The organism is Burkholderia sp. Bp9015 (assembly GCF_003853505.1).
GTDB lineage: Bacteria > Pseudomonadota > Gammaproteobacteria > Burkholderiales > Burkholderiaceae > Burkholderia.
The window spans coordinates 113,847-329,306 of sequence record NZ_QTPZ01000003.1 but is presented as its reverse complement, the minus strand read 5'-3'; the positions used below and the strand labels follow the sequence as shown (position 1 = coordinate 329,306).

At 65.9% G+C, this 215,460-nt stretch carries 208 protein-coding genes, 3 tRNA genes, 1 other RNA gene and 1 pseudogene (1 of these 213 cut by a window edge); 70 read left to right on the top strand and 143 right to left on the bottom strand.

Features of this window, described 5'->3' with window-relative positions:
- On the top strand, positions 1 to 198 hold a 198-nt coding region (locus DIE12_RS38365; RefSeq protein WP_221621952.1), incomplete at its 5' end, for a hypothetical protein.
- Here DIE12_RS38365 and phaC read toward each other — a convergent pair.
- From phaC to DIE12_RS05970, 4 genes are all read right to left on the bottom strand, one after another.
- Complete coding sequence (gene phaC, locus DIE12_RS05980; RefSeq protein WP_124520230.1) at positions 177 to 2,051, bottom strand: class I poly(R)-hydroxyalkanoic acid synthase; 1,875 nt, start codon at positions 2,049 to 2,051, stop codon at positions 177 to 179. The two genes, DIE12_RS38365 and phaC, sit on opposite strands and share 22 nt — an antisense overlap.
- A gap of 132 nt (positions 2,052 to 2,183) precedes the next feature.
- On the bottom strand, positions 2,184 to 2,321 hold the full coding sequence (locus DIE12_RS37990) for a hypothetical protein (protein ID WP_185500397.1): 138 nt from the start codon (positions 2,319 to 2,321) through the stop codon (positions 2,184 to 2,186).
- Between the two features lie 108 nt (positions 2,322 to 2,429).
- On the bottom strand, positions 2,430 to 3,269 hold the full coding sequence (gene pgeF / locus DIE12_RS05975; protein ID WP_124520229.1) for a peptidoglycan editing factor PgeF: 840 nt from the start codon (positions 3,267 to 3,269) through the stop codon (positions 2,430 to 2,432).
- Positions 3,270 to 3,275: 6 nt separating this feature from the next.
- Positions 3,276 to 4,496 (bottom strand): RluA family pseudouridine synthase, encoded by a 1,221-nt coding sequence (locus DIE12_RS05970; protein WP_124520228.1) that lies wholly within the window; start codon positions 4,494 to 4,496, stop codon positions 3,276 to 3,278.
- A gap of 41 nt (positions 4,497 to 4,537) precedes the next feature.
- On the opposite strand from DIE12_RS05970, the gene DIE12_RS05965 reads away from it, so the two are divergent.
- Positions 4,538 to 5,362 carry an outer membrane protein assembly factor BamD gene (locus DIE12_RS05965; RefSeq protein WP_124520226.1) on the top strand — a complete coding sequence of 275 codons (825 nt, stop codon included), beginning with the start codon at positions 4,538 to 4,540 and terminating at the stop codon, positions 5,360 to 5,362.
- Positions 5,363 to 5,443: 81 nt separating this feature from the next.
- On the opposite strand, the gene DIE12_RS05960 is transcribed toward DIE12_RS05965, so the two are convergent.
- The 3 genes from DIE12_RS05960 to DIE12_RS05950 form a co-directional block, all read right to left on the bottom strand.
- Positions 5,444 to 7,681, bottom strand: coding sequence for an ATP-dependent DNA helicase (locus tag DIE12_RS05960; RefSeq protein WP_124486309.1), 2,238 nt, complete (start codon positions 7,679 to 7,681; stop codon positions 5,444 to 5,446).
- A gap of 55 nt (positions 7,682 to 7,736) precedes the next feature.
- Complete coding sequence (locus DIE12_RS05955) at positions 7,737 to 7,952, bottom strand: YdcH family protein (protein ID WP_006755091.1); 216 nt, start codon at positions 7,950 to 7,952, stop codon at positions 7,737 to 7,739.
- A 77-nt stretch (positions 7,953 to 8,029) separates the two neighbouring features.
- Complete coding sequence (locus DIE12_RS05950; RefSeq protein WP_044848887.1) at positions 8,030 to 8,782, bottom strand: hypothetical protein; 753 nt, start codon at positions 8,780 to 8,782, stop codon at positions 8,030 to 8,032.
- Positions 8,783 to 8,940: 158 nt separating this feature from the next.
- On the opposite strand from DIE12_RS05950, the gene DIE12_RS05945 reads away from it, so the two are divergent.
- Positions 8,941 to 11,268, top strand: coding sequence for a Tex family protein (locus tag DIE12_RS05945; RefSeq protein ID WP_124520225.1), 2,328 nt, complete (start codon positions 8,941 to 8,943; stop codon positions 11,266 to 11,268).
- 117 nt (positions 11,269 to 11,385) lie between these two features.
- On the opposite strand, the gene DIE12_RS05940 is transcribed toward DIE12_RS05945, so the two are convergent.
- From DIE12_RS05940 to ndk, 17 genes are all read right to left on the bottom strand, one after another.
- Positions 11,386 to 13,299 carry a potassium transporter Kup gene (locus DIE12_RS05940; protein WP_124486307.1) on the bottom strand — a complete coding sequence of 638 codons (1,914 nt, stop codon included), beginning with the start codon at positions 13,297 to 13,299 and terminating at the stop codon, positions 11,386 to 11,388.
- Between the two features lie 271 nt (positions 13,300 to 13,570).
- Entirely contained in the window at positions 13,571 to 14,167 is a 597-nt protein-coding gene (locus tag DIE12_RS05930) for a phosphoribosyltransferase (RefSeq protein ID WP_044848884.1), read from the bottom strand.
- A gap of 8 nt (positions 14,168 to 14,175) precedes the next feature.
- Entirely contained in the window at positions 14,176 to 15,522 is a 1,347-nt protein-coding gene (locus tag DIE12_RS05925; RefSeq protein ID WP_044848883.1) for an adenylosuccinate synthase, read from the bottom strand.
- A 113-nt stretch (positions 15,523 to 15,635) separates the two neighbouring features.
- Positions 15,636 to 16,784, bottom strand: coding sequence for an ATP phosphoribosyltransferase regulatory subunit (locus DIE12_RS05920; protein ID WP_124486305.1), 1,149 nt, complete (start codon positions 16,782 to 16,784; stop codon positions 15,636 to 15,638).
- Between the two features lie 101 nt (positions 16,785 to 16,885).
- Positions 16,886 to 17,077: a DUF2065 domain-containing protein gene (locus tag DIE12_RS05915; protein WP_009687995.1), complete on the bottom strand. Its 192-nt coding sequence runs from the start codon at positions 17,075 to 17,077 to the stop codon at positions 16,886 to 16,888.
- 36 nt (positions 17,078 to 17,113) lie between these two features.
- The gene (hflC, locus tag DIE12_RS05910; protein ID WP_044848881.1) at positions 17,114 to 18,013 is read right to left on the bottom strand and encodes a protease modulator HflC; all 900 of its coding nucleotides are present in this window, start codon (positions 18,011 to 18,013) and stop codon (positions 17,114 to 17,116) included.
- A gap of 15 nt (positions 18,014 to 18,028) precedes the next feature.
- The gene (gene hflK, locus DIE12_RS05905) at positions 18,029 to 19,396 is read right to left on the bottom strand and encodes an FtsH protease activity modulator HflK (protein ID WP_124520224.1); all 1,368 of its coding nucleotides are present in this window, start codon (positions 19,394 to 19,396) and stop codon (positions 18,029 to 18,031) included.
- Between the two features lie 47 nt (positions 19,397 to 19,443).
- Positions 19,444 to 20,619, bottom strand: coding sequence for a GTPase HflX (gene hflX, locus DIE12_RS05900; protein WP_185500398.1), 1,176 nt, complete (start codon positions 20,617 to 20,619; stop codon positions 19,444 to 19,446).
- Between the two features lie 72 nt (positions 20,620 to 20,691).
- On the bottom strand, positions 20,692 to 20,931 hold the full coding sequence (gene hfq / locus DIE12_RS05895) for an RNA chaperone Hfq (protein WP_006399927.1): 240 nt from the start codon (positions 20,929 to 20,931) through the stop codon (positions 20,692 to 20,694).
- 141 nt (positions 20,932 to 21,072) lie between these two features.
- Entirely contained in the window at positions 21,073 to 22,410 is a 1,338-nt protein-coding gene (gene der / locus DIE12_RS05890; protein WP_044848985.1) for a ribosome biogenesis GTPase Der, read from the bottom strand.
- A 247-nt stretch (positions 22,411 to 22,657) separates the two neighbouring features.
- Complete coding sequence (gene bamB, locus DIE12_RS05880; RefSeq protein ID WP_124486302.1) at positions 22,658 to 23,803, bottom strand: outer membrane protein assembly factor BamB; 1,146 nt, start codon at positions 23,801 to 23,803, stop codon at positions 22,658 to 22,660.
- Positions 23,804 to 23,843: 40 nt separating this feature from the next.
- The gene (locus DIE12_RS05875) at positions 23,844 to 24,473 is read right to left on the bottom strand and encodes a tetratricopeptide repeat protein (RefSeq protein ID WP_044848983.1); all 630 of its coding nucleotides are present in this window, start codon (positions 24,471 to 24,473) and stop codon (positions 23,844 to 23,846) included.
- 55 nt (positions 24,474 to 24,528) lie between these two features.
- Positions 24,529 to 25,869 (bottom strand): histidine--tRNA ligase, encoded by a 1,341-nt coding sequence (gene hisS, locus DIE12_RS05870; protein ID WP_044848982.1) that lies wholly within the window; start codon positions 25,867 to 25,869, stop codon positions 24,529 to 24,531.
- A gap of 21 nt (positions 25,870 to 25,890) precedes the next feature.
- The gene (gene ispG, locus DIE12_RS05865; RefSeq protein ID WP_027787235.1) at positions 25,891 to 27,195 is read right to left on the bottom strand and encodes a flavodoxin-dependent (E)-4-hydroxy-3-methylbut-2-enyl-diphosphate synthase; all 1,305 of its coding nucleotides are present in this window, start codon (positions 27,193 to 27,195) and stop codon (positions 25,891 to 25,893) included.
- A gap of 106 nt (positions 27,196 to 27,301) precedes the next feature.
- Positions 27,302 to 28,321 carry a helix-turn-helix domain-containing protein gene (locus tag DIE12_RS05860; protein WP_124486301.1) on the bottom strand — a complete coding sequence of 340 codons (1,020 nt, stop codon included), beginning with the start codon at positions 28,319 to 28,321 and terminating at the stop codon, positions 27,302 to 27,304.
- 163 nt (positions 28,322 to 28,484) lie between these two features.
- Positions 28,485 to 29,624: a 23S rRNA (adenine(2503)-C(2))-methyltransferase RlmN gene (gene rlmN, locus DIE12_RS05855; RefSeq protein ID WP_044848980.1), complete on the bottom strand. Its 1,140-nt coding sequence runs from the start codon at positions 29,622 to 29,624 to the stop codon at positions 28,485 to 28,487.
- A 55-nt stretch (positions 29,625 to 29,679) separates the two neighbouring features.
- Positions 29,680 to 30,105, bottom strand: coding sequence for a nucleoside-diphosphate kinase (gene ndk / locus DIE12_RS05850; protein ID WP_006478674.1), 426 nt, complete (start codon positions 30,103 to 30,105; stop codon positions 29,680 to 29,682).
- Positions 30,106 to 30,355: 250 nt separating this feature from the next.
- Here ndk and DIE12_RS05845 point away from each other — a divergent pair, with 250 nt between their 5' ends.
- Positions 30,356 to 31,054: a Bax inhibitor-1/YccA family protein gene (locus tag DIE12_RS05845; RefSeq protein ID WP_006761414.1), complete on the top strand. Its 699-nt coding sequence runs from the start codon at positions 30,356 to 30,358 to the stop codon at positions 31,052 to 31,054.
- A 62-nt stretch (positions 31,055 to 31,116) separates the two neighbouring features.
- On the opposite strand, the gene rlmD is transcribed toward DIE12_RS05845, so the two are convergent.
- Positions 31,117 to 32,514 carry a 23S rRNA (uracil(1939)-C(5))-methyltransferase RlmD gene (rlmD, locus tag DIE12_RS05840; RefSeq protein WP_124520222.1) on the bottom strand — a complete coding sequence of 466 codons (1,398 nt, stop codon included), beginning with the start codon at positions 32,512 to 32,514 and terminating at the stop codon, positions 31,117 to 31,119.
- A 228-nt stretch (positions 32,515 to 32,742) separates the two neighbouring features.
- Between rlmD and DIE12_RS05835 the strand changes: the two genes are divergently transcribed.
- Complete coding sequence (locus DIE12_RS05835) at positions 32,743 to 33,603, top strand: endonuclease/exonuclease/phosphatase family protein (protein WP_124520220.1); 861 nt, start codon at positions 32,743 to 32,745, stop codon at positions 33,601 to 33,603.
- Positions 33,604 to 33,630: 27 nt separating this feature from the next.
- Here DIE12_RS05835 and DIE12_RS05830 read toward each other — a convergent pair whose 3' ends face one another.
- The 10 genes from DIE12_RS05830 to ffs form a co-directional block, all read right to left on the bottom strand.
- On the bottom strand, positions 33,631 to 34,407 hold the full coding sequence (locus DIE12_RS05830; RefSeq protein ID WP_044848977.1) for a 3'-5' exonuclease: 777 nt from the start codon (positions 34,405 to 34,407) through the stop codon (positions 33,631 to 33,633).
- 3 nt (positions 34,408 to 34,410) lie between these two features.
- Positions 34,411 to 35,496, bottom strand: coding sequence for an RNA polymerase sigma factor RpoS (gene rpoS, locus DIE12_RS05825; RefSeq protein ID WP_040144287.1), 1,086 nt, complete (start codon positions 35,494 to 35,496; stop codon positions 34,411 to 34,413).
- Positions 35,497 to 35,507: 11 nt separating this feature from the next.
- Positions 35,508 to 36,389 carry a peptidoglycan DD-metalloendopeptidase family protein gene (locus DIE12_RS05820; RefSeq protein ID WP_044848976.1) on the bottom strand — a complete coding sequence of 294 codons (882 nt, stop codon included), beginning with the start codon at positions 36,387 to 36,389 and terminating at the stop codon, positions 35,508 to 35,510.
- Positions 36,390 to 36,394: 5 nt separating this feature from the next.
- On the bottom strand, positions 36,395 to 37,324 hold the full coding sequence (locus DIE12_RS05815) for a protein-L-isoaspartate(D-aspartate) O-methyltransferase (RefSeq protein ID WP_044848975.1): 930 nt from the start codon (positions 37,322 to 37,324) through the stop codon (positions 36,395 to 36,397).
- Positions 37,321 to 38,082 (bottom strand): 5'/3'-nucleotidase SurE, encoded by a 762-nt coding sequence (gene surE / locus DIE12_RS05810; RefSeq protein ID WP_124486298.1) that lies wholly within the window; start codon positions 38,080 to 38,082, stop codon positions 37,321 to 37,323. The genes DIE12_RS05815 and surE overlap by 4 nt, the downstream gene beginning before the upstream one ends.
- Before the next feature lie 217 nt (positions 38,083 to 38,299).
- Positions 38,300 to 39,505 carry a CaiB/BaiF CoA-transferase family protein gene (locus DIE12_RS05805; protein WP_124520219.1) on the bottom strand — a complete coding sequence of 402 codons (1,206 nt, stop codon included), beginning with the start codon at positions 39,503 to 39,505 and terminating at the stop codon, positions 38,300 to 38,302.
- A 48-nt stretch (positions 39,506 to 39,553) separates the two neighbouring features.
- On the bottom strand, positions 39,554 to 40,150 hold the full coding sequence (gene recR / locus DIE12_RS05800; protein ID WP_044847271.1) for a recombination mediator RecR: 597 nt from the start codon (positions 40,148 to 40,150) through the stop codon (positions 39,554 to 39,556).
- Between the two features lie 31 nt (positions 40,151 to 40,181).
- Complete coding sequence (locus DIE12_RS05795) at positions 40,182 to 40,508, bottom strand: YbaB/EbfC family nucleoid-associated protein (RefSeq protein WP_006755698.1); 327 nt, start codon at positions 40,506 to 40,508, stop codon at positions 40,182 to 40,184.
- A 94-nt stretch (positions 40,509 to 40,602) separates the two neighbouring features.
- Positions 40,603 to 42,978, bottom strand: a complete 2,376-nt coding sequence (locus tag DIE12_RS05790) for a DNA polymerase III subunit gamma/tau (RefSeq protein ID WP_124520217.1) — start codon at positions 42,976 to 42,978, stop codon at positions 40,603 to 40,605.
- A gap of 127 nt (positions 42,979 to 43,105) precedes the next feature.
- An RNA gene (gene ffs, locus DIE12_RS05785) (signal recognition particle sRNA small type) lies at positions 43,106 to 43,204 on the bottom strand.
- Between the two features lie 415 nt (positions 43,205 to 43,619).
- Between ffs and trxA the strand changes: the two genes are divergently transcribed.
- From trxA to DIE12_RS05740, 8 genes are all read left to right on the top strand, one after another.
- Positions 43,620 to 43,946, top strand: a complete 327-nt coding sequence (trxA, locus tag DIE12_RS05780) for a thioredoxin TrxA (protein WP_006402348.1) — start codon at positions 43,620 to 43,622, stop codon at positions 43,944 to 43,946.
- A 195-nt stretch (positions 43,947 to 44,141) separates the two neighbouring features.
- Positions 44,142 to 45,404 (top strand): transcription termination factor Rho, encoded by a 1,263-nt coding sequence (rho, locus tag DIE12_RS05775; RefSeq protein ID WP_006478662.1) that lies wholly within the window; start codon positions 44,142 to 44,144, stop codon positions 45,402 to 45,404.
- A gap of 133 nt (positions 45,405 to 45,537) precedes the next feature.
- Complete coding sequence (locus DIE12_RS05770; protein ID WP_124486295.1) at positions 45,538 to 46,038, top strand: MerR family transcriptional regulator; 501 nt, start codon at positions 45,538 to 45,540, stop codon at positions 46,036 to 46,038.
- Positions 46,035 to 47,591 carry an MFS transporter gene (locus DIE12_RS05765; RefSeq protein WP_124520216.1) on the top strand — a complete coding sequence of 519 codons (1,557 nt, stop codon included), beginning with the start codon at positions 46,035 to 46,037 and terminating at the stop codon, positions 47,589 to 47,591. The genes DIE12_RS05770 and DIE12_RS05765 overlap by 4 nt, the downstream gene beginning before the upstream one ends.
- A gap of 38 nt (positions 47,592 to 47,629) precedes the next feature.
- Positions 47,630 to 48,460, top strand: coding sequence for a zinc-dependent peptidase (locus DIE12_RS05760; protein ID WP_124486293.1), 831 nt, complete (start codon positions 47,630 to 47,632; stop codon positions 48,458 to 48,460).
- 161 nt (positions 48,461 to 48,621) lie between these two features.
- Complete coding sequence (locus tag DIE12_RS05755; RefSeq protein WP_044847266.1) at positions 48,622 to 48,882, top strand: type B 50S ribosomal protein L31; 261 nt, start codon at positions 48,622 to 48,624, stop codon at positions 48,880 to 48,882.
- A 224-nt stretch (positions 48,883 to 49,106) separates the two neighbouring features.
- Positions 49,107 to 50,864, top strand: coding sequence for a glycosyltransferase family 39 protein (locus DIE12_RS05745; RefSeq protein ID WP_124486291.1), 1,758 nt, complete (start codon positions 49,107 to 49,109; stop codon positions 50,862 to 50,864).
- A 2-nt stretch (positions 50,865 to 50,866) separates the two neighbouring features.
- On the top strand, positions 50,867 to 52,231 hold the full coding sequence (locus DIE12_RS05740; RefSeq protein WP_124520215.1) for an MATE family efflux transporter: 1,365 nt from the start codon (positions 50,867 to 50,869) through the stop codon (positions 52,229 to 52,231).
- Between the two features lie 15 nt (positions 52,232 to 52,246).
- Here the strand turns inward: DIE12_RS05740 and lipA are convergent, their stop codons facing one another.
- The 6 genes from lipA to DIE12_RS05715 all read right to left on the bottom strand — a co-directional run bounded on the left by lipA (position 52,247) and on the right by DIE12_RS05715 (position 57,673).
- Positions 52,247 to 53,212, bottom strand: a complete 966-nt coding sequence (gene lipA / locus DIE12_RS05735) for a lipoyl synthase (RefSeq protein ID WP_124486289.1) — start codon at positions 53,210 to 53,212, stop codon at positions 52,247 to 52,249.
- Positions 53,213 to 53,214: 2 nt separating this feature from the next.
- Positions 53,215 to 54,330, bottom strand: coding sequence for an acetoin dehydrogenase dihydrolipoyllysine-residue acetyltransferase subunit (locus DIE12_RS05730; RefSeq protein WP_124486288.1), 1,116 nt, complete (start codon positions 54,328 to 54,330; stop codon positions 53,215 to 53,217).
- A gap of 4 nt (positions 54,331 to 54,334) precedes the next feature.
- Complete coding sequence (locus DIE12_RS05725) at positions 54,335 to 55,339, bottom strand: alpha-ketoacid dehydrogenase subunit beta (RefSeq protein ID WP_044847261.1); 1,005 nt, start codon at positions 55,337 to 55,339, stop codon at positions 54,335 to 54,337.
- A 70-nt stretch (positions 55,340 to 55,409) separates the two neighbouring features.
- Positions 55,410 to 56,393 (bottom strand): thiamine pyrophosphate-dependent dehydrogenase E1 component subunit alpha, encoded by a 984-nt coding sequence (locus DIE12_RS05720; protein ID WP_124520214.1) that lies wholly within the window; start codon positions 56,391 to 56,393, stop codon positions 55,410 to 55,412.
- An 81-nt stretch (positions 56,394 to 56,474) separates the two neighbouring features.
- Positions 56,475 to 56,627 (bottom strand): hypothetical protein, encoded by a 153-nt coding sequence (locus tag DIE12_RS37985; RefSeq protein WP_185500396.1) that lies wholly within the window; start codon positions 56,625 to 56,627, stop codon positions 56,475 to 56,477.
- Complete coding sequence (locus DIE12_RS05715) at positions 56,615 to 57,673, bottom strand: ATP-NAD kinase family protein (RefSeq protein ID WP_124486287.1); 1,059 nt, start codon at positions 57,671 to 57,673, stop codon at positions 56,615 to 56,617. Before DIE12_RS05715 ends, DIE12_RS37985 begins: the two co-directional genes overlap by 13 nt.
- Before the next feature lie 523 nt (positions 57,674 to 58,196).
- Here DIE12_RS05715 and DIE12_RS05710 point away from each other — a divergent pair.
- Positions 58,197 to 60,128 carry a sigma-54-dependent Fis family transcriptional regulator gene (locus DIE12_RS05710; protein ID WP_124520212.1) on the top strand — a complete coding sequence of 644 codons (1,932 nt, stop codon included), beginning with the start codon at positions 58,197 to 58,199 and terminating at the stop codon, positions 60,126 to 60,128.
- Between the two features lie 46 nt (positions 60,129 to 60,174).
- Here the strand turns inward: DIE12_RS05710 and DIE12_RS05705 are convergent, their stop codons facing one another.
- Both DIE12_RS05705 and DIE12_RS05700 read right to left on the bottom strand, forming a co-directional pair.
- Positions 60,175 to 60,609: a carboxymuconolactone decarboxylase family protein gene (locus DIE12_RS05705; protein ID WP_124486285.1), complete on the bottom strand. Its 435-nt coding sequence runs from the start codon at positions 60,607 to 60,609 to the stop codon at positions 60,175 to 60,177.
- Positions 60,593 to 61,054 carry a MerR family transcriptional regulator gene (locus DIE12_RS05700; protein WP_124520211.1) on the bottom strand — a complete coding sequence of 154 codons (462 nt, stop codon included), beginning with the start codon at positions 61,052 to 61,054 and terminating at the stop codon, positions 60,593 to 60,595. Before DIE12_RS05700 ends, DIE12_RS05705 begins: the two co-directional genes overlap by 17 nt.
- 286 nt (positions 61,055 to 61,340) lie before the next feature.
- Between DIE12_RS05700 and DIE12_RS05695 the strand changes: the two genes are divergently transcribed.
- The gene (locus tag DIE12_RS05695; RefSeq protein WP_124486283.1) at positions 61,341 to 61,952 is read left to right on the top strand and encodes a helix-hairpin-helix domain-containing protein; all 612 of its coding nucleotides are present in this window, start codon (positions 61,341 to 61,343) and stop codon (positions 61,950 to 61,952) included.
- 88 nt (positions 61,953 to 62,040) lie between these two features.
- The gene (locus DIE12_RS05690) at positions 62,041 to 62,472 is read left to right on the top strand and encodes a YidB family protein (RefSeq protein ID WP_124486282.1); all 432 of its coding nucleotides are present in this window, start codon (positions 62,041 to 62,043) and stop codon (positions 62,470 to 62,472) included.
- A 122-nt stretch (positions 62,473 to 62,594) separates the two neighbouring features.
- Here the strand turns inward: DIE12_RS05690 and clpB are convergent, their stop codons facing one another.
- Both clpB and DIE12_RS05680 read right to left on the bottom strand, forming a co-directional pair.
- Entirely contained in the window at positions 62,595 to 65,192 is a 2,598-nt protein-coding gene (clpB, locus tag DIE12_RS05685) for an ATP-dependent chaperone ClpB (RefSeq protein ID WP_044847251.1), read from the bottom strand.
- 156 nt (positions 65,193 to 65,348) lie between these two features.
- Positions 65,349 to 65,867, bottom strand: coding sequence for an Rrf2 family transcriptional regulator (locus DIE12_RS05680; protein WP_124486281.1), 519 nt, complete (start codon positions 65,865 to 65,867; stop codon positions 65,349 to 65,351).
- Positions 65,868 to 66,132: 265 nt separating this feature from the next.
- Here DIE12_RS05680 and DIE12_RS05675 point away from each other — a divergent pair, with 265 nt between their 5' ends.
- A complete protein-coding gene (locus DIE12_RS05675; protein WP_124520210.1) occupies positions 66,133 to 66,693 on the top strand; it encodes a group III truncated hemoglobin in 561 nt (186 codons plus the stop codon).
- A gap of 60 nt (positions 66,694 to 66,753) precedes the next feature.
- On the opposite strand, the gene DIE12_RS05670 is transcribed toward DIE12_RS05675, so the two are convergent.
- The 6 genes from DIE12_RS05670 to DIE12_RS05645 form a co-directional block, all read right to left on the bottom strand.
- Entirely contained in the window at positions 66,754 to 67,230 is a 477-nt protein-coding gene (locus tag DIE12_RS05670) for a molybdenum cofactor biosynthesis protein MoaE (protein WP_124486280.1), read from the bottom strand.
- Positions 67,231 to 67,338: 108 nt separating this feature from the next.
- Complete coding sequence (moaD, locus tag DIE12_RS05665; RefSeq protein WP_006758354.1) at positions 67,339 to 67,596, bottom strand: molybdopterin converting factor subunit 1; 258 nt, start codon at positions 67,594 to 67,596, stop codon at positions 67,339 to 67,341.
- Between the two features lie 19 nt (positions 67,597 to 67,615).
- Complete coding sequence (gene glp, locus DIE12_RS05660; RefSeq protein WP_124520209.1) at positions 67,616 to 68,863, bottom strand: gephyrin-like molybdotransferase Glp; 1,248 nt, start codon at positions 68,861 to 68,863, stop codon at positions 67,616 to 67,618.
- A 292-nt stretch (positions 68,864 to 69,155) separates the two neighbouring features.
- Complete coding sequence (thrC, locus tag DIE12_RS05655) at positions 69,156 to 70,607, bottom strand: threonine synthase (protein ID WP_124520208.1); 1,452 nt, start codon at positions 70,605 to 70,607, stop codon at positions 69,156 to 69,158.
- Positions 70,608 to 70,621: 14 nt separating this feature from the next.
- Positions 70,622 to 71,950, bottom strand: a complete 1,329-nt coding sequence (locus tag DIE12_RS05650; RefSeq protein ID WP_124486278.1) for a homoserine dehydrogenase — start codon at positions 71,948 to 71,950, stop codon at positions 70,622 to 70,624.
- A 54-nt stretch (positions 71,951 to 72,004) separates the two neighbouring features.
- Positions 72,005 to 73,243 carry a pyridoxal phosphate-dependent aminotransferase gene (locus DIE12_RS05645; RefSeq protein ID WP_124486277.1) on the bottom strand — a complete coding sequence of 413 codons (1,239 nt, stop codon included), beginning with the start codon at positions 73,241 to 73,243 and terminating at the stop codon, positions 72,005 to 72,007.
- Positions 73,244 to 73,558: 315 nt separating this feature from the next.
- Between DIE12_RS05645 and DIE12_RS05640 the strand changes: the two genes are divergently transcribed.
- Entirely contained in the window at positions 73,559 to 73,933 is a 375-nt protein-coding gene (locus DIE12_RS05640; RefSeq protein ID WP_006754746.1) for an Mth938-like domain-containing protein, read from the top strand.
- Here DIE12_RS05640 and DIE12_RS37980 read toward each other — a convergent pair.
- A complete protein-coding gene (locus DIE12_RS37980; RefSeq protein WP_185640961.1) occupies positions 73,930 to 74,070 on the bottom strand; it encodes a hypothetical protein in 141 nt (46 codons plus the stop codon). The two genes, DIE12_RS05640 and DIE12_RS37980, sit on opposite strands and share 4 nt — an antisense overlap.
- Here DIE12_RS37980 and DIE12_RS05635 point away from each other — a divergent pair.
- The 8 genes from DIE12_RS05635 (at position 74,069) to DIE12_RS05600 (ending at position 81,925) form a co-directional block, all read left to right on the top strand.
- A complete protein-coding gene (locus DIE12_RS05635) occupies positions 74,069 to 75,745 on the top strand; it encodes a glycosyltransferase family 39 protein (RefSeq protein ID WP_124520207.1) in 1,677 nt (558 codons plus the stop codon). The genes DIE12_RS37980 and DIE12_RS05635 overlap by 2 nt on opposite strands.
- A gap of 13 nt (positions 75,746 to 75,758) precedes the next feature.
- The gene (locus tag DIE12_RS05630; protein ID WP_044847242.1) at positions 75,759 to 76,130 is read left to right on the top strand and encodes an EamA family transporter; all 372 of its coding nucleotides are present in this window, start codon (positions 75,759 to 75,761) and stop codon (positions 76,128 to 76,130) included.
- Positions 76,131 to 76,269: 139 nt separating this feature from the next.
- Positions 76,270 to 77,421, top strand: a complete 1,152-nt coding sequence (locus DIE12_RS05625) for a DegT/DnrJ/EryC1/StrS aminotransferase family protein (RefSeq protein WP_044847241.1) — start codon at positions 76,270 to 76,272, stop codon at positions 77,419 to 77,421.
- Between the two features lie 6 nt (positions 77,422 to 77,427).
- Positions 77,428 to 78,450, top strand: coding sequence for a glycosyltransferase (locus DIE12_RS05620; RefSeq protein WP_124520206.1), 1,023 nt, complete (start codon positions 77,428 to 77,430; stop codon positions 78,448 to 78,450).
- On the top strand, positions 78,447 to 79,394 hold the full coding sequence (locus tag DIE12_RS05615; RefSeq protein ID WP_124486275.1) for a formyltransferase: 948 nt from the start codon (positions 78,447 to 78,449) through the stop codon (positions 79,392 to 79,394). Before DIE12_RS05620 ends, DIE12_RS05615 begins: the two co-directional genes overlap by 4 nt.
- Positions 79,391 to 80,446, top strand: a complete 1,056-nt coding sequence (locus DIE12_RS05610) for a bifunctional UDP-4-keto-pentose/UDP-xylose synthase (RefSeq protein ID WP_124486274.1) — start codon at positions 79,391 to 79,393, stop codon at positions 80,444 to 80,446. The genes DIE12_RS05615 and DIE12_RS05610 overlap by 4 nt, the downstream gene beginning before the upstream one ends.
- Positions 80,447 to 80,458: 12 nt before the next feature.
- Positions 80,459 to 81,355, top strand: coding sequence for a polysaccharide deacetylase family protein (locus DIE12_RS05605; RefSeq protein WP_059529808.1), 897 nt, complete (start codon positions 80,459 to 80,461; stop codon positions 81,353 to 81,355).
- Between the two features lie 108 nt (positions 81,356 to 81,463).
- Positions 81,464 to 81,925 (top strand): peroxiredoxin, encoded by a 462-nt coding sequence (locus DIE12_RS05600; RefSeq protein ID WP_006756046.1) that lies wholly within the window; start codon positions 81,464 to 81,466, stop codon positions 81,923 to 81,925.
- Positions 81,926 to 82,118: 193 nt separating this feature from the next.
- Here DIE12_RS05600 and DIE12_RS38930 read toward each other — a convergent pair.
- A pseudogene (locus DIE12_RS38930) lies at positions 82,119 to 82,312 on the bottom strand (hypothetical protein).
- On the opposite strand from DIE12_RS38930, the gene DIE12_RS05590 reads away from it, so the two are divergent.
- Both DIE12_RS05590 and DIE12_RS05585 read left to right on the top strand, forming a co-directional pair.
- Complete coding sequence (locus tag DIE12_RS05590) at positions 82,262 to 84,082, top strand: PhoH family protein (protein WP_124486272.1); 1,821 nt, start codon at positions 82,262 to 82,264, stop codon at positions 84,080 to 84,082. The pseudogene DIE12_RS38930 and the gene DIE12_RS05590 overlap by 51 nt on opposite strands.
- Before the next feature lie 239 nt (positions 84,083 to 84,321).
- Complete coding sequence (locus DIE12_RS05585) at positions 84,322 to 85,395, top strand: C40 family peptidase (RefSeq protein ID WP_124486271.1); 1,074 nt, start codon at positions 84,322 to 84,324, stop codon at positions 85,393 to 85,395.
- A 120-nt stretch (positions 85,396 to 85,515) separates the two neighbouring features.
- Here the strand turns inward: DIE12_RS05585 and DIE12_RS05580 are convergent, their stop codons facing one another.
- The 10 genes from DIE12_RS05580 to DIE12_RS05535 form a co-directional block, all read right to left on the bottom strand.
- Positions 85,516 to 86,526, bottom strand: coding sequence for an inorganic phosphate transporter (locus tag DIE12_RS05580; RefSeq protein ID WP_044847235.1), 1,011 nt, complete (start codon positions 86,524 to 86,526; stop codon positions 85,516 to 85,518).
- A gap of 10 nt (positions 86,527 to 86,536) precedes the next feature.
- Positions 86,537 to 87,163 carry a DUF47 domain-containing protein gene (locus DIE12_RS05575; protein ID WP_044847234.1) on the bottom strand — a complete coding sequence of 209 codons (627 nt, stop codon included), beginning with the start codon at positions 87,161 to 87,163 and terminating at the stop codon, positions 86,537 to 86,539.
- Between the two features lie 146 nt (positions 87,164 to 87,309).
- On the bottom strand, positions 87,310 to 88,692 hold the full coding sequence (locus DIE12_RS05570) for a replicative DNA helicase (protein WP_044847233.1): 1,383 nt from the start codon (positions 88,690 to 88,692) through the stop codon (positions 87,310 to 87,312).
- Between the two features lie 135 nt (positions 88,693 to 88,827).
- Positions 88,828 to 89,280, bottom strand: a complete 453-nt coding sequence (rplI, locus tag DIE12_RS05565; RefSeq protein WP_059449913.1) for a 50S ribosomal protein L9 — start codon at positions 89,278 to 89,280, stop codon at positions 88,828 to 88,830.
- A gap of 27 nt (positions 89,281 to 89,307) precedes the next feature.
- The gene (gene rpsR, locus DIE12_RS05560; protein WP_004193360.1) at positions 89,308 to 89,583 is read right to left on the bottom strand and encodes a 30S ribosomal protein S18; all 276 of its coding nucleotides are present in this window, start codon (positions 89,581 to 89,583) and stop codon (positions 89,308 to 89,310) included.
- Between the two features lie 4 nt (positions 89,584 to 89,587).
- Positions 89,588 to 89,887 (bottom strand): primosomal replication protein N, encoded by a 300-nt coding sequence (gene priB, locus DIE12_RS05555; protein ID WP_031399239.1) that lies wholly within the window; start codon positions 89,885 to 89,887, stop codon positions 89,588 to 89,590.
- Between the two features lie 40 nt (positions 89,888 to 89,927).
- On the bottom strand, positions 89,928 to 90,302 hold the full coding sequence (gene rpsF, locus DIE12_RS05550; RefSeq protein WP_006755436.1) for a 30S ribosomal protein S6: 375 nt from the start codon (positions 90,300 to 90,302) through the stop codon (positions 89,928 to 89,930).
- Positions 90,303 to 90,543: 241 nt separating this feature from the next.
- The gene (locus tag DIE12_RS05545; protein WP_124520204.1) at positions 90,544 to 91,452 is read right to left on the bottom strand and encodes a zf-HC2 domain-containing protein; all 909 of its coding nucleotides are present in this window, start codon (positions 91,450 to 91,452) and stop codon (positions 90,544 to 90,546) included.
- Entirely contained in the window at positions 91,442 to 92,083 is a 642-nt protein-coding gene (locus tag DIE12_RS05540) for an RNA polymerase sigma factor (RefSeq protein ID WP_044843634.1), read from the bottom strand. Before DIE12_RS05540 ends, DIE12_RS05545 begins: the two co-directional genes overlap by 11 nt.
- A 162-nt stretch (positions 92,084 to 92,245) precedes the next feature.
- On the bottom strand, positions 92,246 to 93,157 hold the full coding sequence (locus DIE12_RS05535) for a LysR family transcriptional regulator (protein ID WP_124520202.1): 912 nt from the start codon (positions 93,155 to 93,157) through the stop codon (positions 92,246 to 92,248).
- Positions 93,158 to 93,328: 171 nt separating this feature from the next.
- Between DIE12_RS05535 and gcl the strand changes: the two genes are divergently transcribed.
- From gcl to lysM, 4 genes are all read left to right on the top strand, one after another.
- A complete protein-coding gene (gcl, locus tag DIE12_RS05530; protein WP_124520200.1) occupies positions 93,329 to 95,104 on the top strand; it encodes a glyoxylate carboligase in 1,776 nt (591 codons plus the stop codon).
- 44 nt (positions 95,105 to 95,148) lie between these two features.
- Positions 95,149 to 95,958, top strand: a complete 810-nt coding sequence (hyi, locus tag DIE12_RS05525; protein ID WP_124520198.1) for a hydroxypyruvate isomerase — start codon at positions 95,149 to 95,151, stop codon at positions 95,956 to 95,958.
- Between the two features lie 39 nt (positions 95,959 to 95,997).
- A complete protein-coding gene (locus DIE12_RS05520) occupies positions 95,998 to 96,891 on the top strand; it encodes a 2-hydroxy-3-oxopropionate reductase (protein ID WP_124486267.1) in 894 nt (297 codons plus the stop codon).
- A gap of 460 nt (positions 96,892 to 97,351) precedes the next feature.
- Positions 97,352 to 97,822 (top strand): peptidoglycan-binding protein LysM, encoded by a 471-nt coding sequence (lysM, locus tag DIE12_RS05515; protein ID WP_044843639.1) that lies wholly within the window; start codon positions 97,352 to 97,354, stop codon positions 97,820 to 97,822.
- 211 nt (positions 97,823 to 98,033) lie between these two features.
- On the opposite strand, the gene DIE12_RS05510 is transcribed toward lysM, so the two are convergent.
- On the bottom strand, positions 98,034 to 99,056 hold the full coding sequence (locus DIE12_RS05510; protein ID WP_124520196.1) for an asparaginase: 1,023 nt from the start codon (positions 99,054 to 99,056) through the stop codon (positions 98,034 to 98,036).
- Positions 99,057 to 99,319: 263 nt separating this feature from the next.
- Between DIE12_RS05510 and DIE12_RS05505 the strand changes: the two genes are divergently transcribed.
- From DIE12_RS05505 to DIE12_RS05495, 3 genes are all read left to right on the top strand, one after another.
- Complete coding sequence (locus DIE12_RS05505; protein ID WP_044843641.1) at positions 99,320 to 99,610, top strand: PsiF family protein; 291 nt, start codon at positions 99,320 to 99,322, stop codon at positions 99,608 to 99,610.
- Between the two features lie 320 nt (positions 99,611 to 99,930).
- A complete protein-coding gene (locus DIE12_RS05500; protein WP_044843642.1) occupies positions 99,931 to 100,389 on the top strand; it encodes a membrane protein in 459 nt (152 codons plus the stop codon).
- Positions 100,390 to 100,620: 231 nt separating this feature from the next.
- Entirely contained in the window at positions 100,621 to 101,208 is a 588-nt protein-coding gene (locus tag DIE12_RS05495; protein WP_044843643.1) for a YSC84-related protein, read from the top strand.
- A gap of 99 nt (positions 101,209 to 101,307) precedes the next feature.
- Here the strand turns inward: DIE12_RS05495 and DIE12_RS05490 are convergent, their stop codons facing one another.
- The 9 genes from DIE12_RS05490 to mltG form a co-directional block, all read right to left on the bottom strand.
- The gene (locus DIE12_RS05490) at positions 101,308 to 102,372 is read right to left on the bottom strand and encodes a glycosyltransferase family 4 protein (protein WP_044843644.1); all 1,065 of its coding nucleotides are present in this window, start codon (positions 102,370 to 102,372) and stop codon (positions 101,308 to 101,310) included.
- A gap of 245 nt (positions 102,373 to 102,617) precedes the next feature.
- The gene (locus tag DIE12_RS05485) at positions 102,618 to 103,796 is read right to left on the bottom strand and encodes an AAA family ATPase (RefSeq protein ID WP_124520193.1); all 1,179 of its coding nucleotides are present in this window, start codon (positions 103,794 to 103,796) and stop codon (positions 102,618 to 102,620) included.
- Between the two features lie 31 nt (positions 103,797 to 103,827).
- On the bottom strand, positions 103,828 to 105,000 hold the full coding sequence (locus tag DIE12_RS05480) for a mechanosensitive ion channel family protein (RefSeq protein ID WP_124486264.1): 1,173 nt from the start codon (positions 104,998 to 105,000) through the stop codon (positions 103,828 to 103,830).
- Between the two features lie 94 nt (positions 105,001 to 105,094).
- Positions 105,095 to 105,451, bottom strand: a complete 357-nt coding sequence (locus tag DIE12_RS05475; RefSeq protein ID WP_044843647.1) for a Rap1a/Tai family immunity protein — start codon at positions 105,449 to 105,451, stop codon at positions 105,095 to 105,097.
- A 119-nt stretch (positions 105,452 to 105,570) separates the two neighbouring features.
- Positions 105,571 to 106,281, bottom strand: coding sequence for an ankyrin repeat domain-containing protein (locus tag DIE12_RS05470; RefSeq protein ID WP_124486263.1), 711 nt, complete (start codon positions 106,279 to 106,281; stop codon positions 105,571 to 105,573).
- A gap of 43 nt (positions 106,282 to 106,324) precedes the next feature.
- Complete coding sequence (locus DIE12_RS05465) at positions 106,325 to 107,104, bottom strand: TatD family hydrolase (RefSeq protein WP_124486262.1); 780 nt, start codon at positions 107,102 to 107,104, stop codon at positions 106,325 to 106,327.
- A gap of 79 nt (positions 107,105 to 107,183) precedes the next feature.
- Entirely contained in the window at positions 107,184 to 108,212 is a 1,029-nt protein-coding gene (locus DIE12_RS05460) for a DNA polymerase III subunit delta' (protein ID WP_044843650.1), read from the bottom strand.
- An 18-nt stretch (positions 108,213 to 108,230) separates the two neighbouring features.
- Positions 108,231 to 108,851 (bottom strand): dTMP kinase, encoded by a 621-nt coding sequence (gene tmk / locus DIE12_RS05455; protein ID WP_044843651.1) that lies wholly within the window; start codon positions 108,849 to 108,851, stop codon positions 108,231 to 108,233.
- The gene (gene mltG, locus DIE12_RS05450; protein ID WP_124486261.1) at positions 108,851 to 109,870 is read right to left on the bottom strand and encodes an endolytic transglycosylase MltG; all 1,020 of its coding nucleotides are present in this window, start codon (positions 109,868 to 109,870) and stop codon (positions 108,851 to 108,853) included. The genes tmk and mltG overlap by 1 nt, the downstream gene beginning before the upstream one ends.
- Before the next feature lie 77 nt (positions 109,871 to 109,947).
- Here mltG and DIE12_RS05445 point away from each other — a divergent pair, with 77 nt between their 5' ends.
- Positions 109,948 to 110,982: a folate-binding protein YgfZ gene (locus DIE12_RS05445; protein WP_124520191.1), complete on the top strand. Its 1,035-nt coding sequence runs from the start codon at positions 109,948 to 109,950 to the stop codon at positions 110,980 to 110,982.
- A 76-nt stretch (positions 110,983 to 111,058) separates the two neighbouring features.
- On the top strand, positions 111,059 to 111,904 hold the full coding sequence (locus tag DIE12_RS05440; RefSeq protein ID WP_124520189.1) for an NRDE family protein: 846 nt from the start codon (positions 111,059 to 111,061) through the stop codon (positions 111,902 to 111,904).
- A gap of 28 nt (positions 111,905 to 111,932) precedes the next feature.
- Here DIE12_RS05440 and DIE12_RS05435 read toward each other — a convergent pair whose 3' ends face one another.
- The 4 genes from DIE12_RS05435 to DIE12_RS05420 all read right to left on the bottom strand — a co-directional run bounded on the left by DIE12_RS05435 (position 111,933) and on the right by DIE12_RS05420 (position 114,283).
- Positions 111,933 to 112,373: a GNAT family N-acetyltransferase gene (locus tag DIE12_RS05435; RefSeq protein WP_124520187.1), complete on the bottom strand. Its 441-nt coding sequence runs from the start codon at positions 112,371 to 112,373 to the stop codon at positions 111,933 to 111,935.
- Between the two features lie 34 nt (positions 112,374 to 112,407).
- Positions 112,408 to 113,367, bottom strand: a complete 960-nt coding sequence (locus DIE12_RS05430; protein WP_044843656.1) for an alpha/beta hydrolase — start codon at positions 113,365 to 113,367, stop codon at positions 112,408 to 112,410.
- 125 nt (positions 113,368 to 113,492) lie between these two features.
- Positions 113,493 to 113,972, bottom strand: coding sequence for a PaaI family thioesterase (locus tag DIE12_RS05425; RefSeq protein WP_124520185.1), 480 nt, complete (start codon positions 113,970 to 113,972; stop codon positions 113,493 to 113,495).
- Positions 113,969 to 114,283: a Dabb family protein gene (locus tag DIE12_RS05420; protein WP_121858954.1), complete on the bottom strand. Its 315-nt coding sequence runs from the start codon at positions 114,281 to 114,283 to the stop codon at positions 113,969 to 113,971. Before DIE12_RS05420 ends, DIE12_RS05425 begins: the two co-directional genes overlap by 4 nt.
- Positions 114,284 to 114,461: 178 nt before the next feature.
- Between DIE12_RS05420 and DIE12_RS05415 the strand changes: the two genes are divergently transcribed.
- Together DIE12_RS05415 and DIE12_RS05410 are read left to right on the top strand one after the other, a co-directional pair.
- Positions 114,462 to 115,694 carry a phage integrase central domain-containing protein gene (locus DIE12_RS05415; protein ID WP_124520183.1) on the top strand — a complete coding sequence of 411 codons (1,233 nt, stop codon included), beginning with the start codon at positions 114,462 to 114,464 and terminating at the stop codon, positions 115,692 to 115,694.
- A gap of 138 nt (positions 115,695 to 115,832) precedes the next feature.
- On the top strand, positions 115,833 to 117,476 hold the full coding sequence (locus DIE12_RS05410) for an ATP-binding protein (RefSeq protein ID WP_221623841.1): 1,644 nt from the start codon (positions 115,833 to 115,835) through the stop codon (positions 117,474 to 117,476).
- A gap of 374 nt (positions 117,477 to 117,850) precedes the next feature.
- On the opposite strand, the gene DIE12_RS05405 is transcribed toward DIE12_RS05410, so the two are convergent.
- The 4 genes from DIE12_RS05405 to DIE12_RS05390 all read right to left on the bottom strand — a co-directional run bounded on the left by DIE12_RS05405 (position 117,851) and on the right by DIE12_RS05390 (position 121,448).
- Positions 117,851 to 118,777, bottom strand: coding sequence for a hypothetical protein (locus DIE12_RS05405; protein WP_124520181.1), 927 nt, complete (start codon positions 118,775 to 118,777; stop codon positions 117,851 to 117,853).
- A gap of 295 nt (positions 118,778 to 119,072) precedes the next feature.
- Positions 119,073 to 119,645 (bottom strand): hypothetical protein, encoded by a 573-nt coding sequence (locus DIE12_RS05400; protein ID WP_260429001.1) that lies wholly within the window; start codon positions 119,643 to 119,645, stop codon positions 119,073 to 119,075.
- Positions 119,646 to 119,730: 85 nt separating this feature from the next.
- Positions 119,731 to 120,660, bottom strand: a complete 930-nt coding sequence (locus DIE12_RS05395; protein ID WP_124520177.1) for a helix-turn-helix domain-containing protein — start codon at positions 120,658 to 120,660, stop codon at positions 119,731 to 119,733.
- 83 nt (positions 120,661 to 120,743) lie between these two features.
- Positions 120,744 to 121,448, bottom strand: a complete 705-nt coding sequence (locus tag DIE12_RS05390; protein ID WP_124520175.1) for an SOS response-associated peptidase family protein — start codon at positions 121,446 to 121,448, stop codon at positions 120,744 to 120,746.
- 178 nt (positions 121,449 to 121,626) lie between these two features.
- Here DIE12_RS05390 and DIE12_RS38530 point away from each other — a divergent pair, with 178 nt between their 5' ends.
- The 6 genes from DIE12_RS38530 to DIE12_RS05360 all read left to right on the top strand — a co-directional run bounded on the left by DIE12_RS38530 (position 121,627) and on the right by DIE12_RS05360 (position 124,452).
- A complete protein-coding gene (locus tag DIE12_RS38530) occupies positions 121,627 to 121,782 on the top strand; it encodes a hypothetical protein (protein ID WP_260429000.1) in 156 nt (51 codons plus the stop codon).
- A gap of 100 nt (positions 121,783 to 121,882) precedes the next feature.
- On the top strand, positions 121,883 to 122,284 hold the full coding sequence (locus DIE12_RS05380; protein ID WP_124520173.1) for a PAAR domain-containing protein: 402 nt from the start codon (positions 121,883 to 121,885) through the stop codon (positions 122,282 to 122,284).
- 4 nt (positions 122,285 to 122,288) lie between these two features.
- The gene (locus tag DIE12_RS05375) at positions 122,289 to 122,792 is read left to right on the top strand and encodes a DUF4123 domain-containing protein (RefSeq protein WP_124520171.1); all 504 of its coding nucleotides are present in this window, start codon (positions 122,289 to 122,291) and stop codon (positions 122,790 to 122,792) included.
- Positions 122,785 to 123,261, top strand: coding sequence for a hypothetical protein (locus DIE12_RS38525; RefSeq protein ID WP_260428999.1), 477 nt, complete (start codon positions 122,785 to 122,787; stop codon positions 123,259 to 123,261). Before DIE12_RS05375 ends, DIE12_RS38525 begins: the two co-directional genes overlap by 8 nt.
- Positions 123,149 to 123,742, top strand: a complete 594-nt coding sequence (locus tag DIE12_RS05365) for a restriction endonuclease fold toxin 5 domain-containing protein (protein ID WP_260429002.1) — start codon at positions 123,149 to 123,151, stop codon at positions 123,740 to 123,742. The genes DIE12_RS38525 and DIE12_RS05365 overlap by 113 nt, the downstream gene beginning before the upstream one ends.
- Before the next feature lie 2 nt (positions 123,743 to 123,744).
- Complete coding sequence (locus DIE12_RS05360) at positions 123,745 to 124,452, top strand: immunity 52 family protein (RefSeq protein WP_124520167.1); 708 nt, start codon at positions 123,745 to 123,747, stop codon at positions 124,450 to 124,452.
- Positions 124,453 to 124,488: 36 nt separating this feature from the next.
- Here the strand turns inward: DIE12_RS05360 and DIE12_RS05355 are convergent, their stop codons facing one another.
- The 35 genes from DIE12_RS05355 to DIE12_RS05180 all read right to left on the bottom strand — a co-directional run bounded on the left by DIE12_RS05355 (position 124,489) and on the right by DIE12_RS05180 (position 155,493).
- A complete protein-coding gene (locus DIE12_RS05355; protein WP_124520165.1) occupies positions 124,489 to 125,277 on the bottom strand; it encodes a DNA adenine methylase in 789 nt (262 codons plus the stop codon).
- 169 nt (positions 125,278 to 125,446) lie between these two features.
- A complete protein-coding gene (locus tag DIE12_RS05350) occupies positions 125,447 to 125,941 on the bottom strand; it encodes a DUF2514 family protein (RefSeq protein ID WP_124520163.1) in 495 nt (164 codons plus the stop codon).
- Positions 125,938 to 126,357 carry a glycoside hydrolase family protein gene (locus DIE12_RS05345; RefSeq protein WP_124520161.1) on the bottom strand — a complete coding sequence of 140 codons (420 nt, stop codon included), beginning with the start codon at positions 126,355 to 126,357 and terminating at the stop codon, positions 125,938 to 125,940. The genes DIE12_RS05350 and DIE12_RS05345 overlap by 4 nt, the downstream gene beginning before the upstream one ends.
- Entirely contained in the window at positions 126,350 to 126,643 is a 294-nt protein-coding gene (locus DIE12_RS05340; protein WP_059545029.1) for a phage holin family protein, read from the bottom strand. Before DIE12_RS05340 ends, DIE12_RS05345 begins: the two co-directional genes overlap by 8 nt.
- A gap of 86 nt (positions 126,644 to 126,729) precedes the next feature.
- Entirely contained in the window at positions 126,730 to 127,779 is a 1,050-nt protein-coding gene (locus tag DIE12_RS05335) for a phage late control D family protein (RefSeq protein WP_124520160.1), read from the bottom strand.
- Between the two features lie 9 nt (positions 127,780 to 127,788).
- On the bottom strand, positions 127,789 to 127,995 hold the full coding sequence (locus DIE12_RS05330) for a tail protein X (RefSeq protein WP_124520158.1): 207 nt from the start codon (positions 127,993 to 127,995) through the stop codon (positions 127,789 to 127,791).
- Positions 127,970 to 128,848, bottom strand: coding sequence for a phage tail protein (locus tag DIE12_RS05325; protein WP_124520156.1), 879 nt, complete (start codon positions 128,846 to 128,848; stop codon positions 127,970 to 127,972). The genes DIE12_RS05330 and DIE12_RS05325 overlap by 26 nt, the downstream gene beginning before the upstream one ends.
- A gap of 10 nt (positions 128,849 to 128,858) precedes the next feature.
- Entirely contained in the window at positions 128,859 to 131,291 is a 2,433-nt protein-coding gene (locus DIE12_RS05320) for a phage tail tape measure protein (protein WP_124520154.1), read from the bottom strand.
- Between the two features lie 80 nt (positions 131,292 to 131,371).
- Entirely contained in the window at positions 131,372 to 131,674 is a 303-nt protein-coding gene (locus DIE12_RS05315) for a phage tail assembly protein (protein WP_124520152.1), read from the bottom strand.
- A gap of 86 nt (positions 131,675 to 131,760) precedes the next feature.
- Positions 131,761 to 132,267: a phage major tail tube protein gene (locus tag DIE12_RS05310; protein ID WP_124520150.1), complete on the bottom strand. Its 507-nt coding sequence runs from the start codon at positions 132,265 to 132,267 to the stop codon at positions 131,761 to 131,763.
- A gap of 9 nt (positions 132,268 to 132,276) precedes the next feature.
- Positions 132,277 to 133,446: a phage tail sheath family protein gene (locus DIE12_RS05305; protein WP_124520149.1), complete on the bottom strand. Its 1,170-nt coding sequence runs from the start codon at positions 133,444 to 133,446 to the stop codon at positions 132,277 to 132,279.
- Positions 133,447 to 133,524: 78 nt separating this feature from the next.
- Positions 133,525 to 134,286: a tail fiber assembly protein gene (locus tag DIE12_RS05300; RefSeq protein WP_124520147.1), complete on the bottom strand. Its 762-nt coding sequence runs from the start codon at positions 134,284 to 134,286 to the stop codon at positions 133,525 to 133,527.
- Positions 134,287 to 134,299: 13 nt separating this feature from the next.
- Positions 134,300 to 136,771: a phage tail protein gene (locus DIE12_RS05295; RefSeq protein WP_124520145.1), complete on the bottom strand. Its 2,472-nt coding sequence runs from the start codon at positions 136,769 to 136,771 to the stop codon at positions 134,300 to 134,302.
- Positions 136,759 to 137,337, bottom strand: coding sequence for a phage tail protein I (locus tag DIE12_RS05290; protein WP_124520143.1), 579 nt, complete (start codon positions 137,335 to 137,337; stop codon positions 136,759 to 136,761). Before DIE12_RS05290 ends, DIE12_RS05295 begins: the two co-directional genes overlap by 13 nt.
- Positions 137,327 to 138,223, bottom strand: coding sequence for a baseplate J/gp47 family protein (locus DIE12_RS05285; RefSeq protein WP_124520141.1), 897 nt, complete (start codon positions 138,221 to 138,223; stop codon positions 137,327 to 137,329). Before DIE12_RS05285 ends, DIE12_RS05290 begins: the two co-directional genes overlap by 11 nt.
- Entirely contained in the window at positions 138,220 to 138,555 is a 336-nt protein-coding gene (locus DIE12_RS05280; protein ID WP_124520139.1) for a GPW/gp25 family protein, read from the bottom strand. Before DIE12_RS05280 ends, DIE12_RS05285 begins: the two co-directional genes overlap by 4 nt.
- Entirely contained in the window at positions 138,555 to 138,755 is a 201-nt protein-coding gene (locus DIE12_RS05275; RefSeq protein ID WP_124520137.1) for a hypothetical protein, read from the bottom strand. Before DIE12_RS05275 ends, DIE12_RS05280 begins: the two co-directional genes overlap by 1 nt.
- Positions 138,756 to 138,824: 69 nt before the next feature.
- Positions 138,825 to 139,583 (bottom strand): hypothetical protein, encoded by a 759-nt coding sequence (locus DIE12_RS05270; RefSeq protein WP_124520135.1) that lies wholly within the window; start codon positions 139,581 to 139,583, stop codon positions 138,825 to 138,827.
- 110 nt (positions 139,584 to 139,693) lie between these two features.
- A complete protein-coding gene (locus DIE12_RS05265; protein WP_124520133.1) occupies positions 139,694 to 140,374 on the bottom strand; it encodes a phage baseplate assembly protein V in 681 nt (226 codons plus the stop codon).
- Positions 140,371 to 140,901, bottom strand: a complete 531-nt coding sequence (locus DIE12_RS05260) for a hypothetical protein (protein ID WP_124520131.1) — start codon at positions 140,899 to 140,901, stop codon at positions 140,371 to 140,373. Before DIE12_RS05260 ends, DIE12_RS05265 begins: the two co-directional genes overlap by 4 nt.
- Positions 140,891 to 141,421 carry a phage tail protein gene (locus DIE12_RS05255; RefSeq protein WP_124520129.1) on the bottom strand — a complete coding sequence of 177 codons (531 nt, stop codon included), beginning with the start codon at positions 141,419 to 141,421 and terminating at the stop codon, positions 140,891 to 140,893. Before DIE12_RS05255 ends, DIE12_RS05260 begins: the two co-directional genes overlap by 11 nt.
- 2 nt (positions 141,422 to 141,423) lie before the next feature.
- Positions 141,424 to 141,714 (bottom strand): hypothetical protein, encoded by a 291-nt coding sequence (locus DIE12_RS05250; RefSeq protein WP_059546359.1) that lies wholly within the window; start codon positions 141,712 to 141,714, stop codon positions 141,424 to 141,426.
- Position 141,715: 1 nt separating this feature from the next.
- Entirely contained in the window at positions 141,716 to 142,711 is a 996-nt protein-coding gene (locus DIE12_RS05245) for a major capsid protein (RefSeq protein ID WP_124520127.1), read from the bottom strand.
- Positions 142,712 to 142,784: 73 nt separating this feature from the next.
- Positions 142,785 to 143,129, bottom strand: coding sequence for a head decoration protein (locus tag DIE12_RS05240; protein WP_124520125.1), 345 nt, complete (start codon positions 143,127 to 143,129; stop codon positions 142,785 to 142,787).
- 30 nt (positions 143,130 to 143,159) lie between these two features.
- On the bottom strand, positions 143,160 to 144,269 hold the full coding sequence (locus DIE12_RS05235) for a head maturation protease, ClpP-related (RefSeq protein ID WP_124520123.1): 1,110 nt from the start codon (positions 144,267 to 144,269) through the stop codon (positions 143,160 to 143,162).
- Between the two features lies 1 nt (position 144,270).
- Entirely contained in the window at positions 144,271 to 145,758 is a 1,488-nt protein-coding gene (locus DIE12_RS05230) for a phage portal protein (protein ID WP_124520121.1), read from the bottom strand.
- On the bottom strand, positions 145,755 to 145,961 hold the full coding sequence (locus tag DIE12_RS05225) for a phage head-tail joining protein (protein ID WP_011657129.1): 207 nt from the start codon (positions 145,959 to 145,961) through the stop codon (positions 145,755 to 145,757). Before DIE12_RS05225 ends, DIE12_RS05230 begins: the two co-directional genes overlap by 4 nt.
- A 9-nt stretch (positions 145,962 to 145,970) precedes the next feature.
- A complete protein-coding gene (locus tag DIE12_RS05220) occupies positions 145,971 to 148,034 on the bottom strand; it encodes a terminase gpA endonuclease subunit (protein WP_311768009.1) in 2,064 nt (687 codons plus the stop codon).
- Complete coding sequence (locus DIE12_RS05215; RefSeq protein WP_185640959.1) at positions 147,919 to 148,488, bottom strand: MarR family transcriptional regulator; 570 nt, start codon at positions 148,486 to 148,488, stop codon at positions 147,919 to 147,921. The genes DIE12_RS05220 and DIE12_RS05215 overlap by 116 nt, the downstream gene beginning before the upstream one ends.
- A 362-nt stretch (positions 148,489 to 148,850) precedes the next feature.
- Positions 148,851 to 149,963, bottom strand: coding sequence for a hypothetical protein (locus tag DIE12_RS05205; protein ID WP_124520115.1), 1,113 nt, complete (start codon positions 149,961 to 149,963; stop codon positions 148,851 to 148,853).
- 301 nt (positions 149,964 to 150,264) lie between these two features.
- Positions 150,265 to 151,038 (bottom strand): zinc finger-like domain-containing protein, encoded by a 774-nt coding sequence (locus DIE12_RS05200; protein ID WP_124520113.1) that lies wholly within the window; start codon positions 151,036 to 151,038, stop codon positions 150,265 to 150,267.
- A gap of 222 nt (positions 151,039 to 151,260) precedes the next feature.
- On the bottom strand, positions 151,261 to 153,768 hold the full coding sequence (locus DIE12_RS05195) for a VapE domain-containing protein (RefSeq protein ID WP_124520233.1): 2,508 nt from the start codon (positions 153,766 to 153,768) through the stop codon (positions 151,261 to 151,263).
- Between the two features lie 49 nt (positions 153,769 to 153,817).
- Entirely contained in the window at positions 153,818 to 154,303 is a 486-nt protein-coding gene (locus DIE12_RS05190; protein WP_124520111.1) for a hypothetical protein, read from the bottom strand.
- A gap of 277 nt (positions 154,304 to 154,580) precedes the next feature.
- Positions 154,581 to 154,964: a hypothetical protein gene (locus DIE12_RS05185; RefSeq protein WP_124520104.1), complete on the bottom strand. Its 384-nt coding sequence runs from the start codon at positions 154,962 to 154,964 to the stop codon at positions 154,581 to 154,583.
- Position 154,965: 1 nt separating this feature from the next.
- Positions 154,966 to 155,493, bottom strand: a complete 528-nt coding sequence (locus DIE12_RS05180) for a phage regulatory CII family protein (protein WP_124520102.1) — start codon at positions 155,491 to 155,493, stop codon at positions 154,966 to 154,968.
- Between the two features lie 326 nt (positions 155,494 to 155,819).
- Here DIE12_RS05180 and DIE12_RS05170 point away from each other — a divergent pair, with 326 nt between their 5' ends.
- From DIE12_RS05170 to DIE12_RS39005, 6 genes are all read left to right on the top strand, one after another.
- Positions 155,820 to 156,428 (top strand): hypothetical protein, encoded by a 609-nt coding sequence (locus tag DIE12_RS05170; protein ID WP_124520100.1) that lies wholly within the window; start codon positions 155,820 to 155,822, stop codon positions 156,426 to 156,428.
- A gap of 370 nt (positions 156,429 to 156,798) precedes the next feature.
- Positions 156,799 to 157,017: a hypothetical protein gene (locus DIE12_RS05165; protein WP_059545821.1), complete on the top strand. Its 219-nt coding sequence runs from the start codon at positions 156,799 to 156,801 to the stop codon at positions 157,015 to 157,017.
- 50 nt (positions 157,018 to 157,067) lie between these two features.
- Complete coding sequence (locus DIE12_RS05160) at positions 157,068 to 157,430, top strand: beta-hexosaminidase (protein WP_124520098.1); 363 nt, start codon at positions 157,068 to 157,070, stop codon at positions 157,428 to 157,430.
- A complete protein-coding gene (locus DIE12_RS05155) occupies positions 157,430 to 158,875 on the top strand; it encodes a pyridoxal phosphate biosynthetic protein PdxJ (RefSeq protein WP_124520096.1) in 1,446 nt (481 codons plus the stop codon). Before DIE12_RS05160 ends, DIE12_RS05155 begins: the two co-directional genes overlap by 1 nt.
- On the top strand, positions 158,875 to 159,318 hold the full coding sequence (locus tag DIE12_RS05150) for a hypothetical protein (protein WP_311768008.1): 444 nt from the start codon (positions 158,875 to 158,877) through the stop codon (positions 159,316 to 159,318). Before DIE12_RS05155 ends, DIE12_RS05150 begins: the two co-directional genes overlap by 1 nt.
- Entirely contained in the window at positions 159,318 to 159,536 is a 219-nt protein-coding gene (locus DIE12_RS39005; protein WP_124520092.1) for an AlpA family transcriptional regulator, read from the top strand. Before DIE12_RS05150 ends, DIE12_RS39005 begins: the two co-directional genes overlap by 1 nt.
- 176 nt (positions 159,537 to 159,712) lie before the next feature.
- Here the strand turns inward: DIE12_RS39005 and DIE12_RS05140 are convergent, their stop codons facing one another.
- The 4 genes from DIE12_RS05140 to DIE12_RS05120 form a co-directional block, all read right to left on the bottom strand.
- Entirely contained in the window at positions 159,713 to 160,348 is a 636-nt protein-coding gene (locus DIE12_RS05140; protein ID WP_124520090.1) for an ATP-binding protein, read from the bottom strand.
- 1 nt (position 160,349) lies between these two features.
- Positions 160,350 to 161,123, bottom strand: coding sequence for an FAD-dependent thymidylate synthase (thyX, locus tag DIE12_RS05135; RefSeq protein ID WP_124520088.1), 774 nt, complete (start codon positions 161,121 to 161,123; stop codon positions 160,350 to 160,352).
- On the bottom strand, positions 161,120 to 161,926 hold the full coding sequence (locus DIE12_RS05130) for a dCTP deaminase domain-containing protein (protein ID WP_185640958.1): 807 nt from the start codon (positions 161,924 to 161,926) through the stop codon (positions 161,120 to 161,122). The genes thyX and DIE12_RS05130 overlap by 4 nt, the downstream gene beginning before the upstream one ends.
- An 867-nt stretch (positions 161,927 to 162,793) precedes the next feature.
- Positions 162,794 to 163,915 carry a sensor histidine kinase gene (locus tag DIE12_RS05120; RefSeq protein ID WP_124520232.1) on the bottom strand — a complete coding sequence of 374 codons (1,122 nt, stop codon included), beginning with the start codon at positions 163,913 to 163,915 and terminating at the stop codon, positions 162,794 to 162,796.
- Positions 163,916 to 164,774: 859 nt separating this feature from the next.
- On the opposite strand from DIE12_RS05120, the gene DIE12_RS05115 reads away from it, so the two are divergent.
- Positions 164,775 to 166,934 (top strand): hypothetical protein, encoded by a 2,160-nt coding sequence (locus DIE12_RS05115; protein WP_124520231.1) that lies wholly within the window; start codon positions 164,775 to 164,777, stop codon positions 166,932 to 166,934.
- A 130-nt stretch (positions 166,935 to 167,064) separates the two neighbouring features.
- Here the strand turns inward: DIE12_RS05115 and DIE12_RS05110 are convergent, their stop codons facing one another.
- From DIE12_RS05110 to DIE12_RS05090, 5 genes are all read right to left on the bottom strand, one after another.
- Complete coding sequence (locus DIE12_RS05110; protein WP_124486247.1) at positions 167,065 to 168,465, bottom strand: sensor domain-containing diguanylate cyclase; 1,401 nt, start codon at positions 168,463 to 168,465, stop codon at positions 167,065 to 167,067.
- Positions 168,466 to 168,783: 318 nt separating this feature from the next.
- Entirely contained in the window at positions 168,784 to 169,962 is a 1,179-nt protein-coding gene (locus DIE12_RS05105) for an acetyl-CoA C-acyltransferase (protein ID WP_124520084.1), read from the bottom strand.
- 49 nt (positions 169,963 to 170,011) lie between these two features.
- A complete protein-coding gene (pncA, locus tag DIE12_RS05100; RefSeq protein ID WP_044843660.1) occupies positions 170,012 to 170,644 on the bottom strand; it encodes a bifunctional nicotinamidase/pyrazinamidase in 633 nt (210 codons plus the stop codon).
- A 43-nt stretch (positions 170,645 to 170,687) separates the two neighbouring features.
- On the bottom strand, positions 170,688 to 172,772 hold the full coding sequence (locus DIE12_RS05095; RefSeq protein ID WP_124520082.1) for a 3-hydroxyacyl-CoA dehydrogenase NAD-binding domain-containing protein: 2,085 nt from the start codon (positions 172,770 to 172,772) through the stop codon (positions 170,688 to 170,690).
- A 183-nt stretch (positions 172,773 to 172,955) separates the two neighbouring features.
- Positions 172,956 to 174,599 carry a 3-(methylthio)propionyl-CoA ligase gene (locus DIE12_RS05090; RefSeq protein WP_124520080.1) on the bottom strand — a complete coding sequence of 548 codons (1,644 nt, stop codon included), beginning with the start codon at positions 174,597 to 174,599 and terminating at the stop codon, positions 172,956 to 172,958.
- Positions 174,600 to 174,763: 164 nt separating this feature from the next.
- Between DIE12_RS05090 and DIE12_RS05085 the strand changes: the two genes are divergently transcribed.
- From DIE12_RS05085 to DIE12_RS05065, 5 genes are all read left to right on the top strand, one after another.
- A complete protein-coding gene (locus DIE12_RS05085) occupies positions 174,764 to 176,332 on the top strand; it encodes a YdiU family protein (protein ID WP_124520078.1) in 1,569 nt (522 codons plus the stop codon).
- Between the two features lie 29 nt (positions 176,333 to 176,361).
- Positions 176,362 to 176,793: a peptide-methionine (R)-S-oxide reductase MsrB gene (gene msrB, locus DIE12_RS05080; protein WP_059529717.1), complete on the top strand. Its 432-nt coding sequence runs from the start codon at positions 176,362 to 176,364 to the stop codon at positions 176,791 to 176,793.
- A gap of 124 nt (positions 176,794 to 176,917) precedes the next feature.
- On the top strand, positions 176,918 to 177,448 hold the full coding sequence (locus tag DIE12_RS05075) for a septation protein A (RefSeq protein WP_006753406.1): 531 nt from the start codon (positions 176,918 to 176,920) through the stop codon (positions 177,446 to 177,448).
- A gap of 1 nt (position 177,449) precedes the next feature.
- On the top strand, positions 177,450 to 177,758 hold the full coding sequence (locus DIE12_RS05070; RefSeq protein WP_124486242.1) for a BolA family transcriptional regulator: 309 nt from the start codon (positions 177,450 to 177,452) through the stop codon (positions 177,756 to 177,758).
- Between the two features lie 18 nt (positions 177,759 to 177,776).
- Complete coding sequence (locus DIE12_RS05065) at positions 177,777 to 178,559, top strand: peptidylprolyl isomerase (RefSeq protein ID WP_044843666.1); 783 nt, start codon at positions 177,777 to 177,779, stop codon at positions 178,557 to 178,559.
- Positions 178,560 to 178,741: 182 nt separating this feature from the next.
- Here the strand turns inward: DIE12_RS05065 and DIE12_RS05060 are convergent, their stop codons facing one another.
- The 3 genes from DIE12_RS05060 to purL form a co-directional block, all read right to left on the bottom strand.
- Complete coding sequence (locus tag DIE12_RS05060) at positions 178,742 to 179,911, bottom strand: acyltransferase (protein WP_124520076.1); 1,170 nt, start codon at positions 179,909 to 179,911, stop codon at positions 178,742 to 178,744.
- A gap of 227 nt (positions 179,912 to 180,138) precedes the next feature.
- Positions 180,139 to 180,681, bottom strand: a complete 543-nt coding sequence (locus tag DIE12_RS05055) for a GNAT family N-acetyltransferase (protein WP_124520074.1) — start codon at positions 180,679 to 180,681, stop codon at positions 180,139 to 180,141.
- Complete coding sequence (gene purL, locus DIE12_RS05050) at positions 180,681 to 184,745, bottom strand: phosphoribosylformylglycinamidine synthase (RefSeq protein ID WP_124520072.1); 4,065 nt, start codon at positions 184,743 to 184,745, stop codon at positions 180,681 to 180,683. Before purL ends, DIE12_RS05055 begins: the two co-directional genes overlap by 1 nt.
- A 342-nt stretch (positions 184,746 to 185,087) precedes the next feature.
- Here purL and DIE12_RS05045 point away from each other — a divergent pair, with 342 nt between their 5' ends.
- From DIE12_RS05045 to pgi, 3 genes are all read left to right on the top strand, one after another.
- Positions 185,088 to 186,389 carry an FAD-dependent oxidoreductase gene (locus tag DIE12_RS05045; protein WP_124520070.1) on the top strand — a complete coding sequence of 434 codons (1,302 nt, stop codon included), beginning with the start codon at positions 185,088 to 185,090 and terminating at the stop codon, positions 186,387 to 186,389.
- 50 nt (positions 186,390 to 186,439) lie between these two features.
- Positions 186,440 to 187,984: an NAD(P)H-hydrate dehydratase gene (locus tag DIE12_RS05040; RefSeq protein WP_124520068.1), complete on the top strand. Its 1,545-nt coding sequence runs from the start codon at positions 186,440 to 186,442 to the stop codon at positions 187,982 to 187,984.
- 112 nt (positions 187,985 to 188,096) lie between these two features.
- Positions 188,097 to 189,719, top strand: coding sequence for a glucose-6-phosphate isomerase (gene pgi, locus DIE12_RS05035; RefSeq protein ID WP_124520066.1), 1,623 nt, complete (start codon positions 188,097 to 188,099; stop codon positions 189,717 to 189,719).
- Positions 189,720 to 189,800: 81 nt separating this feature from the next.
- On the opposite strand, the gene DIE12_RS05030 is transcribed toward pgi, so the two are convergent.
- A complete protein-coding gene (locus DIE12_RS05030) occupies positions 189,801 to 190,502 on the bottom strand; it encodes an ABC transporter ATP-binding protein (RefSeq protein ID WP_044843672.1) in 702 nt (233 codons plus the stop codon).
- On the opposite strand from DIE12_RS05030, the gene DIE12_RS05025 reads away from it, so the two are divergent.
- The gene (locus tag DIE12_RS05025; protein ID WP_044843673.1) at positions 190,501 to 191,175 is read left to right on the top strand and encodes an arylesterase; all 675 of its coding nucleotides are present in this window, start codon (positions 190,501 to 190,503) and stop codon (positions 191,173 to 191,175) included. The two genes, DIE12_RS05030 and DIE12_RS05025, sit on opposite strands and share 2 nt — an antisense overlap.
- Positions 191,176 to 191,287: 112 nt before the next feature.
- On the opposite strand, the gene DIE12_RS05020 is transcribed toward DIE12_RS05025, so the two are convergent.
- The 7 genes from DIE12_RS05020 to tig form a co-directional block, all read right to left on the bottom strand.
- Positions 191,288 to 193,222: a SurA N-terminal domain-containing protein gene (locus DIE12_RS05020; RefSeq protein ID WP_124520064.1), complete on the bottom strand. Its 1,935-nt coding sequence runs from the start codon at positions 193,220 to 193,222 to the stop codon at positions 191,288 to 191,290.
- 320 nt (positions 193,223 to 193,542) lie between these two features.
- Positions 193,543 to 193,619 (bottom strand) — tRNA-Asp (locus DIE12_RS05010).
- A 23-nt stretch (positions 193,620 to 193,642) separates the two neighbouring features.
- A tRNA-Val gene (locus DIE12_RS05005) sits at positions 193,643 to 193,718 on the bottom strand.
- Positions 193,719 to 193,923: 205 nt separating this feature from the next.
- A complete protein-coding gene (lon, locus tag DIE12_RS05000) occupies positions 193,924 to 196,347 on the bottom strand; it encodes an endopeptidase La (RefSeq protein WP_044843675.1) in 2,424 nt (807 codons plus the stop codon).
- A 197-nt stretch (positions 196,348 to 196,544) separates the two neighbouring features.
- Positions 196,545 to 197,816, bottom strand: coding sequence for an ATP-dependent Clp protease ATP-binding subunit ClpX (clpX, locus tag DIE12_RS04995; RefSeq protein ID WP_006754177.1), 1,272 nt, complete (start codon positions 197,814 to 197,816; stop codon positions 196,545 to 196,547).
- Between the two features lie 164 nt (positions 197,817 to 197,980).
- Entirely contained in the window at positions 197,981 to 198,634 is a 654-nt protein-coding gene (gene clpP, locus DIE12_RS04990; RefSeq protein ID WP_006496351.1) for an ATP-dependent Clp endopeptidase proteolytic subunit ClpP, read from the bottom strand.
- A gap of 140 nt (positions 198,635 to 198,774) precedes the next feature.
- Entirely contained in the window at positions 198,775 to 200,121 is a 1,347-nt protein-coding gene (tig, locus tag DIE12_RS04985; RefSeq protein ID WP_044843676.1) for a trigger factor, read from the bottom strand.
- A gap of 375 nt (positions 200,122 to 200,496) precedes the next feature.
- On the opposite strand from tig, the gene DIE12_RS04980 reads away from it, so the two are divergent.
- Together DIE12_RS04980 and DIE12_RS04975 are read left to right on the top strand one after the other, a co-directional pair.
- On the top strand, positions 200,497 to 201,642 hold the full coding sequence (locus DIE12_RS04980; RefSeq protein ID WP_124520061.1) for a glycerate kinase: 1,146 nt from the start codon (positions 200,497 to 200,499) through the stop codon (positions 201,640 to 201,642).
- A gap of 62 nt (positions 201,643 to 201,704) precedes the next feature.
- Positions 201,705 to 202,154 (top strand): MarR family winged helix-turn-helix transcriptional regulator, encoded by a 450-nt coding sequence (locus DIE12_RS04975; protein ID WP_124486232.1) that lies wholly within the window; start codon positions 201,705 to 201,707, stop codon positions 202,152 to 202,154.
- Positions 202,155 to 202,383: 229 nt separating this feature from the next.
- Here DIE12_RS04975 and DIE12_RS04970 read toward each other — a convergent pair whose 3' ends face one another.
- Together DIE12_RS04970 and DIE12_RS04965 are read right to left on the bottom strand one after the other, a co-directional pair.
- Entirely contained in the window at positions 202,384 to 203,382 is a 999-nt protein-coding gene (locus DIE12_RS04970; protein ID WP_124520059.1) for a 2-dehydropantoate 2-reductase, read from the bottom strand.
- Between the two features lie 101 nt (positions 203,383 to 203,483).
- Positions 203,484 to 204,629, bottom strand: a complete 1,146-nt coding sequence (locus tag DIE12_RS04965) for a helix-turn-helix transcriptional regulator (protein ID WP_124486230.1) — start codon at positions 204,627 to 204,629, stop codon at positions 203,484 to 203,486.
- Positions 204,630 to 204,931: 302 nt separating this feature from the next.
- Here DIE12_RS04965 and DIE12_RS04960 point away from each other — a divergent pair, with 302 nt between their 5' ends.
- From DIE12_RS04960 to DIE12_RS04945, 4 genes are all read left to right on the top strand, one after another.
- Positions 204,932 to 205,978 carry a porin gene (locus tag DIE12_RS04960; protein ID WP_124486229.1) on the top strand — a complete coding sequence of 349 codons (1,047 nt, stop codon included), beginning with the start codon at positions 204,932 to 204,934 and terminating at the stop codon, positions 205,976 to 205,978.
- 22 nt (positions 205,979 to 206,000) lie between these two features.
- Positions 206,001 to 207,221 (top strand): MFS transporter, encoded by a 1,221-nt coding sequence (locus DIE12_RS04955; RefSeq protein ID WP_124520057.1) that lies wholly within the window; start codon positions 206,001 to 206,003, stop codon positions 207,219 to 207,221.
- A 16-nt stretch (positions 207,222 to 207,237) separates the two neighbouring features.
- Positions 207,238 to 208,347, top strand: a complete 1,110-nt coding sequence (locus DIE12_RS04950; RefSeq protein WP_124520055.1) for a class II histone deacetylase — start codon at positions 207,238 to 207,240, stop codon at positions 208,345 to 208,347.
- 97 nt (positions 208,348 to 208,444) lie between these two features.
- Positions 208,445 to 208,675 carry a hypothetical protein gene (locus tag DIE12_RS04945; RefSeq protein WP_044843684.1) on the top strand — a complete coding sequence of 77 codons (231 nt, stop codon included), beginning with the start codon at positions 208,445 to 208,447 and terminating at the stop codon, positions 208,673 to 208,675.
- 92 nt (positions 208,676 to 208,767) lie between these two features.
- Here DIE12_RS04945 and DIE12_RS04940 read toward each other — a convergent pair whose 3' ends face one another.
- Both DIE12_RS04940 and DIE12_RS04935 read right to left on the bottom strand, forming a co-directional pair.
- Positions 208,768 to 209,061: a hypothetical protein gene (locus DIE12_RS04940; RefSeq protein WP_124520053.1), complete on the bottom strand. Its 294-nt coding sequence runs from the start codon at positions 209,059 to 209,061 to the stop codon at positions 208,768 to 208,770.
- A gap of 194 nt (positions 209,062 to 209,255) precedes the next feature.
- Positions 209,256 to 209,342, bottom strand: a tRNA-Leu gene (locus DIE12_RS04935).
- 245 nt (positions 209,343 to 209,587) lie between these two features.
- Between DIE12_RS04935 and hpnD the strand changes: the two genes are divergently transcribed.
- Positions 209,588 to 210,421, top strand: coding sequence for a presqualene diphosphate synthase HpnD (gene hpnD, locus DIE12_RS04930; RefSeq protein ID WP_124520051.1), 834 nt, complete (start codon positions 209,588 to 209,590; stop codon positions 210,419 to 210,421).
- 24 nt (positions 210,422 to 210,445) lie between these two features.
- Here hpnD and DIE12_RS04925 read toward each other — a convergent pair whose 3' ends face one another.
- The 3 genes from DIE12_RS04925 to DIE12_RS04915 form a co-directional block, all read right to left on the bottom strand.
- The gene (locus tag DIE12_RS04925; protein ID WP_124486224.1) at positions 210,446 to 211,666 is read right to left on the bottom strand and encodes a DUF1501 domain-containing protein; all 1,221 of its coding nucleotides are present in this window, start codon (positions 211,664 to 211,666) and stop codon (positions 210,446 to 210,448) included.
- 76 nt (positions 211,667 to 211,742) lie between these two features.
- A complete protein-coding gene (locus tag DIE12_RS04920) occupies positions 211,743 to 213,248 on the bottom strand; it encodes a DUF1800 family protein (protein WP_124520049.1) in 1,506 nt (501 codons plus the stop codon).
- 120 nt (positions 213,249 to 213,368) lie between these two features.
- On the bottom strand, positions 213,369 to 213,647 hold the full coding sequence (locus DIE12_RS04915) for a hypothetical protein (RefSeq protein WP_124486222.1): 279 nt from the start codon (positions 213,645 to 213,647) through the stop codon (positions 213,369 to 213,371).
- Positions 213,648 to 213,905: 258 nt separating this feature from the next.
- Between DIE12_RS04915 and ompR the strand changes: the two genes are divergently transcribed.
- Together ompR and DIE12_RS04905 are read left to right on the top strand one after the other, a co-directional pair.
- Positions 213,906 to 214,640, top strand: coding sequence for a two-component system response regulator OmpR (gene ompR / locus DIE12_RS04910; RefSeq protein ID WP_004192636.1), 735 nt, complete (start codon positions 213,906 to 213,908; stop codon positions 214,638 to 214,640).
- Between the two features lie 40 nt (positions 214,641 to 214,680).
- Positions 214,681 to 215,460 carry the 5' portion of an ATP-binding protein gene (locus DIE12_RS04905; protein ID WP_044843721.1) on the top strand. 582 nt of this gene lie beyond the right edge of the window, so only the first 780 of its 1,362 coding nucleotides appear in the window; the start codon lies at positions 214,681 to 214,683; its stop codon lies off the right edge, out of view.

Sequence of the window (215,460 nt, the reverse complement as noted above, 5' to 3'; positions counted from 1 at the left end):
GCCGCGATCTTCGCGAGCGAGCCGCCGAATTTGCCGACCGCGGTCCGCGCGGCCGATACGATCACTACGTCCGTCATTTCCGTTTCCTCCGGGCCCGCACGACACGGCGCATCGCTACCGGCCCTGTTAAAAAAACTGCGGTGCATCGGACAGCGTGCGCCGCTGTCCGGTTTTCGTCAATCGCGCTGCAATACGTAGCGACCCGGCGCCGGCTCGATCACCGGGAACTGCTCGCTCCCGGGCTTGGCGGGCGGCGCGACCTTGCGGCCGCCGTACTGGTCGAGCCACTCGACCCAGGTCGTCCACCAGCTGCCGGGCTGCTCGGTCGCACCGGCAAACCAGTCGTCCGCCGATGCGGGCAGGTCGCTGTCGTTGACCCAGTAGCTGCGCTTCTTCTTCGCCGGCGGATTGATCACGCCCGCGATGTGACCCGACGCGCCGAGCACGAACTTCAGCGGGCCCGTCAGGATCGACGTCGATGCGTAGGCCGTCTGCCACGGCACGATGTGATCCTCGCGCGACCCGTAGATGAAGGTCGGCACGTCGATGCGCGACAGGTCGACGGATTCGCCGCACACCGTCAGCGCACCCGGCACGCGGAGCTTGTTCTCGAGATAGGTATTGCGCAGGTACCACGCGTACATCGGCCCCGGCAGGCTCGTCGAGTCGCTGTTCCAGTACAGCAGGTCGAACGCGGCGGGCGTGCGGCCCTTCAGGTAGTTGTCGACGACGTAGTTCCACACGAGGTCGTTCGGCCGCAGGAACGAGAACGTGTTTGCGAACTCGACGCCGCGCATCAGCCCCGGCGCGGCGCCGTTCTTGCCGCCGATGGTCTGCTCGCGCATCTGCACGTGCGCCTCGTCGACGAACACGTCGAGGATGCCGGTGTCGGTGAAGTCGAGCATCGCGGTCAGCAGCGTCATCGACGCGGCCGGATGTTCGCCGCGCGCGGCGAGCACCGACAGCGCGGTCGCGAGCATCGTGCCGCCGACGCAGAAGCCGAGCGTGTTGATCTGCTCGCGGCCGCTGACCTGCTGCACGGCGTCGATCGCCGCGAGCAGCCCTTCGTTCATGTAGTCGTCCCACGTCTTGTGCGCGACCGACGCATCGGCGTTGCGCCACGACACGAGGAACACCTGATGGCCGCTCGACAGCGCATGCGCGACGAGCGAATTCTCGGGCTGCAGGTCGAGGATGTAGAACTTGTTGATGCACGGCGGCACGATCAGGAGCGGCCGTTCGAACACCTTGTCCGTCTTCGGCGCGTACTGGATCAGCTGGATCAGGTCGTTCTCGTAGACGACCGCGCCTTCGGTACACCCGAGGTTCTTGCCGACCACGAACTGCGATTCGTCGGTCTGCGAAATTTTGCCGCGCTGCAGGTCGCCGAGCAGGTTCATCATCCCCTGCCGCAGGCTTTCGCCCTGCGTCTCGAGGATCGATTTCTGTGCGTCGGGATTGAGCGCGAGGAAGTTGCTCGGCGCCGCGGCGGCCGTCCATTGCTGAACGGAGAAACGGATGCGTTCGCGCGTCTTCGGGTCGGTCTCGAGCGCGTCGGCCAGTTCCTGCAGGTAGCGCGCGTTGAGCAGGTACCACGCGGCCGCGAATGCATGCGCGGGCGACGCCTTCCAGGCATCCCCGCTGAAGCGGCGGTCCTTCAGTTCAGGCGACTCGAGCTTCGCGGCGGCGGCCTGCTGCATCAGCGTCATGCAGTCGCGCGCATAGTCGGCCTGCAACTTCTGGAGCCGTTCGGGCGGGATCGCGGCTACCGGCAGCTTCAGCCCCGCGAACGGCGATGCCAGGCCGCCGAAGGCGCCCAGATCGGGCATCGACGGCATCTGGAACGGAACCGATGTCGGGAACTGGAATGCGGCGAATGGATTCGCGGTGGTCGACGCCGTTGCGGCGCGCGCAGGATCGGCGAAACCGCGCCACGCGTTCAGCCATGCCTCGAACATCTGCTGCATCGGCTGGGTAGCCTGACCGAATCCGATGCTGCCCGTGGAAGTGCCCGCCTGAGCGGACGTCGACGAATTTTTCGATGCTGTCATTACCTGCCTTACCGGTGATTCGTGAGCGTCAATCGTGAAATCCTGCTCGCGCGCGGCGTGCCGGTTGCGAGCCGGGCCGTCATGCTCTGGAGAGGCGTCTCCAGATTCTGCCGCAGTGCGGTATTTTTATCATTATCGTTTTCCCCATGTGAAGCGTTGCATCAAACCGCTGAACATTTCTGCTCGAAGATAATCCGCGCGCAACAGGCGGGACAAGGCTTCCGGCGAAACATAAAACATTTTGATTGACTTGACTTCGCGATTATTCATTCGGTTGTCCATGCAACGCCGCATTGCCTCGCCAATATCGAGATAAGCCGATTTCGCAACGCAACAAACCGCGCGCGCAGACGCACGCGGTCAGCCCTCAGTCGGCTTTCAATCGGCCAGCCAGATCGCCGCCGCCATGCGGCCGGTCACGCGGTCGCGCCGGTACGAATAGAAGCGTGCGGGTTCGTTGACCGTGCACGCGCGCCGGCCGCTCACGTGCGCCACGCCTGCGCGCGCGAGGCGCAGGCGCGCGAGCGCATGGAGATCGGCGAGGTACTTGCCGGGCGCACCGTCGATCGCGACGAACGCTTGCCGCGTCTCATCATGCTCCGACTGCGGAGCGGTGTCGAGAAACGCCTCGCGCACGTCGGCGCCGACTTCGAACGCCTGCGGGCCGATCGCGGGCCCGAGGTACGCATGCAGCGCATCCGTCGCGCCGCCGGCGAGCGCCGCGACGCGCGCCGCGGTCTGCTCGACGATGCCGGCCGCGAGCCCGCGCCAGCCTGCGTGCGCGGCGCCCACCGCCCGGCCCTGCGCATCGCACAGCAGCACCGGCAGGCAATCCGCGACCATCACGACGCAGACCGCCCCCGTGCGGTCGGTCACGCTCGCGTCGGCCTGCACGGGCGCCGAGCCAGCCGGCGCGGCCTCGATCACCTCGTCCGCACGCACGACCTGCGCGCCGTGAACCTGCTCGAGCCATGCCGCGCGCGCCTGCCCCGCCAGCGCGAGCAGGCGCGCGCGATTCGCCGCGACATGGGCCGGATCGTCACCGGTATGCAGGCCGAGATTCATCCCGCCCGGCAACGCGGCGCCGTCCTGCCGGCGCCCGTACGGGCCTTCGCTCACGCCGCCGTCGCGCGTCGTGATCAGCGCACGCACGCGCGGCGCCACCTGCCAGTCGGGCTGCACGCAGTCCTGCCACGTCAACGGCGCCAGGTTCGTCATCGGCACTCAATCCTCCTCATCGTCGTAATCGTCGTCGTGATCCTCGTCGTGATCCCGATAACCGCCGGCGAAATCGTCATCGTCGTAGACACCGTCTTCGTCGTCGAATTCCTCGTCGCCCTGCCCGAAGCCCAGCGCCGCGACGAGCGCGTTCATGTCGTCCGGCAACGGACAGCGCCACTGCATCGTCTTGCCCGTGACCGGATGCACGAGGCCGAGCCGCCATGCGTGCAGCGCCTGCCGCGCGAACCCGTCCGGCAGCGGCGCGACCGAGCGCTTGCCGCGCGCGCGCCCGTACACCGGATCGCCGAGCAGCGGATGCCCGACATGCGAGCAGTGCACGCGGATCTGGTGCGTCCGGCCGGTTTCGAGGTCGCACTGGATCGCGGACACCGGCTGACGTTGCCACATGCATGTGTCAACCGTGCGGAAATGCGTGCGCGCGGGCTTGCCCGACGCGCCGGTGACGACGGCCATGCGCGTGCGCTCGCGCGGATCGCGGCCGATCGGCGCGTCGATCGTGCCGTCCTCGGGCATCGTGCCCCACACGAGCGCGAAATAGCGGCGCTTCACCGTGCGCGCCTGCAGCTGGCGCACGAGGTCGGTCTGCGCGGCGAGTGTGCGCGCAACCACCATCAGGCCGGACGTCTCCTTGTCGAGCCGGTGCACGATGCCCGCGCGCGGCAGGCCGGCCGCCGCGTCGCCGTAGCGGTGCAGCAGGCCGTTGAGGATCGTGCCGCTCCAGTTGCCGGCGGCCGGGTGGACGACGAGGCCCGCCGGCTTGTTGATGACGACGAGCGCGTCGTCCTCGTAGATCACGTCGAGCGGCACCGGCTCCGGCGTGAACGCCAGCTGCTCCGGCAGCAGGTCGGGCACGAGCTCGATCCTGGCGCCGAGCGGCACCGGCTGGCGGATCTTCGCCGGCGCGCCGTCGACCAGCACGCGTTGCGCCTCGATCCAGCTCTGCAGGCGGCTGCGGGAGAATTCGGGGAACAGTTGGGCGAGCGCCTTGTCGAGGCGTTCACCCGCCAGCGACAGCGGCACTTCGACGACGCGCGGCGCCTCGTCGGCCGCCGCGGACGGCACCACAGGCGGCTGCATCGCGCCTGCAGCCAGATCGTCATCGGGGGAATCCCCCGAGGCAGCGTCGGCGGGCCGATCGCTTGGGCTATAATCTTCGCGATTTGACTTGCCCCGCGGGGCATTCTGCGAACTTGAACGGGTCATTTAGACTGGGTCACCGAGACTTGAAGCTAGGACATGCGAGCATGATGAATTCGACCAAACGTACGGCCAAAACCGTCACCGCCCGAGCTGCGGTGGTAGCGGCCGCGGCCCTCATCGCCGGCTGCCACGGCTTGCCGCAGAAGCAGGACGAGACGGCTACCTGGTCGAACAACAAATTATACTCAGAGGCCCAGGACGCACTGTCCGGCGGCGACTGGGGCAAGTGCGCGAAATATTTCGAATCGCTGCAAGGCCGCGATCCGTTCGGCCATTTCGCGCAACAAGCGCAGATCAACGTCGCGTACTGCAACTGGAAGGACAACGAAGCGGCAGCCGCCGACCAGGCCGTCGACCGCTTCATCCAGCTGCACCCGGATCACCCGGATATCCCGTACGCGTACTACCTGAAGGGGATGATCCACTTCAACGACGATCTCGGCCTGTTCGGCCGCTTCTCCGGCCAGGACATGAGCGAGCGCGATCCGCAGGCACTGCGCGAATCGTACGACGCGTTCAAGGTCGTCGTCGACCGCTACCCGAAGAGCAAGTACGCGCCGGACGCCGCCGCCCGGATGCGCTACATCGTCAACGCGCTCGCGTCGCACGAAGTGCACGCGGCCGACTACTACTATCGGCGCGGCGCCTATGTCGCGGCGATCAACCGCGCGCAGCTCGCGATCAAGGACTACAAGGGCGCGCCGGCGATCGAGGACGCGCTGCACATCATGATCCTGTCGTACGGCAAGCTGAACCAGCCGGAGCTCGCGGAAGACACGAAGCGCGTGCTCGCGGGGACTTTCCCGGACAGCCCGTACATCACCGGCCACTCGCGCCCCGGCACGAAGAAGTCGTGGTGGCAGTTCTGAGCGACGCCCGTGCATCAACAAAAAACCCGGCCATCGAGCCGGGTTTTTTGTTGATGCCGCCCGTAGCAGGCGGCGGGGCGGTCATGCGCGTTTTTCCGCGCGGTGCTCGTCGAAAAAGTCCTGCACGACCGCGATCTCGCGGGTGCGCTTGAACGGCGGCAGGCTCTGCCAGATCCGGCGGCCGTAAGGCTTGTCGACGAGCCGCGTGTCGCAGATCATCAGCACGCCGCGATCGGTCTCCGCGCGAATCAGGCGGCCCGCACCCTGCTTCAGCGTGATCACGGCCTGCGGCAGCTGGTGAACCGCGAACGGGCTCAAGCCCTTCTTGGTCAGCGCGTCGAGCCGCGCGGCCAGCACCGGATCGTCGGGCGGCGCGAACGGCAGCTTGTCGATCACGACGAGCGACAGCGCGTCGCCGCGCACGTCCACGCCTTCCCAGAAGCTCTGGCTGCCGACGAGGATCGCATTGCCGTACGAACGGAAGCGATCGAGCAGCTCGGTGCGGCTGGCGTCGCCCTGCACCAGCAGCGGCATGTTCCAGCCACGCGACTCGATCACGTCGCGCAGCTTCGACGCGATCCGGTCGACCGCACGCAGCGTCGTGCACAGCATGAAGACGCCACCGCCCGACGCCTCGATCGCCGGCAGCGCGGCGTCGAATACGGCGTCGGTAAACGCCGGCGACGACGGCTGCGGCAGGTTGCGCGGCACGTACAGCAGGCCCTGCGTCTGATAATCGAACGGGCTCGCGAGCGTCATCGAGCGCCGCGAGCTGAGCCCCATCTGGGCCGCGTAGTGCGTGAAGTCGCCGCGCACCGACAACGTCGCCGACGTAAAGACCCACGCGCGCGGCACGCCGGCGCGCTGCTTCGCGAAAATCGGCGCGACCGACAGCGGCGTTTCGTGCAGCTGGACGGTATGTGCGAACACCTCGACCCAGCGCACCTTCTCGTTCGGGTCGTCGGCGGCAGCCTTGTCGCCTGCTGCGGCGGCGTCGGCCTTCGCGGCCGCTTCCGCCGCACCGGGCGCGACCCAACCCGCGAGCAGGTCCTGCAGCTCGCGGGCGCGCCGCAGGCACGCGCCGAGCGATTCCGCCCGTTCGGCCTGGCTCGCGAGCGCCGAGGCAAGCGCATCGAGCGCCACTTCGAGCGCATCGAGCGCGCCGAACATCGGATGATCGTCGCCCAGTTGCGCGAGCGACATGCGCACGATCTGGTCGTTCGCGAACGCGAGGCGCAGGTCGCGCGCCGCACGTTCGAGATCGCCGCCGAGCTTCACCCACTCGACCGCATCGCGCGCATGGCTCAGGCCTTCGGCGACCGTGTCGCGCGCGAGTTCGAGGATTTGCGTGGTCGACAGCGTCTCGCCGAAGAACAGCGTGGCCGTTTCCGGCAGCTGGTGCGCTTCGTCGAAGATCACCGTGTTCGCGTTCGGCAGCAGTTCGGCCATCCCGGTGTCGCGCAGCATGATGTCCGCGAAGAACAGGTGATGGTTGACGACGACGACGTCGGCCTGCTGCGCCTCGCGCCGCGCCTGCATCACGAAGCATTCCTTGTAGTGCGGGCACTCCTGGCCGAGGCAGTTGTCGCGCGTCGACGTGACCATCGACCACACGGGCGCCGTCTCCGGCACGCTCGCGAGCTCGGCCTTGTCGCCGCTCTTCGTGATCTTCGCGAAGCGGACGATTTCCTGCAGGTACGCGGTGTCCTGCCGCGACGGCAGGCGGCCGTTGTCGGCCGTGCGCTGCAGGTAGTAATGGCACAGATAGTTCGAGCGGCCCTTGAGCATCGCGACCGTCACCGGCACCGCGAGCGCGTTGCGCACCGTCGGGATGTCGCGCTGGAACAGCTGGTCCTGCAGGTGCTTCGTGCCGGTCGACACGATCACCTTGCCGCCCCACAGCATCGCGGGCACCAGGTATGCATAGGTCTTGCCGGTACCGGTGCCGGCCTCGACGATCAGCGTGTTGTCGCCGGCGTCGGTGTCGGCGGCTGCGCCGTCCGCGGCGGACTCGGCCGCCTGGTCGCCTTCGCCGAGGCGGCGCGCCGGCCGCTTGCGGGTCTCGAAGATTTCCGGCTCGGGCATCCGGCGCGCGGAGGCCTCCATCGCGGACGCGACCGCGCGCGCCATTTCGATCTGCGACTGGCGCGGGTGATAGCCGTCCAGCGCGCGCGCGAGCAGTCCGCCTTCGCCGAAAATCGTGTCGAGTTCGTCGACGCGCTTGCGGCTCAGCTCGAAGGTGCCTTCGGGCGCACGAACGCGCCCGGCGGACGACGCGTCACGCCGGGCATCGGGGTTGGCTTCAAGCGGTGAATTCAAGGCAAGCGTTCCTGTGTCCAGCGCCCGGGCGGCGCCGGCGCTTGCCAGGCCGCGCTCAGGCGCGCTTATCCGGTTCCAGCTGCGATTGCAGCAAAATGATTTTGTCCTTGGCCGCCAGCTTTTCCTTCTTCAGCCGGTGCAGCGTGATGTCGTCGATGTCGGAGTGTCCTTCCTTCAGCTCGATCTCCCGAGCGAGCTGCTGGTGCTGCTCCTGCAATGCTGCCAAACGGTTGTGCAATTCCTGCTGCTGTTCCGTGGGACGGTTTTGCATATGCGCCTCCTCATCGAAGCAGCGCGCCGACTGGCGTGCCGGCACGCACGAGACTGACTCCGGATCAATCCAACACGTTACTGCCCCTGCTGTTGCTGCTGCTTGGCCTTGTCGGCCGCTTCCTGCTGACGCCGTTCGACATCGGCCTTGTGCTGGGCGGCTTCCTTCTGCTTCTGCTCGTAGCGCGCGGCGTTGTCCGCCCGCTCCTGCGCCTTCTGCGCGCCCTGCTGGCGCGCCTGGTCGAGCTTGTGCTGGAAATCCGCCTGCTTCTGGTCGTATGCCTGCTTGTTCGCGGCGCGCTGCGGCCCTTCCGCGCCACGCTGCGCCCGCTTCAGTGCATTCTGCTCCTGCTTGTCGCGGAACGCAGCCGCGTTCGCCGCATCGTTCGCCGCGCGCTGCGGCGCTTCCGCCGCATTCTGCGCCTGCTTCAACGCCTGCTGCTGGTCGCGCTGCTGCGCCCGCACCGCGCGCTGCTCGTCGTCGAGCGCGAGCTGCTCCTGACGGATGCTCGCCCGCTCCTCGCGCATCCGGTCGCGCGCCACGCCGAGACAGTGATTGACGAAGAACTTGCTGTAGCAATCGTGCTCCGCCACGGCATAACGATAATCGTTTTCCGCGGAACGTTGATTGAGCACTTTTTGACGGGCGTCGAAATCCTGCGTGGCGGAGGCTGCAACGGGCGCGGCGACAGCGGCGTCCGGCGCGGTTGCGCCCGATGCCTGTGCGTACGCGACGGTGGACCCGGCGGACAAAGCCGCGGCAAGCGCTGCGCCGAGCGCGACGAGAGAAATGCGGGAAGTTGGCAACGTCGTAGGAAAGCTGCGGGACATGTGTCAAATTCTATCACCCCCGGCTGGACGCTCCGCCATTTATGGCAAAATGCCCCGCTTCACTCACCCGCGGCATCTGGTCCGGCGGGCCCGTCTCGCAGCCCGCCGCGCGGTCTGCCGGCCCGCGCCGCGATTTCAGCAGGCAGATCATCCACGACATGACGGAAACCGTAGCACTCAAGATCGTACAGCGCATCGCCACCGAACTGTCCGTCCAGCCGCGCCAGGTCGCGGCGGCAGTGCAACTCCTCGACGAAGGCTCGACCGTTCCGTTCATTGCCCGGTACCGCAAGGAAGTGACCGGCAACCTGGACGACACGCAGCTGCGCCAGCTCGAGGAACGCCTCCTGTATCTGCGCGAGCTCGAGGATCGCCGCGCGGCGATCCTGTCGAGCATCGACGAACAGGGCAAGCTGACCGACGAACTGCGCGCCGCGATCGACGCGGCCGACAGCAAGCAGGTGCTCGAAGACCTTTATCTGCCGTATAAGCCGAAGCGCCGCACGCGCGCGCAGATCGCCCGCGAAGCCGGCCTCGAGCCGCTCGCGCAGGCACTGCTCGCGAATCCGCTGCTCGACCCGCAGACGGAAGCCGCCGCCTACGTCGATGCCGACAAGGGCGTCGCCGACGTGAAGGCCGCGCTCGACGGCGCGCGCGACATCCTGTCGGAACAATTCGGCGAAACGGCCGAACTGCTCGGCAAGCTGCGCGACTACCTGCACAGCCAGGGCGTCGTGTCGTCGACGGTCGTCGAAGGCAAGGAAAACGAGGAAGGCGAGAAGTTCCGCGACTACTACGACTACGCGGAAACGATCCGGACCGTGCCGTCGCACCGCGCGCTCGCGCTGTTCCGCGGCCGCAACGCCGGCGTGCTGACCGTCAAGCTCGGCCTCGGCGAGGAACTCGACGCGCAGGTCCCGCATCCCGGCGAAGCGATGATCGCGCGCCATTTCGGGATCGCGAACCAGGGCCGCCCGGCCGACAAGTGGCTGTCCGACGTGTGCCGCTGGTGCTGGCGCGTGAAGGTGCAGCCGCACATCGAGAACGAACTGCTCACGCAACTGCGCGAAACGGCGGAAGCCGAAGCGATCCGCGTGTTCGCCCGCAACCTGAAGGACCTGCTGCTGGCCGCGCCGGCCGGCCCGAAGGCCGTGATCGGTCTCGACCCCGGCCTGCGCACGGGCGTGAAGGTCGCCGTGGTCGATCGCACCGGCAAGCTGCTCGCGACCGATACGATCTACCCGCACGAGCCGCGCCGCGACTGGGACGGCTCGCTCGCGAAGCTCGCGCGCATCGCCGCGCAGACGCAGGCCGAGCTGATCAGCATCGGCAACGGCACCGCATCGCGCGAAACCGACAAGCTCGCGAGCGAGCTGATCTCGAAGCATCCCGATCTGCGGCTGCAGAAGATCGTCGTGTCGGAGGCCGGCGCGTCGGTCTACTCGGCGTCCGAGCTGGCCGCGAAGGAATTCCCGGAACTCGACGTGTCGCTGCGCGGCGCCGTGTCGATCGCCCGCCGCCTGCAGGACCCGCTCGCCGAGCTCGTGAAGATCGAGCCGAAAGCGATCGGCGTCGGCCAGTACCAGCACGACGTGAACCAGCGCGAACTCGCCCGCTCGCTCGACGCGGTGGTCGAGGATTGCGTGAACGCGGTCGGCGTCGACGCGAACACCGCGTCGGTCGCGCTGCTCGCGCGCGTCTCGGGCCTGAACGCCACGCTCGCGCGCAACATCGTCGACTATCGCGACGCGAACGGGCCGTTCCCGTCGCGCGACCACCTGCGCAAGGTGCCGCGCCTCGGCGACAAGACCTTCGAACAGGCAGCCGGCTTCCTGCGCATCAACGGCGGCGAGAATCCGCTCGATCGCTCGTCGGTCCACCCGGAGGCCTACCCGGTCGTCGAACGCATCCTCGCGAAGATCAGCAAGCGGATCGACGACGTGCTCGGCAGCCGTGACGCGCTGGCCGGCCTGTCGCCGGCCGAATTTGTTGACGAACGTTTCGGCCTGCCGACCGTGCGCGACATCCTGTCCGAACTCGAAAAACCGGGTCGTGACCCGCGCCCCGAATTCAAGACGGCAACGTTCCGCGACGGCGTCGAGAAGGTCTCCGACCTGATGCCCGGCATGCTGCTCGAAGGGGTCGTGACGAACGTCGCGGCATTCGGCGCGTTCGTGGATGTCGGCGTGCATCAGGACGGCCTCGTCCATGTATCCGCGATGTCGACGAAGTTCATCAAGGATCCGCACGAAGTCGTGAAGGCCGGCCAGGTCGTCAAGGTCAAGGTGCTCGACGTCGACGTGAAGCGTCAGCGCATTGCGCTGACGATGCGCCTCGACGACGAAGCGGCCGCGCCCGGCATGGCGCCGCGCGGCGGCCAGGATCGCGGCAGTGCCGGCCGCGGCGGCAGCGCCCGTCCGCAGCGTTCGCGCGAACCGGAACCGGCCGGCGCGATGGCCGCGGCGTTCGCGAAGCTGAAGCGCTGAGCACGCGAAGGCTGTTGACGTATAAAAAAAACCCGCCGAAAGGCGGGTTTTTTATTGCTTCAGCGAGCGCGCAGCCAGATCGGCATGGGCCGCATGCGCGGCCACTGCGCGCACCGGTCAGATCTCGATCTTGGTCCCGAGCTCGACGACGCGGTTCGCCGGGATCGAGAAGAAGTCGGTCGGCTTCGCCGCGTTCTGGTGCATCCACGCGAACACGCGTTCGCGCCAGATCGACATGCCGGGCAGATGCGTCGGCACGACCGTTTCGCGCGCGAGGAAGAACGACGTGTCCATCAGTTCGAACGTCATGTCGTGCGTGCGGCCGAACTCCTCGAGCACGGCCTTCACGTCCGGCGTCTCGTTGAAGCCGTACTGGGCCTTGACGATGTACAGGCCGCCACCCGCGTCGCGCGAACTCAGGCGCTTGTCGTCGCGCACGTACGGAATGTCGCGTGTGACGAACGTCAGGAAAATGGTCCGCTCGTGCAGCACCTTGTTGTGCTTCAGGTTGTGCAGCAGGCTGACGGGCACGAGCTTGTCGTTGCCGGTCAGGTAGATCGCGGTACCCGACACGCGGTGCGGCGGATGCGCGAGCAGCCCCTGCAGGAACGGCTCGAGCGGGATCCCGTCGGCGGCCGTGCGCTCCTTGACGATATGGCGGCCCTTGTACCAGGTCATCAGCAGGAAGAACAGCAGCGCGCCGATGCCGAGCGGCAGCCAGCCGCCCTGCGCGACCTTCAGCAGGTTCGCGCCGAAAAAGCCCAGGTCGACCGCGAGGAACACGGCGATGATCGCGCCGACGAGCAGCCGGTTCCAGTTCCACACCTTCACCATCACGACGGCAGCGAGCACGGTCGTGATCACCATCGTCGCCGTCACCGCGATGCCGTACGCGGCGGCGAGGTTGTCGGAACTCTTGAAGCCGATCACGATGCAGAGGATCACGAACAGCAGCAGCCAGTTCACGACCGGCACGTAGATCTGGCCGATCGCCAGCTCGGACGTATGCAGCACCTTCATGCGCGGCACGTAGCCGAGCTGGATCGCCTGCGACGTCAGCGAATACGCGCCGGAAATCACGGCCTGCGAAGCGATCACGGTCGCGACCGTCGACAGCACGACGAGCGGCAGCAGCGCCCACTCCGGTGCCAGCAGGAAGAACGGGTTCTCGATCGCCTTCGGATTCTCGATCAGCAGCGCGCCCTGGCCGAAGTAGTTCAGCACGAGCGACGGCATCACGAGCCCGTACGCGGCGAGGCGGATCGGCTTCGCGCCGAAATGGCCCATGTCCGCGTAGAGCGCTTCCGCACCGGTCAGCACCAGCACGACCGAACCCAGCACGACGTAGGCCTGCAGCAGGTGGTCCGCCATGAACGACGCCGCGTAATACGGGTTGATCGCCGCGATGATGCCCGGCACGCGCACGATGTGATATACGCCGAGTGCCGCGATCACGACGAACCACAGCACCATGATCGGCCCGAACAGCTTGCCGACCAGCGCGGTGCCGTGACGCTGGATCCAGAACAGCGCGATCAGGATCACGATCGTGATCGGCAGGACCAGGTGGGACAGGTGCGGCGTCGCGATCTCGAGGCCTTCGACCGCCGACATCACGGAGATCGCCGGCGTGATCACGGCGTCGCCGTAGAACATGCAGGCGCCGAAGATCCCGAGCGCCATCAGCGCGCCCGCGACGCGGGTTTTCGAGTCGAGCGGCCGCAGCGACAGCGCCATCAGCGCGAGCACGCCACCCTCGCCGTTGTTGTCGGCCCGCATCACGAACAGCAGATACTTGATGCCGACCACCAGGATGATCGCCCAGAACAGCAGCGAGATCACACCGAGAATCGAGCCTTCCGTGAGCGGAATGCCGTGTGCGGGGCTGAACGCCTCCTTCAGCGAATACAGCGGGCTCGTGCCGATGTCGCCGAACACGACGCCGATGGCCGCTATCGCAAGCGCCCGCATCGAGTGTTGGTGCGTCGAATGCGCATGGGCTGCGTCGGTCGCCTGGATCGTGTCGTTCATATGAAGCGTAATAATCGGGTCCGGTCGGACAAAACGAGCGCTATTCTACTCGCGCCCCCCTGAAAAACCGTCCTGCCTTGTTGCCCTTAAACCACGTGATCCACGCTGCGCATGCAATCCTGCGCAAGCTGTGGCAGGGCTGCCATCATAGCCGGGGCCGCGCCGTCTGCCTACCACGCGCGCGGATCGCCGTGCCCGCCGGCACGGCGCGCCAATAAAAAACGGCGCCGCAAGCGGCGCCGTACAAGGCTTTCCTTCGATCGGCCGCCGCTTACGCGCCCGAGCCGTCGCGCTGCGCGCGACCGCGCTTGATCCATGCCTCGAGGTTGTGCGGACGAACCGTGTCCCACTCTTCGAACGGCTGATGAATCCACGGATTCGTCGGCAGATACTGTGCGTGATAGTCCGGCTTGACCTTCGAGCAGCCCTTGTACCAGAGCACGGCCGAACGCACGGCCGTGACCGACGGATAGCGCTCCTTCAGGTGCTCCTGCACGCGCGCGAGCGTGACGCCCGAATCGACGAGATCGTCGACCAGCAGCACGTTGCCCGCGAGACTGCCGCGCGTCATCGTGATGTACTGCGCGATGTCGAGCTCGCCCTGCTCGGTGCCGGCCGCTTCGCGGTACGAACTCGTCGCGAGGATCGCGAGCGGGACGTCGTAGATGCGCGACAGCTGGTCGCCGACGCGCAGGCCGCCGCGCGCAAGGCACAGGATCTGGTCGAACTTCCAGCCCGATTCATGCACCTGCAGCGCGAGCAGCTCGATCAGACGATGGTATTCGTCCCAGCCTACCCACAGGTTCTTGTCGTCATTGCGCGGATCGGTCATCAAGTCTGCCGCCGTCATCGTGATTTGCTGCGTCATGCTGAGAATTACACCTTGAACGGATGGCGAAGCAGGATCGTCTCGTCGCGATCCGGCCCCGTCGAAACCATGTCGACCGGCACGCCGGCCACTTCCTGGACACGGGTCAGGTAGGCCTGCGCATTCGCCGGCAGCGCGTCCCACGTCTTGATGCCGACGGTGCTTTCCTTCCAGCCGGCGAACGTTTCGTACACGGGCTCGCAACGCGCGACGTCGGCCGCACCGCGCGGCAGGATGTCCACGTCCTTGCCGTCGATCTTGTAGCCGACGCACAGCTTGACTTCATCGAGGCCGTCGAGCACGTCGAGCTTCGTCATGCACAGGCCCGACACGCCGTTGATCTGGATCGAGCGGCGCAGTGCCGCTGCGTCGAGCCAGCCGGTGCGGCGCGGACGGCCGGTGACCGAGCCGAATTCCTTGCCGACGTTCGCGAGCGTGACGCCGACCTGGTCCTGGCGCTGCGGGTTGTCCGCGTCGTACAGTTCGCTCGGGAACGGGCCCGAGCCGACGCGCGTGCAGTACGCCTTCGTGATGCCGAGGATGTAGTTCAGCTTCTGCGGACCGACGCCGGCGCCGGCCGATGCGGCACCCGCGACGCAGTTGCTCGACGTGACGAACGGATAGGTGCCGTGGTCGATGTCGAGCAGCGTGCCTTGCGCGCCTTCGAACAGCAGGTTCTGACCGGCGTTGTTCGCGTCGTACAGGCGGCGCGACACGTCGGCCACCATCGGCTTCAGGCGATCGGCATAGCCGAGCATCGTGTCGAGCGTGGCCTGGAAATCGACGGCCGCGCCACCCAGGTACTGGGTCAGCACGAAGTTGTGGAAATCGAGGTTTTCGCGCAGGCGGTCGGCGAAGGTCTTCGCGTCGAACAGGTCCTGCACGCGCAGCGCGCGGCGGCCGACCTTGTCTTCGTACGCCGGGCCGATGCCGCGGCCGGTCGTACCGATCTTGCCCGCGCCCTTGCGCGCTTCGCGCGCCTGGTCGATCGCGATGTGGTACGGCAGGATCAGCGTCGTGGCTTCAGAGATGAACAGGCGATCGCGCACGTTCACGCCGGCCTCTTCCAGCTCGCCGATTTCCTTGAACAGTGCCTCGGGGGACAGGACGACGCCGTTGCCGATGTAGCAGGCGACGCCTTCACGCATGATGCCCGACGGAATCAGGCGCAAGATGGTTTTCTTGCCGCCGATGATGAGGGTGTGGCCGGCGTTGTGACCGCCCTGGAAACGCACGACGCCCTGAGCGTGGTCCGTCAGCCAGTCGACGATCTTGCCCTTGCCTTCATCACCCCATTGCGTTCCCACGACGACGACATTGCGCCCGGGAGTCACGTTCACTGCGCTGGCAGACATGTTGATTCGTTAGCTGGTTAAAAACGTATTCTACCTATGTTCGCGGGCGATTCCGAATTTTTCCGTTTCGCTTCAACGATATGCACGCCGAACGACGGCCCGCGAACGCCTGTTTAACGGGGTTCGACCACCCACGCGCCGTCACGCTCGACGAGCGAACGGTCGCAGGCGAACTCGTCGAGCACGTGGTCGTGTCCCGGCAAGGCCTGGATCACGACCTCGCCCGCGTCGCGCAGCGCCGCCACTGCCGCGCTCAGCGCGTCGTCCTGCGCCCAAGGCGCCAAAATCGCGGTGCCGCGCGCCTCGACCGGCGAAATCCGCGCAAGCTCGCGCAGGTCGAGCGAGAAGCCCGTCGCCGGGCGGGCGCGGCCGTAGGCCTGGCCCACGTGGTCGTACCGGCCGCCGCGCGCGATCGCGTTCGGCACGCCGTCGATGTACGCCGTAAACATCGCGCCGCTGTGGTACGCGTAGCCGCGCAGGTCGGCGAGATCGATCGCCACCTCGACGCCCTTCGCTTGCGCCGCAAGCTGCGCAAGATCGTCGAGCGCACGCGTGATCTCGGGCAGCACCGGCAGACGCACACGCGCCTCGTCGAGCACGCTCGCGTCGCCGTACAGATGCGGCAGCGCACGCAGCGCCGCGCGCGTGTCGGCGCCGAGATCGTCGGTGAGTTCGTTCAGCAGCGGCACGTCCTTGCCCGACAGCGCGTCGTACAGCGCCTCGCCGCGCTCGGCAGCCTGCGCATCACGCGCGAGCAACGCCGCGAGCACGCCCGCGTGGCACAGGTCCAGGCGGATGCGCGACAACCCCGCGAGGTGTAGCGCGTCGAGCATCAGCTGCTGGATCTCGAGATCGGCTTCCAGCCCGGCGTGCCCGTAGATTTCGGCGCCGATCTGGATCTGTTCGCGCGTCGCGTGCAGCCCGCGAGGACGCGTATGCATCACGTGGCCGGCATAGCAGAGGCGCGTCACGCCCTGGCGGTTCAGCAGGTGCGCGTCGATGCGCGCGACTTGCGGCGTGATGTCCGCGCGCAGGCCGAGCGTGCGGCCCGACAGCTGGTCGACCAGCTTGAAGGTGCGCAGGCGCAGGTCGTTGCCGCCGCTCGTCAGCAGCGATTCGAGGTATTCGAGCAACGGCGGCATCACCATTTCGTAGCCGTACGAACGGAAGCGGTCGAGCAGCCTGCGGCGCAGCTCCTCGATCTTGCGCGCTTCCGACGGCAGCACGTCGGCGATATTCTCGGGAAGTAACCAGGTCGACATCGGTACGGTCCTACGACGGGAAACAGGGCGCGACATGCGCGCCGCGAAATGAATCGGAAATCGGCAATCGGGCGGAACGAACGGCGGGTGCGCCGTCCGGATCAGGTGGCGAGCAGCAGCAGGACGAGCCCGAGCGCCATCACGATGAGCCCGCCGATCCGGATATGATGCGGCGGCCGCTCCGCTATTCTACGAAACGTGTCGCGCCAGGCGACGGGAAACACGAAGGGGAACGCCCCCTCGATGATCAGCATCAGTGCTACCGCGAGCAACAACGAGCCAGCCAGGTCCATGCGAGCGACGGCGCCGCTCGACGCGGCGCCCCAAGGTCAGTGTTTGCGGGGAGCGGGTGCCGCCGGTGCGGCACCGCCCGTCGGGCTGCGCATGAAACGGAAAAACTCGCTGTCGGGGTCGACGACGATGATGTCGTTGCGCTTGAAGGTATTCCGGTAAGCCTGCAGGCTCGCGTAGAACTGGTAGAACTGCGGATCGCGGCCGAACGCATCGGCGGCGATCGACGCAGCCTTCGCGTCGCCCTCGCCCTTGATCGTCTGCGCGGACTTGTACGCATTCGCGAGCACCGCCTGCTGTTCGCGTTCCGCGTCGGCCTTGATCTGCTCGACATCGGCGGCGCCATCCGCGCGCACCTGTGCGGCCTGGTCGCGCAGCGCGGCAATCATCCGCTGATAGACGGCATCCGTCTGCGCAGCCGGCAAGTCGACACGCGTCAACTGCACGTCGACCACGTCGACGCCGAAGCCCGATGCCGTCGCCCGCACCGCGTCGCGCGCCGCATTGGCGATCTCGCGCTGCCCGCCGAGCGCGTCGTCGAGCGCGCGCTTGCCGAACGCGTCGCCGAGTGCGCTCTTCAGCGCGCCGGCCAGGCGGTCGGCGGCCGCCGCCGGGTCACCGCCCGTCGCCGCGAAATACTTCATCGGATCGCTGATCCGATACTTGACCGCATACGCGACGAGCAGGTCGTGCTTGTCTTCGGTCGCCAGTTGCAGCGGATCCGACGACTCGAGCGATTGCAGGCGCGTGTCGATCAGCGTCGCCGTCTGCAGCGGCGGCGGCAGCTTGAAATGGATGCCGGGGCCCGCGAGTTCGGGTTGCGCGCCGTCGCGGCCCGACAGCACGGCCGCATGGCGCGGATCGACGGTGAGGACGGTCGACGACGCCGCGAAAGCGGCGATCACGATTGCGACGACGAGCGCAATGATTCGGTTCATGTTCTGCGCTCCCCGTTACTTCGTATCGTCTTCACGCGAGCGGCTGCGGAACGCTTCGCGCGACCGCAGCACGTCGCTGCCCGGTGCGGGCGCCGCCGCGGCCGAAGCCGCGCTCGCGGGTGCGCTCGCCGCGGCGGCGGCCGGCGCCGACGTCGCGTCGGGCGCGGATGCGCCGGCGGGCGTCGCGGCATTCGTCGCATTCGTCGCATTCGCGGCGTTTTGTCGCCCCTGCTCGACGAGCTTGTCGAGCGGCAGGTACACGACGCTGTTGCCGCCCTTGTTGCCGACGAACACCTTCGTCGCGTTCGAATAGATTTCCTGCATCGTCTCGAGATACATCCGCTCGCGGATCACCGCGGGCGCCTTCGAATACTGTGCATAGACCTGCTTGAACCGGTCGGCGTCGCCTTCGGCCTGCGTGACCACGCGATCGGCATACGCCTTCGCTTCATCGGCAAGTTTCGCGGCGTCGCCCTGCGCCTTCGGCAGCAGATCGTTCGCGTAGGCCTGCGCGGCACGCTTCGCGGCTTCGCGATCATCGCGCGCCTTCGCGACTTCGGCGTACGCGGCCTGCGTCTGCTCGGGCGCCGCGACGCTCTGCATCGTGACGGCCGTCACCTCGAGCCCCGACTGATAGCGATCGAGATCGCGCTGGATCGCGGCGGACAGCTGCGCGCGCAGCGCGTCGCGGTCCTGGTTCAGCATGTCGGCCGCGCTGCGCGTGCCGACGATCGCGCGCACTGCGGCCTGGGCGGCCTGCGACACGCTGCGCTCGGGATCGACGCTGCGGAACAGGTAATCGGTTGCCGAACGGATCCGGTACTGGACGACGAAACGCACGTCGACGATGTCGGCATCGCGCGTCAGCATCGCCGCTTCCTTCACGTTCGCGAGACGCACGACGTTGTTGCGGCCGATCTCGATCGAACGGACCTGCGACGTGTCGACGATCTCATGCAACGCGAACGGATACGGCGCGCGCCAGTGCACGCCCTGTCCGACCGTGCCGGACAGCTTGCCGAACTGCAGCACGACGCCCGTCTGGCCTTCCTGCACGACGAACAGCCCGCTGCCCGCGTAGACCGCGACCAGCACGCCGATCACGATGCCGACGCCGACACGCGCGGCCCGGCCGTTGTCGGGCCGGAAGCCGTTGCCGCCCTTGCCGCCGAACAGGCCGCTCAGACGCCGGTTGAAGTTGCGCCACATCTCGTCGAGATCGGGCGGACCGTCACCGTCGCCACCGGGCGGACGCTTCGATTCGTTCACACGCGGACGGGATCCGTCGTTGCCCTTGCCTTCGCCGCGTCCCCAGCGGGGATCGTTGATCGACAGCAAGGCGCGCATCCGCCGCCAGGTACTCCGCTCGTTGTATTCGTTCACCAGAGTTTGTTCACCAGATTAGACGCCGGCGAACCGGCCGGGACCGGTTAGCGCCCGTGTTCGGAAATCGTGTGGTCTTCGTGTGGTTCAGCGGGTGCGCCGTCGAGCGCGACGTTGGGTAACGTCGCGCCGGTAAGGTGTTCCGCGGAGGCGATCTCGGCGATGGCGGCACGCAACGCGTCAAGACCCTGACCGGTGCGTGCGCTCAAAAAGACGCGCGAAATATTACCATACTCGTCCCGCTCGACCGCGTCGCCGCGGGCCGCCAGCTCAGGCACCGCATCGATCTTGTTGAACACCAGCACCTGCCGGATCGTGTCCGCGCCGATCTCGTGCAGCACGCCGTTCACCTGCTCGATCTGTTCGAGCCGCACCGCGCTCGATGCGTCGACCACGTGCAGCAGCAGATCCGCATGAATCGTTTCCTCGAGGGTCGCGCGGAACGCTGCAACCAGCTGGTGAGGCAGTTCGCGAATGAATCCGACCGTATCGGACACGACGATCTGACCAGCCTCGTCGCCGAGGTACACGCGTCGCGACGTCGTATCGAGCGTGGCGAACAGCTGGTCGGCCGCATAAGCCTGCGCTTTCGTCAGCGCATTGAACAGCGTCGACTTGCCCGCGTTCGTATAGCCGACGAGCGACACCGACATCGTGCCGCTGCGTGCGCGCTGGCGACGCTGCGTGCTGTGCTGCCGGCGCAGCCGGTCGAGCCGCGACTTCAGCATCTTGATGCGCTCGCCGATCAGCCGGCGGTCGGTTTCGAGCTGGGTTTCGCCGGGGCCGCGCAGGCCGATACCGCCCTTTTGCCGCTCCAGGTGGGTCCACGCGCGAATCAGCCGGGTCGACAGGTATTGCAGCTGCGCGAGCTCGACCTGCAGCTTGCCTTCGTGACTGCGGGCGCGCTGCGCGAAGATGTCGAGGATGAGGCTCGTGCGATCGACCACCCGCCTGTTAAGCGCCTGCTCCAGATTGCGTTGCTGGGCCGGTGCCAGTGCGTGGTTGAAGATGACGATTTCGACGTTGTGCGCGTCGCAGGCAAGCCGCAATTCTTCGGCTTTGCCGCTGCCGATGAACATCTTGGCATCGGGGCTGGCGCGACGACCTGTGAGGGTGACGGCGGGACGGGCCCCCGCACTGGAGGCGAGAAGACTGAGTTCTTCGAGACTGGCTTCGAAATCGGTCTTGCCGAAGTCGATGCCGACGAGCGCTGCGTTGATCAAATTATCGGGTGTCAAGATAAGGCGGCTGGCATCGGTCGCTCGCGGCGACCGGATGCCGGCCGCTGCGATGGGTTAGGACGAGGCTTCCGCGTCCGGGTGGAAATTCACCGGGCGCGCCGGCACGACCGTCGAGATGGCGTGCTTGTAGACCATCTGGGTCACCGTATTACGGAGCAACACGACGTACTGGTCGAACGATTCAATGTTCCCTTGCAGCTTGATGCCGTTGACGAGATAGATCGAAACGGGAACGTGCTCTTTGCGCAGTGCGTTCAAAAACGGGTCTTGTAACAATTGCCCTTTGTTGCTCATGGCGTACTCCATCTTTTTTTGCAGGTTGATCTGGATTGGCGACGAAGAAAAAGAGATCCGGCGCCAATCGCTACACTATAGCTGATTTTGCCTGCCCCGCCCGGGCGTAGGCCATGCGGCCTATCCCTTGCAGGACCTGCTTCAGCCCTTGTCCGCGTACGGGTTGTTCGACGAACGGAACTCTATGCGCAATGGAGTCCCGGTCAGTGAGAAAGTTTCGCGGAATCGGTTTTCGAGGTAACGCTTGTAGGTTTCCGTCACCGCGTCGAGCGCGTTGCCGTGGATGACGATCAGCGGCGGATTCTGGCCGCCCTGGTGCGCGTAGCGCAGCTTCGGACGCACCGGGCCGCGACGACGCGGCTGCTGGAACTCGACGGCCTCGATCAGCGCGCGCGTGAGCTTCGGCGTCGGCAGCTTCGCCATCGCCGCCGCGTACGCGTCGTCGACCGAACGCATCAGCGCGCCGATGCCGGTCTTCTTCGCGGCCGAAATGTAGTGCGACTTCGCGAAGTCGAGGAATTTCAGCTTGCGGGTCAAATCCGCTTTCGCGCGGTCGCGCGCGTGGTCGTCGAGACCGTCCCACTTGTTGACGCCGATCACGAGCGCGCGGCCCTGCTCGACGACGAAGCCGGCGATGTGCGCGTCCTGGTCGGAAATGTCCTGCTGCGCATCCAGCAGAAGAATGACGACGTTCGCGTCGGAGATCGACTGCAGCGTCTTCACGACCGAGAACTTCTCGATCGCCTCGAACACCTTGCCGCGGCGTCGCAGGCCCGCGGTATCGATCAGCGTGTATTTCTTGCCGTTACGCTCGAAGTCGACGTAGATCGAATCGCGCGTCGTGCCCGGCATGTCGAACGCGATCACACGGTCCTCGCCGATCAGCGCGTTCACGAGCGTCGACTTGCCGACGTTCGGGCGGCCGACGATCGCGATCTTGATGCCGCGCGACGGGTCGTCCTCGTCCGCTTCCTCGGGCTGGCCCGCGTACGCGACTTCCAGCGCCTCGTTGATCATGTCGGTCACGCCGTCGCCGTGCGCGGCCGAGATCGCGCGCGGATCGCCGAGGCCGAGCTCGTAGAAGTCGGTCGCGACCGCCGTGTACTTCATCCCCTCGGCCTTGTTGACGACCAGGAAGATCGGCCGGCCGGTCTTGCGCAGGTAGTCGGCGATCGACTTGTCCTGCGGCGCGAGCCCGTTACGACCGTCGACGATGAACACGACGACGTCGGCTTCCTCGACGGCCTGCCGCGTCTGGCGCGCCATCTCGTGCAGGATGCCGTCCTTCGCGACGGGCTCGAAGCCGCCGGTATCGACGACCAGGTACGGCCGTGCGCCGACGCGCCCTTCGCCGTAATGGCGATCGCGCGTCAGGCCCGGCAAGTCGGCGACCAGCGCATCGCGCGAGCGCGTGAGCCGGTTGAACAGCGTGGATTTCCCCACATTGGGGCGCCCAACGAGGGCAATGACCGGTTTCATCTGTGTTTTCTACGGTGATGCGCAGCAGCGGGAGGCCCGCTGCTGCGGGCGGCTGCGCTGAATGAAAATATCACGAATTCGCGCCGCGCCGGATGCGCGCGCCGGGCGCGCGGTGCGCGCCGTCGTCTTTCGTTGCGAACTGCCTTTCAAATACCGAGCGGCCGGGGACACCGGCCGCCTTCATGTCGCGCGACCGCAGCGCGCGGGACAAGCCCGCCGCGCCACGATTGCGCTTGTTGCGTGCGCGTCAGCGCGGACGGAATCCGTACAGGCCACCGTCCTTGGTCTGCACGACGAGCGTATTGCCCGCCAGGACCGGCGCCGCGGTAATCGCGCTGCCGTCCGTCTTCATCCGGGCGATGAAGCTGCCGTCCTCGCGCGACAGGAAGTGCACGAAGCCCTTGTAGTCGCCCATCACGACCGCATGGCCGAGCAGGTACGGCACGCCGACGTCGCGGCTCTTCAGCTTGTCGTTGCGCCAGAGCGGGTTGCCGCTCGCCGCGTCGTAGGCCGTGACGACCGACCAGTCGTCGCCGCCGGCGACGACCGAATCGTCCTGCGCGAGACCGCTGCGGCTCGAGAACGCCTTTTCCCACAGCGGACGGCCCGAGTTCGCGTCGAAGCAGCCGAGCTGGCCCTGGAACGTGACCGCGCACGCCTGGGCACCCACGAGCGTCGGCGGACCGCTGACGTCGTTGATGCGCTCGACTTCGGTCACGCCCTTCGGGAACGACACGGGCGTCTGCCAGAACGGCTCGCCCGTCTGCAGGTTGATCGCGACCAGACCGCCGCCGGGGAAGCCCGCCAGCACGGCCGCATCGCCCGCGAACGTCATGCCGGCCGACACGCGCAGGTTCAGCGGCACCGCGCGGTTGCGGTAGTTCCACTTCTGCTCGCCCGTCTGCCCGTTGAACGCGATCACCTGACCGTCGATCGTGCGCACGATCACGAGGCCGTTGCCGACCAGCGGCGGCGAGAAGATCTCGCCCTGCACGCTCGTCTTCCACAGCTGCTTGCCGTCCGGGCCGAGGACGAACACACCGCCCTTGAGCGCGCCGACGGCAGTCAGGTTGCCGTCGCTGCCGACCCCGGCCGACAGGTCCGAACCGACCTTCGAGCGCCACAGCGTCTGGCCCGTCTTCGCGTCGATCTTCTCGACCGAACCGTTCTCGCCCGCCGCGTAGACGGCGTCGCCCACGGCCACCGGCGAGAACAGGTAGCGCCCGCCCTTGCCGACGCTCGCCTTCCAGACCTGTTGCACGTCCAAGACGGGCTTGAACTCGGTGAGCGGCGTCGGCACGCGGCGCACGTCCTTCGACGACGAGCAGGCCGCCAATGCCAGGACAGCCGCCGCGCAGGCTACGGGCACAGCGTAACGTTTCAGCAAATTCATCGGTTAGCGAAGCAGAGTTAAGAGGTTGAGGGGGCTGCGATCAGCCGCCGAGCGCATCGAGCTTGAACTGCACGAGCTGGCGCGCGGACTGGTCGTCCTGCGACAGGCCGGCGAGCGCGAGCTTGTACGCGGCGCGCGCATCGTCGGTCTTGCCTTGCGCCGCGAGCAGATCGCCGCGGCGATCGGCCACGAGGCCCTTGAATGCATCCACCGGCGTGCCGGACAGCAGCGCGAGGCCCGCGTCGTACGCCTTCTCGTCGAGCAGCAGCGACGCGAGACGCAGCTTCGCGATCTGCTTGTACTCGTCGTCCTTGGCGTGATCGGCGGCCCATTGCAGCTGCGCCTTCGCGCCGGCGGCATCGCCGGCCGCGTACAACGTCTTCGCCGCCGTGAGCGCGGTCATCTGCGCATACGGCGTGCTGCCGAACTTGTCTTCCATGTCGGCGGCCGCACGGGCCATCGTCGCCTTGTCGTTCGCGGCAGCGGCCTTCTGCACCTGCTCGTACAACCCGGAAGCCTCGGCGGCCTGACGGCGCTGCCAGTAATTCCAGCCGTTGAAACCGGCCGCGACGACCAGCGCCGCGAGCACGATCCACGTCGTGAGGTTACCCCAGCGGGCCCACCACGCCTTCAGACTTTCAATCGATTCTTGTTCGTCGTGATAACTCATCGGCGAGCGATTCCTTCCATTTCAGGCTTTTCTTGTCGAGCGAATGCCAGCGCGATCAGTCGTCGCCGTCTTCGGCGGATGCAACCATCGCATTGATTAGGAATTCGGTCAAGCTTTCGACCGGTACGGTCTGCTGAACGTTCTTTTCCCCGTCCTCGCCCGCGCCGCGCAGCGCTTTCACGCCCACCGTGCCGTTCGCGACCTCTTCTTCGCCGAAGATCACCGCGAACGCGGCACCGCTCGCATCGGCCCGCTTCATCTGCGACTTGAAGCTTGCCGGGCCGCCGTCGGCGCTGCAGTGGAAAATCACGTCGAGGCCCGTATCGCGCAGGCGCTCGGCCGCGATGAACGCCTGTTCGCGCGCCGTCTCGCCCTGGTGCACCACGTACACGTCGACACCTTCCTGCTCGGGCGCGAGATCCTCTTCCTTCAGCAGTTCGAGAATGCGCTCGATGCCCATCGCCCAGCCGCACGCGGCGGTCGGCTTGCCGCCGAGCTGCTCGATCAGCGGATCGTAGCGGCCGCCCGCCGCGACCGTGCCCTGCGCGCCGAGCTTGTCGGTCACCCACTCGAACACGGTCAGGTTGTAGTAGTCGAGGCCGCGCACGAGACGCGGGTTGATCTTGAACGGGATGTTGTTCGCGAGCAGCAGGCGCTGCAGCCCTTCGAAGTGGGCACGCGACTCGTCGCCGAGGAAGTCGATCAGCTTCGGCGCGTTCTGCGCGATTTCCTGCAGCGCCGGGTTCTTCGTGTCGAGCACGCGCAGCGGGTTAGTATACAGGCGACGCTTCGCGTCCTCATCCAGCACGTCGGCGAACTGCTCGAGATACTTGATCAGTTCGACGCGGTGCGCGGCACGCTCTTCGGCGAGGCCGAGCGAGTTGATCTCGAGCTTGATGCCGGTCAGGCCGAGGTCGTCCCACAGGCGCTGGCACATCATGATGATCTCGGCATCCGCATCCGGGCCCGCGAAGCCGAGCGCCTCGACGCCGACCTGGTGGAACTGGCGGTAGCGACCGCGCTGCGGACGCTCGTGACGAAACATCGGGCCGATGTACCACAGGCGCTTCGGGCCGTCGTACAGCATGTTGTGCTCGATCGACGCGCGCACGACCGCCGCGGTGTTCTCCGGGCGCATCGTCAGGTTCTCGCCGTTCAGCGCATCGGTGAAGCTGTACATCTCCTTCTCGACGATGTCCGTGACTTCGCCGATGCCGCGCGTGAAGAGCTGCGTGTGTTCGACGATCGGCGTGCGGATGTTCTGGTAGCCGTACGCGCGCAGCAGCGATTTCACGGTAGCTTCGAAGAACTCCCAGAGGCCGGCATCCTGCGGGAGGATGTCGTTCATGCCCTTGACGCCGGTGAGCTTCTCGATCTTGCGTTTCTGTTCAGTCATCGTTCGTGTGTGTGGACGAATTTAGTTCAGGGCCTCGGTACGGCCGTAATTGCGTGCGACGTAGTCGCTGACGATCTGCTGGAATTCCTCGGCGATCCGCTCGCCGCGCAGCGTCTTGACCTTCTCGCCGTCGATGAAGACGGGCGCGGCCGGGTTCTCGCCCGAACCCGGCAGGCTGATGCCGATGTTCGCGTGCTTCGATTCGCCCGGGCCGTTGACGATGCAGCCCATCACCGCGACGTTCATCTTCTCGACACCCGGATATTCCTTGCGCCAGACCGGCATCTGCTCGCGCAGGTAGGTCTGGATCTGCATCGCGAGTTCCTGGAACAGCGTACTCGTCGTGCGGCCGCAGCCCGGGCATGCGATCACCATCGGCGCGAACGAGCGCAGGCCCATCGTCTGCAGGATTTCCTGGCCGACGATCACTTCGCCGGTGCGCGACGCGCCCGGTTCCGGCGTCAGCGAAATGCGGATCGTGTCACCGATCCCTTCCTGCAGCAGCACGCCGAGCGCGGCCGTCGACGCGACGATGCCCTTCGAGCCCATGCCGGCCTCGGTCAGCCCGAGATGCAGCGCGAAGCCGCAGCGGCGGCCGAGTTCGCGGTACACCGCGATCAGGTCCTGCACGCCGCTGACCTTGCATGACAGCACGATGCGATCGCGGCCGAGGCCCAGCTCGACCGCGCGCTCGGCCGAGCCGATCGCCGACTGGATCAGCGCTTCGTACATCACGCTCTGCGCATCCCACGGCTGCGAGCGCGCGCCGTTCTCGTCCATCATGCGCGCGAGCAGGTCCTGGTCGAGGCTGCCCCAGTTCACGCCGATCCGCACCGGCTTGTCGTACTTCGCCGCGGCTTCGATCATCTGCGCGAACTGCGTGTCGCGCTTCGCGCCCTGGCCGACGTTGCCCGGGTTGATCCGGTACTTCGACAGCGACTCCGCGCAGCCCGGGTAGTCGCGCAGCAGCAGGTGGCCGTTGTAGTGGAAATCGCCGACGAGCGGGACGGTCACGCCCATCCGGTCGAGCTGCTCGCGGATCGCCGGCACGGCGGCCGCGGCCTCCGGCGTATTGACCGTGATGCGCACCAGTTCGGAGCCCGCGTTCGCGAGTTCCTTGATCTGGATCGCCGTGCCGATCGCGTCGGCCGTGTCGGTATTCGTCATCGACTGCACGCGCACCGGCGCATCACCGCCGATTGTCACGAGCTGCCCGCCCCAACGAACATCCACCGCATGCGACACGCGACGCGGCTGATGCCCGCCGAACACCGGCTCGGTTGAACAAATCTGACTGCTGCGTGGGGATTGAGCTTCGGATTGCATCGATAGATCCATTTACGCGGAATGCGCCGCGAGGCGGCGCATGAATTGAAAAAGCGCCGTGCCCTCGCGGCCTGTCCGGGACAGGCCTGCGCCACGGCGCTTGACGTCAGGGCAGCGTGAACCGCGCCACGTTACCCCGCGCTGCCGAATATTTTGCCGGATCGACCGGCTTTCCGTCGAACGCGACCGTATCAAGGCCTGCCTTGTTGCCGATCGTGACCTTGAACGGACCGTCGCCGGCGACCTGCTTCGTCTCGCCGGCCCGCACCAGCGCCGAGAACAGTTCCTTGCCGCTCTTGTCGCGCACGCTGAACCAGCAATCCTGCTTGACCTTCAGTTCGACCATCGACTGGCCTGCCGCGACCACGACGCTCGCGGGCTGGGCCGGCACGGCCGCGCTGCTCGCCGCGGCCGGCGCGACGACCGGTTGCGACGCGGGCACGGCGGCCGTCGGGGCCGAGGCCGGAGCCGGAGCAGCCGACGCAACGGCCTGCGGCGCCACGGCGGATGCCGCAACCTGCGCCGGGGCTTCGTTGACGGCTGCCGCCGACGCGCCGCCCGCGGCTGCCGCTTCGACGGAAGACGCCGCCGGCGCGCTGGCCGCCGACGCGTGTTCGGTACCGCCGCCCTTGAAGCGCGCGAGCCAGCTCGACGAATCGCCGCCAGTGTGCCACATGAGTACCGCGATCACCGCGACGACGACGATCGCCGTCCCCCACAGCCACGGATGATGGTGCGACGACCCGCCAAGCGGAATCGACACGCGGCCGCGCGGCAGATCCGTCCCCGACGACGCGGGCATCGACAGATCGACTTCCTGCACGCCACGCTCGCGGCGCAATGCATGGGCGAACGGCTCCGGATCGACGCCGAGCATCTTCGCGTAGCTGCGCACGACGCCGAGCGCGAACGTCACGCCGGGCAAATGGCTGATGTCGCCAGCCTCGAGCGCACGCAGCTTCTGCGGAGCGACCTTGAGCCGCGCCGACACGTCGTCGACCGTCCAGCCCTTCGCCTCCCGGAGCTGCGCCAGCCGGCTGCCGACGGCCGCCAGCGTTTCAAGCCCCGCCGGTGCCGGCTTCGCGGCATTCGTCTCTGCGCCGTTGGTCGGCTGCGGCTCACTCATCCTTGTCCTCGCGTCGATTCTTCTTCACTGGCGGGCGCCGCCGGCTCCCGCAACTGTCCATATCATGCGCGGCGCCGAGGCGCCGCGACCGATCGCTATTCGCGTGTTGTACCGCAAGAAGTCCAGGCATCCGCACCCATGCGGCCCCGACCAGGCGTCCCCGTCAGATCGCCCGAACTTCGATGATTTTTGCTGCTGCGCCCGTTCGCTCCGCCAGGCGCGTGCGGTCCTTCACGGCGCCGGCCAGCTGGCCGCACGCGGCGTCGATGTCGTCGCCGCGCGTCTTGCGCACGGTCGTGACGACACCCGCGTCGATGAGGACCTGTGCAAAGCGCTTGATCTGCTCCGGCTTCGAGCGGATGAGGCCCGATTCCGGAAACGGATTGAACGGGATCAGGTTGAACTTGCAGGGCACGTCACGCGTGACGGCCAGCAGTTCGCGCGCATGCGCTTCGGTGTCGTTGACGCCGTCGAGCATGCAGTATTCGAAAGTAATGAAGTCGCGCGGTGCGACTTTCAGATAGCGCTGGCACGCGGCCATCAGCTCGCGAAGCGGATGCTTCTTGTTGAGCGGCACCAGTTCGTCGCGCAGCGCATCGTTCGGCGCGTGCAGCGAAACGGCGAGCGCGACCGGCAATTCGGCGCCGAGGCGGTCCATCATCGGCACCACGCCGGACGTCGACAACGTGACGCGGCGGCGCGACAGGCCGTACGCGTTGTCGTCGAGCATCAGCCGCATCGCGGGCACGACCGCGCTGTAATTCAGCAGCGGCTCGCCCATGCCCATCATCACCACGTTGGTGACGACCCGTTCGGCCTTGCCGTTCGGACCGGGTGCGCGACCCAGCGACGCACGCAGCGCAAACTCGGCCATCCGGAGCTGACCGATGATTTCGGCTGTCGACAGGTTGCGGGAGAAGCCCTGCTTGCCCGTCGAGCAGAAGCGGCAGTTGACCGCGCACCCGGCCTGCGACGACACGCACAGCGTGCCGCGCGTCTCTTCCGGGATGAAAACGGTTTCGACCGCATTGCCGTTTCCGACGTCGATCAGCCACTTGCGCGTGCCGTCGGTGGAAACGTGATCGCTGACGATATCGGGCATCACGATCGACGCGCGGCCCTTGAGCTTTTCTCTCAGGGACTTCGCGAGATCGGTCATGCCGTCGAAATCGCCGGCGTTGTACTGATGGATCCAGCGCTGCAACTGCTTGGCGCGGAACGGCTTCTCGCCGAGGCTGCCGCAGTACGCGACAAGACCCTCGGCATCGAAGTCGAGAAGATTGACGGAAGTTTCGCTCGTCATGATGTGCTGCCTTGCCGCGTGCGCTGAATCCTGCCTACTTGTTGCCAGCCAGGGCTTAGCGCGAGTAGACGTTCATTTCCGGGAAGAAGAACGCGATTTCGACCGCGGCCGTTTCGGCAGCGTCCGAGCCGTGCACGGCGTTCGCGTCGATGCTGTCGGCGAAGTCGGCGCGGATCGTGCCCTTTTCCGCCTTCTTCGGATCCGTCGCGCCCATCAGGTCGCGGTTCTTCAGGATCGCGCCTTCACCTTCCAGAACCTGGATCATCACCGGGCCCGAGATCATGAAATCGACGAGGTCCTTGAAGAACGGACGTGCTGCGTGAACTGCGTAGAACTTCTCTGCGTCCGCACGCGACAGGTGTGCCATGCGCGATGCGACGATCTTCAGGCCGGCGCCTTCGAAACGGCTGTAGATCTGGCCGATCACGTTCTTTGCCACCGCATCCGGCTTGATGATCGACAGGGTGCGCTCGATTGCCATAAAAACTCCAAGAAATTAAGAAGTTACAGGTTCAAATGAATCCGCTATTGTAGCACGATCCCGTGTATCATTGCGATTGAACCCTTACACGAGTGAAAGGTTCCAAATCCATATGTTTTTTGCGCCGCCCGGCATTGAAACCTCGCGGCACGGAACGTATCTTAGCCATAGCTGCTCCGGTTTGCTGCGCCGCACACCGCGCGCGCCGAACCGGCCCCGGACGCCCATGCGTTCAATGTTAGGAGAAACCATGAACGACTATCCGTACAATTTCGGCCGCGGCGGCTCCGTCAGCACCGCGGAGGTTCGCAATCGCGTGCTGCGGAACACGTACTGGCTGCTCGCGCTGTCGATGGTGCCGACGGTGCTGGGGGCATGGGTCGGCGTCGCGACGGGATTCTCGCTGTTCGCGGCCACGAGCCCGATGATGAGCCTGCTCGCGTTCTTCGCAATCGCGTTCGGCTTCATGTTCGCGATCGAGCGGACGAAAAACAGCGCGGCCGGCGTGTTCGTGCTGCTCGGCTTCACGTTCTTCATGGGCCTGATGCTGTCGCGCCTGCTGAGCTTCATCCTCGGCTTCTCGAACGGCCCGTCGCTGATCATGCTCGCGTTCGGCGGCACCGGCATCATCTTCGCCGCGATGGCGACGATCGCCACGGTCAGCAAGCGCGACTTCTCCGGGCTCGGCAAATGGCTGTTCATGGGCGTGATCGTGATCCTGCTGGCGTCGGTCGCGAACATCTTCCTGCAACTGCCGGCGCTGATGCTCACCGTGTCGGTGCTCGCGATCGCGATCTTCTCGGCCTACATGCTGTTCGACGTCCAGCGTGTCGTGAACGGCGGCGAGACGAACTACATCTCGGCCACGCTCGCGATCTACCTCGACCTGTACAACGTGTTCACGAACCTGCTCGCGCTGCTCGGCATCTTCGGCGGCAACCGCAACTGACGTTCGCCGTACCCGATGAAAAAACCGGCCCTCGGGCCGGTTTTTTTACGTCCGCCGCCCGCTCAGTCGCGCTCGAACAGCGCGATCGATTCGACGTGCGACGTATTCGGGAACATGTTCACGACGCCGGCGCCCTTCAGCCGGTAGCCGGCCTCGTGCACGAGTAGGCCTGCGTCGCGCGCGAGCGTCGACGGGTTGCACGACACGTAGACGATGCGCTTCGGCAGCGGGCCTTCGCCGCTCTGCGCGATTTCGGCCAGCGCCTTCGACACCGCGAGCGCGCCTTCGCGCGGCGGGTCGATCAGGAACTTGTCGAAGGCGCCGAGCGCACGCAGGTCGTCGCCCGTCACCTCGAACAGGTTCCGGCACGCGAACGTCGTATGGCCGTCGACGCCGTTCTCGCGCGCATTCGCGAGCGCGCGAGTCGTCAACGTCTCGCTGCCTTCGATGCCCATCACCTCGCGCGACAGCCGCGCGAGCGGCAGCGTGAAGTTGCCGATCCCGCAGAACAGGTCGAGCACGCGATCGTCGCGCGACGGCGCGAGCAGGCGCAGCGCGCGACCCACCAGCACGCGGTTGATCTGATGGTTGACCTGCGTGAAGTCGGTCGGCTTGAACGGCATGCGGATGCCGAACTCAGGCAGCGTATAGTCGAGCGGCACGTCGAGCGGATAGAACGGCGTCACCGTGTCCGGGCCCTTCGGCTGCAGCCAGAACTGCACCTTGTGCTCGTCGGCGAACGCGCGCAGCAGCGCTTCGTCGTCCGCATTGATCGGCTCCAGCACGCGCAGCACCAGTGCCGTGACTTGCGAACCGACCGCGAGCTCGATCTGCGGCATCCGGTCACGGATCGACAGCCCCTCGACCAGCCGGCGCAGCGGCACGAGCATCGCCGACACGTGCGGCGGCAGCACTTCGCAGCTCGTCATGTCGGCGACATAGCTGCTCTTCTTTTCATGGAACCCGACCAGCACGCCGCCCTTCTTCGCGACGTTGCGCACGGTCAGGCGCGCACGGTACCGGTAGCCCCACGACGGGCCGTGGATCGGCGCGAACATCGTCTCGGCGCGCAGCTTCGACAGGTGCCACAGGTTGTCCTCGAGCACGCGCTGCTTGATCGCGACCTGCGCGCGCATGTCGAGGTGCTGCATCGAGCAGCCGCCGCAGGTGCCGAAGAATTTGCATTTCGGCTCCGTGCGCAGCACGCTCGGGCGCAGAACGTCGACAACGGTCGCCTGCTCGTAGCTCGGCTTGCGACGGTAGCTCGAATAGGTCACGCGCTCGCCGGGCAGCGCACCCTCGACGAAGATGACCTTGCCCGGCGTGCCGTCCTCGGTCGCCGTGCGGCCGACACCGCGCGCTTCCATGTCGAGCGATTCGATCTCGAGAACCGGGGCAGGCCCGGGCGCGACGGGCGCATTTTTCGATTTGCGCGCAGAAGTGGGGACGGCTTCGGACACCAGCTTTTCCTGACAAAACGTTGAAGAAGGCGAGATTGTAGACGACGAAAGCCCGCGTCGCCCGCTTTCGTGGCGCAAGCGTCAATACTGACGCCTCTGCCGCGCCGCGTCATGCGGGAACGACCTGCAGGCAGCCCGCCGCCGGCCCGCATGCGCGGCCTCTCGCGAGCTCAGCCGGCGGCACACGTTCTGCTCACAACAGACTCAGGAGACTCGGGAGAATCGACCATGCGACTGATCGACTGGAACATCCAATGGGGTCGGGACGCGGACGGCGTCGTCGACCTGCCGCGCACGATCGCCGCCGCTCGCCGGCTTGGCGACTTCGACGTGCTGTGCCTGCAGGAAGTCACGCGCGGTTTCGGCGCACTGCCCGGCCAGCCCGGCCCCGACCAGTTCGCCGAACTGGCGGCGTTGCTGCCCGGTTATGCGATCGTCGAAGCGGTCGGCGCCGACCTGCCGCCGCTCGAACCCGGCGCACCGCGCCGCCAGTTCGGCAATGCGGTCGCGACCCGGCTGCCGATCGGGCGCGTGCTGCGCCAATTGCTGCCGTGGCCGGCAGACGCCGACGCGCCTTCCATGCCGCGCGTCGCGCTCGACGTCGAACTGGTGTTACCGTCGGGTCGGCTGCGGGTCGTCACGACGCATCTGGAATTCTATTCGGCGCGCCAGCGACTCGCGCAGGTCGACGCATTGCGCGCCCGGCACCGCGAAGCGTGTGCGCATGCCGACCAGCCTGCGCCGGCCGAAAATGCCACGGGGCCGTTCAGCGAGACCGGCCAACCGCGTGATGCCATCCTCTGCGGCGACTTCAACAGCGCGTTCGGCAGCGACGCGTACCGGCGCATGCTCGAGCCGATCGCCGACGCACCGTCGTTCGTCGATGCGTGGATCGCCCGGCACCCGGGCCGCACGCCGCCGCCGACCGCCGGCGTCTACGACACTGCGCAATGGTCCGACGGGCCGCTCGCATGCGACTTCGTGTTCGTGACCGATACGCTGCTGCCGCACGTCACGCGCTGCGAAATCGACGGCGACGCGCGCGAATCGGATCACCAGCCGGTCGTGCTCGAACTCGATCGAAATTGATCGCGGCCGCCATGCGGGCCGCCCGCGTCACGCGTCGAAACCGGCCAGGTATTCGGCCCAGTGCGACGCGGGCTCCTGCGCGAGCGAATTCTTCACGAGCAGGATCTCGTCCGCATATTCGCTCGGCGTCAGGCCGCCGCGCATCAGCTGGAACCGGCAATACAGCAGGTAGGTATTGACGACGTCGGTTTCGCAATAGTTGCGGATTTCCTCGATCCGGCCATCCTGGAACGCCGGCCACACCTGGCTGCCGTCCATTCCGAGCTTGCCCGGGAAGCCGCACAGCTTCGCGAGCGCGTCGAGCGGCGCATTCGCGCGCGCCTGATACATCGCGAGCACGTCCATCAGGTCGGTGTGCCGCGAGTGATAACGCGAGATGTAGTTGTTCCACTTGAACTCGCGGTCGTCCTCGCCCAGATCCCAGTAGCGCGTCGCGGGGATCCCGTGTACGAGCGCTCGGTAATGGAGCACCGGCAGATCGAAGCCGCCGCCGTTCCACGACACGAGCTGCGGCGTGTATTTCTCGATCACGCGATAGAACGACTGGACCAGCGTCGCCTCATTGTCCTGCGGCGTGCCCAACGACCGAACGCGGAAACCGTTGTTGTCGCGGAACACGCAGGAAATCGCCGCGATGCGCTGCAGGTGATGCGGCAGGAAATCGCTGCCGGTCTTCTCGCGGCGCGCGGCGAACGCATGTTCGGCCACCGCGGCATCGTCCAGCGTCGCGGGCAGGTCTTCAAGACGGCGAATGCCGTCGACATCGGGAATGGTCTCGATGTCAAAAACGAGAATCGGTGTCATCAGTTACAGAACGGCGTCCTTGCGCACGCCATTGGAGGCAAAGAACCGCTTGAGGCGCACCAGCGCTTCCTGCTGGATCTGCCGCACGCGCTCGCGCGTGAGCCCCATCTCGTCGGCCAGCTCCTCGAGCGTGGCCGGTTCGATGTGGTTCAGGCCGAAGCGGCGCTCGATCACGTGCCGATGCTTGTCCGACAGCCGCGACAGCCATGCGCGCGTGAGCGTCTCGAGTTCGCGGTGCTGCACCTCCGCGTCGGGCGACTGGCTCTGGTCGTCGGGCAGCAGATCGAGCAGGCTGCTCGCGGGATCGAGATCGAGCGGCGCGTCGAGCGACGCGGTGTGCTCGTTGAGCGCGAGGATGTCGGTGACTTCCTCGGCGGTCTTGCCGGTGAGATAGGCGATGTCGTCGATGCTGGCTTCACGGCGCTCGGCCGCCTCGCCCGTCGACATCGAATTCTTTTCGAGGTGGCGCTTCGCGCGCAGCACCTGGTTCAGTTCGCGGATCACGTGCACGGGCAGACGCACGGTGCGAGCCTGGTTCATGATCGCCCGTTCGATGCTCTGCCGGATCCACCACGTCGCGTAGGTCGAGAACCGAAAGCCACGCGTCGGATCGAATTTCTCGATCGCGTGCATCAGGCCGAGGTTGCCCTCCTCGATCAGGTCGAGCAGCGGCACGCCGCGGTTCAGGTAACCCTTCGCGATACTGACGACGAGACGCAGGTTGCGCTCGATCATCACCTGCCGCGCCTCGAATTCGCCGGCCTTCGCAAGACGCGAATAGCGCTGCTCCTCCTCGACGGTCAGGAGCGGCTTCACGCTGATACGGTTCAGGTAATGCTGGATCGTGTCGGCCGTGAGTTCGGCCTGCAGCAATGCGCGGAAATCGTCGACGTCGGGCGCGGCTTCCGCCCGGCCTTCGTGCTCGTCGTCGCCGTCCGCTTCGGCGTCGCGTGCCTCGAGATCACGTTCGTTTTCCGCGACGTCGTCTTCGTCGTCCGTCGAAGCGCCAGCTCGCTCCACCGATGCTTGCGTGGCACGACTGATCTTCTCAGATTCGGCTTGCGGCTCGTGGCGCTTCGATTTCGGCATGGTCGTCTCGGTTATTGAGGCGGCAAATACTTCAGCGGATCGACAGGTTTACCCTGCCGGCGAACCTCGAAATGCAGCATCACGCGGTCGGCATCGCTGTTACCCATCTCGGCGATCTTCTGCCCCTTCGTTACCGCGTCCCCCTCTTTTACCATCAAAGCGCGATTGTGTGCATACGCCGTGAGGTAAGTTGCATCGTGTTTGATGATAATGAGGTTGCCATAGCCACGCAGGCCGTTGCCCGAGTAGACGACGCGGCCGTCGGCCGCCGCCTTCACGGCCTCGCCGGACGTGCCGCCGATATTGACGCCCTTGTTCTTCGCGTCGTCGAAACCGTTCAGCACCGGACCGCGCACGGGCCATGCGAACGTCACGGGGCCGCTCGGCGCGGCTGCCGTGTCGCTCGATGCGGCGGCAGCCGGCGGCGTGCTCGCGGACGACGAGCCCGCGGCCGGCGTCGCGGGACCGCTGCTGAGCGGCGCGGTCGCGACGGCGGCGCCGGTGATCGGTGCGGCAGCCGGCGAGCCGGCAAGCGCGGCACCGCCCGGCGGCGCGACACGCAGCAGCTGGTCGACTTCGATCTGATTCGGGTTCGCCAGGTTGTTCCAGGTGGCGATGTCGCGATAGTTCTGCCCGTTCTCGAGCGCGATCCGGTACAGCGTATCGCCCGGTTTCACACGGTAGAAGCCGGGCGGCGGCGGGCCGAGCGGCACTGCCGGCTGCGCGGCGGCGGTCGTGCCGAGCGATCCGGAGCGGTCGACGACGGGCGCGTTGTCGAGCCGCGTCGCACAGGCGGCCAGCAGCGTGGAGAACGCAGCCACACAGATCGCGCGCTGGGCGAACGTGAGCGGTTCCCTGGTTCGGTTGTTTTGCATCGCGCGCAACATACTCATCGGTTTCAAATCACTCCGGATTTTAAAGGGACAAAGAAAACGCGATCAAGCCGGGACTCCCGCCATTGCGCGTGCGCGACGCGCTCGACGAGCGTGAGCACCTGGGGCTGCCCGCTCTGCGCGCCGACCGGCGCGACGAGCCGCCCGCCGATCGCGAGCTGCTCGAGCAGCGCCTGCGGCACGTCGAGCCCCGCCGCCGCGATCACGATCGCGTCGAACGGGCCCGCGGACGGCAGGCCGACACGCCCGTCGCCGTAATGCAGACGGATGTTCGGCACACGCAGCGGCCGCAGGTTCAGCTTCGCGCGCTCGTAGAGCGGCTTGATGCGCTCAATCGAATACACGTCGCGTGCCACGTGACTCAGCACCGCGGCCTGGTAGCCGCAACCGGTGCCGATCTCGAGGACGCGCTCGAGCGTGCGGCCGGCCATCGCGAGCTCGATCATGCGCGCGACGACCGACGGCTTTGAAATCGTTTGCTGGTGGCCGATCGGCAACGCGGCATCCTCATACGCCTGCGTCGCGAGCCCGGGATCCACGAACAGGTGGCGCGGCACCGCGGCCATCGCATCCAGCACGCGCGCGTCGGTCACGCCGTTCGCGCGCAGGCGTTCGACCATGCGCTCGCGCACACGTTCCGACGTCAACGCGAATGCACCGGCCGGCGCGACGCTCGGCGCCGCCGGCTTCGGCATCGCGGGCTTCAGCGCGGTCGGCTTCGGTGCGCTCGCCGGCTTCGCGGCGGCCGCACCAGGCACCGTGCGGGCGACGCCCGCCTTCACCGCCACCGGCTTCAGCACGGCAGCGGGCTTGTCGACGGCCTTCGGCACCGCGCTCGCCGCATGGCGTTCACCGGCCCGGCCCTCCGATTTGCGTGGCGCTCGCTTGAGATCTTCGAGCGCGAGCGGGAACCGCTTCGCGCGCTCGCCGCTCATGAAGCCCGCCCTCCTGCGCGCGCCCATTCGCGCGTTGCAGGCAGCATTTGCGTATGCGTGAGATCGAGCTGCAGCGGCGTGATCGAGACGAAACCGTTTGCGACGGCGTGGAAATCGGTGCCTTCGCTCGCGTCCAGCGCCGCACCCGCGGCGCCGATCCAGTAGACCGGCTCGCCGCGCGGGTCGGTCTGGCGAATCACCGGCTGGGACGGGTGACGCTTGCCGAGGCGCGTGACCTGCCAGCCTTTCAGTTCGTCGTACGGCAGATTCGGAATATTGACGTTCAGCAGCGGCTGACCGGGCAGCGGATGCGCGAGAAAGTGCTCGACGATTTCCGCGGCGACGCGCGCCGCATCCGCCAGATGCGCCCAGCCCTTGTCGGCCAGCGAAAACGCGATGGCCGGCACGCCGAACATGATGCCTTCGGTGGCGGCCGCAACTGTCCCTGAATAGAGCGTGTCTTCGCCCATGTTCTGGCCGTTGTTGATCCCGGACACGACGAGGTCGGGCCGCGCGTCGGCCATCCCGGTCAGCGCGACGTGCACCGAATCGGTCGGTGTGCCGTTCACGTAGAAGAAACCCGTATTCGTCGCGCGCTGCACCGACAGCGGCCGCGACAGCGTCAGGGAATTCGACGCGCCGCTGCAATTCTGCTCGGGCGCGATCACCGTGAGGTCGGCAAGCGGCTGCAGCGCGTCGCTGAGCGCGGCGAGACCGGGGGCGAGATAGCCGTCGTCGTTGCTGAGTAGGATTCGCATCCGGCGATTGTAACCGAGGAAAGATGGCGCGAGAGCGACAGTCCGGCGGGTGCGGACAGGCCCGCACGCACGACGCGCGCGCGGTGCGCCGTCGCATCGCGCGGCGGCGTTTGCAGGTTCGGGAAAACGCGGTGCCGCCCGGTTTTTCCCCTCGAAGGGCCGCCGTGACGAGATGCCCGTTCGGCAAACCTGACGCGCAGCGCCGAGTGCGCGGCGCTCAGATCGCGCCGGCCTCGCGCAGCGCGGCGATCGCCTGCGCGTCGTAGCCGAGACTGTGCAGCACCTCGTCCGTATGCTCGCCGAGTTCCGGCCCGAGCCAGCGTGTTTCGCCCGGCGTGCCGGACAGCTTCGGCGTGATGTTCGGCAGCGGAATGTCGGTGCCGTCGGCCAGCTTGAAACGCTGGATCATCTGCCGCGCGATGAACTGCGGATCGGTGAACATGTCGGCGGCGCTGTAGATGCGCCCGGCCGGCACGTCGGCCGCGTTGAGCACCGCCAGCGCGTCGTCGATCGTGCGCGGCGCGAGCCAAGCGGCGATCGCGTCGTCGATCTCCTGCGTGCGCGGCACGCGGCCGTCGTTGCGAGCGAGCGCGGGATCGTCGGCGAGGTCGTCGCGTTCGATCGCCTTCATCAGCCGCTTGAAGATCGGGTCGCTGTTGCCGCCGATCACGATGCTGCCGTCGCGGCACGCGTAGGTGTTCGACGGCACGATGCCCGGCAGCGACGCGCCGGTGCGCTCGCGCACCATCCCGTACACGCCGTACTCGGGCACCACGCTTTCCATCATGTTGAACACCGCTTCGTACAGCGCAACGTCGACCACTTGCCCCGCACCGCCATTCACGTTGCGGTGGTGGAGCGCCATCATCGCACCGATCACGCCGTGCAGCGCGGCGATCGAGTCGCCGATCGAGATGCCGATGCGCGGCGGCGGCAAATCGGGATAGCCGGTGATGTGGCGCAAGCCGCCCATCGATTCGGCGATCGCGCCGAAGCCGGGCCTGTCGCGGTACGGGCCGGTCTGCCCGTAACCGGACAGGCGCACCATCACGAGCCCGGGGTTGTCAGCCGACAGCACGTCGTAGCCGAGCCCGAGCTTCTCGAGCAGGCCCGGGCGGAAGTTTTCGATCACGATGTCGGCCTCGCGCGCGAGTTGCCGCGCGATCGTCTTGCCGGCATCGGATTTCAGGTTGAGGGTGACCGATTTCTTGTTGCGTGCCTGGACCGACCACCACAGCGACGTGCCACCCTGCTCCGGATGCAGCTTGCGCCACTTGCGCAACGGGTCGCCGCCGTTCGGATCCTCGATCTTGATCACTTCCGCGCCGAATTCGGCAAAGAGGCGCGACGCGAACGGCCCCGCGATCAGCGTCCCGAATTCGAGCACTTTGACGCCCGCGAGCGGGCCCTGGCTGGTGCTCATGTGTCTCCCTGGCATGAGGAACGGCGCCGCCGGCCGGCGGCGCCCGGCTTACATCGTGCGGCGGTCGAGCATCGCGCGGGCGATGGTGCCCGCGTCGACGTACTCGAGTTCGCCGCCCACCGGCACGCCGCGCGCGAGGCGCGTGACCGCGAGCCCGCGCGCCTTCAGCGTCTGGCCGAGGTAGTGCGCGGTGGCTTCGCCCTCGTTCGTGAAGTTGGTCGCGAGCACGACCTCCTTGACGACACCGTCGGACGCACGCCGCACGAGGCGGTCGAAATGGATTTCCTTCGGGCCGATCCCGTCGAGCGGGCTCAGCCGCCCCATCAGCACGAAATACAGCCCGCGGTACGTCATCGTCTGCTCGAGCATGATCTGGTCGGCCGGCGTCTCGACGACGCACAGCAGCGTCGGATCACGCTCCTCGTCGCTGCACACCTCGCAGATCTGCGCCTCCGTGAAGGTATTGCACTTCTCGCAGTGCTGCAGGTGCTCGGTCGCGAACAGCAACGACCGGCCGAGCCGTTCCGCGCCCTCCCGATCGTGCTGCATCAGGTGGTACGCCATGCGTTGCGCGGATTTCGGCCCGACGCCGGGCAATACGCGCAACGCTTCGACGAGCGCGGACAGGGCGGACGGCTGTTTCATACGGCGGCTGAAAGCTGAACGGAGGCTGCGCTCAGAACGGCAGCTTGAAACCCGGGGGCAGCGGCAGGCCCGACGTCATGCCGCTCATCTTTTCCTGCGACGTCGCTTCGGCCTTGCGCACCGCATCGTTGAACGCGGCCGCGACCAGATCCTCGAGCATGTCCTTGTCGTCCGCCAGCAGGCTCGGGTCGATCGCCACGCGACGCACTTCGTTGCGGCAGGTCATCGTCACCTTGACGAGGCCGGCACCCGACTGCCCTTCGACTTCGATCTGCGCAAGCTGCTCCTGCATCTTCTTCATGTTTTCCTGCATTTGCTGCGCTTGCTTCATCAGTCCGGCGAGGTTGCCTTTCAACATGGGAATACTCCTTCTTGATCGTGTGAAAACCGGCACGCGGCGCGTGCCGGTCAATGTGTGCGGGCGTGATTGTGCCTGTCGCAGTGCGATTCGTTCAATGCAGCGTCGGCGGCGTGCCGTCCGGCGCCGGATCGGCGAGCGGCCGCACCGAGCCTTCGACGATACGCGCGCCGAAGTCACGCACGAGCTGCTGGACGAACGGATCGCCATGGATGTCCTGCTCTGCCTCGCGCTGGCGTGCCGCACGTGCAGCCGCATCGAGTGCCGCCGCGGTGCGCCGCGCGGGCCCGACCTCGACCGCGACCTCGACGGCCTTGCCGAGCGCATCGGCCAGGGCCGCCTTCAGTTTCGCGACCTGGGCGGCGTCCGCATACTGCGGCACCGGCACGGACAGTTTCAACGTCGTCGCGTCGACGGCCGTCAGCTCGCTGTTGAATGCAAGCTGATACGCGACGCCCTTCAGCGGCAACCGCGCGGCCAGCGCCGGCCATTCGCCGTCGAAGCCGACCGGGTCGAGCGCGATCGCGGGCGGCAGCGGGCGCGTGTCGACCGGCGCGGACGGACGGGACTCCACTGCCTTCGGCGCAATGCGCACGTCGTCGGGGCCGCTGTCGAACACGGGCACGAAGCCGTCGTCCGCCGCACCGCCGAACATCTCGTCGGCGCTGAGCGGCACATATTCGTCCGGCGGAATGTCTTCCCACGGCGGCGGGGCCTGGCGCGTGTCGGCAACCTGCGGCGCGCGGGCCGCCGCGCGCGGCGTCGGTACCTGCACGGCAGGACGCGATGCCGCCGGCTTTTCGACGGCCGGCTGGGCCGCCGCCGGCTTGGGCGCGGCGCCCGCACGCGCGCGGTCGGACGACACGCGCATGCCGGCGTTGCGCAGCACGTCGAGTGCGGCAGCTGCACCGCCGCGGGCAGACGGGCGCGCGGCGGGTTCGGCCGGCGCAGCACGCGGCGCCGGTTCGGCAGGCAGCGCAGGTTCGTCGTTGCGCTTGGCGGCGGCAACCGGCGGTTCAGGTTCGTTGCGGACAGCCGGCGGTGCATCGCTCGGCGGTACCGCCTGAGGTGCCGGGATCGCTTGCGGCTGCGGTGCGGCCGGCGCTGCGGTCGCAGCCGATGTTGCCGCGGATGCAGATTCAGATGCCGGTGTCGAAACAGCCTTCACTGCCGGCGCAATCGCCGCATCGTCGGACTGGACCGCTGCCGGACGCGCAGCGGGCGCAGCCGCTTGCGGACGTGCGGCCGCCACGGCTGCCGGCTGCGGCGCCGACGACTTGGGTGCCGCAGCCGACGCAACGGCAGCGGCCGCACGCGGCGCGGATGCTGGTGCAGGCACGGCACGCGGCACGGCAGGCTGACCTCCCGGCGCACTGCCGGCGCCGACGACCGGCTCGAACGCGAGCATCCGCAGCAACGTCATGGTGAAGCCGGCGTATTCGTCCGGCGCAAGGCCGAGCTCCGCGCGCCCGACCGTCGCGATCTGGTAGAACAGCTGAACCTGCTCGGGGCTCAGCGTCTCCGCGAAGCGGCGCAGATCGGCCGCTTCCGGCCATTCGTCGAGCACCGACCCCGGCGCGAACTGCGCCCAGGCGATCCGGTGCAGCAGGCTGGCGAGATCCTGCAGCGCGGTGGAAAAGGACAGGCTGCGCAGCGACATCTCGTCGGCGATCGCGAGGATCTCGGGGCCGGCGCCGGCCGCGAGCGCATCGAGCAGGCGCACCATGTAAGTCTGGTCGAGCGCGCCGAGCATGCCCGACACCGCCGATTCGGTCACTTCGTTCGCCGAGTACGCGATCGCCTGATCGGTCAGCGACAGCGCATCGCGCATGCTGCCCTGCGCGGCGCGCGCGAGCAGACGCAGCGCCTGCTGCTCGAACGAGATCTGCTCTTCGCCGAGGATCCGTTCGAGGTGCGACACGATGTGCCCGGCCGGCATCTGCTTCAGGTTGAACTGCAGGCAGCGCGACAGCACGGTGACGGGAATCTTTTGCGGATCGGTGGTCGCGAGGATGAACTTGACGTGCGGCGGCGGCTCCTCGAGCGTCTTCAGCATCGCGTTGAACGCGTGGTTCGTCAGCATGTGCACTTCGTCGATCATGTAGACCTTGAAGCGCGCATCGACGGGCGCGTACACCGCGCGCTCGAGCAGCGCGGCCATTTCGTCGACGCCGCGGTTGCTCGCGGCATCCATTTCGACGTAGTCGACGAAGCGGCCTTCGTCGATCTCGCGGCACGCGCGGCACACGCCGCACGGCTGCGACGTGACGCCGGTTTCACAGTTGAGCGCCTTCGCGAAGATCCGCGACAGCGTCGTCTTGCCGACGCCGCGGGTTCCGGTAAACAGATAGGCGTGATGGAGACGCCCGCCGTCGAGCGCGTGCGTGAGCGCCCTGACGACGTGCTCCTGGCCGACGAGCGAAGCGAAATCCTTCGGACGCCACTTGCGTGCGAGAACTTGATAGGTCATCGGGAAATTGTATCAGTAACGCTGCGTCGCGCCGACACGCGAAACGGTGCGGAAAACGGGCAAGACGCAGGTAAAGCGGAGAATGACGCAGAAATAAAAAACGCCCGGCGAACGGGGCGAGAGGAAAGGTGACGAGCCCGACCCTCGGCACTGGCAGAAAACGATTGTGGCTGCTTCGTTCCCGACCTGACCAGGTTCACCGCCCCACCATGCGAGGAGGCCCGTCACGGCATATTCTATCACCGCTTCCGGCCAAATGCGACCGTTTGTTCGCAACAATGCGCACGATCGAGCAAAGCGGCGCGCGTACGGGCTTGTCGATCCGGCGCGAACAGGTGGACAGATTCCGCGATGGAGACCGTGACTCTTGTATTTTGCGAGGCGGCCTCCACGTTCGGATCACAACGGTCGAACGGCGCGTCGTACCCCTACTCGCGTAGCGGCTACTATCGCCGCCCGCAGCAGATAGCAATTTAGGCTAATATGACGCCCGAACGACCCGCGAGCCGCGCCAAGCAGCGCTTACGCCCCTCCTTCCGGGGAGCGGAGTGACCTGCCGCAGCGGCCGGCAGCCGACAGGCCGCCGGAGCGCCGCAACGCGCCAAGCAGGCAGTCCCCGAACCGTAAGAGGTATTGACCCAATGAGCGAACAGATCAAACACATCAGCGACGCATCGTTCGAACAGGACGTCGTCAAATCCGACAAGCCCGTGCTCGTCGACTTCTGGGCCGAATGGTGCGGCCCGTGCAAGATGATCGCCCCGATCCTCGACGAAGTCGCGAAGGACTACGGCGACAAGCTGCAGATCGCGAAGATCAACGTCGACGACAACCAGGCAACGCCTGCGAAGTTCGGCGTGCGCGGCATCCCGACGCTGATCCTGTTCAAGAACGGCGCGGCGGCCGCACAGAAGGTCGGTGCGCTGTCGAAGTCGCAACTCACCGCATTCCTGGACAGCCACCTGTAATACCGGCCGTTCCGCGGACGTGTTGTCAACCGACAACACGTCCCCCGTCAAGCCGCCGATCGGCCGCTCAGGCGCGAATCGGCGTATGCTAGAATCAAAAAACGTCTACAAGACGCATTAAGTCTCAGAGCGCCTCCGCTCGCCCCTCCTCCCTTATTTCTTTTCGTCGCTTCTCCTCCCTGGCGGGTTCTCCGTATGCATTTATCCGAGCTCAAGTCTCTGCACGTGTCCGAACTGATCGAAATGGCCAATGGCCTGGAGATCGAAAACGCGAACCGCCTGCGCAAGCAGGAGCTGATGTTCGCCATTCTCAAAAAGCGCGCCAAGACGGGAGAGACGATCTTCGGCGACGGTACGCTCGAAGTGCTGCCGGACGGCTTCGGCTTCCTGCGCTCGCCGGAAATGTCGTACCTCGCGAGCACCGACGACATCTACATCAGCCCGTCGCAGATCCGCCGCTTCAACCTGCACACCGGCGACACCATCGAAGGTGAAGTCCGCACGCCGAAGGACGGCGAGCGCTACTTCGCGCTGGTGAAGGTCGACAAAGTCAACGGGCAGCCGCCCGAGGCCTCGAAACACAAGATCATGTTCGAGAACCTCACGCCGCTGCACCCGAACAAGCCGCTGTCGCTCGAACGCGAAATGCGCGGCGAAGAAAACGTCACGGGCCGCATCATCGACATGATCGCGCCGATCGGCAAGGGCCAGCGCGGCCTGCTCGTCGCGTCGCCGAAGTCGGGCAAGACCGTGATGCTCCAGCACATCGCACACGCGATCAAGCAGAACCATCCGGACGTCATCCTGTTCGTGCTGCTGATCGACGAGCGCCCCGAAGAAGTGACCGAAATGCAGCGCTCGGTCGCCGGCGAAGTGATCGCATCGACCTTCGACGAACCGGCCACGCGTCACGTGCAGGTCGCCGAAATGGTGATCGAGAAGGCCAAGCGCCTCGTCGAAATGAAGCACGACGTCGTGATCCTGCTCGACTCGATCACGCGTCTCGCCCGCGCCTACAACACCGTGATCCCGGCGTCGGGCAAGGTGCTGACGGGCGGTGTCGACGCGAACGCGCTGCAGCGCCCGAAGCGCTTCTTCGGTGCCGCGCGCAACATCGAGGAAGGCGGCTCGCTGACGATCATCGGCACCGCGCTGATCGAGACCGGCAGCCGCATGGACGACGTGATCTACGAAGAGTTCAAGGGCACCGGCAACATGGAAGTGCACCTCGAGCGCCGTCTCGCGGAAAAGCGCGTCTATCCGTCGATCAACCTGAACAAGTCGGGCACGCGCCGCGAAGAAATGCTGATCAAGCCCGAGATCCTGCAAAAGATCTGGGTGCTGCGCAAGTTCATCCACGACATGGACGAAGTCGAGGCGATGGAGTTCCTGCTCGACAAGATCCGCCAGACGAAGAGCAATTCCGAGTTCTTCGACCTGATGCGCCGCGGCGGCTGATCGCCCTCGCCCCGCACCGAACGGCCGCCCGCGCGTTTCGCCCGGCGGCCGTTTTTTCGCGCCAACCTGTACGTGAACGTACAGGTTGATCTATAATCGCGCCATCGTCCCGACCGAAGCCCCTGCCATCCCGATGCCGAACGACGCCTCCCCCTCGTTGCTGACCGTGAGCGACGCCGCGTCGCGGCTCGGCGTCACGCCGCGCACGCTGAAGTACTACGAAGAGCGCGGACTCGTCACGCCGTCGCGCAGCGGCGGCCGCTATCGCCTGTACGACGAAGCCGATCTCGAACGCTTCGCCCGCATCCTGCGGCTGCGCGCGCTCGGCTTTTCGCTGCACGGCATAACCGAGATGCTCAAGCGCCCGCTGGAAGAAACGGGCGATGGTCGGCGCCGCTATTCGGACGCATCGTTGCGCGAGATCCGCTCGGGGCTCGCCGAACAGATCGACACGCTCGACCAGCGGATCGCGGCCGTCCAGCGCGAGTTGAAGGAAGCGGTCGCGCTGCGCAAGGAACTGCAGCACGACATCGACTACGTCGAACGGCGCCTCGCCGGCGAAAACCCCGACGCGCTGATCGCGCAACGGCAGGCCGAGGCCGGCGCGCGGCGTACGCGCAAGGACCGGGAATGAACGTCGCGCCGGGTCGCTCGCCGCTATGGAGCCGCGCGAACCTGCGCGCGGACCTGTTCCCGTGGGCGCTCGCGCTCGTCACCGGCATCGACTATTTCGACAACGCGGCCTTCTCGTTCTTCGCGAGCTACATCGCGGGCGGCGTCAACGCATCGCCCGACGAACTCGTGTGGTCGTCGAGCGCGTATGCGGTCACGGCCGTGCTCGGCATCCTTCAGCAGCAATGGTGGGTCGACCGGCTCGGGCATCGCCGCTACGTCGCCAGCTGCATGCTGATGTTCTCGTTCGGCGCGATCGCGGCCGCGCTCGCCGACACGTCGCTCGAACTCGCGTTCGCGCGCGGCTTCCAGGGCTATTTCATCGGCCCGATGATGGGTGCCTGCCGGATCCTGATCCAGGTCAGCTTCAAGCCGCAGGAGCGGCCGCCCGCCACGCGCGCGTTCCTGATCATGATCCTGCTCGGCAGCGCGCTCGCGCCGATCGCCGGCGGGCTGCTCGTCGCGCATTCGACGTGGCGCGCGCTGTTCGCCTGCACCGCGCCCGCGGGCATCACGTTCGCGATCCTCGCGCTGCTCACGCTCCCCGATTCCGGCAGGACGCCCGACGACGAACGCGGCTCCGGGCATTTCTGGCCATACGTCGTGTTCGCGCTCGCGCAAGGCGCGCTGCAGATCGTGCTGCAGCAGGTGCACTACCAGCTCTACAGCGGCTCGCCGATGCTGATCCTGCTGACGATCGCCGGCCTCGGCGCGCTCGCGTGGTTCGCCCATCACCAGTGGAACCATCCGACGCCGCTCGTGCGGCTGCACGCGTTTCGCGAGCGCACGTTCCAGGTCGGGCTGCTGCTGTACATGTTCTATTACTACGAGTCGACGGGCTTCAGCTACCTGACGTCCCGCCTGCTCGAAGGCGGGCTCGGCTATCCGGTCGAGAACGCCGGGCGCCTGGTCGGCACGATGTCGCTGATCTCGGCCACCGCTCTGTTCGCCTACCTGCGCCATGCGAAGCGCGTCACGCACAAGAAGTGGTTCGTCGTGCCGGGGTTCGCGATCGCGGTCACGGCCGCGCTGTGGATGACGCGGATGACGCCCCAGGTCGGCGAGGCCGCGCTGATCGTCCCGCTGCTGCTGCGCGGGCTGTTGCTGCTGTTCATCGTGCTGCCCGTCGCGAACCTGACGTTCCGCATCTTCGCGATCGACGAATACACGCACGGCTATCGGCTGAAGAACATCGTGCGGCAATTGACGATCTCGTTCGCGACGTCGTCGGTGATCATCGTCGAGCAACACCGGCTGGCCCTGCACCAGACGCGGCTCGTCGAGCGCGCGAACGTGTTCGATCCGCTGTTCCAGCAGACCGTCGACGCCCTCACGCGCGGTTATGCGGCCGCCGGCCATGCGCTGAACGAGGCGCACGCCCTCGCGATCGCATCGATCGCGCGGATGGTCGCGCAACAGGCGTCGTTCCTCGCGTCGCTCGACGGTTTCTATTTCCTCGCGGGTGTCGCGCTGGTCGGCGGCCTGTTCGCGGCATGGCAAAAAGAGATCGATTGAGTTAAAAGACAGGCTTTGGATTTCCCCGCGCTGCTTCCATGCTCTCGAAACTGACCCGCTGGTTCGACGACCGCCGCCGCGACCGCGCGCTGCGCAGCCACCCGATTCCCGATGCACTGTGGCAGGACACCGTCGCACGCCTGCCGTTCCTCGATGCGCTGACGCCCGGCGACCTGGGCCGCCTGCGCGAGCTGACGAGCCTGTTCATCGCGAAGAAATCGTTTTCGACCGCGCACGGGCTCGAGCTGACCGACGAGATGATCGTCGCGATCGCCGCGCAGGCGTGCCTGCCCGTGCTGAATCTCGATCTGTCGTTGTACGACGGCTGGGTCGGCGTCGTCGTGTATCCGGGCGAATTCGTGATCCGCAAGACCGTGCAGGACGAGGACGGAGTCGTCCATGAAGTCGAGCAGGACGCGAGCGGCGAAGCGTGGGAAGGCGGGCCGGTGATCCTGTCGTGGGAAGACGCGCAGATGACGGACGGCCGCGACGCGTACAACGTCGTGATCCACGAGTTCGCGCACAAGATCGACATGGTCAACGGCGAGGCCGACGGCTATCCGCCCCTCTTTCGCCGCTGGCACGCGCCGCACCTCGACGCGCAGGCGTGGGCCGACGTGTTCGAGCACGCGTACGACCAGTTCTGCGCGCGCGTCGATGCGGTGCCGGATCGCGCGTGGGCGCGCTTCGAGCGCGACTCGCTGATCGATCCCTATGCGGCCGATCACCCGTCGGAGTTCTTCGCGGTGTGCAGCGAGGCGCTGTTCGTGCGACCGCGCGCGTTCGAGTCCGAATTTCCGGAGCTCTACCGGCTGCTCGCCCGCTATTACCGGCAGGATCCGGCCCACACGGGCGCCCTCGACGCGTGATGAAAATTATTCGTCAACCGTCTGATTTTCTGGCATAATCGCCGTTTTTCGACCTTAGGCAAGTGGCTCGCGCCGGGCTTGACGTCGGCTGAAATCGCGCAAATGTGTGCGGTCCGGCACGGCAAGCGGCGGGTTGGCTACCGCTCTCACCAAGGAACATCATGAAACCTGGCATTCACCCGGACTACCGCGAAGTCGTCTTCCAAGACATGTCGAACGGCTTCAAGTTCATCACGCGCTCGACGATCCAGACGCGTGAAACCATCGAACACGAAGGCAAGACCTACCCGCTCGCCAAGATCGAAGTGTCGTCGGAATCGCACTCGTTCTACACGGGTCAACAAAAGATCATGGACACGGCAGGCCGTGTCGAGAAGTTCAAGAACAAGTTCGGCGTTCGCGCCAACGGCAAGGCGAAGTAAGCTTCGCATCGTTCCGGTGGTTGCAATGCACCGGTACCGCACGAAAGGGCAGCCCAGGCTGCCCTTTTTTGTCGCCGCTCGCCGGGACAACGCCGCACGGCGGCCGGGGCCGGGCAATCGTCTGACGCGCAACGGCCGGCGCGTCTACAATGCCGGATGCTCGAATCCGCGCCGTCGGCGCATGACCGCACCGGCCGCCCGCCCATAACAAATCGCTCATCTGCATGAAGCCTGTCGTTCGCCTCACCGCCTCCGCCACGCGCGCGCTGCCGCGCTGGCTGCTGCTCACGCTCTGCCTCGTCTACGCGGCGTTCGGCCTGTTCGGCCGCGACCCGTGGAAGAACGAGGACGCGGCGGGCTTCGGCGTGATGTGGACGATGGCCACCGGCGGCTGGCACGACTGGCTGCTGCCGAATCTCGTCGGCAAGTTCATCACTACCGACGGGCCGCTCGCCTACTGGCTCGGCGCGCTGTCGATCCGCGCGCTGGCGCCGTGGGTCGACGCGAGCAACGCGTCGCGCGTCGACACGGGCGTGCTGTTCTGCGTCGCGTGCGCGTTCGTCTGGTACGCGGCCTATCTGCTCGGCCGGCGCGCCGAGGTCCAGCCGTTCAAGTACGCATTCGGCGGCGAGCCGGAGCCGCGCGACTACGGCCGCACGCTCGCCGACGGCGCGCTGCTGGTCCTCGTCGCATGCTTCGGGCTCGCGGAGCGCGGCCACGAAACGACGCCGCAACTCGCTCAGTTCGCGTGGATCGCGATGTTCGTGTACGGCATCGTGCGCGGCATCGACAAGCCGCTGCAGGGTGCTCTGTGGTGGGGCGCCGCGATCGGCCTCGTCGCGCTGTCCGGCAACCCGGTGCTGGTCGTCGCGCTGCTCGCCGGCACGGCCGCGCTGTGGCTCGTCACGCCGGAGATGCGCAACCTGCGCCTGCCGCTGATCGGCCTGCCGCTCGCGGCCGCGATCTTCGCGCTGTGGCCGCTCGCCGCCTTCCAGGCAGCGCCGGACGACGCCGCGTGGTTCTTCAACCAGTGGATCCACGGCAGCCTGATGCGCTTCTCGGGCCCGCCGACCGCGGTGCTCGCCTATGCGGCGAAGAACCTGCCGCTGTTCACGTGGCCCGCGTGGCCGCTCGCGATCTGGGCCTGGTGGAGCTGGGCCGGCATGCGCCGCCGCGCGCACATCGCGATTCCACTGTCGGTCGTGGTGCCGCTCGTCGCGCTCGTGATCCTGCAGAGCCAGCAGTCGAACCGCATGTACATGCTGTTGCTGCCGCCGCTCGCGGTGCTCGCCACCTTCGCGCTGCCGACCCTCAAGCGCGGCGCGATCAACGCGTTCGACTGGTTCGCGGTGCTGAGCTTCACGATCCTCGGCACCTTCGTGTGGCTCGTGTGGCTCGCGTCGCTCACCGGCTTCCCGCATCCGCTCGCGCGCAACCTCGCGCGCCTCGTGCCGGGCTACGAACCGCACTTCAAGATCCTGTCGTTCGTCTGCGCGGTGATCGTCACCGTGTGCTGGTGCCTGCTCGCGCGCTGGCGCGTCTCGCGCCAGCCGAAGGTGCTGTGGCGCAGCGTCGTGCTGTCGGGTGCGGGCACCACGCTGATGTGGGTGCTGCTGATGACGCTGTGGCTGCCGATCGTCAACTACGGCCGGACCTACAGCGACGTCGCGCAACAGATCGCGTCGCACCTGCCGAAAGACTATGAGTGCATCTCGCCCGTGCGGCTCGGCGATGCGCAGATCGCGACCTTCGCGTATTTCGGCGACATGCACTTCGAATTCTCGGGCGACTGCGACGTGATCCTGCGCCAGGACCGCGCCGACTTCGGCGAGCCGAGCGCGATGTCGCAATACGTGTGGCGTCTCGTATGGGAAGGCCGCCGCGTGGCCGACCGCGACGAGCGCTTCCGCCTGTACGAGCGCATCGAGCGGCCGGCGGCGCCCGTCAAGCGCCGTGGGCCGCGCCACCGGGCGGTCGATTGACGATGTTCGCCGACATCCGCCGGATCGTCGGCCTCGCGTGGCCGGTGCTCGTCGGCCAGCTCGCGATCATCGCGTTCGGCGTGATCGACACGGCGATGGTCGGACGCTACTCGGCCATCGACCTCGCCGCGCTCGGGCTCGGTTCGTCGATCTACGTGTCGGTCTACATCGGGTTGACGGGCATCCTGTCCGCGCTGCAGCCGATCACCGGGCAGCTGTACGGCGCGCGGCGCTACGCCGAGATCGGCGAGGAAGTCCGCCAGGCGCTGTGGCTCGCGCTGATGCTCGCGGTGCCCGGCTTCCTGCTGCTGCATTTTCCCGAACCGCTGCTGCACATCGCCCACGCGCCGCCCGCGTTGCACGACCGCACGGTCGATTACCTGCGAATCCTGTCGTACGGCCTGCCGGCGAGCCTCATGTTCCGGATCTACAACGCGCTGACCAACGCGGCCGGCAAGCCGCGCCTCGCGATGATCCTGCAGGTCGGCGCGCTGCTGCTCAAGTTTCCGCTCAACGTGTGGTTCATCTTCGGCGGGCTCGGCGTGCCGGCCCTCGGCGGCCCCGGTTGCGGGCTCGCCAGCACGCTGATCAACTGGGCGCTCGCGCTGATCGGCTTCACGCTGCTCGCGAAGCTCGACGTGTTCTCGCCGCTTTCGATCTTCTCGCGCTTTTGCTGGCCCGTCTGGGCGCGCCAGAAGGCGATCCTGAAGCTCGGTGTGCCGATGGGTCTGTCGTACCTGATCGAGGTCACGTCGTACACGTGCATGGCGCTCTTCATCGCGCAGTTCGGTACGACGACGCTCGCCGGCCACCAGATCGCCGGCAACATCGGCGCGGTGCTGTACATGACGCCACTGTCGATCGGGGTCGCGGCGTCGACGCTGGTGGCCCGCGCGCTCGGTGCCGGCCGCCCGGACGAGGCGCGGCTGCTCGGCCGGCACAGCGTGATGCTCGCGTGCGGGATCGCGGCCGCGTACGGCGTGCTCGTGTTCACGCTGCGTCCGCTGATCGTCAGCGGCTACACGCCGAATCCGGCCGTGGCCGCCGCCGCGCTGCCGCTGGTCGCGATCGTCACCTGCTACCACTTCTTCGACGCGCTGCAGATCACGTCCGCCTTCGTGCTGCGCGCGTACAAGGTCGCGGTCGTGCCGACCGTGATCTATGCGGTCGCGCTGTGGGGCGTCGGACTTGGCGGCGGCTACGTGCTCGGCTTCGACGTCGGCGGCCTCGCCCCCGCCTGGCTGACCGGCGCGCGCGGCTTCTGGTTCGCGAACACGATCAGCCTGATGCTGGCGGGCGCGGGCCTCGCGCTCTACCTGCGCCACGTCAGCCGCGCGCAACCGGCCGTCGGCGCATACGGCGCATGACGCACGGCGTGCGGCCTACGCGTCCTCCAGCACGTCGGCCGCGTGGTACGAGGACCGCACGAGCGGTCCGGCAACGACTTCCCTGAAACCGAGCGCCAGCCCCTCGTCGCGCCACGCGGCGAACGCCTCGGGGCTCACGTAGCGTCGCACCGGCAGATGGTGCGCGGACGGCGCGAGATACTGGCCGAGCGTCAGCACGTCGACCTCGTGCGCGCGCAGGTCGCGCAGCGTGTCCCGCACCTCGTCGTCGCACTCGCCGAGTCCGAGCATCAAGCCCGATTTCGTCACGAGCGTCGGCCGCGCGGCCTTCGCGTGCGCGAGCAGTTCGAGCGAGCCGCGATAGTCGGCGCCCGGCCGCGCCGCCCGATACAGCGACGGCACCGTCTCGATGTTGTGATTGAACACGTCCGGCCACGCCGACGACAACGCATCGAGCGCACGCGCGACGCGGCCGCGGAAATCGGGCGTCAGCACCTCGACGCCGATGCCCGGCACGCTCGCGCGCACCGCCGCGATGCAGGCAGCGAAATGCGCGGCGCCGCCGTCGCGCAGGTCGTCGCGATCGACCGACGTGATCACGACGTAGCGCAGCCCGAGCGCCGCGACCGCGGCCGCGAGCCGCGCGGGCTCGTCGGCATCGAGCGGCTCGGGACGGCCGTGCGCGACGTCACAGAACGGGCAGCGCCGCGTGCACAGCCCGCCCATGATCATGAAGGTCGCGGTGCGCTGCGCGAAGCATTCGCCGATGTTCGGGCACATCGCCTCCTCGCAGACGGAATGCAGCCGATGCTCGCGCAGCACGGCCGCCATGTCGGCGACCGCCCCGCTCATCATCGGCCGCGCCCGCAGCCACGGCGGCTTCGGCAGCGCCGCGCCGCCCGCGGGCTCGACGCGCACCGGAATGCGCGCGAGCTTGTCGCGGCTGCGCGCGCCCGGCTGGCCGAGCGCGGTGAGGCTGGGTCGTTCGAGCGCGGCGGTCATCGTCAGTCTCCGAGGAACGCGACGATCAGGCGGTTCACGTCGGCAGCCGCCTCCATCTGCACCATGTGGCCGCTGCCGGCGATCACCTCGGCACGCACGCCGTCCGGCAAGCCCTGCGCGTGCCGCGCCGGAATCACCTGGTCGCGCTCGCCCCAGATCACGAGCGTGCGCGGCGCGAGCGACCCGACGCGGTCGCGGAACACGCGCCGCTGGGCCGCACCGTCGAACGCGGCGCTCGCGATCTTCTCCAGCGCGGCCTGCACGCCTTCGAGCCGCTTGTACTTGACGAGATCCTCGACCAGTTGCCGCGTGACGAGCGCGTGGTCCGCGAACAGCGCGCCGAGGTGCGGCTTCAGCGTGTTGCGGCTGTTGCCGGCGACGAAGCCGTCGATGTAATCGCGGTTGATGTCGGCGCCGAGCCCAGCACTCGCGATCAGCGTCAGCGATGCGACGCGCTCCGGCGCGCTGTCGGCCAACGTCATCGCCACCGCGCCGCCCATCGAATGGCCGATCAGGTGCGCGCGCTCGATGTGCTGCGCATCGAGCAGCGCGAGCACCGCATCGGCCAGTTCGTCGAGGCTGCCGGTGTCGACTGCCTTGCCCGACTCGCCATGCCCCGGCAGATCGAGCGCCCAGACGGGCCGGTGCGCGGCGAGCTCCGCGTGGTTGAACAGCCAGTTGTTGAGGTCGCCGCCGAAGCCGTGGATCAGCACGGCGGGCGTGCCCGAGCCGTCGCCGAGCTTCAGGAACCGGACCGTGCGTCCGCCGATCTGCGCCTTCTCGGGCTGCGGGCCGGCCGCATCGTCGGCGGCCGCGGCCGGCACGAAATCGCGCTGGAATTCGGCGATCGCCGCGTCGATGTCGGCATCGCTCGCCTCGGCCGCGGCCACCACGCCGAGCAGCGCGCCGACGGGCAGCGTCTCGCCCTCCTGCGCGACCTGCCGGCGCAGCGTGCCGTCGAACGCGCACTCGACGCCCGACGAGATCTTGTCGGTCTCGACGTCGAGCACTTCGTCGCCCTTCGTCACGCGCTCGCCGATCGCCTTCAGCCAGCCGTTGACCTGCCCCTGCTCCATCGACAGCCCCCACTTGGGCATCGTGATCATGTGAATCGACATCGTGTCAGCTCCTGGTCTTGAGTACCGCCTGCGCGATCGCGTCGGCGGACGGGATGTAAAGGTCTTCCAGCACGCCGGCGAACGGCGCGGGCGTATGCGGCGCGGTGACGAGCTCGATCGGCGCCTTGAGCGTTCGGAAAGCGCGCTGTGCGACGAGCGCGGCGATGTCGGTCGCGATCGAGCAGCGCGGGTTCGCTTCATCGACCACCACCACGCGCCCGGTGCGCGCCGCGCTTTCGAGGATCGTTTCCTCGTCGAGCGGCGACGTCGTACGCAGGTCGATCACGTCGACGTGAATGCCGTCCTTCGCGAGCTTCGCGGCCGCGTCGGTCGCGAGATGCACCATCCGGCCGTACGTGACGATCGTCGCGTCGTCGCCTTCGCGCACGACGTTCGCCTCGCCGAACGGAATCGCATAGGATTCCTCAGGTACATCGCCTTCGCGCGTGTAGAGCAGCTTGTGTTCGAGGAAGATCACGGGATCGTTGTCGCGGATCGACTGGATCAGCAGCCCCTTCGCGTCGTAAGGCGTCGACGGGCACACGACCTTCAGCCCCGGAATGTGCGTAAACAGCGACGTGAGCATCTGCGAATGCTGCGCGGCCGCGCGCAGGCCCGCGCCGTACATCGCGCGGATCACGACCGGCGTCACGGCCTTGCCGCCGAACATATAGCGGAATTTCGCGGCCTGGTTGAAGATCTGGTCGAAGCACACGCCCATGAAATCGATGAACATCAGCTCCGCGACGGGCCGCATCCCGCATGCGGCCGCGCCGACCGCCGCGCCGATGTAGCCGCCTTCCGACAGCGGCGTATCGAGCACGCGGCCCGGAAACTTGTGAAACAGCCCCTTCGTCACGCCGAGCACGCCGCCCCATGCGTCGTCCTCGCCCGGCGCACCCGCGCCGCCCGCGTTGTCCTCGCCCATCACGATCACGCTGTCGTCGCGCGCCATTTCCTGCGCGAGCGCCTCGTTGATCGCCTGCGAATAAGTGATCTTCCTTGCCATGTCTGTCTCCTGGGATATTCGGTTCGCCGTGCCGGCTGCGCCGGCCGCCGGCAGCTGTGTCAGAGCGCGCTCACGGGTACGACACGTACACGTCGGTCAGCAGGTCGGCCGCGTCGGGCAGCGGCGCGGCCTTCGCCTGCGCGACCGCATCGTCGATCAGCGCCTTCACGTGCGCATCGACCGCGCGCAGATCGTCGGTCGTCAGCACCTCGGCACGCACGACGCGCGCTTCGAAATGCTTCAGGCAGTCCTTCTCGTCGCGCAGCTTCTGCACTTCGCCCGGCGCGCGGTAGGTCTGCGCATCGCCTTCGAAATGGCCGAAGTAGCGCGTGAACTTCACCTCGACGAGCGTCGGGCCGCCGCCGTTGCGCGCGCGCGCGACGGCCTCGCCGAGCGCCTCGTGCACCGCGAAGAAGTCGAAGCCGTCGACGATCACGCCCGGCATCCCGAAGCCGTTCGCGCGGTCGGCGATGTTGTCCGTCGCGACCGACCAGCTCGACGACGTCGCTTCCGCATAGCCGTTGTTCTCCGCCACGAAGATCGCCGGCAGGCGCCACACCGACGCGAGGTTCATCGATTCGAAGATCACGCCCTGGTTCGACGCGCCGTCGCCGAAGAAGCACACGCCGACGCCGCCGGTCTTCTTGTGCTTGGCCGCGAGCGCCGCGCCGCACACGAGCGGGCCGCCCGCGCCGACGATCCCGTTCGCGCCGAGCATCCCCATCGCCAGGTCGGCGATGTGCATCGAGCCGCCCTTGCCGTGGCAGACGCCCGTTTTCTTGCCGTAGATCTCGGCCATCATCCCGTGCACGTCGACGCCTTTCGCGATGCAGTGGCCGTGCCCGCGGTGCGTGGTGGCGACGTAGTCCGCAAGTCCGAGATGCAGCATCGTGCCGACCGCGGAAGCCTCCTCGCCCGCGTACAGGTGAACGAAGCCGGGGATTTCGCCGGTCGCGAACTCGACGTGCAGGCGCTCCTCGAATTCGCGGATCGTGCGCATCAGCCGGTAGGCGTCCAGCAGCGTGTCCCTGCTGAGCTGTGTCGAAACGGTCATGTGTGTCTCCTGGATAGGTCTGACTGCGAATGCCGCCGCGACAATGCTGCGGCGACGGATTGCATGGCGGCCCTGCGGCCGTCAGTGAAACGTGACGCGCCCGTCGACGCGCGCGGCCCGCATGCGCGCGATGGCGACCGGTTCGTCGAAACGGGCTGTCATGGCGAAGTCTCCTTGTAGAAGGTTCGGAATCCGATCGAGATGTCGTCGCGAAGCCGCGATCAGAAGCGCCACGCGCCGGCATCGCGCAACAGCTGCCGCGACGACGCGTAACGCAGCGTGCGGCCGACATCGACCGTCAACGGCCCGCGCCAGTCGAGCGCGATCTCGTAGCGCTCGCCGCGCGCGACCTCGATCTCGCGCTCGCCGTCGAACGCGAGCGTGCCGTGCTCGAACGGGATCGTCTGCCACGCATTCGGCTCGAGCCGCTCGCAGCTGCGCATCACGACACGATCGACGCGGCCGGGCGCGATCGGCGCGACGAGCGGCGTGCCGGCGGTCTTGCCGTCGGCGGCGAAGCGCATCGCGAGCCCGTGCGGCGCGCTGCGCTCGAGCGGGGCCCACGCGCCGCCGAGCGCGGACAGGCCGATGCCGTCCGGCTCCGCAAACGTCAGGTAGAGCGTGTCGATGTCGTCGGGCCCCGAGATCGCGCGCGCACCGATGAAGCGCTGGCGGGCCGCGCATACGTCGACGAGCGCGATCTCCTCGCGCCCCGCGTTCGCGCCCGCCGCGCAGCGCACGACGAGCCGCTTGTTGCGCATGAACGCGACCTCCGCCGGCACGGCGCCGGTCGCGGCAAGTCCTGCCGCGACGCCCGCGACGGTCGCTTCGCGATGTTCGGGAAACGCATTGTTGGTGCCGGTGGACAGCGCGACGAGCGGCGTCGCGCCGCAATGCGCGGCGACCGCGCGATGCGTGCCGTCGCCGCCGAGCACGACGATCAGCGCGACTTCCAACCGTCGCATGTAGGCGGCACCGGCCTGCGTGTCGGCGACGGTGTCCGAGATCGGCAGGTCGACGAATTCGACGTCGGGCCAGCGCTCGTGCGGCGCGACCGCGCGATGCGTATCGAGCGCACGCATCAGCAGCGTCGCGATGCCCGTCTTGTCGCGCAAGGTCAGCACGCGCTCGACGCCCATCGCACCGAGGCCGGCGAGCAGGCGCACGACCATGTTGGCCTTTTCCGCCGTCGGGAATACGGATGCATGCGTCGTCAGGCGGCGAATGTCGCGCCCCGATGCGGGGTTCGCGATCACGCCGACGGTCACGGGCGTCGTCACGGGCTTGTCTCCATCCAGTGGGCCGGCGCTCGCGCGCCGGCCTTGCATGTGTCGTCCGCCGTCATCGAGGGCAGCGGATCGTCGTCGCCGACGCGATTGCGCCGGCTTGCCCGTGACATCTGCAAGCGGCGTGCCACCGTGTGTGCAATGACCGCGAAACCCGCGTGTGGACTGGCTCGGCCGGTACGCCAGGCATCGGCATCTGCTGCCGCGAGCGCCCGACGCCCTGCGAAACCGCCCGTGTGTCTCACGCGGTCGATCTCCTGGCGCGCCGGTTTCGGCGCCTTCATCCGGACCGCAATTTCGCCGGCAAGCCACGCGGCTCGCGGCGCGGCGCGCACCGCCGTGCGCCGGCCCACCGTTGCGCGCGGCCTGCCCGCGCGTCTCAGCCGCGCGAGACCGGCTGAGATACCGCTGAGACGACCGTCTCACGCCGCGCGCGTGCTGCGATGCAATGTGATCCGCGCAAGCGGATGTGCTACAAGAACATCGAATTCCCCGCCGTACGGAACCGGAGCCGATCATGCCCTACGCAGTCCCCCAGGCCCAGCACGCCGACCGTGTGCTCGGCGCGCTCGCCGGACGCCTGCCCGCGCCGGCCGACTCCGCGCGTCTCGTGTCGTCGTGGCAGCGCTCGCTCGAGCGCTACGCGCTCGACCCGGCGTCGTCGATCGGCCCGCGCGTGCTGACCGCGGCCGAGCTGCGCGAGGTGCGCGACAAGGAGGAGGCCTTCCTGCGCGCATCGGGCCAGTGCCTGACACGCCTGCACGACATGATTCGCGTCGCCGACTACTGCGTGATGCTGACCGACGCGCACGGCGTGACGATCGATTACCGGATCGACCGCGAACGCCGCAACGACTTCCGTCATGCGGGGCTGCACATCGGCTCGTGCTGGTCGGAAAGCGAGGAAGGCACCTGCGGCGTCGCGAGCGTGCTGACCGATCTCGCGCCGATCACCGTGCACAAGACCGACCACTTCCGCGCGGCGTTCACCACGCTCACCTGCAGCGCGGCCCCGATCTTCGCGCCGGGCGGCGAACTGATCGGCGTGCTCGATGCGTCGGCCGTCCAGTCGCCGGACGGCCGCGACAGCCAGCGTCTCGTGTACCAGCTCGTGCGGCAGAGCGCGGCGCTGATCGAGGATGGCTACTTCGTGCACAGCACCGCGCAGCACTGGATATTGTTCGGGCATCCGAATCGTCACTACGTCGAGGCGCAACCCGAATGGCTGATCGCGTTCGACGAATGCGGCAATATCGTCGCCGCGAACCGGACGGCGCGCGACGCGCTGCCGGCGCTGCGCGAACCGCGCCATATCGACGAGATCTTCGATGCGACCGAGATGCCGCTGCGCGACGCCGCGCGGCTCGATGCGATCGTCGCGCTGCGGCTGCGCGCGACGGGCGCCCCGCTCTACGCACGGCTGCGCGCGCCGCTACGGCGCGCCGGCCGCGAAACCGGCACGGCACGAGCCGCCCCGGCATCGCGCCGCCCCGGCACCGCGCAGCGCCACGTCGGCGCGCTGACGCCGTTCCTGCACAGCAGCGACGCGCGGGTCGCGCAGCAGGCCGAACTCGCGCTGCGTGTCGCGAGCAAGCGGCTGCCGATTCTCGTGCTTGGCGAAACCGGCGCGGGCAAGGAAGTGTTCGCCCGCGCGATCCACGACGCCGGTGCGCGACGCACACGGCCGTTCGTCGCGGTCAACTGCGGCGCGCTGCCCGAGGCGCTGATCGAAAGCGAGCTGTTCGGCTATGCGGCCGGTGCGTTCACCGGTGCGCGCAAGCACGGCGCGCGCGGCAAGATCGCGCTCGCCGACGGCGGCACGCTGTTCCTCGACGAAATCGGCGACATGCCGCTCACGCTGCAGACGCGCCTGCTGCGCGTGCTCGCCGACGGCGAGGTCGTCCCGCTCGGCAGCGATACGCCGGTGCGCGTCGATCTCGACGTGATCTGCGCGACGCACCGCGATCTCGCGCGGATGGTGGCCGACGGCACGTTCCGCGAGGATCTGTATTACCGGCTGAGCGGCGCGACGTTCGAACTGCCGCCGCTGCGCGAGCGCGCGGACGTGCGCGACGTGATCGCCGCGGTGTTCGCCGAGGAAGCGCAGGCGACCGGCCATGTGCTCACGCTCGACGCGACGCTCGCCGAGCAGCTCGCCGCGTATCCGTGGCCCGGCAACGTGCGGCAGCTGCGCAACGTGCTGCGCTATGCGTGCGCGGTGTGCGACGCCGCACGCGTGACGCGGCGCGACCTGCCCGCCGATCTCGCCGCGCAGCTCGGCGCGGGCCCGGCCGGCGCGCTGCCGGACGACGAACGCGGCCGCATCGTCGCGGCGCTCACCGCGCATCGCTGGCGGCCGGACGCTGCCGCGCAGGCGCTCGGCATCTCGCGCGCGACGTTGTACCGGCGGATCGCGAAACACCGGATCGTCGCGCCGCACCGCCTCTGAAGCATCTGATGCATCCGGTTCATCCGACGCACCGGCACGCGTCGCGTCACGCGGCGCGCGCGCCCGCTTCGGTCGTGCCGGCGTCCCGACCGGCCGCTTCATCGCGCCGCGTGAACACCTCGTGCGCGGCGAACAACGCGTTGAGGGCGGCCGGAAAACCCGCGTAGACGGCCATCTGCATGAACACCTCGACGATCTCGTCGCGCGTGCAGCCGACGTTCAGCGCCGCCTCGACATGCACCTTCAGTTGCGGCTGCGCGTTGCCGAGCGCGGCCAGCGCGGCGATCGTCGCGATCTCGCGCGCTTTCAGGTCGAGCTGCGGCCGGCTGTAGATGTCGCCGAAACCGAATTCGACGATCAGCCGCCCGAAGTCCGGCGCGATCGGCGCAAGCGACGCGATCACGCGTTCGCCCACTTCGCCGTCGATTTCCTTCAGCTTGTTCCAGCCGCGCGCATAGCGATCTTCAACGAGTCGTTCCATGGTGTCCGTCCTGTTCCGAGAATGAGTGAGTAGGGTTCGCCCGTCGTTCCGTCTCGCGTTCCTGCGTCTCGTAGTACGTGATCTTGTCGCCGATCGCGTCGAGGCTTGCCTGCAACTCCGCGATATGCGCGCGCACCGCGTCGCGATGCGCGACCAGCAAGTCCCGCCGCGCACCGAACGTCGACTCGCCTTGCGCACGCAGCGCCGCGAACTGCTGCATCTGCGCGATCGGCATGCCGGTCGCCTTCAGGCGCATCACGAAGCCCAGCCAGTCAAGATCGGCCGGCGCGTAGAGCCGGTGCCCGGCCGCCGTGCGCGAAATCGCGCGCAGCAGGCCGGCCTGCTCGTAATACCGCAGCGTATGCGTCGACACGCCGGTCAGTTCGGCGACTTGCCCGATCGTGAGCGGACCGGCGGTGGAGGATCTGGATACGGTTTTCGACATGGCAGGAACAAGGTTAGGAGTTAGAGTTCACTCTAAGTCAAGCGTTGTCGCACGGCCAAGTACAACAATTTGGAATCACCGCCGCGGACACCGTAAAGAATGGTCAAAACGGCCACCCGACGCGGCTTTCCGTCTTTACAGCGACGCAAGCCTTCAGCAAGATTCGGTCAGCCTGTCTCAAAAAGGGCACGCATTTGTCCTATGCTTAACGGCGACGCCCGGCCAGGCCTCGCCCCGCCGTCCGTTGCAACAGCCATTCATCCGTCAGAACCAGGGAGCCTTTGCCATGCTGAAAAAGCTGCTGATGCTGTTCGTCGCGCTATCGCTGTCGCTTGCCGCCGGCCTCGCCGCGGCCGTCGAAGTCAACACGGCCGACCAGGCCGCGCTCGAATCGGTGAAGGGCCTCGGCCCCGTGAAGTCGAAGGCGATCATCGACGAACGCACCAAGAACGGCCCGTTCAAGGACGCGGACGATCTCGCGAACCGCGTGAAGGGTCTCGGCACGAAGTCGGTCGGGCATCTGGAGGAAAACGGCCTGACGATCGGCGGCTCGTCGACGCCGCCGAAGGGCGTGAAGCTGTCGAAGCCGGCCGCGACGACCTCGTCGACCACGTCGGCCACGACGCCGGCAGGCACCGCTCCGACGTCGACGACCGCGACGGCCGGCACGACGGCTGCGGCACCTGCACCGGCCGCGAGCGCTCCGGAAGCGGCGACCAAGCCGGCCAAGGGCAAGCGCGCCTCGAAGAAGGAGAAGGCGGCCGCAGCCGCGGCGGCCTCCGCCGACGCGGGCGCGAGCGCGCCGGCCGCAGCGTCGTCCACGAAGGCGACGAAGGGTTCGAAGAAGAAGAGCAAGAAGGACAAGGCAGCCTCCGCCGCCGCGGCGTCGGGCGCCTGATGTGCGCCGCGTGCGCGATGGCGTGCGCGCGGCATTCGATCAACGGGCGCCGTCGTCACGGCGCCCTTTTCAGTAAAGGTGAAGAACCATGGGTCTCCTCGATATCGTTGGCGGTCTGCTCGGCGGCCAGGCCGGCGGCAACTCGCAAAGCGCGCTGATCGCGACCGCGCTCGAATTCATCAACAACCAGCCGGGCGGGCTGAACGGCCTGATCGAGAAGTTCCAGAAAGGCGGCGCCGGCGACGTGATCGGCTCGTGGGTCGGCACCGGCGAAAACCAGCCGATCTCGCCCGACACGCTGCAGAACGTGCTCGGCTCGGACGTCGTCGGTTCGCTCGCCAGCAAGATCGGCATCGATCCGGGCCAGGCCTCGTCGATCCTCGCGCAGGTGCTGCCGCACGTCGTCAACAGCGCGACGCCGAACGGCGAAGTGCCGGCCGGCGGCCAGATCGACACGTCGAACGTGCTCGGCACGCTCACGCAGCTCGCCGGCATGTTCGGCGGCAACAAGCAGGCCTGAGCCGCGCCGGCTGACGGCCTCGGCGGCGGTTTCGGCCGCCCCATATGCAAACACCCCGCCTGAGCGGGGTGTTTGTTTTTGCGTGCCCGGCGCGAACCGGACACGCGGCCGATTGCCGGCGATCAGTGCACGACGCGGTCGAACACGAACTGGCCGTCGTTGACGTCGACCGGGATCACGTCCTTCGGACCGAAGCGGCCCGCGAGGATCAGCTTCGCGACCGGGTTCTCGATCTCCTGCTGGATCGCGCGCTTCAGCGGCCGCGCGCCGAACACCGGATCGTAGCCGACCTTCGCGATCTGCTCGAGCGCCGCCGGCGACACGTCGAGCGCCATGTCGAGCTTCGCGAGCCGGTCGTGCAGGCGCGCGAGCTGGATCTTCGCGATCGACTCGATGTTGCTGCGATCGAGCGCGTGGAACACGACGACGTCGTCGATCCGGTTCAGGAACTCCGGACGGAAGTGCTGCTTCACTTCGAGCCACACGGCGTCCTTGATCTCTTCCTGCGGCGAACCCGTCATCGCCTGGATCACCTGCGAGCCGAGGTTCGACGTCATCACGATCACCGTGTTCTTGAAGTCGACCGTACGCCCCTGCCCGTCGGTCATGCGGCCGTCGTCGAGCACCTGCAGCAGCACGTTGAACACGTCCGGATGCGCCTTCTCGATCTCGTCGAGCAGGATCACGCTGTACGGCTTGCGGCGCACGGCTTCCGTCAGGTAGCCGCCTTCCTCGTAGCCGACGTAGCCCGGCGGCGCGCCGATCAGCCGCGCGACGCTGTGCTTCTCCATGAACTCGCTCATGTCGATGCGGATCAGGTGCTCTTCGGAATCGAACAGGAACGACGCCAGCGCCTTGCACAGCTCGGTCTTGCCGACCCCCGTCGGGCCGAGGAACAGGAACGAGCCGTACGGACGGTTCGGATCGGCGAGACCCGCGCGCGAACGACGGATCGCATCCGCGACCGCGCTGATCGCCTCGTCCTGGCCGACCACGCGCTCGTGCAGCTTCTCCTCGATGTGCAGCAGCTTCTCGCGTTCGCCCTGCATCATCCGCGACACCGGAATCCCGGTTGCGCGCGACACGACTTCCGCGATTTCTTCGGCGCCGACCTGCGTGCGGAGCAGCCGCGGACGCGTCGGGTTGTGCTGCTCCTGCTCTTCGGCCTGCGTGACCTGCTTCAGTCGCGACTCGAGTTGCGGCAGCTTGCCGTACTGCAGCTCGGCGACCTTCTCCAGCTTGCCTTCCCGCTGCAGACGCGCGATGTCGGCGCGCACCTTCTCGATCTCTTCCTTGAGCTGCGCGCTGCCCTGCACCGCGGCCTTCTCGGCGGTCCAGATCTCTTCCAGGTCAGCATATTCGCGGCCGAGCCGCTCGATCTCTTCCTCGATCAGCTGCAGGCGCTTCTGCGACGCTTCGTCCTGCTCCTTCTTCACGGCCTCGCGCTCGATCTTCAGCTGGATCAGCCGGCGATCGAGCTTGTCCATCTCTTCGGGCTTCGAATCGATTTCCATCTTGATCTTCGACGCAGCCTCGTCGATCAGGTCGATTGCCTTGTCCGGCAGGAAACGATCGGTGATGTAGCGATGCGACAGCTCGGCCGCGGCGACGATCGCCGGGTCGGTGATGTCGACGCCGTGGTGCAGTTCGTACTTCTCCTGCAGCCCGCGCAGGATCGCGATCGTCGCCTCGACGCTCGGCTCGTCGACGAGCACCTTCTGGAAGCGGCGCTCGAGCGCGGCATCCTTCTCGATGTACTTGCGGTATTCGTCGAGCGTGGTCGCGCCGATGCAGTGCAGCTCGCCGCGCGACAGCGCCGGCTTCAGCATGTTGCCCGCGTCCATCGCGCCTTCGGCCTTGCCGGCACCGACCATCGTGTGAATCTCGTCGATGAACACGATCGTCTGGCCTTCGTCCTTCGCGATGTCGTTGAGCACGGCCTTCAGGCGCTCCTCGAACTCGCCGCGATACTTCGCGCCGGCGAGCAGCGCGGCCATGTCGAGCGACAGCACGCGCTTGCCCTTCAGCGTCTCCGGCACTTCGCCGTTGACGATCCGCTGCGCGAGCCCTTCGACGATCGCGGTCTTGCCGACGCCCGGCTCGCCGATCAGCACCGGGTTGTTCTTGGTGCGGCGCTGCAGGATCTGGATCGAACGGCGGATTTCGTCGTCGCGGCCGATCACCGGATCGAGCTTGCCCGCGCGGGCGCGCTCGGTCAGGTCGACCGTGTATTTCTTCAGCGCCTCGCGCTGGCTTTCCGCGTCCTGGCTGTGCACCTGCGAGCCGCCGCGCACCGCGGCGATCGCGGCTTCGAGCGCCTTGCGCGTGAGGCCGTGCTGGCGGGCCAGCTTGCCGGCTTCGCCCTTGTCGTCGGACACGGCGAGCAGGAACATCTCGCTCGCGATGAACGTGTCGTTGAGCTTCTGCGCTTCCTTGTCGGCCTGGTTCAGCAGCCCGGCCAGCTCCCGGCCGATCTGGATGTCGCCGCCCGTTCCCGTCACTTGCGGCAGGCGCGAAATGGCTTCGTTCAGCGCGCCTTGCAGCGCCTGCACGTGAACGCCCGCGCGCGACATCAGCGAGCGGGCGGAGCCGTCCTGCTGCGCGACCAGCGCCGCCAGCACGTGAACGGGTTCGATGTATTGATTGTCGCGGCCTGCCGCGAGGCTTTGCGCGTCAGAGAGTGCTTCCTGGAACTTGGTGGTGAGCTTGTCGATTCTCATTTGGTGAGACCTCCAATTTTCGATTAACACCAAGATGAGGATGGTTATACGGGTTTCAAGCGGAATTCGGGTTGATTCAACGCAAAAATCGCCGGGCGGCGACCCGCCGGCCTGTGGGCGGGCCGCAGCGCGGACGGCGGGGATGGCGCCGGCGTGTCAGTCGCCCCTCGACGACGATTCGGCGGCCGCCGGCGCGTCATCCCCGGACGGTTCGGCGCGCACCCGCGCGATCGGACGAATGCCCAGCAGCGCGGCGAGCGGCGACGCGGGCACGCTCAGCTCGCCGAGCGTGTGGCGGTCGAGCTCGGCGAAGAATGCGTCGCGCGCGGCCGCCAGCACACCTTTCAGGCGGCACTGCGGCTCGATCACGCAGCCGCGCGCCTCGTCGCCGTCGGCCACGAAGCAGCCGACCAGCGCGAAATCGTTTTCGGTCGCGCGCACCACCTGGCCGACCGTCAGCTTCAGCGATTCGGGGAACAGCCGCAGCCCGCCGTTGCGGCCGCGCACGGTGTCGACCCAGCCGAGCTCGCCGAGCTGCTGCACGACTTTCATCAGATGGTTCTTCGAGATGCCGTAGGCGTCCGAGATCTCCTGGATCGTCGCGAGCCCCTCGCCGCGCACGGCGAGATACAACATGACGCGCAGCGAGTAGTCGGTGTAGTCGGTGAGTCTCATGAGCAGATACGGAAAATCGTCGATCGTGCCCCGCTCGGGCGAAGCGGGTCGATCGGAACGCGCGCGGGGGCGGCTGTCGAGGCCACCGACGACGCCGGGTTGCCGGGACGGCCTGCGCGCAATAAGATGCATGGAATCTGCGCATTTTTCAGGCAGGGGTGGACGCTATTTTGCGTCAAAATTCCGTCGGCGTCCTGCGCGTTGCCCCCGCCGCCGTTCCGCCGACATGTCACCGATGCCCTGAATTTCCCGGCCCTTTTTTGCCATGACCGCCCTGCCCGCCACACCCGATACCGCCCCGGCCCGCCCGCGCGACGCCGAACCGACCGAAGACAACATCCGCGACCTCGTGTACGCGTTCTACGACCGCGTGCGCGCCGATCCGCTGCTGGGCCCCGTGTTCGACGCGAAGCTGGACGGCCGCTGGGACGAGCATCTGCCGAAGATGGTGAGCTTCTGGTCGAGCCTCGTGCTCGGCACCAAGAGCTATCGCGGCAACGTGCAGCAGGCGCACCAGCCGCTCGACGGGATCGAGCCCGCGCATTTCAGCCGCTGGCTGTCGCTGTTCCTGAAGACCGTCGAGGGCCGCTACACGCCGCCCGCGGCCATCCGCTTCATGGAGCCCGCGCTGCGGATCGCGCAGAGCCTGCAGCTGAGCCGCTTCGGCTGGGATTACCCGATTCCGCCCGAGCAGCAGGCGCTGCTCGACGCGATCGCGCCGCGCCGCCGCGACACGGGCGACGATCCGCATGCGCTGCCGTCACGCGCCCGCGGCGAACCGTTTCCGGCGAGGATCATCGGACGCGGCACGGATCCGGACGCCTGATACGACGATTCGCAGCGCTCGAACCCTCGAGCGCCTGCGGCACATCGCCGCACGACGCGCTCAACGCGGCGTGTTGCCCGATTCGACGCCCCAGCGCGCGAGCGCCGCATCGTCGGTACTGCGGGCATCGACCCAGCGCTCGCCGTCCGGCGTTGTTTCCTTCTTCCAGAACGGCGCCTCGGTCTTCAGGTAGTCCATCACGAATTCGCACGACGCGAACGCGTCGCCGCGATGCGACGCGACCGTCGCGACCATCACGATCTGGTCGAGCGGCAGCAGCCGGCCGACGCGGTGCACGATCGCGACGTCGATCCCGGGCCAGCGCCGGCCGGCCTCGGCGGCGATCTTCTCGAGCGCCTTCTCGGTCATCCCCGGATAGTGCTCGAGTTCCATCGCGGCGACCGAATCGCCTTCGTTCAGGTCGCGCACGGTGCCGACGAAGCATGCGACCGCGCCGATCTTCGGGTTGCGCGCGCGCAGTGCCGCGACTTCGGTGTTCAGGTCGAAGTCGTCGGTCTGGATTCGTATCGTTGCCATCATCTGCCTCTGTCGACCAGAGTTGGCGCTTTAGCGCTTACTCTGGTCCCATGCTTTGCGGTCGACCAGAGTTAGCGCTTTAGCACCTACTCTGCTCCCATCCAAAGCTCAACCGCCCGTCACCGGCGGAAAGAACGCGACCTCGCAACCGTCGGTGAGCCGCGTATCGGGATCGGTCATCTCGTGATTGCATGCCATGCGCAACGCGCGCCCTTCGGCGAGCGTTTCGGCCCACGCGCCGCCGCGCAGGCGCAGCCACGCGCGCACGTCGCCGACGGTCGTCACGCCGTCCGGCACGTCGGCCTGCTCGTCGGACACGCCCAGCGCCTCGCGCACGCTTGCAAAGAATTTCAGCTGAATCTTCATAAGTCGGGAAGCCGTCGTATTACGACAGCAGTTCGGAAAACGGAATGAAACGCACGGTCTCGCCCGCGCTGATCGCGTGCTGCGGCGGATTGTCGATCAGTCCGTCGCCCCAGACCGTCGACGTCAGCACCGCCGAGCTCTGGTTCGGGAACAGGTCGAGGCCGCCGGCCGCGTTGACGCGCGCGCGCAGGAATTCGTTGCGCCGGTCACCCTTGCCTTGCGAGAAGTCCGCGCGCAGCGACAGCGCGCGCGGCGTGACGTCGCGCACGCCGGACAGGCGCAGCAGGAACGGCCGCACGAACAGCAGAAACGTGACGAAGCTCGACACGGGGTTGCCCGGCAGCCCGATGAAATGGGCGTCGGGACGCGCGTCGCCGCGGCGCACCGCGCCGAACGCGAGCGGCTTGCCCGGCTTCATCGCGATCTGCCACAGCGCGAGCCGCCCTTCGGCCTCGACGGCCGGCTTCACGTGATCCTCGTCGCCGACCGATACGCCGCCGCTTGTCAGGATCACGTCGTGATCGCGCGCGGCCTCGCGCAGCGTGTCGCGGGTCGCCGCGAGCGAGTCGGGCACGATCCCGTAATCGGTCACGTGGCAACCGAGCCGCTCGAGCAGCCCGCGCAGCGTGAAGCGGTTCGAGTTGTAGATCGCGCCGGGCTTCAGCGGCTCGCCCGGCATCGTCAGTTCGTCGCCGGTGAAGAACACCGCGACGCGAATCCGCCGCGCGACCGACAGCTGCGCGCAGCCGACCGACGCGGCCAGCCCGAGCGCCTGCGGCGTGAGCCGCGTGCCGGACGGCAGGATCACCGAACCCTGGCGGATGTCCGCGCCCTGCGCGGTGATCCATTCACCGGCCTTCGGCGTGTGCAGGATCTCGACCGCATCGCCGTCGGCCGACGTCTGTTCCTGCATCACGACGGCGTCGGCGCCGGGCGGCACCGTCGCGCCGGTGAAGATCCGCGCGGCCGTGCCCGCCGCGAGCGGCGCGGCCGGATGGCCGGCCGGAATCCGCTGCGACACCGGCAGGCGCCGCTCGCCGTGCAGCAGGTCGGCGACGCGCACCGCGTAGCCGTCCATCGCGCTCGTATGCATCGGCGGCACGTCGAGCGGCGAACTCACGTCGGCCGCCAGCACGCGGCCGAGCGCGTCGAGCGTGGCGACGGTTTCGGCGCCGGGCAACGGCTTCGCGGCTTCGAGCAGCGCGGCGAGCGCCTCGGCGGTCGACAGCATCGGCGCGCGCGGCGCCGCGGGATTCGGGTTCGACATCGATGGAATCGGGGAAACGTTGGAGTCAATACGTCATTGTAGCGACGCCGTCGCGCCCACGCGCGATATGCCGGACATGCGGCAACTGTGATCGGCGCGAACACGCGGCACTGGCACTCGTTTCGATTTACTTGTTTCGATTCGCGCGCCGTCGGACGGCGCGCCCGTACGCGGCCGCGGCCCAACCCAAACAAAACGGCCGGAACCCCGATCCGTGCGACGAATCGGCATTCCGGCCGTGCTGCGCCGACGGGCTTGCGACCCCGCGGCACGGTGCTACCCCGGTGCTACGTCATGCGCCCGTATGCGCGACGATGAAGTCCTTCACCTGCTGCGCGTCGGCCTTCACGACCTCGAAACGCTGCGGCAGCGCCTCGAGCCCGTCGAATGCAGCCGGCCGCTCGGCCTCGCGATCGAGCGCTTCGCGGATCGTCTCGCCGAACTTGATCGGCTGGGCCGTCTCGAGCACGACCATCGGCACGCCCGCGTCGAGATGCTCGCGCGCGACCTTCACGCCGTCGGCCGTGTGCGTATCGATCATCGTGTCGTAGCGCGAGAACACGTCGCGGATCGTCGCGATACGGTCCGTGTGGCTGCTGCGGCCCGACACGAAGCCGAACTCGGCGACGCGCGCGAAATCGCCGCTCGCCGCGAGATCGAAACCACCCTTCTCCTCGACGTCGCGGAACAGCTGCATCACGCGGGCCGGATCGCGGCCGAGCAGGTCGAACACGAAGCGCTCGAAGTTCGATGCCTTCGAGATGTCCATGCTCGGGCTGCTCGTGTGATAGGTGTTTTCCGCGCTGCGCACGCGGTATGCGCCGGTGCGGAAGAACTCGTCGAGCACGTCGTTCTCGTTGGTCGCGACCACGAGCTTCGCGATGGGCAGGCCCATCATCCGCGCGATGTGACCCGCGCAGACGTTGCCGAAGTTGCCCGACGGCACCGTAAACGACACGCGCTCGTCGTTCGACGTCGTCGCCGCGAAATAGCCCTTGAAGTAGTACACGACCTGCGCGACGACGCGCGCCCAGTTGATCGAGTTGACCGTGCCGATCTTCTGCTGCGCCTTGAACGCGTGATCGTTCGAGACAGCCTTCACGATGTCCTGGCAGTCGTCGAACACGCCTTCGACCGCGAGGTTGAAGATGTTCGGATCCTGCAGGCTGAACATCTGGGCGGTCTGGAACGCGCTCATCTTCTTGTGCGGCGACAGCATGAACACGCGCACGCCTGCCTTGCCGCGCATCGCGTACTCGGCCGCGCTGCCGGTGTCGCCCGACGTCGCGCCGAGGATGTTCAGCGCTTCGCCGTGCTTCGCGAGCGTGTACTCGAACAGGTTGCCGAGCAGCTGCATCGCCATGTCCTTGAACGCGAGCGTCGGGCCGTTCGACAGTTCGAGCAGCGACAGCGCCGCGCCGTTCTCGGTGCCGAGCGTCTTCAGCGGCGTGATGTCGGACGCGTTCTCGCCGTGACGCGTGTTGCTGTATACGGCGGCCGTATAGGTGCGGCGCGTGATCGCGTGCAGGTCGTCGGCCGGCACGTCGTCGCAGAACTTCGACAGGATCTCGAACGCGAGATCCGCGTACGGCAGCGTGCGCCAGCGCGCGAGTTCGTCGGCCGACACCTGCGGGTATTCGGCCGGCAGGTACAGCCCGCCGTCCTTCGCAAGGCCGCCGAGCAGGATGTCGGAGAACGTGTGGCGCTCGCCGATGCCGGCGCCGCGCGTGGAGATGTAGTTCATGTCGTTCCTGGTCCTCAGTTCAGCGCTTCCATACGCAGCTTCGTCACCTTCGAGACCACCGTCGCGAGGCTCTCGATCTGCGCGATCGCCGCGTTCACGTGCTTCTCGAGCGTCTCGTGCGTGATCAGGATGATGTCGGTTTCGCCGTTCGCGTCGTCGACCTGCTCCGATTCCTTCTGCAGCAGCGCGTCGATCGAGATGCCCGTGGCGGCGAGGATGCGCGTGATGTCCGCGAGCACGCCGGTCTGGTCGGCCACGCGCAGGCGCAGGTAGTAGCCGCTCGTCACTTCCTCGATCGGCAGGATCGGCGTGTTCGACAGGCTGTCCGGCTGGAACGCGAGATGCGGCACGCGATGCTCGGGGTCGGCCGTGTGCAGGCGCGTGACGTCGACGAGATCCGCGACGACCGCCGACGCGGTCGGTTCCGCGCCCGCGCCCTTGCCGTAGTACAGCGTCGTGCCGACCGCGTCGCCGTGCACGACGACCGCGTTCATCGCGCCCTCGACGTTCGCGAGCAGGCGCTTCTCCGGAATCAGCGTCGGGTGCACGCGCAGCTCGATGCCGTTTTCGGCGCGGCGCGCGATGCCGAGCAGCTTGATCCGGTAGCCGAGCTCTTCCGCGTAGCGGATGTCGGTCGCGTCGAGCTTGCTGATGCCTTCGACGTAGGCACGGTCGAACTGGACCGGCACGCCGAACGCGATCGCGCTCATGATGGTCGCCTTGTGCGCGGCGTCGACGCCTTCGATGTCGAAGGTCGGATCGGCTTCCGCATAGCCGAGCTCCTGCGCGGCCTTCAGCGCGGTCGCGAAGTCGAGGCCGCGGTCGCGCATTTCCGACAGGATGTAGTTCGTCGTGCCGTTGATGATGCCGGCGATGTACTGGATGCGGTTCGCGGTCAGGCCTTCGCGCAGCGCCTTGATGATCGGGATGCCGCCGGCGACGGCCGCCTCGAACGCGACCATCACGCCCTTCTCGCGCGCGGCCTCGAAGATCTCGGTGCCGTGTACCGCGAGCAGCGCCTTGTTCGCCGTCACGACGTGCTTGCCGTTCGCGATCGCGCGCAGCACGAGCTCGCGTGCGATGCCCGTGCCGCCGATCATCTCGGCGATGATCGAGATCGACGGATCGTCGACGACCGCGTTGAAATCGTCGGTGATCTGCGCGGCGCCGGCGTTACCGCCGAGCGCGGCCTGCGCCTTGGCCGGATTGCGCACGGCAATGCGCGCGATCTCGATGCCGCGCCCCGCGCGTCGCTTGATTTCTTCCTGGTTGCGGTGCAGCACCGTGAAGGTGCCGCTGCCGACGGTGCCGAAGCCCAACAGGCCAACTTTGATCGGTTCCATGCTGCGTGTGATCGATGAGTAAGAATTGAATGAATGCCGGGGGACGCTGTCCGCTCAGACCGAATGACGCTTGCGGTAGCCGTCGAGGAAGCGCGCGATCCGGTTGATCGAATCGGTCAGGTCGTCGAGGTTCGGCAGGAAGACCACGCGGAAGTGATCCGGCGCCGCCCAGTTGAAGCCCGTCCCCTGCACGAGCAGCACGCGTTCCTCGAGCAACAGGTCGAGGATGAACTGCTGGTCGTTCTGGATCGGATAAAGCTTCGGATCGAGGCGCGGGAACATGTACAGCGCGGCCTGTGGCTTCACGCAGGTCACGCCGGGAATCGACGTGAGCATGTCGTACGCGAGCTCGCGCTGCTTGAAGAGGCGCCCGCTCGGCACGATCAGCTCGTTGATGCTCTGGTAGCCGCCGAGCGCGGTCTGGATCGCGAACTGCCCGGGCACGTTCGCGCACAGGCGCATCGACGACAGGATCCCGAGGCCTTCCAGGTAATCCTTCGCGCGCCGGCGGTTGTCGCCGCCGAGGCCCGACACGGCCATCCAGCCCGCGCGGTAGCCGCACGAGCGATAGCTTTTCGACAGGCTGTTGAACGTGACGGTGATCACGTCTTCCGACAGCGAGCCCAGCGCCGTGTGCTCGAGCCCGTCGTAGACGATCTTGTCGTAGACCTCGTCGGCGAACACGATCAGCCCGTGCTGACGCGCGATCTCGAGCAATTCGAGCAGCAATTCGTCGGAATAAAGCGCGCCGGTCGGGTTGTTCGGGTTGATCACGACGATCGCCTTGGTGTTCGGCGTGATCTTGCGGCGGATGTCGTCGAGGTCGGGCATCCACGCGTTCTGCTCGTCGCACACGTAGTGCACGGGCGTGCCGCCCGACAGGCTCACGGCGGCCGTCCACAGCGGGTAGTCGGGCGCCGGCAGCAGCACTTCGTCGCCGTCGTTCAGCAGCGCCTGGGTCGCCATCACGATCAGCTCGGACGCGCCGTTGCCGATGTAGATGTCGTCGAGGCCGACACCGACGACGCCCTTTTGCTGCGTGTAGTGCATCACGGCCTTGCGGGCCGAGAACACGCCCTTCGAATCCGAATAGCCGGACGACGCCGGCAGGTTGCGGATCATGTCCTGGATGATTTCGTCCGGCGCGTCGAAACCGAACGGCGCGAGGTTGCCGATGTTCAGCTTGATGATGCGGTGGCCTTCTTCCTCGAGGCGCTTCGCGTGCTCGAGCACCGGGCCACGGATGTCGTAGCAGACGTTGAGCAGCTTGTTCGACTTCTGAATCGGTTTCACGACGACACGGTTCCTGGGTTGGCCTTGCGGCCGGGGGACGGGATCAAAACTGGAGAGCGGCTGGTCTATGCGCGCTGTCTAGACTGGGGAAAATGCGGGCAGTCGGACGCGGCTTGTGGCGACGCACGATGCAAGTGGCGCCCGGGGGCGACCAAAAAGTTATAATTTAGCGGATTTTGGCCACCTTTCGCAATGCACCATGGCCGCTCCGGGCCCGCGCCGTCAGGCGTCCCGCGTGCGCCGGTCGCGAAACGGCCGCCCGGGCCCGTGCGGCCCTTGCCAGACCTTCCCTCCACGGAACCGCGGAATACCGATTTGAAACTGCACCAGGACACGAGCGGCGCGCTCAACACCGTCACCGGCTACGGCCCCGATTATGTCGACGTCAACCTCCAACGCCACGAAGGGAGCGTCATCGTGCTGCCCGGCGCGCCGGTGCGGGACTGGCCCGTATCGTCGTTCGACGCGCTCGCGCCCGAGCATTTCGCGATGCTGCTCGACCCGGCCCCCGAACTCGTGATCTTCGGCAGCGGCGCGCGGCTGCGCTTCCCGCACCCGCGCCTCGTGGCCGCGCTGACGGCCAAGCGGATCGGCGTCGAGACGATGGATTTCCAGGCCGCCTGCCGGACCTACAACATCCTGATGGCTGAGGGCCGCAAAGTGGCCGCCGCGCTCTTAATTGAACGTTAATCCCCGATGCGGTAAAACTCGGGCCGGCACACCGGGTCGATCCCCGGATCATCACGCGGATCGGCAACCGGCAAGCCGGCCGCCGCCGGCGCGACCCGCTGGCGGCGCTTACAACAACCAACAGGCTGAAAATTCATGAACGATACGCCGTCGAGGCTACCGCTCAATCGCATCACGCTCGTCCTCCTGCTCGTCGCGCTCGCGATCGTCTGGTTCGCGCCGCTCGGGCTGCGCCACCTGATCCCGAGCGACGAAGGCCGCTACGCGGAAATGGCGCGGGAAATGTTCGTCACCGGCGACTGGATCACGCCGCGCTACAACGGCTACAAGTATTTCGAGAAGCCGCCGCTGCAGACCTGGCTGAACGCGCTGACGTTCGCCTGGTTCGGCATCGGCGAATGGCAGGCGCGCCTGTACACGGGCCTCGCCAGCTTCGCCGGCGTGCTGCTGGTCGGCTTCACGGGCGCGCGCCTGTTCAACCCGCTGTCCGGCTTGCTCGCGGCCGTCGTGCTCGCGTGCTCGCCGTACTGGAACCTGATGGGCCACTTCAACGCCCTCGACATGGGGCTCGCGTTCTGGATGGCGCTGTCGCTCTGCTCGCTGCTGCTCGCGCAGCGGCCCGGGCTGCCGGCGGGCGCGGTGCGCGGCTGGATGTGGGCGTGCTGGGCCGCGATGGCGTTCGCCGTGCTGTCCAAGGGCCTCGTCGGCCTGATCCTGCCCGGCGCCGTACTGGTGCTCTATACGCTGATCGCCCGCGACTGGGCACTGTGGAAGCGACTCTACCTGGTCAGCGGCCTCGTGATCTTCTTCGCGATCGTCACGCCGTGGTTCGTGCTCGTCCAGCAGCGCAACCCCGAGTTCTTCAATTTCTTCTTCATCGTCCAGCAGTTCCGCCGTTACCTGACCCCGGAGCAGAACCGCCCGGGCCCGTTCTACTATTTCGTGCCGGTGCTGCTGGTCGGCTTCCTGCCGTGGCTGTCGGTCGCGTGGCAGAGCATCCGCCATGCGCTGCGCATGCCGCGCCAGCCGAACGGCTTCTCGCCGATGCTCGTGCTGCTGATCTGGAGCGCGTTCATCTTCCTGTTCTTCAGCACGTCGCACTCGAAGCTGATCTCGTACGTGCTGCCGGTCGCGCCGGCGCTCGCGCTGATCATCGGCGCGTACCTGCCGCTGATGAGCGCCGACCGGTTCCGTCGCCACCTGCTCGGCTACCTCGTGTTCTTCGTCGTCGCGGCGTTCGGGATCATCTTCCTCGCGTATCAGGGCGACGCCCGCACGCCGAACGCGCTGTATCGTGCGTTCCAGGTGTGGCTGTACGCGGGCCTCGCGGTCGCGGGCGCGCTGACGCTCGCGGCCGCCTGGCTGAACCGCCGCGTGGGCGTCGCGGCCGCGATCACCGCGTTCGGCGCCGCGTGGCTCGCGTTCGGCACGATCGGCGGCACCGGTCACGACGAATTCGGCCGCTACAGCTCGGGCGCGCTGCTCGCGCCCGCCGTGCGCGCCGAACTGGCGAAGCTGCCGCCTGACACGCCGTTCTACTCGATCGAGATGCTCGATCACACGTTCCCGTTCTATATGGGCCACACGACGATCATGGTCCAGCGCCAGGACGAGCTCGCATTCGGCATCTCGGTCGAGCCGGACAAGTGGATCCCGACCGTCGACCAATGGATCGAACGCTGGAAGCAGGACACCCATGCGCTCGCGATCATGCCGCCCGGCCAGTACGACACGCTGGTCAGGCAAGGCGTGCCGATGCGCGTGATCGCGCGCGACAACCGCCGCGTGATCGTCGAGAAACCGCAATCGTAAGGACGCCCGCCGCATGAATCCCGTTTCGTTCGTCTGCATCATCACCGGCGTGATGCTCAACGCCTGTGCGCAACTTCTGCTGAAAGCCGGCGTCAACGCCGTTGGACACTTCGAATTCAGCCGTGCGAACATCCTGCCGGTCGGCCTGAAGATCGCGACCCAGCTGCCGATCATCGGCGGCCTCGGCTGCTACGTGCTGAGCGTCGTCGTCTGGATTGTCGGGCTGTCGCGGGTCGACGTGTCGATCGCCTATCCGATGCTGTCGCTCGGCTACGTGGTCAACGCGTTCGCCGCCTGGTACCTGTTCGGCGAGGTGCTGTCGGTCCAGCGGCTGGTCGGCATCGGCATCATCCTGATCGGCGTGCTCGTGCTCGCGCGCAGTTGAGCGCGCCCCGCCGGCCCGGCGGGCATTAAGCGTCCGCCTACAAAAAATCACGGTACGAATCCGGCAACCGGTGTTTAATGCCGGTTTCGGGCCGGATCGCCCGACCCCTTTATTACACGCCATTACAGGCAAAGTGTTCATGAGCCAGACTACCGCTCCGTTCCTGCCGTTCACCCGCCCCGAGATCGACGAGGAAACCATCCAGGGCGTCGTCGACGTACTGCGCTCGGGCTGGATCACCACCGGCCCGCAGAGCCAGAAGTTCGAAGCCGCGCTGTCCGAGTACTGCGGCGGCCGTCCGGTCCGCGCGTTCAATTCGGGCACCTGCACGCTCGAGATCGGCCTGCGCATCGCGGGCGTCGGCCCCGGCGACGAGGTGATCACGACGCCGGCGTCGTGGGTATCGACCAGCAACGTGATCCTCGAGACGGGCGCGACGCCCGTGTTCGCCGACATCGACCCCGTCACGCGCAACATCGACCTCGACAAGCTCGAGCAGGCGATCACGCCGCGCACGAAGGCGCTCATCCCGGTCTACCTGGCCGGCCTGCCGGTCGACATGGACCGCCTGTACGCGATTGCGCGCGCACACAACCTGCGCGTGATCGAGGACGCCGCGCAGGCGCTCGGCTCGACGTGGCAAGGCAAGCGCATCGGCGCGATCGGCGACATCGTGTCGTTCAGCTTCCACGCGAACAAGAACCTGACGACGATCGAAGGCGGCGCGCTCGTGCTGAACAATGAGGACGAGGCGACGCTCGCGCAGAAGTACCGGCTGCAGGGCATCACGCGCACCGGCTTCGACGGGATGGACTGCGACGTGCTCGGCGGCAAGTACAACCTGACCGACGTCGCCGCGCGCGTCGGCCTCGGCCAGCTGCCGCACCTCGAGCGCTTCACCGCGCAGCGCCGCGCACTCGCGCGCGCGTATTTCGCCGCGCTCGACGGCGGTGCGGCCGTGCAGCTCGGGCTCGGCCTGCCCGTCGCCGATTTCGAGAACAGCAACTGGCACATGTTCCAGGTCACGCTGCCGCTCGACCGGCTGTCGATCTCGCGCGCCGATTTCATGGCGCAGATGAAGGAGCGCGGCATCGGCACGGGCGTCCACTACCCGGCCATCCATCTTTTCACGCTGTATCGTGCGCGCGGCTTCAAGGAGGGCATGTTCCCCCACGCCGAACGATACGGCGCATCGACCGTCACGCTGCCGCTCTTCACGCAGATGACGGAAGACGACGTGCGTCGCGTGGCCGACGCCATCAACCAGATTTGCGAACAATACGGAAAATAAGCGTACATGAATCACCTTGAAGCACGCGCCGGGCATCCGGGCGCCGCGACCCCGGAGGTATCGGTCATCATCCCCGTGTACAACGAGGAAGACGGCCTGGCCGCGCTGTTCGCGCGGCTCTACCCGGCACTCGACGCACTCGGCACGTCGTACGAAGTGATCCTGATCAACGACGGCAGCCGCGACCGCTCGGCCGCGATGCTGGCGGACCAGTTCCACGTGCGCCCCGACACGACGCGTGTCGTGCTGCTCAACGGCAACTACGGCCAGCACATGGCGATCCTCGCCGGCTTCGCGCAGTCGCGCGGCGAGATCGTCATCACGCTCGACGCCGACCTGCAGAACCCGCCCGAGGAAATCGGCAAGCTGATCGCGAAGATGCGCGAAGGCTACGACTACGTCGGCTCGATCCGCAAGCAGCGTCAGGACAGCCTGTGGCGCCGCAAGGCGTCGCAGATGATGAACCGGCTGCGCGAGCGCATCACCCGAATCAAGATGACCGACCAGGGCTGCATGCTGCGCGCGTACAGCCGCCGCATCATCGACACGATCAACGTGTGCGGCGAAGTCAACACGTTCATCCCCGCGCTGGCCTACACGTTCGCGCAGAAACCGACCGAAATCGAGGTCGCGCACGAGGAACGCTTCGCGGGCGAGTCGAAGTACTCGCTGTACAGCCTGATCCGGCTGAACTTCGACCTCGTGACGGGCTTCTCGGTCGTGCCGCTGCAGTGGCTGTCGTTCATCGGCGTGATCCTGTCGCTCGGCTCCGCCGCGCTGTTCGTGCTGCTGCTCGTGCGCCGCTTCATCGTCGGCGCGGAAGTGCAAGGCGTGTTCACGCTGTTCGCGATCACGTTCTTCCTGCTCGGCGTGATCATCTTCGCGCTCGGCCTGCTCGGCGAATACGTCGGCCGCATCTACCAGCAAGTGCGTGCACGGCCGCGCTACCTGATCCAGGCCGTGCTCGAACAGCACGACGGCATGCCGGCGGTGCCGGCCCCCGCGAGCCGCACGGGGACGTCGCAATGAAGCCGCGCGCCGTCGTCTTCGCGTATCACAACGTCGGCGTGCGCTGCCTGCAGGTGCTGCTGGCACGCGGCGTCGACGTCGCGCTCGTCGTCACGCACGAGGACAACCCGAACGAGAACATCTGGTTCGGCAGCGTCGCATCGGTGGCCGCCGAGCACGGGATCCCGGTCGTCACGCCGGCCGACCCCGCCGAGCCGGCACTGCGCCGCGCGGTATCCGACGCGCGGCCCGAGTTCATCTTCTCGTTCTACTACCGCCACATGCTGCCGGTGGACCTGCTCGCGATCGCTCCGCGCGGCGCGTACAACATGCACGGTTCGCTGCTGCCGAAATACCGGGGTCGGGTACCGACCAACTGGGCCGTGCTGAACGGCGAAACGGAAACCGGCGCGACGCTGCACGAGATGGCCGCGAAGCCCGATGCGGGCGCGATCATCGGCCAGACCGCCGTGCCGATCCTGCCGGACGACACGGCCGCGCAGGTGTTCGACAAGGTGACGGTCGCCGCCGAGCAGACGCTCTGGCGCGTGCTGCCCGCGCTGCTCGCGGGCGAGGCGCCGCACCTGCCGAACGATCTCGCGAACGGCAGCTACTACGGCGGGCGCAAGCCGGAGGACGGCCGCGTCGACTGGTCGAAGCCGGCCGCGCAGGTCTACAACCTGGTACGCGCGGTCGCGCCCCCGTATCCGGGCGCGTTCACCGACGTCGCCGGCACGCGTTTCGTGATCGCCCGCGCGCGCCTCGCGGCGCCCGGCAGCGCCGCCGCCGCGGCCGCAGCGGATTTGCCGCCCGGCCTGCACGTAAGCGATAATGCGCTATTCGGCGTCTGCGGCGACAGCCGCGCCCTATCCATTCTCGAGCTGTGGCAGCAGCGCGACGGCAGCGAAACCGTCGTGACGCCCGCGGAATTCGCGCAGTTCATTCATTCTTCCCGTCATTCATGAAAGCAAAAAAAGTCCTGATCCTGGGTGTGAACGGCTTCATCGGCCATCACCTGTCGAAGCGCATTCTTGAAACCACCGATTGGGAAGTGTTCGGCATGGACATGCAGACCGATCGGCTGGGCGACCTCGTCAACCACGAGCGGATGCACTTCTTCGAAGGCGACATCACGATCAACAAGGAGTGGGTCGAGTATCACGTGAAGAAGTGCGACGTGATCCTGCCGCTCGTCGCGATCGCGACGCCCGCGACCTACGTCCAGCAGCCGCTGCGCGTGTTCGAGCTCGACTTCGAGGCGAACCTGCCGATCGTGCGTTCGGCCGTCAAGTACGGCAAGCACCTCGTGTTCCCGTCGACCTCCGAGGTCTACGGCATGTGCTCGGACGAGCAGTTCGACCCGGATGCATCGGCGCTCACGTACGGCCCGATCAACAAGCCGCGCTGGATCTACGCCTGCTCGAAGCAGCTGATGGACCGCGTGATCTGGGGCTACGGGATGGAAGGCCTGAACTTCACGCTGTTCCGTCCGTTCAACTGGATCGGCCCGGGCCTCGACTCGATCTACACGCCGAAGGAAGGCAGCTCGCGCGTCGTCACGCAGTTCCTCGGCCACATCGTGCGCGGCGAGAACATCAGCCTCGTCGACGGCGGCTCGCAGAAGCGCGCGTTCACCGACATCGACGACGGCATCAGCGCGCTGATGAAGATCATCGACAACAAGAACGGCGTCGCATCGGGCAAGATCTACAACATCGGGAATCCGAAGAATAATTTCTCGGTTCGCGAACTCGCGCACAAGATGCTCGAACTGGCCGCCGAATACCCGGAATACGCCGGCTCCGCGAAGCAGGTGCAACTCGTCGAAACGACGTCGGGCGCCTACTACGGCAATGGCTACCAGGACGTGCAGAACCGCGTGCCGAAGATCGACAACACGATGCAGGAGCTCGCCTGGGCGCCGCAATCGACGTTCGACGACGCGCTGCGCAAGATCTTCGAAGCGTATCGCGGCCATGTCGCCGATGCGCGCGCGCTGGTCGAGCAGCAGAACTGACGGGACGCTCGCTTGGCTCGTATCGTCCTCAAGATCGACGTCGACACGCTGCGCGGCACGCGCGAAGGCGTGCCGAACCTCGCGCGCATCTTCGACCGCTTCAGCGCGCGCGCGACCTTCCTCTTCAGCCTCGGGCCCGATCACACGGGCTGGGCGCTGCGGCGCGTGTTCCGCCCTGGCTTCCTGAAGAAGGTGTCGCGCACGTCGGTGGTCGAGCACTACGGCGTGAAACAGCTGATGTACGGGGTACTGCTGCCGGGCCCCGACATCGGCCGCCGCGCGATCGCCGACATGCGCGCGATCCACGAGGCCGGCTTCGAATGCGGGATCCATACGTGGGATCACGTGTACTGGCAGGACAACGTGCGCGTGCGCGATCGCGACTGGACCGCGCGTGAAATGCAGAAGAGCCATGCGCGCTTCGTCGACGTCTTCGGCGCGCCACCCGTCACGCACGGCGCGGCCGGCTGGCAGATGAACGACGCGGCGTTCGAGCAGATCGACGCGTGGGGGATGCGCTACGCATCCGACGGCCGCGGCCATTCGCCGTATCTGCCCGTGGTCGGCGGCCGCACGCTGTCGCACGTGCAGATGCCGACCACGCTGCCGACCCTCGACGAAGTGCTCGGCATCGACGGCATCGACACGCACAACGTCGCCGCGCACATCCTGAAGTTCACGGAAACCAATCCGCACGACCAGGTGTTCACGCTGCATGCGGAACTGGAAGGCCAGAAGCTCGCGCCGGTATTCGAGCAGCTGCTCGCCGGCTGGCGCGCACAGGGCCATACGTTTGCGACGATGGGCGACTACCACGCGACGCTGGACCGCGACTCGCTGCCATCGTACCCTGTCACGTGGGGCGAGATTCCCGGCCGCTCCGGCGAGCTGATCGTCCAGCCCGACTGAGTTCGCGCGCACCCGCGCCGCCTGCCCTGCCCTTGCGGCGTGCCGCCGCGACGCCCCGCCGAACCGCGCCGCCCGAGCGGCGCCTTTCCATAACAACAGGAGAAACACGTGTCCGTCGAAGTTGACCGTCAAGTTCCCGATTTCACCGCACCGGCGACGGGCGGCGACATTTCGCTGTCCGACCTCAAGGGCAAGAAGCTCGTCCTGTATTTCTATCCGAAGGACAACACGCCGGGCTGCACCACCGAAGGCCTGCAGTTCCGCGATCTCTATCCGAAGTTCAAGAAGGCCGGCGCCGAAGTGATCGGCGTGTCGCGCGACAGCCTGCGCTCGCATGACAATTTCAAGGCGAAGCTCGAACTGCCGTTCCCGCTGATTTCCGATGCCGACGAGGCGCTGTGCGCGCTGTTCGATGTCATCAAGATGAAGAAAATGTATGGCAAGGAAGTGCGCGGAATCGAGCGTTCGACGTTCCTGATCGACGCCGACGGCGTGCTTCGCCAGGCATGGCGCGGCATCAAGGTGCCCGGTCACGTGGACGACGTGCTAAGTGCTGTACAAGCGCTTTGAGCCGCGTTATATTGGGCCGCAATGAATGCCAGTTCGCCCCATATTTCTCGTAGCTGCGCCGGTGCCCGTTGCGATGCTTTCCGGCACCTGACGCGCATCACGACGGTATCAGCCGAGCCGCATGTCCCGGTCCCCGGGGCAGCGGCTTTTTTTATGGACTGCGCGCCGGCTCTCGGTCCGGCCCCTCACCCCGTCAAGGAGCTGATCGACACTTAGGCGAACCGGCTAGACGAATTTCCTGTGCGCCACCGCGCGCAAACTGCATGCACCTTCCACGTCACGCAGGATGCGATCAGCGGCGCACGCCATGCGACACGATTCCTCCCGAGGGACACCATGCCTTTGCCTACTGCCCCCAGCAAGCTCGGCAGCCTGCTGCCGCCCGATGAATACAAGGCGAAAGCGCGGCCCGCGAAAGCCGCGAAGAAATCCGCCGAAGGGGACGCCTCCACAGCCGGAGAATATGGCCCGGCCAGCGTGGCCCAACCGATGACCGAAGCCGCGAACACGGCCGCGCCGCTGCGCGCCGTCGCGGCGTCGACGCAAGAAGCCGCGGGCACGCCCGCACGCGGTCGCAAGACCAGACAGACGGCCGCGCTGCTGCAGCCGATGCCGGCACCGGTCGAACCGGCGGCCCCTGCCGCCCCCGCCGCGCCGGTCGTCGCACGCAACGACAAGCCCGGGGCCGGCAAGCCGACCACCGCGAGCGCACGCGATGCCGGTGCCGCGACGAAGTCGCGCAGCCGCAAGCCGGCCGAAGCCGAATTGCAGAAGCTGTTCGTGCTCGACACGAACGTGCTGATGCACGACCCGAGCAGCCTCTTCCGCTTCGAGGAACACGACGTCTATCTGCCGATGATGACGCTCGAGGAACTCGACAACCACAAGAAGGGGATGTCCGAAGTCGCGCGCAACGCGCGCCAGGTGAGCCGCACGCTCGACGCGCTGGTCGCCGACGGCGGCCCGATCTCCGACGGCATTCCGCTGTCGCGTCTCGGCAGCCGCGAGGCGCTCGGCCGCCTCTACTTCCAGACCAGGCTCGCGGACATCGCGCCGGTCGAAGGCCTGCCCGCAGGCAAGGCCGACAACCAGATCCTCGGCGTCGTGCGCGCGCTGCAGCGCGACCGGCCGGACCGCCAGGTCGTGCTGGTGTCGAAAGACATCAACATGCGCATCAAGGCGCATGCGCTCGGCCTGCCCGCGGAAGACTACTTCAACGACCAGGTCCTCGAGGACAAGGATCTCCTCTATAGCGGCGTGCGCGAATTGCCGCAGGACTTCTGGACGAAACACGCGAAGGGGATGGAGAGCTGGCAGGACACGAAGACGGGCACCACGTACTACCGCGTGACGGGCCCGCTCTGCGGGTCGATGCTCGTCAACGAGTTCGTCTATCTCGAGCCGCAGAACGGCGAGCCGACGTTCCACGCGATCGTGCGCGAGCTGAACGGCAAGACGGCGCTGCTGCAGACGCTGCGCGACTACAGCCACCACAAGAACAACGTGTGGGGCATCACCGCGCGCAACCGCGAGCAGAACTTCGCGCTGAACCTGCTGATGAACCCCGAGATCGACTTCGTCACGCTGCTCGGCCAGGCCGGCACCGGCAAGACGCTCGTCGCGCTCGCGGCCGGCCTCGCGCAGGTGCTCGACGACAAGCGCTACAACGAGATCATCGTGACGCGCGCGACCGTGCCCGTCGGCGAGGACATCGGTTTCCTGCCCGGCACCGAGGAAGAGAAGATGCAGCCGTGGATGGGTGCATTCGACGACAACCTCGAAGTGCTGCAGAAGACCGACGACGCAGCCGGCGAATGGGGCCGTGCGGCGACGCAGGAGCTGATCCGTTCGCGCCTGAAGGTGAAGAGCATGAACTTCATGCGCGGACGCACGTTCGTCGACAAGTACCTGATCATCGACGAAGCGCAGAACCTGACGCCGAAGCAGATGAAGACGCTCGTGACGCGCGCAGGCCCCGGCACGAAGATCGTGTGCCTCGGCAACATCGCGCAGATCGACACGCCTTACCTGACCGAAGGCAGCTCGGGCCTGACCTACGTCGTCGACCGCTTCAAGGGCTGGGGCCACAGCGGCCACGTGACGCTCGCGCGCGGCGAACGCTCGCGGCTCGCCGACTACGCGTCGGACATCCTGTAACGCGATACGCCGGCTGCCCGCCGGCCTCCGACGCCACGCGGCGCTCCGGTTTCCGGAGCGCCGTTTTCATTTTTGGGGTCGAAAACGTTGGTCATGCTTCGTTACGCAACAACCTCACTTACACGCGAAACTTCAAGTAAATTCTCAGGAATGGTTGCCTAAGCCCCGCCGGAACGTCTACCATCGGGTCTGTCTGTTGTCATACGATTCGCGAGCGCGCCGCGCTCGTCCGCCTTGTCATGCTTCGAATCTGGGTTCCCGTCGCCGTCGTTTCACTGCTCGCGGCCTGCTCCAGCGTGCCGCCGCAGTCGGCCTCGCGCACCTCCGGCATGAAGATCACGACGCCGCGCGCCTTCCCGGCACCCGCCAATTTCCCGAAATTCGTCGACCACAGCGTCGGCCAGGAAGAGATCTCGATCCAGGCGATGAGCCTCGTCGGCGTGCCGTACCGCTGGGGCGGCAACACGCCGACGAGCGGCTTCGACTGCAGCGGCCTGGTGCGCTACGTGATCGGCCGCGCGGCCGACGTGGACCTGCCGCGCACGACCGCCGACATGAGCAGCCGCGGCGTGTCGATCGACCCCGAACAGGTCGCGCCGGGCGACCTGATCTTCTTCAATACGACCGGCCGCCCGCATTCGCACGTCGGCATCTATGTCGGCAAGCTGCGTTTCGTCAACGCGCCGTCGACCGGCGGCACCGTGCGGCTCGACTACCTGACGAACCCGTACTGGGCCAAGCGCTTCGACGGCATTCGCCGCGTCGCGCCGCCGCGCGGTGCGCCCGGGCCGTTCGATGCGCCGACCTACGAGGCGCGGCGCGATGTGCCGGCGGCAGCGCCTGTCGTCGCGGCAGCCGCGTCGCGACGGCCTGCCTCTGCGTATGCCGCGTCTCAGGCGGGCGTCGCGCCGTCGCCCGCGCCGGTCACGCAAGCCGCTCCGGTCGTGTCGACCGCGGCAGTTGCCCCGACGGCCGCGGCAATCGCCCCCGCCGCCGATCCGTACGAACCGCCGCCGCGCGTGCTGACCGCGCAGCAGCAGGCAACGTCCGTGAATGGCGACATGATCGCTACGACGGCGAATCCGGGGCCGGCAGGCCCCACCGAGACCGGCACGCAGATTCCGACCACCGCGCTGACGGCCGCCCAGGCTGCCGCGTTCGACGCGGAACCGCCGCCCGCGGCCGCCGCGCCGTCGCTGCGCGACACCGAGCCCGTGCAGGTGCTGCGGGCGTCGACGCAATCCGCACCGATCAGCCCGCGCACCGCCACCGCCGACGATCCGATCGCCCGCTTCGCGAACGGCAGTTACTGATCCACGTCATCCGCCGCAGCGCCGCCGCCCGTCGTCGCACTTTCCCGACCGCGCAAAGAAAATGCGCCGCAACCTTTCGGTGTGCGGCGCATTGCGCGTATCGATCCGGCAGCGTCGATATCAGAAGATCTGGTGCCCGAGCCACCATCCGCCGGCCGCGAACAGCGCGGCCGCCGGCAGCGTCAGCACCCACGCCCAGACGATGTTGCCGGCGACGCCCCAGCGGACGGCCGACAGCTTCTGCGTGGCGCCGACACCGACGATCGCACCGGTGATCGTGTGCGTGGTCGACACCGGAATGCCGAGGAACGACGCGATGAACAGCGTGATCGCCCCGCCGCTTTCGGCACAGAAACCGCCGACCGGCTTGAGCTTCGTGATCTTCTGGCCCATCGTGCGCACGATGCGCCAGCCGCCGAACAGCGTGCCGAGCCCCATCGACAGGTAGCACGCGCCGATCACCCACGCGGGCGGCGCATCGGACGTCGCCGACGCATAGCCCGACGCGATCAGCAGCATCCAGATGATGCCGATCGTCTTCTGTGCGTCGTTGCCGCCGTGGCCCAGGCTGTACAGGCCGGCCGACAGCAGCTGGAGCCGCCGGAAGCGGCGATCGACCTTGCTGGGTGCGGTGCGGAAATACAGCCACGACACGCCGAGCATGAACAGCGAGCCGAGGATGAAGCCGAGCAGCGGCGAAATGAAGATGAACGCGATCGTCTTCAGCAGCCCGTCGATGTTCAGCGAGCTCCAGCCCGACTTCGCGAGCGCCGCGCCGACGAGGCCGCCGATCAGCGCGTGCGACGAGCTCGACGGAATCCCGTAGTACCACGTGATCACGTTCCAGCCGATCGCACCGACCAGCGCGCCGAACACGACATAGTGGTCGACGATCTCGGGATCGATCGTGCCTTTACCGACAGTCTGGGCGACTTTCAGGTGGAAGATGAAATACGCGATGACGTTGAACGCGGCCGCGAATACCACGGCCTGCTGGGGCTTCAGCACCCCGGTCGACACGACGGTAGCGATCGAGTTCGCCGCGTCGTGGAAGCCGTTCATGAAGTCGAATACGAGCGCGACGAGCACCAGCGTCGCGACCATCCATAGGGCGAGTTGTATCGAATGCATCGTGGTCCGCTCAGGCGTTTTCCAGCACGATGCCTTCGATGATGTTCGCGACGTCCTCGCACTTGTCGGTGATCTCTTCGAGCAGTTCGTAGATCGCCTTCAGCTTGATGAGCGTCTTCACGTCGTCTTCCTCGCGGAACAGCTTCGACATCGCCGCGCGCAGCACGCGATCGGCCTCCGACTCCCAGCGGTCGATCTCCTCGCACTGCTTGAGGATCTGCGCCGACTGCTTCATGTCGGACAGCAATCCGACGGCCTGCTGCACGTGCTGCGCCGACTGCGTGACGATGTGCGCGAGCTGGCTCGCCTCGGACGTAACGGACTGCACGTCGTACAGCGACACGGCCGTCGCGACGTCTTCCATCAGGTCGAGGATGTCGTCCATCGTCGTGATCAGCTTGTGGATCTCGTCGCGATCGAGCGGCGTGATGAAGGTCTTGTGCAGCAGATCGATCGCTTCATGCGTCAGCTTGTCAGCGGCCTTCTCGGCGGTCTGCACGTTTTGCTTGTGAATCTCGGCGTCGGCGAGATTGTCGATCAGCAGTTCGAGCTCGCGGCCACCGGAAACGATGTGCTTCGCGTGCGCGTTGAAGAGTTCAAAGAACTTGCCCTCGGTGGGCATGAATCGACCGAACATGGGATTCCTGAGAGATTGTCAAACGACTGTCACGAAAACGGGCGATATTGTACCGTTTTCGGTTGCGCCGCGACGCGCGCATATGCGCGCGCCGGGATTGGATACAACGCTTGGCGAAATAAGGGTTTACAACCGGCGTAGAAGTGTTACTCGCCGTAGAAGTTCTGCGCCCCCGCAAAGTTGTCGAACTTCGTGTATTGACCCAGAAACGTGAGCCGAACGGGTCCGATCGGGCCGTTACGCTGCTTGCCGATGATGATTTCGGCCGTGCCCTTGTCCGGGCTGTCCGGGTTGTAGACCTCGTCACGGTAGATGAACAGGATCACGTCCGCATCCTGTTCGATTGCGCCCGATTCACGCAAATCCGACATCACCGGACGCTTGTTCGGACGCTGCTCCAGCCCGCGATTCAGCTGCGACAGCGCGATCACCGGCACGTCCAGCTCCTTTGCCAGACTCTTCAGCGATCGCGAGATTTCGGAAATTTCGGTCGCACGGTTCTCGCCCTGCGACGAACCCGACATCAGCTGCAGGTAGTCGACGATGATCAGGCCGAGCTTGCCGCACTGACGTGCGAGACGCCGCGCGCGCGAGCGCAATTCCATCGGGTTCAGGCCGCCCGTCTCGTCGATGAAGAGCTGCGCCTCGCTCATCTTCTGCACCGCGTGCGTCAGCTTCGGCCAGTCCTCGTCCGTCAGCCGGCCGGTACGCATCCGGTGCTGGTCGAGCCGGCCGATCGAGCCGAGCATACGCATCACGAGCTGGGTGCCCGGCATTTCCATCGAGAACACCGCGACCGGCAGCCCGTACTCGACGGCGACGTATTCGCCGATGTTCATGGAAAAGGCCGTTTTCCCCATTGACGGTCTTCCGGCCACGATGATCAGTTCGCCGCCGTGCATCCCGGACGTCATCCGGTCGAGGTCGACGAAGCCCGTCGGCGTGCCCGTGACGTCACTCGGGTTCGCGGTGTGATACAGCGTGTCGATGCGCTCGACGACCTGCGTGAGCAGCGGCCCGATCTCGAGGAAGCCCTGGTTGCCGCGCGCGCCCTCTTCGGCGATCGAGAACACCTTCGACTCGGCCTCGTCGAGCAGCTGGCGAACTTCCTTGCCCTGCGGATTGAACGCGTCGGCCGAGATTTCGTCCGCGACCGACACGAGCCGGCGCAGCACCGCGCGGTCGCGCACGATTTCCGCGTAGCGGCGAATGTTCGCGGCGCTCGGCGTGTTCTGCGCGAGGGCGTTCAGGTACGCGAGGCCGCCGACGTCGTCGGCCTTGCCGGACGTGGTCAGCGCTTCGTACACGGTCACGACGTCGGCCGGGCGCGTCGACGCGATCAGCCGGCCGATGTGCTCGTAGATGATCCGGTGGTCGTAGCGATAGAAGTCGCCCTGCGACAGGAAGTCGGCAATCCGGTCCCATGCCGCGTTGTCGAGCAACAGGCCGCCGAGCACCGACTGCTCGGCTTCGACCGAATGCGGCGGGACTTTCAGCGATTCGATTTGAGGATCTTGCGGCGCGTTCATGGGTTGGGATTATCGCGAATAGATCGCAGCAGCGCTACCGCTCCGGCGATCGGGCAATAAAAAAGGCAGGCCCCGGTTGCCCGGGCGCCTGCCCTTGTCCGGACGGCGGAAGCCGCCCGGAAAGCTTGCATACGCTTACGCGTGGTCGCCGATCACGTTGATCGTGACGTCGACGACGACGTCCGTGTGCAGCGCGATCTGAACGACGTGCTCGCCGATCATCTTCAGCGGGCCTTCCGGCATGCGAACTTGCAGCTTCTCGACTTCGAAACCTGCCTTCTTCAGCAGTTCCGCGACGTCGCCGTTCGTGACCGAGCCGAACAGACGGCCGTCGACGCCCGACTTCTGCGTGATTTCGAACGACTGGCCGTTCAGCTTCTCGCCGACTGCCTGCGATGCTGCCAGCTTTTCAGCGGCGATCTTTTCGAGTTCAGCGCGGCGAACTTCGAATTCGGCGATCGCTTCCTTCGTTGCACGGCGAGCCTTGCGGTTCGGGATCAGGAAGTTGCGAGCGTAACCGTCCTTGACCTTGACGATATCGCCGAGGTTGCCCAGATTGGCGACTTTTTCCAACAGAATGATTTGCATTCGAATTCTCCTTATGGCGTCGCCGAGTTACGCCTTGTGCTGATCGGTGTACGGCAGCAGCGCGAGGAAACGCGCACGCTTGATTGCCGTGTCGAGCTGACGCTGATAGTGCGCCTTCGTACCCGTCAGACGCGCCGGCGTGATCTTGCCGTTTTCGCCGATGAAGTCCTTCAGCGTTTCCGTGTCCTTGTAGTCGATCTGCTCGACGCCGGCAGCCGTGAAACGGCAGAACTTCTTGCGCTTGAAGAGCGGGTTTTGTTGCTGACGACGCTTGTCGAATTTCTTACCAGTCGGGCGGGCCATGATTTCAGTCCTTTCCTATGTCCTGCAATGCAGTGATGTGAAACACCAAGGTTCTCGCGTTGCGGCTCTTCTTTGCCAGGAAGCCCGTGAACAGCGTTTCGACGCCCATTTCACGACGCTCCAGCTTGCCGCTCGCCTCACCGGCCGCCACCGCCTCGATCGTCATTTCGACCTGACGGGGAATGCCTGCTTCGACGACTTCCGTGCGGTGATGCAACGTGGCGCTTGCGATCGGAACACCCGCCGGCGTATATCGCACCGGTGCGCGTTCGACGACGCTCGCCGTCAATTGCAACCTGTTCACGTGAGTGACGCGCTCCTTGATGGCTTAATGAGTGACGAACTTAAGCCTGCGCTTCGGTCGGCTGAGCTGCAGCCGCCTTCTTGGCTTCTTCGCGCTGAACTTCCTTCATCATCGGCGACGGGCCGGTCTCGGCCTTCTTCATCTTGACGATGAGGTGGCGCAGCACGGCGTCGTTGAACTTGAACGCGTGTTCGAGTTCGTCGAGCGTCGTCTGGTCGCACTCGATGTTCATGCAGACGTAGTGAGCCTTCGCGAGTTTCTCGATCATGTAGGCCAGCTGGCGACGGCCCCAGTCTTCGACACGGTGGATCTGGCCGCCGTGCGTCGTGATCGTGGTCTTGTAACGCTCGATCATCGCGGGCACTTGCTCGCTCTGATCGGGGTGCACGATGAATACGATTTCGTAATGACGCATTACACACTCCTTGTGGATTAAAGCCACCCGGGCGTCTGAACCGGTGTGGCAAGTGAGAAGCCGAAGATTCTAACCCGGATACGGGGCGCATGCAACACCGATCGACGATTCCCGACCGGATTCGGCCATGTTTTCAACGACTTGAATGGCGCCGGCAGCTGAAGCCGCTGTCGGCGCGACCGTTCTGAAATGGGGGCGGAGTCTCGAGCGCGCGCTTGCGGGCCGGCGACGCGGCCCGCCGTCACTCGCCGCGCGCCTCGCCCAGCCGCGCGTCGAGCGCCGTCCTGAACGCGACCAGCGCCGACGGCTCGGCGTCGGTCACGGCCCACCACGTCATCCCGGCCGCCTCCCAGCGGTCGAGCGCGTAGCCCTGCGACACGGTCGCGTACGGCGCGGCCTCCCGCCCGACGCCTGCCGGCTGCACGTACACGTCGATCACGTGCTGCCGGTATCGGTACACGAGCACCGCGACGCGGCGCCGCCCGACGTAGTCGAGCCGGCCGCCCGCGAGCGGGAAGCCGCTCGCCGACAGGTCCTCGACCGGCGGCGCATAGTCGAGCCGGCCGTTGAACCACGGCTTGACCGTATGCCGGTCGGTCGAGATCACGTCGATGTCGCGCGCCGACAGGCCGGCCCGCACGTGGCTCGCGACCAGTTCATCGACCGTCTGGTCGGTTGCGGCGTGGCGGGCGGACAGCGCCATCCCGGCCGCCGCCGCGAGCGCGACCAGCAGCGCGACGCCCCATCCGAGCCCGGGCAGCGCGGCGACGCCCGCCCCCGGTCCGGTCGACGCCGGGCGAGCCGCTGCGCCGCGCCCGCCCAGCCACGCGAACCAGCGGCGAGCGGTCGGCCGAGGCTGGGCCCGCGGTCGCGCCGCAGCGTCGTCCGGCGCCGGTTCCACGCGGGCCTGGCCGCGCGCGTTCGCGCCGGCCGCCGCCGGCAGCGCCGCGAGGATGCTCGCGCGCAGCGCCTCCGGCGCGCGGTGATAATCGGCCTGCCGCACGGCGCGCCCGAGCGCGACGATCCGCTCGCGTTCGCGGCGGCACGCGTCGCAGCCTTCGACATGCCGCTGGACGCGCAACGCATCGGGCGCCGACAGCTCGCGGTCGACGTCCGCGTCCAGCAATGCGCGCGCTTCGTTACAGTCCATCGATCGCCTCCGATGCGGTTCCGCTTGCCGACGCACGTCCCGGCGCGGGTTCGGGTGCCGGCGCCTGCGTGCCGGCCAGCAGCGCGGCGAGCCGACGCCGGCCGCGCGCGAGTCGCGACATCACGGTGCCGACCGGTACGTCGGCGATCGCCGCGATCTCGCGATAGCTCAGATCCTCCATCTCGCGCAGCACCAGCACCTCGCGGTATTCGGGCGGCAGCTTCGCGAGCGCCGCGTTCACCAGCCGCACGTTCTCGCCGCGCAACAGGTGCGTGAGCGGATCCTCCGTCGCCGGCTGCCAGTCGTCCGGCACCTCCGTGTCGTCGAGCGTGTCGGGCAGCGCGACCTCGTGCGCGTGGGCGCGGCGGCGCCACTCGGTGTACCAGGTGTGGCGCACGATCGTCAGCAGCCACGGCCGCGCGTTGTCGCCGCGGCACGAGTCGACGAAGCGCAGCGCGCGCATGCACGCGTCCTGGACGACATCGTCCGCGTCGCCCGCATTGCCGCTCAGCCAGCGTGCGAGGTTGTACGCGGCGTCGAGATGCGGCAGCACGAGCACGCGAAACCGTTCGCCGCGCGCGACCGCGTCGTCCTCCGCCCGTTCGTCGACCGCCTGTCCGGCTTGCCCCACATGACCTCCCTGGTCCCGGCGGCCGAAGCCGCGCCCGTTCCGCGTCCGGTGCCCGGACAGACCGGCAGCGGGCGCTCTCGATCACCTTACCGCCGCTGCGTCGAGTTTATTCCCGCACGAAGCCGATGATGCGCAAAAAAATGCCGGAAACCGCCGCGCCCGTTACGGCGTGCTGTTCCAGTAGCCGGGGCGCGCATACGCTTCGCGCAGGTAGTCGATGAAGTAGCGCACGCGCGCGGGCACGTAGCGCTGCTGCGGATAGACCGCGAGGATGTCGTAGTCCGGCAGCGCGTATTCGTCGAGCACGGTTTCGAGTTCGCCCGTTTCGAGCTGCGCGGCGATTTCCCAGGTCGAGCGCCAGCCGAGCCCGAGGCTTTCCGCGACCCAGCGATGCAGCAGCTCGCCGTCGTTGCAGTCGAGATTGCCGGCCACCCGCATCGTCACGATCTTGCCGTGGCGCTGGAAATACCAGCCGCGGTTCTGGCCGCCCTGCAGGTTGAACGCGAGACAGTTGTGCTTCAGCAGGTCGTCGAGCGACTTCGGCCGGCCGTGCTTGCGGAAATACGCGGGCGTGCCGCACACGACGCGCCGGTTCGACGCGAGCTTCACCGCGACGAAGTTCGGATCGACCGAGCCGCCGATCCGGATCGACAGGTCGTAGCCTTCGCGCACGAGATCCACGACGCGGTCGGTCAGGTTGAACGACAGCTGCATTTCCGGCTTGTCGACGAGGAAACCGGGCGCGTGCGGCGCGACGTGCTTGCGGCCGAACGCGGCCGGCGCGGACACGATCAGGTGCCCGCTGACCGCGCGCCGCCCGGCGGCCAGCTCGTTCTCGGCCTGGTCCCATTCGGACAGCAGCCCGCGGCAGCGCTCGAGGAACGCGGCGCCCTCCTCGCTGACCACCAGCCGGCGCGTCGAGCGATACATCAGCTTCACGCCGAGGCGCTTCTCGAGCGCGTCGATGCGCCGCCCGAGCACCACCGGCGACACGCCCTCCTCGAGCGCGGCCGCCGCGAGGCTGCCCGCGTCCGCGACCCGCACGAACGTCTCGATCTGCTTGAAACGATCCATTTCCCGTCTCCGTCCCGGCTCCGACACCGGCGGGAAGCCCCGTCCGGCCGTCATTCCATACTTTTAGTTTCGAAATAAGCGACTTCGGCTGATCTTATCAAACCTTTCTTGCGTCCCTAAAGTGTTCCCAACAGACCGATTCGCAAGATCCAACTATCCAAGGAGACATTCATGGCCAAGATGAGAGCCGTCGACGCAGCCGTACTCGTGCTCGAGAAGGAAGGCATCCAGACCGCGTTCGGCGTGCCGGGCGCAGCAATCAACCCGTTCTATTCCGCGATGCGCAAGTCGGGCGGCATCAGCCACGTGCTGGCGCGCCACGTCGAAGGCGCGTCGCACATGGCCGAAGGCTTCACGCGTGCCGCACCGGGCAACATCGGCGTGTGCATCGGCACGTCGGGCCCCGCCGGCACCGACATGATCACCGGCCTCTACTCGGCATCGGCCGACTCGACTCCGATCCTCGCGATCACGGGCCAAGCGCCGCGTGCGCGCCTGTACAAGGAAGACTTCCAGGCCGTCGACATCGAGTCGATCGCGAAGCCCGTCACCAAGTGGGCCGTCACCGTGCGCGAGCCGGCGCTCGTGCCGCGCGTGTTCCAGCAGGCGTTCCACCTGATGCGCTCGGGCCGTCCGGGCCCGGTGCTGGTCGACCTGCCGATCGACGTGCAGCTCGCCGAAATCGAGTTCGATATCGACACGTACGAACCGCTGCCGGTCTACAAGCCCGCGGCGACCCGCGCGCAGATCGAGAAGGCGCTCGCGATGCTCAACGACGCGGACAAGCCGCTGATCGTGTCGGGCGGCGGCGTGCTCAACGCAGCGGCCGAAGACCTGCTCGTGCAATTCGCCGAAACGATCGGCGTGCCGGTGATCCCGACGCTGATGTCGTGGGGCGCGATTCCGGACGACCACCCGCTGATGGCCGGCATGGTCGGCCTGCAGACGTCGCATCGCTACGGCAACGCGACGATGCTCGCGTCCGACTTCGTGCTCGGCATCGGCAACCGCTGGGCGAACCGCCACACGGGCAGCGTCGAGGTCTACACGAAGGGCCGCAAGTTCGTGCACGTCGACATCGAACCGACGCAGATCGGCCGCGTGTTCGGCCCGGATCTCGGCATCGTGTCCGACGCGAAGGCCGCACTCGAGCTGTTCGTCGCGGTCGCGCAGGAATGGAAGGCCGCCGGCAAGCTGAAGGACCGCAGCGCCTGGGTGTCCGAGTGCCAGGAACGCAAGCGGACGCTGCAGCGCAAGACCCATTTCGACAACGTGCCGGTCAAGCCGCAGCGCGTGTACGAAGAGATGAACAAGGTGTTCGGCCGCGATACCTGCTACGTCAGCACGATCGGCCTGTCGCAGATCGCCGCCGCGCAGTTCCTGCACGTGTTCAAGGCACGCAACTGGATCAACTGTGGCCAGGCCGGCCCGCTCGGCTGGACGATCCCCGCCGCGCTCGGCGTGCGTGCGGCCGACCCGCGCCGTCCGATCGTCGCGCTGTCCGGCGACTACGACTTCCAGTTCATGATCGAGGAACTGGCCGCCGGCGCGCAATTCAAGCTGCCGTACGTGCACGTCGTCGTGAACAACTCGTACCTCGGCCTGATCCGCCAGGCCCAGCGCGCGTTCGACATGGACTACTGCGTGCAGCTCGCGTTCGACAACGTCAACGCACCGGAGCTGAACGGCTATGGCGTCGATCACGTGGCGGTGGCCGAAGGCCTCGGCTGCAAGGCGCTGCGCGTGTTCAAGCCGGAAGAGATCGAGCCGGCGCTGCGCCAGGCGCAAACGCTCGCGGAAGAATTCAGCGTGCCGGTGGTCGTCGAAGTGATCCTCGAGCGCGTGACGAACATCTCGATGGGCACCGAAATCGACGCGATCAACGAATTCGAAGAGCTCGCCGAAAAGGCCGAGCACGCGCCGACCGCGATCTCGATGCTCGACTGATCCGCACGCCATTTTTTGACTGACCGACCGAAGAGGCTTAGCTCATGCCGAAGTTTGCTGCAAACCTGACCATGCTGTTCAACGAAGTGCCGTTCCTCGACCGCTTCAAGGCGGCCGCGGACGCGGGCTTCGACGCCGTCGAGTTCCTGTTCCCGTACCCGTACGCGAAAGAGGAACTCGCCGAGCGGCTCGAGACGCACCGCCTGCGCCTCGTGCTGCACAACCTGCCGGCCGGCAACTGGGACCAGGGCGAGCGCGGCATCGCGTGCCTGCCCGATCGTGTCGGCGAGTTCCAGGAAGGTGTCGGCCGTGCGATCGAGTACGCGAAGGCGCTCAAGGTGCCGCAACTGAACTGCCTCGTCGGCATCCCGTCGGCGAGCACCGCGCGCGACAAGACCTTCGTCACGATCGTCGACAACCTGCGCTTCGCCGCCGATGCGCTGAAGCGCGAAGGCATCCGCCTGCTGGTCGAGCCGTGCAACGGCTTCGACATCCCGGGCTTCGCGCTGAACCGCTCGTCCGAAGGGCTCGACGTGATCCGCGCGGTCGGCTCAGACAACCTGTTCCTGCAGTACGACATCTATCACATGCAGCGCATGGAAGGCGAACTGGCCGCGACGATCGAACGCAACCTCGCCTCGATCGGCCACGTCCAGCTCGCGGACAACCCGGGCCGCAACGAGCCGGGCACGGGCGAGATCAACTACGCGTTCCTGTTCGCGCTGCTCGACCGGCTCGGCTACGCCGGCTACGTCGGCTGCGAATACAAGCCCCGCACCACCACGACGGAAGGGCTCGGCTGGTTGCAAAGCGTCGCCGGCTGCGCACCGGGCTCGGCGCGTCGCGCCGCCTGAGATCCGCTCTTCCCTTTCGCCCCTATAGGAGACTTTCACATGGCAACCATCGGTTTCATCGGCCTCGGCATCATGGGCGCGCACATGGCGCGCAACCTGCTCAAGGGCGATCATCAGCTCGTCGTGAACGGTGCGTTCCCGATTCCCGACGACCTGCGCGCGAGCGCGAAGGTCGTCGCGAACTCGACCGAAGTCGCGCAGCACGCCGACATCATCATCTCGATGGTGCCGGACACGCCCGACGTGCGTAACGTGCTGTTCGCCGACGACGGCGTCGCGAAGGGCCTGAGCGCCGGCAAGCTCGTGATCGACATGAGCTCGATCTCGCCGCTCGACACGCAGGAGTTCGCGAAGCAGATCAATGCGCTCGGCTGCGACTACCTCGACGCGCCGGTGTCCGGCGGCGAAGTCGGCGCGCGCGAAGCGACGCTGACGATCATGGTCGGCGGCCCGGAGAAGGCGTTCGAACGCGCGAAGCCGCTGTTCGAGAAGATGGGCAAGAACATCACGCTCGTCGGCGAGAACGGCGCGGGCCAGACCTGCAAGGTCGCGAACCAGATCATCGTCGCGCTGAACATCGAGGCGGTCGGCGAAGCGCTGCTGTTCGCCGCACGCTCGGGCGCCGATCCGGAGCGCGTGCGCCAGGCGCTGATGGGCGGCTTCGCCGCCTCGCGCATCCTCGAAGTGCACGGCGCGCGCATGACCAAGCGGACGTTCGATCCCGGCTTTCGCATCGAGCTGCACCAGAAGGACCTGAACCTCGCGCTCGACGGCGCACGCAAGCTCGGCCTCGCGCTGCCGCACACGGCGAGCGCGCAGCAGCTGTTCAGCGTGTGCGCCTCGCACGGCGGCAAGGCATGGGATCACTCGGCACTCGTGCGTGCGCTCGAGATCATGTCGAACTTCGAGATCGGCCAGACGCCGGCCGCGTAACGCGGACGCAACGACGCGCGTTTCGCTGCAACGGCGGAACGCGCGCGACGAATACAAGCGGTCCGGTCACGGCCGGTCGCATCGATGCGCGACGATGCGCGCATCACGGTGGGGCGCCCCGCCGCGTATCGCCGAAACGCGTGCGCGACGGGGCGAAAAACGCCGCTCTGGGCTGAGAGCGGCGTGGTGGGGTCCGCAGCGGCACCCGGCGGCGCCGGGGAAGCCTTGGTCGGTCAGACGTCGTCGTCGGGTGTCCGCCTGTCGGATTTCGCGTATTACATTTCTTTACGTTCACGCGTGCGATTTTTCATGCAATCGTCGCGTTGAACGCCTACACTTTCGCCACGCCTTTCGAGAAAACCGCCGCGCTTGGCGCTCGCTCCGGTGAGCGCGCCCAGCGCGGTGTTTTTTTCGCCACTTCACGGCGCGTTTTCTTTTCAACCACCTAGGGAGTGCAGCGATGGGTCTTCTTTCGTTTATCAAAGAGGCGGGTGAAAAACTGCTGGGTCACGCCGATGCGCAAGCAGCGGAAGATCCGAATGCCGCGAACCAGACCGCGGCCGACGCGATCAAGAACTACATCGGCACGCAAGGTCTCGACACGTCGAACCTGAGCGTCGCGTTCGACGGCGCGTCGCGCACCGTCACGCTGTCGGGCAGCGTCGCCGATCTCGACACGAAGGCGAAGGTCAAGGTCGCGGCCGGCAACGTGCAAGGCGTCGCGGGCGTCAACGACGACGACCTGCAGCCGGACGATCAGGAAGTTCAGTACCACGACGTGAAGCCGGGCGACACGCTGTCGGCGATCGCCAAGGAAGTGTACGGCGACGCGAACAAGTACCCGGCGATCTTCGAGGCGAACAAGCCGATGCTGTCGAGCCCGGACCGGATCTATCCGGGCCAGAAGCTCGTGATTCCGCCGCAGTCCTGAGCATTCGCGCGGCACTGACGCAAAAAAGGCAGGCCAACGGCCTGCCCGGACTGCTGACGAACCCCACGCTTTTCGGAGCGTGGGGTTTCGTCTTTTTGGCATCAGAGTTGCAGGCTTGCCGCGGGGCAAGCAGTCGAATCCGCCGCGCAAACCGTTCACGAGGCGCCGCTTTTTCATGCACGCCGCGCGCCGCCCGATCGGCGGCCAGCGGTCACAGCGTGTCGAATGCGCGTTGCAGCGCGTCGCGCTCGTGAATCCCGTTCGCGAGCGCGAGCATCAGCAGCACGCGTGCCTTGAACGGGCTCAGCGACCCGGCGCTCACGAAACCGAGCGCGTCGTCGTTCGCGGCGCCGTTGCGCATCACGTGCCCCGAGCCGACGCGCGACGCACGCACCACGGCGACGCCCGCCTTCACCGCATCGGCGAGCGCCGCCTGCAGCGTCGCATGGATCGACCCGTTGCCGGTGCCCGCGACGACGAGGCCGCGCACGCCGGCCGCGACGAGCGCATCGACGGCCGTGCGCGTCACGCCCGCATAGCTCGCGACGACTTCGACCGGCGGCCACGCCGCGGCGATCGCCAGTCGCGCATCGCGCGAGCGCGTCACGCGGCGCGCGAATTCGACGCGGCCGTCCTGCACCCAGCCGAGCGCGCCCAGTTCCGGCGACTGGAACGCATCGACCGCGTAGGTGCTCGTCTTCACGACGTCGCGCGCGCCGTGGATCCGGTTGTTGAATGCGACGAGCACGCCCTGGCCGCGCGCGGCCGGGTGAGCGGCGACGGTCACCGCGTTCAGCAGGTTCAGCGGGCCGTCGGACGACAGCGCGGTGGCCGGCCGCATCGCGGCCGTCAGCACGACCGGCTTGTCGCCGGTCACGACCAGATGCAGCGCGTAGGCGGTTTCCTCGAGCGTGTCGGTGCCGTGGGTGATCACGATGCCGTCGATCGCCGGATCGGCCATCAGCGCGTCGATGCGCGCGGCGAGCGTATTCCACAGCGGCAGCGCGAGATCCTTGCTGTCGATGCTGGCGACCTGCTCGGCATCGATGCGTGCGACCGACGCGAGCGCCGGCACCGCGTCGAGCAGGAAATTGACGCCGAGCGCGCCGGCCTGATAGCCGGCCGTGCTGGCGGCGTCGGGCGCGGCGCCGGCGATCGTGCCGCCGGTGGCAAGTACGGCGATGCGCGGCAGGGCCGGCGCGGACGAAGGGGATGCGGAGTTCGGAGTATTCATGGCCGCGATTGTAATGGCTCGCGGCCGGCATCCGGTAGATACGGCCGCCGCCGGCCGCCACGCATCATGGTTAGTCCCGATCACCGCGGGACGCACGCCGTCAACGGCCACGTCGCCCGCCGCGTTATAGGAATGCCGTTTTGGTGTTTTCACATTGATTTGCCATAATCGGAGCGCGCGGCGTGATGTGGCCCTGTTCCCGTTGCGCCGGGCTTCGTGACGGCGTCGATATAAAACGCAATTCACCCCATGGGAGTGTCGAAATGAAAATCCAATCGCTCGTAGCCGCAGTGCTTCTCGGCGGCATGCTGGCTTCCCCCGCTTTCGCGGCGAACAGCCAGCAGGACAAGATGAAGGCCTGTAACACGCAGGCCGCCGGCAAGACGGGCGATGAACGCAAGGCGTTCATGAAGGACTGCCTGTCGGCCAAGCCCGCGAAGAAGATGTCGCAGCAGGAAAAGATGAAGGCGTGCAACACGCAGGCCGCCGACAAGAAGGGCGACGACCGCAAGGCGTTCATGAAGAGCTGCCTGAGCAGCCAGCCGGCCGCCTGAGTTCCGGCGCTCCCGCGCGAATGCCGCGCACCGCTTCGGCGGGCGCGGCATTTTTGTTTTCGTTGCACGCGCATCGACGCACGCGATGACGCCGAATGCGTCGCCGCGCCGGCCGGCGGCACCGTCGCTGCCGTCGTCGCGACCTGCTGCGCCGCCTGCCCGCCCCGCTTCCCCAGCACGCCGTACAAATGCCGCCACATGGTGCGGCAATTCGCCGCGATTTCTTCTATGATGGCTGCAACGCGGCCCACCCAAGTACAAGAAGCGCCATCGGGCCGCCCTCGAGAGGGACGCGCACGCCGCGTCAAACGGAGGCATGGATGGCATGGAGACAACACCGCTGGTTCCGCCGCTGGCTGATCGTGATCGTGTTCTGGGCCGTGCCCGTCGCGATCGTCGCCGTGCGCGAGATCCGCGAGGAAATGGCGTACAACAAGGCCGACCTGCAACTCGCGCTGACCACCTGGCAGCTCACCGATGCGCAGCAGGCGGCCGGCGCCGCCACGAAGTGCCACGGCGATCCTGACGCGGCGCGCGCGGCCGGCTGCCCGGCCGACGTGCTGGCCGCCAACGCGGCACGCCAGCAGGCGGCCCGCGACGAATACGTCGTGCGCCGCAACACGCTCGCCGGTTATCTGTGGCACGCGTTCGTCGGCTACTGGGTCGTGCCGGCCGCGTTCCTGTTCGCGTGCGGGGTCGTGATCGCGCTGATCCGCCGCGCGTTGCGGCGCCCGCCGATCAAGCCGCCGACCCCGCCGGCGCCGCCCGTCACGCACTGACCTGCACCTGCCGGCCCCGCCGTTCCCGCCCGCCCCGGCCGTCGCGCGATGTAGCGACATATCGCCGTGCGCGCGCCGATCCGTCCGTTGGTGCGCCGCGACACCGCAAACCGATTCGGCGCCTTTTCATGCGCGCACGAAATGGGGTTGTAATCCGTTGTGATATAACTGCCGACGTGATCCGCTCCGTGAGCGAGACTCACTCCGAACGTCATCCGATGGAGAAGAACGATGCAAAAACGGAACCTCGTGCTGAAAGCCGCCGCTGCGCTCGTCGTCGGCAGCCTTGCGCTCACCGGTTGCACCACTACCCCCGACAAGCCCGACAACGCCGCGACCAACGCGTCGAAGCGTCAGGCGATCGATTCCAGCGTCGACGCCACGCTGTCGCGCATGTATTCCACGGTCAAGGGTTCGCGTGAACTCGTCGCGAAGTCGCGCGGCGTGCTCGTGTTCCCGGACGTGCTGCAGGCCGGCTTCATCGTCGGCGGCCAGTCGGGCAACGGCGCGCTGCGCGTCGGCGGCAGCACGGTCGGCTACTACAACACGTCGTCGCTGTCGGTCGGCCTGCAGGCCGGTGCGCAGTCGAAGGCGATCGTGTTCCTGTTCATGACGCAGGAAGCGCTCGACGAATTCCGCGGCTCGGACGGCTGGGCAGCCGGCGCCGGCGCATCGGTCGCGCTCGTGAAGATGGGCGCGAACGGCGCGGTCGACTCCAACACGGCTACCGCGCCGGTCCAGGTCATCGTGCTGACCAACGCCGGCCTGATGGGCGACGTGTCGATCAACGGCACGAAGGTCACGAAGCTGAAGATCTGACGCTGCGGCGTCCTCGTCCGTGCGCACCGCGCGCGGGCGATGTGCAAACGGCGATGTCCTTGCGGACATCGCCGTTCTTTTATCCGCACCCGCCGCGCGTCAGGTCGTCGAATCGATCACCTTGAAGCGCGAGCGCTTTTGCGCACGAATCAGCGACTGGTACACGTCGACGTACTGCTGCGCCATCCGCCGCGACGTGAAGCGCTCCTCGAAGCGCCGCCGCACGCGTGCGCGCGGCAGCAGGTGCAGCCGGTTCACGGCGGCCACCGCGCTGATCTCGTCCTCGACGATGAAGCCCGACACGCCCTCGTCCACCACCTCCGGCACCGCGCCGCGATTGAACGCGATCACCGGCGTGCCGCACGACATCGCCTCGATCATCACCAGCCCGAACGGCTCCGGCCAGTCGATCGGAAACAGCAGCGCATGCGCGCCCGACAGGAATTCTGCCTTCTCGTGGTCGGCGATCTCGCCGATGTATTCGACGTGCGGCAGTGCGAACAGCGGCTTGATCTCCCGCTCGAAGTACTCCTGGTCCGCCGCGTCGATCTTCGCGGCGATCCTGATCGGCAGCCCGCACTGGTGCGCGATGCGGATCGCGGTGTCGACCCGCTTCTCCGGCGAGATGCGGCCGAGGAACGCGAGATAGCGCGGCTCGACGGGTTGCGGCAGGTACAGCGTGTCGGGCAGCCCGTGGTACACGGTCGTCTGCCATTTCGCCTGCGGCAGCGGCTGGCGCTGCGAATTCGAGATCGAGATCACCGGCGCGGTGTTGAACGTGTCGAACACCGGCTGCTGCTCGGGCAGGTCGAGCCGGCCGTGCAGCGTCGTCACGAACGGCGTGTCCTGCCGGTTGAAGACCGAAAACGAGTAGTAGTCCATGTGGAAATGGAGCACGTCGAAGTCCTTCGCGCGGCGCGCGACCGTCTCCATCAGCAGCATGTGCGGTGCGACGCGGTCGCGGATCGACGCATCGAGCCGCAGCGCGCGCGGCCATACCGGTTCGAGCCTGGCCCGGGTCGTCGAATCGCCGCTGGCGAACAGCGTCACGTCATGGCCGAGGTCGACGAGCGCCTCGGTGATGTAGGACACGACGCGCTCCGTGCCGCCGTACAGCTTCGGCGGCACGGATTCGGTCAGCGGGGCGATCTGGGCAATTCTCATGGTCCACGTCTCCTGTGTCCTCGGTCGGCCGGCACGGGGGCTGGCGCACAATCCCCTCCGTGCAGCACACGGCCGGCATCGCGCCGGCCGGATATCTCATTATTATTCGCGATCCCGATGCCCGGAAGCACCGGGCTTTCATTTTATGGGTGTTGTTACAGACAGGATACATTCGCGCCGCAGGCCCGACGGCGGGCTGCCCGTGGCATGCCGCCGACGCGGCCGCGCGCGCACCGCTTTGCCCGTCAGCGCGACGGCCACTTCCACGGCGGCAGGTCGCGCGTGTCCGCATCGACGAGCACGGTCGCGCCGAGCTGCTTGTCGAGCACCAGCGACTCGCAGCCGGCCTCGCGTTCGAGCGTCGCGATGAGCCGCGCCGCATGCGACACGACCAGCACCTGCGAACGCTGCGCGGCCTGCGCGATCAGGCGGCCGAGCGCCGGCAGCAGATCGGGGTGGAGGCTCGTTTCCGGTTCGTTCAGCACCATCAGTGCGGGCGGCCGCGGCGTCAGCAGCGCGGCCGCGAGCAGCAGGTAGCGCAGCGTGCCGTCCGACAGCTCGGCCGCCGACAGCGGCCGCAGCAGCCCCGGCTGGCGCATCAGCACGTCGAAGCGGCCGCGCCCGCCCGGATTGTCGATGTCGATCGATGCGCCGGGGAACGCGTCGTCGATCGCGGCATCGAGCGCGGCCGCATCCCCGATTTCGCGGATCGTCTGCAGCGCGGCGGCCAGGTCGGCGCCGTCGTCCGCCAGCACCGGCGTGTGGGTGCCGATCTGCGACTGCCGGGCCGGCGCCTGCGCATCGGTCCGGAAATGATCGTAGAAACGCCACGACCGGATCCGCTCGCGCACCGCGATCATCTCCGGCGCGCCGACCGGATCGGCGAACTCGGTCATCATGCTGTCGAAGCTCGCCACCGGCTGCGGCACCGTGTGCCAGTCGCCCGACCCGCTGCGCGCGCGAATCTGCGCGCCCTGCCGGTCGACCAGCAGCGTCGACGGCCGCAGCAGCGCGCCGCCCCAGATGCATTCGCGCTTCACGACCGGATCGAGACGAAACATCGACGCATCGTTCTTCACCGGCAGGCCGAGATCGATCGCGTAACCGAAATCGTCGCCGGCGAAACCGAGCTTGAGGCTCACCGGTCCGTTGCGCACCGTGCCGGTCACCGGCGTGTCGCCGCTCAGCATCGCGCGCGAAAAGCGCTCGGGGCCGGCCCACAGCGTCGACGGCAGCCCGCCTTCGCGCGCGAGCGACGGAATCACGCGGCCCTGCGCGGTGTCGGCAAGCAGCCGCAGCGCGCGGTACACGCTCGACTTGCCGCTGCCGTTCGGCCCGGTGACGACGGTGAGCGCCGCGAGCGGCACGATCAGCTCGCGCAGCGAGCGGTAGTTGGCGATGGCAAGCGTCTTCAGCGCGGTCATGGAGGGGATGGCAGCAGGCACCGGCGCGCGTTCAGCGGCCTTCGGCGGCCTTCGGATCGGCCGCGGTGTTGGCCGCCGTGCTGGCGGCGGGCGGCCGCGCGTGCGGCCGTTCGGGGCTAGGCTCGCCCGGCGCCGAATCGTGCGGATACAGTTCCATCCGGCTGCGCGGCAGGCATTGCGGAAAACGCGCCTGCAGGTACGCGATCAAGCCCTCGCGCACGCGGCAACGCAGATCCCAGCACGCCGACGAGTCGGCCGCGCTGACGAGCGCGCGCAACTGCATCGTGCGCTCGGTGGCATCGGTCACCTGCAGCACCTGCACGCGGCCGTCCCACTCGGGCGCCGCATGGACGAGCCGCGCGAGTTCCTCGCGCAGCGGCGCGAGCGGCGTGCGGTAGTCGACCGACAGGTAGACCGTGCCGATGATCTCCGAGCTGTGGCGCGTCCAGTTCGTGAACGGGTTTTCGATGATCCACTGCAACGGGACGACCAGCCTGCGCTGGTCCCACAGCCGCACCGACACGAACGAGCCGGTGATTTCCTCGATGCGGCCCCACTCGCCCTGGATCACGACGACGTCGTCGAGCCGGATCGGCTGCGTGAGCGCGATCTGCAGCCCGGCGATCAGGTTGCCGAGCACCGGCCGCGCGGCGATACCGGCGACGAGGCCGGCGACGCCGGCCGACGCCAGCAGGCTCGCGCCGACCTGGCGCACGTTCGGGAACGTCATCAGCGCGGCGCCCGTGCCGATGATCACGATCAGCACCATGACGGTCCGCACGAGCACCTTGGCCTGCGTGTGGACGCGCCGCGCGTGGAGGTTGTCGGCCGCATCCATCGGATGGGCCTGGATGATCGCGTCGCCGACGCCGGCCGCGAGCCGCACCAGCAGCCAGGTCAGCGATACGATGGAGCCGACCGCGGCCGCGGCGCGCATCCCGCCCACGAACGACATGCCTTCGTCCGTCTGGATCCACAGGAATTCGAGCGCAAGCAGCGCGAGCGTGACGAGCGAAGGTTTGTCGATGTAGCGCAGGATCACGCTCATCAGCGGATACGGCTGCGCGATGCGCTTGACGATGCGTGCGCCGAGACGGTGCACGATCACGACGACCAGCACGACCATGACCGACACGATCAGCGTGCCGGACCACGAATGCAACGGCGCATCGGCGATGCGCTGCAGTTCCTCGATTGAAATCATCGGCGCCCGGGATGCTTCGGTTATGAGGCGCGGTGGCCTCGTCCTGGATGCGTCGGCGACGTCCGGGCAGCGCGCGCCCGGACCCGGTGTCAGATCAACTGCCGCCCTTGCACGGGAATGCCTTGCCGAGACCGAGCGACACCGCGGTGCTCGCGTTGTAGTCGGCCAGCTTCGGGTTCTCCGCGATGTACTTGCGCACCGCGTCGGTCATCTGCTGCGCCCGGATGTCGGGTGGCAGGCAGAAATACTGCCCGACGCGCGGCCCGGTGGTGCCGCCGATCGCGTCGATCGTGTTGTAGACGCCATCGGCAGCGCCTTCGATGTAGGCCGCGCACGACGCCCGCGACTTGACGTCCGTCTTCGCGCACAGCCGGTCGAGATCCGCGCCCGTGAAAGCCGCCGCCGACAACGGCACGGCAAACGCCGCGGCACAAAACATAGCCCGCAACATGGTGTTCCTTATGTCAATGCGGCCTCGGGCCGCTTGCTGCGCTGACCGGCGCGGCGGCCGGACGCCCGCTGCCGGCCGGATTCCGGCCGGCCGGGCGCTGCGCCACCGCGCCGAAACCGTCATTTTGCACTCTTTTGCGCATCTGCCGGCGCCGATGCACCGACGCGCACCGTCCGCTTGCTCAGGATGTCGATCGCATCCGGCGCCTTGTAGTGCTGCGCGAACTCGAGCGCGGTGATGCCGAGCTGGTTCTTCACCTGCGGATCGGCGCCCTGGTCGAGCAGCAGGTTGACCGTCGACGCGTGGTTGCCGCGCGCGGCCATCATCAGCGGCGTCGTGCCGTTCGGCGACGCGGTGTCGATATACGCGTCATGGTCGAGCAGGACCTTGACGACCTCGTCCTGGCCGTTGGTGGCCGCGTAGTGCAGCGGCGCCCAGCCCTTCTTGCTGACTTCCGCACCCTTGTCGATCAGCAGCTTGACGAGCCCGACGTCGCCGTTCAGCGACGCGAGCATCAGCGCGTTCTCGCCGGCCTTGTCTTCCTTCTCGAGGTCGATGTTCGGCGTCGTGGCGAGCGCCGCGGCGACCTTGTCGGACTTCTCGCGCGCGGCGATCACGATCAGCGGGTCGCCGTTCGGCGCGATCGTGTTCGGATCGAGCTTGCCGCTCTTGAGCTGCTTGCCGATGTCGGCGATGTCGTCGAACTTGACCGCCTTGACGACCGCGTCGAGCGACTCGGCATGCGCGCCGGCGGCGGCAAACAGGCCGCTCGCGACGAGCGCGGCGGCGACGAGGGCGCGCTTGGGCAGGTATGTGGTCGGCTTCGTCATTGTTGTGGGCTCCTTCCCTGGGTTGTCGGCTGGGCGCGCGTCGTTAGCGGGCGATCTTGAACAGCCGGAAAAAGTTCTGGGTCGTCGCATCGGCCAGCGCCTCGACGGGGATGCCGCGCTCGGATGCGATAAAGCGTCCGACATGGCTGACGTACGCAGGTTCATTCGGCTTGCCGCGATACGGCACCGGCGCGAGGTACGGCGAGTCGGTCTCGATCAGCAGCCGCTCGAGCGGCACCCGCCGCGCGACGTCCTGCACGTCGGTCGCGTTCTTGAACGTGACGATCCCCGACAGCGAGATATGGAAGTTCTGCGCGAGCGCCTGCTCGGCGACGGGCCAAGGCTCGGTGAAGCAGTGCATCACGCCGCCCGGCACGTCCGCGCGTTCCTCGGCCATGATCCGCAGCGTGTCTTCCGACGACGAGCGCGTATGGATGATCAGCGGCTTCATCGTCGCGGTCGCCGCGCGGATATGCGTGCGAAAGCGTTCGCGCTGCCATTCCATGTCGGCGATCGAGCGGCCTTCGAGGCGGTAGTAGTCGAGGCCCGTCTCGCCGATCGCGACGACTTTCGGGTGCGCGGCCAGCTCGATCAGTTCCGCGAGCGTCGGCTCGCGTGCGTCCTCGTGATCCGGATGCACGCCGACCGACGCGTACACGTTGTCGTGCGCCTGCGCGATCGCGAGCACGTCGGGCAGCGTCTCGAAGTCGACCGACACGCACAGCGCATGCGTGACGTCGTGCTCGCGCATGTTCTCCAGCACGGCCGGCAGGCGGTCGGCGAGACCCTTGAAATTGATGTGGCAGTGAGAATCGACGAACATCGTGTTTCCTGAATACGTGAGGCGGGCGCTCATGCGCTCGCCGGCAGCCGTTTCCCCTCTTCAAGGAAACAATACGCGCTCACGCGAACATTTCCCGATAACCGAGAAACAGTTCCTCGAAGACGAGCCGGGCGTTGAGCGGATGGTTCTCGACCGTCCGCTGGCGCGTCACGGCCTTCATGAAGCGCGCGAACGCATTCGCGTCGACGGCTTCCGCGCAACGCGCGAGCGCGGCCGCCTGCATCGGGAAGTAGCGCGGCGCGCCCGCCATCCGTTGTGCGAGCAGATCGTACAGCCAGCGCTGCAGCCAGCCGAGCACCAGCGGCACCGGCAGCTTCTGCAGCGTCTCGCCGCACGCGAACGGATCGCACGCGGCGCCGGCGGCGAGCTGGCCGAGCGTGAAATCGCGCAGCGGGCGGTTCTCGTCGCTCGCGAGCGCCAGCGCGGCGAGCGGCGCGCCGCCGGCTTCGGCGAGCAGCGCGCGCGCATCGTCGACGCCCTGCGCCGCCAGCCACGCCGCGGCCGCGTCGGGCGCCGGCACGGTCATCGGCCACTGCCGGCAGCGGCTGATGATGGTCGGCAGCAGCCGGTCGATGCGCGCCGACACCAGCAGGAACACGACGCCTGACGGCGGCTCCTCCAGCGTCTTCAGCAGCGCGTTCGACGCGGCGACGTTCAGCGCCTCGGCCGGATACAGCACGACGACGCGCGCGCCGCCGCGGTGCGAACCGACCCCGCAGAAGTCGAGCAGCGCACGCACCTGCTCGATCTTGATTTCCTTGCTCGGCGCGCGCGTCTTCTTGCCGCCGTCGTCCGCGTCGGCCGGCTTCGCGTCGTCGGCGGCGCCCGGCGCTTCGCCCGCGAGCGCCTCGGGCAGCACGATCCGGTAGTCCGGATGGTTGCCCTGCGCGAACCACGTGCAGGCCGCGCAGGTGCCGCACGGCTCGCCGTTCGGCTGCGGCGCCTCGCACAGGAAGCCCTGCGCGAGATGCTGCGCGAACTGCAGCTTGCCGATCCCGGCCTGGCCGTGCAGCAGCAGCGCATGCGGCCACTGCGCGCGCAGTTGCTGCAAGCGGTTCCAGTCGTCGGTCTGCCACGGATAGATCATGTGGTGCGTTCCTTCGTGTTACAGCGCGGCCAGCACGCGTTCGAGCTGCTGGCGGATCTCGGGAATCGTCTGCGTCGCGTCAACGATCGCGAAGCGGTGCGGCGCCTCTTCCGCGCGCCGCAGGTATTCGCCGCGGGTACGCGAGAAAAACGCGTCCGATTCGCTTTCGAACTTGTCGGGCATGCGCGCGGCGCCGCGGCGCTCGCTCGCCACCTGCGGCGCGACGTCGAACAGCACCGTCAGGTCGGGCTGGAAACCGCCCTGCACCCAGCGCTCGAGCGTCTCGAGCTTGTCGCGCGGCAGCCCGCGGCCGCCGCCCTGGTAGGCGAAGGTCGCGTCGGTGAAGCGGTCGGACACGACCCAGTCGCCGCGCGCGAGCGCCGGCTCGATCACGAGCGCGAGGTGCTCGCGACGCGCGGCGAACATCAGTAGCGCCTCCGTCTCGAGATCCATCGGCTGGTTCAGCAGGATCTCGCGCAGCTTCTCACCGAGCTGCGTGCCGCCCGGCTCGCGGGTGACGACGACCTGCCGGCCGCTCGCGGCCAGCCTCGCCTGGAGGCGTTCGCAGAACCATTGCAGGTGGGTGGTCTTCCCGGCCCCGTCGATGCCTTCGAAGGTGATGAATTTACCGCTCGGCATTATTGACCTCGTATGTACTTGTCCACGGCCTTGTTGTGATCGCCGAGCGTGTCCGAGAACACGCTCGTGCCATCGCCCTTCGCGACGAAATAGAGCGCGCTCGTCGGCGCCGGATTGATCGCCGCCTGCAGCGAGGCGACGCCCGGCAGCGCGATCGGTGTCGGCGGCAGGCCGCGGCGCGTATAGGTATTGTAAGGAGTGTCGGCCTGCAGGTCGCGCTTGCGCAGGCGGCCGTCGTACGCGTCGCCGAGCCCGTAGATCACCGATGGATCGGTCTGCAGCGGCATCCCGATGCGCAGCCGGTTCGCGAACACCGCCGCGACGAACGCGCGGTCGGCCGCATGGCCCGTTTCCTTTTCGACGATCGACGCGACGGTCAGCGCTTCGTAAGGCGTCTTGTACGGCAGCCCCGGCGCGCGCGCGGCCCATGCTTCGTCGAGGCGCGTCTGCATCAGCTGGTAGGCACGCCGGTAGATGTTCAGGTCGCTCGTGCCCTTGTCGAACAGGTAGGTGTCGGGGAAGAACAGTCCCTCGCCACTGCCGCGCTGGATCGCGTTGTCGGGGGCGCCGATCGCGCGCAGCAGCTCGGCGTCGCTCATGCCGGCCGTCGCGTGCGCGAGATCGGGATTGCCGTCGAGTTCCGCGCGCATCCGCTTGAAGGTCCAGCCCTCGATCACCGTCGCGACGTACTCGTTCACGTCGCCGCGCGCGATCTTCTGCAGCACGTCGTACGGCGTGATGCCGGTCTTGAATTCGTAGTTTCCGGACTTCAGCCGGCTCGACAGCCCGAGCAGGCGCGTCATCGCGACGAAGCCGAACGGCTCGACCGGCACGCCGCCGTGCTTGAGCTGCAGCGCGACGCTCTTCACGCTGCTGCGCGGCTTGATCGTGACGTCGAGCGTTGCGGCGCCCAGCAGCAGCGGCCGGGTCGCCCAGTAATACCCGCCGCCCGCGCCGGCAGCGGCCACAACGACGGCCAGCGCCACGACCGTCGCGGCGCATTTCTTCAGTAGGGACATGGAAACGAGACTCAGGTAAGACCCATATAATACTTGCTCGCCTCCGTCAAAGTCAGGGTTGACTGTTCCCTCATTCCATGAGCACACCATTCGCTTCACCGGCTGCCCAGCCCGCACCCGTCTCGCTCCCCGTTTTCCCCCGCCCGTCCACCGCCGATTTCGACGCGCCGGGCGCCTGCATGCCGCTTGCGCAGTTCGGCGTGATCGACGTGGCCGGCGACGACGCCGCGACGTTCCTGCACACCCAGCTCACCAACGACATCGAGCATCTCGATGCCGCGAGCGCGCGCCTGTCCGGCTATTGCTCGCCGAAGGGCCGCCTGCTCGCGTCGTTCCTCGCCTGGCGCGCCGGTCACGGCGTGCGCCTGCTGGTCTCGAAGGACGTCCAGGCCGCCGTGCAGAAACGGCTGTCGATGTTCGTGCTGCGCGCGAAGGCGAAACTGACGGACGCGAGCGACACGCTCGCGGTGGTCGGCTTCGCGGGCGACGTGCGCGAAGCGCTGTCGGGCATCTTCGACGCGCTGCCGGACGGCGTGCACGTGAAGGTCGACGGCCCGGCCGGGGCGCTGATCCGCGTCCCGGACGCGGCCGGCCGCAAGCGCTACCTGTGGATCGGGCCGCGCGCGGAAGTCGACGCGCGTCTCGCCGCGCTCGCCGACACGCTGCCGGTCGTGTCGCCGGCCGTATGGGACTGGCTCGACGTGCGCGCGGGCGAGCCGCGCATCACGCAGCCGGCCGTCGAACAGTTCGTGCCGCAAATGGTCAACTTCGACGTGATCGGCGCCGTTAACTTCAGGAAGGGGTGCTACCCGGGCCAGGAAATCGTCGCGCGCAGCCAGTACCGCGGCACGATCAAGCGCCGTACCGCGCTCGCGCACGTCGCCGGCGAGACCGACACCGTGCATGCCGGCGTCGAGCTGTTCCACAGCGACGACCCGGGCCAGCCGTGCGGGATGATCGTCAACGCGGCGGCCGCGCCCGCGGGCGGCGTCGACGCGCTGGTCGAGATCAAGCTGGCCGCGCTCGACAGCGGCACCGTGCACCTCGGTTCGGCCGACGGTCCGGCACTCGCGTTCGACGCGCTGCCGTACGCGTGGCCGACGGAAGCGTGACGCACTGACAACCCGGTCGCACGCCGGCTCGCACGATGCAGCCGGCGCCCGATGTTTCCTGCGAGAGATTCCCCCGATGTGTCTGATTGCCTTCGACTGGCAGCCCGATGCCGCCGCCGGTCCCGTCTTTACCCTGACCGCCAACCGCGATGAATTCTTTCGCCGTACGAGTGCGCCGCTTTCGTGGTGGGAGGATGTGCCGGGCGTGCTGGCCGGCCGCGATCTCGAAGCGGGCGGCACGTGGCTCGGCGTATCGCGCGACGGCCGCTTCGCGGCGCTGACCAATTACCGCGCGCCGTTCGACATTCGCGCGGGCGCGCCGACCCGCGGCAAGCTCGTGTCCGATTTCCTCCGCGGCCCGTCCGTCGCGCCGCTCGACTATCTCGGCGAGCTGGCCGAGCACGCGGCCGTGTACAACGGCTTCAACCTGCTGGTCGGCGACTGGAAGCGGCGCGAGCTCGCGTGGTTCTGCAACCGCGCGGCCGAAGGCGAAACCCGCGTCGCCGCGCCGGTCGCGATCGCCGCCGGCGTGCATGCGCTGTCGAATGCCCGGCTCGATACGCCCTGGCCGAAAGTCGTGCGCAAGCGCGCGGAACTCGGCACGCTGCTGACCGACAACCCAGCCCCGTCGCTCGACGAGCTGATCGAGCTGATGCGCGATCCGCATGTCGCGGACGACGACGCGCTGCCGCACACCGGCATTCCGATCGAGCGCGAGCGTGCGCTGTCGGCCGCGTTCATCGAGACACCCGAATACGGCACGCGCGGCACGACCGCGCTGCGCGTGACGATGAAGGAAGGCGTGCGCTTGACGGTCGACATCAAGGAACGCTGCGACGACGACGGCTCGCACCGCACCGTTCGCCCGGGCAGTTTCGAGCGCGCGTTCACGTTCGACATCGACGCGACGCCGCCGCGCTGAGCCAGCGGCGGGGGCGGCGCGGGCGGCGCTACGGCGCGCGCGCCATCTCGACGTGCGGCACGCCGATTTCGACGAACGGCTCGCCGATCGCCGCGAAGCCGTGCCGCACGTAGAACGACACCGCGGCATCCTGCGCGTAAAGCCGCACGACCGGCTCGCCGCGATGCCGCGCCGCGTCCAGCAACGCATGCAGCACGGCCGATCCGGCGCCCTGCCCGCGCGCGTCGGCCAGCACCGCGACGCGGCCGATCGTGCCGGTGCGCAGCAACCGTCCCGTCGCGACCGCGCGGCGTGAGCCGGTCGCCGCATCGACCCGGTAGGCAACCGCGTGCAACGACAGCGGATCCTCGTCGTCCAGTTCCCATTCCGGCGGAATCCGCTGCTCGCGCACGAACACCGCATCGCGAATCCGTGCGGCATCGCCACCCAGCACGGCCCAGTCGCCCGTTTCCACCCAGCCGTCGGTCATCGCTTCCTCCGCGCGGCGCCGGGCGCCGCCGCCGTCAAACGTCGTCGAATGCGGCCCTGAGCGCCGCCACCGCGTCGGCATGCGCGGCCCGCACCTCCGGCACGTAGCCGCCCATCTTGAAGAACTCGTGGATCATCCCCGGATAGCAGACCAGCGTAACCGTATTGCCGGCCGCGCGCAGCTTGTCCGCGTACGCGGCGCCCTCGTCGCTCAGCGGATCGTATTCGGCCGTCGCGATCCAGGCCGGCGCGACACCGGCGAACGACGGCGCGTCGCGCGTGCCGTCGAGCGGCGCGAAGCGCCAGTCGTCGCGGTCGGACCGATCGCGCAAGTATTGCGTGAAGAACCACTGGATCGTGTCCTGCGTCAGCAGGTAGCCGTTCGCGAGCCGTCCGTGGGATTCGGTGTCCTGGTGCCCCGTCACGCCCGGATAGATCAGCAGTTGCAGCGCAAGCCCGATGCCCGCGTCGCGCGCGAGCACCGCGCAGACCGTCGCGAGCGTGCCGCCCGCGCTGTCGCCGCCGACCGCGAGCCGCGTCGCATCGATGCCGAATGCGGCGGCCTCGCGATGCAGCCAGCGCAATGCGTCGTCGGCGTCGTTCACCGCGGTCGGGAACCGGTGTTCGGGCGCAAGCCGGTAGTCGACCGACAGCACCGCGCATTGCGCGTCGCGCGCGAACATCCGGCACAGCGCGTCGTGCGTATCGACGCTGCCGACCGTGAAGCCGCCGCCGTGGTAATAGACGAGCGCCGGCAGCGGTTCGGCGAGGCTCGGCTCGACCGGAAGGTACAGCCGCGCGCCGATCGAGCGGCCGTCGCGCGTCGGCACGACGCAGGCCTCGACCGAATGCATCGGCGCCGGCGCGACGTCGAGGATCGGCGCGCTCTTCTCGTACGCGGCGCGCGCCTGCTGCGCCGTCTGGTGGTGATAGGACGGACGTTTCGCGCGCTCGACCATGTCGAGCACCTGGGCAATCTTCGGATTCAGCGGCATCGGTGAGGACGGCGCGGGCGGCGCCGTGAGCGGACAAGCGTCACATGATGCCACGCCGCGCGGTGCCGGGCCGCCACGCAAAACGGCCCTGCCGGTGAAAAGGCAGGGCCGTTCGTCGAGGGCGCTTACGCGTCACTCGGGCCGGGCTGCGCATCCGGCGCGGTGCGGGTGCGTTGCCGCTTGATGTCGCGGCCCACCGCGAGCCGCCGCATGTACTTGAACGTGCCGAGCGCCTTCGCGACGAAGTTGCCGTCGCTGTCGCGCACTTCGCCTTCGCAATACGCCATCGTCGTCGAACGATGCATCACGCGTCCGTATGCGCGCAACTCGCCGCGCCCGGGCTGCATGAAGTTCACCTTCATCTCGACCGTGACGACGCCGACGCCGTCGTCGGTCAGGCTGCGCGCGGCCATCGCGAGCGCGATGTCAGACAGCGTCATCGTCACGCCGCCGTGCGCGATGCTCCACGTGTTCATGTGCCGCTCGTCGAGCGGCAGCACGATCTCGCTCGCACCATCCTTCGCGGACACGAGCCGCACGCCGAGCAGGTCGACGAACGGGCTTTCGATCGACGGACCGTCCGCCGGGGATGTCGCGTCGCTCATCGTGCGCTGTCGGACAGGTAGTCGACGCACTGGCGCGATTCGGCCACCGCCACGATGAACTTCTTCACTTCCTGGTGAACCGGGTGCACCTGATACGCATCGAGCGCGGCCTGGTCCGTGAAATCGGACACGAGCACGACGTCGGACGTCGCTTCGAGGCCCGGCGTCGCGATGCCGACGTCGAGTTGCAGGATGCCCGGCACGAGGTCGCGGCAGCCTTCGAGCTTTTCCTTCAGCTTCAGCGCGTTCTGCGCGCGCGTGCCGCCTTCGGCCGATTCCTTCAGCTTCCACATGACGATATGTCTGATCACTTCGTTCGCTCCTGTTCATTTTGGTTCGGGAATTTCCCACGAACCCCTACCAGTTGGGCGCTCTACGCCCTTCCATCGTTCGCTTACGTTCGCCGGAATTCGTGTCCAGCCGAGAAAAAAGGGGGTACAAAAGGGGGTATCATTTCCACCGTCCAGAGACGATACCCCCTTTTTCACCGTGCCACTTACCGACATCAAGATCCGACAAGCGAAGGCAGGCAACAAGCCTACCAAACTTACCGACAGCAATGGACTGTATCTGCTGGTAAAGCCGTCCGGCTCGAAGCTCTGGCGGTACAAGTACAGAATTGCCGGGAAGGAGAATCTCTTCGCGATCGGCGAATATCCAACGATCAGCCTTCAGGCCGCACGGGCAGCACGTGACGATGCCCGCGAACTCGTCAAAAAGGGACTGCACCCCTCGCATGCGCGACAGGAAGTGCTGTCGGCGCGTATCAACGAAGGCAAAGCAACTTTTCGAGTCATCAGCGACGAGTGGCTGGAGAAGAAGCGAAAGACATGGACCGAGCGGCACTATGGTGAGATTACTCGGATGCTCGAAATGGATGCGTACCCGTACATCGGAAACCGCCCGATGCGCTCCGTTACCGCCCACGATGTGCTTGCCTTGATGCGTCGGGTCGAAGAACGTGGCTCCCCTTCCGTAGCGATCAAGCTGCGCCAGTATGTGTCCAATGTGTTCCAGTATGCGGTGATCACACTGCGAGCGGATACAGATCCCGCATCGGTGCTGCGCGGCTCGGTCTTGAAGCCACCGACAGAGAATGCTCGGGCTTTGAGTCGTGAAGAACTGAAGATGCTCTTTCGCCAGCTTCCAACCTACAAGAGCAAACGAACCGCGATTGCAATTCGCTTGCTGATGATGCTGTTTCCGAGAACGATCGAGCTTTGCCGTGCGCGATGGGAAGAAATCGACCTGGGCACCGCCGAATGGAAGGTACCCCCGGAGAAAATCAAATCACGGCGCCTGCACATCGTTCCCCTTCCTACGCAAGCACTGAAACTGCTGTGCGAGCTGCAGGAAATGTACGGAAATCGCGGGTATATCTTGCCGATTCTGCATAGCAACCGAAAGCTCCCACACATGAGTCGCGCAACGATCAACCGGGCAATCGACTACATGGTTCCGGATAACCCTGAGCCGATAACTGGCCACGACTTTCGGGCAACCGCGTCGACCAACCTTCACGAAATGGGATGGAAGGACGAAGTCGTTGAAATGCAGTTGTCACATAAAGACAAGGATAGGACTCGCTCAACGTACAACCATGCGAAGTACTTACAGGAGCGCCGGGAGATGATGCAGGCGTGGGCGAACTGGCTCGACGATGTCGAGGAAGAGGCACTCCAAGACGGTGGCACCGTAAGTGCCCCTATCAGTGACCGTTGATGCAGCACCTGCGCCTTATCTAACTAGGGCAGCACCCAGCATACGCCGGCACCTCCGCTTGGCGTTTGGGGCGTTGACCCTTACCGCCCGTCCCTGACGAGACGGTCGAGGAAAGTCAAAGCGGACACCTCTCGCGCCTTGAAGCGCAGCAATGATGCAGATTCGGCGGAGCAACAGTCCTCAAAAAATAAGATCAGAGCGTTGACCTTGACGGAAAACGGACCGAGAATTAACGTCAGGACGCTGATCTTAGGAGCAACAATGTTCGAAATATCCGAGGAAGAGATTCTTGGGCGCTTGAAGTTCGACAACCCGTGGTGGGACGACGAGGCACCCGAGCATGTTGCGTACTCGAAGATGCCCCGTCGCAAGTACTTTGCGCCGTTCTTACGTGCCGTGACTGACAGATCCATCCAGAGAGCGGTTGTCCTGATGGGACCACGTCGGGTTGGCAAGACTGTCATGGTCTACCATGCGATTGAGGCGCTTCTCCAAAGCGGAGTTGCAGGCAAGGACATCCTCTATCTCTCACTTGAAACACCTCTCTACACTGGACTAAGACTAGACAAAATCGTGCAGATGTACACGAATTTGCTAGGCCTAACAAAAAATAGTCAGGTTTATATATTCTTTGACGAGATTCAATATCTCAAGGGTTGGGAGGTACATCTAAAATCATTGGTCGACTCTTATGTTGATTACAAATTCGTTGCAACAGGTTCTGCCGCAGCTGCGCTGCGAATGAAAAGCAATGAGTCTGGCGCCGGTCGATTCAGTGATTTCATTTTGCCACCACTCACCTTCGCAGAATATTTGCAGTTTGTCAAAAAGGAAAATTCTCTAATTAAGAAAGAGGAACTTCAGCCGGGGCGGTATCATTATAGCTGCAACAACATCGAAGAGCTCAACAATGAATTCATTTGCTACCTAAACTATGGCGGCTATCCCGAAGCAGTTTTTTCAGATACAGTCAAGTCAAATCCCGGACAATACATTAAGAGCGATATCATCGATAAAGTGTTGCTTCGCGATCTTCCAAGTCTCTATGGAATATCCGACATCCAGGAACTAAACAGGCTGTTCACAGTACTGGCTTACAATACCGGCAACGAGGTATCTCTCGAGGAGCTATCAAAAAGCTCAGGGGTCGCAAAAAACACCATTAAGCGATATCTAGAGTACCTGGATGCCGCATTTCTGATCCGACGCATCGAGAGAATCGACCAAAACGCAAGGCGATTTAAGCGTGCCATGCAATTCAAGATTTACTTAACAAATCCGTCGATGCGTGCAGCACTGTTCGGCCAAGTCAGCAAGGACGCCGAAACAATGGGAAACCTGACTGAAACGGCAATTTTCAGCCAATGGCAGCATAGTGAAAGTGTTGATCTGTACTACGCTCGATGGAATAGTGGTGAAATTGATATTGTGTCGCTATCCACCACAAACCAAAAGCCCCAGTGGATGGTTGAAGTAAAATGGAGTGACCGACCATATGAAGATCGCTCACTACTGCGCCACTGCGTCGAATTTGCCCAACTGCATCCGACATTGATTCGCGACCAAACATTGATTACAACAAAATCGATCACGGCCGATATTGAATACAAAGGAATGAACTTTAAGCTTCAGCCAAGTAGCCTTTATGCATACATCCTCGGCTCCAATATTTTGAGCCATAAGACGAATGCAGATCAGGAACTCGCTATTGCTGGGATCGTAGAAGATGAGGCGGACGCTGAACCCTACGATACAGACTCAGAATCTGACATGACGGGTTGAAGATAGGCTACCAGAGGAGTTTGGGTCGGTGGGGCGTATGGAGGGCCTGAATTTTAGGACCAGCAAAACGCACCACCGATTGTGCCGCACGGGTACCGTCCGACTCTAGCCGGCCATCGTGCTAAAGGTGCAAGGGCTGAAACTGCAGCCAGTCTCACCATGGAGCGAGTATGGCAACATACCCGTATCGAAACTGCAGATGTCGAGGCCTTGGAGTACCGCATGAGCGATATTGGGCATTTGCACCTCATCTGATGGTGCGCGACAGACAAAGCTACCATCCCCGAGTCGTCGTGGCCGATCTCGGCAAAACGGCTTTGCAGGCCGTCATTTACTGATACAGATCAATAAGTTATCGGAATTACACGCTGACATTAGCCACCCGACCAAGTCAACGCACTTCCAAGGTAGCCGGCGATCGCCTTGCCTGCTTCGCTGGCCACAGCTTCCGCTGCAGCCCCGCTAGACGCAACAACCAGCCTACCAATCCATTTTCCGATGACCGCACGGACTGACTGTTCGCTCGTTCGGTCGGTCGCGTCGAGATCAGCCTTCATCTCCGCTCCAGTCTCATCTGGCACACCGATACGTGCGAGAAATTGTTGCAACGCCTGCCAGTCACCAGCCGCCACGGCAACATGAGCCGTTTGCCGAAAGTCGCTGCCGCCATTCGCCACATTGCCTACGTTTCCATTGACGTGCAGGTTGAAGATTTGATTCATAGCTTCCCTTGATATTTGTCGAGTCGAACCGATCGGCGAATCGCCCGCATTCGGAGCGGCGCGCTCGATATCGATCGCGAACCCCAAGATCGCTGTTTTGATCTCGTTAACCATTATATGAATAACCCCCAACGGCAACGCTTTCCACGCCGAAACGCATTGCATGGTCTTCGTCATACGCGAAGCATATTTGACGGCCAAACCAACAGGCCACTCGATGCGCGCATGCGACTGCTCGCTGTCGCCGATTAAGAGCTGTTGATACGCACTGATCGCCATATCGAGCCGAGCCTCACTGTAGGCTTCGCGCAGGTGCTCTGGCAAGATCCCGACTGAAATCTGAAGTGTTGCTTGACTACCAGTGAACGCATCGACAAACTGACCATACGAAAGCACCGAGGTGCGCCGGTATCGCGGCAGTGGCTGCGAATCCGGATATCCTCGCAATTCACTATCTACCCAGTTTCCGAATTCAGCATGGTCCAGCCTCGCTGCGAGGAGCTTGCATTGACGCAATAAGGCCGAGACGTCTCCGTGCTCAGAAATCGCGGCCGCCTGTATATCGTGGATAAGAGACATTGCGCCTGATGGTAGTTAGTGTGATTTAATTTTCGCACAGCCGATGCTGCGTCGGTTTACAGCCAGAATCATCCCGTAGTTCAGGAGATGGAATGATAAGCGTAAGGCTTGTCCAGCAAGGCTTACGTCCCTTGCTGTAGCAAATCTGTAGCACGCAAAAAAGCCCGCTTGACGCGGACTTTCGCCTTTCTGGAAATCGATGCAGCTACCTTGTTGCAAAGCAACGTGCCGTGCCCGATGCCGCAGCAGCATCGCCACTTGGGCGATACAAGAAGCTACGCCGCGACCTACGCCATCACATGAGGCTTCGCTCGGTTTTCGGGTCAGCTGCAAGGTCGCCGTCTTTGAGCGCGGCCACCAGCATCTGCCGTCCCATCTCGATCTGCTCGGACGAACCAAGTCGGGCAATGCCGGGAAACGCGAGTTTGGCGTATTCGAGTTTCGATTGCGCCACGGGATCATCTGCGGTGACCTTCTCCGGGAAGACGGCGATAAACCACAGCTGAAAGACCTGCGCCTCCACAGGACCACCCTGTCGAAACCGCATGTAGTCCTCCGCTGCCAAAAACAGGATGGCAGCAACGTCGGCCTCGCGCAGTTCGACCGAGTTATCAGGATTCGGATCTTGCTCGGCGTGCTTGAAAAAGTTCCGACACGGCTCATTGACGTAGTACTTCAGCTTGTGTCCGTCCGGTAGGTTTTCGCGGGCCTGCTTGGAGAAGCTTTCCACGCCCGCGCTCGTACAGAGCACGTCGATGACCTCCCAAGCGTTAGATGCCAGCGAGTACATGGAAACAGGATCGCCTCCATCGAAGAAAAGGCGAATTGCAGTAATGAGTTGCCGTCGGGCGGCGTCGATTTTTGTCATGACCATGTTCGTTTACCCCTGCACGTGAAGCCGATGAACGCTGGACTTCTTTTCGTACTGCGTTGAAGCATGAGCCGGAATCAAGTCAGAAGTCACACCACATCGAATATGGTAGGTCGCCGGTCTGCTTGGAAGCATCGTCGACGAACAGCTCCCATAATACCGCCGGGGAATGGTCCATGATGCGCTGTTGCTCGCGGCTCCCGACACGCAACAACAGGACAGCCGCGTCGGCAAAAACCTCGCGCAACTCCAGAGTCTCGCCGGGCAATATCCGCTGTGTGCGGCCATTGGCACGCTCCGATATATACCGGTACCACACGTACGCCAGCCCACCTATTTGCTCTGTTCCTTGTGACCGCAGTTGAGGTGACAACGGTCCCTCATGCGTCCCTATGACATTCGGAATTGCAACGCGCAGCGCCCAATGATGCGCTGTGAGGTTTCCCTCATTCGTGAGGCGACCACGCAATTCATACTCACGACGGTTTGCCTCAATGCCGCCGCGAGTTACCGCGATGAGTGAAGCCGTCACGTGAGGCCGCGTGCGTCGATTCATCACGTCGCGAATCGCGAATCCGTACATCGGCTGAGCCGATGCATCGATACGACCGTAGTATTTCCGGTCACAAGTATTCTGATATGCCGTATCACCCTCCTCGACCGTCACAACAAAGATTGAACCGGCGTCAGTCTGTATGTGTGTGATCTTAAAGCCGCGCAGGACCGGGTCAGTATTGGAAACGATGATCTCCCTAAGGCGATCCTGCGTCATGCGCTCATCCTGGACAGGCGAGATATCACCAGCATACGACTTGCCGTCTCGTTGAATCTCGTCGAGACCATAAATCACCGTACCGCCCCCCGCGTTGGCGAAGGCGGTCACGTCCGCGATGAGATCCAGCTTCGCCCGCTCGTTCCAATTGTCCAGTTTGGCCCCAGATTTGAATTCGAGGTTCACTGATTCGACTGCGACGTCTCGAAGCGCCTGAATTTCTTCAATCGTGTCGTACATTTTGTGCGCTCCATTGGTCACTACACACGTCAATGATGCCGAGATCAGCAGCTAACGCACGCGACAGTGCCACGTCGCCAAAGCTACTTTGGCCCGGCCACCATCTCCTCCGCGGGATAGAGCTGCAGCATCGCTCGGGCTGCCTCCGTGTTCGTCGTAGTCAGCCACTCTTCCCAATCGTCAGGCCGTAGGATTACGACGGATCGCTTCTCGTCAGATGGCTTGTGCATTCGCGACATCAGCGGGTGGCCGTCGGCGTTGACGGTGATCATCGACATCACGTGGCGCTCGACGCCGTCCGGGTTCGTAAGCGTGCGCCAGATGCCGGCGACACACATCGTCGGCCGGTCGACCACGCCGATCCGCTGCCACACACACGTCCCGAGCACCCAGTCGCCATTCGCTTCTTGCCGGGCCTCGGGATATGACGGCTCGACCACATCTCGCGCCGGAATCAAACAACGTTTGCCGCTGCGCCAAGTGGGCCCGTACAGCGGCGATTTGCCAAGGTTGTCGTCGCGCACGTTCATCGTGCTGCGCATGTGAGGGGGCTTGCGCCCCTGCTCCTTCGCCTTCTCGATGTTTGCCTTCTGCTGCGCGCGCGGCCAGAAGCCGAAGCCCGCGATCAGCGGCTTGAACTGCCCATCGACGTAGCCGACGATCGGCGCGTCGTAGTCTTGATAGATCTCAGGCTTCCACGGCATCCACCGGTACAGGTCACGGAAGCTGTCAATCTTCAGCTCGCTCAGGCCCGGATCGTCGCCCGGCGCAACGTAATTCGTGCACATCGACGTCCCCAATTTTCGGTGTTGACCGAACCATCTTACCCCGCCGTACACTGTGTTTTTATACAGTATTCACTGTCGTGATCAAACCTCAGTGGGCGCGCTTTTGGGAGTATCGATTCCTCAGCCAAGAGGATTGGAAACGCACGCCCATCGAGCTGGCCGAACGAGAGCTGGAGTCGTGGCGCTGAGAAAGTCGATCGAACGCGTTCAGGAATGGTTTGACTATGTCGACAAGAACATCGACAACAAGGGAGATCTGGCCGGAGGTCAAGGCCAGTTGCAGCGTCTTCGGCACCTGCTCAGGGCAGAGAAGCAACGGGCGACGATGCTCTAAGCCGATTGACACAATTTGACGGCCGAACACGGCCGGCGGCAATCGGCCGTTCTTCCGGAAGTGGTAAATTCATACGAAAACCACACTCACGAGAGAACATATGGCCCGAGCCATGATTTGCGTCGGCGACACGACGACGCACGGCGGCCGCGTGCTGGAGGGCAGCGCGAACGCGACAATTGACGGAAAGCCCATCGCAGGCGTCGGCCACAAGGTACTTTGCCCGCAGTGCAAGGGAGTCTTCCCAATCCTGCCCGCCACTGGACGACGCTACCCGCACCAAATCGCAGGCCGGGAAACGGCCATCGAAGGCATGAAAACCGCGTGCGGCGCAACGCTGATTGCGTCCCAGTCGTCCGCGACGCTCGACGACGTCGGGGCCGGCGAGGCGACGACAGGCGGCGTAGCCGCCGCAGCAGCGCTCGCACCATCGCCGACGCTGTGCCTCGAATGCCTGAAATCGGCGGCCGAGAACGCCGCGACCATGATCGCGCGCGGGTAGGCTCATGGCGGACATCTCGATCGAATCCTTCTTCGCTACGCGTCAACAGCAGTTAGCCATGCAGGTGCACCTGTACGCCCTCGTCGACGGTCTTCTGTTCGAGGACGCGGCCGGTGGATCGCCCCCTGAGCGATCGCAAGGAGCCGTGGCGCTGTTCGACGGCACATCGGACGCGTCGCTGGCCGATGCGGGTCCGTGGCTGCTCGACTACGAGCGCGCGGGCGGCAATGTCCGACGCTCGCTATCCGTTATGGCCAGCGGCCCGGCCGGCGTAACTTGGCTGATCAGCGGTTATCCGATTGAATCGCTCGCCGACGAGTTGCGCGGCCGGCTCGACGTGCACTTGCCGGATGGACATACGGCCCTCCTGCGGTTCTACGATGCCCGCATCATGGCCGACGTGGCATCGCTGATGGAACTCACGCAACGCATGCAGTTCTTCGTCCCGACATTCAATTGGCTCGTGGAGGTGAACGGGAAATTAAAGGGAGTGCACCCGCATGCTTGAACTGACAGGCGAACAGATCGCCGGCCTTGCCGAGATCGATGCACGCGGATATGTCGAACGCACGCGGCTCGATCTCGTCAAAGCCGACCCGAAGCTGGCCGACGACGACACTCTGTCGACGCGCCTCTGGAACGCATACGTCGCAGCTCGGCGGCTCGGCATCCAGTCCGACGAGAATGTCGCCGCATTTCTTCGGATCGAGGCGTACGCGCCGAAATTTTACGAGAGGCCCGCGACGCGCGCGTGGCTTACTCGGCCCGGCCGCTCGGCCGACGAACGTTTTCACGATTACCTTCGCGTCATCAAATGGCGCATCGAACATCTACAAGACAACGGGGGATCTCGAGATGGCGGGATTGGTAGTACCGGTGATAGAAGCGGCGGCGGTGGAGCTTGGGCCGCTATTGGCGCGCGCTGGCGTAGCCTTGTTAGGCGGGGCGGCAGTGGCGGGAACAGCGAGTCTGTCTAGCGACACGCCGAAGGACGAAAGCAAAGCAAAACCGGACGTCCGGGCGATTCCTCGCACCGGTGAAAAGTGCAAGCAATGCCCGCCCGAATTAGGCGGTGCGCCGGTCCGACGCCGTTACAACATGAATCGTGGGCCGCGCGAGTATCAAGGGCGCATCACCGGACGGCCGTATAGCGTCGAGGAAGGATGGAGCGAGGAGTGGGCATGGAATGGCACCGACTTCGATGGATTCCAACAATCGGCATGCCTCCTACAGGAAGCGAAGGGGAACTATGACCAGTTCTTTAACAGCGAGACGAAGAAGCCAGTCACGTGGTTCAAGGGGTTTTCTAAAATCACCGTAGAAATCGAAGAGCGCGCAATGAAGGTCCATGCCAACCCTCCGACCAAACTCCAGTACTATTTTCAGACTCCGCTAACGATGTCCTACTTCCGCACGACCCTCGCAGAAAACGGGATTCCCTACGTTGTCACTGGCTGAATATGAAAATCACCTCCCGCTTCAGAGATCCGCAGCATGATGCGTCCGACCTGCACGTCGTCTTTGAGCAGCTCGGATCAGTCGCGCAGGCAATACACGCTCACGCGCCCCAGCTCTCCCAATGGTTCCTGACGGGCGATTCGAAAGAGGAAGCCCGTCTGTATCCTGCGTTCGAGAACTGGAAGCCTACAACGGCTGCACTGGCGGTGTTGCGAACCGAGTTCGAAGGCGCGGAGCATCGGCCGCAAATTATCTCGTTGTGGGATGGCGGCGATGACCAACGCACTGGTGCGACGTTGACGTATCTCGTCGCAACCAAAGAGCGCCCCAAGAAAATCGAAGCAGACTTCAATGACGAACGATTGTTTTCGGCCGACCAAGCCGCTGCAATCGTCGAAGCTATTGTCCAACACACCGCGCCGGCATACGTGACGGTCGAGCCTCAAGGTTACGTCGACAAGCAGGTCTTCGACGACAAACCCGGCATCGGCTGGATGCTGTACCTACCGAAGATCATCACGCAACAACAGGTACCGGAGGCACGCGCCCTTATTCCGGTCCCGGCTTCCGGAAAGCAGACTGGCACGATCATCGTCAGCGTGATCGATGGCACGTTCTCTCTCGACAATCCCGAACACGTCGAGGTCGCAAATCGCATCGAGATCCGCCTCGTTGATCAGGATCTTCTGCCGGCCTACGCGAGTATTTGAGGGAGGTGGGGCTACCGCCCCACCGATCATCTGTCTTTAGAACAGTCCGACAGGCTGCGCCGCATCATCCCAACTAAAGATGATCAGCTCGTTTCGCTGAACCCCCTTCCCGCCACCAACCGTGTATTGAATCGGCACGGTCTCGATGTGAAACCCGTCGAAAGCACGCCGAATATCTGGATGGTCGTTGAGACTGACGATCGCACGTCCCTTCAGCGATCGAAGACGCTGCGCCATCTTCTCGTACTCGCCAAACGGGAATGCCACGCCATAGCCCTCCGTCTCGTAGTACGGCGGATCCAGATAGAACAGCGTGTGTGCGCGGTCGTATCGCTCAATGCACGCGGCCCAATCGAGCCGCTCGACGAACGTGTTCGCGAGCCGCAGATGTGCAGCTGACAATTCCTCCTCGATGCGCAGCAGGTTCAGGCCCGGCGGCGTTGTCGTCGCCGTCCCGAATGTCTGCCCTTCCAGCTTCGCCCCAAAGCAACTTTTCTGCAGGTAGTAGAACCGGGCTGCTCGCTGGATATCAGTGAGGGTTTCCGGGATGGTCTGCTTCAACCACTCGAACACCTGCCGGCTCGTCAACGCCCATTTGAACTGGCGCACGAACTCCTCCAGGTGATGCTGCACGACGCGATACAGGTTAACCAGTTCGCCGTTCACGTCGTTGATGACTTCGACCTTGGCCGGAGGGCGCAGGAAGTACAGCGCCGCTCCACCCGCGAACACCTCGACATAGCAGTCGTGTGCCGGAAAACGCGGAATGATGTGGTCTGCCAGACGACGCTTGCCGCCGATCCAAGGAATGATGGGATTTGCCATTGTGAAAGCCGTTTTTAAACTTGGTGTAGAATCCGGCCCGCCTACGTAGGTAAGCAGGGCCTTGGCCGATTCACTGGCGTAGACAGTGGAAAGGCGACCGGGAGACGTGTTGCTGCACATCCCCCGGTCGCCCTGTTTCTTTCGAGACCGCACGGCCTCGAATGCCGCGTTACTGCGACAGATTCGTTGGTGCGTCGGCGATCAACGCGTCGTAGCTACGCTCGCAGTGCTGGCCGGCGATGCCTCGCTCGTCAGCGATCTTCGCCAACTCTCCCGCGCGCTCGTCAACCCTGCCGAACAAGTCGGCAAGCAGATCGAGGGCGTCGCCGGCTGCCGGGCTTCCGGCCGTAGAGCTGGAATGCCGGACGTCGGCGACGAGTGCGGCGACTTGCTTGCGCAGGCCGTTAGCAACACCGTCGGCAACAGCAGCATCGGTGCGTGCCTGATCACGTTCTTTCGCAGCATCGGTTGCGATCTCCTGTTGTGCCACCAATCGGCGGCGGAATTCATCACGTTCACCCCGCAGGCCGTCGATCTGGGTTGCCTGATCAGCAACCTTCGCCGACTGATCCGCATCACGGTGCCCCTTCGAATAGCCGGCAGCAGCGCCGACGAAAACAGCCGCGATGAGCGCGAGCCAAAGTCGAGGATCGAACCACGTCATGCGCCGCTCCGCATCATCAATGCGAGGCGCTTCGCGCGATCGCCGACCTGTCGCGCCCACAGGCTGTCGAGCATCTCGGCTGCCGCCGCGTTCCAGTCGCCCCGCTGCGTCGCCGCGAGAAACTTGCGGAACCCGAGCAACTTGCTCTGCATGTTGAACGCCATATTCATCATCACGCGCTGACGCACCGGATCGAGCGACGACCACCATGACAGATTGCGATCGAGCCATGCCTCGGTCTCGGCGATGTCGTTCTGGTACATCAGATCGATCTCGTTATCGCGGAACCCCTTGTCCGTCAGATTGCGGCCGATCCCGCCCGACACCTTGCCGACCGTGTCGGTATAAATCCGATACCGCCGGTCCTCATCGCGCGTCAGTTCGGCCTTCAGCTTCAACCCGTCGTACTTACCCATTCTTGCTTCCCCCAAAAAGTTGCTTTGCCTTCCTGCGCAGCAGGACCTCCAGGTACTGCGATCCGACGATGCCGAACGCGCTCCCGATTCCGAGCAGCGCAATCGGCGGGAGGTCCGGGATCTGCAACAGCGCGATGCCCGCGACCATCGACGTCGCCGACCCCAGCACGGCGCGGCCAGCGACTAGCCGAAACGTCAAATGCTCGCTACCCACCAACACCTTCGCGATCCCGATCAATCCGCCCATAACGATCAGCTCCAGAATCGTCTTTTCATGCTCTTGCATCGGTTCCCCTTGTCCCGATAAAAAGAAAGGCCGCTCCGGTTTCCCGTGAGCGGCCTGCAAATACAGTGCGCGACGCGTAACTTGCGCTACTTCGGCGCTGGCACCACTAGATCGATCTTCTTGCCCTTCTTCTTCCCGTGCCCGATCTTCGCTTTCCCCTTGTTCCCTCCGTTCAATGTGACCACCGTGATCCACCCGCGTGACGCGAACGTGTGCTCGACCGACTCGATCAGGAACTCGCCATCCACGCCGGTCTTGAAGCCCTTGAGCGCGATCGTCTTTTCAGCCGACAGATCTGCGCGGCCGCGCATCGTGAGCCGGCTCGTCGACGTGTGCCGATTGAGCGTCGCCAGTCGCGAAGTCGCCCCTGCTTTCGCGGCCTCCGAACTCGCAAACGCGTGTCGTTCGGTATGCACCGCGGACGCGCCTGGCGGAGCATCCGGATTCGGTATCGTCAGGTCGATCTTCTTCCCTGTCTTGCGATCGTGTACCTTCGTGCGCACGGCCGCGAAGCTCGCGCGATCGGGGAAATTGATGTCGTAATCGAGCAGATCGCCCGGCGTGAGCGTGACGATCGCCAGCGGCTTGCCGCTCGCGCTCTTACCACCGCCACGCGGCAACACGATCAGCTTCCCTGCCTTGACCGTTGCCGTCGCGCCATACTGGCGAGCCACGCGCGTGATGAAATGCAGGTCGCTCTCGCCGAACTGGTCGATACGCGGCACGACGACGTCGACGTCGCACGCGGCCGACCATTTGTTACGACGCGCGACATCGCCGACGATGTCGGCCAGCTTCGCATTCGACCAGCTCCCGTATCGCTGCGTTTTCGACGTCGCACGCATGTTCGCGGGCTTCCCCCGGATCACGACGCTGGCCGGCGGCCCGCGCACGCCGACCTCGTCGACGGCATACTCGCCGAGCATCGACAGTCCCTGCTCGTCCCATCCGATCGACACCTTCAACGTTGCGCCCTTCGGCGGAAACTCGATGCGGCCGTCGCGATCGTCGAGCGTGATCGTGCACTCATCTGCGTCTAGACCGGGTTTGTCGATCGCCCGGATCTCCAGCACGCGATCCTGTATCACCTTGGTCACGTCCGAGCCGTTCGCGACAACCTGAAATATCGCTTCCATCGCACCTCGCTATGTCCAGAGCTGGACCGATTCAGCACGCGGCGCATCGAGATCCGGCAGCAGGATCTCGACGCCGGCCGGGAACGGCTGCGGCCGAGCCGCAAGCCCCGGATTGGCGTCGTACACGGCCTCGACCGCGCCCTGCAACGTCCCGTAGTACCGAAAGCAGAGCGTATCGAGCACGTCGCCGTCAGACGTTCTTAAAGTCTTCGCCATAGCGGCCGAACTCCACCGAGAATGTTTGCTTGCGCGGCAAGCCGTCCATGAGTAGCGCGTCCTGCTCCTCCTCAATCGACTGCAGCAGCCACCGGCCGAGCACGTCGCCGTCGCCTGTCGTGAGCTGCACGGGCTTCATGCGTCCGCCGATCTCGCGCAGGCGGTGGATCTGCTTCGTGCCGGCCCCGAGCGCCGGAAACACCACGCCCGACAGCGTGATCGTCTCGCCGCCTTCGCTGACCGGCTGCAGCGCTTCCTGCCGGTTCAGGCGCTCCTGCGGCGCAACGCGATAACGCGTCGCCCGCCGGAGCTTGTCGTACGCGGCCGTCGACAAGTTGAAGTGGAACGCATCACCCGCTTCGCTCGTCATCGACATCAGGTGAGGCGTGCTCGACGTCGCCCCGCCGACCAGCCCGGACAGCATCGAGCCGACGCCCGTCGACTGGATCACATCGAGCACCACCGAGTCCTTGATACCGACCGCCGCGTTGAACTGATTCCACGCCCCGCCAAGCGCCGACTTCACGCTGTCGGCAGCAGCCCGCACAAGTGGGAAATTCGATCCGTCGGCGACCTTCAGAATCGAGCCGATCGACGCCTGCGTCGCGTTGAAGCTGCGCAGCACCGTGCCGACCTGCGGAAACAGATCGCCGGCCACCGACAGCGCACCCGACGCGCCGGTCAGCAGCCCGGCTGCGCTGCTGAGATTGCCGCTCGCGAGTCGCTGCAGCACGTCGACCGTCGACATGCTGGCCGCGCGATTCCGGTCGAACACGCGGACCATCTGCCGGACGCGCTCGGTCGCGATGCCCGCCTGCGTCGCGGCCCCAGTGATCTGCTGGATCACATCCATCGTCACCCCCTTACATATGCGGCGCGTCGAACATTGCCGTTCGCGCGTTCGCCTTGCGTTGATGCTCATCCATCATTCGCGTCAACATCGGACTGACCTGCGCGAGGAACTTGTTCGCCATGTCAGCATCGGTCCCTTCGATCTTCACGTGGAAGACCGGCGCGAAGGTGTTCTGCTGCTCGATACGCGGCCCCGGTCGAGCGCCGACACCCGTCCCGTCGGACGCCAGCGCCTTCGCTTTCGCGAGCGCCGCGACGTTCGGCGGCGTCTCCTCCGTCTTGCGCCCCAACACCCTGCGCGAGACAGCACTGAACAGCTTGTCGCCAGCAAACGTACCGACAGCGCCACCGATGACACCAAGCACCGCCGACCCGATCGGTCCGCCGAGCGCACCAACCATCGCGCCGATCTTCGCCCCCGCCACGCCACCGGCAAGACTGCCAGCGATGCCCGCGAAGCGGTTCGCCTTCTGCGTGCTGGTGTCGGTGCTCGATGCCACGGCATACGCTTCCCGCGCGGCAAGACCGAGCTTCAGGACCGTGCCGGCAATGGCGAGCTTGCCGGCATACGGTGCCACGCGGCCGAACAGTGCCCGACCGGCATTGAAGATGCGCCCGATCCGCCCGGCCCGAGCCGCACCACGTGCAGCGCGACCAGCCCGACCACCACCGACGAGATCGCTCAGCCCGCCACCGCCCATACCACCACCGGGCAAGTTGACGACGAACACCCGCTGCACCCCACCGGCTGCACCCGCAGCCCCGCCGAGCGCATCGAGCGCCCGGCCCACGACACCGCCGGCACTGCCAGCACGTCCCGCAGCAGCGCGACCGCCTCGCGCGATGACGGAGCCACGCGCGATGTCAAACGCGCCACGCCCGATCGTCCAAAGTGCCTTTGCACCACGAAACGCGAGCGCCGCGCCCGCGATACCAACGACGGCTGCTGTCGCCTTCGGTGCCGCGTCCGCAACGGACTGGATACCGCTCCCGAGTCCCTTCGCGCCCTCGCCAATTCGATCCGTGATCGGACGAAGCGCGTCACCGATGCTGCGCATCGCGTCGTTCCAGCGCTGCCCCACCTCGCTCCAGATCTGCTTGGACGTCTCGCGACGCGCCTCCAGATCCTTCTGAATCTCACCGCTCGCCTGCTGCGCGTTGCGCTTCAGGTTCGAGTACAACTCGGCGTTTTGCATGTACGCGGTCAGCGCCGCCTTGACCTGCATGTCGTTGAACAGGTCGCCGGTCTTCATCGTTTCGGCGAACGCGTTCATCTGCGCCTGACGCTTGGCCGGGTCCATCTCCGAATTGAACTGCTTCGCTGCCGTCGCGAGCTGCTTCGCTTTGGCCGGGTCGACGCGCTCGATGTACGCGCGTGCGAGCACGAATGACGCTTCCAGCGTCGACCAGCCCTTGCCGATCGCCTCGCGCATCTTCGTCTGATAGTCGACGCCGGCCTTCGCGTAGTTGCGCTCTGTCTCGCCGGAACCGATCTTTGAGAACCAGTTTTTGAGGTTGTTCGCAGCCTCGTCGGAGCTGCCCGCCGTCTTCATCTGCACCTGGAGCATCGCACCGAGCTGCGTCACCGAGTCCTGCCCTGTGATGCCGATCTTCTTCATCTCGGCGAGCAGCACGGGAAACCACCGCGCCATGTCGACAGACTCGAACGACCCTTCTTTGCCGAGATACGCGATTGCTTCGAGCGCCTTCGACATCTGCTGCGGGTCGACGATCTCGGCGTTCTGCTGCAGCGCTTGGATCATCTTCGCGGTCTCGACCGTCGTCGCCCCTTGGCCGATCGAGAACTTCGCGACCAGCGGCGCAAAGTTCAGCGCCCGATTCAGATCCATCCCGCCCGCAACCATCTGGTTGACGGCATCGGCCAGCTCGTTGCGACCGATGCCGTTCGCAGCAGCATCACGCCGGATACGCGAGCCCATCGCGGCCTCTTCCTGCGTGCGCGCAATGCCGGCCTTGATCGCGATGTCGCGAATGATCGCCTGATAGTTCGCCGCAATCGTCGCAGGCACCGCGACCGCCGCTGTCAGCTTCACTGCGTCACCGATCACGCCGCGCCCGGCCTCCTGACCGGCTGCCAGCCGCTCATGACCCGCTATCCTCAGATCCAGCCCCCGCGTCGTCCGGCCAAGCCGCGCATACGCGCGATCGAGCCGGTCGACCTCGATGCCGGCATCCCGCAGCGACTTGAGATTGCTATCGAGCTTGCGGCGGATGCCGTCCGCCGCACTGTCGCCCGCCAAGTGCAGCCGGCGGAACTCATCCTGCAGGCGCATCGTCTCGCCGATCTGGCGCTGCCAGAGCCGCGAATCGTTCGCCCGCTTCTTCATCGCGTCGATCTTCGACGACGTGTCGGTGATCGCCTTGCCGAACGTCGCCGACACCGCCCCGCCGATCACGATGCCAAGTGCTAGGTCTTTCGCCATCCCGGCTCCCTCAATCCGTCAGCCACCAGAGCATGTCGTCGACCGTCATCTCGTCGATCGACGTCGGCGACATGCCGTACTCACGCACCAGCCGAAGCGCCAACGCCTTGAGCGTCTTTCGGTCCAACTTTGCGTACGGATCGAAAGGAGTAGTAGGCGTCCTGCACGCGCTCGTAATCGGCCATATCCATCGCATCGAGATCGCTCGGCGCGGTCTCGGCGAGGGTCGCGAACAGAATCAGCTCCTGCTCTTCGGCATCGTTCGGCGCGAGCTTCTGCGCGCCACGCATGTCGCGCACCTTCGGCCGGCGCATCGTGAAGGTGTCGCACTCGACACCGTTGAGCTTGATCGGATACTCAAGCTTGACCGTGACCTTGTCCATTGCGGTTCCTGAAATGAAAAATGGCGAGCCGTCGGCTCGCCATTGATTGAAGAAAGTAACTTTGCTACATGTCCGTCGAATGACGTCTACGACATGCCGAGCTTCTTGCGAATGTCGGCGAGCTGATCCACGCCATTGATCACGCGCTTGCACGCGAAAATGTCGATCTCGTGCACGATCGCACCGTCGATCTCCAGCTTGTAGTAGTCGCACGATACGTTGAATTTCGCGTCGACCTTGTCGCCCGGCTTCCACTCTCCCGGATCGACTTCGTAGAGCATGCCGCGCAGATATACAACGACACTCTTCGAATTACCGCTGCGATCCTTGAACACCGCGCGAAATACGCCGTTGAACGCGCCCTGATCCACCAGCCCGAAGAACTTCAGCACGTCGTACTCCATCGTCGCCATTGCGAACGACGCTTCGAGTGCTTCCATGCCTTGATCGACCTTGACCGCCGCATCCATGCCAGCCGCGCGGTAGTCGTCCGTCTTGAGTTTCAGCTTCGGCGGCGTCATGCTCGTCGCACGCCCGGCATAGCTACGGCCATCGACGAACGTGTTGCAGTTGTACAGAGTTTCCGGAATCATCGCTCCCCCTTAGATCTGGTTATCGAGCACTTCGGTCAGCCACTGGTTCGTGACCTCGAAGCGGAAAATCGGGTTCTCGGCCGGCGGGACATCCGTGAAACGAATATTCCAGTACACCTTGCCGTCTTCGAGCTGGCTCGCCGTGTTCAGCTGCGGGTCCGGGTAGACCTCGAAATTGATCACTGCGCCCTGACGTTTCAGGTCACGCATGAACGCCTGCAGACCCTCGGTCACGTCACTGACGTACGTCGCCGTGATGCCACGGTCGACCGCCCACTTGTGGCCGGCCTGCACGGCGTCCATGACGATGTCGAGCGTGCGCACGCGCGTGACGAACTTCCACTTCGGATCGGCCGACAGCGTCCGGTTGCCCCACAAGCGAAAGCCGCCGTCACGAATGATCGTCGTGACGTTCGCGTTGTTGAGCAGGTTCGCGCGACACGTCTCGTCGCCATCGAGGTATTCGATCGGCCGGCCCGTGCCCGTGATCTCGACGATCTCCTTGTTCGACGGCGACGCCCAGAAACCGATCTTCGCGTCGGTCTGGCAGAACAGCCCCGCTGCGTACGTCGACGCCGGCAGCGCAATCGCCGCCTTTGCCGCCGTGTCCCATGCCTTCGCACCGGGGTCGACCATGTACAGGCGCTTGCTGCCGAAATTCTTCGCGTACGCAATCGCCGCTGCATCGTCGCTATTCGGGCCATCGATCACGGCGACCGCGCGCAGCTTGCCGGCAAGCGAATCGGCCGCCGTCGCGACCGGTTGCTTCGACGTGTGGCCGGGCGCGATCAGCAGACGCGGCTGCGTGTTGAAAAGCGACTTTGCGTCGAGCAGCGCTTGCATGCCGGTGCGGGCACCGCCTGCGGTGACGCCACCCACAATCGCGGACGTGAGCTGCGCCGCGTCGGCGACGGATGCGACGCCGACCGCAACGACGACCGCGCTGCTCTGTGCGTAGATCGCACGCGCCGAGCGGGCAATCGCGCTCTTTTCGCCAAATGCCCGGACCGCGTCGCCGTAGCTCGTCAGTTGCACCGGCACATTCGGCTGCGCCAGACCCGCGCCCGGCGTGTAGGTGTCGGTCAGACCGACGATCGACGACGACGGCACCGCAATCGTGCGCGGGCCGCTGTCGACGATGGTCGTCGTGATGCCGTGAAAAAACGAAGTCGCTGCCATGCGGATCTCCAGAAATGAAAAAAGCCGCTCGATTGAGCGGCTTATGAAATGAGACAGCGCACGAATGCGCCGGGAGAGTTACTTTGCGTCGACCTCGACCGGCGGCTCGTTATCGCCCGCGCCCTCACCGTCAGCGGGCACTGCGGATTCCGCATCCAGGGCCGTCTCGACCGCCTCATTGAGGTGAGCCGCCTCCGCCTCGCGCCGAGCGGCTTCCTCGGCCTCACGTGCAGCCTTCTCCGCCCGCTGCGCCTCGACCTTGGCAAGCAACGCTGCGGGGTCCGGCTCGGCCGGCCATACAACGTCGTTCGGGAACGTCGGCAAGTCGACCACGCCGACGAGCGCGACCTGATACGCGGCCCACGCGTCGAACGTCGCCGAATCGATATCCGACAGCAATCCCGTCACACGCGCGTCTGACTTCCCGAGATTCTGCTGACGCGCTTTTTCCATGCGCGCGTAGAAGTCCGCCATCGCGGCCGCACGCACGCGTTCAGCAACGACGGCCTCATCCAGCACCCACGCGCCATCTTTCCAGACGTATTCGTCGGACGGACGAGGCACATCCGTCAATCCCGCGTCGCCGGGGCTAACACCTGCGACCGTGATCTCGCCCGGCTCGCCCGTGTCAGTTCGATACAAGCGGACGCCGCGATAGTCCGGCTGCACCTTCCATTTGCCGTCCTGCCAGAACGGCCAGGAACGCGTCGGCACTTCCGGCAGAGGCGTGAGCGTGCAGAAGGCCGGCACGAGATAGCGACTCGCGTCCATCGGGTCGCGTTCCGCGAGAAAGCTCGCGACGTAGCGCCCGGTTTGGTTGTCGTATTGATTGCAAAGCATGTTTGACCTCGAATTAATAAGCCCGAATCATGGCGAGCAGTGCAACATTGCGCGGACGGGTTTCGTTACCGCCGTCAGCTGCGACGCTGATCGTATGCGAGTGCGCTCCGGCCGCACCGATTCCGACGTTGTGCCCGTGATTACCGTCCGCTGCGATCCAGATCCCCGTGCCAGAAACAGACGACCCAACGTCATCACCCCGATCCCAGTTATATGGGCCGCTACCCTGACCGTAGCTCGTTCCGACGACCCCGACACGACCAATGCGCGTGTTGTGCGCGTGCCCCGGATCGTGAACCCCGTGCGCGTGAACACCTTGAGCGTCCGTCCATGCGCTGTGAGAGTGGTCGCCGACAGCGGAAGCAGACGCTCCGTGCGCGTGCGAGCGGTTCTGACTGTCCTGCCAGCTACCGATCTGGCGCTGCGCATCAACGCCGCGTGCATCGTCCCAACAGCGCACGAACTCGCCGCGCAAATCGGGCAGCCGGAACGTCGTATTGCCATCGCCGCTCGAAAAGCAGCCGTGACGCCCCTTGCCCCAGTCGGCATCCGACACGATTGCACCGCTTGCCTGCGCATACGCCCATAGCAGCGGATAGTCCGCCCGCTTCAACACGGTGCCGTTAAGCTTCAGAAATCCGACGCGCGGCGCAGTCCGGGCTTCCCACACGATCTGCCCGATCTGCACATTCGCGACGGCCGCCGCAAACCATGCCGACGTGATCAGCTTGTCCGAGTTGTCGCCCGCCGGTGGCGCAGTTGCCGTCACCGTTCCACCGACCTGAAGCAGCGCAGATCCGTTGTCCGCTACGCTGCCAATCAAGACCCGTCCGGCCGAATTGATCGTTACCTTCTCTGTTGAGCCGATCAGAAACGAGTGCCGTCCGGCGAGATACTGAAGGTTCCCCGTGCCGTCGGCTGTCGCATCGCCACCCTTGGCGATGATTCTTGCGTCGTAGTCACGCGGTGCACCGGAGCTATGGAAATCGATATATGGCGTTCCGGCCTCGGTCGTACTCCCCATTTCGATGTTCGCCTGCTTCGACGTCAAAGCCACTCGCGAAGTGACGGAAACGCCACCGCCGACTTGCAGCAGGTTCGATGCGTCATCGTTGACGTTCCCGATACCGACACGACCGCCCTGCGCCATCAGGCGCATCATGCCGAGCGTGTAGCCGGCCGCGCGACCGATGTTGATCGCACTTTGCGAACCGACGTAGCCATCGTTGACAGTGCGGATCGAAAGCTCCCCGGCCGCTCCGGCCAGCACCTCCCAGGTCTTCTGGTCGACGGGTGCACCCTCGCGAACCAACTGGATCGACGTCTGACCCGCACCACCGCCGTTAGACGCAACAAGCGCCCCAACCGAGTTGGTGCTCTTAAGCGCCCCCTTGTTTTGAAACGACGATCGCCCGTCGTCCCATGCGCCTCCCGACAACACACGTCCGCTGTTGGGCGCGAGCTCGACCGTGCGAATCGACGTACTCTGATCGGCGCGCATGATGCGAATTGCCGGAGTACCGATCGTCCAGTCGTCGTCGAGTGCACGAATGCTCATGCTTTCGTTGTTCGACTGGATGTCCCACATCTTCATATCCTTGCCGGCTCCAGCAGCCCGCAGGACAACGTCGCCTCCCGTATTGGCTCCGAGCGTGACGCCCGAACCCATCGTCTTGGCGTTACCGGCACCGCCGCCGAAGTAGCCAACGCCCGCACATTCGACATTACCGGCGAACCGCGCGTAACCACCGAAAACAGCGCCGCAGCCGGTTCCATCGATACGGACGGCACCCGTATCGAGCGCCCATGAAAACGGTCGGAAGTCGTTGTAAGCGCCTTCCGGATCGCCTTTGTTCGTTGAAAGCAGCCATGCGCTCTTGTTATCGTTGCGCAGCATGACGCCGTATTCAGTGCCAACCGCCCGAAACTGCGCCCCATTATTCGAATCGTAGCCAGCACTACGGACACCACCCGTCGTGCCGATTATCCCCTGCACCCGCAACGCATCTTTTCCGTTGTCGGCAGCGCCGCCGACAAGCCACCGCCCTTGCGGAGTGATCCGACCACGCTCAGCCCCGCCTGCGATCAGAGAAAGCCATCCCCGGGCACCAAGCGTCAGGTTATTGTCGAGCATGACAACGTACGGCACACCTTGAGCGCCGACCTGGACATGCCCGTCGGCCGGAGAAAACATTCCCGAGTCCGGATCGCCATCGAACGCATATCCAACGTTCTTCGGGTTGTTCGGTGCAATCTCACCGGCCTTGCCAAGCAGCGCCCCCGTCATCTTGCCCCCGGACTTGTCGAGCTTTCCAGCTACGACTTTGTCGGCCCCGTCTGCGCGGTCCTTGAGATAGCGCGTGCGGTTACCAAGTTGCTTCAGCGCGATATTGTCGACACCGTCCGGGCCACCCTGCACGGGATCTGACGTCTCGAACTGACGAATCCCCGGCTCCCACTTACTCTCTTCCTTCAAATCGGCCATGTTCCGATTACCCCTCGCGTATATTTACCGTTGCGCGTCGCGACGCCGTTGTGCCGGATCGCCACCTCAGAAAAATCGAGCCACGCCAGCAAGCTGCGCGCTGGCGCGTAGCGCTCTATCGCGCGCTTCAGGTTTTCGCCTTGATCTCGCGTCACTGGCTGCTTCAGCGTCACGATGTACTCGGCCCAAGCGGATGAACCGCCATACAGATATCGACCGTTGCGCTTAACCGAGCCGTCCCGACGCTTGACCTGCCGCCCTTCCTGAATATCGATCTCGCCGAAACCGAGCCGCCGCACGATCTCGCGGATCGCCCACGGCGTACCCTTCTTTTGGTAGATCGCCAGCGACGATTTGATCAGCGCTCGGCGTGCGTCTTCGGACTCCGCCAGCTCCCACCCGTCGACCGCGAGCGACCATGCGAGCCATGGCAGGAATGTGGCCGGGCAGCGGTCTGCATCCCAGAGCGTGCGGATCACATCAGGATCGACACTCGGGCGCATCACCTGCGCGAGTGCCGCCTCAAGGCTCGTCTGGTTCGACGGCAGCAGTGCTTCAGTCGTCATCGGCCACCTTTGGATTGAGTACGATCGACGTGCACCGCGCGAACTGGTCGATCGCGCATACGACGTCGGCGGCAGGTGCCTTCAGATCGACGCGCACGACACCCGAAGATTTGGGATGCAGCGCTCCCGTCACCGCCGAGCGCGGCATCCCGACACGCAGCGCTTCGCCCGCCGCGACCGCAACATCCAGATCCTGCCGACGCGCGGCGATCACGACACCCGGATCCGGCCCTCGCCCGACGTACACGTCGGCGACGATCGCGTAATTGACAGGCCGGGCCGCGACGACCAGCAGCGTGTCGTTCAGCGGCCGACGGTCTTCCGGCGAAAGTGCGCGGCGCACCGTGTCGAGCAGTGCCGCGGTCGCCACGCCACCGTTCGAATACGACTTCACGACCACGCGCACCACACCACCCTCGGGGCGATCGACGCGTACGTCAGCAACGTCCGGCGACGCGTCCATCGCGAGCGACCGATACGCGCCAAACGGGCCGGCCGTCGACGATCGCTCAATCCCCATCTGTGTGCGCAAACGCAAACGGTCGTCGCGCTCGGCGATGGCCGGAACAGGCGGATGCGCCTCCGGATCGCCGGGTTCGACCGTCTCGCGCTGCAAATTCCAGAGCACCGCGAGGTGTTCGAGATCCGCCCCCGTCGCATAAGCCAGCAGCACGGCACGGCCCGCGTCGTTGACACGCGCCCGAAACCGGATTTCTTCGTACGCGGCCAGCTCCAGCAGCTTGACGACCGGATCGGATTCGAGCGCTGCCGTCCAATCCGGATAGATGCTCTTGAAGTGCTCCAGCTTGCGCTGGTACACCTCCTCGAAGTCCAGCGTTTCGACGAGATCAGGCGGATCAAGCGCCGACAAATCGATGACTGTCATGTCGTCACCTCGAATACGACGTCATCGCCGTTGTACTGCCCGGCGATTCGAAAAGTTACTTTGCCGTCTACGACAGACAGCACGTTCACGCGATCCAGTGCGAGGCGCGGTTCCCAGCGGGCGATTGCGCGCGCAGATTCAGCCTGTGCCGCCGAGATCCAACCGCGCGTGACAGGCAAGTCAACCATCGCCGGGAGGTCCGAGCCGTAGTCGGGTCGCTCTCGACGCGTTCCCTTGCGCGTGCCGAGAATGTCCGCGATGCTCTGCACAAGATGCTCGACGCCTCCGATCAATCGGCCCGTGCGGCGACACATTCCGACCAGCGCGACCATCACTGCACCTGTGCTTCAACGCGCTTGAAGTCCGCGCGAGAGTCCAGGTATTTGATGTGCTGCGGCTCCGTCACAGTCGCCTTGCCTGCCAGCACGGCAATGTGCGAACCATCGGGAAACACAACGACTCGACTGCGAAACTCGGTGTCGATGAACGTCACGGGTACCGTGCCGCTACCTTGCCGTGCGTCTTTCGCCATAAACGCCTCCACAAATGAAAAGCCCCGCACAGGGCGGGGCAAAGTTACTTTTTCGAAAACTCGACACACTTACGACGCGGGCTTTTTCACCTTGACAGACGAAGGTTGGGCTATCGTGCGCATCTCGACATTCTCGACAGGAAGTTGAACCACTTCCCCTTGGTTGTACAAGGCGATGCGCTTTTCCGACTGCGCAATCACGTATCCGTGCCCCGACTCCTTACCGTCTCGAAGAATCGAATAGCATTTTGCCTTCGATTTCTCGCAACCTTGGTCGTAGTCCTTCTTGTCGTAAGTCGCGGCGATCTGCCCCGCCGCGTCGCCGATCCCTGAAGGAATCGAGATAAATACAGGGACGAAAATACAAAACCATCCTAGCGTGCCCGCGATCAGTACGGAGAAGAACAGCGTACCCAAGTATTGCTTTACCGTTGGATATTTCTCCAGGAATCTGCGGGCCTTTCCGGACGATTGGCTAGGCGCCGCCGCAAGCAATTTAAGTCCCTTTCCGGCTACAAATAGCACGGCGAGAAGAGCAGCCATTACGCCTGTGAATTGGAGAAGCTTTGCCCAGTATTGGCTCAACCAGCTTTGGAACCCTAGCGACGCATTGAGTGCCCCCCACATGGCGAGTACGAGATGCCGCGACCGGTCAATCGGAAACGCCGCGGAATCGATCGAGAAAACGCGAAGGTAGGAGGCATAGTAAGCATCCCCAAGGGAGTATGCCGTTCCCAACATCACGACACCGACGACCGACAACATGATCGCCCATGGCCACTCCAACACATGTTTCTTGTCGGATTGTTTCTTTTCAGATTCGCTCATTCAAAAAAACCTCTCATTGAGAACCAAACTCTGGTGAATCGCCAGCCCCAGAGACAACATACACAACGACGAGGTTTTCGATTAACTGTTGAAAATGACAGGACTGGCACCTATAGCGGCGCACCAACCAACTCACCGTCGCCCTGCTCGCGGTGCCTGTGTTTGCTCACGGACTTACCGGCCGCGACAACGTCATCGGTAAATTCGGCACCGCCCTTTACCTTCATCGCAACACCACTGCCCTCGCCGGGCCGGCCCTGCATGCCGCCGTTGAACGTCAGCAATTGCTCGGTCGTCGTATTGCCGGTAAACGTCGAGTCCGGCACATCGGCGAGCAGCTTTGTCGTGCGCAGCATTGCGCCGTCCGCCTTCAGCTCGAACTCCGTCGCGCCAATGCGAAACACGATCCGACCACCGGCCGGTACCGACAACACGTATTCATGGCTCGCATGGTTGTACTGCTCGAACGCGCCGTCCGGGAAGTCGGTCGCAGTCTCGTCCGGACTGGAGCGTCCCGAGCCGCCGTGCTGGTCCGTGTAGTAACCGGGCGCGACAAATGCACCCGCGAGATCACCGGACGGTGCCCATAGCGCGACCTCCTCATCGATCGACGGTGGACGCCACTGCCGCACCTTGCCGGCCGCGCCGGCCTGCCATTTGAGCCAGTCGCTCACCCAATCGCCGATGCGCACCTTCACGCGCGGCGGATCGTACGTGACCGCCTCAACGACCGCGGACTGCGTCAGACACGCCATTCGGCGATCCATCTCGCCCAGCTCGAAGTCGCTCACACGTTCCCCCACGCCAGATTCGCCGGATTCCAGTATTCGTCCTTGTGCGCAGGCCCGGTGTTGGGATCAACGCCCCACAACACCGCGCGCCCCTTCGTCGGCGGCTCGTACGCGTCGCCCAGGTCGAATTCGTGCTCCCATTCGACGAGCCAGACAAGATACGTATCGAGATCCGGGCGGAACGGATCCTCGCCCGCCGAGCCGACTTGCCGGCCGGGCGTGACAGACAGTTCCCACGTCGCACCGTGCACCGCCTGTAGCACGCGCGCGGACAGCTCTCGAACCAGCAGCTCGGCACCGGGGACGATCGGATCGACGATCACACGCGCCTGCATTCGGCCAACGAGCGGCACGCGCCCGGTGCCGTCGTCGTGCCCCGGCTCCAGTTCGGACAACTCGATCGCAATAAACGGCGTCTCGATCGACTTGCCGATCTTCGGATACGCATAAATGCGCTCGAGATCCGGCAGCTTCGTGCGCAGGCCGGATTCGACGCCGTCATGCAGTTGTTTCAGGTTATCGAGCACGGTTTATCGCCTTCTGCAGTTCATAGTTGACCTCCTGCCGCAGCACCGTCATCAGCCGGGCCTCACATGCCTGCGCGGCCCGGCGAAACGCCGGATCGCCGGTCTGCGACCACTCGACCTTCACGACCTCGAACGGCGTCCGCTCTTTCCCGATGCGTCGGTAGATCGGCCCGTCCGGCTGTCGATTCGTCTTGCGCCACGCGCTCTCGAACAACGATTTACCGGCCCGCATGCCCTTCTTCGTGCGACGGACCGAGCCGAGTCGGTGCGCCTCGATCGGATTCAAGCCGAGCCACACCTTGCCCGTGTCGAGCGACCGCATGAAGAAATACATCCGCTGCCGCAGCAGCTTCTGCTGGATGCCCGTCGCGTTGCCGACCTCCTTCGCCGTCTGGCTCCGGATCCACGCGCCCGTCTTGCGCAGCGTGCGCCGCCATGCCGCCTGCATCGCAGCAGGCGGCAGGCCCGCGAGCGCTTCGAGCGCCCCCTTCACGTCGATCTCGACTTTCAGCAGATCCATCGTCACCTCAGAATCAGGATCGTCCAGCCTGTCCCATCGGGATGCAGCTCAAACACGCGGTAACGCCCGCTCGGCGTCACGACGATGCTGCCCTCGGTCACGTCGACCGCATCGGCGTCGGTGATATGCAGAACGGGCGCCACAAGCTGCGTGCGCTGCGTTCCGAGATCCGGACCGAGCCACGGCGACGTGAACATCCCGTCGACGGGCCGGCCGTCGATCGTGATGTCCGCGTCGCCGAGATCGCGCAGCACTGCCGCATCGACGTCCGCGATCAGATCCCGGAACGCCATATCAGGCCTTCAGCTTGACGATCGCCTTCGGGCGCGTGCACAGGTGCACCGGGTTCGATTGCGCCTCGATGTCGACGCCCTTGCCGAACTGCGCCAGTTCCTGCTTCGCGTAGTACGGCAGGCCCGTCGTGTTTACCGCCTCGACGTAGTCGGCCGGCGCGAAGCGCGTGATGAACAGCTCCGGCACGCCTTCGGGCACCGCATACGCTTCGTCGTCCGCCACATAGCCGATGTCGCCGACACGACCGCGATAGCGCTCGAATGTGCAACCGCCGAAGTCGAACGCGTCGCGGGCATCGCCGCGCAAAGACGCTGCCATTGCGGTCGCGAGATACGTTTCCTTCACCGTCTTGGCGACGATCAGCTTGTTCCAGAATGCCCGACCGCAGAGCACGCGCACACCCGAGTACGTCGTCGCGCCCAGCGCATCTTCGATCGCGTCCTGCACCTCGACGCACTTCACACGGATCTCGGTGTCCGCCTTGCCCAGCTCGAACGGAATCATGGTCTGCTCGATGCCGAAGTACTGGAGCAGGTCGATCAGCACCGTCTTGCCGTCGGCGTCCAGCACAGCCCCCTTGATCGCACCGATGCGGTGGAACTCGTGCGTTGCGTCGAGCTGGCGGCGCAGCTTCGCAAGCCGGCGATTCACGACCGTCTGCAATGCCTCCAGCTCCGTTTCGGAGCCGAACGCGCGCAGGTTCTGGATCTCGTCGGCCTTCACGAACGCACGCTGCGGCAGGTGCACGGTGTTGAACGGGATCATGCTGCGCTTGCTGCCAACCACGATCGCCGACGGCGAACCTCGCTCGCCAGCCGAGACGAGCGACAGCGTGTCACCGTCACGCTCGATCTGGATCGTCGTCGTGGTGATACCGTCCTCTTCGAACAGGCCGAGCGCACCGACTCGACCAGGCACGTGCGGCTGGTCGTTGATCGCGGCGGTGAGCGACGACAGCGAAAACGCGTCATCTTGAAACAGGGCGATGTCCGCCATACAACCTCCAACATGGAAATGGATAAAAAAAAGGCCACGTGGTGCGTGGCCTTCAGAGTCAGTGGTGCTGCGATCAGCGGACGATCACGTGACGCTCGGCGAGATCGGTTCGGCCGGCGGCATCCAGACCCATCAGGCGGGCTGCAGCGACCTCGGCGAGTCGCACGATGCCCGTTGCGGAGCGCGGTGCGTCCGACGCCGACAGCGGCGCGTACAGCACCGCTGCTGCCACCTCGGATCCGTCATTCGCCGTGTTGTCGTACGGCGCATACTCGCCGGTGCTCGTCACCCCGAGCACCTGGCCGGCCGGCAGCGCCGGCCCCGCCTTGACGATGATGTGTTCGCGCGAGATCTGCCCGTTGCCTTCCGACACCAGAAATTCCGCAGTCTGACTGCCCTGTACCTTCACGTTCGACATGAGTATTCCCCTCCTCGGGTATCGTCAAAGTTACTTGCCGCTCTTGCGAGCCGCATAGATGGACGCCGCGCGCGGCGCATTCGCGACTGCGGTCGGCTCCGTTTGCGCTGTCGGTTGTGCGCGCGGATTGATGTGCGACTGCGACGCCGTCACACGCTCGAACAACCGCGCGCGTACGTGATCGGGCGTCAGCCCGTCAGCGACGAACTGCGCGGTCAGTTCCGGCACATTCGCCGCAAGGCAGATCCCGGCGATGTCCGCGGCCTGCTGGATCGCGGCATCGACAGTTGCCCGATCCTTCAGGCCGGTCGCCGTCACGATTGCTTCGGCGCAATGCGACAGGCGCGCATCACGGCAGGCCGCGAACACGTGCGACGCCAGCGCCGACACGTCGGGCGTCGGCGGCACCGGCTGTGGATCGGGCTTCGCTTCCGGAACCGGATCGGGTTTCGGATCAGGTGGCGTATTGGGTGGTGTGTCGGGCTGCGGCGGGTCGCTCGGCTCGTCCTCGTCGACCAATGCCCGCACGACGTCGGGCACCGCCGAGAAGCGCGCGAGCAGCGCAGTCGAACTGACCGACGCCGACATCTTCACTGCCGCCTCGATCGTGTCGCAAAATCCCTTTTCCTTCGCCTGCGCCGCCGTCAGCCACGTCTCGGCGTCCATCAATGCCCGGATCTCGTCGACCGACTGTCCGCTCTTCGCCGCGTAAGCGGCGAGAATCCCGTCGCCCGCGTTGTCGAGCAAGTCGGCAATGCGCCGGAGGTCTTTCGCCTCGCCCGCCGTCACCGTGTGCGCGTTGTGGATCATCAGCATCGCGTTCTCCGGCATCACGATCTCGTCGCCAGCCATCGCGATCAGTGATGCGGCCGAAGCGGCAACGCCATCGACGCGCACCTTCACCTTGCCCGCATGCCGCCGCAGCGCGTTGTAGATCGCGAACGCGTCGAACACGTCGCCGCCCATCGAGTTGATCGCGACCACGATCGCCGATGGGTTAGCCGCCGCCGCGTCAAGCTGCGTCACGAACGTCTGCGCGTCGGTGCCCCAAAAGCCGATCTCGTTGTAGATCCGGATCTCGACCTCGCCGGCCGCGTTCGCCTGCGCCCGGATATCCCACCACTTGCGATTGCGTTTCATCTCACTCCCCATTCGTGTGCGCGAGCGGATCGGTGTCGTCCGTCGCGTGCGTGTCGTACTGCAATCCGAGCCGTTGCGCGCGCTGCTGATCGGTCGCGTTTTCGTCGTCGACCTGCTCGGGATCCTCGCCCTTCGCCAGAATCGCGCCGGTGCGGCTCGTCAGCCCCGCGCGGATCTCCGCGCGCTTGGCCGACACGTCCTGCACCGGGTGGATATACGGCCAGCCCTGTGGCACCCACCGCACGCGCAGGTACTCGCGTCTGGCTCGGTGATAGTTCGGCATCGACAACGCGCCGGACAGCGCACACGCGTCGACCCACCAGCGCCAGATCCGTCGGCAGAACTGGTGGATGAACACGTTTTGCTGAAGCTGTTCGATCGAGCGCCGGAACTCATTGAGCAGCACGCGCAGGACACGGTCGCTGACATCACGCAGGTCGCCGGTCAGCACCTCGTACGGCATGCCGACCGACGCCGCTGCCGCCATCAGCTGCTGGCGCATGAACGGCGCGTAATCGGCACCCGCACCGGGTGGCGTTGCGAACCGTACGTCTTCTCCGGGCGCCAGCTCCTGCATCGCGCCGGGCTCCAGCGATACGACCGGCGAGAACCCGTCGACGTCGAACTCGATCGGCGCACCGGACACTGGATCGCCGAGCGGACCGACTTCCGCCTGCGGCTTCACGATGAAGCCGGCAAAGAGGTTACTCACCTCCTGCCGGAACAGCACCGCGTCGTCGAAGTTGTCCAGCGAATGCAGCCGCAGCAGCACCGTGGACAACTCCGGCACACCACGCACCTGACCCGGCCGCAGCCCGTGGAACACGTGCGCGATCTCGTCGGCTGGCACGCGCACCGTCTGCACCGCGTCGCCAGCGAACCGGTTGTATTCCCCCGGATGCCGGCGCAGCAGGTGATACGCGACGCGCTCGCCGTCTTCGTTGAACTCGACACCGTTGATGATCTCGCCGCCTGGAATCGGCTCGTTCTTCGTGACCGGCAGCATGTCGCCTTCGAACAGCTGGATTTGCATCGGCACCGCCAGCCCGGCATGCGGCGGCCGCAGGCGCCGACGGACCAGCACCTCGCCGTCGCTGAAGAACGCTCGCGCGGCGAGCGTTTGCAAACCGTACAGGTCATGCACACCATCGGCGTCCAACTCCTCCGAACTGTCGTCCCAAAGTTGCTTTTGCTCGCGACGCACGTCCGCGTTCGGATGCCGCGGATGCGCCTGAATACCGGTGCCGATCGTGTTCGACACCAGTCGCGCGATCGCTGTCTTCCCCCACGGGTCGTTACGGATCGCGTCCCGCGCGCGATGGCGCATCAGCGGCAGGTTCTGCACGACCGAAGCGTTCGGCCCCGCGCTCGACGCCTGCCATGACTTCGCCCGCGCTCCGCGCGTGCCGGCCGACTCGTATGCGGCTGCTTTCAGGCGCGTGGGAACGACAAAGCCGCGCTGCGCCAGAACCGGATACGCGCGGCTCATCGCACCCCCTTGCCGGCATGGCGCAGGCGAATCAGCCGCGAGCGGCCGGTCGCGCCGTCGAGCGCCCGAATGATCTCGGTCTGCGCGTCGCGCAGCTCGGCAATCGACCGGTAACGCACCTTCCGATCTGCGTACTGGACCTCCAGCTCGCCCTTCGCGATCGCCGATTGGATGCGCTGCAGGTCCGCCATCGTGTATGCCATGTGTTTCTCCTATCGGCGTTTCAGGTACGTCGAGCGGCCGACACGCCGGCCCTGAATGCGCGAAACCCCGCTCGGTGGCGGGGTTTCGGGTGGTTTCGTTGCCGTCATAACGACTACGGTCGATTCGACGGCTGTCGCATTCGGCGGATCCGGCGGCTGCTCGAACGGCTGAGCAAGCGGCAATGCTTCGATCACCGGCACCGCGTCGAACAGCGTTACTTGCGAGATTCGATGCTGTTCCAGCAACCAGTGCTGCTCGGTGAGCAGGTGTGTCTTGAGGCTACGAGCCGCGTGCAGCGCATACGCTTCGCAGTCGAGCGCTTCGTTTCGCGCACCGGCCTTCTTCTGCCAGACACGCTTGCCGCCGACGCGACCCGGCACCTTCACTTCGGCGGTGACCTGCGTGAGGTAGTCGGAACGTACGCCTATGTACCAATGCATTCGCCCCGGCCCGTCGCCGTCCAGCTTGAGGCGGTTGTCGAGAATCAGGTCTTTCGCTTTGCTGACACCGACCATGAACGGCCGCAGACCGTATTTCGCCGCCTTGCTGTTGTTGCGCGTCGAGTCGATCGACGCCTTCGGCACGCTGAAAATCTCCGCGCCCGCGTCGGTACTACCCTTGATCGCCATCACGTTCAGGCCGTCCCGTTGCGCCGCCCGTACATACTTGTATACCGCGTCCGATGTCGAGCCGTCCGACGAGTCGATCGATGCTGCACGGATTCGCGCAAGACCACCGCTTTCGTGCCGGTACGCCTGCGTCAGCAGGTTCGTCAACGCGCCCCATACGCCGCCTACGAGTGGATTCTCGCCCTGCTCCAGCACGTTGCCGGGCAGCTCGTCCCACAGCACCAGCCAGCTTTCCTCACCGCGTCCCCACGCACGGATGACGACCGCGATGCGATCGTGCTGCACGTCGACACCGATCGTCAGCAGCAGGCCGCGCGATGGCACGGTGAAGGCCGCATACGGCAGAGCCCGCTCGGCCAGCAGATCCAGCTCCGGCAGGTCCGACTTGTATTTGTACGGTCGTCCCTGCGTGTTATTCACGAACGAGCGCATCTTCGTGTCGTCGCCTGCGCGCAGCGCTCGCTCGGCAGTCAGCCACTTCTTGACCAGCTCCCCCATGCGCGAACCGGGAAACGGTGACACCAGCTCGTTCAACCGAAAGCCGGCCACACCATAGAATGGTGCGGTCGCCGTCCACCGGCCGCGCCGCACCGTGCGAATACGCGCGTTGTCGTCCCACAGGCTGCCGCAGTGCGGGCACGTGTATCGCGCGGTCTCGGGCTGAGCCCGGCCGAACACCTCGTGCTCGACCTCGGCCCCCTCCGACCAGGTCACGTTCTCCCATGCAAGCTCATGCTCTTCACCGCAGTCCGGACACGGCACCAGATAGACGCGCTGATCCGACGATTCGAACGCCTGCTGGATCCGCGAAAAGCCGTCGACCGTCGGCGTGCCGCCAAAAATCACCTTGCGGCGGCTGTCCGAATAGCTCTTGTTACGCTCCTCCAGCAGCGTGATCGAATCACCCTGATCGCGCACGTTGGTGTTTGCGTCGTCCGGTTCTTCGACCGCGACGACCGGGGCCGGCGTCGACTTCACGTCATCCGGCGCGTTCGACGTGATGAACTTCAGAAAGCCGCGCGGGAAGGTCTTGTGATCCCACAGGTTGTTCTTGTCGCGACCGGCATGGACCGGCACTTTCGACGCGAGGCGTGGCGTCACCTCGACCATCGGCTCGAACTTCTCCAGGTTGAACTTCTTCGCCGACTTCTCTTTCGCGAACATCACGATCATCGGGCACGGATCGACATCGATGCGCCGGCCGATGTAGTTCAACAGCACGCCGTCCGTCCACGCGACCTGCGCCGACTTCATGCACACGACTTTCTGCACGCGCGGGTCGTCTAGTGCCGCGTGCATGCCTAACACCCACGGCGTGATGTTCGGGTTATAGCGGCCAGGACTCGCGGTCGCCTTCGCGCTCATGCGCCGATACTGACGCGCCCATTCCGTCGTGCCGATCCGTTCCGGCGGGCGCAGCAGCTGCGCTATCCGCCGAATCACCGCGTGGACGGTCTGGATCGTATTGAGATAGCTGCTCAAGGCATCCATACATATGCTCGTTCAACCACTCGACGTCGACCTCGACGTCGTAGAGTGCGCGCAGCTCCTGCACCAGCTTGTCGGGCAGCGCCAGCAGTTCCGTTTGAAATGCGCCGACCATCTGGCCGAACGCCTGTTCGAGCTGCGCGACGTTCACCAGTTGGCCTTTCTTCTCGGCCAGCGTCAGCAGCTTGATCTCACGCTCGACGATCTCGGTCTTCGCGCGTTCGGCGACCAGATCGATACCAGTGCCGCTCGCGCGGCCCGCAGCCATCTCCCGCAGGTGCCGGATGTACGCGATGCGGATCGCGTCGAGCGTCGCCTCGCGATAGTCGAGCTGCACCTTGTCAACGAACCGTGAAACAGCCGACTGGTCGAGGTCGAGGTGTTCGGCGATCTGTTGTTGGGTCGGCATGAATATGACCCCCTATGGAGATTCGACAGTAGAGAAAAAACGCGGGTGTGAGCCCCCGCATGTCGGGTCGCCTACAGGGTCCCCGCCTGCTTAAAAAGTAGGCACAGCCGCACCGATCGCGACATCGGCGGTCACGCCGTCGCCCGCTCGGTCCATCGCCCACACGACTCGGTCCATCGCATCGTCAAACACGGAGCACCGCGCGGTAACGCGCCCCATGCCTCGATCTTCATCCCATGTCGACCAGACCTCGCTCGGCCCAGCCTTCGTAGACTCACTTCGCATTTGAGCGCCCCAATGCAAAAAGCCCTGAGGCTCGCGCACTCAGGGCTTTAGTCGATCGTCACGCAACCTACCGCGTGCTACTTCGCCATGGATTTTGCAACATCCGCCGCCGTCTTTTGCAAATCGTGCTCAAGACCGGCATTGCTCTCGAAGAACTTCTTGACGTACTCCGTGAGTTGAGCCTCACGCCCCTTCAACGTCAACAATACATAGGCTAAGTAGAACGTTGAAATACCGCGGCCTACCCCGTCGGTTGGCCAGGTAACGCTGGTAATTTCACGTCCGTCTCGCGTCACAAAGAGATGCGCAAACTTGACGATCTGCTCCTCGTACTCCTCCAACAACTGCTTCAGCTGGTCGATGCGACCAACGCCTGCAAACAAGAGTTGCGAGACACGCCTATCTGAACGAATTCTCGGTGATCGGATCAACCTCCCTCCAGCCGGTCGCACGATTGCCTCGTCGATTCGTCTCACTACCGCGTCTCTGTTAACGAACGCGAAATATGACGCACCATCAAGCTCAACATCGTTCGCATTGCGCGACAGTCTACGATTGAGGTTCCGCTCGTACGCGTCAATCTCTTTACGAATGGTCATAAACTCTTCGTCGGCAAGCTCAAGGAGCCCAGACAGCCGAGAAAAGCGTCGCCTTACAGGTGCGGGCACGTCCTCAGACGCCTTGTATCCCAAGTCGTGTTCAATTTCCGCCCACGCGTGCTGAAGGATCGAACGAATTTGAATCTCGACCTTGCATGACTCATATCGGCGGTACTCCGAGAGTGATCGTCTGTTCTTTGAGTGTCTTGCGACAAAGTGTACAGACCGATAGCCGAACCGATCAGGATCACTCGCATGATATTTTTCCGTCGAGTTCTTCTCGTCAATGTCGAACTCGGCGCGAATCACTTCGGCCACGCGAGATACATCACCTTCGAAATACGTGATCACACGCACGCCGCAAATATCAGTGATGTCGGCGAGAGACTTGTAGCGGTCGGTACCTTTCGTGGCGATCTTTCTCTCTAAACTCTCTTTTCGTTTGACACGAGCTGTCACGTCCAGAATGCCGATGTGCTTCGCGCTCAAAAGTTCGCGAAGCAATCGTTCGACCGACCCGCAGAAATCGGAGTGCAACCCGCTGCTCTTTTCATAGGCGTCAATGATTGACGCCGAGACATTTATATCCATGCTTTCCCCGTACACGGCTCTCTTACCGGTATATAAGCTTAACAGGGACTGTCCCGGCGCGACCAAAAAGCAAAAGCCCCGAGAGCTTTCGCACTCAGGGCTTCGAGATTCATTTCGTAAGGGCGAACGCCCTCCCAACAGATCCCGACAGACAGTTATCGTTGTTGGTCGCGGCGCTCCCGCGATTCAGTACGCCTGTCGGGCGAAGGTTGCGACACGAGTATGCGGTCGCTCATTTGTCCAGTGACGCGGTAAAGGATATGCAAAGTTTACGCGATCCGCTCTTGAAATGGAATACGTTTCATCCTCGCAATTGCCGACGTAATGTGTCGTACAGCGAACCGTCAACGGTATCCAGCAGCGCGAGCATGGCGTGGAAGCGCCACGACCAGTTCTTCCGATACTCGTCGAGCGATACGCCGAGCGCGTGCGCCCTGCCAGCGTCGTCGACCTGCCGCTTGCTGGAACCGGAACAGCACGGGCAGATATGCCGGCCCTTCGAATCCGAAACCGACGCCCCGAGGATCCGCCCCATCCCGCCGCAGTCGTGGCATGGTTCGTATTCCCGAAAGACGAGCGGCCCGTTACGCCCCTCGAAGAACGGGATACGTTCCTCCGATACACACACCTTCCCGCTGCCCCCGCATACATCGCACGCGGTCGTTGACGTCGTGACGGCTCGCGCGCGACGCACGACGCCGCGCCCCTCACACTCGACACACTGATCGTTCACCCACTCGTCCAGCAATCGCAGCGCGAACCGCTCGATGACGTCGACCTTCGAACGCTCGATAGCGTGCCCCGCACGTTGATCGCGACGCTCGTCGCGCGACAGCCCCGTGAACCGCGCCCGCTTGAATCGGCCCGACGTCCGGATCATCTGCGCCAACAGCAAGGTTGCACGTCGAACCGTCGCAGGCGTCGGCAGCGGCCCGGCCTTGATCCGGGCCAGCAGGCTCCCGAGATCGTTGGCAAAGGCGAGCGCGCCCAAAGTAACTTTAGGATCGGCAATCGGGTCGGTGAACTGACCACGAACGCTCATCGCAACGCCCACCCGCTCTTTCAAATCGATCATGACTCTCTCCTACTCGTCCTAATGTCTCAATGTCCCAAGGGAAAAGGCTTGCAGGGGTGCGCGCCTGCGACATGCGCGACATGCGCCGCTCACGTCGCGCATGTCGCGCCCCTGCACCCGCGCCCGAGACCGCGCCTTGGGACATTGGGACATGGGACGTCCGCAGCGCGCCAAGACGGGGCACGTGGCGCGCCTGCCGTGCAGGCACAGCGCGCCATGCGATCACAGCGGACTGTCGTCATCACCGGCTGCGACCAGTTCACGCTCGACGCTCGGCTCTTGCTGCTCGCTCACGTAGTACCACCCGCGCGACCCGGTCGACTCGCGCTTGCGCACCCACCCGAGCGACTTCAGCGCCTTGCCGATGCGACGCTGCTCGGCCAGCGTCCACTTCGACGTATCCAGCTTCAGGATGTCCGCGAGGATCTCTTCCATCGTCGTGCGCGACACGAATTCCAGGGCCTTGGCGATCTTGTCCTCGTACACGTCGCCTTCGTAGCGCTCCGCCTGCTCTATCTCGAACAGCGGGCGCTCATGCTCTTCTACGTGCCACACGACGCCCGAGCGATACAGGTGCACGGCTTCCGCCCAGAGCTGCTCGCGAACGGCCACAATGCCGTCGATGTCGACCAGGCCGCCGACACGCAGCGGCCAGTAACGCCGGTTGCCCGATTCGTCCTTCAGGTACGTGTCGAAGTTGACCGAGCCGGCGAACACGCACTGACGCGGGACGTCGGTCGCACGCTTGCCGTAGAAGTTGCGGAACCGGTCGACGGCGGTCGCGAAGAAGCTCTTCACCGCCGACGAGTCGGCCTTGTTCAACGAGTCCAGCTCTGCCAGCTCGATCACCCACTTCCCGGCCAGCACCGCGTACGTGTCTTTGTTGCCGATCTGGATCGGCGTATCGGTGAACCACGGTGCACCGGCCAGCACCTTCAGCGCCGTCGATTTGCGATGCCCCTGCTTGCCTTCGAGGATCAGGACGTTGTCGACCTTGCAGCCCGGCTCCATCACGCGCGCGACGGCGGCGATCATCCATTTCATGAATGCGAGCTGCACATACTCGCTGTCAGCTACACGCAGGTATGTTGACGGCATCGATCGCACGCGCGACACGCCATCCCATTTCAGCCCTTCGAGGTATTCGCGCACGTCATGGAAGTGGGTCGCGTCCGCCACCAACAGAACCGCGTTCATCACGATATCGGTGCGTACCGAGAGGCCGTATCGCTGTGACAACCAAAGCGCGCAGCGCTGATCGTCCATGTCGGTCCACTCGCCCTTCACACCCTGCGGAAACGGCGGCGCTTTGCGCTTCATCACGCGGCCACCGAAGTCGTCCTGCTCGATGACGCCCTGCCATGCTTTGTGGTTCGACAGGATCATGTGCACGTTGCCGAGCGTCGGCAGCAGCGTGCCCTTGTCCGACCGCGCCAGATCCTGCTCCCACGTGTGCGCACCATTCTCTGCCTCGCGGCCATCCCATTCCGGCTGTTTCGCGGCAGCGGACGTCGCGGCGGTTTTCGTCGGCATGACGTCCGCGGTCGACACGTCGACCGTCGCCGGCCGGATCTCTTCGTTGGCTGGCGCGATGACGCGCAAGATTGCCGCCTGCACCTGCGCCTCGACTGCTTCGAAGCCCTCTTCGACGTGCAGGTCGTTGAAATCGGTCAGCTTGCGCTCGCCGCGATTGGCGAAGACCGGAAAGACGACGCTGACGTCGTCGACCGTCGCTGCCGCTTCGTACGCACGCTTCAGACCTGTGTTCTCGAAGCGCTTACGGCGCTGCGGCATCACATCGTTACCGTAGCTCACCTCGACGTACGGCACGCCGTTGTCGTCACGACGGCGCGACACGGCAACCATGTACCACGTGTTCTTCGCCTCGATCCGCACCGGGTCAGCACCAAACACCAGCTCACCACGGAAAGCAAACTCGTCGACGAGCCAGTCACGCATGCGCTGCTCGATCTTCCAGTCGTCGTCGGCGCAGACCAGCACGTGCACATCCGGATACGTCGCACGCAAGTAGCGCACGGCCGGGAGAATGCCGCCCGCGTCGAAGCAGATATTGACAGCGAACGCGTCGTCGATTGCCATGCGGATCGAGCGCGCGGTCGCGTAGCCTTCTGCGACCAGCACGATCTGGTCGTCCGCACCCACCTCGCCGAGAAGATACGATGCGCCCTTCTTCTCCATGCCCTTATTGAAGCGTTTCGCGCCGTCCGGCGTGATCTTCTGCAGGCCGACGAGGCGCGCTTCGTCGCCGTACTGATACATTGGTACGAAGATCGTGCCGTCCGCGTCGAAGCGCACACCTTCTGCCGTGATGCGCTTGCGGTCCAGGTATGCGGACTCGCCATGCTCTGCTGCACGGCTCCACTGATCGTGCGCACGGTTCGCGGCCAGCTTTGCCTGCCGAGCCTCGCGCTCGGCCTGCTCGCGGTCGGCCACCTCCTGCCGACGACGGGTTTCGGCGAGTGTTTCCTCGCTCAACGGTGCGCCGCTCCATTCGAAGCGTTCGGTGCCCGGATCGTCGCCCGAGAAGTGTCCGAAGGTTCCGCCGTAGCCGATCACGACACCCTTGCTAACCACCTCGCGCAACTGATACCAGTACTTCTTGCGCGGTCCGTACCGATGATGTTTGCCGTCCGCGACCGGATGGCCGGCTGGCAGGTCAGGATGTCCCGCCGCACGCAATTGCTGAATAACCTGGTCAAGTGTCGCCATACAAAATCCTCCTCGATCAAAGTCACTTTGGCCGCATGTCGCGGCCCGATCACAATTCCTTGAGCAGCGCCTGCAACTGGCGCAGCTTTCCGACTTCGCGTTCGCGGTTCTCTCGCTGCTCGTCGATCCTGAGCGCCGCCGTTTCCAGATCCGACGCGATTGCATGAATGTCGGCGGCGACGCGCGACAGACGCCCCAAAATGCCGGACAACACGTCGATCGGCTCAGATACGGCAACGGGTTCCACAACGGGTGTTGCGGGTTGACCGGCGTCGGCGACCGGTTGCGGGCGCGACACCGACACCTTTGAGCGTTGGAAATGTCCGCGCGAGGTCTCTTTGACGATGCCGGCGTCGACCAGACTGGCGAGGCAACCAGCGACCGCGCGCAGTTCCATCCTCGACTTCGTTGTGTCGTACATGCACCCCATGATTTGTTGCGAAGTCCACGCCGCTGCACCAGGCACGAACTCAAATACCTTGCGTGCCTGCGTCGACAGATCGCGCACAATCGCTTCACGTTGTGCGGGCGTCATGCATCCCCCCAATACGTCAAGACCGTCGAAATATCCGTTTGCATCAATCCTCCTCGGTGTCGATATTGATCACGCCCACGGCGATCCACTGTTAGCGAACCAGCCGATCGTTCAGCAACTCGAGCAGCCGACGATCGCGCTCAGCCCGGTGGGAAAAGTTGCGCCACAGACCACGCCCGGCCGCATAGCTCAGGGAGCCGCTCGGTCTGCGGCGAATGTGTGACGTGCCGCGTCTCAGGCCGCTACTCGTTGCACTTACCTTCAATTCGGTCTCCGGTTATTTGCCGCGCAGCCGACGCCACTCAGCGGTCATCTGATCGTCGAACGCGGCCAGATCACCAGCAGAGAGGTGGCCGGTGATCTGATCGCGAAATGCATGCCGGTCGGTCTTGTTCGGCAGCGCCGCACATATGCGCGAGGCACGCTCGATGAACTGACGCACCATCCCGGCACGCTCGGCCACGGCAAGAATCGCGGCGAGAGAGTCCGGGAAGGTGGAAATGAGATCGGACAGCAGGCCACAAGCGCGTTCGGGCGCTTGCTCGAAGCACCATGCCAACCGCCCCGTCCCGCACGAGAGTTGTTGCTCGCGCGAACATGCAAGGCCGACCGATACCCGGCCGGCCTTGCAACATGTCATACCGATCGTGAACCGCTCCATATCAGCGACGACGGCGTTTAGCGAGGTTGCGGGCTGCGTGGATCAGCTTCTGAAACAACCGCTGCCCCTTGCGCCCCGTCGCGATGATCTCCTCGGCCTTGCGGTCGTCGATCCGCTGATCTTCGAGCGCACGCGTCACGTCGTCAGCAACTCGGCCGACGTGCGCCTGCAGGTGCAGCGTGGTCGAAACGAGATGCATCGTTCCCGGCTCAAGCGCTTCGTCGGCCCCGTGATCGTCGACATGCTCGGCGACCAGTCCGAATCGTGCGTTCAGCGCATGGAGAGCATCGAGCGCGTGCGCGCTGCCTTCGGCCTTTTCCTGCATCCATTCGACCAAAAGCTCGAACATCTCCATCGACAAACGACTGTCGCCGACACCGCGCAGGCGCAGGCGGAGTGATTCAGGCGTGATGTTCTTGCCGCGCCGGATCGTGAGGTGGTTTGCCGCGTCGGCAACGCCGCCGGGTGTGTCGCGAACGGACGTATAGAGCACGTCCAGCCATTCAGTGCTGTCGTATCGGCAAGTCATAGTCGGAATATTTGAGAGAGGCCGCGTTTCATGCTGTCGCCTCACCAAATCGGCCGCTACGATGCGAGGCCAGTTGGATGGGCAGTTCAACGCGTCGGATCTTGAGGAATTGCTACTACGGAGTTCGCCATGAACAGATCGGGGTGCTCCACCTTCACCGCCGCCGGGATGCCACGCACAAGCCAATTGCAAACCCGCTGCGTCCCGCCAAGTTGCTTTTCGTAGCCAAGCAATTCGGCGACCCTCGCGGGTCCGCCAAGTCGTTCGATCGTCCGCCGATCCGATTGGATGTGAGCTGATTTGTCCATGGGACAATATTAAACACTATGTTTATTCAAGAAGCAAACACAGCGTTTAACAACAAGACGTTTACTTCAACGACCATTGGCCCCATGCGAGCCATACATGAAACAGCGCAGCGCCTTTACATTGCGGCGCGAGAACTTCGGGACGTTGACGGTCCCGCAAATGTCGCGCGCCTGCTGAATGAGTCCCCTCAGCTTCTGAACAATTGGGAGCGCCGAGGTATGTCCGCAGCCGGCATCATCAAAGCCGCAGCCGCAATTGGATGCAGGGCGGAATGGCTCAGGTCTGGCATCGGTGAAATGGCCGACACCGGTGCAGCGAGAGAAACATTACGAGACAGTAAGGTTTCCGGCGATCTAACAACGAGCCGGAAATCGAAGCCGCTGCCAACAGACAACCTCGACATCATCGAACGCACACGGTCGTTCAATTCCGCCCTGACCAAAGCAGCGGAACAGCACCTCGTCACCCCTCAACTGATGCAAGCGCTGGAAGGCATGCTAGAGGCCGGAATTGCAAGCTCCAACGCAGCGGCGTTTGCAAAACGCTCACGTGCCGCCATTCGCGCGGCCGTGCAGCCCGAGGGCCAGGCTGAAAATGAAGGACAGAAACGGGGATCAACGCGATAACGTCATCGACTTTGCTACGTACCGGATAGCTCGCCAGCAGCGCCTCCGAATCGATCCAGACGAATCGGAATTCGTAACAGAAATTCACTTTTCGATCACTCGCGGGGGCGACATCGTGACGTCCCCGCCGCGCTTCGCCGACAACCATCTTCTCGCAGTGCTTTCGTGGTGCCAGAACCTATCTGCACTGGTCTTAGATTCCTATCTAGACGCCACCGCTTGACCTAACCACACGTTTATATCCGCCCCTCACGCGAACTTGACGCGAGGGCACAGGCACGCCCACAAATTAAACGCCATGTTTGCTTTAAGACTAAACATCGTGTTTAATTCGTTTGCTGCGTCAGGTGACGCGTAACGGAGAACCTGCATGAAATTTGTCGATCAACATTCCGCCACACGTAAGGAATGGCTCCGCGACGAGCAGACGCCCCGCGTCACGCCGTCCGAGCCTGCCCGCCAAAGCAACTTTGAGAAGTCGAAAGTCTTCCGCTGGACGGTCGTCGCCGCATTGTTGTTTGTCGTCGTAAACGTGTTCCAGGACGACCCTGTCGTCGCACCGACGACCGCCTATCACGTCACCGTCTAAACCGCCCCGATCCTGCCGGGGCGAACGCCCCCGGCGTCATGGAGACCACCATGCCGCGAATCAAAGGCCAAACCCTTCCCCTCGTCGACGTCGAGCGTCGCGACACCCTCTCACTTCGCACCATCACGCGATACGACCGGAACGCACGCCGTCCGTCGACACCGATCCTGATCGGCAAGTACGTGGTCGGACGCCGCCCGCTGGCGGACAGCGTGCATACGGAGTATTTGATCCTCGACGGCACTGAGATCGCCGGCAAGCAAATCTCGATTCCGGACGAAGGCAACTGCGCAGACGCAATCAAGCGCCTGCGCGACGCTAAGCGCGCAGCTGATGTCGAGGCGTCGAAGGCGATCAATAGAGCGAAGAAGCGTGGCAAGACGGGGACGGCAACAACGCAGGAGGTTGCGTAATGGACGACCGCACGCAACAGCTCGACCTCACCGCGCCGATCCCGACCGGAAACATTAAGGCTGCAGCCGCAGCGGCCGGCGCAACGTCGGCAGACCTGTGGATGGTCCCCTACGAACAGCTTCACTACGACCCGTCCGACAACATCCGACCGGTTGATCCCGAATGGGTGACGCACCTCACTGCGCTGATGATGCAGAACGGGTACGACAAAGGCTCACCGCTCCATTGCTACGCGCGAAAGGTCGAAGGCAAGGATCTGCTGTACGTGTACAAGGGGCAGCACCGCTACCTTGCGGCCGGCAAGGCAATCGAAGCTGGCAAGGACATCGGCAAGATCCCGGTCGTTGTCCGTGACGCCAAGACGGTCAACCGTGCCGAAATGGTGATCGACGGCTATCTCAGCAACAACGGTAAATCTTCGTCGCCGCTTGATCTGGCCGCTGCCGTCGCAGAGTTGCGCGACATTCACGGCATGACGCTGGCGGCCATCTGCAAGCGCTTGAATGTCACCGATCAAACGATTCGCGACGTCGGCCTGCTTGAACGGGCACCGGCTGAACTGCACCAGCTCGTCCGGACGGGCCGATGTACCGGCACACTGGCGATCGAACAGATCCGCCAGCACGGGGGCGACAAGGCGCTCGAACGCATCGTCGTCGGGTTATCCAAAGCGGCGGAAGCCGGCAAGTCGAAGGTGACGAAGAAGTATCTCGAACCCACGCCCGCGCTCGATGCGCTACCGGCCCTGGCATCGTCGGGCAAGCACACAACGGCCGAAGCCGCTACCGCAGACGCCGAACCTCACTCCGCGTCGCCAGCCGCGGACGACACTGTCGAGGCACAGGGACCGGCACCGACAATGCCGCCTCAAAGCGCTCCAGCGAAGATTAGCGACGCGCGCGCAAAGCAACTTTTGCAGGCGCTGCAATCGGTCCTGCACGACCCCGCCTTCGACCAGCTCTCGCCGGGTACGATGCATGCCGTACACGCGGGCCTGCACGGCATCGCCCACCTGTTCGTCGGCGGCGTTGGGCCGACGCCAACTGAACATCCGATCCACGTCCCGAACAAACACGGAGTTTTCGATTCCTGCGAGACGATCAAGTCCCCGGCGAGCAAGCGCACCCGCAAAACTCCGGCCGCAATCCATCTTGCTCATGTTGAACCGGGAGTATGGATCTCCTCCTTCACCTTGGAGGTGGGCTCGAGCGGCATGACCGGCTTGCCTTCGCTGCATAGCTTCTCGGATACGTATCCCACACGAGGGCAAGCGATCCGTGGCGCAGTATCAGACATGACGCGCGTCATGCAGTCGTCCAGTTACGCGAAATCGAAGGACGCGCCGATCGTCCATGCGTGGCTCGACAAATTGTATGCGATGCCTGATCCCGAATGGACACCCGAGCTGGCAGCCAAGTACGCGGCCGCGAAGGAGGTTTCGTGATGCCGCGCCCGGCCCTTTCTACCCCACGTCCGCTGCCGCGTAAGCGGGAACACGCAAAGAAGCGCCCGGCTATCGCACTGGCGACCGTCAACGGCACTTCGATGCAGTCGGGCGACGACGGGCTGACGCCCGCAAAAACAATCCAGAAAGACGAAGCGCCGCTCTCGCGGCGCAAACCTATCCAGACGAACGAAGCCTTGGTGGATAGCCGCCAAGGCACGCTCTCGCGACTCGACGCTCTTCGCATCGAGATCCGCATGTTGATCATCGATATCTCGCACGCTGCCGACGTCGAGCTACTGGACCTGATGGCCGACGAGATCGGATCGTTCGCTCGCCACAAAGCGGCGCAGGATGCGCGCACCTGGGCAGCGACCGCCGCGATCACACTTGAGACGGGGCTCATGCAACTCGCCCGTGCGACTCAGCCGATCACCGAATAATGAGGACCATTGAATTGAGCACCACGACCGAACGACTGTTGCGACTTCCGACCGTTCTGGACATGGTCGGCTTGGGCAAGACGACGATCTACGACATGATGAAAGAAGGTAGCTTTCCGAGACCACGACGAGTTCGCAATCTCTCACTATGGGCAGAGACAGAAGTACAAGCATGGATTCGTTCCATCACATCGCGTGAATCGTCCACCGCCCTGTAACATGTCTAATGTCTGGACCTGATCCGCCAGTCGGCATCGGGTCAGGTCTGGAATTACTTGGATGTGACCTCATCAAGAGCTGTGATCGACCTGCTTCCGCCATTCATAAGTTTCCCGGTCAACGGCCACAACAAAGCGTAGCTCACAACCCGACAGTTCCCGGCCAAGCCAACCCCCTACCAGACCTCTATCTGCGCAAGCCGAGATTTCACACTTACCGGAGGAAGTTCGATAGGGGTGTACCCCAATGCCGTATATATGGCATATAGCAGACGGTATATTTCAGCCCTCGCCTGTTCGCTTTCGATCCGTAGCGGGTCCATACGCTCATCAAAATCTGTAAAAAGCGGCTGACAAAGGTAAATATTGCGAAACTTGAAGCGTGTTGCAGCATCTAGTTGATTGGTGGCCCATCCGCAACCATTCAACGCAAGGAAAGCCAAATTATCTGGGAAACTATAGTCCCAGAAGCAACGTTCATCGGTACGTAGCTTCGACGCCGACAACATCATCCTGGAGCAAATCCTATCCTGTAGAATTGAATAGTCCTCTCGCGCTTCCCATTTGTCCCGCCCGCTATCGATCAATGCGCTAATCTCCGCTCGACCGGCGTCCTCCACGGTTACAACACCCCGGGCCGCAAGCTCAGAAATTAAGGTTGTCTTTCCGCTATAGGGCGGCCCAGACACGATTGACCACTTCGTCTCTTGAGGTTCCGCTTCTTGACTATATCGACGAAGGCGAGTCAAGAGTTCGGCATATCGCGGTAAAAATAAATCACGACTCTTCAATCTCGCCTCGACATCGGACATGTTATTCGGGTCTCTCTTTCTTCACGATTTGATCGCAAAGCGGGCCAGGCCTGCGCTCGAAATCAGCAAAAAGGGACGGACTGTGTCCCGATAGGATTTCATATGCCTGCGTACAAAAATTCAGCATCTCGGCGTCGCCAGATGTACTTCCACGTATCTCTAAAAGATTGCGCCAAGATCGAGCGTTGGCGGTAATCACGAGATGGGTCTCTATTGCCGCAGGCAGAACGCTGCGGGCGACGGACCGAAGAAAGCGATTTCTTTCCTTTGGGTCTAATTGCGCTCCCGCAGGACTGCTTCCTAGTGCGTCTAACAATTCGCTGTATGCCGCCTTTGAAGCCGACACCGAATCATTCCAGAGCCTCAGCGCATCGGCGTCGCCATCAATACCGGGAGGTGGCACAAAGCTTGCCGAAGTTTCATCGTGATATTGTTGAGATAGTTGGGAGTATGAAAACCCTGCCCGGTGACGAACCAGCTGATGACTCAAGGCCCGAGATATGCTTGCGGCGAGTATGGTGAAAGTTGCATGTTCTAAGACACTCTCGTGCCCTTGACGAATGAGGTTGGCGATGTACGCTGCACTATCTTGAGGGCGCTGCCGTCCAGGCCCGAAAGACATGTAGCAGACACGGCCAGAGAACTCCACTACTTTCTCGCCGGCGGATGGACTACCGCTCCGCAGCCACTGTAGATTCTGGTCATCCAGAAACTGCTCGATTCCGCCCGATAGTGCGGAGGTTGCTATAAGGTAGAGCCGAGGTTGAACATTCATTTGGGCGTTCCACCATGAGAAGCGACATTTCGAGCAGGCAATTTCCGATCCAGCGCGTCTACACGTTGCTTTAAGGAAATTACAGAATCATTTATTTGTTGATAGCTACTCTGATACTTCGATTGCAACTTTAGATCATCGATTTGCGATGCAAGCTGCTCTATTTTATCGTTAGTACTTTTGACCACTGATAGATATGCAACTAAAGCGCCACCAATTGCAACGATAATTGGCACCGCAGCTTGAAACCACCGCCCCCGCACGTCTTGGCGCGCAACCTCGGCCTTGATTCGTCCCGAGAAGTTCATGAAGTCGGTCGACAGCGTTTCCAAGACACCCCTCATATCCGTCTTGGCCCCGCTATATGCGCCGCTTATCCGGTACCCAACGTCGAAAACAATCACTCTTAGGACGCGATCGCCCTTCTTTAGAAGCAACGGTTCGTTACTCATATTGATGATGGTTACATGCAACTCACCGTTCCACCCTGGGTCCACCATACCGGGGTTGGTAGCCAACGCGCCTCTCGTGGACAAACTTGCGGGTAGCGATGCCATGCCGATCCGACCGTCGCTCAATGTCAAAGATTCGGCCGTCACAATCAGGGCAGTTTCACCCTGATTCAAACTGAGAGCTTGCCGCGGCCTCTTAACTCCGCCAGCCTCGTGCGGTTTCTTTTCCGGTACGAAGATATTGCCAATGGTTAGATCAATCGAGCCGCGCTTTATGTAGTCATCTATGCGCTTCGGATCATGATTCTTCAACAAGTTCCCAGCGGCGACCTCTTGCTTCAGTTCATCCAAAGTAAGTATGCGAGTTCCCGGATGTCCGCTCGGTACAGTGCTCATGTTCTCAAGATTTGGAGTAAGAAATTCGGTTCTGACGCCTGCTATCAGGTCCTCGATCGCGGAAGGTGCGTCGACATGGAAACATGCGCGGCCTCACCGGCAACATTGCTGCACCGTCATTGTACAAGTTCGAAATGCATCCCGAGCTAGGACAGCCCGGCCCAAAGCGGCCGTCAGACGCCAGCGGAAGGTTCGCTCTGTATCTCTGCCGGTCCCGGTAGTCGCTGCTAGCGATCGGGGGCAACACGTCCACTCGCACAACTCCACGCCCACGGTCATCCTGTGGCAGTCGTACCAGCAAATGAAAAAGGGGGTATTAGAAGGGGTATCAGACGTACGATCGCATACAATATTTGTTTATAATCAACAGTTTAAAATACGAAATATCAATTCAGCTTCCACATGACGATATGTCTGATCACTTCCGTTGCTCCTGTTCGTGTTGGTTCGGCGGTTCGCCCAGAACCCTTGTCAGCCGGGCGTTACACAGCCCGTTCATCGTTCGCTCGCGTTCGTCGAAATCGCGTCCGGCCGGGAAAAAAGCGGGTATCCAAGCCGGGACGAGTTCAAGACGCCAACCACGATACCCGCTTTTTCACCGTGCCACTTGCGGATGTCACGATCCGCTAGCGAAAGCAGGCAACAAGCGTACCAAACTCACCGGCGCGAATGGACGGCATCTTGAGATGCACCCATCTGGCTAGAAGCGCTGGCGGTATCGATACGGGATTGCCGGAAAGGGGATCGTACTCGCGATCGGCGAATCGCCCTCCGCATTCCGGTTGTAAGCCCCCATGGCTGGCCGCCATCGCGAACCACGGTTCACGCGCCTCTTGGCAGGCGCACCTCGAATACTGTTTCCGTCGGATCGGACCGCGCGTCAATACGGCCGTGATGTGCCTTGGCGATTTCGCTGGCGATGTACAAGCCGAGCCCCAACCCGACATCGTCACTCGCACTTGCCGATTGGTCGGCTCCGCGCTGAAGGGGGTCGAAAATGCGCTCAAGCGTGAGTCGGTCCATCGCCGGCCCTCTATTCCCAACCTCGATGAGCACTTCCTTGTCAGCCGATACCGCCGTCACCCGTACCGGCGTTTTGGACGCGCCATACTTGATCGCGTTGCTCACCAAATTACTCAGCAATTGCTGCATGCGCTGATCGTCCCAGTCCCCCCGGAGGTCGCCGCTTACGTCGACCTCGATTTCCCGATCCGGATGAGCCGCCCGCAGTTCGTCGACCACATTGGCGAGCACACGTGCGAGATCGACATTGCGCGGAACAACGTTGATGCCCAGCCCGAGCTGGGTTCGATTGAAATCGCAGAGATCGTCAAGGAGCCCTTGCATGCGCCCCCCGCTTCTGATCAGCCGGGCCGCGGCCTCCGATACTTCCTCTCCCGCATTGAGCGCCGCCAGATAAGTCGCCGTGATCTGAATGGTCTGCAGCGGCGTGCGCATGTCGTGACCCAGCATGCCCAACAACAAGTTGCGAGCCTGCTCGACCTGCTCGGTAAAGAAAGCGACTGATTCCGCGAGCGCCTGATCGATCGCCTCGTTGAAACGAATCATGTCGTCCATGTGAGGCAGCCCCGGCTGGCACTCGTCGATCCACAGGCGCAGCACACTCGCACGCAGCGCCCGATACTCGGCCGCCAGCTGATTGATGTTGAAACCTCGTCGGGCGCGCAGCACGGCATGCGTCTGCGCGGCGGTTTCCGTGGCGTTCACCGGCTCGGGCGCGCGCCCGAGCGATTTTTCGTGTTGCTCGTCCCGCGTTTGCGGGGTGCCGATGTCCTTGGCCACGGCCTCCAGGATCTGCCGTGAATGGTCGCGTAGCGCGAACGAGTCCATGCCCCTTGCGGCTGGTAACAGCGTGGCGGCAAACGCTTCCCACTGCACCAGGATCGACTCCATGTTCCGCACGATGAAATCAGCTAGTCGCATGTCGCCCCACATAACGAAATGAACGGTGGATGCTCTTGTGATACCGCACGAGATCACGCGAATACCACCGATCGAAGGCGCTTGCATGGCACGCCGCGCGCAAAGCCGTCGTCAGGTGCCCTCTATCGTATGGTGATTTGCCCGGCCCCAAGACGGGCCAGCGCGCGAAGCCGCAATCGCTAATGTGCAACAACTCGTGGTAACGCGAACTTCGTGGTTACCCGTCAAAGGCGCGGCTACGCCTGGCCATCAAAGCAACTTTCACGACCTGTGCTTCGCGATTCTTCGAATCGGCCATTGCCGCGCCCGCCACCGATCCCTTCGCACAACGGTCATGACGGACGACACTGCAGTCGCCATGCGTTCCAGCATTGCCGATTAATCTTCGATTTGAAGCGCCATTTCGGATCAATCGACCGGTCGTTATCCAGATTCATTATTCATTTCGACGGAATTGCATCTTTTACCGGCTCACCGGGTAATAATTACGAAAATCAAATAAAACACATCGAAATTGATCGAACCTGATTGACTTTGGCTTTCATGAAAATCTAGAATCCCCTACAACATCTTTCATCTGATTTTTCCAGCACCGGCAGAGCCTCATCCTTCGCCTGCCGAAAGCGCTCTCCATCGACTTCACCCGTTTCGTAACGGGTGGTGTGGGCTATCGTTTTCCATATTCAGCCTTTATCGCCCCCCGATTAAGAAACGGTTCAATTCGCCCCGCAAGCATCACATCACGATTAATCCGGGCATTTTCAGAATGCCTGCGACGCAGAACGAAGCGGATCGAGCCGTCCGCTCATCCGGGCATTTCGATAAAAAAATCGCAGTCGTCAGGAGGGTCGTCATGAACGTGCATCGCTTCACGAAATCGCTGTGTCTGGGATTCGTCTGCGCCGGCCTGCTGGCCGCCTGCAACGACGACGACGTCCATTCGAACGACACGCCGCCCTCTTCCAGCGCTGCACTGTCGTTCCGCATGGACGCCGGCGGGCAGATCAACGCTTTCTACCGACAGGACAAGGTCGCCGCCCATCTGCTGGTGCGCTCGTCGACGAAGCCGCGCCTGCTTGTCGTGTTTCCGGCCGGCAACAGCGGCACCGGGCTGTGGTTCGACGACACTGCGCAGCCGGTGAACTGGAGCCTCGACACGCCACCGTCCGCACTGTCGGCACCCGACCCGCACGGCCGCCCGCTGTACGGCATCGGCGCCGACGTGTCGGTCGACACCGACACGCTGACGATCCGCCAGGGCGTGCTCAGCAACGTGCGCTTCCTGCGCGACTTCAACGGCGGCGCAACGATCCCGCCGGAGATCGTCACCGCCCCGACGATCCAGGGCAGCGCCGCGCAATGGCAGCGCGACCGGCTCGACGGCGCCCCCGGCTACGCACTGCGCATCACGCTGCGTGACGGCGGCAGCATCGCGACGGCCGCGGACGGCAAGCTGGTGCTGCGCGCGGCGGCCGGTACGCGCACGCTGAAGCTGCATGTCGACGCGCTGTCGGGTGAGACTCCGATGTCGCCGATCACGCGCGCCGACCTGCTCGCCCCGTCCGCGAATCCGGACCCGGTCAGCCAGAACGTGCTCGAATTCCTGAGCTTCCACGACAAGCTGCTGGCCGGCTCGTGGCAGTACGACACCTATTTCGGCCGCGACACGCTGATTTCGGTGCGCATGCTGATGCCGGTGCTCGAACCGGCGGCGATCGAGGCCGGCCTGACGTCGGTACTGAACCGCCTGTCGAACGACGGCAAGGTCGCGCACGAGGAAGGCATCGGCGAATTCGCACTGGTCGACAACACGAAGCACGGCCGGCCGAACGATGCGACGCCGACCTACGACTACAAGATGATCGACAGCGACTACCTGCTCGCGCCGATCGCGGCGGCGTGGCTGATCGACGACACGCGCGGCCAGGCGCGCGCGGCCGCCTATCTCGCGCAGCGCGGCGGCGACGGTCACACCAATGGCAGCCGGCTCGTCGTCAACCTGCTGCACGTCGCGGCGACCGCGCAGCCGTTCGCGCAGCAGCCGTCGGTTGCGAACCTGATCCACCTGCGGCCCGGCGAGATCGTCGGCAACTGGCGCGACAGCACCGACGGGCTCGGCGGCGGCGTCTATCCGTACGACGTGAACGCGGTGCTCGTGCCGGCCGCGCTGCGCGCGGCGAACGCGTTCCTCACGCGCGGCCTGCTCGATCCGTACCTGGACGCCGGGCAACGCGCGGCACTCGCGAACACGGCGGCCGAAGCGGCCACGTGGGAACAGCAAGCGCCACCGCTGTTCCAGGTGAGCGTGCCGGCCGCACAGGCGACGACCGACGTGTCGGCGTATGCGCCGTCGGCCGGCGTACCGGCCGGCACCGCGCCGGGCGCGCCGCTCACGTTCTACGCGTTGTCGCTCGACCAGCAGGGCACGCCGGTTCCGGTGATGAATTCCGACGGCGGCTTCGCGCTGCTGTTCGGCACGCCGCCGGACGACGAACTCCAGCGCATCGTCGCCGACGTCACGCGGCCCTTCCCGACCGGGCTCGTCACCGATGTCGGGATGGTGATCGCGAATCCCGCGTATGCGAGCCAGGAACTGTGGCCGAAGTTCACGAGTTCCGCGTATCACGGCACCGTGATCTGGTCGTGGCAGCAGGCGATGTGGGTCGCCGGGCTCGATCGGCAACTCGCGCGCCAGGATCTGTCGGACACGACGCGCGCGCTGCTGACGCAGGCACGGCAGACGATCTGGCAAGTGATCTCGAACGGGCGCGACATGCGCACGTCGGAGATGTGGACGTGGTCGTACGTGAACGGCCGGTATCAGACCGACGCGTTCGGCACGCGCAGCGCGGACGCGACCGAGGCCAATGCGGCGCAGCTGTGGAGTACGACGTATCTCGCGATTCGTGATCCGCAACTGCGGACCGGCAAGTACTGGTGGCAGGCGATGGAGCGGATGAAGGATGTGCAGCCACAGCAGGCGGCGGCCATCGCGGCTCGCCAGACGATGCGCCAATGAAACGAAAGCCCCGCACGCATATTCGCGTACGGGGCTTCATTCAGGCCGGACGCAAACCGCGCGGACATCGCATCGCGCCGCCATTGCGCTGCATCCGCGCCCACCACGCCGCCGGATGCCCGCTCGTCCGTCAGTGCGCGACCACGCGATTGCGCCCGTCCCGCTTCGCCTGATACAAGCGTTCATCGACCGCGCGCAACAACGCATCGACCGTCCCGCCGTCGACCCCATACTGCGCGACGCCGACGCTGACCGTCACCTGCACGCGCTTGAAATCCAGCCCGAACGGCGAACTCGCGATCGACGAACGCACGCGCTCGGCCGTCATGCGCGCGCCCTCGAGCGGCATCTCGGGCAACAGCGCCATGAACTCCTCGCCGCCGACTCGCGCGAGCGCACCGGCCGGACGTATCGCCTCGAGACACTGGCGCACGACGCCGCGCAGCACCTCGTCGCCGATCTGGTGCCCGTATGCATCGTTGATGTTCTTGAAGTTGTCGAGATCGAGCGCGAGCAGGCAAAACGGCGTGCCGTCGCGTTCCGCGCGCACGATCTCGCGCTCGACTTGCGCGATGAACTGGCGACGGTTGGACGCGCCCGTCATCGGATCGGTCGCGGCCATGTATTCGAGCTTCTGGTTCGTGCGGCGCAGTTCCTGCAACGCACTCTCGGTGCGCGCCATCGATTCCGACAGCCGGCTCATCAGGTCTTCCTGGCTGTAGATCGCCGAGAACGAGCGCGTCGTCTGCAGCGCCTGCACGACGCCGTAGCTGAGCAGGAAGAACCCGCCCGCGAAGATGGCATGCGCGAGCCACCACATGTGATTCCACGGCTTGCCGAGGATGAACGCGAGCGACGACAGCGCGAACGCCATGATCGACACGCCGTAGATCACCATCAGCGGCGAGCGGATGCGCCGCGCGAGCAGCACGCCGACGTTCAGCAGCGAAAACACCAGCGCGCCGCCTTCCATCGACAGCCGCGTACCCGGCGCGCCGGCGACCGGCGAATAGGCGATGTACGCAACCGCCACGTTGATGGTCACGAACAACCCGACCCACGGCAGCCACGTGCGCGCGCGCGTACGCTTCTCCACCCGATCGGGCGGCTGCGAATACGACAGCAGGCCCGTGAGCAGCAGGATCGACATCACGAGGCGCGAGGCGGGCCCGTACAGCAGGAACAGCCAGATGTTGTGGTGCGCCATCCCGGTGAACAGACCGTGCAGCGCGTAGATCATCGCGAAGCCGAGAAAGCCGAGCGTCAGCCAGCGCAGCAGCGGCTCGCCGGACGATCGGTAGCACACCCACGTCACGTAGGTGACGAACGCACCTTCGAGGGTCGCGGCCGCGATCGCGATTTCATGGAATGCGTGGTTCTCGAACACGACGTGCGGGTCGCTGAAGAACCACAGATAGGCAATCAGATAGGCCGGCAGCAATGCAAAACCGACCAGCAGGCATTTCGCGTAGAGCCTCGCGGCCGCGCTGACGACGCGCGGCGGTTCCCCGGCTGCATAGGTCGTGCTCAATTTGGTCCCCGTTTCGGTCTGCTGCGTGGTTCGAACGCCCACGGTGCCGGAAACGCGCGATGCATCGTCTTCGCCGGCTACCGGAAACGCGTTACGTGCGCCGGTACGACGCACGCGTTGGCCCATCCCGCCGAAAGGCAAATGTCAGAGCAAGTATAGGTGCGGCAAATCGTTTGACAAGTAAGGGGAAACGGCAGCATCGAATGCATGGCGTTTGCTTCCTTTCCCTTACGAATCGCCCACGGATTTCGCCGATTCGCATTGCGGCCGCAGCTTCGGTCCCCCGAAAGCCGCGGCCGCCCCGCCCGCGCACAAATATCAGACGATTTCGAACAGGCCGGCAGCCCCCTGCCCGCCGCCGATGCACATCGTGACGACCACGTATTTCACGCCGCGCCGCTTGCCTTCGATCAGCGCATGGCCGGTCAGGCGCGCACCCGACACGCCGTACGGATGGCCGACCGCGATCGCGCCGCCGTTCACGTTCAGGCGCTCGTCAGGAATCCCGAGCGTGTCGCGGCAGTACAGCACTTGCACCGCGAACGCTTCGTTGAGCTCCCACAGGCCGATGTCGTCGACCTTCAGCCCCGCCTGCTTCAGCAGCTTCGGCACCGCGAACACCGGGCCGATGCCCATCTCGTCCGGCTCGCAACCGGCGACCGCGAAACCGCGGAACACGCCGAGCGGCTGCAGCCCCTCGCGCTGTGCGACATCCGCGTTCATCACCACGCACGCCGACGCGCCGTCCGAGAACTGGCTCGCGTTGCCCGCGGTGATCACGCCGCCCGGCACGGCCGAACGGATCTTCGCTACGCCCTCGAGCGTCGTGTCGGGCCGGATGCCCTCGTCGGCCGACACCGTCACGTCCTGCGTGAACAGCCGGCCCGTCGCCTTGTCGGCGATGCCTGCCCGCACGGTGATCGGCACGATCTCGTCGTTGAAGCGCCCGGCTTCCTGCGCGGCCGCGGCGCGCAGTTGCGAGCGCACGCCGTACTCGTCCTGCCGCTCCTTCGCGATCCCGTAGCGCTTTGCGACGTTCTCGGCCGTCTGGAGCATGTTCCAGTAGATCTCCGGCTTGTGCTCGACGAGCCAGCCCTCCTGGATCATGTGCCGGTTCATCTCGTTCTGCACGCACGAGATCGATTCGACGCCGCCCGCGACATACACGTCGCCCTCGCCCGCGATGATCCGCTGTGCGGCGAGCGCGATGGTCTGCAGCCCGGACGAGCAGAAACGGTTCACCGTCATCCCCGGCACGCTCACCGGCAGCCCGGCGCGCAGCGCGATCTGCCGCGCGATGTTCGCGCCGGTCGCGCCTTCGGGGTTCGCGCAGCCCATGATCACGTCCTCGATGCGCGCGGGGTCCAGCTTCGCGCGTTCGAGCGCGGCCGCGACCACGTGGCCGCCGAGCGTCGCGCCGTGCGTCATGTTGAATGCTCCGCGCCACGATTTCGCGAGCGGCGTGCGTGCGGTCGATACGATTACGGCTTCGGTCATGCGAGTCTCCTTCGGTCCTGCTTGATGTTCTGCGTCGGATAGGAATGCGCTACGCCGTCGGGCGCGCGCCCGCGGACGTCACATGTGCGACGCCCGCCGCCTGCATCTGTTGCCATGCGTGCGCGAGCGACCCGTTCAGGTCGATCGCACGGCATGCGTCGTTGATCACGGCCGCCTCGAAGCCGGCCGCGCGCGCATCGAGCGCGGACCACGCGACGCAATAGTCGGTCGCGAGCCCGCAGCACCACACGCGCTTCGCGCCGAGCTCGCGCAGATAGCCGGCGAGCCCCGTGCGCGTCGTGCGATCGGCTTCGACGAACGCGGAATAGCTGTCGACCTGGGCGTCGCCGCCCTTGCGGATCACGAGCCGCGCGTGCGGAATGTCGAGGTCGCGATGCAGCGCCGCGCCCTCGGTGTCCTGCACGCAGTGCACGGGCCACAGCACCTGCTCGCCGTACGGCAGCGCGAGCGTGGAAAACGGCTCGCGGCCGGGATGGTTCGCCGCGAACGACACGTGTTCGCGCGGGTGCCAGTCCTGCGTCAGCACGACCTGGTCGAAGCGTTGCGCGAGCGCGTTGATCACCGGCACGACCGCGTCGCCGTCCGGCACCGCGAGTGCGCCGCCCGGCATGAAGTCGTACTGCACGTCGATCACGAGCAACACGTCGTCAGTGCGTTTCATTGCATTTCTCCTTGCAAGCCTGGCCGCGCGGTCACGCCGGCCGTCAGCCGTTGAACCCGCGCCCGGCCCTGGCGAGCTCGACGATCGACGGCGCGAGCTGCCACGCGTCGCCGTTCGGTGCGGCCGCATAGCGGCGGATCGCGCGCTCGACGTTGTAGAGGCCGACCATGTCCGCATACAGCATCGGGCCGCCCCGCCACAGCGGGAACCCGTAACCGGTCAGGTAGACCATGTCGATGTCGGATGCCTTCGACGCGATCTTCTCCTCGAGGATCTTCGCGCCTTCGTTGACGAGCGCGAACACGAGCCGCTCGACGATCTCGTCGTCGCCGATCTTGCGCCGCTCGACGCCGCGCTCCTTCGAATACGCGACAACCATCTCGTCGACGAGCGCCGACGGCTTCGCCTTGCGCTCGCCCGGCACGTAGTCGTACCAGCCGCCGCCCGTCTTCTGGCCGAAACGGCCCTGCTCGCACAGGCGGTCGGCGATCTTCGAGTAGTGCAGATCGGGTTTCTCGACGTAGCGGCGCTTGCGGATCGCCCAGCCGATGTCGTTGCCGGCGAGGTCGCTCATCCGGAACGGGCCCATCGCGAAACCGAACTTCTCGATCGCGCGATCGACCTGCGCGGGCAGCGCGCCTTCCTCGAGCATGAAGAGCGCCTGGCGGATGTACTGCTCGATCATCCGGTTGCCGATGAAGCCGTCGCACACGCCCGACACCACCGCCGTCTTGCGGATCTTCTTGGCGACCGCCATCACGGTCGCGAGCACGTCCTTCGCGGTCTGCGCGCCGCGCACGACCTCGAGCAGCTTCATCACGTTCGCCGGGCTGAAGAAGTGCATGCCGACCACGTCCTGCGGACGCTTCGTGAACGCGGCGATCTTGTCGACATCGAGCGTCGACGTGTTCGACGCGAGGATCGCACCGGGCTTCGCCACCGCGTCGAGCCGGCCGAACACCTGCTCCTTCACGCCGAGTTCCTCGAACACGGCCTCGACGATCAGGTCCGCGTCCTTCAGGTCGTCGTAGGACAGCGTCGGCGTGATCAGCGCCATGCGCGCGTCGAGCTTCTGCTGCGTGAGCTTGCCCTTCTTCACCTGCGCGTCGTAGTTCTTGCGGATCGTGGCGAGGCCGCGGTCGAGCGCGTCCTGCTTCGTCTCGAGCAGCGTGACGGGCAGGCCCGCGTTGACGAAGTTCATCGCGATCCCGCCGCCCATCGTGCCCGCGCCGATCACGCCGACGCGGCGGATCTCGCGCACCGGCGTATCGGCCGGCACGTCGGGAATCTTGCTCGCCGCGCGCTCGCCGAAGAACGCGTGCCGCAGCGCACGGCTTTCCGGCGTCATCATCAGCGCGACGAAACCGTCGCGTTCGGCGACGCTGCCCTTGTCGAAGCCGTTCAGCACGCCGGCCTCGATCGCGTCGATGCACTTGTGCGGCGCGGGGAAATTCGGGGCGGCGGCCCGCGCGGAATTGCGCGCGAACTGGATGAAGCCCGCAGCATTCTCGTGGACGATCTTGCGATCGCGCACGCGCGGATGCGGCCCCTGCTGCGCGCCGACCTTGCGCGCGAACGCGATGGCTGCGTCGAGCAGGTCGCCGTCGGCCATCGCGTCGAACAGCCCGCTGTTCGCGAGCTGTTCCGACGGCACCGGCGCGCCCGACACGATCATGTTCAGCGCGGTTTCGAGGCCCACCGCACGCGGCAGGCGCTGCGTGCCGCCCGCGCCCGGCAACAGGCCGAGCTTCACTTCGGGCAGCGCGACCTGCGCACCGGGCGCCGCGACGCGATAGTGCGCGCCGAGCGCGAGTTCCAGGCCGCCGCCCATCACGACGCTGTGCAGCGCCGCGACGACCGGCTTCGCGCTCGCCTCCACCGCGCGGATCACGGTGTGCAGCGTCGGCTCCTGCAAGGCCTTCGGGGTATTGAATTCGGTGATGTCGGCGCCGCCCGAGAACGCGCGGCCCGCGCCGGTCAGCACGATCGCCGTGACCGACGGATCCTGCGCGGCACGATCGAGCGCGTCCATGACGCCCTGGCGCGTCGACAGGCCAAGCCCGTTGACCGGCGGATTGTTGAGCGTGATGACGGCCACGCCGTCGCGAGTCGAGTAATCCACTGCCATCTGCCTGCCTCCATGCATCGCGCGCCGGGGTGGCTGCGCTTCATTGTGCGCGGTCGAACGGCCGCATGTCCGGATCGAACGGAGGCAGCATACAACGAAAAAGCACGGTCGTTCAATTTGAATTTGTTCACGATCCGGGGGCCGGATCGGGCGACCGCGCGGCGGGCCGTCGGCGGCCGCGGCTTACGGTGCGCAGCGCGCCGTCGGCAGCACGTAGTCGCGGAACGTCTCGCGCAGCTTCAGCTTCTGCAGCTTGCCGGTCGCGGTGTGCGGCAGCGATTCGACGAACACGACATCGTCGGGCACCCACCACTTCGCGACCTTGCCTTCGTAGAACGCGAGCAGCGCGTCGCGGGTCAGGTTCGCCCCCTCCCGCGGCACCACGACGAGCAGCGGACGCTCGGTCCATTTCGGGTGCGCGCACGCGATGCACGCGGCTTCGGCGACGCCCGGGTGCGCGATCGCGACGTTCTCGATGTCGATCGAGCTGATCCACTCGCCGCCGGACTTGATCACGTCCTTGCTGCGGTCGGTGATCTGCAGGAAGCCGTCTGGGTCGATCGTCGCGACGTCGCCGGTCGGGAACCAGCCGTCCGACAGCGGCGACGTATCGCCCTTGAAGTAGTGATCGATCACCCAGGGCCCGCGCACCTGCAGCTCGCCGAACGCGACGCCGTCCCACGGCAGTTCGCGGCCGTCGTCGCCGACGATCCGCATGTCGACACCGCAGATCACGCGCCCCTGCTTCTCCAGCAACCGGCGCTGCACGTCGAGCGGCCGCTGCGACTGCGCCCAGTTGAGCTTCGCGAGCGTGCCGAGCGGCGACAGCTCGGTCATTCCCCACGCGTGGATCACGCGCACGCCGTATTCGTCCTCGAACGTGCGCAGCATCGCGGGCGGGCACGCCGAACCGCCGATCACCGTGCGGTTCAGCGTCGAGAAGCGCACGCCGGCCTCGCGCATATAGTTCAGCAGCCCGAGCCACACGGTCGGCACGCCCGCGGAGAACGTCACGCGTTCGGCCTCCATCAGTTCGTACAGCGACTTGCCGTCGAGGTCCTTGCCGGGCAGCACCAGCTTGCCGCCGGTGAGCGGCACCGCGTACGGCAGCCCCCACGCGTTCACATGGAACATCGGCACGACGGGCAGCACCGCGTCCAGCGCCGACAGGTTCATCGCGTCGGGCAGCGCGGCGCCGTAGGCGTGCAGCACCGTCGAGCGATGTGAATACAGCACGCCCTTCGGATTGCCGGTCGTGCCCGACGTGTAGCACAGGCCGGACGCCTGCAGTTCGTCGAGGCGCGGCCAGTCGTAGCGGCCGTCCTCGGCGTCGACGAGCGTTTCGTAGCACAGGTACGGCGTCGCGCCGGACGGCAGGTGCGCGGCATCCGTCATCGCGATCCAGCCCTTCACGTTCGGGCACTGCGGCGCGATCGCGTCGACGAGCGGCGCGAAATTGATGTCGAAGAAGACGTAGCGGTCTTCCGCGTGATTGACGATGTAGGCGATCTGCTCGGGAAAGAGCCGCGGGTTGATCGTGTGGCACACGGCGCCCATCCCGCCGATTCCGTAGTACGCCTCCAGATGCCGGTAGCCGTTCCAGGCCAGCGTGCCGACACGATCGCCCGCTTCGACGCCGAGCCGTGCGAGCGCCTGCGCGAGGCGCTTCGCGCGCTGCTCGCAGTCGCGGTACGTGTAGCGATGCAGGTCGCCTTCCACGCGCCGCGACACGATCTCCGTGTCGCCCGCATAACGCGCGGCATGCGCGATCAGCGACGACACCAGCAACGGCATGTCCATCATCTGGCCCAGCAACGGCTTACCCATCGTCTTGTTCTCCCGGAAGGACGCGAATCGGTGACCAGCCTCGAAGCGATGCGCCAGCCTGCAACCCGTCCACGGCCCGGACCGGCCTGGCGCAAGGCGCGCGGGCCGCCATGCGGGCGGCGCGGCGCCGCCTTACAATATCGGCTTACCCAGAGGCGCTCAACATGTCGTTTTCCCGAAGCGCAGCCGCTACGGCTGACACTCTCCCCGACCTCGCCGCCACGCTCGGCGCGCCGGCCGTCGGCGCGTTCGTCGCACTCGGCGACGCGTTTCATACGCGGCTGCCGGCAGCACCCCTGCCCGCGCCGTACGTCGTCGGCTTTTCCGACGAAGTCGCGCGCCTGCTCGGCTTGCCGGCGTCGCTCGCCGCCCAACCCGGATTCGCCGAGCTGTTCGCCGGCAACCCGACGCGCGACTGGCCCGCGAGCGCGATGCCGTACGCGTCGGTGTATTCCGGCCACCAGTTCGGCGTATGGGCCGGCCAGCTCGGCGACGGCCGCGCGCTGACGATCGGCGAACTCGCCGGCAGCGACGGCCAGCGCTACGAACTGCAGATCAAGGGCGGCGGCCGCACGCCGTATTCGCGGATGGGTGACGGCCGCGCGGTGCTGCGTTCGTCGATCCGCGAATTCCTGTGTTCGGAAGCGATGCATCACCTCGGCATTCCGACCACCCGCGCGCTCACGGTGATCGGCTCCGACCAGCCGGTGGTGCGCGAGGAGATCGAGACGTCGGCCGTCGTCACGCGCGTGTCGGAGAGCTTCGTGCGCTTCGGCCACTTCGAGCACTTCTTCTCGAACGATCGCCCGGACCTGCTGCGCCAGCTCGCCGATCACGTGATCGAGCGCTTCTATCCCGCATGCCGCGACGCCGACGATCCGTACCTCGCGCTGCTCGAAGCCGCGACGCTGCGCACGGCCGACCTCGTCGCGCAGTGGCAGGCCGTCGGCTTCTGCCACGGCGTGATGAACACCGACAACATGTCGATCCTCGGCGTGACGATCGACTACGGCCCGTTCGGCTTCGTCGACGCGTTCGACGCGAACCACATCTGCAACCACTCCGACACGAGCGGCCGCTACGCGTACCGGATGCAGCCGCGCATCGCGCACTGGAACTGCTACTGCCTCGCGCAGGCGCTGCTGCCGCTGATCGGGCTGCAGCACGGCATCGCCGACGACGATGCGCGCGCCGAGCGCGCGGTCGACGACGCGCAGGCCGTGCTCGCGAAGTTTCCCGAACGCTTCGGTCCGGCGCTCGAGCGCGCGATGCGCGCGAAGCTCGGCCTCGAGCTCGAACGCGAGAACGACGCCGAGCTCGCGAACAAGCTGCTCGAAACGATGCACGCGAGCCATGCGGACTTCACGCTGACGTTCCGCCGGCTCGCGCAGATCTCGAAGCACGACGCGAGCCGCGACGCGCCGGTGCGCGACCTGTTCATCGATCGCGACGCGTTCGACGCATGGGCGAACCTCTACCGCGCGCGGCTGTCCGAGGAAACGCGCGACGACGCGGCCCGCGCGGCCGCGATGAATCGCGTGAACCCGAAATACGTGCTGCGCAACCATCTGGCCGAAGTCGCGATCCGGCGCGCGAAGGAAAAGGATTTTTCCGAAGTCGAACGACTCGCGCAGGTGCTGCGCCGCCCGTTCGACGAACAACCGGAACATGAAGCTTATGCGGCATTGCCGCCCGACTGGGCCGGGTCGCTCGAAGTGAGCTGCTCGTCGTGACCCGACCGACCGATCAGGAGAACTCCCACATGTCACACGATTCCGACGACAAGACCTTCCCGTACCAGAAGGACGACGCCGAACTGCGCCGCCGGCTCACGCCGATGCAGTACGAGGTCACGCAGCATGCGGCGACCGAGCGCGCCTTCACCGGTGAATACACCGACACCGAGGACGCCGGCATCTACAAGTGCGTCGTCTGCAGCACGCCGCTGTTCGAATCCGGCGCCAAGTTCCATTCGGGCTGCGGCTGGCCCAGCTACTTCAAGCCGCTCAACGGCGAGGTGATCGACGAGAAGATCGACCGCTCGCACGGAATGGTGCGCGTCGAGGTCCGCTGCAACCATTGCGGCGCGCATCTCGGCCACGTGTTCGAGGACGGCCCGCGCGACAAGACCGGTTTGCGGTACTGCATCAATTCGGCTGCGTTAAACTTCGAGTCCCGACCCGAAAACGAATGAGCGGCACCGGACGGATCGGTCGGACAGCCTGCTCGGCTGCCCCGATCCCGGACGGTGGCGCCCGGCGGGTCCCCACAACGGTGAAAGGCCGCGCGATGCGGCCTTTCACGCAGCTGCGAGCGCCATGAAATTCCTGTTCGATCTGTTTCCGATCATCCTGTTTTTCGCCGCCTTCAAGGTCTGGGGCATCTTCACCGCCACCGCCGTCGCGATCGTCGCGACGCTGGCCCAGGTCGCGTGGGTCGCCTTCCGGCACCGGAAGGTCGACACGATGCTGTGGGTCAGTCTCGGCGTGATCGTCGTGTTCGGCGGCGCTACCCTCGTCCTGCATGACGAGAAATTCATTCAATGGAAACCGACTGTGCTGTACTGGCTGTTTGCGATCGGGCTGCTCGCCGCGCGCTATGCGTTCGGCAACAACCTGATCGAGAAGATGATGGGCAAGCAGCTCACGCTGCCGCACCCCGTGTGGGACAAGCTGAACGTCGCATGGGCGCTGTTCTTCGCGGTGCTCGGCGTCGCGAACCTGTACGTGGTGCACAACTACACCGAATCGCAGTGGGTGAACTTCAAGCTGTTCGGCACGACGGGCGCGATGGTCGTGTTCATCATCCTGCAGAGCCTGTGGCTCACGAAGTACCTGAAGGACGAATGACATGACCGACGCTTTCCTCGACGCCTCGCCCGACGAACGCATCGCGCTGATCGAAGCGCGCCTGACCGCCGCGCTCGCGCCGCTGTCGCTCGCGGTGCGCGACGACAGCGCGCAGCACGCGGGTCACGCCGGCGCCGCTGCCGGCGGCCACTTCACGGTCACGATCGTGTCGGCCGCGTTCGCGGGCAAGCCGCGCGTCGCGCGGCACCGGCTGGTGTATGATGCGCTCGCTGATGCGATGCAGCGCGGCATTCACGCGCTCGCGATCGTGGCTTACACGCCCGAAGAATTCAACGAATCTTCAATCTAGTCTCAACAGGAATTCCCGATGATCCTGAAATCCCCCCGCCTGTGGGTCGCGGCGGCTGCTTTTGCAGCGGCACCGGCATTCGCCCAGAACATCGCCGTCGTCAACGGCACGCCGATTCCGAAGTCGCGCGCCGATGCGATGGTCGCGCAACTCGTCCAGCAAGGCCAGACCGACAGCCCGCAACTGCAGCAGGCCGTGCGCCAGGAACTCGTGAACCGCGAAATCCTGATGCAGGAAGCGATCCGCGAAGGCATCCCGAACCGCCCGGACGTGAAGGCGCAGGTCGCCGTCGCGCAGCAGACGGTCGTGCTGCGCTCGATGATCGAGAGCTTCCTGAAGAAGAACCAGCCGACCGACGCGGAAGTGAAGGCGCGTTATGACGACCTCGTGAAGGGTGCCGGCGGCAATCGCGAGTATCACCTGCACCACATCCTCGTCGACAGCGAGCAGCAGGCGAAGGACCTGATCGCGAAGATCAAGGGCGGCGCGAAGTTCGAGGACCTGGCGAAGCAATACTCGAAGGATCCGGGCTCGGGCAAGAACGGCGGCGACCTCGACTGGTCCGACCCGAAGGCGTACGTGCCGGAGTTCGCGGCCGCGGCGCAGAAGCTGCAGAAAGGCCAGATGACCGACGCGCCGGTGAAGACGCAGTTCGGCTGGCACATCATCCGTGTCGACGACGTCCGCGACATCGCCCCGCCGCCGTTCGACCAGGTGAAGGCGCAGATCGCGCAGCAGCTCGTGCAGCAGAAGCTGCAGGCGTTCGAGGAAGGCCTGCGCCAGCAGGCGAAAATCCAGTAACGTCGGCGACGATCGCCCACGCGAAGGCCGCTCCCTGGAGCGGCCTTTTTCATGCGCGCTTGCAGTGCGCGCCGAAGCGCAACCAACGCGTCGCCATCGTCACACGTATCGCGATCGCCGGCCCGTGCCGGCACTCGCACTCGCGCCGATCCCGACGTCAACGCCAGCGCATGCACATCGCGCTACGCCTTCGCCGGCGCCGCCGATTGCGCACGCGCCCGGTCGGTTGCGAACGTCCTCGCGAGCACGCCGAGTACCGGCTGCTCGATCAGCCGATACGCACCTGCCCCAACCACGGCGACGAGCGCGAGACCGCCCGCGACGATCCAGTCCGCACCGACCTGCTGCCCCACGCCGTGCTTGAGCGCCGTCGCGACGGCCGCCACGACGAAGTTGTGCGTCAGGTAGATCGAATACGACGCGTTGCCCAGCAACACCAGCGCGCTGTCCGCGACCGGTCGCACGTGGTCGATCAGCACCGCGCCCAGCACCAGCAGGAACGCCGGACCGCCGTAGACGAGCGCACGCGGCGCATGACCCACGAACAGCTCCATCGGCGGATTGCCCACACCGTCCGCGCCGGCCAGCGCCGCGCCGAGCAGCCCGAGCACACCCGCGACGACCAGCATCCGGCCGGCGGCCAGCATCGCGGCGGGCGTCCAGCGATCGCGCACGACCGCATACGCCGTCGCCGCGACGATGCCGAGCAGGAATTCGCCGATCAGTTGCGCGCCGGTCAGCATCGTGACCGACGTCGGCGCACCGAGCAGGTGGCAGGCCACGCCGACCGTCAGGAAGGCGGACGCGAGAAACGGCAGCAGCAGGCGGCGCAAGCCGAGCGCGATCGCCATGGCGAATGCGAGATAAAAGTAGATCTCGTAGCCGAGCGTCCAGCCCTGCTCCAGAAACGGCCGCCAGATACCGTCCGGATTCGCCGCCGGCCACAACAGGTACGAGCAGATCAGGTAATGGAGCGTCGCGTGATGACTCTTCAGCACGAGATGCGCGCTCCACATCGCCACGAGCGCGGTGGTCCACATCCAGTACAACGGATAGATCCGCAGCACCCGCCGCTTCAGGAACCGGCCGGCCGCGGCCCATCCGGCCGCATCGCGGCGATGCGTATGCAAGATGATGAAGCCGCTGATCACGAAGAACAGGTCGACGCCCGCATTGCCGATCGCCGCGAAATTGCCCGTGTTGATCCATGCGGGCGCATGGTGATAGAGCGGCATCGCGGCGGCGAAATGCCAGAACGCCACCAGCAGCGCCGCAACGGCCCGCAGGATCTGGATCGAGTGCAGTTGCGCGCGCGCCTCGCCTGCGCGGCCGCTGTTGCTGTCCGAATTCATTTCGATGACTCCCGTTGACGCGGACACCGTAGCAAGGGCGGACGATCCGCTGCGTGTGCCGGATCACTGAAACGCGATTGGCCGGCGCGATTGCGCCGGTCGGCGGGCGGGACAGGAAGAATGGATGACGAAAACGGCGCTACGCAAAGAAAAAGCCGCGTCGAAGCGGCTTTTCAGTTCATTCGGTCGAGTCCGGCGAGATCGCACACGGCCGGCGCACCGAACCGTTACACCGGATGGAACACGTCGTGATAGCGGACGTCGCCCGATGGCCGCGGCGCGGTGTCATCGAATGCCAAGGCGAGGAAATGCTCGGGCGGCGCATCCACGAACACGAGATCGCCGGACGGCACGAAACCGAAACGCGCGTAGTACCCGGGATCACCGAGCACGACGCAGCCGCGCGCGCCGAGCCGGCGCAACGCGTCGAGCCCCGCACGCACGAGCCCCGCGCCGATGCTCTGGCGCCGGCATTCGGGCAGTACCGCGAGCGGCGCGAGCCCGTACCACTGCTGGCTGCCTGCCGGCTCGCCGCCGATCGAGACCGGCGAGAACGCGGCATGGCCGATCACGCGCTCGTCGCGCTCCGCGACGAGCGACACGCCGAGCGCGCCATCCGCGCGCAACGCGTCGACGATCCGCCGCTCGAACGCGCCGTGCTGCGGCGCGTCCGCGAACGCGGCCACGATCACGCGACCGATCTCCTCGACGTCGCTCGCGCGCTCATCGCGCAGCGTGACGATCTCGACCGGCGCGTGCGGATCGAACATCAGCCGATCCAGCGGCGTGCGTTGCGGAACACGCGCATCCACGGGCTCGCCTCGCCCCAGCCTTCCGGATGCCAGCTCATCGTGACCGTGCGGTGCACGCGCTCCATGTGCGGCATCAGCACCGAGAAGCGGCCGTCGGCCGTCGTGACCGACGTGATGCCGGCCGGCGACCCGTTCGGGTTGAACGGATAACGCTCGGTCGCTTCGCCGCGGTGGTCGACGTAGCGCATCGCGACCGCGACGCGATCGATGTCGCCCTGCTGCGAGAAGTCCGCATAGCCTTCGCCGTGCGCGACCGCCACCGGAATCCGCGAGCCTTCCATCCCCGCGAAGAAGATCGACGGCGACTTCTCCACTTCGACGAACGAGAAGCGCGCCTCGAACTGCTCGGACTTGTTGCGCGTGAACTTCGGCCATGCTTCGGCGCCCGGGATCATCGATGCGAGGCTCGACAGCATCTGGCAGCCGTTGCAGATGCCGAGCGCGAACGTGTCGGGGCGCGCGAAGAAGGCCGAGAACATGTCGGCGAGATTCGCGTTGAAGCGGATCGTCTTCGCCCAGCCTTCGCCCGCGCCCAGCACGTCGCCGTACGAGAAGCCGCCGCATGCCACCGCGCCCGCGAAATCGGCGAGCGTCGCGCGGCCGGCCAGCAGGTCGCTCATGTGCACGTCGTGCGCGTCGAAGCCCGCACGGTCGAATGCGTATGCCGTTTCGAGGTGCGAGTTCACGCCCTGCTCGCGCAGGATCGCGACGCGCGGGCGCGCGCCCGTCGCGATGAAGGGTGCTGCGATGTCGTCGGCCGGATCGAACGTGAGCACCGGCGAGATGCCCGGGTCGGCCGCATCGAGCAGCGCGTCGTATTCGGCGTCCGCGCAGGCGGGGTTGTCGCGCAGGCGCGCGATGCGCCAGCTCACTTCGCCCCATGCGCGATGGAGTTCCGCGCGCGGCGCGTCGAACACCTTCTTCGCGTCGCGGTACACCTCGATCACGTCGCGATCGTTGACCGTGCCGATCACGTGCGAGCACGCCGACAGGCCGAACTCGCGCAGCGCGCCGAGCACCGCGTCGCGATCGGCCGCGCGCACCTGCACGACGGCACCGAGTTCTTCCGAGAACAGCGCGCGCAGCGTGCGATCCTCGCGACGGCCGCTCGTCTGCTTCGCCCAGTCCTTCGCGTCGCCGTAGTCGGATTCGTGATTCGGGTCGAGGGTCAGCATGTCGACGTTCAGCGACACGCCCGCGTGACCCGCGAACGCCATTTCGCACACCGTCGCCCACAGGCCGCCGTCCGAGCGGTCGTGGTACGCGAGCAGCTTGCCTTGCGCGTTGAGCGACTGGATCGCGTTGAAGAAGCGCTTCAGGTCTTCCGGATCGTCGACGTCCGGCGTCGTGTCACCGACCTGCTGCGTGACCTGCGCGAAGATGCTGCCGCCCATGCGGTTCTTGCCGCGGCCGAGATCGATCGCGATCAGCACGCTGTCGCCTGCGTCGGCGATGCGGCGCAGTTGCGGCGTCAGGTGACGGCGCACGTCTTCGACCGGCGCGAACGCGGAGATGATCAGCGACACCGGCGACACGACTTCCTTCGCGACGCCCTGCTCGTCCCACTTGGTCTTCATCGACAACGAGTCCTTGCCGACCGGGATGCCGATCCCGAGCGCCGGGCACAGCTCCATGCCGATCGCCTTGACCGTGTCGAACAGCGCGGCGTCCTCGCCGGCCGTGCCGCACGCGGCCATCCAGTTCGCCGACAGCTTCAGCTTGTCGAGCGACGCGATCGGCGCGCTCGCGATGTTCGTGATCGCCTCGCCGACCGCCATGCGGCCCGAGGCCGGCGCGTCGATCACCGCGAGCGGCGTGCGCTCGGCCATCGTCATCGCCTCGCCCTTGAAGCCCGCGTAGTCGAGCGCGGTCACCGCGCAGTCGGCCACCGGCACCTGCCACGGGCCGACCATCTGGTCGCGCACCGACGTGCCGCCGACCGAACGGTCGCCGATCGTGATCAGGAACGACTTGCTGCCGACCGTCGGGTGCTTCAGCACGTCGACCGCGATTTCCGACAGGGCGACGCCCGTCACGTCGACCGGCGCGCGCTCGGTCGCGACACGCGTGACGTCGCGGTGCATGCGCGGCGGCTTGCCGAGCAGCACTTCCATCGGCATGTCGACCGGGTATTCCTCGACGCCCGTCGCTTCGTCGTCGACGAGCTTCAGCTGGCGTTCGTCGGTCGCGATACCGACCACCGCGAACGGGCAGCGCTCGCGTGCGCAGATCGCCTCGAAGCGCGGCAGGTCAGCCGGCGCGATCGCCAGCACGTAGCGCTCCTGCGCCTCGTTCGACCAGATTTCGCGCGGCGACAGGCCCGATTCCTCGAGCGCGACCTTGCGCAGTTCGAAACGCGCGCCCTTGCCCGCGCCGTCGACGATCTCGGGGAACGCGTTCGACAGGCCGCCCGCGCCGACGTCGTGGATGCTCAGGATCGGGTTTTCCGCGCCGAGCTGCCAGCAGCCGTTGATCACTTCCTGCGCGCGCCGCTCGATTTCCGGGTTGCCGCGCTGCACCGAGTCGAAGTCGAGTTCGGCCGTGTTCGCGCCGGTCGCCATCGAGCTCGCCGCGCCGCCGCCCATGCCGATCCGCATGCCGGGGCCGCCGATCTGGATCAGCAGCGAGCCGGCCGGCACGTCGTGCTTGTGCGTGTGCTGATCCGCGATGTTGCCGAGGCCGCCCGCGATCATGATCGGCTTGTGATAGCCGTGCACCTTCCCGCCGACGTTCTGCTCGTACACGCGGAAATAGCCGCCGAGGTTCGGGCGGCCGAATTCGTTGTTGAACGCGGCGCCGCCGAGCGGGCCGTCGATCATGATCTGCAGCGGCGACGCGATGCGGTCCGGACGGCCATACGGGCCGTGCTGCTCGTTCGGGTTGCGCTCGGCGACCGGCTGCGCCGCGTCGCGTGCGTTCTCCCACGACTGGCGTGCGTCCGGCAGGTCGAGGTTCGACACCGTGAAGCCCGTGAGGCCGGCCTTGGGACGCGCACCGCGGCCCGTCGCGCCTTCGTCGCGGATCTCGCCGCCCGCGCCGGTCGCCGCGCCCGGGAACGGCGAGATCGCCGTCGGGTGGTTGTGCGTCTCGACCTTCATCAGCGTGTGCGTGAGCTCGGTGTGGCGCCCGTAGCGCTCGCCCGGCTCGCCGGCCGCGCCTGCGTTGCGCGGGAACCAGCGCTCGGCTTCGGCGCCGACCATGATCGACGAGTTGTCCGAATACGCGACGATCGTGCCTTGCGGGCTCAGCTTCTCGGTGTTGCGGATCATCGCGAACAGCGACATGTCCTGCGCTTCGCCGTCGATCGTCCAGTTCGCGTTGAAGATCTTGTGGCGGCAGTGCTCGCTGTTCGCCTGCGCGAACATCATCAGCTCGACGTCGGTCGGGTTGCGTTCGAGCTTGCGGAACGCGTCGACCAGGTAGTCGATCTCGTCGTCGGCGAGCGCGAGGCCCAGCTCGACGTTCGCGCGCTCGAGCGCGGCGCGGCCGACGCCCAGCACGTCGACGGTCGCGAGCGGCTTGGCCGGCAGCTCGTCGAACAGGTGCTTCGCGTCGTCGCGCGCGGCAACCACGCTTTCGGTCATCCGGTCATGCAGCGCGGCTGCAACCGCGGCGCGCGCGTCGTCGGACAGCGCCTTCTTGCCGCCGAGCAGGCCCGACTTCAGCGTGACCGTGAATTCGACGCCGCGCTCGATGCGGCGCACCTGCGTGAGGCCGCAGTGCTGCGCGATGTCGGTCGCCTTGCTCGCCCACGGCGAAACGGTGCCGAAGCGCGGCAGCACGACGAAGGTCTCGGTCGTGCCCTTCTCGGCCGCCGGCTCGAACGGCGCGCCGTAGTGCATCAGCGCGTCGATGCGGGCGCTGTCGTCGGCCGACAGCGGCTCGGCCGCATTGACGAAGTGCAGGAACTGGCCGCGTACCGCGACGATGTTGGCGTCGATTTGCCTGAGCGTGTCGAGCAGACGGGTTTGACGGAAATCGGAGAGGGCCGAAGCGCCGGGAAAACACGAGAAGTGAGCCATGGGCTGGACTGACGTCGATGAGTCGCGCGAGGTGGCGACGTGGGGCGAAAGGAAGGCCGTAATTATACCCGGAAGTCGGTCATCCCAGACCGGCTGATCGGCACCCTGATCGGCACCCGTCACGCACCGCGACGGTGCACCGGCATCCACGGCGCCCGGCCGGCCGCCGGGCCGGCGTGCGCGGCCGCGGTGGCCTGTGACCGCAAGACGGCGGAATCGGATGGGGTTGCGTGGCACCGGTTCGCGCGATTTTGGCGCTATCATTCCCGGTTCACCGGGCCGGGGGCCCGTCAGCGAATTCTCACCGGGCGGCGTGCGCGCCGCCCGTCATCGAAGCAATCCATGGATGTCATCGTCATCGGCGGCGGAATCAGCGGCGTCGCCACCGCCTACCAGCTGCGCGCGGCCGGCCATCGCGTGTGCGTGGTCGAACGCCACGCGACCGTCGCGCAGGGCGCGACCTACGGCGACGGCGGCACGCTGCTGCCGAGCCCGCTCGACGTCTGGTTCGGCCCGACCTTCATGCGCCAGCGCCAGCCGCGCGACACCGGCATCGTCTACAAGCCGGGCTTCAACGGCGGCGTGCGCCGCTTCGTCAAGCAGCTCGCCGCGCTGCGCGAACCCGATGCATTCACCGCGCAGTATGCACGGCTGCGCCCGCTGATCGACGCATCGCGCGAGTCGCTCGCCGACATCGAGGCGCGCTTCCAGCTCGAATTCGAGCAGAAAGCCGGGATCCTGCACGTCGTGCGCGACCCGCGCGACTGGGAAGCGCTGCAGCCGGCGCTCGACCTGCTGCGCGCGCTCGACCAGCCGTACCGCGTGCTCACCGCCGACGAATGCGCGGCGCTCGAGCCGTCGGTGCCGGCCGAGCCCGGCTTCGCCGGCGGCGTGCTGCTCGAGAGCGAGCGCACCGGAAACTGCCCGCTGTTCGCGAAACTGGTCAAGCAGACGCTCGACGAGCACGGCGTGCAGTTCCGCTTCGGCGCGGACGTCGCGGCGATCCGCGTCGACACCGGCCGCGCCGCGATCGAGCTCGCACCGGCCGGCGGCCGGCACGCGAAGAAGGCGCACGAGGTCGACGTGATGGCGGCCGACGCGATCGTGGTCGCTGCCGGCGCCGGCAGCCTGCCGCTGCTAGAGCGGCTCGGCTGGCGGCTGCCGCTGCACCCGGTCCGCGCGCATACGCTGACCGCGCCGGTCGCGTACGAAGAACATGCGCCGCACCTGAGCGTCGTCGATTCGATCAAGCGGATCTCGATCACGCGCACCCACCAGCGGCTGCGCATCGGCGGCGGCGCCGTGCTGCAAAGCCTCGCCGACACCGCGAAGCCGCTCCCCGAGCCGCTGTCCGAAGCCGCCCTCGCGCTGCTCGGCCAGGCCGTCCACGACTGGGTGCCGGGCGCCGCGAAGATTTCCGCCGCGCTGTCGTGGCAAGGCACGCAACTGCTGTCGCCGGACGGCCTGCCGGTCGTCGGTCCGACCCCGCATCCGCGCGTGTTCGTCAATTTCGGTCACGGCCCTGCCGGTTGGGGCCTCGCGTGCGGGTCTGCTAAAGTGGTGACAGACTGTCTGGCCGGCGACACGCAGCAGTGGCCCGCCGACGCGCTCGCCGCGCTCAGCGCCGCGCGCTTCACGACCTGACCGCCGCGGGCCCGTCCCGGGGCGCTTCCTCCCGCCGCCATGACCCCGCGATGACGAATACCCGCCCGCTTCCCGATTCCGTCCCGCTCGCGCTGCTGCGCGTCGCCGACCTGCGCGCGGCCGAGGCCGCCGCGACCGCCGAACTGCCGCCGCACACGCTGATGGGCCGCGCGGGCGCCGCCGCCGCGCGCTGGCTGTCCGAACGGGTCGCCGGCGACGATCGCCCGGTCTGGTTCGCGGTCGGCCCCGGCAACAACGGCGGCGACGCGCTGGTGGCCGCCGCGCAGCTGCAGCAGCTCGGTGTCGCGACGCAGGCCTGGATGCCCGTGCCGGTCAAGCCGGACGATGCGCAATGGGCGCTCGGCCTCGCGCGCACGGCCGGCGTGCCGCTGTCGACCGAACCGCCCGCCTCGCTCGACGATTACGCCTGGGTCGTCGACGGACTGTTCGGCATCGGCCTCGGTCGCGCGCTCGACGGTCCGTTCGCCACCCAGGCCGCGCGCATCGCCGCGCATGCCCGACGCGGCGGCCGCGTGCTCGCGCTCGACGTGCCGAGCGGACTGGACAGCGACACGGGCCGGATCGTCGGCGCGGGCGTCGCGGTCGCCGCGACCCACACGCTCACCTTCATCGGCGCGAAACCGGGCCTTTACACCGGTGACGGCCGCGACCTCGCCGGCCAGATCGACATCGCGTCGCTCGACGTCGCCCCACCCGCCGCGCCGGCCATCGTGCTGAATGCACCGGCACGATTCGCCGCCGCATTGCCCGCCCGCGCGTTCGCGTCGCACAAGGGCACGTTCGGCAGCCTCGCGGTGCTCGGCGGCGACACGGGCATGTGCGGCGCGCCGATCCTCGCCGCGCGCGCCGCGCTGTTCGCGGGCGCCGGCAAGGTGCATGTCGGTTTTCTCGGCGCCGGCGCGCCGCCGTACGACCCGCCGTTTCCCGAACTGATGCTGCATCCCGCGGACGGCCTCGACCTCGACGCGATGTCCGCGATCGCGGCAGGCTGCGGCCTCGGCACGCGCGAGGCCGCAGCCACCCTCGTGCGCGACGTGCTCGCGCACGATGCCGTGACGCTGCTCGACGCCGACGCGCTGAACCTCGTCGCGACGCACGCCGACCTCGCGGCCGCCGTGGCCGCCCGCGGCACACGCGGCAATGCGTGCGTGCTGACACCGCATCCGCTCGAGGCAGCGCGGCTGCTCGGCAGCGACACGGCGTCGGTACAGCACGATCGACTGGCCGCGGCCCAGGCGCTCGCCACGCGTTACGCGAGCGTCGTCGTACTGAAGGGTTCGGGCACGGTGATCGCCGCGCCCGACGGCCGCCTGACGATCAACCCGACCGGCAATGCGGCGCTCGCCACCGGCGGCACCGGCGACGTGCTCGGCGGCCTGATCGGCGCGTTGCTCGCGCAACGCGTCGCGCCGTACGAAGCCGCACTCGCGGGCGTCTACCTGCATGGCCTCGCGGCCGATACGCTGACCGCGCACGGCACCGGGCCGGCCGGCCTCACCGCGGGCGAACTCGCGCCGATGGTGCGCACGCTGATCAATCGCCTTTTTTACCCGTCGCCGCGCGCCGACATGTAACGCCGCTATACTGAGTGCCCCCGCCGCACGGCGGGCCCGCTCGTCCGCCGGCCTTCCGATCCCGAGGCGCCGGCGCGGCATTCCTCCCGATTCACGCTTCACTCGAACCGCCATGACGCTGAATTCGCTCCCCGCCTGGACTGCCCTTCAATCCCACTTCGAACAAATCCGCCATGCACGGCTGCGCGACTGGTTCGCGCCGGAAAACGACCGCGCGCCCACCCGCGCCGAACGCTTCACGGTCCCGGGCGGCGGCCTTGCGGCCGACTTCTCGAAGAACCGCATCAACGACGACACGCTGCGCCTGCTCGTGCAGCTGGCCCGCGAAGCGGGCGTCGAAGCGCGCCGCGACGCGATGTTCGCCGGCGAGATCGTCAACCCGACCGAAGGCCGCGCCGCATTGCACACCGCGCTGCGCGCGACGGACCCGCACGCGCCGTTCCATGCGCAGGTCAACGCCGAGCGCGCGAAGATGGCGACCTTCGCGCGCGCCGTGCGCAGCGGCGCGTGGACCGGCTATACCGGCAAGCGCATCCGCCACGTGATCAACATCGGCATCGGCGGCTCGGATCTCGGGCCGAAGATGGTCGTGCACGCGCTGCACCATGTCGCGACGCCCGACATCTCGACGCACTTCGTGTCGAACGTCGACGGCGCCGATCTCGCGCGCGTGCTCGAACAGGTCGACCCGGAAGAAACGCTCGCGATCATCGTGTCGAAGACCTTCACGACGCTCGAGACGATGACGAACGCACGCTCGCTGCGCGACTGGTTCGTCGCGCGCGGCTGCCCCGAGGACGCGCTCGCGAAGCACTTCGTCGGCGTGTCGGCGAACCCGGCCGAAGTCGTGAAGTTCGGCATCGCCGCGGACAACGTGTTCGAAATGTGGGACTGGGTCGGTGGCCGCTATTCGCTGTGGTCGGCGGTCGGCCTGTCGATCATGATCGCGGTCGGGCCCGAGCAGTTCGACGAACTGCTCGCCGGCGCGAACGACATGGATCGCCATTTCCGTGAAGCGCCGCTCGAGCGCAACCTGCCGGTGCTGCTCGGCCTGATCGGCATCTGGTATCGCAACTTCTTCGGCTCGCAGAGCTACCTCGTCGCGCCGTATTCGGAAGCGCTGCACTACCTGCCGTCGTATCTCCAGCAGCTCGAGATGGAAAGCAACGGCAAGTCCGCGCGTCTCGACGGCACGTTCGTCGATTACCCGACGTCGGCCGTCACGTGGGGCGAGCCGGGCACCAACGGCCAGCACGCGTTTTTCCAGATGCTGCACCAGGGCCCGACGATCGTGCCGATCGACTTCATCGCGGTGCTGACGCCCGAGCATCCGCTCGCGAGCCATCATCCGAAGCTGCTCGCGAACTGCTTCGCGCAAAGTGAAGCACTGATGCTCGGCCGCACGCTCGACGAGGCGCGCCAGGTCGCCGGCCCCGGCAAGGAAGCGCTCGCGCCGCACCTGACGTTCCCCGGCAACCGCCCGACGACGACGCTGCTGGTGGACGCGCTGACGCCGCGCACGCTCGGCGCGCTGATCGCGCTCTACGAGCACAAGGTGCTGGTGCAGGCGACGGTGTGGGACATCAATCCGTTCGACCAGTGGGGCGTGGAGCTCGGCAAGATTCTCGGCAAGGTCGTCGAAGCCGACCTGTCGGCCGAGTCGGTCGATCCCGCGAAGCACGATTCGTCGACGACCGCGCTGATCGAGCGCGCGCGGGCAGCGCTCAAGCGCTGACGCGACGGCGTCGAACGCATGCCGGCCGCACCGGGCGATCCACCTGGCACCTGGCGCGGCCGGCAAAAATCCGGTCCCGCGCTATGCCGCGTGCGGTGCGACGATGCGTCCGGCGTCGATGGTGACCATCGTCGCGCAGCGCCGCGCGAGCTCGGGATCGTGCGTGACGAGCACGAGCGTCGCACCGTGCGTGCGATTCAGCTCGAACATCAGGTCGATGACCGCGTGGCCCGTGGCCGCATCGAGGCTGCCGGTCGGTTCGTCGGCGAACAGGATCGCCGGATGCGTGACGAACGCGCGCGCGAGCGCGACGCGCTGCTGCTCGCCGCCCGACAGCAGTTTCGGATAATGCGCGGTACGCTCGCCGAGACCGACCTGCACGAGCAGCGCGCGGGCACGATCGGCCGCGTCGCGCGCACTGATGCCGCCCTGCAGTTCGAGCGGCAGCATCACGTTCTCGAGCGCCGTCAGGTGCGGCATCAACTGGAACGACTGGAACACGAACCCGACCGCGCCGTTGCGCAGCGCGGCACGCTCGTCCTCGTCGAGCTGGTCGAGCGCGCGGCCAAGCAGGCGAACCGTGCCGCTCGTCGCGCTGTCCAACCCGGCAAGCAGGCCGAGCAGCGTCGATTTTCCCGACCCCGATGCGCCGACGATCGCGAGGCTGCTGCCGGGCCGCACGGCGAGCGTGATGCCGTCGAGGATCGTCAGCTCGCCCGTTGCATCGGCAACCCGCTTGCACACGTCATGGACTTCGATGATCGGATCGGTAATCTTGAACATGGACACGACATTCCGCTGGAAAAGGCGCGCGGCACTCGCCGCACTGCTGGGAACCCTGGCCGCAACAAGCATGCCCGCACGCGCCGCGACGGCGGCGGCCCCGACCTCGGGCCAGCCCGCGCTCGTCGTGCTCGGCGACAGCCTGTCGGCCGAATACGGGCTGCCGCGCGACACCGGCTGGGTTGCGCTGCTGCGGCAACGGCTCGCGACCGAGCGAATCGATTATAGCGTCGCGAATGCAAGCGTCAGCGGCGACACCACGAGCGGCGGCCGCGCACGGCTGCCCGCGGTGCTGCAACGGCTCAAGCCGTCGATCGTGGTCGTCGAGCTCGGCTCGAACGATGCGCTGCGCGGCGTGCCGCTCGCGACGACCGAGCAGAACCTGCGCGACATCATCGCCGATGCGCGGCAGGCGCGCGCGAAGGTCGTGCTGGTCGGCATGTACGTGCCGCCCAACTACGGGCCCGACTACACGCAGAAGTTCCATGCGGTCTATACGCGCCTGTCGAAGGAACTCGGCGTACCGCTCGTGCCGTTCCTGCTCGCCGGCATCGAGAACAAGCCCGAGATGTTCCAGCCGGACCAGATGCATCCCGCGCAGCAGGCGCAGGGCATCCTGCTCGACAACGTCTGGCCGGCGTTGAAACCGCTGCTCGGCAAGCCGCGCGGCTGACCTCGCGACTCGCCACCGCCGCAATGCAAAAAGCCCCGCTTCGAGCGGGGCTTCTTGTTGCTGCATGCGAAACCGTGAACGGCGCTTCGCTTGGTTGGCGCTGGGTCGTGGCTTAGTTGCCGCCGTCCTGCGACTGGCTCTGCGTGGTGCCGTACACCTTCACCTTCGAGCGGTCGCGCAGCGCGGCGAGATATGCTTCACCTTCGCTTTGCGCTTCGACCTGCGCCATCTGCTGCTGCGCGGCCGCGAGCTGTTGCGGATCGACGGCCGTACCCGCGATCACCGTGTTCACGCGATAGATCGCATAGCCGTCCGCACCGAGGTCGACACCGACGTACGCCGGCAGCGTCTTAGCATCGACCTTGTAGACGGCGCTCAGCGCGGCCGGCGTCAGACCCTGCGACTGCGTGCGCGACACCTTCTGCGCAGCCGCGAAGCCGTCGGCCGACTTCGACTTCTGCAGCTCGGCCAGCTTCGCCGCACCGTCCTTCTTCGCGAGTTCCGCAGCCTGCTCGGCAACGACCTTCTGACGCACGACGTCCTTGATCGCGTCGAGCGCGGGCACGGCAGCCGGCTTGTAGTCGGTCACGCGCGCCGAGATCAGCGTGTTGTTGCCCACGTCGATCGCCTGCGTGTTGTTCTGGCTCTTCACCGAATCGTTCGCGAACACGGCAGCGAGGAACTTCGGATTGTTCAGCGGGCTCGTCGGCGGCAGTTGCGGATTCGGCGTCGGCGTGACGGTGGCCGTCTGGATCGTCAGCTTGTACTTGTCGGCGGCCGGCTGCAGCGTCTTCGCCTTTTCATACACGGTCGACGTGAAGCCTTCCGCGTTGTCCGTGAATGCCTTCGCTGCGTACTGCTGCTTCAGGTCGATTGCGATCTGGTCCTTCACGTCCGCGAACGGCTTGACCACCGACGGCTTCACTTCCGTCGCCTTCAGGATGTGGAAGCCGAGATCCGACTGCACGACACCGCTCACGTCGCCCTGCTTCAGCGCGAACGCCGCATCGTCGAACGCCTTGCCGCCCGCCGTCGAGCCGCGCGTGATGAAGCCGAGATCGCCGCCCTTCGCAGCCGACGGCGCATCCTGCGAGCTCTTCTGCGCGATCTGCGCGAACTGGTCCGGATGCGCCTTCACGTCCGCCAGCAACTGCTCGGCCTTCGCCTTCGCGGCTGCCTTGTCGGCCGCGCTCGCGCTGCTCGCCGCGGCGATGAAGATGTGGCTCACGCGCACCTGCGCTTCCGAGCGGAAGTGCGTCGGGTTGTCGTCATAGAACTTCTTGATGTCCGCCTCGGTCGGCTGCGCGCTCGCGGCAGCGGCGGCCGGCGAATAGACGAGATACTGGATCGTCGCGGTTTCCGGCGTCGCGAAGCTTTGCTTGCGCGCGTCATAGTACGCGGCGAGCTGTGCGTCGGTCGGCTGTACCTTCGCCGCGTAGTCGCTCGTCTTCAGCAGCAGCGCCTGCACTTCGCGCTGCTGCGCGGCCAGCTCCGACAGGCGTTGCGCCGGGCCCTTCGGCGTGAACGCGCTCGCGATGATGCTCGCCGGAATCTGCTGCAGCGCGAGGCTGTAGCGCACGCGCTCCTGATACTGCTCGGGCGTCATCCCCTGGAACGACAGCAGCTGCGCGTAGCGTTCGACGTCGATCGAACCGTCGGGCTTCTTCAGCGACGCGATCATCGGGTCGCTCATCAGCGCATCGCGCACGGCGTTGTCGGATGCGGTCAGGTGCAGGCGTTGCGTCTCGTCGGCCAGCACGCGTTGCTGGATCAGGCCGTCGAGTACTTGCTTGCGATGTTCGGGCGTGTCGAACGCCTTGATGTCGAACTGCCCGCCGAGCGCCTGGCGCGCCTGGTCGACCTGCTGACGGAACGCGCCGTCGAATTCGACCCGCGTGATCTTGTGCCCGTTGATCGCCGCGACGTTCGCGCTGTCGTCGAAGAAGCCGCGGAAACCTTGGATCCCGACGAAACCCAGCCCCGGCAACACGATCAGGAGCAGGAGCGCCATCATCAGGCGCTGGTGATTACGGAAGAAATCGAGCATGCGTGACGGGAAAATTGGACAAAACGTCCGATATTACAACATACGGGGTGGCACGGGAGAAAAGCAGGTGCGCAACGCGCGGGCGCGATCAACGACGCAAATGAAAAAGCCCGCACGAGGCGGGCTTCTTCATTTTCTGGCGGAGCGGACGGGACTCGCCTACATCCTGCAGGCCGCGGCTGCGCGTGCACGCGCAGCCCTTCGCGTCCCGCCGGAAGCCGCGCAGGCGGCTTCCTCCACTCCGCAGTCACGCGCCCGCGAGCGGGCGCGATCAACGACGCAAATGAAAAAGCCCGCACGAGGCGGGCTTCTTCATTTTCTGGCGGAGCGGACGGGACTCGAACCCGCGACCCCCGGCGTGACAGGCCGGTATTCTAACCGACTGAACTACCGCTCCTTGGTCTGGCTGAATCGTGAAACTGGTGGGTGCTGAGGGGTTCGAACCCCCGACCTACGCCTTGTAAGGGCGCCGCTCTACCAGCTGAGCTAAGCACCCGTTTCCGATTCGTTCTGGCTGCGATCTGCGTTTCGGCATCAACAACCAGCGAGCCCGCAAGTTTAATTCATCCCCGATCATTTTGCCAAGCCCATGCGCAAAAATTTTTAACGCGCGACGCTACACACGATCCCGACGCGCATAAAAAAACCCGCGGACTCGCCGCGGGTTTCGCGAACCACCGTCAGCGACGGCGTTCAGGTTCTCAGTGCTTCACGACTTCCGTCGAACCGGCATCCTTGGCCGCCTCGCCGACCGGTGCCGCAGCCTTCGCCTCTTCTTCCGGCGGCAGCGGGGTCGGCGTACGTTCGAGCGCGAGCTCGAGCACCTTGTCGATCCAGCGGACCGGCACGATCTCGATCGCGTTCTTCACGTTGTCCGGAATGTCCGCGAGATCCTTCACGTTCTCTTCCGGGATCAGCACGAGCTTGATGCCGCCGCGATGCGCAGCCAGCAGCTTTTCCTTCAGCCCGCCGATCGGCAGCACTTCGCCACGCAGCGTGATCTCGCCCGTCATCGCGACATCGGCACGCACGGGAATGCCCGTCAGCACCGACACCAGCGCGGTCGTCATCGCACCGCCGGCGGACGGACCGTCCTTCGGCGTCGCGCCTTCCGGCACGTGGATGTGGATGTCCTGCTTCTCGAACGCTTCGTCCTTGATGCCCAGACGCCGCGAACGCGAGCGCACGACCGAACGTGCGGCCTCGACCGACTCCTTCATCACGTCGCCGAGCGAACCCGTGCGAATCACGTTGCCCTTGCCCGGCATCACCGCGGCTTCGATCGTCAGCAGGTCGCCGCCGACTTCCGTCCACGCGAGGCCCGTCACCTGACCGACCTGGTTTTCCTTCGCCGCGAGGCCGAAGTCGTACTTGCGCACGCCGAGGAACGTATCGAGGTTCTCGCCGTCGACCTTGATCGCGCCCGATGCCTTCTTCAGCAGCAGCATCTTCACGACCTTGCGGCAGATCTTCGACACTTCCCGCTCGAGCGAACGCACACCGGCTTCGCGCGTGTAGTAGCGGATGATGTCGCGGATCGCCTGCTCGGTGACCTCGATCTCGCCGTCCTTCAGACCGTTGTTCTTCTTCTGCTTCGGCAGCAGGTAACGCTGCGCGATGCTGACCTTCTCGTCTTCCGTGTAGCCCGACAGACGAATCACTTCCATCCGGTCGAGCAGCGGCGGCGGGATGTTCAGCGAGTTCGACGTCGCGACGAACATCACGTCCGACAGGTCGAAGTCGACCTCGATGTAGTGGTCGGCGAACGTGTGGTTCTGTTCCGGATCGAGCACTTCGAGCAGCGCCGACGACGGATCGCCGCGGAAATCCATGCCCATCTTGTCGACTTCGTCGAGCAGGAAGAGCGGATTGCGCACGCCGACCTTCGCGAGGCTCTGCAGGATCTTGCCCGGCATCGAGCCGATGTACGTGCGGCGGTGACCGCGGATCTCGGCTTCGTCACGCACGCCGCCGAGCGCCATCCGGACGAACTTGCGGTTCGTCGCGCGAGCGATCGACTGGCCGAGCGAGGTCTTGCCGACGCCCGGAGGCCCGACGAGGCACAGGATCGGCGCCTTGACCTTGTCCACGCGCTGTTGCACCGCGAGGTACTCGAGAATGCGTTCCTTCACCTTCTCGAGGCCGAAGTGATCCTCGTCGAGCACCTGCTCGGCGTTCGACAGATCGTTGTTGACCTTGCTCTTCTTGCGCCACGGCAGGCCGATCAGCGTGTCGATGTAGTTGCGCACGACGGTCGCTTCCGCCGACATCGGCGACATCAGCTTCAGCTTCTTGAGCTCGGCGTCGGCCTTCTTCTTCGCTTCCTTCGGCATGCGCGCGGCGTTGATGCGCTTCTCGAGTTCCTCGAGATCCGCGCCCTCTTCGCCTTCGCCCAGTTCCTTCTGGATCGCCTTGACCTGTTCGTTCAGGTAGTACTCGCGCTGGCTCTTTTCCATCTGGCGCTTCACGCGCCCGCGGATGCGCTTCTCGACCTGCAGGATGTCGATCTCGGCTTCGAGCTGCGCGAGCAGGTGCTCGAGGCGCTCGATGACCGGGAACATCTCGAGGATGTGCTGCTTCTGGTCGAGCTTCAGCGGCAGACGCTCGGCGATCATGTCCGCGAGACGGCCGGCTTCGTCGATGCCGGACAGCGACGTGAGAATCTCCGGCGGGATCTTCTTGTTCAGCTTCACGTACTGGTCGAACTGCGACACGATCGCGCGGCGCAGCGCTTCCGTTTCAGCGCTGTCGGCGTGATCGGGCTCGAGCGGCATCACTTCGCAGGAGAACTGCGTCTCCTGTTCTTCGATCGACAACGCCTTCGCGCGCTGCAGGCCCTCGACGAGCACCTTCACGGTGCCGTCCGGCAGCTTCAGCATCTGCAGGATGTTGGCGATACAGCCGACCTCGTACATGTCCTTTTCGGTCGGTTCGTCCTTGGCCGCGGTTTTCTGGGCGACGAGCATGATGTGCTTGCCGCCTTCCATCGCTGCTTCGAGGGCCTTGATCGATTTCGGCCGGCCCACGAAGAGCGGAATGACCATGTGCGGGAAAACGACGACGTCCCGCAGCGGCAGCAGCGGGAGCGTGATGCGTTCCGGCGGGAGAAGTTGGGTGCCTGACATTTCATTTCCCCATGAGTGGAATCAATTGTTCGGTAATTGAGGCCGCCACAACGAATTGCAAGCCTTCAAGTGCGGGAAATATTCGGTAAGAAAGTAACCACCGCGTGTCGAGTCAGAGTTACCCACAAGATAAACGAAAAAAAGCCGCCCACGATCTCATGAACGGCCTTTTTCGCAGAACATCGTCGGCAAGCCGGTCAGTTCGAACCCGCCACCTTCGGCGTGTCCTCATAGATCAGCAGGGGTTTGCCGTCGCCATCGATCACGTTCTCGTCGATGATGACCTTGCTGACCCCTTTCATCGCCGGCAGCTCGTACATCACGTCGAGCAGCGCCTGTTCGATGATCGAACGCAAGCCGCGCGCGCCGGTCTTGCGGCGGATCGCCTTGCGGGCGACTGCCTGCAACGCGCCCGGCCGGATTTCCAGCTCGACGCGCTCCATCGCGAACAGCTTGTGATACTGCTTGACGAGCGCGTTCTTCGGCTCGACCAGGATCTTCATCAGCGCGGCTTCATCGAGCTTGCCGAGCGTCGCGACCACCGGCAGACGGCCGATCAATTCGGGGATCAGACCGAATTTGATCAGGTCTTCCGGTTCCGTTTCGCGCAGCACTTCGCCCGCGTCGCGTTCCTGCTTGCTCTTGACCGTCGCGCCGAAGCCGATGCCCGTCTTTTCGGTGCGATCGGTGATCACCTTCTCGAGGCCGTCGAACGCGCCGCCGCAGATGAACAGGATGTTGGTCGTGTCGACCTGGATGAAATCCTGGTTCGGATGCTTGCGGCCACCCTGCGGCGGCACCGACGCCATCGTGCCCTCGACGAGCTTCAGCAGCGCCTGCTGGACGCCCTCGCCCGACACGTCGCGCGTGATCGACGGGTTGTCCGACTTGCGGCTGATCTTGTCGATTTCGTCGATGTAGACGATCCCGCGCTGGGCCTTGTCGACCTCGTAGTTGCAGTTCTGCAACAGCTTCTGGATGATGTTCTCGACGTCCTCGCCGACGTAGCCGGCTTCGGTCAGCGTCGTCGCATCGGCGATCACGAACGGCACGTTCAGCAACCGCGCGAGCGTCTGCGCGAGCAGCGTCTTGCCGGAGCCCGTCGGGCCGATCAGCAGGATGTTGCTCTTCGACAGCTCGACGTCGTCCTTCTTGTCGAGATGCTTCAGGCGCTTGTAGTGGTTGTACACGGCCACCGCGAGGATCTTCTTCGCACGCTCCTGGCCGATCACGTACTGATCGAGGATGTCGCGAATTTCCTGCGGGCTCGGCAGATCCGACCGGGACAGGCTGGCCTCGACGCCGGCGGCAGCCGCCTCGTCGCGAATGATCTCGTTGCAGAGGTCGATGCACTCATCGCAGATGAATACCGACGGGCCCGCGATGAGTTTCTTCACCTCATGCTGGCTCTTCCCGCAAAACGAGCAATACAACAGCTTCTCGCTGTTCGAACCTTTTTTGTCCGCCATGAATGTAGAGCCTCCGGACAGGTAGATGACATGATACGCCGAATGCTCCGAACGCCGCGCCTAGGGCGCGACCGGAGTCGGCTGGATGCGCTTGCCGCAGATGCTCAGGGCACTCGGGACGTTGCAGGGGCGCCGCGCAAATCGGGGCGGCACCCCACTTAAGCTCACGGGCGCTTCAGCAGCACCTGATCGATCAGCCCGTAAGCCTTCGCGTCCTCGCTCGACATGAAGTTATCACGGTCGGTGTCGCGCGCGATGCGCTCCACGTCCTGGCCCGTATGCTGCGCGAGCAGGTTGTTCAGCCGTTCCTTCAGGTAGAGGATCTCGCGTGCCTGGATCTCGATGTCGGACGCCTGGCCGCGTGCGCCGCCGAGCGGCTGGTGAATCATCACGCGCGAGTTCGGCAGCGCGAAGCGCTTGCCCTTCGCGCCCGACGCGAGCAGGAATGCGCCCATGCTGGCCGCGAGACCCATGCACAGCGTCGACACGTCCGGCTTGATGAACTGCATCGTGTCGTAGATCGCCATGCCGGCCGACACCGAGCCGCCCGGGCTGTTGATGTAGAGGCTGATGTCCTTGTCGGGATTCTCGCTCTCGAGGAACAGCAATTGCGCGACCACGAGGTTGGCGGTCTGGTCGTTCACTTCGCCGACCATGAACACCAGGCGCTCCTTCAGGAGACGCGAATAGATATCGTACGAACGCTCGCCGCGGCCGCTCGTTTCGACGACGATCGGCACCAGCCCCAGCGCTTGCGCCTCGAAACCCTGCGGCGCGTTCGAAGCAAGCATGTCCAGCAATTCAGCGCGAGTGATCATTCAATGAACCTTGTTCGAATGGAAAATTGAACGGAGGGAAGCCGCCCGCTCAATCGCCATATTAATGGCAACCGTGCGCTTGACGTAAAAACGGCGTGCGGGCCGTCGCTCCGACAGCCGGCACGCCGCTAGAGCAACACTTACGCTTGCGCCGATGCGCTCGCGAGTGCCTCGAAGCTCACTTCCTTGTCCGTCACCTTTGCCTTGCCCAGCACGAAGTCGACGACGTTGCTTTCAACGACGAACGCTTCCATCTCGGCGAGGCGCTGCTGGTTCGAATAATACCAGCGGACCACTTCCTTCGGGTCTTCGTAGCTCTTCGCGAACTCGTCGACTTCCGCGCGGATCTGTTCCGGCTTCGCTTCGAGGCCGTTCGACTTCACGAGCTCGGCCAGCACGAGGCCCAGCTTCACGCGACGCTCCGCCTGCTCGGCGAACATCTCGGCCGGGATCGGTGCGTCCTTCGCGTTCGGCACGCCGCGCTGCGCCAGATCCTGGCGAGCCATTTCGACGAGACGTTGCTGGTCTTGTTCGATCAGGGCCTTCGGCACGTCGAGTTCGGAAATCTTCAGCAGCGCGTCCATCACCTGGTTCTTGACGATGGCTTGCGTGCGACGCTTCGCTTCGCGCTCGAGGTTTTCCTTGATTTCGGCGCGCATCTTCGTCAGGTCGCCGTCTTCGATGCCGAGCGACTTCGCGAATTCGGCGTCGATTTCCGGCAGGTGCGGCCATTCGATCTTCTTCATCGTGACCGTGAATTGCGCCGTCTTGCCCGCCACGTCCTTGCCGTGGTAGTCGTCCGGGAACTTCAGCTCGAACGTGCGCTGTTCGCCGGCCTTCAGGCCGAGCGCCGCCGTTTCGAATTCCGGCAGCATGCGGCCTTCGCCGAGCACGAACGGGAAGTCTTCGGCCGTGCCGCCCTGGAACGCGACGTCGTCGATCTTGCCGACGAAGTCGACCGTCACGCGGTCGCCGTTCTTCGCTGCGGTGTCCTCACCGCCGTCGCCGTGCTCGCCGGCTTCGCCACGAGCGTGGTAGTGCACGCGCTGCTTGCGCAGGATGTCCAGCGTGCGGTCGATTTCGGCGTCGCCGATCGACGTCGTCGAGCGCTCGACTTCAGCCGTCGCCAGATCGCCGATCTTCACTTCCGGGTAGACCTCGAACGTCGCGTCGAACGCGTACGCATCTTCAGCCTGTTCCTGCTTCGGCTCGAAGCTCGGCTGGCCGGCGACGCGCAGGTTTTCCGCGCGGCTGATCGTGAAGAATTCCTGGCCGATCTTGTCGCTCAGCACTTCCGCCTCGACCTGACCCGAGTATTGCTGGGCGACCATCTTCAGCGGCACCTTGCCCGGGCGGAAACCCGGCATGCGAACGTTCTTCGCGAGTTTCTGGATACGGGCGTCGATTTCCTTCTGCACGGTGTCCTTCGGCAGGGAAATCGTCACGCGGCGTTCAAGCTTGCCGAGGTTCTCAACAACGTTAGCCATGGCTTCAATCGTCCTAAAATTATTCGAGCGAATCGGGTTTTCCTTGCCGTGCCTGCCTGCGGCGTGAGGTGCGTCTCACGCACACGCCGCGCCGGAGCGCCACGCCATCCCTGCACGCGCCGGATGGCTAGCGCAAGCGGCTCGGAGCACGGCTTTGGCCGGAAGAATCGACTATTCTAGCAAACAATCTTCCTCATACCGCCAGATCGGCACGACAACCGTGCGCACCCGCGGTGCCGCCCGCTCCCGCGCGCGGATCGCCGCTATGCCGAACGCCGTATCCACCGCGGGCCCACCATCCTGTAAGCTCCGATTGAAGGTACGCCGCGGCCGCGGCCGCCATTCTTCACACCAATCACGCCTTCCGGAGACACCATGCCGCAACACCCGTCCGCGCCTGTCGTCGTCATCGCGCCCGATTCGTTCAAAGGCTCGCTTTCCGCCGAGCAGGTCGCGGACGCGATCGCCACCGGCATCCGCCGCGCCCGGCCCGATGCGGTCGTGCGCCGCTGCCCGATGGCCGACGGCGGCGAAGGCACGCTCGACGCGATGCTGGCGGGCGGCGGCACGCGGCGCACGCTGCAGGTGGCCGGCGCGTCGCTCGCCGCACGCGATGCGGCGGTCGGCGTGATCGACGCGCGCACCGCGATCGTCGAGACTGCCGAGATCGTCGGCATTACCGATGCGGTCGGCATGAGCGTGCCGGTCGACGCGCGCAGCACGCGCGGCATGGGCGAAGCGATCCGCACGCTGCTCGACGAGGGCGTGCGCCGCTTCTTCGTCGCGCTCGGCGGCAGCAGCACCAACGACGCGGGCGCAGGGTTGCTCGCGGGCCTCGGCCTGCAATGCTTCGACGCGGCCGGCCAGCCGGTCGAACCCGTGCCGGCACGACTCGCCGACATCGCGCGGATCGACGCGGCGGGGCTCGATCCGCGCCTGCAGGACGCGGAATTCATCGGCATGTCCGACGTCGACAACCCGCTGACGGGCGCGCATGGCGCAACCGCGGTGTTCGGTCCGCAAAAGGGCGTGACGCCCGCGCAGGTCGCGACCCTCGACGCCGCGCTCGGCCATTTCGCCGACCTGCTCGAGACCGCGCTCGACCGGCGCTGCCGCGACCTGGCCGGTGCCGGCGCCGCGGGCGGCCTCGGCTTCGCGCTGCACATGCTCGGCGCGCAGTTCGAAGCCGGCGCGGAAGTCGTCGCGCGGCAGGTCGGGCTCGATGCGGCACTGGCCGGCGCCGACTGGCTGATCACCGGCGAAGGCCGCTCCGACGTGCAGACGCTGCACGGCAAGGCGCCGTTCATCGCGTGCCGCCACGCGCGGGTCGCGGGCGTGCCCGCGTCGCTGCTGTCGGGCGCGGTCGACCCGGCCGCACTGCCGCGCCTGTCCGAACACTTTTCCGGCTGCTTCTCGCCGGCGCCCGGCCCGATCACGCTCGACGTCGCGATCCGCGACGCGGCGAACCTGCTCGCGAACGAAGCGGAACAGTTGACACGGCTGAAGTACGGCGCACACTGACCGTTGACCCGAGCGCGCGATACAGGAACAATCGGGCCCGCCCTTTTTCTTCAGGATTCGACATGAAAGGCCGACAAGCCGGGCTCGACCAGTTTCTGACCTATCGCCTCCATGCGCTCGCGAAGCGATCCGACCGCGGGATCGCCGACGTGTACCGGCACAAGCTGGACATCTCGCTGCCCGAGGCGCGCGTGATCGCCGCCGTCGGCGCCTTCGGTCCGTTTTCGATCATGGATCTCGCGCGCCACACCAATCTCGACAAGAGCCAGGCGAGCCGCGCGGCGGAAGCGCTGCTGCGCCAGGGGCTGCTCGAGCGAAGCGCGAGCGAGGAGGATGGCCGGATCGTGCTGATCGCGCTGACCACCGACGGCCGCGCGCTGCATCGCAAGATCATGCCGATCGTGCGCAAGTGGAATGAAGGCTTGCTCGCGTGCCTGTCCGACAGCGAGCGCCAGACGTTCGAGCGGCTGCTCGACAAGGTGGTCGCGAGCGCGATCGAACGCGACGACTGAACCGCTTGGCGGGCGTAGTCGGCGCCGCCCCTATCGCGAAGGTGCGGCATGGGCTGCAATCGCTGCGGCCGCGCACATGTTTCAGGCGCCTGCCGCTTTACCCGGATTTATTCGGATGAATCCCGCGGGCCGCCCGAGTCGCGCAAGCGTGGGCGGCGGCCCGGGCGACCGCTCGCCGTTTCGTCATTCTTCCCTGCATGCCGGCCATCGCCGCCGCGCTCTCCCTCCGCTACAGCCCGCTGTTCGCCGCACGCTGACGCAGCAACCCCAGCACCGCGTCGCAATACGGCGTCGGCACGCCGAGCTTGCGCCCCAGTTCAGGAAACACGCCGAGGATCGGCCCGATTTCCAGCGGCCGCCCGGCCTCGAAATCCTGCAGCATCGATGTCTTGAACGCGCCGAGCTTGCGCGTCACGGCAATCCGCTCCGGCCCGCTCATCCCCGCATCGAGGCCGAGCTTCGCGCCGATCGCGGCCGCCTCCTCCATCATCCGCAACGCGAGATCCCGCGTGAACGGATCGTCGAGCAGCTGCTCGGCGGTCGACCCCGTCAGCGCGCTCAACGGATTCATGTTCATGTTGCCCCACAGCTTCGCCCAGATCTCGGTGCGGATCGCCGGCGTCGACTCGACGTCGAAGCCGCCCGCGGCAAGCGCCGCCGCGAACCGCGCGGTCGGCGCGGCGAGCCGATGGTCGGGCGAGCCGACGATCAGGCGGTTGCCGCGGCCGCGGCGCACGACACCCGGTGCATCGGTGCTCGACGACAGGTGCACGACGCAGCCGATCGCCTGTGCGGGCGGCAACGCCGCCGAGACTGCACCCGCCGGGTCGACCGCGTCGAGCGGCACGCCGTCGAGCGGGCCCGCGAGCCCGTGCGTGAACCACCACGGCAGCCCGTTCATCGCGGCGACGATCACCGTGCCGGGCCCGACCAGCGGCGCGATGCGCGCGGCCAGCGCCGGCAGCGCCTGCGCCTTCAGCGCGATCACCACGTAGTCCTGCACGCCGAGCGCAACCGCGTCGTCGCTCGCGCGCACCGGGACCGACGACATGACGCCCGCCTCGTCGATCACGCGCACGCCGTGCGTGTCCAGTGCATCGAGCGTCGCACCGCGCGCGAATGCGCTCACCGTCATGCCGGCCCGCGACAGCGCGGCCGCGAGCAACCCGCCGATCGCGCCGACACCGACCACCGCCACGCGCACCGACCCTGAATTCGTGTCGTTCATGATGGAAATCCGTCTACCGGGAGCTGACGAGCATAACGCTCAATGGTTGCGGATACAACCATTCGTGCCAGCACCCGCATGCCTGTGCCGGCACGAACGATTCAGCGCGCCGCGCCACCTGCCTCCACCGGCTCGTCGTCGGTCGGGCCGCCCGTCGCGCCGAGCACGCCGGCGATCTGGCTCTTGTCGTGCATGCCGAGCTTGCGGTACGCGCAGCGCAGGTAGTGACGCACGGTCGTCGGCGAAATCGCCATCTGCTGCGCGACCTCCTTGTGCGAACGGCCGGCACCGTAATAGCGGATCGCCGCCAGCTCTCGCGGACTCAGCCGGTCGAGCAGCGAGCGCGGCCGCGCCTCGATCTGGAACAGTCCCGCGACGGGCACGCACTGGATGCGCAACGCATCGCCGATGAACGGCTGGCCCGACTGGCGCCGCACGTGCGCGACCAGCGGCTCCGGTACGCGCGGGCCCGTCCACGCCGGCCATTCGGTGCGCAGCACGTCGTCGAAGCCGTGATCGGCGTGATGCAGCACGCCGAAGTTGTCGCACAGCGCGCGCGCCGCCGGCGCCACCGCGTCGCCGCGCTCGCGCGTGAGCTGCGCCGCGCGATTGATCGTCAGCGCGGCCGCCAGATGCGGGATCACTTCCTCGAAGCGGCTCGCGTCGTCGTCGCTGAACGGACGGTTCAGGCCCTGGCGGTAGATCGACATGAACGTCGTCAGCCCGAAGCGGCGGTCGAGCGTACACACGCACATCAGTTGCGCCAGCCCGTACTTCACGCACCAGTCGCGAAACCGCGCGTCGAACCCGGGCTCGACGACCGACAATCGCACCGCGCGACCGTGCGCGCCGAGCAGCGTGCGCTGCGCGAGCGGATCGCAGTCGCGCACGCGTTTCCAGTCGCTGAAGAACGCATGCGGCAGACGGTAGAGGAAACTGTTGTGCATCACGGGGCCGGTCGGCACGTGCGTCGCGACGCCGGTCCACGCGGCGTCGAACGGGATGAGCCCCTGCAGCAGCGAAAAGAAGCGGCACTCGAATTCGCCGATGCCCGACTGCGCGGCGAGCGCGTACAGATCGAGCAGCATCAGGCCGAGTTCGCGCCGCGCCGCGTCGCCGCGGGTCACGCCGTCGAAATCGGCGCGGCGCGGCGGCAGCGGCGGCCAGGCGGATTCCTCGAGCACGATCGCGGCCGGCACGTCGCGCAACGCGTCGAGATCCTGCCCGATATCCGTCGTGATCCTCACCTTCCGCTCCCCTGCCCGATCGGGCCGCTGATGCGCGCAACGCAGACCGGCCGATTATAGCGACCGGCATTTTTGGCGGGCGCCGCCGCCGGAGTACACGACAGCCCCATCCATTTGAACGGGACGCCGCCCGTTGCTGCCGCGCAGCACGCCGCGCCGCGGCGTCGCGGCGCGTCCATGCCGTGCACCGCGGGTTTTCCATACCGTTCATCTGCACGACTGTTCGCCGGTTTTCCCGCTGCGGACACTGCGTCGCGACAACACCAACGACAAACGATGCAGGACGGTATGGAGAACCCCACGTGATGACACCCCGCTTCATCCGCACGGCGACGGCCGCCGCTGCGCTCGCTGCGTGCAGCTTCGCCGCACACGCGCAATCGACCCTCACGCTGTACGGCGCGCTCGACGCCGGCGTGCAGTACCTGACGCATGCCGACGGACGGCACGCGGCCGTGCAGTTGCAGAACTACGGCATCCTGCCGTCGCAGGTCGGGCTCAAGGGCACCGAGGATCTCGGCGGCGGCTGGCGCGCGCTGTTCAAGCTCGAACAGGGTCTCAACATCAACGACGGCACCGCGACCGTCCCCGGCTACGCGTTCTTCCGCGGCGCGTACGTCGGCATCGCGGGGCCCGTCGGCACCGTCACGCTCGGCCGGCAGTTCAGCGTGCTGTTCGACAAGACGCTGTTCTACGACCCGCTGTGGTACGCGTCGTACAGCGGCCAGGGTGTGGTCGTGCCGATGAACGCGAACTTCATCGACCACTCGATCAAGTACCAGTCGCCGGCGTTCGCCGGCTTCGATGTCGAGGCCCTCGCCGCGACGGCCGGCGTCGCGGGCAATACGCGCGCGGGGCGCGTGCTCGAACTCGGCGGCCAGTACACGAGCAACGGGCTGTCGGTCAGCGCGGTGCTGCATCAGGCGCACGGCGACGCGTCGGCGGCGGGCGACGCGTCCGCGCGCCGCCGCGAGCTCGGCACGCTCGCCGCGCGTTATGCGTTCGCGACGCTGCCGCTCACCGTCTACGCGGGCGTCGAACGCCTGACCGGCGACCTCGATGCGGCGCGCACGATCGTCTGGGGCGGCGCGCGCTACCTGACGTCGGGCGGAATCGGGCTGAACGCGGGCGTCTACCACACCGATTCGCACACGCCGACGATCGGCCGCCCGACGCTGTTCATCGCGAGCACCACCTACGCGCTGTCGAAACGCACCGTCGCCTACCTGAACCTCGGTTATGCGCGCAACAGCGGCCAGAGTTCGCAGACCGTCTACGAATACGACCCGACACCGCTCGCCGGCGCATCGCAGTTCGGCGCGATGGTCGGCATGTACCACCTGTTCTGATTCCGTCCAGCGAGATTCCGCCATGAAAACCCTTTGCTCCACCGATGCAGCACTGCCGTCCGACGGCCGCGCGTCGCGGTTCGCGCGCTCGACGCTCGTCGCCCTCGTCGTGTTCGCGGCCATCACGCCGCTGCTGCTGCTCGTCGCGCCGGCCGTCGCCGGTCAGTTGGCGACACAGCTCGGGCTGTCCGCGTCGCAGATCGGCACCTACTTCTTCGTCGAACTCGGTGCGTTCAGCCTCGCGACCGTGCCGTCGTACCTGTGGCTCGGCCGTGTCGATGCGCGCCGCGTTGCCGCCTGCGCGATCGCGCTGTTCGGCGCGGGCAATCTCCTGACCGCGCTTTGGATGCCCGGCTTCGTCACGCTGCTCGCGTTGCGTGCCGTCACCGCGCTCGGCGGCGGCTCGCTGATGGTGCTCTGCATGACCAGTGCGGCCACGAGCGAGAACAGCGATCGCGTGTACGGCCTCTGGGTTGTCGGCCAGTTGATCGCCGGCGCGATCGGCCTGTTCGTGCTGCCACACGTGTTCGCCGGGTTCGGGCTGCGCGCGCTGTACGTCGCGCTGGCCGTGCTCGCGCTGCTTGCCGCGCCGCTGTCGCGCGGCTTTCCGGCGACGCTCGGTGCGCGGAGCGCGTCGGCGCGGGCCGCGCGCGGCGCTGCGACGAATACGCCGCAGCGCTTCGTCGCGCTCGCGATCGGTGCGGTGCTGACCTTCTATCTCGCGATCGGCAGCGTGTGGACCTTCGCGAGCCGCGCGGCAGCGGAAGCCGGACTCGATCCGCAAGCGACCGGCAACGTGCTCGCGATCGCGAGCGTGATGGGGATTGCCGGCGCGGCGCTCGCATCCTGCGCGGGCGGCCGGCTTGCGCGGCGCACGATGCTGGCCACCGGTTACGCGCTGCTCGCGGCGTCGCTCGTCGCACTCGCCGCGCTGCCGCATGCGCGCGGCTACAGCGCCGCGATCTTCGCGTTCAAGTTCGCGTGGACGTTCGTACTGCCGTTCATTCTCGCGACCGTCGCACAGATCGATACGTCCGGGCGCCTCGTCGCGACGCTCAATTTCGTGATCGGTACGGGCCTCGCGGCCGGCCCGCTGCTCGCCGGGCTGTTGCTCGATGCCGGCGGCACGATGCACGCGCTGTTCGCGGCCGCCACTGCCGTCGCGATCGCGTCGTTCGCCGCGCTGCGCCATATCGATCGCCGCGCGCGGATTGCCGCGGCTGCCATTTCCTCCCAACCGTGACAGGTCAAGCACATCCATGAATCGCACTGCCTTCTTCACCGACGAACGCACGTTCTGGCACACCGGCGGCACGCACGCGCTGTTCTTCCCGGTCGGCGGCTGGGTCCAGCCGCCATCGAGCACCGGCTACGCGGAATCGCCCGATTCGAAGCGCCGCTTCCTGTCGCTCGTGCAGGCGTCGGGCCTTGCCGCTCACCTCGACCTGCGCGGTGCCGCGCCGGCCACCACCGGCGATCTGCTGCGGATTCATCCGGCGAGCTATCTCGACGCGTTCCGCGCGCTCAGCGATGCGAACGGCGGCGACCTCGGCGATCTCGCGCCGTTCGGCAAAGGGAGCTACGAGATCGCCGCGCTGTCCGCCGGCCTCGCGATCGCGGCAGTCGACACGGTCGTCGGCGGGCATGCGGCCAACGCGTTCTCGCTGTCGCGCCCGCCCGGCCATCACTGCCTGCGCGATCGCCCGATGGGCTTCTGCCTGCTCGCGAACATCCCGATCGCGATCGAGGCCGCGCGCGCGAAGCATGCGATCGAGCGCGTCGCGGTGATCGACTGGGACGTGCATCACGGCAACGGCACGCAGTCGATCTACTACGACGATCCGGACACGCTGACGATCTCGCTGCACCAGGACCGCTGCTTTCCGCCCGGCTACAGCGGCGGCGACGAGCGCGGCGAAGGCGCGGGCGTCGGCGCGAACCTGAACGTGCCGCTGCTCGCGGGCAGCGGCGACGACGCGTATCGCCATGCGTTCGAGCGGATCGTGCTGCCGGCGCTGGAACGGTTCCGGCCGGAGCTGATCGTCGTCGCGAGCGGTCTCGATGCCAGCGCGGTCGACCCGCTCGCGCGCATGCAGTTGCATACCGACAGTTACCGGTACATGACGCGGGCGGTGAAGGAGGCGGCACGGCGCCACTGCGGCGGACGGCTCGTGATCGTGCACGAAGGCGGCTATTCGGAGGCTTACGTGCCGTTCTGCGGACTCGCGATCGTCGAGGAACTGGCCGGCATCCGCACCGAGGTCGCCGATCCGATGCTCGACCTCGCGATCGCGCAGCAGCCGGGCGAGCGGTTCGTCACGTTCCAGCGCGAGCTGCTCGACGAACTGGCCGCGTCGTTCGGGTTGTAACGCGCGCTCACCAACGAGATGGGGCCGGCCCTTGCGCGATCGGTGCGGATGGGGTTTCCTGTGCTTTTATACCTGCCAGGCCCGGGCCCCTCTTCAGATGAAATCGTCTCCGCGCGAACCCGACACCAACGACAAAGCGCGCCGCCAGCCTTCGAAGCTCGCCCTGAATATCGCCGCGGTGCTGGTCGGCCTCGTCACGTTCGCGATCGGCGTCGCGTGGTTGATCTATAGCTGGATCGTCGATCGCGAAGCGCAGTATTTCGCGATTCCGCTGGTGTTTTCGGTGCCGGTGATCGTGGCGGTCGCGGTGCGGAGTTTCTGGGACTAGGCGCGCGCCGAACGACAAAGCGCCGCGGTCGGTCGACGCGCGGCGCCTTTCATCAAATGCGGTAGCAATATTGGCGGTCCGCTCCCGGCCGCTCACAAGCCCGCGTGCCGACACGGGTTGGGAACCGCGCCCTGATACCCGCTGGCGAAACCCAGTGCGGAACCGAGCAGCGCCGTGCCGATCGATTTCAGGACGGTTTCGCCCGACAGCGACACCCCGCTCGAAATCAGCCGGCCCGAATAGGCCGAACACTCCGGGGAGGCTGCGCCGGTCTGCACGGACCTGGCGCTCCACGCGACGTTGTCGGCGGCCGTCGTGGCAGATGCCGGTACGGCCAGCGCGAGCGTGAGTACGGCAATCGATGTGTGTGCGATGTTCTTCTTCATGGACGGTCCTCGGCAGGGAGCACTGCGTACGGGAACTGTAATGAAGAGATGATACGCGCTACGCGACCCGAATTTCCGTGCGCTGGACAGGAGCCGTGTATCGGCGAAAATCGTCATCAACAAAAAAGCGCTGCCGGTCAGCCGACCGGCAGCGCTTTTTTTGAACGGTCCTGGGCGGAGCCCGTTCGACTTCATGGTGCGTGAGGCCGGACTCGAACCGGCACACCCTTGCGGGCGTCAGGACCTAAACCTGGTGCGTCTACCAATTTCGCCACTCACGCGCATTCCTGTCGCCTGACCGCGCGGCACGCAAGAAGCGTGCTCCACGCGCCCGGGCGTCATGCCGGCCCGAAAACCCGAAAACCGGCACGCCCGATCAGGCGAGCGCGAGATTCTACCCGATCCGCGCAGCATTGTCTCGCCCCGCCGGCGCCCGTCGGACAGCGGTGCTAGAATGCCGCGCTCGACGTGCCGGCCACGCGCCGGCACGCGCCCCCCCGAACCCGCCTCCGCCACGACCCCACCCGTGAACTTCGACGACTACTGTCAGCAAAAGGCCGCCCCCGCGGGCTCCAGCGTCTACTACGCGCTGCGCCAGGCGCCGCTCGCCGCCGCACCGCGCCTGACGGCCCTGTTCGCGCTGCGCCGCGAACTCGAGGAAACCGTCAAGGAAACCAGCGATCCGACCGTCGGACACACGAAACTCGCGTGGTGGCACAAGGAACTCGCGGCGCTCGCCGCCGGCGAACCGTCGCACCCGGTCACGAAGGCGCTCGCGCAGCACCACCCGGCGATCGGCGCAGAAACCAACGCGCTGCGCACGCTCGTCAACGGTTACGGGATGGATCTGGAACAGGCGCGTTACCTGGATTTCGCGAACCTGCAGCGCTACATCGCGCAGGTCGGCGGCACCTTTGCGTCGCTGGTCGCGCGCGCAAGCGCCGCGAATCCGGCCGAACCGCAACCGTGGGCCGCGCAGGCCGGCCACGCGCTGATGCTCGCGCAATTCGTGCAGGAACTCGGCAACGATGCGCGCCACGGCCGCATCTATCTGCCGATCGACGAACTGCAACGCTACAACGTGACCGCCGCCGACCTGCTGAATCGCCGCTACAGCCCGGCCTTCAGCGAGCTGCTGCAGTTTCAGACGGCCCGCGCGCGCGAAGCGCTCGCCGCCGCCGACGCGGCGATCCCCGCGTCCGAACGCCGCGCGCAACGCACGCTGCGTGCGCAGATCGCACTGGCCGGCGCGCTGCTCGACGAAATCGAGCGCGACGGCTACCAGGTGCTGCACCAGCGTATCGCGCTGACGCCGATCCGCAAGCTGTGGATCGCGTGGCGCGCCGCACGCGGCCGCTGATCCGCCCCGTCACGCACGACCGCCTCACACCTTCAGCAGCGGCAGCGTCTCGAAGCGCTGCTGCAGCACGTGCGTCGCATCGAGCCCCCACCACGGCCCGAGCACGGTCGCATAGAGCTGGCGGAAATCGACGGCGACCGGCAGGTTGCCGTTGCCGTCGAGATGCCCGAGTGCCGGCGTCGCGCCGTACAGCCCGCCGGCCACGCGGCCGCCCATCACGAAATGCGGCGCGGCGGTACCGTGATCGGTGCCGTTGCTCTGGTTCTCGCGCACGCGCCGCCCGAATTCCGCATACGTCATCACGAGCGTCTGGTTCCAGCGCCCGAGCTCGACCAGCGCGCCGCGCATCGCACTCATCCCTTCCGCGAACTGCCTGAGCAGCGCCGCCTGCTGCCCCGGCTGGTTCTGGTGCGTATCGAAACCGTTGAGCGTGAGCCGCAGCACCGCGACGCCGTCCTGCGCGCCGGGCCCGGACGCCTCGCATGCCGCGAGCACCTGCATCGCGGTCTTCACCGAGGTCCCGAACGTACCGGCCGGAAAGGCCGTCCTGAACTCGCGCATCCCGCCGCGCGGGCGCAGCCGGTCGGCCGCCTTCACGATGTCGTTCTCGACCTCGATGATGTGCGCGAGCGCCGGGTTCCGTTCGCGCAGCGACGACGGTTCGGCCAACCGCGCCGCGCGGATGAACTGCGCGGGATTGACGAGCGCGATCGCGCGCGCGCCGTTCGCGAGCGGTCCCATCTCCGCACTGCCGAGCACGACGCCGTCCGCCGCGAAGCCGGGCGGCACCGGCGCCTGCGCGAACGTGCGCGTGAGCCAGCCTTCGTGCAGGTACTGGTCCGAGCGCGACGCGGTGTCCCAGATCTCGATCGAGCGGAAATGCGACAGGTTCGGCTGCGGATAACCGACGCCCTGCACGATCGCGACCTGTCCGTCGCGCCACAGCGGCATCAACGGCGCGAGCGACGGGTGCAGCCCCGTCTGCGCGTCGAGCTGCAGCACCTGGTCGCGCTTGATGCCGATGCTGCGGCGGAACTGGTAGTAGAGCGGATCCGCATAGGGCACCACCGTGTTGAGGCCGTCGTTGCCGCCCTTCAGTTCGACGAGGATCAGCACGTTCGCATAACCGGTCGCCGGCTGGCGCCTGACCGCGACCATCGATGCCGCCTGCGCGGGCGGCTGCCACAACGACACGCCCGCCGCGGCCGCGGCGCCCGTCAGCGTCAGAAAATCACGTCGGTTCATCGTGCATCCTTCGGCTCGCCGTGCGGCATGGCCACCGCGGCAGCGTGCCTGTTCGTCGTCGTTTCGGTCGTTTCAGTCATTTCAGTTGATAGGCCGGATCCATCAGTAGCGCCTCGAGATACGCGCTGCCGGTCGAGTCCGTATCGATCGCCGCGACCGGCGACACCGGCAGCACCGCATGCTGCAGCTGGAGCTCGGTCGACAATCCCGCAATCGCCTGCGGCCGCGCACGATACTGCGCGAGCCAGCGTTCGAGGTCGAATCGCAGGCCGCCGCGCGCGAGTTTGACCAGCGCGCCGCGCATGCCGGCAACCGACGCGGCGTCCGCAACCGGTATCGCCTGCGCCCGCGCATTCGGCGACGGCGGCGCCATCGCATGCGCGGGCGAGCGCATGCCGGCCGTCTCGGTCGCGCGGAACAACTGCTCGACGAACTGCTTGCGCGCCAGCAGCGTGGTGCTGTTGATCCACATCGCGCCGCCCGGCCAGCCCTTCACGTTCGGCGGATAGAACAGGTTCTGCCCGAGCGTGCGCACGGTGTTCGCGAGCGTCTGCGGATCGCCGTACGCGACGTCGAACAGCCGCACCGACCCGACGACGAACTCGGCCGGCGACTTCACGAGCACGCCGCGATTGCGCGGATCCCAGAACGCGTCGGTCGACCAGAGCGCGGCGAGCGCCGCGCGTATGTCGTAGCCGCTGGCGCGAAACCGCTCGGCCACGGCATCGAGCGCGCCGGCGTCGGGCGTATCGGACACGAATTCGTGCCACAGCTTGCCGGCGATGAAGCTTGCCGTCTCGGGCCGCTTCAACAGGATGTCGAGAAACCCGTCGCCGTCGAACGCGCCGGTCTCGCCGAGGATCGTCTTGTCGCCCGCGTCGTGCCAGTCGGGCCGCACCTCGAAGCGCAGCGTATCGGGATCGACGCTCCAGCCGGTCATCGCGCGCGCGGCTTCGGTCACGTCCCGCTGCGAGTAATGCCCTTCGCCGAGCGTGAACAGCTCCATCACCTCGCGCGCGAAATTCTCGTTCGGGCGGCCCTTGCGGTTGCTCGCGCCGTCGAGATACTGGAGCATCGCCGGATCCTTCGCGACCGCATGCAGCAGCGTGCCGAAGTTGCCGAGCGCCTCGCGCCGAAACAATGCATTCTGCGCGGCCATCGTCTGCGGATACGGGACCTTGTCCTGCCCGGACGTGAAGTGCCCGTGCCAGAACAGCGTCATGCGCTCGGTGAGCGGCGACGGCGTGACGATCATCTCGTTGACCCAGGCGGCGCGCAGCGCATCGTAGCGGACATTGCGCTCGCGCTGCTCGTCGCGGCGCATGTCGGGCGTCAGCGCCTGACGCTGCGCGCGCGTCGGCGGCAGCTCGGCGATCCAGTCGGGCCACGTCGTCACGGGCTCGCGCCGCACGCTGTCGAGCGTGTCGGCCACGACCTGCGCGCGCGTCATGCCGACGACGCGCGCGACGTCGGCGGGCGCGGGAGAGAACCCGGTGCGGCTGAGGAAAAACAGTGCGTCGTCGGCATCGAGCGGCGACTGCATGGCAGGCGACGGCGCCGGGGCGGCAGCGTTCGCTTTCATCGTCGTGGACTCCCGGAGCGCACCAGCGGTGCGGATGCCGGTTCAACGGCGGCACGCATCCGAAAGTTGACCGAAAAATTGCTACGGAATCTTTCCGCGCCGTGCGAACGCGCGTGCGTGTCAGCGCTTGTACAGCTCGCGAACGGCGTCCTCGATGTGCTGGCGCAGCAGGTGGCGCTCCTCGGGCGTCATGTGCCCGTCGCGACGGTGCTGATCGAGATCGGGAGGCACGGCGGAACGGACCGCCGTGTCGGCGGCGCGGTCGGGCTGCGGCGCTTTGCCGCGCGGCAGCTTGCGCGACGAGGCGCCCTGCTCGGGGCGCTGCGCATACGCGAAGTTCGACGCATATGGACCGGCAAGTGCGATCGTCAGCATCAGTGCAATCCGGGCAGATCGCATGACCGTCCTCGCTTCTTTGGTCGATTTGTTCCCTTCGTCACGCGGCAACCGGTTACCTCTGGTACTTGAAAAACCCTGCGGAATTCGGGTGTACAAAGATGAAAGATGGAGTGCAGGGGAGTATCTACCGAATTTCAGCTTCGAGTAAAGGAATCTCTATAGCCTGCCTTTACTCCGCGCGACACTACGGGTAAATTTTGTAACGGACTGTAACGCGCGAAAATACGCGACCGTGCGTGATTTCCCATTCGCGATAAGATGCCGCTCATGGAAACGAAAAACCCCTCCAAGATTCTCGTCGTCGACGACGACCCGCGCCTGCGCGATCTGCTGCGCCGCTATCTCGGCGAGCAGGGTTTCAACGTGTACGTCGCGGAGAACGCGACCGCGATGAACAAGCTCTGGGTGCGCGAGCGCTTCGACCTGCTGGTGCTCGACCTGATGCTGCCGGGTGAAGACGGCCTGTCGATCTGCCGCCGCCTGCGCGGCAGCAACGACCGCACGCCGATCATCATGCTCACCGCGAAGGGCGAGGACGTCGACCGCATCGTCGGCCTCGAGATGGGCGCCGACGACTACCTGCCGAAACCGTTCAACCCGCGCGAACTCGTCGCGCGCATTCACGCGGTGCTGCGCCGCCAGGCGCCGGCCGAACTGCCTGGCGCACCGTCGGAAACCACCGAGGTGTTCGAGTTCGGCGAGTTCTCGCTGAACCTCGCGACGCGCACGCTGACGAAGTCGGGCCAGGAAATTCCGCTGACGACCGGCGAATTCTCGGTGCTGAAGGTGTTCGCGCGCCATCCGCGCCAGCCGCTGTCGCGCGAAAAGCTGATGGAGCTCGCGCGCGGCCGTGAATACGAAGTGTTCGACCGCAGCCTCGACGTGCAGATCTCGCGCCTGCGCAAGCTGATCGAACCGGATCCGGGCAGCCCGCGTTTCATCCAGACCGTCTGGGGCCTCGGCTACGTGTTCATTCCGGACGGCGCCGCCTGATCTTTTCTCTTTCCGGTTTCGCCCGTCCACGGCCCGTCCCATGCGTATCGACCGGCGCCTCCTGCAGCTCGCGTTCGGCGGGCTGTTCTGGCGCACCTTCCTGCTGATCGCGCTGCTGATCTCGGTCAGTCTCGCCGCGTGGTTCCAGAGCTTTCGCGTGATCGAGCGCGAGCCGCGCGCGCAGCGCGTCGCGCTCCAGCTCGTCGCGATCGTGAAGCTCACGCGCACCGCCCTGCTCTATTCCGATCCCGATCTGCGGCGCGCGCTGCTGCAGGATCTCGAGAGCAACGAGGGCGTGCGCGTGTACCCGCGCGAAAAGACCGACAAGTTCAAGCTGCAGCCCGACGAATCGCTGAACCGCCTGATCGAACACGACATCCGCAGCCGGCTCGGCGACGATACCGTGATCGCGCAGTCGGTCAACGACATCCCGGGCGTGTGGATCAGCTTCAAGATCGACGACGACGATTACTGGGTCGCGCTCGACCGCGACCAGCTCGACAGCGTCACGGGCCTGCAGTGGGCCGGCTGGGGCCTGTTCGCGCTCGCGCTGTCGCTGTTCGGCTCGGCGTTCATCACGAGCCTCGTGAACCGGCCGTTCTCGCGGCTCGCGCTCGCCGCGCGGCAGATCGGCTCGGGCCAGACGCCCGAGCTGCTGCCCGAGCGCGGGATGGGCGTCGCGGCCGACACCAACCGCAGCTTCAACCAGATGGTGCGCGACCTCGAACAGCTCGAGGCCGACCGCGCGCTGATGCTCGCGGGCATCTCGCACGACCTGCGCACGCCGCTCGCGCGGCTGCGGCTCGAGACCGAGATGAGC

Bases quoted from the DNA above. Each gene is read 5' to 3' on its own strand.
- phaC (WP_124520230.1), bottom strand. From the start codon at position 2,051: ATGACAGCATCGAAAAATTCGTCGACGTCCGCTCAGGCGGGCACTTCC.
- DIE12_RS37990 (WP_185500397.1), bottom strand. From the start codon at position 2,321: ATGAATAATCGCGAAGTCAAGTCAATCAAAATGTTTTATGTTTCGCCG.
- pgeF (WP_124520229.1), bottom strand. From the start codon at position 3,269: ATGACGAACCTGGCGCCGTTGACGTGGCAGGACTGCGTGCAGCCCGAC.
- DIE12_RS05970 (WP_124520228.1), bottom strand. From the start codon at position 4,496: ATGACCCGTTCAAGTTCGCAGAATGCCCCGCGGGGCAAGTCAAATCGC.
- DIE12_RS05965 (WP_124520226.1), top strand. From the start codon at position 4,538: ATGATGAATTCGACCAAACGTACGGCCAAAACCGTCACCGCCCGAGCT.
- DIE12_RS05955 (WP_006755091.1), bottom strand. From the start codon at position 7,952: ATGCAAAACCGTCCCACGGAACAGCAGCAGGAATTGCACAACCGTTTG.
- DIE12_RS05950 (WP_044848887.1), bottom strand. From the start codon at position 8,782: ATGTCCCGCAGCTTTCCTACGACGTTGCCAACTTCCCGCATTTCTCTC.
- DIE12_RS05945 (WP_124520225.1), top strand. From the start codon at position 8,941: ATGACGGAAACCGTAGCACTCAAGATCGTACAGCGCATCGCCACCGAA.
- DIE12_RS05940 (WP_124486307.1), bottom strand. From the start codon at position 13,299: ATGAACGACACGATCCAGGCGACCGACGCAGCCCATGCGCATTCGACG.
- DIE12_RS05930 (WP_044848884.1), bottom strand. From the start codon at position 14,167: ATGACGCAGCAAATCACGATGACGGCGGCAGACTTGATGACCGATCCG.
- DIE12_RS05925 (WP_044848883.1), bottom strand. From the start codon at position 15,522: ATGTCTGCCAGCGCAGTGAACGTGACTCCCGGGCGCAATGTCGTCGTC.
- DIE12_RS05920 (WP_124486305.1), bottom strand. From the start codon at position 16,784: ATGTCGACCTGGTTACTTCCCGAGAATATCGCCGACGTGCTGCCGTCG.
- DIE12_RS05915 (WP_009687995.1), bottom strand. From the start codon at position 17,077: ATGGACCTGGCTGGCTCGTTGTTGCTCGCGGTAGCACTGATGCTGATC.
- hflC (WP_044848881.1), bottom strand. From the start codon at position 18,013: ATGAACCGAATCATTGCGCTCGTCGTCGCAATCGTGATCGCCGCTTTC.
- hfq (WP_006399927.1), bottom strand. From the start codon at position 20,931: ATGAGCAACAAAGGGCAATTGTTACAAGACCCGTTTTTGAACGCACTG.
- der (WP_044848985.1), bottom strand. From the start codon at position 22,410: ATGAAACCGGTCATTGCCCTCGTTGGGCGCCCCAATGTGGGGAAATCC.
- bamB (WP_124486302.1), bottom strand. From the start codon at position 23,803: ATGAATTTGCTGAAACGTTACGCTGTGCCCGTAGCCTGCGCGGCGGCT.
- DIE12_RS05875 (WP_044848983.1), bottom strand. From the start codon at position 24,473: ATGAGTTATCACGACGAACAAGAATCGATTGAAAGTCTGAAGGCGTGG.
- hisS (WP_044848982.1), bottom strand. From the start codon at position 25,869: ATGACTGAACAGAAACGCAAGATCGAGAAGCTCACCGGCGTCAAGGGC.
- ispG (WP_027787235.1), bottom strand. From the start codon at position 27,195: ATGCAATCCGAAGCTCAATCCCCACGCAGCAGTCAGATTTGTTCAACC.
- DIE12_RS05860 (WP_124486301.1), bottom strand. From the start codon at position 28,321: ATGAGTGAGCCGCAGCCGACCAACGGCGCAGAGACGAATGCCGCGAAG.
- rlmN (WP_044848980.1), bottom strand. From the start codon at position 29,624: ATGACGAGCGAAACTTCCGTCAATCTTCTCGACTTCGATGCCGAGGGT.
- ndk (WP_006478674.1), bottom strand. From the start codon at position 30,105: ATGGCAATCGAGCGCACCCTGTCGATCATCAAGCCGGATGCGGTGGCA.
- DIE12_RS05845 (WP_006761414.1), top strand. From the start codon at position 30,356: ATGAACGACTATCCGTACAATTTCGGCCGCGGCGGCTCCGTCAGCACC.
- DIE12_RS05835 (WP_124520220.1), top strand. From the start codon at position 32,743: ATGCGACTGATCGACTGGAACATCCAATGGGGTCGGGACGCGGACGGC.
- DIE12_RS05830 (WP_044848977.1), bottom strand. From the start codon at position 34,407: ATGACACCGATTCTCGTTTTTGACATCGAGACCATTCCCGATGTCGAC.
- rpoS (WP_040144287.1), bottom strand. From the start codon at position 35,496: ATGCCGAAATCGAAGCGCCACGAGCCGCAAGCCGAATCTGAGAAGATC.
- DIE12_RS05820 (WP_044848976.1), bottom strand. From the start codon at position 36,389: ATGAGTATGTTGCGCGCGATGCAAAACAACCGAACCAGGGAACCGCTC.
- DIE12_RS05815 (WP_044848975.1), bottom strand. From the start codon at position 37,324: ATGAGCGGCGAGCGCGCGAAGCGGTTCCCGCTCGCGCTCGAAGATCTC.
- surE (WP_124486298.1), bottom strand. From the start codon at position 38,082: ATGCGAATCCTACTCAGCAACGACGACGGCTATCTCGCCCCCGGTCTC.
- DIE12_RS05805 (WP_124520219.1), bottom strand. From the start codon at position 39,505: ATGAGCACCAGCCAGGGCCCGCTCGCGGGCGTCAAAGTGCTCGAATTC.
- recR (WP_044847271.1), bottom strand. From the start codon at position 40,150: ATGAAACAGCCGTCCGCCCTGTCCGCGCTCGTCGAAGCGTTGCGCGTA.
- DIE12_RS05795 (WP_006755698.1), bottom strand. From the start codon at position 40,508: ATGTTGAAAGGCAACCTCGCCGGACTGATGAAGCAAGCGCAGCAAATG.
- DIE12_RS05790 (WP_124520217.1), bottom strand. From the start codon at position 42,978: ATGACCTATCAAGTTCTCGCACGCAAGTGGCGTCCGAAGGATTTCGCT.
- trxA (WP_006402348.1), top strand. From the start codon at position 43,620: ATGAGCGAACAGATCAAACACATCAGCGACGCATCGTTCGAACAGGAC.
- rho (WP_006478662.1), top strand. From the start codon at position 44,142: ATGCATTTATCCGAGCTCAAGTCTCTGCACGTGTCCGAACTGATCGAA.
- DIE12_RS05770 (WP_124486295.1), top strand. From the start codon at position 45,538: ATGCCGAACGACGCCTCCCCCTCGTTGCTGACCGTGAGCGACGCCGCG.
- DIE12_RS05765 (WP_124520216.1), top strand. From the start codon at position 46,035: ATGAACGTCGCGCCGGGTCGCTCGCCGCTATGGAGCCGCGCGAACCTG.
- DIE12_RS05760 (WP_124486293.1), top strand. From the start codon at position 47,630: ATGCTCTCGAAACTGACCCGCTGGTTCGACGACCGCCGCCGCGACCGC.
- DIE12_RS05755 (WP_044847266.1), top strand. From the start codon at position 48,622: ATGAAACCTGGCATTCACCCGGACTACCGCGAAGTCGTCTTCCAAGAC.
- DIE12_RS05745 (WP_124486291.1), top strand. From the start codon at position 49,107: ATGAAGCCTGTCGTTCGCCTCACCGCCTCCGCCACGCGCGCGCTGCCG.
- DIE12_RS05740 (WP_124520215.1), top strand. From the start codon at position 50,867: ATGTTCGCCGACATCCGCCGGATCGTCGGCCTCGCGTGGCCGGTGCTC.
- lipA (WP_124486289.1), bottom strand. From the start codon at position 53,212: ATGACCGCCGCGCTCGAACGACCCAGCCTCACCGCGCTCGGCCAGCCG.
- DIE12_RS05730 (WP_124486288.1), bottom strand. From the start codon at position 54,330: ATGTCGATTCACATGATCACGATGCCCAAGTGGGGGCTGTCGATGGAG.
- DIE12_RS05725 (WP_044847261.1), bottom strand. From the start codon at position 55,339: ATGGCAAGGAAGATCACTTATTCGCAGGCGATCAACGAGGCGCTCGCG.
- DIE12_RS05720 (WP_124520214.1), bottom strand. From the start codon at position 56,393: ATGACCGTTTCGACACAGCTCAGCAGGGACACGCTGCTGGACGCCTAC.
- DIE12_RS05710 (WP_124520212.1), top strand. From the start codon at position 58,197: ATGCCCTACGCAGTCCCCCAGGCCCAGCACGCCGACCGTGTGCTCGGC.
- DIE12_RS05705 (WP_124486285.1), bottom strand. From the start codon at position 60,609: ATGGAACGACTCGTTGAAGATCGCTATGCGCGCGGCTGGAACAAGCTG.
- DIE12_RS05700 (WP_124520211.1), bottom strand. From the start codon at position 61,054: ATGTCGAAAACCGTATCCAGATCCTCCACCGCCGGTCCGCTCACGATC.
- DIE12_RS05695 (WP_124486283.1), top strand. From the start codon at position 61,341: ATGCTGAAAAAGCTGCTGATGCTGTTCGTCGCGCTATCGCTGTCGCTT.
- DIE12_RS05690 (WP_124486282.1), top strand. From the start codon at position 62,041: ATGGGTCTCCTCGATATCGTTGGCGGTCTGCTCGGCGGCCAGGCCGGC.
- clpB (WP_044847251.1), bottom strand. From the start codon at position 65,192: ATGAGAATCGACAAGCTCACCACCAAGTTCCAGGAAGCACTCTCTGAC.
- DIE12_RS05680 (WP_124486281.1), bottom strand. From the start codon at position 65,867: ATGAGACTCACCGACTACACCGACTACTCGCTGCGCGTCATGTTGTAT.
- DIE12_RS05675 (WP_124520210.1), top strand. From the start codon at position 66,133: ATGACCGCCCTGCCCGCCACACCCGATACCGCCCCGGCCCGCCCGCGC.
- DIE12_RS05670 (WP_124486280.1), bottom strand. From the start codon at position 67,230: ATGGCAACGATACGAATCCAGACCGACGACTTCGACCTGAACACCGAA.
- moaD (WP_006758354.1), bottom strand. From the start codon at position 67,596: ATGAAGATTCAGCTGAAATTCTTTGCAAGCGTGCGCGAGGCGCTGGGC.
- glp (WP_124520209.1), bottom strand. From the start codon at position 68,863: ATGTCGAACCCGAATCCCGCGGCGCCGCGCGCGCCGATGCTGTCGACC.
- thrC (WP_124520208.1), bottom strand. From the start codon at position 70,607: ATGAACTACATCTCCACGCGCGGCGCCGGCATCGGCGAGCGCCACACG.
- DIE12_RS05650 (WP_124486278.1), bottom strand. From the start codon at position 71,950: ATGGAACCGATCAAAGTTGGCCTGTTGGGCTTCGGCACCGTCGGCAGC.
- DIE12_RS05635 (WP_124520207.1), top strand. From the start codon at position 74,069: ATGAACGATACGCCGTCGAGGCTACCGCTCAATCGCATCACGCTCGTC.
- DIE12_RS37980 (WP_185640961.1), bottom strand. From the start codon at position 74,070: ATGAATTTTCAGCCTGTTGGTTGTTGTAAGCGCCGCCAGCGGGTCGCG.
- DIE12_RS05630 (WP_044847242.1), top strand. From the start codon at position 75,759: ATGAATCCCGTTTCGTTCGTCTGCATCATCACCGGCGTGATGCTCAAC.
- DIE12_RS05625 (WP_044847241.1), top strand. From the start codon at position 76,270: ATGAGCCAGACTACCGCTCCGTTCCTGCCGTTCACCCGCCCCGAGATC.
- DIE12_RS05620 (WP_124520206.1), top strand. From the start codon at position 77,428: ATGAATCACCTTGAAGCACGCGCCGGGCATCCGGGCGCCGCGACCCCG.
- DIE12_RS05615 (WP_124486275.1), top strand. From the start codon at position 78,447: ATGAAGCCGCGCGCCGTCGTCTTCGCGTATCACAACGTCGGCGTGCGC.
- DIE12_RS05610 (WP_124486274.1), top strand. From the start codon at position 79,391: ATGAAAGCAAAAAAAGTCCTGATCCTGGGTGTGAACGGCTTCATCGGC.
- DIE12_RS05590 (WP_124486272.1), top strand. From the start codon at position 82,262: ATGCCTTTGCCTACTGCCCCCAGCAAGCTCGGCAGCCTGCTGCCGCCC.
- DIE12_RS05585 (WP_124486271.1), top strand. From the start codon at position 84,322: ATGCTTCGAATCTGGGTTCCCGTCGCCGTCGTTTCACTGCTCGCGGCC.
- DIE12_RS05580 (WP_044847235.1), bottom strand. From the start codon at position 86,526: ATGCATTCGATACAACTCGCCCTATGGATGGTCGCGACGCTGGTGCTC.
- DIE12_RS05575 (WP_044847234.1), bottom strand. From the start codon at position 87,163: ATGTTCGGTCGATTCATGCCCACCGAGGGCAAGTTCTTTGAACTCTTC.
- DIE12_RS05570 (WP_044847233.1), bottom strand. From the start codon at position 88,692: ATGAACGCGCCGCAAGATCCTCAAATCGAATCGCTGAAAGTCCCGCCG.
- rplI (WP_059449913.1), bottom strand. From the start codon at position 89,280: ATGCAAATCATTCTGTTGGAAAAAGTCGCCAATCTGGGCAACCTCGGC.
- rpsR (WP_004193360.1), bottom strand. From the start codon at position 89,583: ATGGCCCGCCCGACTGGTAAGAAATTCGACAAGCGTCGTCAGCAACAA.
- rpsF (WP_006755436.1), bottom strand. From the start codon at position 90,302: ATGCGTCATTACGAAATCGTATTCATCGTGCACCCCGATCAGAGCGAG.
- DIE12_RS05545 (WP_124520204.1), bottom strand. From the start codon at position 91,452: ATGGACTGTAACGAAGCGCGCGCATTGCTGGACGCGGACGTCGACCGC.
- DIE12_RS05535 (WP_124520202.1), bottom strand. From the start codon at position 93,157: ATGGATCGTTTCAAGCAGATCGAGACGTTCGTGCGGGTCGCGGACGCG.
- gcl (WP_124520200.1), top strand. From the start codon at position 93,329: ATGGCCAAGATGAGAGCCGTCGACGCAGCCGTACTCGTGCTCGAGAAG.
- hyi (WP_124520198.1), top strand. From the start codon at position 95,149: ATGCCGAAGTTTGCTGCAAACCTGACCATGCTGTTCAACGAAGTGCCG.
- DIE12_RS05520 (WP_124486267.1), top strand. From the start codon at position 95,998: ATGGCAACCATCGGTTTCATCGGCCTCGGCATCATGGGCGCGCACATG.
- lysM (WP_044843639.1), top strand. From the start codon at position 97,352: ATGGGTCTTCTTTCGTTTATCAAAGAGGCGGGTGAAAAACTGCTGGGT.
- DIE12_RS05510 (WP_124520196.1), bottom strand. From the start codon at position 99,056: ATGAATACTCCGAACTCCGCATCCCCTTCGTCCGCGCCGGCCCTGCCG.
- DIE12_RS05505 (WP_044843641.1), top strand. From the start codon at position 99,320: ATGAAAATCCAATCGCTCGTAGCCGCAGTGCTTCTCGGCGGCATGCTG.
- DIE12_RS05500 (WP_044843642.1), top strand. From the start codon at position 99,931: ATGGCATGGAGACAACACCGCTGGTTCCGCCGCTGGCTGATCGTGATC.
- DIE12_RS05495 (WP_044843643.1), top strand. From the start codon at position 100,621: ATGCAAAAACGGAACCTCGTGCTGAAAGCCGCCGCTGCGCTCGTCGTC.
- DIE12_RS05490 (WP_044843644.1), bottom strand. From the start codon at position 102,372: ATGAGAATTGCCCAGATCGCCCCGCTGACCGAATCCGTGCCGCCGAAG.
- DIE12_RS05485 (WP_124520193.1), bottom strand. From the start codon at position 103,796: ATGACCGCGCTGAAGACGCTTGCCATCGCCAACTACCGCTCGCTGCGC.
- DIE12_RS05480 (WP_124486264.1), bottom strand. From the start codon at position 105,000: ATGATTTCAATCGAGGAACTGCAGCGCATCGCCGATGCGCCGTTGCAT.
- DIE12_RS05475 (WP_044843647.1), bottom strand. From the start codon at position 105,451: ATGTTGCGGGCTATGTTTTGTGCCGCGGCGTTTGCCGTGCCGTTGTCG.
- DIE12_RS05470 (WP_124486263.1), bottom strand. From the start codon at position 106,281: ATGACGAAGCCGACCACATACCTGCCCAAGCGCGCCCTCGTCGCCGCC.
- DIE12_RS05465 (WP_124486262.1), bottom strand. From the start codon at position 107,104: ATGTTCGTCGATTCTCACTGCCACATCAATTTCAAGGGTCTCGCCGAC.
- DIE12_RS05460 (WP_044843650.1), bottom strand. From the start codon at position 108,212: ATGATCTATCCGTGGCAGACCGACGACTGGAACCGCTTGCAGCAACTG.
- tmk (WP_044843651.1), bottom strand. From the start codon at position 108,851: ATGCCGAGCGGTAAATTCATCACCTTCGAAGGCATCGACGGGGCCGGG.
- mltG (WP_124486261.1), bottom strand. From the start codon at position 109,870: ATGTCCCTACTGAAGAAATGCGCCGCGACGGTCGTGGCGCTGGCCGTC.
- DIE12_RS05445 (WP_124520191.1), top strand. From the start codon at position 109,948: ATGAGCACACCATTCGCTTCACCGGCTGCCCAGCCCGCACCCGTCTCG.
- DIE12_RS05440 (WP_124520189.1), top strand. From the start codon at position 111,059: ATGTGTCTGATTGCCTTCGACTGGCAGCCCGATGCCGCCGCCGGTCCC.
- DIE12_RS05435 (WP_124520187.1), bottom strand. From the start codon at position 112,373: ATGACCGACGGCTGGGTGGAAACGGGCGACTGGGCCGTGCTGGGTGGC.
- DIE12_RS05430 (WP_044843656.1), bottom strand. From the start codon at position 113,367: ATGCCGCTGAATCCGAAGATTGCCCAGGTGCTCGACATGGTCGAGCGC.
- DIE12_RS05425 (WP_124520185.1), bottom strand. From the start codon at position 113,972: ATGAGCGACGCGACATCCCCGGCGGACGGTCCGTCGATCGAAAGCCCG.
- DIE12_RS05405 (WP_124520181.1), bottom strand. From the start codon at position 118,777: ATGTCTCTTATCCACGATATACAGGCGGCCGCGATTTCTGAGCACGGA.
- DIE12_RS05400 (WP_260429001.1), bottom strand. From the start codon at position 119,645: ATGACAAAAATCGACGCCGCCCGACGGCAACTCATTACTGCAATTCGC.
- DIE12_RS05395 (WP_124520177.1), bottom strand. From the start codon at position 120,660: ATGTACGACACGATTGAAGAAATTCAGGCGCTTCGAGACGTCGCAGTC.
- DIE12_RS05390 (WP_124520175.1), bottom strand. From the start codon at position 121,448: ATGTGCACGAATTACGTTGCGCCGGGCGACGATCCGGGCCTGAGCGAG.
- DIE12_RS05380 (WP_124520173.1), top strand. From the start codon at position 121,883: ATGGCCCGAGCCATGATTTGCGTCGGCGACACGACGACGCACGGCGGC.
- DIE12_RS05375 (WP_124520171.1), top strand. From the start codon at position 122,289: ATGGCGGACATCTCGATCGAATCCTTCTTCGCTACGCGTCAACAGCAG.
- DIE12_RS38525 (WP_260428999.1), top strand. From the start codon at position 122,785: ATGCTTGAACTGACAGGCGAACAGATCGCCGGCCTTGCCGAGATCGAT.
- DIE12_RS05360 (WP_124520167.1), top strand. From the start codon at position 123,745: ATGAAAATCACCTCCCGCTTCAGAGATCCGCAGCATGATGCGTCCGAC.
- DIE12_RS05355 (WP_124520165.1), bottom strand. From the start codon at position 125,277: ATGGCAAATCCCATCATTCCTTGGATCGGCGGCAAGCGTCGTCTGGCA.
- DIE12_RS05350 (WP_124520163.1), bottom strand. From the start codon at position 125,941: ATGACGTGGTTCGATCCTCGACTTTGGCTCGCGCTCATCGCGGCTGTT.
- DIE12_RS05345 (WP_124520161.1), bottom strand. From the start codon at position 126,357: ATGGGTAAGTACGACGGGTTGAAGCTGAAGGCCGAACTGACGCGCGAT.
- DIE12_RS05340 (WP_059545029.1), bottom strand. From the start codon at position 126,643: ATGCAAGAGCATGAAAAGACGATTCTGGAGCTGATCGTTATGGGCGGA.
- DIE12_RS05335 (WP_124520160.1), bottom strand. From the start codon at position 127,779: ATGGAAGCGATATTTCAGGTTGTCGCGAACGGCTCGGACGTGACCAAG.
- DIE12_RS05330 (WP_124520158.1), bottom strand. From the start codon at position 127,995: ATGGCGAAGACTTTAAGAACGTCTGACGGCGACGTGCTCGATACGCTC.
- DIE12_RS05325 (WP_124520156.1), bottom strand. From the start codon at position 128,848: ATGGATGTGATCCAGCAGATCACTGGGGCCGCGACGCAGGCGGGCATC.
- DIE12_RS05320 (WP_124520154.1), bottom strand. From the start codon at position 131,291: ATGGCGAAAGACCTAGCACTTGGCATCGTGATCGGCGGGGCGGTGTCG.
- DIE12_RS05315 (WP_124520152.1), bottom strand. From the start codon at position 131,674: ATGGACAAGGTCACGGTCAAGCTTGAGTATCCGATCAAGCTCAACGGT.
- DIE12_RS05310 (WP_124520150.1), bottom strand. From the start codon at position 132,267: ATGATTCCGGAAACTCTGTACAACTGCAACACGTTCGTCGATGGCCGT.
- DIE12_RS05305 (WP_124520149.1), bottom strand. From the start codon at position 133,446: ATGGCAGCGACTTCGTTTTTTCACGGCATCACGACGACCATCGTCGAC.
- DIE12_RS05300 (WP_124520147.1), bottom strand. From the start codon at position 134,286: ATGCTTTGCAATCAATACGACAACCAAACCGGGCGCTACGTCGCGAGC.
- DIE12_RS05295 (WP_124520145.1), bottom strand. From the start codon at position 136,771: ATGGCCGATTTGAAGGAAGAGAGTAAGTGGGAGCCGGGGATTCGTCAG.
- DIE12_RS05290 (WP_124520143.1), bottom strand. From the start codon at position 137,337: ATGACGACTGAAGCACTGCTGCCGTCGAACCAGACGAGCCTTGAGGCG.
- DIE12_RS05285 (WP_124520141.1), bottom strand. From the start codon at position 138,223: ATGACAGTCATCGATTTGTCGGCGCTTGATCCGCCTGATCTCGTCGAA.
- DIE12_RS05280 (WP_124520139.1), bottom strand. From the start codon at position 138,555: ATGGTCGCGCTGGTCGGAATGTGTCGCCGCACGGGCCGATTGATCGGA.
- DIE12_RS05275 (WP_124520137.1), bottom strand. From the start codon at position 138,755: ATGGCGAAAGACGCACGGCAAGGTAGCGGCACGGTACCCGTGACGTTC.
- DIE12_RS05270 (WP_124520135.1), bottom strand. From the start codon at position 139,583: ATGAGCGAATCTGAAAAGAAACAATCCGACAAGAAACATGTGTTGGAG.
- DIE12_RS05255 (WP_124520129.1), bottom strand. From the start codon at position 141,421: ATGGATCTGCTGAAAGTCGAGATCGACGTGAAGGGGGCGCTCGAAGCG.
- DIE12_RS05250 (WP_059546359.1), bottom strand. From the start codon at position 141,714: ATGGCGTTCCGGGATCTGATCGCGGACGTCGATGCGGCAGTGCTGCGC.
- DIE12_RS05245 (WP_124520127.1), bottom strand. From the start codon at position 142,711: ATGGCGGACATCGCCCTGTTTCAAGATGACGCGTTTTCGCTGTCGTCG.
- DIE12_RS05240 (WP_124520125.1), bottom strand. From the start codon at position 143,129: ATGTCGAACGTGAAGGTACAGGGCAGTCAGACTGCGGAATTTCTGGTG.
- DIE12_RS05235 (WP_124520123.1), bottom strand. From the start codon at position 144,269: ATGAAACGCAATCGCAAGTGGTGGGATATCCGGGCGCAGGCGAACGCG.
- DIE12_RS05230 (WP_124520121.1), bottom strand. From the start codon at position 145,758: ATGAGCCGCGCGTATCCGGTTCTGGCGCAGCGCGGCTTTGTCGTTCCC.
- DIE12_RS05225 (WP_011657129.1), bottom strand. From the start codon at position 145,961: ATGGCATACACGATGGCGGACCTGCAGCGCATCCAATCGGCGATCGCG.
- DIE12_RS05215 (WP_185640959.1), bottom strand. From the start codon at position 148,488: ATGCCGACCCAACAACAGATCGCCGAACACCTCGACCTCGACCAGTCG.
- DIE12_RS05205 (WP_124520115.1), bottom strand. From the start codon at position 149,963: ATGGATATAAATGTCTCGGCGTCAATCATTGACGCCTATGAAAAGAGC.
- DIE12_RS05200 (WP_124520113.1), bottom strand. From the start codon at position 151,038: ATGATCGATTTGAAAGAGCGGGTGGGCGTTGCGATGAGCGTTCGTGGT.
- DIE12_RS05195 (WP_124520233.1), bottom strand. From the start codon at position 153,768: ATGGCGACACTTGACCAGGTTATTCAGCAATTGCGTGCGGCGGGACAT.
- DIE12_RS05190 (WP_124520111.1), bottom strand. From the start codon at position 154,303: ATGACGCCCGCACAACGTGAAGCGATTGTGCGCGATCTGTCGACGCAG.
- DIE12_RS05185 (WP_124520104.1), bottom strand. From the start codon at position 154,964: ATGGAGCGGTTCACGATCGGTATGACATGTTGCAAGGCCGGCCGGGTA.
- DIE12_RS05180 (WP_124520102.1), bottom strand. From the start codon at position 155,493: ATGACTTGCCGATACGACAGCACTGAATGGCTGGACGTGCTCTATACG.
- DIE12_RS05170 (WP_124520100.1), top strand. From the start codon at position 155,820: ATGTTTATTCAAGAAGCAAACACAGCGTTTAACAACAAGACGTTTACT.
- DIE12_RS05165 (WP_059545821.1), top strand. From the start codon at position 156,799: ATGAAATTTGTCGATCAACATTCCGCCACACGTAAGGAATGGCTCCGC.
- DIE12_RS05160 (WP_124520098.1), top strand. From the start codon at position 157,068: ATGCCGCGAATCAAAGGCCAAACCCTTCCCCTCGTCGACGTCGAGCGT.
- DIE12_RS05155 (WP_124520096.1), top strand. From the start codon at position 157,430: ATGGACGACCGCACGCAACAGCTCGACCTCACCGCGCCGATCCCGACC.
- DIE12_RS05150 (WP_311768008.1), top strand. From the start codon at position 158,875: ATGCCGCGCCCGGCCCTTTCTACCCCACGTCCGCTGCCGCGTAAGCGG.
- DIE12_RS39005 (WP_124520092.1), top strand. From the start codon at position 159,318: ATGAGGACCATTGAATTGAGCACCACGACCGAACGACTGTTGCGACTT.
- DIE12_RS05140 (WP_124520090.1), bottom strand. From the start codon at position 160,348: ATGTCCGATGTCGAGGCGAGATTGAAGAGTCGTGATTTATTTTTACCG.
- thyX (WP_124520088.1), bottom strand. From the start codon at position 161,123: ATGAATGTTCAACCTCGGCTCTACCTTATAGCAACCTCCGCACTATCG.
- DIE12_RS05120 (WP_124520232.1), bottom strand. From the start codon at position 163,915: ATGCGACTAGCTGATTTCATCGTGCGGAACATGGAGTCGATCCTGGTG.
- DIE12_RS05105 (WP_124520084.1), bottom strand. From the start codon at position 169,962: ATGACCGAAGCCGTAATCGTATCGACCGCACGCACGCCGCTCGCGAAA.
- pncA (WP_044843660.1), bottom strand. From the start codon at position 170,644: ATGAAACGCACTGACGACGTGTTGCTCGTGATCGACGTGCAGTACGAC.
- DIE12_RS05095 (WP_124520082.1), bottom strand. From the start codon at position 172,772: ATGGCAGTGGATTACTCGACTCGCGACGGCGTGGCCGTCATCACGCTC.
- DIE12_RS05090 (WP_124520080.1), bottom strand. From the start codon at position 174,599: ATGGGTAAGCCGTTGCTGGGCCAGATGATGGACATGCCGTTGCTGGTG.
- DIE12_RS05085 (WP_124520078.1), top strand. From the start codon at position 174,764: ATGTCGTTTTCCCGAAGCGCAGCCGCTACGGCTGACACTCTCCCCGAC.
- msrB (WP_059529717.1), top strand. From the start codon at position 176,362: ATGTCACACGATTCCGACGACAAGACCTTCCCGTACCAGAAGGACGAC.
- DIE12_RS05075 (WP_006753406.1), top strand. From the start codon at position 176,918: ATGAAATTCCTGTTCGATCTGTTTCCGATCATCCTGTTTTTCGCCGCC.
- DIE12_RS05070 (WP_124486242.1), top strand. From the start codon at position 177,450: ATGACCGACGCTTTCCTCGACGCCTCGCCCGACGAACGCATCGCGCTG.
- DIE12_RS05065 (WP_044843666.1), top strand. From the start codon at position 177,777: ATGATCCTGAAATCCCCCCGCCTGTGGGTCGCGGCGGCTGCTTTTGCA.
- DIE12_RS05060 (WP_124520076.1), bottom strand. From the start codon at position 179,911: ATGAATTCGGACAGCAACAGCGGCCGCGCAGGCGAGGCGCGCGCGCAA.
- DIE12_RS05055 (WP_124520074.1), bottom strand. From the start codon at position 180,681: ATGTTCGATCCGCACGCGCCGGTCGAGATCGTCACGCTGCGCGATGAG.
- purL (WP_124520072.1), bottom strand. From the start codon at position 184,745: ATGGCTCACTTCTCGTGTTTTCCCGGCGCTTCGGCCCTCTCCGATTTC.
- DIE12_RS05045 (WP_124520070.1), top strand. From the start codon at position 185,088: ATGGATGTCATCGTCATCGGCGGCGGAATCAGCGGCGTCGCCACCGCC.
- DIE12_RS05040 (WP_124520068.1), top strand. From the start codon at position 186,440: ATGACGAATACCCGCCCGCTTCCCGATTCCGTCCCGCTCGCGCTGCTG.
- pgi (WP_124520066.1), top strand. From the start codon at position 188,097: ATGACGCTGAATTCGCTCCCCGCCTGGACTGCCCTTCAATCCCACTTC.
- DIE12_RS05025 (WP_044843673.1), top strand. From the start codon at position 190,501: ATGGACACGACATTCCGCTGGAAAAGGCGCGCGGCACTCGCCGCACTG.
- DIE12_RS05030 (WP_044843672.1), bottom strand. From the start codon at position 190,502: ATGTTCAAGATTACCGATCCGATCATCGAAGTCCATGACGTGTGCAAG.
- DIE12_RS05020 (WP_124520064.1), bottom strand. From the start codon at position 193,222: ATGCTCGATTTCTTCCGTAATCACCAGCGCCTGATGATGGCGCTCCTG.
- lon (WP_044843675.1), bottom strand. From the start codon at position 196,347: ATGTCAGGCACCCAACTTCTCCCGCCGGAACGCATCACGCTCCCGCTG.
- clpX (WP_006754177.1), bottom strand. From the start codon at position 197,816: ATGGCGGACAAAAAAGGTTCGAACAGCGAGAAGCTGTTGTATTGCTCG.
- clpP (WP_006496351.1), bottom strand. From the start codon at position 198,634: ATGATCACTCGCGCTGAATTGCTGGACATGCTTGCTTCGAACGCGCCG.
- tig (WP_044843676.1), bottom strand. From the start codon at position 200,121: ATGGCTAACGTTGTTGAGAACCTCGGCAAGCTTGAACGCCGCGTGACG.
- DIE12_RS04980 (WP_124520061.1), top strand. From the start codon at position 200,497: ATGCCGCAACACCCGTCCGCGCCTGTCGTCGTCATCGCGCCCGATTCG.
- DIE12_RS04975 (WP_124486232.1), top strand. From the start codon at position 201,705: ATGAAAGGCCGACAAGCCGGGCTCGACCAGTTTCTGACCTATCGCCTC.
- DIE12_RS04970 (WP_124520059.1), bottom strand. From the start codon at position 203,382: ATGAACGACACGAATTCAGGGTCGGTGCGCGTGGCGGTGGTCGGTGTC.
- DIE12_RS04955 (WP_124520057.1), top strand. From the start codon at position 206,001: ATGAAAACCCTTTGCTCCACCGATGCAGCACTGCCGTCCGACGGCCGC.
- DIE12_RS04950 (WP_124520055.1), top strand. From the start codon at position 207,238: ATGAATCGCACTGCCTTCTTCACCGACGAACGCACGTTCTGGCACACC.
- DIE12_RS04945 (WP_044843684.1), top strand. From the start codon at position 208,445: ATGAAATCGTCTCCGCGCGAACCCGACACCAACGACAAAGCGCGCCGC.
- DIE12_RS04940 (WP_124520053.1), bottom strand. From the start codon at position 209,061: ATGAAGAAGAACATCGCACACACATCGATTGCCGTACTCACGCTCGCG.
- DIE12_RS04925 (WP_124486224.1), bottom strand. From the start codon at position 211,666: ATGAACCGACGTGATTTTCTGACGCTGACGGGCGCCGCGGCCGCGGCG.
- DIE12_RS04920 (WP_124520049.1), bottom strand. From the start codon at position 213,248: ATGAAAGCGAACGCTGCCGCCCCGGCGCCGTCGCCTGCCATGCAGTCG.
- DIE12_RS04915 (WP_124486222.1), bottom strand. From the start codon at position 213,647: ATGCGATCTGCCCGGATTGCACTGATGCTGACGATCGCACTTGCCGGT.
- ompR (WP_004192636.1), top strand. From the start codon at position 213,906: ATGCCGCTCATGGAAACGAAAAACCCCTCCAAGATTCTCGTCGTCGAC.